We start from the raw sequence: 230,686 nt of genomic DNA on the forward strand, positions 1-230,686 counted from the left end.
TATTTTTGGCAATCGCCTGCATTTTTCATTTTTAGTGAATAATCAAAAAATCGGGTCTTTTGGCAAAAAAAATGCCGTTCGACCCGATTTTTCATATTGCTCATATCATAATAGCAAACGCCTTCTCAGGCGTGGCGAAGCTGTGCCGGGTCACCCGATGGCATGGCAATCGTGTGATCCTCGTCCCCGTGGACATGATAAAGTCGATCACAGGCAAGTGTGGTCGACGGATCGATGGTTGGACGCTGGGCGAGGCGGTCATAGATGGCCGCAAAATCGGTATCCATTGCATCGAAAAGCTGCTGATAGTCGGTCAGCACGAAATAGGTTTTCTGGAAATCGTCAATGGCATAGTCGGTTGCCATAACCCGTTCGAGGTCAAATGCCACCCGGTTGGGGGTTGGATCGGTGACGGAATAGATGGTTTCCGTTTGCGATGACAGCATGCCCGCCCCATAGGCGCGCAATCCGTGTTCGGTCATGATCAGGCCGAACTCTACCATGTACCAGTACATGCGGGCGAGTTTCTTGAGCCCGCCTTTGGCAATGGCTTCGGGGCCCTTGGCACCATAAGCCGCCAGATAATCGGCAAAGACCGGGTCATAAAGCATCGGCACATGACCAAAGAAGTCATGGAAGATGTCGGGTTCGACGAGATAGTCGATCTCCTCCGGCTTGCGCAGCCAGACGGTCACCGGGAAACGCCGGTTGGCGAGATGATCGAAAAACACATCATCGGGCACCAGCCCCGGCACCGCGACAAGGTGCCAGCCAGTGGCAGCATGGAGCTTCTCACTGACCCGACCGAAATGCGGAATGCCGTCGGCGGCATCAAGTTTTTCAAGATTGCGGATATAATCGGGGGCGGCATAGCCCGGCAGGATCGCCTTCTGACGGGCATAAAGTTTGCGCCAAAGGTCATGTTCGGCCTCAGAATAGGATGCCCAGTCCTGGGCCACGGTGTAGTCATCATTGATGTGGCTGTAATCGCCGCGCAGATTTTTGTTCTGGTCCATAGCGGTCCTCGTTTGCTCCCTGATGAGACTTTCTGCATGGACTATTTTACATCAATTCAAATGTCATTTTCGCGCGATATAGGGATCAAAATGCGTTATGGTTGATCAAATATGACCGTATAAACCATTTTGAGGGCGAAAAATGACCGATGTGCTGTTAAGCCCGACCGACATCAAAATCCTGCAAATCCTTCAGCGCGACGCATCGATCAGCAATGTGCAGCTGGCCGAAAAGGTCGGTATGTCGCCTTCGCCGTGCCTGCGCCGGGTCAAGCAGCTTGAGGCATCGGGCATCATTCGCCAGACGGTGGCGTTGCTGGACCGCAGGAAGGCCGGGCTTGGCGTGCTGGCAACCATTCAGGTCCGCCTGCAACGCCACACCGAAGAAGGGGCGGAGGATTTTGCCAAGGCGATGAACGACCTGCCGCAGATCATGTCCTGTTGGGCGATGACCGGGCGGCAGGATTTCCTTCTGGTGGCGCTGGCGCGCGATATTGAAAGCTTTGGGGATTTCGTGACGCACAAGCTGCTCTCGATGCCCAATGTGCGTGATGTGCAGTCAAGCCTTGTGCTTAAGGAATACAAGAACCAGACGGCGATTCCGATATTGGCGACGGTTTGAGGGTTGCAGGCACGATATGGCTGCCAACTTCGCCCGCACCAATGATGCCGATGATCGTCACGGGAGATTTAACTTTGGATTTGTCATGGAAAGCGATGCGGGCAGGCAAAGGGGGAATTTTCCCGCCCGCATCAGGGCGATCATCAGGTGCCGATGCCACCCGCGACATTGACGGTTTCACCAGTGATGTAACCGGCATGCGGTCCGGCAAAGAAGGCGATGGTTTCGGCGACTTCGTCAAGCGTCGCGATCCGGCGGATCGGGTGCATGTCAAGAAGCGCATCGGGCACGCTGTCGCCAAGAACTTCGGTGGCCATGTCGGTTGGCATCACGCCGGGCTGAATGACATTGACCGTGATGTTGCGACCGCCGAGATCACGGGCAACGCCCTTGGCATAGCCGACAAGGGCGGCTTTGGTCCCGGCATAGTCGGCCGCACCGGCGAAGGGAACGTGGCTGCCAAGGAGTGAGCCGATAAAGATGATCCGGCCCCCGTCAGAAAGTTTGGGGGCGGCCGCACGGGTATTGGCGATTGTCCCCATGACATTGACCTGCCATTGGCGATTGTATTTTTCGCCATCAAGTTCGGGATCATCCACCAACTGCCCCTGAATGGCGATGCCGGCATTATTCACAAGGATGTCGAGCCTGCCGAATTCGGCAATCACCGCATCGATCAATGGTTTGGCAGAAGCCAGATCCGACTGATCGCTTTTGATTGCAATCGCACGAACACCTTTGGATTTGAGTTTTTCGATGACGGCATGGGCCTTGTCGGCGGAAGACGCGTAGCTGATGGCGACGTTTGCGCCAAGATCGGCAAGCTTTTCGGCCGTGACAGCCCCAAGGCCACGCGACCCGCCCGTGATGAGGGCGACTTTGCCGCCAAGAGTTTCGGTCATGATTAATCCTTCCTGTGTGTGATCCTGTGCGGGCTGGCCAGAACGGCAGCGGCACTTTTCATAACGTTCATTACTGTAATGATCATTATGAAAACTGGACATGTGCTGTCAAGTGGTTTAATAACGATCATTACGAAAAACAGGATTGGACTGATGGGACGTCATCGCGAATTTGATGTGGAAAAGGCACTCGACGCGGCACTTTGTGTTTTCTGGCGCAAGGGCTACGAAGGGGCGTCCTATGCCGATCTGACAGAAGCAACCGGTGTCGAACGGCCCGCGCTTTATTCCGCGTTTGGCAACAAGGAAGCCCTGTTTCGCAAGGCGCTGGACCGTTATTACGCGCATTATCTTGATTATATTCCGGTGGCACTCGACCTGCCGACGGCCCGCGAAGTTGCAGCGCATATCCTGTATCAGGCGGCGGATCTGAACACACGTTACCCCGATCATACCGGCTGTCTTGGCATCCACGGGGTTCTTGCCGGATCGGATGATGCGGAACCGGTGCGACAGGCATTGATTGAGGCCCGTGCAGTCGGCGAAGAACAGCTTCGCCAACGGTTCGAGAGGGCAAAGGCCGAGGGTGATCTGCCTGAAACAGCCGATCCGGGCGTGCTTGCGTCGTTCGTTCTGACGATCCTGCATGGCATGGCGGTACAGGCCAAGGCAGGTTTCAGCCGTGAAAGGCTGGAACGCGTTATCGACCAGGCACTTTCGACCTGGCCGACAGCGTCTTGATGATTGGTTGTAATTACCGGGAAGTTCTTTGGGACCGGCTTTGCAAAATCACGGCACAATCTTGAAGAACGGGTCGCAGCAGGTCCCACCCGGCGTGCAGCCATAATTGCCAGTCATATCCATTGAAAAATCGGCTTTCTTCCATTGGCGATAATGGGCCGGGGTGAAATAGACGAGGTTGTTTACATAGTCGTAAACGATCCGGCCATCCGAGTTGGCATAGGCATATTGGTTATCGGCCGGATATTCCTGCTGGGTAAACTCGATATAGCCGGTCAGCGGGACTGCAACACCGCCGACAACAGAGAAACGATGCGCAACGCAATGCCAGCGTTGGCTGTTTGACATGCCCCCCAAGGCATCAAGAGCATTCATTGTTTGTTGCTGGTTTGGGTTGCCTGCGTAGTTGGGGCAAGCGGCGGTATTTAATCCGCCCAACGCGATCCGGGGCAGGTGATCAACGGCGTTGCCATGTGGTGAGCGAACCGCCCCCTGCCAATAGGCAGGCCCCATCGCGAAAGGCCCATTAACAGCAGCGGGATAGAAATTCCCGGCGGCCACCTGTGCGACATTGTAGGCGTGCAGGGATTGCGCCATCTGGCGAAGGCCGTTGGTAACAACGGCGCGCGTTGCACTGACCGAAGGCACGACCAACCCGGATAGGGTCTGGGTCGAGACGGCCTGCACGTTTTGGGGTAAAGCAGCCCAGTTATCGCACTGATTGACCGGGAAAGTATGCGAAGCCCCGTTTGGTGCGCGGCCCGACCATAATTGTCCGATGGCATCTTGCGGGTCTGCCCACTGATTCTGAGCCATAACAGGGATGGCCAAGGGAAGTGTCAGAACCAATCCGAGGAGTAGGGAATAGAGGCGTTTCATTTGTGGGTCCTTGGTTCGTTGATCATCTTCGAAAAGAAGGAAGCCCAGATTTGACGTCCCGCCGGATTGATTGTGATCGCGCTGCACTGCGTCACGGGTGATGCTTGCTTTTGGTTGGTGATTTCGGGCATAGGTTTGATCCTGTTCTGAATGCGCCCGGTCTTTGAATGTGCCCAGTCATGGAGAGCCCCAAGATGTCTGCCAATTCTGCCAACCAGATTGCTGCCAATCCGATCCTTGTCGAAGCCACGCGTGGCGGGATGGTCGAAAGTTTCCATCGCGGGCGGTATGTCGTGATGAGGGCCGATGGCACGGTGGTTGCCGAGGGCGGGGATATTGACGCGTTGATGTATCCGCGATCCGCGATCAAGCCGTTGCTGGCGATCCCGCTGGTTGAAAGCGGGGCGGCGGATGCGTTCGGGCTTGAGGACCAGCACATTGCACTGGCCTGTTCGTCGCATAATGGCGAGGAAGAACACGCCCGGACGGTGGCGGCGTGGCTTGAGAAAATCGGGTTGTCGGTCGATACGCTGGAATGTGCGCCGCATTATTCGTTAAGCCTGAATGCGGCGATCAAGCAGGCGTCCGATCATGTGAAGCTTTCAAAGGCGCATAACAATTGTTCGGGCAAGCATTCCGGGTTCCTGACGACCGCGCAGCATCTGGGCGATGATCCGCAAGGTTATATCGAGGAAGCCCACCCGGTTCAGCAGCGCCTGATCCGGGTTCTGGAAGAAATGGGCGATTGCGATCTGTCTTCCACGCCACGTGGCATTGATGGATGCGGCATTCCGGTGATCGGGATGCGGTTGCGTGACCTTGGCCTTGCCATGGCGCGGATGGCCGATCCGAGCGGATTGGCTCCGAAACGTATTGAGGCGATCAAACGTATTCGCAAGGGATGTGCGCAAGCCCCGTTCATGGTGGCGGGCACCGGGCGTTTTTGCACCGGGATCATGGAAGTCTGCGGCGAGGATGCGCTGGTCAAGGTTGGGGCGGAAGGCGTTTATTGTGCCGCATTCCCCAAACAGGGTCTTGGCGTTGCGCTTAAGATTGATGATGGCACCCAGCGCGGGGCCGAGGTTGCGATGGGGGCGATATTGCGCCAGCATGGCGTGATTGATGATGCCCGTGCCGAAACACTTAAAAATTATCTGACGCCGGTTCTGACCAACTGGGCGGGCAAATATGCCGGGGATCTGCGACCGGCATTCTGATTTGGGGGAAAGATGCACAGCATCGCGGCCTATGCCGGTGCAGCAATTGCCGAAATCGCCGGATGCTTTGCATTCTGGGCGTGGCTGCGGCTTGGCAAATCCGCATTCTGGATCGTGCCGGGCATTTTATCGCTGATTGTGTTTGCCTGGGCGTTGACCAGGGTTGAAAGCGATTTTGCCGGGCGGGCCTATGCGGCCTATGGCGGGATTTATATTGCGGCGTCGTTGGGCTGGTTATGGCTGATTGAGGGTAAAATGCCCGATAGATGGGACATGACCGGGGTTGCGGTCTGTCTGGTCGGGGCGGGGATCATTTTGTTCGCACCGCGTTAACCGGTTTTTTGACCGTATCGGCTTTGCCTGTCCGATCCTCGGCCGGGAGCAGGACATGGAAGGTTGTGCCCTTGCCCATTTCGGTTTCAAACCAGATGCGCCCGCCATGCTTGACCTGCACGATGTCGTGGGTGATGGCAAGGCCCTGACCGGTGCCCTTGCCGACTTCCTTGGTGGTGAAGAACGGGTTGAAGATTTTGGATCGGTTTTCCTTGGCGATGCCGGTGCCGTTATCGGAAATGCTGATCAGGACACTGTCATCGAGGAAGGTGGTTTTGATCCTGATCTCGCCTTCTTCGGGCGTGCGTCCGGCGGCGTCAATCGCCTGCGCGGCATTCACGAGCAGGTTGAGGAAGACCTGATTGATTTCGTTGATGTGGCACGGGATATGCGGCAGTTCCGGTTCGTAATTTTCGACGAGCTGCGCGTAATGTTTCCATTCGTTACGCGAAATCACGGTGACGTTTGACAGGACGCGATTGATATCGGTCGCGGTTTTCTCCGCCCCGCCCGGATGGGAAAATTCCTTCATCGACAGCACAATGCGGGCCACCTGATTGATGCCGTCAAGGGATTGCTGGGTGGCGTGCGGGATTTCATCAAGCAGGAATTCCAGATCGGCATCGCGCATTTTGCGGGCAAAATTATTGAAGGTGTTTTCAGGCAACCGGTCGCGATTCTGCCACAACGTTTGCAAGGCCAGCCCCAGAATGCGCGACAGCGCCCCATAGCCGTCATTGAGGAATTTCAGGTTGTCGCGGATATACTGGCTGGGCGTATTGATTTCATGGGCAATGCCCCCGGCAAGATGACCGATGGCTTCGAGTTTCAAGGCTTCGCGCAATTCACCTTCGAGCTTTTGGTGCGATTCTTCGGCCTGTTTGCGGCGCGTGATATCGCGGAAAATGTAAAGGTAGCTCATTTCGCCGGTGAAATTGGCGGGGCTTACGGTGATTTCCATCGGAAAGGTATCGCCATCAAGGCGCTGTCCCATGGTTTCGGTATAATCATAGCGTAGTGTGCCGCTGCTGATATTGATGCAACGGTTGAGCAATTTGTGACGCACGGTCGATTTTCGATCGACAAACAAGGCATCAACCGACCGGCCCAGCATATCGGACATTGTGCCCCGCATCAGATTGAGTGCGGACTCGTTGCAATCGCAAATCATCCCGGCACCATCAATGACCAGAATGCCTTCGACAACGCTGTTGAGGATGGTTTTAAGCCGCTGATTTGATTCTGTTTCGCGTTTCTTCTGTTCGTTCAGAAGAGCATGAATCTGCTTCAGGGCTTCGGGGCTGACATCAAGTTGATCAATCGCGTCGAGCAAGTCGTCGGTACCCGCCGAATCGCTGGTCGGGTGGATGACCTTGAGGTTTTCGTCATTGTGGTGTGTGTCGTTCATACCGGCTTTCCGTGTTTCAACCGTTTTGTGAAGGTTTCATGCCGCCACGACGAATGCGGATCGGTTCATGGAATTTGTGGATCTGTTGAAACACGCGCAGGCGCTGCAACTGGACCTCGGAAACGTGGTTGCCGTGGGTCAGCAGCACATGACCATCGACGGTTTCGATATCGGTCATCAGGAAGTCGTGCACACGCAGCGATTTCAGCAAGATATCCTGTTCGCGGCCCTTGGGATGGATATCGACATCGTAAGAGTCGTCAACTATTGCCAGCAGGTCGGAAATCTGACCGAAAAGTTCCGGATCGTAGCGATGCGAATGTTCTTTCAATTCATCGAAATTCTGGGCCAGTGGCATGTCGCTGGTGCTGATTTCGGCAAGGTCATTGAGGATACGCAGCACGCGCGCGCCAAGAGGAATATCCGTACCCTTCGGACTGTTGTCGGTGGGGAAGCCCGTCCCGTCGAAATTGCGGAACTGAAGATAGACGATTTCGCCGATATGGTTCAAACGCGGGATATTGGAAATCAGTCGTTTTCCCACCTCTGGCGTGCGTTTCAAAAGGTCGCGTTCAAGCGGTTGCAGAACCTTGCCCATGGCCAGACGCGCCAGCGTTTCAGGTGGTAGCGAGACCAGGCCAATCGGCGCAAGAAGGGCGGCCAGACCAAGTTCCCACGGCTGGGGATAGCCAATATCGCGCGCAATCATGTCGCACCATGATTTCACCCGCATGGACCGGCCGAATATCAGGGGATTAAGCTGGGCGAGAACATCGGTCAGAACCTTGACGCTGCCTGCCAGTGTCTGTTCCAGAAGATCGCGTTCCGCCGTGATCAGATGATATTGGCGGATGGCATCGTTGATCCCCTGTTCCAGCACCTCGTCATCGCAGGGTTTGCTGAAAAACCGGAAAATATGGCCGCGATTGATGGCCTCGACGGCGGTGTGCTGGTCGGCATTGCCGGTCAGCATCATGCGAACCGTATCGGGACTGACGCGCCCGATTTCGGTCAGAAGTTTCACACCGTCCATGCCGGGCATCCGCATATCGGCGATGCAGACGGCAAAGGGGCCGTCTTCCATCAGGATACGCAAGGCTTCCTGCCCGCCAATGGCGATTTCAAAATCGTATTTGTGGCGCATCTTGCGTTGCAGGGCATGCAGCAGGTTTTTATCGTCATCAACGAAAAGGACTTTGCTTTTTTCCATGGCCACGGATCTTTACTGGGTCAGGGTTTTGTATTTGTCGGCGACAACGCGCGCGATCATGCGCCATTCGTCAAGCTGGTCAGCTTTGCCGATGGTTTTCAGATATTCCATGTCGATATGGCTTTCGACCTGTTTGCCGGTTTCTTCGGCGGCAACCTGCCGGGTGAGGTCCTGTGCGACATAAATTGCGGTAAGGACGTTCATTTCGCGATGCGGGGTATCCATCGGGCGGTGGTGATAGGCAACCGCCTGTACCACGGGTGCCGGGAAGCCCCATAAACCCAGAAGATAGGCGCCTATTTCCGGATGACCGGCGCCGAACTGTTCGATTTCGGCCTGTTCGATGGGGATATGTTCCTGTTCGACCCGATCAATCACCTTGGCCATTTCGGCATTGCGGTTGGCATAAAGGATCAGGCTGCCGACGTGGCTGAGCATGCCGGTCGAGGGAACAGCGTGGCAGATGGCGCGCGGCAGTTTTTCATATTCGGCAATCAGGGCGGCGGTGACGCCGATCTGCTGGCTGCGATGGCAGAGGCGCAGCAATTTGTCGGCTTCGCTTTTGGGGCCATCAAATCCGCGGAAAATGCCAACAAAAAGGGCCAGTGCTTTTAGCGTCTCGGTCCCGATCATGCGTACGGCATGGGAGACGGAACTGATTTTCTGGGCAATGGCGAAATAGGCGGAGTTGGTCAGTTTCAGGACTTCGGCGGTCAGGGCGATATCGGATGAAACGATCCGGGTGATCTGATCCTGGGATATTCTCGGGTCTTCAAGTGCCTTGACCAGCCGAAGGTAAGTATCGGGTGGGGAACTGAGTGTGTCGATGCTGGCAACGAGGGACCGCAATTCCGGTCGGGTCAGCAGACTGCGCAAATCAAGCGCGTTTTCGATGGTTTCGATCAGCACCAGGTCTTCGCACGGTTTGGCAAGATATTGATGGGCTGGCCCGACGGTTCGCAGAACGGCCTCTTCCTCGGCGAAGCCCGAAAGGATGATGCGGGTGGCGTGTGGATGGGATTTTTGCAGGGTGCTCAGCAACGTTGCGCCATCCATACCGGGCATCCGCATATCCGATACGACCACATCGAATTCTTCGTGACTGGCAAGTTCAATGGCGGCAGCCGCACTGGTGGCAAAAACCATGTGCCAGTCCGGACGCATGCCGCGCAACCGCCGCCGCAGGCCGTTCAGGATGTTTTCGTCATCATCAACGAACAGGATATTATTCATAAATCGGGGTCCATAAAACGCGTGCCGCTTTTGGTGTTACCTACGTATTTGGTGATTTTACCCGTCAGATCAAAGGTATCGGTCTGCAAATAATTAAAGTTGTGATCAAAAAATTTTACACGTCATGGATAAACCGACGAATGCGCCGAGATGTTGCTGTGCCGGGTATATCGGGGCGGTCCTGACAGAACGGAAGTCCGCTCTGAGCCGGACAGCAAAAAGCCGCCTTCCGATGAAAGGCGGCTTTGATAAATGCGGGTCTAATGCCGTTAATCAGCTGCGGTAATCCGCATTGATCGAGATATAGCCATGTGTCAGATCGCAGGTCCAGACGGTGGCCGTGCCATCGCCAAAGCCAAGATCGACATCGATATCGATATACTGGCCCTTGATATGGGCTGCGACCGGGGCTTCGTCATAATCGGCGACGCGTTCGCCGTTTTTCGCCAGAACAATGCCACCGATGGAAACGGTCAGTTTGTTCGGGTCGGCCTGGACACCGCATTTGCCAACCGCCATGACGATGCGGCCCCAGTTGGCGTCTTCACCGGCAATCGCGGTTTTGACCAGCGGAGAGTTCGCAATCGCCTTGGCGGTGATTTTGGCTTCTGCTTCGCTGATGGCGCCGGTGACATTGACGGTGATGAATTTCGACGCCCCTTCGCCGTCGCGCACGACCTGATGGGCAAGATCACGCATGACGTCTCCAAGCGCGGTTTTGAAACCGGCCAGTGCCGGATCATCAATGCCGGTGACGGCGGCATTGCCCGCCTTGCCGGTTGCGGCCAGAAGGACGGTATCGGATGTCGAGGTATCGCTATCGACCGTGATCGCATTGAACGACCGGTTGGTGCAATCGGCAAGCAGGGATTGCAGCACGGCATGGGGCACGGCGGCATCGGTAAAGATGAAGCCCAGCATGGTGGCCATGTTCGGTTCGATCATGCCTGAACCCTTGGCAAAACCGGCAATGCTGACCTTGGCACCGTGGATGGTGGCGGTGGCCGATGCGCCCTTGGGGAAGGTGTCGGTGGTCATGATCGCCTTGGCGGCATCAAGCCAGCCAGCGTCATTTGCCAGAAGATCGGGCAGGGCATCGGTGATGCGGTTTGCGGTGGTTGGCTCGCCGATGACACCGGTGGAGGCGGTGAAAATCTCGGTCTTGTTGCAGCCCAGCGCCTTTGCGGCGGCTTCGACCTTGTCTGCGACGAATTTTTCGCCCGCCTTGCCGGTGAAGGCAACCGAGTTACCGGCATTGACAAAGAATGCCCGACCGGTGCCGCCTTTAAGCGCCTCGCGTCCCCAGCGAACAGCGGCCGATGCCGTGGTCGAGGTGGTGAAGACACCCGCAACCTGTGTGCCCGGTTCGAGTTCGGCCAGAAGGACATCGGGGCGGCCCTTGTAGCGGATGCCAAGGGTCACGGTATGCAGTTTGACACCGGGAATTGCCGGAAGATCGGGGAAGCCGGCCGGGGCCAGCGGAGAAAGCGACGTCGCAACCATCTGTTCAATTTCCTTCGTTGAACGTAACCCTGCCATTAATCCAAAGGTAGCGCATTTGGCACGGGTGGATGACAAAAAAACGGGGCGATGCCGGACGGCTCACCCCGTTTTGGATCTCAGCTTTGAAACCGGTTAAGCCGTGGGGCTTAGTTTTTCGGGGTTTCTGCGCTGTCGTCTGTGGCCGGGGTTTCGGTGTTGTTCACCACCTCGGCATCGGATCGAAGTTCTTCAATCAGGTCCTGAACGGCCTGCTGGGTGACTTCTGCTTCCATCTGCTGACGGATTTCTTCCAGGGTCGGCTGGATGCCGTCTTTTTTCTCTTCAACCAGGATCACGTGCCAGCCGAACTGGGTCTGAACCGGTTCTTTGCTGTATGTGCCCGGCTCCATCGCGAAGGCGGCTTCGGCGAACGGTGCGACCATGTCGCCCTTGTTGAAGAAGCCAAGGTCACCACCATTCGGACCGGACGGGCCGGTTGATTTTTCTTTGGCGAGTTCGACGAAATCGGCACCGTCGTCAAGCTCGGCAATCACGGCTTTGGCGTCGTCTTCGTTTTCCAGAAGGATGTGACGCGCGTGAACCTGCGGCTCTGGCTCGTTGGTTTTGATGAATTCGTCGTAATGGGCTTTGATCGCGTCGTCGGTGACTTTCTCGGCGATTGCGCGCTCAAGATAGGTTTCGGCAACGAGGCGGCGCTCAAGAGCGGCGAGCTGATTCTTGACCTCTTCATCGTCGGCAAGACCCGCATCCTGACCGGCAAGCATCAGCAGGCGCTGATTGATTTCGCGGTCGACAAGCATCGGCTTGAGCATTTCAAACGGGAGCTGGCGATACTGTTGGGGCAGGCCCTCTTGTGTCGCGCGCACTTCGGATTCCAGGATTTCCTCGCCATTGACGGTTGCAAGAACCTGGTCTTCGGCCGGTGCAGCGTCCTGTGCCATAACCGGGCTTGCAAACATGACGGTCGCAAGTGACGCAGCGAGTAGGGTTTTGCGCAGCATATTTTCTCCAGACTTTTCATTTAAGGGGGATTTTTCCCCATGCCTCACCCCACGGATAAATCACATCCGCTCGTGACACACAAGGGTTCCCCTCGGATGTCACGGTTTTTTCAAAGCAATCTGGCTAAAATGTGAAATGCTGATGTAGTGCGGAAAATATAATGGCGCGGGCAAGGGCGATTTCGCGCCCTTGCCCGCCGGTTTCTGCCAGAATCCAGAAATAGCCGTCAGGCGCGAACGTCAAAAAAGACTTCGCCGACGGTGCCGGTGGTGCCGTCATCGCGCTCAAATTGTGATTTAGCAACCAGATCACCACCGATCAGACGCTGATCAAGCGGGGTGATCATTGTCAGCGAAATCGATTTGATGCCTTCGCTTTCAAGCGAGCTTTGGCTGCCATCAGCACGCAGCAGGACCAAAGAGGAAAAGACCTTGTCCTTGCTGTCGATCACGCCATCATTGTTGTCGTCATATTTGGCGAGTTCGGCAAAGCCGTCCTTGGCACCGTTTTGATCGCCAAACAATTCGGTACCATCATTGATGATGCCATCATCGTTGCGATCAAGCGCCAGCAAGGCATCATTGCCGCCAACCCATGCGGTTTGATCAATAGTTCCATCGCCATCAATATCGAACTGTTTGTTATCATTGACGTGTGAGGTGGTGATGCCGTCCCCGTCAAGATCAAGGATCAGCGGGTCCACCTGGCCGAATTCGACGCGAAGTTTACTGATTTCGACATTAACCTTGGTGTAGGACCAACTGGCGTTGGTCTCGTCGCCGGAGAACGATAGATGACCTTCGATCTGTGACAGATTGATTTGCACGGTTTGCGATATAACGGCGGTGCCGCTGAAGGTTCCGATCGCGGCGAGCTGGTTTGCCGAGAACGGGACTTTTTGCCCGACGAGCGCCCGGATATAATCCTGAAAGCCGGTAAAGGTGACATCCTCGGGGGAGGTGCCTGTCAGTTCCCTTGCCATTGCGCGGGCTTTTTCAGGCGGGATTCCCAACATCGCAAACAAAATCAGCGCGTCGGTTTGGATTTTGTCCATAACCTCGTCATATGATATTTCGCTGAGGCGCAGGAAATCGGGCATTTTGCTCCAGGGTGGGGAAGTTACCTCGGTTGCCTGCTTGGTCAGTTTCTGAAGGCGTTTGGATGCTTCGAGACTGATATCGATATTATCGATAATGCGACGCAGACGGCTGATGTCTTCGTCGACATCGACCGTGGGATCATCGTTGGCGGTTTTGTTAGCCATTTTTCCCGACAGGCCAAGATCGCGATGCGCAGACCGGTCGGCGCGGGGACGTGAAAAATCGGAATGTTCAAACATTTGGTCGCCTCCTTCCTGAAGGCATTTTGACGAAATGCTGTGGGATCGGGGATTGTCCCCCGACCCAGCATTTTTCGATTAAGCCAGAACGTCCTGTTCCTGGCTGGGATCGGCCACGGCGACAGTTTCACCTTTTGGGAATTGGAAGGTTGCACCGTTTTCGTTTTGTCCGAAGATGCCCATCGGCAAGATCATATCGACAGACAGATTAAGCATCTTATTGCCCGATCCATCGGGAGCCGTGGATTGGGAAATGCCGCGGACGATGGCGCCCGCCTGTTCCATGATCTGTGCATTGAGTTTTGCCATGCGGCTTTGGATCAGTTCTGCCATCATGGCAGCGTCATCCGCACCGATTGCGGTATCGGTTTTTTCGTCTGGTGTTGCGGCCGCGGTTTGCGTGCCGGTGGTGTCGGCCATAAGCTGACGGATGAATTCGGCGACACCGCCGTCATTCATATCGAACATGAGGCCGCCTTTATCCGCACTTGTCGGATTGCCCAGCATATCCACCAGATTGTTGTTTTTAAGACCGTCCATCATGGAGTCAATCGCCCCCATGACGCCAGCGGTGCTATCACCGATGGCGACGGCTTTGGTGGTGACAACTTCGACTTTGGCGGTCTTAAAATCAAACAGGAATTCGCCCGTGGTGCTGTTGATGTTGATGTTCAGGGACTGCACCCCCATCATCGCGGATTCGGAAACCGCAGCACCGGCACCCTTGGACCCAGCATAGGCAATTTCGGTGCGCGAATATTTTGCGACGGCTTGTTGGAAGTTGAAATCAACATTGCCATCGTCAGAGAACATGCCGCGGATGCCTTCGAACAATGCATCGGTGGCGAGCATGGCTTCGCGGCCATCCATGCCACTTAGTCTGAACATTTCGATCACGTCATCCTTGATCAGTTCAAGGGCGGCATTGAGTGCGCGTTCAAACAGGTCTTTGGTTGACAGTTCTTCGGTTGCCGGTGGTTTTGCCGCTGATGTCTGCACGGCTTTGTCATCGGATGCTTTGGCCGCAACCGCGTCCGTGGACAAATCAACGGGATCGACGATCTGGCGGGAATTTTTGTCGGACTTTGCCGCATTCGGATCAGCTTGCCTGTCCGATGCGTTTACCAACTGACGCGAGTCAGTCTGGGGCGATTGCCCCCTTTGAAAGGGATTTAGCGTGGTGAGATTCACCATTTCCTCCTCCTGAGGTTTTTCCGCAAAGAAATCTGTCGTCTCTTTACGAAAGGTGAGCTACTTGCTCTCAAATTCTGGGTTGAACATGGAATATACGTGTTTTTTATGGTTTGCTCAAGCGCGAAGGACAGGGGGCGAGTGCCATTTTTGAGGGCAATGGTTTTCGCTGCTGGACGTGAACATATTAGTGATAATGGTTCGTTCCGTTGACAGATGGCAGACAGGGTTCTATCTGTGATCGGGCCTCGGTATATAGCCGTTGCCCCATAACTGTTTTTTCATTTGTTCAGGAACGTTTTAATGCTCGGCGTAATTGCCCGGAAAATTTTCGGTTCAGCTAACGATCGTGAAGTCAAAGCCCTGCGGGCCACGGTCGAGCAAGTCAATGCCCTGGAACCCGAAGTCGAGAAGCTTAGTGACGACGAACTGCGCGCCCGTACCGATTGGCTGCGCGAACGTCTGTCCAAGGGCGAGACTCTGAAGGATATTCTTCCTGACGCATTTGCCACCGTTCGCGAGGCTGCCAAGCGTGTCCGCGGCGAACGTCATTACGATGTGCAGCTGATGGGCGGCATGGTTCTGACACTTGGCAAGATTGCCGAGATGAAAACCGGTGAAGGTAAAACGCTTGTTTCGACGCTTCCGGTTTATCTGAACGCGATCGAAGGCAAGGGCGTCCATGTTGTGACGGTCAACGATTACCTTGCGCGTCGTGACGCGGAATGGATGGGGCAGGTTTACGGCTTCCTGGGGCTTTCTGTTGGCGTGATCATGCATGGCATGACCGATGACCAGCGGCGTGCGGCCTATGCATGCGATATCACCTATGCGACCAATAACGAGCTGGGCTTTGATTATCTGCGCGATAACATGAAGTTCCGCCTTGAAGACATGGTGCAGCGCCCGTTCAACTTTGCCATTGTCGATGAAGTTGACAGCATCCTGATTGACGAAGCACGGACGCCGCTGATCATTTCCGGCCCGGCCGAAGACAGTTCGGAGTTGTATCGCGCGATTGATGCGCTGATCCCGAAACTGACCGAGGATGATTACGAGAAGGATGAAAAGGCACGTGCCGTTACCCTGACCGAAGATGGCACCGAGAATGCCGAGCAGCTTTTGCAGCAGATGGGCATCCTGACCGAAGGCACGCTTTATGACGTTGCCAACGTGCATCTGGTGCATCACGTCAATCAGGCGCTTAAGGCGCACAAGCTGTTCCAGAAGGATACCGATTACATCGTCAAGGACGACAAGGTCGTGATCATTGACGAATTCACCGGCCGCATGATGGAAGGCCGCCGGTATTCGGACGGTTTGCATCAGGCGCTGGAAGCCAAGGAAAAGGTCAAGATCCAGAACGAAAACCAGACCTTGGCATCGATCACCTTCCAGAACTATTTCCGTCTTTATCCGACCCTTGCGGGCATGACCGGTACGGCAATGACCGAGGCCGAGGAATTCGAGGAAATCTACAATCTTCAGGTTGTCGAAATCCCGACCCATCGCCCGATTGCCCGTAAAGACGCCGATGATGAAATTTATCGGACGGCCAAGGAAAAATGGAACGCGATTGCCGATCTTCTGGAAGATTGCCACAAGCGCGGCCAGCCTGCCCTTGTCGGCACGGTGTCGATTGAAAAGTCGGAAATTCTTGGCGCGTTGCTGAAAGAACGAAAAGTCCCGCACGAGGTCTTGAACGCCAAGCAGCATGAGCGCGAAGCGTTCATCGTGGCACAGGCCGGTGCGCCGGGCGCGATCACGATTGCCACCAACATGGCCGGTCGTGGTACTGACATCAAGCTTGGTGGCAACGTTGAAATGCGTGCCGAGATCGAGCTTGCCAATATCGAAGACGACGCAAAGCGCGCCGAGGGGATCGAGCGGATCAAGGCCGAAGTCAAAGCCGATCAGCAGAAGGTTCTTGATGCCGGTGGCCTGTTTGTGATCGGTACCGAGCGCCATGAATCGCGCCGCGTTGATAACCAGCTTCGCGGTCGTTCTGGCCGTCAGGGTGACCCGGGGGGATCGAAATTCTTCCTGTCGCTTGAAGATGACCTGATGCGTATTTTCGGGTCCGAGCGCATGGACGGGATGCTTCAGAAGCTTGGCCTTCAGGAAGGCGAGGCGATCTATCATCCGTGGATCAACAAGGCGCTTGAAAAGGCACAGCAGAAGGTCGAGGCGCGTAACTTCGATATTCGTAAGAACGTACTGAAATTCGATGATGTGATGAATGACCAGCGCAAGGTCATTTATGAACAGCGCCGCGATCTGATGCAGGCCAAGAATGTTGCCGAAGATGTGGCGGATATGCGCAGCGAGGTTGTCGAAGACCTTGTGACCAAATACTGCCCGGAAAAGGTTTATCCGGAACAGTGGGAAGCTGCCAGCCTGCATGAAGAATGCACACGTCTGTTCGGTCTTGATCTTCCGGTGGCCGAGTGGGTCAAGGAAGAAGGTATTGATGTTGAGGTCATGCGCGAGCGGATCGAGCAGGCGGTCGAGAGCAAGATGGCGGCCAAGGTTGCCAATTATGGTGCCGATATCATGCGCCAGGTTGAAAAGAGCCTTGTGCTTCAGCTGCTTGATCAGACATGGAAAGAGCATCTTCTCGCCCTTGATCACCTGCGTCAGGGCATCGGGCTTCGTGCTTATGGCCAGCGCGATCCGTTAAACGAGTTCAAGCGCGAGGCGTTCAACCTGTTTGAAGGCATGCTGGTGACATTGCGCGAACGCGTGACCCAGATGCTGTCACATGTTGAATTGCAATCGACACCCCGCCCCGAAGACCTTGAGCCGCGCCGTGCGCCGCAGGAAATGCACGAAAATCACCCGGAACCCGAAGCCATGGCAGGTGAGGGTGGTGACAGCGCAACGGTCCATTCGCGGGCTGCATCGGGTAATGTTGATCCGAACGATCCATCGACCTGGGGCCGTGTTGCACGCAATGCCGCCTGCCCGTGTGGATCAGGCAAAAAGTACAAGCATTGCCACGGTCAGCTGGCGTAAAGCTGCCTTAATCGGAACTTGATAGACAAAACGCGCTGTTTACCATCGGCGCGTTTTGTTTTTTTGGGGGGGCAGATTACGGTTCCGATTTTGAAGGCGCTGGTTTTACGATCCGTGTGTCGAGAAATTCCCCAACAGGGTCCAGTACTGCCCGGTTTTCGGTCAGGACGCTCCCAAGAGCAATCAGAGTTCCGGCGTGGCCGGTATCCTTGATGATCACGAGTTTCGTATCCGGGGCGAGTTCGGCCAATCGGCGGGAATTTCGGGGATAGACCGTGTGATCGCGGTTGCCGGTGATCAGAAGCATCGGCGGCATGTGGGATAAATCCTGCTCGACCGGCTGGCTTTGGGCGGCGGGGGTATCGCCAAAGGCGATTTGGGTTGCCTTGACGTCGTAGGGATAGAAATCATAGGGTCCGGAAAGCCCGATGATCCCGGCAATGTCGTTGGCCGACATCCCCACGGATGCCAGATAGGATTGATCGGCCACCAGTTGAACCGCGTTATAGGCACCAGCGGAATGACCGGCCAATATCATCGGGGTTGCGGTGATGCGGTTTGGATGTTCCTGGCGGTACTGTTTCAGAAAGGCGAGGGCTTTTGCGCCGTCCTTGATGAATTCCGGGAAACGGATTTCAGGCACCAGCCGGTAATCGGGGATGGCGACGGCATAGCCCATTTCGGTAAAGCGTTTGGCGACGAAAGCGTATTTTGCCTTATCGCCCGAATCCCATGATCCGCCATAAAACCAGACGATCAACGGGGCCGGTTTTGTGCGATCAGCAGGCAGATAAAGATCAAGTTTCTGGCGATTCGCATCGCCATATCGCAGATCGGCAACGGTCGGCTGATAGTCGCCAGCCTGAAGGTGATTGAATGCGGCGAGCTTATCGCAACCGGCGAGAAACAGGGCCGCGATCAGGGCATTTGCCGTCAGTTTGAATACGCGCATTGTCACCGTAAAACAGATATTATTGATTTGATTTTGACTGTTGTACGCGATAGCCCGCTATCGGGTTCTTTTTTTATTTCAGGGAAATATGACGCAAAGGATATTGCCGTTTTAACCCGGATCGGGAAGGGGCGGGTATCCGTCAAATGCATCTCTTGGCGAAAGCCGCCATGCAGGATAAAACAATCGCATGACCATTCAAAATCCAGAAAGAGGCTGCATGTCGGTGGACTTGCGGCAGGGAAAAATCCCCGAAAAAACGGTGTTTGTCAGTGCGGTGGCGCTGGTGGATGCCGATCATCGTGTCTTGATTGCGCAACGCCCCGAAGGCAAATCCATGGCGGGGCTTTGGGAATTTCCCGGCGGCAAGGTCGAGGCCGGCGAGACGCCGGAGATGGCATTGGTGCGTGAGCTTAAGGAAGAGCTTGGCATTGATATTACTGAAAGCTGTCTGGCACCTTTTACCTTTGCGTCATTTACCTATGATGATTTCCATCTGATGATGCCGCTTTATCTGTGTCGGGTCTGGAAAGGGGAAATCACCCCGATGGAAGGCCAGCAGGTAAAATGGGTGCGCCCGATCCGGTTGGGTGATTATCCGATGCCGCCTGCCGATGTGCCGCTGGTGGCGATGTTGCGCGATTTTCTGTGACGATCCGACCCCTCTTGGCGGTCGTATTTGAATACTGAGTTCAAGTTTGCGAGGTTGTGATGTCTGAAGCGGTTCGGGCCTGTCTGATCATTATCGGCAATGAAATCCTGTCGGGACGGACCCATGACAAGAATCTGCCTTATCTGGCGGAGGAGCTGAACAAGCTTGGCATTCGCCTGGCAGAAACGCGGGTAATTCCCGATATCGAAACCACGATCATCGAGACGGTCAATGAATGCCGGGCAAAGTTCGACTATGTCTTTACCACGGGCGGCATAGGTCCGACCCATGATGATATTACATCGTCCTGTGTGGCGCGTGCGTTCGGGGTCGAGATCGAACTGAACCCGCAAGCGCATGAATTGCTGAAAAGCCATTATGAGAACCCTGCCGACCTGAACGAGGCGCGGCTGCGCATGGCGCATATTCCGGTGGGGGCGGAGCTGATTGATAACCCGGTTTCCAAGGCACCAGGGTTCCGGATGGAAAATGTCTATGTCATGGCCGGTGTGCCGATGATCATGCAGGCGATGTTCCAGGGGATCAAACATCAGCTGACCGGCGGGCGACCAATGGTATCGCGATCGGTTGGCGGTTATATCCCGGAAGGCGCGATTGCCAAGGTGCTGGGCGAGATCCAGCATGATTTCCCCGATACCGATATCGGGTCCTATCCGTTCCTGCGCGAGGGGAAGCTGGGCACGACGCTTGTGGTGCGGGGCGAAGAGGCCAAGGATGTTGACCTTGCATCAGAGCGCATTCGCGCGGTGATCATTGAGCTGGGCCGCGAGATTATCGAAGATAGTGGTGCCGTTTCGTAACGTGCGGATTGCAATTGATCATTTTGGCGGGGCTATCATTGCGGCTATGACAATCGTTTGAGGGGGCGTTGGAGGGACCGGTATGACAGGTGACCCGAAGGAAACGGATGAAATTCGCAACAGCCGGGCTGCGCGCGAAGCCCGGTCGATTGTCAAATTCATGATTGAACATACCGCCTATGGCGGGTTCGGGGCGCTGGTTTTTGGTGCCTTGGTGCTGTTTTTTGATATTGGCGGGATTTACAGCCTTGCCATGGCATCACGCGATGCGCCGATCTTTATCATGTTGCTGTTTTTCGGGTTGTTCATCACGTTTGGCGGCATCAGTCTTGGCATCGGGATCATGAATCTGGGCGGTTTTTCCGATAACGACCGTTATGAGGACGAACGCAAAAGCCACCGGAATGACCGCAATGACGGCAGGGGCGAATAAAAAGGCTCTAGGGCCGATCTGCACCACTGCGCGCGCGCAGGATTTTGCCGATGATCATGCCGCCAATCCAGAATGCCAGCGGAACGACAAAGATATAATCAAACATCGGGTGCGTGGTATCGCCCCCGGAAATCGCCAGAATGTAGCCGACCCATGCCGCAGTCAGCAGATAGCCCATGATCTTGAAATAGTGACCGTTCGGCAGGCTTTTCTTGGCGGGTTGTTCGGGATTGGTCGGTTGGCCTTTGTCGGCGGACATCGGGGTTTCCTTTGGTGATCGAATTTGGTTAGCGTTCAAGCGTCAGGGCAGCCGGATCGATGCGATCCTGCCAGCCTTCGCGGACGAGTTCGGGAACGACGTGGTCTTCTTCGGGATAGCCGATGCACAGATAGGCGATCAGACGCCAGTGCGACGGAACGTCTAGCGTTTTGAGAACGGTTTCGGGTTCAAGGATCGAAACCCAGCCGACCCCGATGCCCTTGACGCGCGCGGCCAGCCACAAAAGCTGTACGGCGGCGACGGCGGAATAATCGAGCATTTCGGGCATGGTTTTGCGGCCCAGTCCCATGCCCGCCTCGGTTTCCTCGTCGGCGAAAACGGCGAGCTGTATGGGGGCCTGATCCATGCCCTGCAATTTCAGCGACGCATAAAGTCTGGCACGTTCGCCGTGATAGTCGTTAAGCGCCTGCTGATTGGCGCGTTCGAAACTGTCGCGGATGGCTTTGCGGCGGTCGGGATCGTTGACCTTTACAAAGCGCCATGGCTGACAGTTGCCAACAGATGGTGCAAGGCAGGCTTCCTTGATCAGGTCGTCAATATCGTCCCCGGGGATCGGGTCGGTGCGAAAACGCCGCACGTCACGCCGCCATAACAACAGATCGATGAACTGTTTTTGAAAGGTGCGATCAAACACCGGCGGGGTCAGTGTATCTGTCGCGGTGGGCGCGTTGGGCGCGTCGGACGTATCGGGCGCATCGCGATCGGATCGGGTCATGGCGCGAACCTGCTGGTCTTGGCGGTTTCAATTCTTTGTGCACCCTAACCGCACAGCACTATTACGCCAAGACACAAGATGGGGGGGCGCATGGGAAAGCATCAGAAATCGAAATGGATTGTCATCAGCCCTGACAGGTTGTTGTGTTCGGTCGCAAAGGTCAGTTTGCGCTGTACTTCGAGGCTCATCTGGCCGGGAATGCCACCCCAGTCATGGGTGATGCCGCCGCCCAGCTGTGAATAGGTACTGGTATTTTCACTTGTCACATAGGGGCTTAGAATACCGTAGCCATAGGGGAGTTCGGAACTGAGGCTGAGTTCCGAGCGAACACCTTCCAAGGGATCGGTATTGGGGGCAAATTCGCGGAATCCTTCGAGTGATAAACCGAAATTCCACGGGTCATAGGCATATTCGCTCCCGGCAAAGTAGCGGCGATTGGTGGATCGACCGTATCCCTGGTTCATCAGGGTGATGGTCTGATCCTGTCCGGCGAAGGGCACAAGGCGATGATCACCCAGCACGAGGTTGTAGCGGGCCTCGGCGGTGCTGTCGAAAAGCTGGGTCAGGGCTGTTCGGGCGGGGATCAGTGACCCGTCGGCACCGCGTGCGCTTTCAAATTCTTCGCGGGCGGTGATGATGTCGCCATCAAGGCTTACGGTGACGGGCAGAAAACCAAGGTCGTATTCGGTGCCAAAACCGATCGAGCTTGATAGTGTCGAACTTTCAAGATTTTCGGCGTAACTGAGATCATCCGGGCCGCCATCAATGGCGGACTGGGTGATGGTACTTGTGCCCATCCCCACACTGCCACGAATGTTAAGCCATTCGGTCATGCGCGACACGAAATAGGGGGAAAAGGTCACGTTGTTTTCCCGATACAGTACCTGACGGGCGGCGGCCTCGCTGAGCGTGCTGCCCCAGCCAACGCCAAGCCCGATGATCAGGCTGTCATCCACCAGATAATCGACCCCGGTATCGATTGAAATGACGTCGCCGCTGAGGTTCGGGTTATAGCCGGTCTCGGTAACCCTGTTTTCGATGTCGGTCTGGCTGCCATGGACCCAAAGGCTGATCGGGGAGGCACCGCGGCGGGTCTGGTTGGGGAAGGTGCCATTTGCGGTATCGAAATCCAGTTTCTTGGCGATGGATGCCAGTGCCGAGCGCCCGCCAAAGGTTTCAATCGTGGTCGCATTCCCGGTGCCAAGCGCAAGGGCATTGGGCGGCTGTTCGGGCGCGGGAACAGAATCGTCAAGAAACAGGGGGCCGATGGTGCTGCCCAGCAGGTCATTTTCCATCTTGTCATACAGGCGGTCGATATGGCGTTGCTGGTTGGCGGCGCGGTTCAGTGTTTCGCTGCGCAAAATCGGGGCGTCGGGGCGACCGGAGCCGTCATCTTCGGCATTGGCATTCGGGACGATTTCGTGACGCAGCAAAAGGCCAAGCATGGCAAGTGCCAGACATGCTGAGATAGCCAGTGAAATGTAGCTGCGCCTCTTCACGGTCAACCGGTACGCCTGTTTGATTCCGATGGGATCCTTGCAACCGTGTCGCAGAAAAATGGGGGTAATATGGTGAAAGACAGGCAATTCTGTCGCAATGCCGCATTCGCTTTTGTGCGATGGCATCGGATTTCGGCTTTTACGGATTGATAAAATCAGGCATTCCGGTATTGCGCCGTTTTTAAAGCCGCGCTAGAACCCTGTTCTGCCGGTTGGACACCAACCTTGTAAGCGCTTTGCGGGCGTGGCGAAATTGGTATACGCAGCGGACTTAAAATCCGCCGGTCCTTAAAGACCTTGCCGGTTCAAGTCCGGCCGCCCGCACCATATCCCCAGCCACAATTGTTTGATCACCGTTTTTGGCGCGGAATTGCGCCATCAAATTACCTGTTTTGCAGATTAGGGATCAGGAACAAACGTAAGATGCATACGTTTGACCGGGACGAATGTCCCTAGCAACAGGAGAAAATGATGATCCATCTTCTTGCATTTGGCGTGATTGCAATTACCGCAATGGTTGTTGCCTGAGCCTGGACATTTCCAACCGTCTGGTTTCTGCCGTGATCTTTTTCCTGCAATCCATTGCGGGACATAAAGTGCTGTGTGATCGTCATCATGGCGTTTCTGATTTACCGGATATAAATCAGAAACGCTTATGACCGATGACATGGCCTGAAAACGGGCAGCTTTCGGAGTGGTTGGGTGAACGATATCGATAGTGAAGACGAGGGCCCGCGCAAGAAAGAGCGGTTCGGCAAATATGTCGTACCCGAGGAGCGCGCGAACAATATCGTCAAGCTGCTTGACGAGTTCCTGCGCAAAGGTCCGCGCAAGGGCCTTAAATATTCCCGCTGGCAACAGATTGCCTGGTACGAGATTGTTGACGAACTCAAACGCGCCGAAGCCGCCCAGAAAAATCAGGATAGCCTTACAAAATCGGCGTTCCTCGCACTTGCTGTCGGGTTTGGTACTATCGGGTTCTGGGGGCTTGTCGTGTTGCTTGGGCAGAATTTCGGTATGATCGGCACGGTTCTGATCGTGATTGCCGGGCTGGTTGTCTGGCGTGCGTTGGCCAAGGCCAAGTGGTTCAGCTAGTGCTTTTGGTCAATAAACAGGTCTTGCGGCAAAGGGCAGATGGACGATGAACAAGGAAGCAGCAGAAACGCTTGCCATTCGGGCAATCGCGCATATTGCAGGTGATGACGAGTTGCTGGAGGGGCTTTTTGCGCAGACCGGTATGGGGCTTGATGACCTGAAAGCCGGTATTACCAGCAATGAAGTCCAACTGGGTGCGATTGACTTTTTAATGTCGCATGAGCCGTTTTTAGTGCGTTTTGCCGAAGATAGCGGTTATGCACCGGAAGACCCGGCGCGCGCGCAAGTCATTCTTTCGGGTGGGCCGATCTGGCAGGATTGATGCCTTCCGGTCGTGTTGTCGGACCGGATTCATATCATCACGACGGGGGCCGGGCCGATATCGGGCATCGGATCTGTTTTCATCAATCCAAAGATCACCGAATCCCGAATGCCGATATGGGTGTTCCAGGTCCCGCGAAGCAGACCTTCGCGGGTAAAGCCCAGTTTTTCAAATACCCGGATTGATGCAATGTTATCCGGATCTATATCGGCAAAAACGCGACGTGCGCTTGTCGTTTCAAACAGATACCCAACTGCATGGGACAGGGCACGGGCGGCATGGTTTTGCCCGCGTGCCGCAGGGGAAATCATGCAGGCAGCTTCCCACACGTCAGGATCATCGCCGGTATTATAAAGGGCGATGCGGCCAAGGGCCGGGCCATCGGGCGACGCAGCGACCACCCATGACGTTTTTTCAAAGCCGCTGTTCCAGTCTTTGAGCTTTGCGATGGTATCCGCGACCGATGCAAAGGCCGGTTCGGGAAGCCATGTGCAGCATTCCGGATCACCAAAAATAGCGTGGAGAGCCGCACCGTCAGCAACAGGATCAAGCGGACGCAGAAACATTCGGGTTGTCATCGTCAATCACATGGTCAGTTGCGGTTTTACCCAAGGAACGGGATCGGACCGCCGCCATAGCCATAGATCCACACCAGCAAACCGCCGCCCAGAAGGATGCGATAGATTGCGAACGGCGTGAAGGTGGAGCGTTTAAGCCAGCTCATCAGCATGGCAATGGCAATCAGGGCGGTAATGAAGGACAGGCCCGCCGCGAGAAGGACATCCATGGTCAGGGCCATGTCACCGGACTGTTGCAGGTCAATCCCCGCCAGAAGACCCGCGCCCAGAATAACCGGAATCGACAGCAGCATGGAAAACTGTGCGGCATCGGCGCGTTCATAGCCCATCAGGCGTGCGGCCGTCATGGTGATGCCCGAACGGCTGGTGCCGGGAATGAGGGCAATAACCTGTGCAAGGCCGATGAACAGCGCCCCGCCCCAACGCATATGTTCAAGCCGGTTGATCGTCATGCCGATCTTGTCGGCAATCCAAAGCACGATGCCAAATACAAGTGTGGTCCATGCAATGATTTCGACCGAGCGCATCTGTTCTTCGATTCCGGAGACCTTCAGATAGAATCCGACCGCGACAACCGGGATGGTGGCAAGGATGATGTGCAGAGCGAGTCGGGCCCCGGGGTTGATCCGACCGGACAAAAGGAAGAAGAATCCGCCGATCATCGCGAAAACATCGCGCCAGAAATAGATCAGGACGGCGGCCAGTGTACCGACATGAACGGCAACATCTACCAACAAACCCTGATCTGCTGCGCCTGTCAGGGCGGGGGTCAGGATCAGGTGACCCGATGAACTGATGGGCAGGAATTCCGTGATCCCCTGGATGACCGCCAGAAGAATTATATGTTGTAACGTCACCCCGGCCTCGATCGCTGTTATCGGCAAAAACTCACCGCTTATAGCAGCTTAGCGCAAACAGACGAAATGCATTAATAGTACCATTGTGGTACTAATGAAACTTTCTTTCAGCGCTTTAAATCCCGAAATTCCCGATATCCTGATTTTATTTGGGGATATAATGGTCAGCAATGTTGACCTATCATGCATTTTGTGCTGGATTCTTGCAAAACCGGCGCGTATACAAAAGCCAACCCGCAACATAAAACCCTTTTAGAGGGCCGCTATGACAGAAAAGATGCTGAAGTTTGTTCATCTTGAACAAAAATATCCGCACAAGAGAGAAGCATCCGAGCGTCGCACGGACTTCAATGAAATTTACGAAGGTTTCGAGACAGAAGCCGCGGCGGATCAGTCTGCGCGCTGCTCGCAATGTGGCGTGCCGTTCTGTCAGGCCCATTGTCCTTTGTATAATAACATCCCGGACTGGCTGCGCCTGACGACCGAAGGTCGCATGGAAGAAGCCTATGCCATTTCGGCGGCCACCAACAACATGCCCGAAGTGACCGGCCGCATCTGCCCGCAGGATCGCCTGTGCGAAGGCAATTGCGTGATCGAACAGTCAACGCACGGTGCAGTCACGATTGGGTCGGTCGAGAAATACATTACCGATACCGCCTTTGCGAATGGCTGGGTCAAGGCACCCAAGCCGACGCAGGAAAACGGTATGTCGGTCGGGATCATCGGTGGTGGTCCGGCAGGCATGGCGGCGGCGGAACAACTGCGCCTTAAAGGATACGAAGTCCATATCTATGACCGCTATGACCGCATGGGCGGGTTGCTGGTTTACGGTATTCCGGGCTTCAAGCTTGAAAAACATATCGTTGAACGCCGGGTGAAGCTGCTTGAAGAAGGTGGTGTCGTCATGCACACCGAATTCGAGGTTGGCCGCGACGCGACGCTTGATGAACTGCGCCGCAAACATGACAGCGTTCTGATCGCCACGGGTGTTTACAAGTCCCGCGATCTGAAGCTGCCCGGTGTTGGTCTTGGCAATATCTATCCGGCGCTTGAATATCTGACGACGTCGAACCGCATCGGCCTTGGCGACACGGTTGCCGCCTATGACGATGGCACGCTGAATGCCAAAGACAAAAACGTTGTGGTTATTGGCGGTGGCGATACGGCCATGGACTGTGTCCGTACCGCGATCCGTCAAGGTGCGAAATCGGTCAAATGTCTTTATCGCCGTGACCGTGCGAATATGCCGGGGTCCCAGCGCGAAGTGGCCAATGCCGAGGAAGAAGGCGTTGAGTTTGTCTGGCTGACCAACCCGGAAGCCTTTGTTGGCGACGACAAGGTGACCGGTGTGCGTGCGGTCAAGATGCGCCTTGGTGCCCCGGATGCCGGTGGCCGCCAGAGCCCGGAACTGATCGAAGGTTCGAACTACACCATGGATGCCGACATGGTCATTCTGGCACTTGGTTTTGAGCCGGAAGACCTGCCGACCCTGTTTGATGCGCCGGAACTGGGTGTGTCGCGCTGGGGCACGGTTAAAATCGATTTCCGCTCGATGATGACCAATCTGGATGGCGTTTTTGCCGCCGGTGATATTGCGCGCGGTGCGTCTCTGGTGGTTTGGGCCATCCGTGATGGTCGCGATGCGGCTGACCGGATCGATGAATATCTGCTGGCGCGCAAAGAAGCTGCTGCTTAAGCCCGCTGCCGCATTAGGAGAGAGAGTTATGAACAAGATTATTCATGACCGTGGCGCGCAAGAGATCGCCCGTTTTGAAAAGAATGCCGAACATCTGTCGGTAAACGGTATGTATGACCCGGCCGAAGAACATGCCAACTGTGGTGTGGGTCTTGTCGGTGCGATTGATGGCAAGCCGCGTCGCGAGGTGGTTGAAGCCGGTATCGAAGCGCTTAAGGCGATCTGGCATCGTGGTGCCGTTGATGCCGACGGCAAAACCGGCGATGGCGCGGGCATTCACCTGCAAATCCCGCAGGATTTCTTTAAGGCGTATCTGAAGGTTATCAATCAGGAAGCGCCGGAAAGCCTGATTGCGGTTGGTCAGGTATTCCTGCCGCGTATCGATATGTCGGCACAGGAACGGTGCCGTGCCATCGTTGAAACCGAAATCCTGAAACAGGGTTACGGCATTCTTGGCTGGCGTCAGGTTCCGGTGGATGTTTCGGTTATCGGTGAAAAAGCCAACCAGACGCGGCCTGAAATCGAACAGGTTCTGATCGGTGCGCGGGGTGACGTTGATGAAGACCAGTTCGAGGTCGATCTCTACACCATCCGTCGTCGTGTCGAGAAAGCGGTCCTGTCCGAAGCGATCAAGGATTTCTATATCTGTTCGATGTCGTGCCGTTCGATCATCTACAAGGGCATGTTCCTTGCCGAGCAGGTAGATATTTTCTATCCGGATTTGCGTGACGAGCGGTTCGTTTCGAATTTCTGCGTCTATCATCAGCGTTATTCGACCAACACCTTCCCGAGCTGGCCGTTGGCGCAGCCGTTCCGTGTTCTGGCCCATAACGGCGAGATCAACACGCTGCGCGGTAACGTCAACTGGATGAAAAGCCACGAAGCCCGCATGGCGCACGAGGCCTTTTCCGACACCATCGAAGATCTGAAACCGGTCATTCAGCCGGGGTCGTCGGACTCGGCCGCCCTTGATGCCGTGTTCGAACTGATGGTGCGTGCCGGTCGTGACCTGCCGATGGTGAAAACCATGATGGTCCCCGAAGCCTGGTCGAAAAAGGCATCGACGCCGGACAGCTATAAAAACCTTTATGCCTATTGCAACGCGGTGATGGAACCGTGGGACGGCCCGGCGGCACTGGCAGCTTATGGCGGCAAGTGGCTGATGGGTGGTACCGACCGCAATGGTCTTCGTCCGCTGCGTTATGCCGTCACTGGCAATGGTCTTCTGATTGCCGGTTCCGAAGCAGGCATGGTGCATATCGACGAGGAAAGCTGCCTTGAAAAAGGGCGGCTTGGCCCAGGGCAGATGATTGCCATCAACCTTGAGGAAGGCAAGCTGTACCATGACAGCGAGCTTAAGGATAAGCTTGCGAACCGTCGTGACTGGTCGAAATGGGTGGGTCGCACCAAGGTGCTTGATGACCTGATTTCGCCGGAGCACACCGAACCCGCGCGCCTTGGCAAGGAAGCGCTTCTGCGCTTGCAGAAGGCAATGGGGCTTACGCACGAAGACCTTGAACTGATCCTGCATCCTATGGGGGAAGACGGCAAGGAAGCCATTGGCTCGATGGGGGATGATACCCCGCTTGCGATTCTCTCGGATCGGTATCGCGGTTTGCATCACTTCTTCCGTCAGAACTTTTCGCAGGTGACCAACCCGCCGATTGACTCTTTGCGCGAAGCCCGCGTCATGAGCCTGAAAACGCGGCTTGGCAACCTTGGCAACATCCTTGACGAGGATGAAAGCCAGTGCGACCTGCTGCAGCTTGAAAGCCCGGTTCTGACCAATGCCGAATATGACGCAATGCGCGGCTATATGGGCGATACGGCGGTCGAAATCGACACCACGTTCGATATCAATGGCGGCGCATCGGCACTGCGCGATGCGATCACCCGCATCCAGCGCGAAGCCGAAGAAGCGGTTCGTGGCGGTGCGCTTCATATCATCCTGACCGACGAGGGCATTTCGGCCGAGCGTGCCGCAATCCCGATGGTTCTGGCGACGGGCGGTGTGCACAGCTATCTCGTGAAAACGTCGCTGCGTACCTATATCTCGCTTAACGTCCGTTCGGCGGAATGCATGGATGTGCATTACTTTGCGGTTCTGATCGGTGTAGGTGCGACGACGGTGAACGCCTATCTGGCGCAGGAAGGTCTACTGGACCGTTATGCGCGCGGGCTGTTCCCCAATGTCGGCAGCACGGCCGAAGTCATGCAGCGTTTCAAGGCGGCGATTGATGCCGGACTGCTCAAGATCATGTCCAAGATGGGCATTTCGATCATCAGTTCCTATCGCGGTGGCTATAACTTTGAAAGTATTGGTCTGTCGCGGTCGTTGGTGGCGGAATTCTTCCCCGGCATGCCGTCGCGCATTTCGGGTATCGGCCTTCAGGGTATCCAGCGTCGTTGCATTGCCCAGCACAAGGAAGCGTTTAACGGCAATGTTGTGACCCTTCCGGTCGGTGGTCTTTACAAATATCGCCGTTCGGGTGAACGCCATGTCTGGACCGGTCCGCTGATCCACACGTTGCAGTCATCCGTCACCACGGGGTCGTATAATACCTTCCGCAAGTTTTCGGAGGGGCTTCGTTCGCGTGAACCGCTTCATCTTCGTGATTTGCTTGATTTCCGTTCTGACCGCAAACCGGTTCGTCAGGAACAGGTTGAAAGCATCACCGAAATCCGCAAACGGTTCGTTACCCCGGGCATGTCCCACGGTGCGCTTTCGACCGAGGCCCACGAGGCGCTTGCGATTGCGATGAACCGCATCGGTGCGAAATCGAACTCTGGCGAGGGCGGTGAATCGCGTGAACGTTTCCGGCCGCGTTCGAACGGGGATAACGCACGCTCATCGATCAAGCAGGTGGCATCGGGTCGTTTCGGTGTGACTGCCGAATATCTGAACAACTGTGAAGAAATCCAGATCAAGGTCGCCCAGGGTGCAAAACCGGGCGAAGGTGGTCAGCTTCCGGGCTTCAAGGTCACGGTTGAAATCGCACAACTGCGTCATGCGACGCCGGGTGTGACCCTGATTTCGCCGCCGCCGCACCACGATATCTATTCCATCGAAGATCTGGCGCAGCTGATCTATGACCTGAAACAGATCAACCCGCGTTGCCGCGTTTGCGTCAAGCTGGTGTCGCGTTCGGGTGTCGGTACGATTGCGGCCGGTGTGGCAAAGGCAAAGGCCGACGTCATCCTGATTTCGGGATATGATGGCGGTACCGGTGCCAGCCCGCAGACCTCGATCAAATATGCCGGTATTCCTTGGGAAATGGGCCTTTCGGAAGTCAATCAGGTTCTGACGCTGAACAACCTGCGCAGCAAGGTGAAACTGCGTGTTGATGGCGGGTTCAAAACCGGCCGTGACGTGGTGATCGGTGCGATGCTGGGCGCGGAAGAATTCGGTATCGGCACCGCATCCCTGATTGCGCTTGGCTGCATCATGGTGCGTCAGTGCCATTCGAACACCTGCCCGGTTGGCGTTTGTACCCAGGACCCGGCATTGCGTGCCAAGTTCGTCGGTACGGCGGACAAACTGGTCAACCTGTTCACCTTCATGGCCGAAGAGGTCAAGGATATCCTGGCCGAGCTTGGCTATGACAACCTGCAGGAAATCATCGGTCGTTCGGATCTGCTGCAGCAGGTTCACCGCGGTGCGAAGGACCTTGTTGACCTTGACCTGAACCCGCTGCTTGCACAGGCCGATGCCGGTGATCACAAGCGTTACTGCACGATTGAGGGGCGCAACGAAGTGCCCGATACGCTTGACGCCCAGATGATCAAGGATGCGCGTGCATTGCTTGAAGACGGCGAAAAGATGCAACTGCAATACAACATTCAGAACACGCAGCGTGCTATCGGGACGCGTATTTCGTCGCTGATCACGCAGAAATATGGCATGACCGGCCTGAAACCGGGCCATCTGCATGTGCGTTTGCGCGGTTCTGCTGGTCAGTCACTGGGCGCGTTTGCGGTTCAGGGATTGAAAATCGAAGTTCAGGGCGATGCCAACGATTATGTCGGCAAGGGTCTTTCGGGCGGTACCATCGTCTTGCGTCCGCGGCCTTCCAGCCCGCTTAAGACCAACGAAAACACGATTATCGGCAACACCATCCTTTATGGTGCAACGGCGGGCAAGCTGTTTGCTGCCGGTCAGGCCGGGGAACGTTTCTGCGTTCGTAACTCGGGCGCAACCGTGGTGGTTGAAGGATGTGGTTCGAACGGTTGTGAATACATGACCGGCGGTACCGCCGTGATCCTTGGCGCGGTTGGTGAGAACTTCGGTGCTGGCATGACCGGCGGCATGGCGTTCATCTATGACGTCGAGGGCACCTTTGGCGATGTCGTCAACGATGGCTCCATCCTGTACCAGCGTATTGAAACCCAGCATTGGGACGAAGTCTGTCGTTCGCTGATTGAAGAGCATGTTGCGGAAACCGATAGCGGTTTTGCACGCACCATCCTTGACAATTGGGATCGCGAACGCGGCAATTTCTGGCAGATCGTGCCGAAAGAAATCGTCGACAAGCTGGAAAACCCCATTCGCTCGATGAGCGAAAACCAGGCAACTGCGTGAACCCTTTTTCACGCTTTTGCGCAAGCTCCCTTGTCCATACACCCGGACAAACAAACTGGCCCCGTACTTTGTACGGGGCTTCTTTTTTTTGCCGGTCGGGATGTTTGCGGGGTGGCGCTTTCGCCGGGGGACATTGATACTTATGTCAAAGCGAACATCTTTGCCAATCTGACAGGTGGTTCATGACCGTTACCGATATTGCCACACGGACCTATAACCACAATTTCAAGCTTGATCCGATCATCCGCAGTCTTCTGGATACCGATTTTTACAAGCTTCTGATGTTGCAGGCGATCTGGCAGGAACATCCGGATGTGGAGGTTATCTTTTCGCTGATCAATCGCAGCCATCATATAAGGCTTGGCGATATCATCGATGAAGGCGAATTACGCGCGCAGCTTGACCATGCGCGCAGCCTGCGTTTTACCCGCCAGGAACTGATCTGGCTGGGGGGGGCGACATTTTACGGGCGCAGCCATATGTTCAAGCCGGAATTTATTCGCTGGCTTGGCGATTTCCAATTGCCGGAATATGAACTGCGCAAGATCGACGGGCAGTTTGAACTGCATTTTACGGGGCCATGGACGCATAGTTCTATGTGGGAAACACCGGCCCTTGCGATCATTACCGAATTGCGGTCGCGTGCTGTGTTGCGCAATCGCGGGCGGTTCGAACTTGATGTGCTGTATGCGCGTGCCAAGGCCAAGCTTTGGGAAAAGGTTGAGCGGCTTCGCGATTTGCCAGACCTTGTTCTGGCCGATTTCGGCACCCGGCGGCGGCATGGTTTTTTGTGGCAGCGCTGGTGTGTCGAGGCCCTGAAAGAAGGGATCGGCAACCGGTTCATCGGCACGTCAAATGTGTTGCTGGCAATGACCGCGGATATCGAGGCGATTGGTACCAATGCCCATGAATTGCCGATGGTCGAAGCGGCGATTTCCAAAAATGATGACGAACTTGCGGCTTCGCCTTATCGGGTGCTGGAGCAATGGCGCCAGCATTACAGCGGCAATCTTCTGATCGCGTTGCCCGATACATATGGAACGGCGGCGTTCCTAGAAGGCGCGCCCGACTGGCTGGCGGACTGGACCGGATTTCGCCCCGACAGTGCGCCACCGATTGAGGGTGGCGAACAGATCATCCGATGGTGGGAAGAACATGGCAGGGACCCGCGCGAGAAGCTTCTGGTGTTTTCTGACAATCTCGACATTGATGCGATTATCGAAACCTATCTGCATTTCCATGGCCGGGTCCGTATGAGCTTTGGCTGGGGCACGAACCTGACCAATGATTTTCGCGGTTGTGATCCGGCGGGGGAACAAGGGCTTGAGCCGATGTCACTGGTGTGCAAGGTGACAAGTGCCAATGGTCATCCGGCGGTCAAGCTTTCAGACAATCCGGAAAAGATTTCTGGCGATCCCAGGCAGGTCGAACGTTACATCCGGGTTTTTGGTCATCCCACAAGGCAAGGATAGGCCGGGATAAGGCCTGATCAAAGGACAATGTTCAGATATGTCCCGCGCCGCGCGTTGTGGTCAATCTGGTCAGCAGCGATCAGATTGCGCAGACGGGCAAGTTGGGCGGCGATGAAGCTGTCGGATGAAGGTTGATCCATGTTCGCGGCAACACGGCCGCGCGTACCCGAAGGCACGCCTTGCGGCATGGATCGGGCATCAAGAAGGCCCGTTTGTGTGGCGCTGCTGCCAATCCGGTTGGTTGCCATGAGTTTATCCGTTCTGAAACTGCAAAAACATTAGCATGATCAACGGGTTTTGTCATGACGTTGAAGCGGGTAGCGGGTGGGACCGCTGTGGACAGGGACGCACACAGAAAAAGGGGTGGTCAAAACCACCCAAGGAAGCTAACGAGAGGGAAAAATCACGCTAGAAGATTGACGCGGGTGCCACGTGGGCCGCTGGTTTCAAGTGGCTGATAGTCGGTGATAATCGACCCAATCATTTCGGTAAGGCCTTGTGCCTTCTTGGTTGCAGACATTGCCGCATCAAGCGGCGCAGATACACCAGTTCCGGGTGTGATTGCGTTACTCACGGCTTGAGCTGCTGAACTCAGTCCTGAACCTACTGAACCGACCATTGTGTCCTCGCCTCAAATTTCGTGAAGTTGAGTATCTGTAAAATCAGATATTGCTGCTTCTGACTTAGAGATTAGGTTTCAATTAACACTTTTAAAGTGACAGCTGTCACAATGTGGCATTTGAACCCGATGACATTTTTGTGAGCCTTTTTATATCAATGGGTTATCTATGGCTGGAATAATAAAATTTTTGCGTGCGGGGGGGGCTTGCCGTGCGGAAGACCAGAACATTGGATGAGCTTGAACGAATCGAACAAGGTTTCTAAAGACGCTGGCGTTCGGTTTTATGGGCCAGGGCCTCGTGAATGGCTTTTTGCAATTGGGCCGGGCGGAACGGTTTTTTGACAAAGATATAGTCGCCCAGCATCTTTTCCATTTCCTTGCGTGTGCGTGCCGGATAGCCCGACATGAAGACGACGGCCAGATCGGGATATTGACGTTGTGCTTCGATCGCAAGTTGCGGTCCGCTCAGTCCCGACATCACAACGTCGGTCAGAATGACATCAATGCGATCTGTTTTCTGGGATTCGGTAATGATTTGTAGGGCTTCTTCGGCACTGCGGGCCACAAGGGCATCAAAGCCGGCATCTTCAAGGATGATCTTGGCGGTCGTGCGCAGGGATTGCTCATCATCAACAATCAGAACCCGTTCGCCATTGCCCGGAAAATAGTCGATTTCCTGCAAGGCGGATGCCTTGACCTTTCCGGCTTCGGAGCGCGGCAGATAGATCGAGAAGGTCGTGCCTTCGCCCTCGACGCTTTCGACATCGATAAAGCCGTTCGATTCTTCGACCCAGCTATGAACAATCGACAGTCCTAGCCCGGTGCCCTTGCCGGGTTCCTTGGTCGAGAAGAAGGGTTCGAAGATGTTGCCAAGAATGTCGGCAGGGATGCCCGTGCCGGTATCCTGAACTGTTACCACGACATAGTCGCCTGCGGCGGCCTTCGGGAAGATGTCATCTTCGTCATCGGGGGAGCGTTCATCCGCAGGCGGGATTGTCGCGCCATAGCAGGAAATCTGCAATGTACCGCCATCGGGCATCGCATCACGGGCATTGATCGCAAGGTTCAGGATGCAGGCCGAAAGCTGTGTCGGATCAACGCAGGTGTAAAGCGGAGCATCATTGGCCCAGATTTGCAATTCAATACGGTGTTCCAGCAGCGTGATCAGCAGCTTTTCCATTTCGGTAATGGCTGTATCGACCTGAACGACGGTCGGCTGATCAATCCGGCGGCGCGAGAACATCAGAAGCTGATCGGCAACACTGGTGGCGCGTTCGCCAAGGGAAATCACGTGATCCAGATATTCCTTGACCCGTTCCGGATCATCAATTTTGGCGCGAGCTACTTCGGCAAAGCTTAGAATACCTGCAAGGCAATTGTTGAATTCATGCGCCACGCCGCCTGCCATCTGACCGACGGCTTCGAGTTTTTGTGACGTGGCGAGCTGACGTTGCAGGGCATGCTGTTCTTCGGTCGCGCGGTGCTGTGATGTGACGTCACTACCGGTGCCACGATACCCCTTGAACGAGCCATCAAGATCAAAAACCGGGACGCCATTGATGCGCCCGAAATGTTTTTGTCCGTCCCGCGACATCCAGGAAAATTCGAAATTCTGGAATGCAAGATGACTTTCGAGCCGTTTGATCAGACTGTTCCAGCTATGATCTGTTTCGGCTTTGAGGCCCAGTTTGTCAAAGGATTGACCCTGCGGGGAGCCGTTCAGTTCTTCGATCAACTGATAGAATTTGTAGGATGCAAACGCGATTTTAAGGTCCGGCCCCATTTCCCAGTACCAGTCGGCGGACGACAGGGTAAAGTCGCGGAAACGTTCCTCGCTATCGCGAAGGGCCTCTTGGGCGATCTGGTGCTGGTTGGTGCGCCGCTCCAGGCTTTCGGCCATGGTGTTCAGGCCACGTTCAAGCGCGCCGATTTCGTCGCGACCAGCCGGTTTCAGTCGGGCACTGAGCTTTCCAAACTGGATTTCAGAAACAAATTGCGCTGCCGTGATCAGGCGACGCAGAACGGTTTGCTGCATGAAAAGGAAAATCAGTCCCGACGTCATCAGAATGCACAGAACCGAGCCGATCAGCAGAACCGACTGCATCTGTCGCTGGCTTTGTTCCAGACCGAGGGTCGAGACCTTGAAATAAGCAAACATGAAGGGCTGGTTGGCATTCAGGCTGAACAGGGGTGTGATGCTGACCATGTTGCGGCCATCCGGGCCATCGGTGGTAAACAGCACCTGACTGCGCAAATCAGCAGAAAGCCGGTCTTTGGGGAAATCCGGGACAGAGGCAATATCGGATCCGATCAGCATCGGGTCCATAGCGTGATAGATCGTACCATCAAAGCCTATCGCCATGGCTTCGCGAAGATGCGGTCCCAACAGCAGTTCAAGCTGCTTGGGATCGCTAATGACGGAAATCTTGAGCTGTTCATCCTGAATCAGGCGACCGGGCGCACTGATCTGTTCGGCGATCCGCCGATCAATTTCTGCACCGAAATATTGAACATAGTAACCACCAAATAGGCCAAGCAGTATGGTTTCGACAATGACAATTGCGATCCCGATCTTGAAAACCAGACTGCCAAACAGGCGGTCAAAAAGCTTCTTCACGCCAACCTCTAAACCCTGGCCCAGCCTGATTGCCGGCGAATTCTGTTATTGGCTCTCAAGATAATACTGGGATGGATTGGTTGGTGCCGGTGTGGCATAGCTCCAAGCCGCCGGGATGACCTTGGGAACATTCTTGAAGTTCTTTGCCACCAGCCCTTTGCGATTGGGCGGCAAGGCAATTCCTATAACGTAAAACTGATTTGCGCTGATGTCGAGAATATCGCGCATAAGTTTATTCTGTTTTTCTGCATCTGCGGTGGCTTTCAACTGGTTATAGAGTTCCAGTTGACGGATAACCTCGGCCGGGGGCTCAACCGCGTCGGGATTTTCCGGGTCGGAATACCATTGTGCCCAACCGGTGGCGTACCAGGATGATTCACTGGATACCGGCAGGTAGTTGATCGGCAGAACCATGGCATCAAGCCCGCCATCACCGCCCCATGCGCTGGCATGGTGATTGTTTTTTTCACGCATATCGACAAATACATCACGCGATAAGTCGCGGGCCGTCACATCAAGGCCGACATCACGCCAGTAATCGATAACGGCAGAGAGCATTTCGAAGCGGGATGCGCCTTCGGTATCGATGGTAAAGGACAGCCTTTTGCCATCGGGACGCAGAAGGAAACCTTCGTCGTCTTTGCGTGTCAAACCGGCATTCGCCAGATGGCTTGCGGCAAGTACCGGATCATAGGTAATGAACTGGCGTGCGAGAACCGTGTGGTATAGCGGGCTTTCGGGACGTGGTGCTGCCTGATGGGGCAGGGCACCGGGAACGAACCGGCCAATGATGCTGTCGCGGTCGATGGCATGCGACAGGGCCACGCGGAATTCCTTGTTCTGGAATATGTCGCGAAGCACCGGGTCCCTGTCGTTCAGATTAAGCGACAGGGTCAGGATATTCATGTCGCTTTCAATCAGCGTGAAGGATTGCAGATTGTTATTGGCCGCAAGAATTTCGTCCACGCGGCGGCCAATATGGCGTTCCTGCATATTGACCCTGCCTGTGATGGCGGTGTCACCGGCTTCATCTTTGCTGCCGACCAGATCAAAGGAAACCCGATCAATATAGGGTAACTGACGTCCGCCCGGATCGATTTTCCAATAAAACGGATTGCGAACCGCAACCAGCGGATCGTCTTTGCCATATGTCCCGGTCAGACTCCAGCCGTTCAGGGTCGGAACCTGCGGGTTCATCCAGCGACTGGGATCGTCTATGGTGCCCGGCGTTCCGAACACCGAAAGGAAGCGATCTTTCCAATCCTTGAAGCCAAGCTTTTGCGCATCGGCATCTGCGTGCCTGTTATATTTCGGAAGCAGGGGCCTCAGGAAATGGGCGGGATAGCTTACCGGTTCGACACCTTCGGGCCGGGCAAGAAAGGTCGGAAACAGCCCATAGGGCGTGTCGAAGCGGAACGCGACCGTGGTTTCGTCGATTTTTTCAACATGCACCGGATTTCCGCCCGCGGTCAGCCATTCAGGCGTCGCATTGCCAAAAGCCGGATTGCGTAAAATGTCGTCGTACCAGAAGGATATATCCTCGGCGGTAAAAGGCGCACCATCTGACCAGCGCATGCCCGGACGCAACCGGAAGACAAATTCCGTGGCGTCACTGTTGGCCTGCATCGAAAGAGCAACGTTGGGAACCGTGTCTGTCCATTGCGGGGTCCAGCGCAGAAGCGGTTCATAGCCGATCGTCCTGATCAGAAGGGCGTGATCGCGTTCTGAATTTTGCGCCATCATCCAGGTGCCGCCATACTGGCCAAGCTTGTCAGTCGGGGTAACAATCATCGGGGTCTTGGGCAGGCGTTCTGCGGCCGGGGGCAATGTGCCGTTCACCACCATCTCGGCAAGCATCGGCGCTTCGCCGAATTCGGCTGCATATGCATTATTCCGGGGCGCGGTCAAAACCACGGCCAGCAATAATAGCAGCGATATAAAGCAACCCACTACCCTGTACACTTCGGGCTTCCCCTGAATTTCTTATGCTTATCGAAAGGTATCGATTATCCTACTCTTAGGTGGTGAATATCCTAAAGCCATTTCCGGGTAAAGTTCTGAAAGCGGATTTTCCCCTGATCTTTTAAAGATGCGCGAGCTGTTCGTTTTTACAACGCAAAGGCGGATAATTTTCCTATTTGCACCTTTTGGGATCGATAAACAACATATCGGTCCGCCGTGTTTTCGCTTGAACCACGTGAAATGAAGCGATTGAAGGGCCCCGGTTACGCCAAGGTCAAGAGTTTTGACCTTGATCTGTGCCGGTTTCCCGACCATTTGGACAGGAATGATCTTTTGCCCCGATCAACGGCGAATTCGACTAAAGTTTAACACAACCTAATATGGGTACTGCCATCATATAAGTTTTCGGTGATCAATTTCGTTCTGGGCCGTTTCGTGGGGCATTTGACGTCAAAGACACCAATTGTGATTCTTCTTGTCAGAACGAGCGGATCGGAGAGACAATTTCTGAATGGCAAAAAAATCTGCATCATCCGGGCAGGCTTCTTCTGATCCGGGGTATCTGCCCGGGCCAAAGCCGTCGGCACCGATCCCACGTTATCAGCCGGGATCATCACCGTGCCGTCATCGCCCGAACGATGAGGGAGATGGTATTGATGCTTACAGTTTTTCTGTGGCCGGTATCGACGGGAAAATTGATCGTCGCAAGGCCAATATTGCAAACCGGATTGTCGATACCGATCCTGGACAGGCATTGCGTGTGATCAGAAATTGGTTGGCCCAGAACTGATGGTCGTTTCTGATCTTTGTTTCTGTTTCACTTTGCATTTCGGGCGGCACCTGTTTTAAGTCGTCGAACACACCGATGACAGGGGGCCAGCGTGACAGATTTCAATTCCTTGATAGAGCAGCAGTTCAGTGCTTTTGATCCGGACTATTCCGATAGAAAAGGTGCCTATGCCGACAAGCTTGCCCCGCTGGAAGAAAAACTGATTGCGGCCCAGCAGACCGGCAACAGCATGGCCGCGTCCGATCAGTATATGATCGAGTGCAAGTGGTTGCTGCTTTATACCGCTGACTGGGATGGGCTGGAAAAGAAGATAGCCCAGTTTGAAAAATCGCTGAAAAACAAGGATCAGGACTGGGCCGAGGAACAGGTGGCAAGCGATGGTTCCTGGGGACCATGCTATGACCAGTGGTTCCTGAAGGTGGATGCGATGATCGATGCGATCAACGCGCTGGCAGACGAGGGGATTGCACCGGATTATCCGCTGACTTTTCTGTCGCCGATTGCCAAACCCGCCGATCTTGTTGCCTGGCTGGACAGTCAGAAAACATCACGGATTTTTGCCGATGGTCTGGATCGCCGCGATGCATTGGGCGCGGTCAGTGCCGCCTTGTCGGAAATGTGCTTCAAAAGCGAAATCCGCGATTATTTCCGCCAGTATGTCAAAGGTTTCGATCTTAGCGACGATTATATCGCAGTTTATAAAAGCTGGCTGGATGATTGGCAGGACGCGCAATCGGGATATTGGGGCGGCTGGTTTGAAACAGATACGGGCGATATTCTGAAAAGCCCGGACCTTAGCCTGACGTTCCACAATATTTCGTATCAGCATGGCAAGGTCGGGCTTTGGCCCGCTATTTTCAAAACGACACTGGCGATCCGTGATGATGCCTATCCGTTTGGCTGGAAGCACAATGGTGACTTCAACAATCACAACAATTATGACGTTGCCAAAATCTTTGACCTTGGCTGGGCGGAAGTCGACAGCGATAGCCAGAAATTGGCATCAGCCGATATTTCCACGATCATGGACTGGTGTCTGACCAAATCCATGACGCCGGATGGCGGATTCATCGATGACCCGACTTTTTATAATTCGGTCGGGGCGGCGTATTATTATGGTGTGTCGTTCCTTGATCAGATTGGATATTTCGGCACCGATATTCCGTTCTGGACAGACCATGCCTTTGCCGATGGTCCTGCACTGTGCTGCAAGATCCAGAAAAAGATGAAGGCCGAAAAACTCGATGATGACGAAGCGGAGGCGGCGATGGAGAAGCTGTTGGATGCCTGCGGAAACTGTGGCTAGGCAAGGCTGAATGCCGGGGTGGAACAAATTCGTATCCCCCCTTGGCGAAATGCATCGGTTGCTACCCATATATATGTTTTATGGCGGCAACAAATCGGTGAGGGACCAGAATGTCTGAGCGTAGCGATATTGACATTGCATTCTTGCGTCAGCGACTTGAAGACCGACGCGCGGATATAAATGCCCATTCAAATCATTCGGAAGATTATCGAAAGCCGGTCGAGCTTGATCAGCAGGCCGTCGGCCGCCTGTCACGGATGGATGCGCTTCAGGATCAGCAAATGCATCTGGAACAGGAGCGTCGTCGTGCTGCCGAACTTGATCGCATCGAAAAGACGCTGGCCCGGATCGAGCATGCCGATTACGGCTTCTGCCACAATTGTGGCGAAGAAATCGAGAAGAAGCGCCTGGAATTTGACCCGACCACACCGCTTTGCGTTGATTGCGCTGCCCATGTCAAACACAGTTAGGGACGGATTGATCAAACCGGTCAGACCGAATTAACGTATCGATTATATGGCAGTTCAAAGCGCGAAACGTACCGAAACGACCCTATTGAATACGTGGGGCATGGGCACATTATGCGGACTGTTCGTGTTGTTTCTGCTTTTTATGGTGAGTGGTTCTGCGCAGTCACAGCAAAACAGTTGCGCGGTCGCGCGTGCGCCTGTTGCAAGCCTGTCATTTATCAATCAGGATCCGATGCTGGATCGTCATCGGTCTGTTCGCTGGCTTAACAACCGGGCCAATCAGGGCAGTCGCTATATGGTGACCGGCCTGACCGAATATGAACTTCAGGCGCGGTTTGACATGCGCCTTGAGCCGGTCGAGGTTGGAGTTGGGGCATTCTGTCTGTATCCGATCCGGATCAGTCCAGAAGTCGAAGTGATCAAGCATCTGGTGTATGTCGCGTCCGAGCTTGAACGCGGCACATGTGAGTATGATGTGGTTTATGCCCATGAAGGGCAGCATGTGCAGATCAATCAGCATATGGAGCAGGATATCCAGCGGGAACTTGATGCCATGGTCTCCGAAATCATGGCGGACTTTGCCGCCATGCGACCGGTTGGTGCGGGCGAGGTGCAACGCCTGCAACGGCGGTTACTGAACCAGTATGGACAGGATTTCAAACGCCGTTTGCGCGCCATCGATCTTGCGCGGCGCGAAGACCATCGCGCGATAGATACCCCGGATGAATATGAACGGCTATCGAAGGCGTGCGGGCCAAATTCGGCATTCCAGACAACATTGCCCGATGCAATGCGCTGACGGATTTTGCACAATCTGATCAGGCTGCTTCGTGACCAAGTCCGGCGACGACCTGAAGTGCTTTGACATCAAGATCGAATTCCGAACGGCAGCGCGGGTTTAGATGACCGTTTCGGCGAAATTCGGCGATGATCCTGCTGGCGGTTTCGGTGGTGATACCCAACATTGCGCCAATATCTTCCCGACCGGGCAGAACGCAACTGTCATCCGCATGATCACACAGATAAAGGCACAGCCGTGCAACCCGTTCCCGGGCAGATCCGGTCGACATCTGGGTCAACCAGTTATCTGATTCCATTACCGCCTGATGCCAGCGTGTGAGCAACTGTTTGTGTAAATGGGGGCTTTCGCGATCAAGTTTTTCAACAACCGCAACCGGAATCCGGCATAACGCGCTGTCCTGAAGGGCTTCGGCGTGATGGGCAAAGCTGTCGCTGACGAGGGCTTCAAGGCCGATTGTGCCACCGGGGCGGACGAGGCGCACAACCCGTTGTGAACCATCGGCCAGATAATGCGTCAATTTGATCAGACCGCTGCGCAAGGTGAAGAGCGCGTTTGCAGTGTCCCCGGCATTGTAAAGGATCGCGCGTTTGGCAATTGCCATGTCCTCAATCGGCAGATGAACCAGTTTGAAATCGTCATCCGTCAGATCGTTGAAAAGCGCAAGTTGCCGGACGCCGCATCGGCGGCAGCGCAACATGTCTGGCATGGTTGATTGCAGCGCGGAGTAATTCACAAAACCCCCTGACGGAACGGGACAGATGCAGGATCGGTCGCCGCAGGCTGTTAAATGGAAGCACTCTAAATCTTTGAGCAATCTACCCTATTGGTTTGTAAATTCAACCTAATAGCGATCAAAAGGTGAAAAACATCACAATAGTACGACTTTTTCGGGCGTGCCGTCAGGCGGTGCTGTCCAGGGTGACAAGGCCCTTTTCTATCGCATAACGCACGAGGCCGGCGGAGCTGTCGATGTCGAGCTTACGCTTGATGTTGCGGCGATGGGTTTCCACGGTACGCACACTGATATCAAGTTCGCGGGCGACATGTTTGTTGCTGGCACCTTTGGCCAGAAGCCGCAAGACGGTGCGTTCCCGTGTGGTCAGCGGCATGCCATCGTCAGGCACGCCTTCGGTGTTGCTGATGCGATCAAATGTCGGACTGTAAGCTTCGCCGCCATTTGCAATTGCCTCGATCGCGCGCACCATGTCGTTTGACGATACATCTTTCAGTATAAAGCCGCGCGCACCTGCCAGTCGGGCGGTACGAAGATATTCCGGATTCTCATGCATGGTCAGGATGATGACCTTGATGTCGGGCATGGTTTCGCGGAATTTTTCGGCGGCTTCCAGCCCGTTCATGACCGGCATCGAGATATCCATCAGAACGATGTCGGGTTTGACATTTCCGGCCAGCGACAGGGCTTCCATGCCGTTTCCAGCCTCGCCGACGATATCGATATGGTCATAGCATTCAAGACGCGAACGAATGCCATCCATGACCAGCGCATGGTCGTCGCACAGCAAAACACGAATGGGACGGTTGGGCGAATAGGGGGTATTTGCGCTGCTCATGGTCAATTCAGTTCTCTGTCACATTGCTGAAACATCTGGGCCGAAACATCTGTTGCCACCTTAGCCGCTGATGACGGTGACGGGTAGATCATTATCACGCGAAACCGGAATATAGGCAGTTATGGTTGTTCCATCGTCCGGTTCGGATTTGACGGTCATGCCCCCACCATGGAATTCCATGCGTTCGCGCATATTGCGAAGGCCGATCCCCGCACGCGGATCACGGTTGCGAATATACCGGTTGGTTTCAAATCCGACACCGTTATCGATGATTTTCATCACGACACTTTGACCTTCGCGGCGGATCGTGACCTTGATATGCGTGGCATCGGCGTGACGTTCGATATTGGTCAGGGTTTCCTGCAAGACGCGATAGAGCGTCGTTTTCTTTGCGATATCGAGAACCACATCGATATTGTCCGATTTGACATCAATCTGCATGTCGGACCGGTCTGCCAGTTCCTTGCACATGCTTTCAATCGCCGGGCGCAGGCCAAGATCATCAAGCACGGCCGGACGCAGGTCGCGCGATATGCGACGGACTTCGTGGATGGCATCCTGCAATCGCTTGGCGGCCTTTTCCATAGGTTCGGTTGCTGCATTCTTTTCCGGTCCCAGGCGTGCGATTGCGGTTTCGACCGAATATTTGACGGAAACAAGAATCTGGCTGATGCCGTCATGCAATTCGCGCGACACCCGCAATCGCTCCTGTTCCTGAACATCAACAACCCGATGGGTCAGTTCCTTTAGCTTCGAATCAGCAAGTTTGCGTTCCGAAAGGGTGACGACGGTGCCCGAAATGCCGACCAGCAAAACCGCCAGAATGGTGATGCCGACAATCGATATTGTCGTGTCACGGATATGGGATGATACCTCGGTCTCGATTTCCTTCACCTGTTCGGAAATGTCATCGATATAAATCCCGGTACCGATCATCCAGCCCCATTTTTCAAGCATCAGGGAATAGGCGATTTTTTCGGCGGGTTCGCCGGTTGACGGTTTTTCCCAGACATGGCGCAGGAAACCACCACCTTTTTCGGCATTGAAAATCAGCGCCTGAATGACGGAATTTCCGTTCAAATCGCGCAGGTTCCAATATGTGCGCCCCAGACGCCATGGCTGTGGCGGGTCGACAAGGGCCGTACCATCGCGGTCATAGATAAAGAAATAGCCATCCTCGCCATAGGACAGGTCTTCGATGATGCTTTTGACCCGTTCCTTGGAAACGGCATCCAGCGGGCTTGCGACCGAATAAATGTGATCTATCGAAGCAAGGGCGAGTTCAAGATAGCTTTTAAGCTCTTCCTTGCGGGCTTCGAGAATGTTGCGTTCGAACGTTCTGATTTCTGCTTCGGCCAGTCGTTCGGCCTGTGCAAATACCAGATACGATATTGCCGCAGCGGCCAGAACCAGTGGCAGGATCGACAGCAGCAAAAACTTTAGTCGAAGATTGATTTTCCGCATGGGCACAACAGTCTCGGATACAGGAAGAATTTTCGGGCCGGACAATATCACAAAAGCACGAAAAGTCTGCGCCTGATCACAGGTTTCGAACCTTTGGGTTGCATTAGGCGCGGGCGCGATTTTCCACATGGTGAAAAGACACTGGCTGCGATAAAGTGAAATTGGTATTACCAATTTCGAAGATCATGCTTTGACAGAGGCAGCGCATTGCGCATATATCAGACACGTCGCCTGCCCACCGGGCGCCAGGAACCCTGGATGCGCTGCACGCGTTTTAACGTGACAGACATCCTTTATCGCCACAGATGGTATGGCGTTGCAGGCATCCCGCACCGCAACGCAATCCGGGATCATATCGTGGCGTTTCTCTTGGTTTTCGGCAGGGGCGCACAGGGACGCACCTGCCCTACAAATCTGGTAGGAGCCCGGTGTCCATGACGCGTTCTGCACCAAAGCGTATCCGTAAACTTCTGGTCGCGAACCGCGGTGAAATCGCGATTCGTGTTCTGCGTGCCGCCAACGAGCTTGGCATTCGCACAGTTGCCATCTTTTCCGACGAAGACCGTTTTGCCCTGCACAGGTTCAAGGCCGACGAAAGTTACACCGTTGGCAAGGGCAACAAACCCATTCGGGCCTATCTTGATATCGAGGATATCCTGCGTGTTGCCCGCGAAGCCGGTGTTGATGCCATTCACCCGGGCTATGGGTTTCTGTCTGAGAACCCCGATTTTGCCGACGCCTGTGCCGAGGCCGGAATAACGTTTATCGGTCCTGATTCCGAAGTCATGCGGACATTGGGCAACAAGGTTGCCGCGCGTAATCTGGCAGAAAGTGCCGGTGTGCCCGTAATGCCGGCATCGGGTGCATTGCCTGACGATATGAATGAAGTTACCCGCATCGCCGATCAGGTCGGTTATCCGATCATGCTGAAGGCCAGTTGGGGCGGTGGTGGCCGCGGGATGCGCGTCATCGAGAATTCCAAGGATCTTTCCAAGCAGGTTCTGGCCGCCAAGCGCGAAGCCGCCGCTGCATTTGGCAATGACGAGGTTTATTTTGAAAAACTGATCCGTCGCGCCCGCCATGTCGAAGTCCAGCTTCTGGGTGATACGCATGGCACTCTGGTGCATCTGTTTGAACGCGACTGTTCGGTTCAGCGCCGCAACCAGAAGGTCGTTGAACGCGCACCCGCCCCCTACCTTGACGAAGAACAACGCAAGGAACTTTGCGAAGCAGCCCTTCGTCTGGGGAAGGCCGCGAATTACGTCAATGCGGGGACCGTCGAATTCCTGATGGATGTTGATACATCCAAGTTTTACTTCATCGAGGTCAATCCCCGCATCCAGGTCGAACATACCGTGACGGAATGCGTGACCGGATTTGACCTTGTGAAGGCGCAAATCCTTGTTGCGCAGGGGGGGCGCATCGGTTTTCCGTCGGAAACCGGTATTCCGTGGCAGGACAAGATCAAGCTGCGTGATCATGCGCTTCAGTGCCGCATCACGACGGAAAACCCTGAAAACAGCTTTGTGCCCGATTACGGGATCATCAAGGTGTATCGCGGGGCCAACGGTTTTGGCATCCGTCTGGATGGTGGCACGGCCTATTCCGGGGCGGTGATCACCCCGTTTTATGACAGCATGCTGGAAAAGGTCACCGCATGGGGAAGTACCCCGCGCGAAGCGGTCGACCGTATGGACCGCGCCCTTCGCGAGTTTCGTATTCGCGGTGTTGCGACCAACCTGGCCTTCCTTGAAAACCTGATCAATCATCCGAAATTCAGGGCCGGTGAATATACCACGCGGTTTATTGATGAAACGCCCGAACTGTTCAAATTCGTGCGCCGTCGCGACCGCGCGACCCGTTTGCTGCGTTTCATTGGCGAGGTTACGGTCAACGGTAACCCGGAGGTCGAAGGCCGGGTCGTGCCGACAAACCTGCATGCGCCGGTGATGCCGAAATCGATTGATCTGGGTGAAATCCGCCCGGGCACCAAGCAGAAGCTTGACCAGTTGGGGGCCGAGGGCTTTTCACGCTGGATGAAGGATCAGAAACGCGTTCTGATCACCGACACCACGATGCGTGATGCGCATCAGTCGTTGCTGGCGACCCGGATGCGAACCTTCGATATGCTTGAAATCGCGCCTTATTATGCGCATGGGCTGCCGGAACTGTTTTCGCTGGAATGCTGGGGCGGGGCGACGTTTGACGTCGCGATGCGGTTCCTTAAGGAAGATCCGTGGGATCGTCTGGTCAAACTGCGTGAACGGGTTCCCAATATCCTGACACAGATGCTGTTGCGGGCGTCGAATGCGGTCGGTTACACCAACTATCCCGACAATGCGGTCGAATATTTCGTCAAGCAGGCGGCAGAACACGGCATGGATGTTTTCCGTGTGTTCGATTCCCTGAACTGGGTCGAAAACATGAAGGTTGCCATGGATGCGGTTCTGAAAACCGACAAGCTGTGCGAAGCAACCATTTGCTATACGGGCGATATCTTTGACGAGAAACGCCCGAAATATAACCTTGATTACTATGTCAAAATGGCCCGGGAGCTTGAGGCATCCGGTGCGCATATCCTGGGGCTTAAGGATATGGCGGGGGTTCTGCGTCCGGCGGCGGCAACGACCCTGATCAAGGCGTTGAAGGATACGGTCAATATTCCGATCCATTTCCATACCCACGATACCAGCGGCATTTCGGCGGCCACCGTGATTGCCGCGATTGATGCCGGGGTGGATGCGGTGGATGCAGCCATGGATTCGATGTCGGGCCTGACATCGCAGCCAAACCTTGGTTCGATTGCCAATAACTATATCGGGCAACCACGTGATCCGGGGCTTAATACCGAGGCGCTTAAAGAAGTTTCGACCTATTGGGAACAGGTCCGGCGGTATTATGCCGGATTTGAAAGCGATATCCGCAGCGGTACATCGGATGTTTATGTCCATGAAATGCCCGGCGGCCAATATACCAACCTGCGCCAACAGGCACGTTCCCTTGGTATCGAGGAACGCTGGCCGGAAGTGTCCAAAGCTTATGCCGCAGTCAACAGGATGTTTGGCGATGTCGTCAAGGTGACGCCAAGTTCGAAAGTTGTCGGTGACATGGCGCTGACGATGGTGACGTCGGGCATTACCGAAAAGGATGTGCTGGACCCGAAAAAGGACATCGCATTCCCCGATAGTGTCATTTCGTTCTTCCGTGGTGAAATCGGTCAACCGGTTGGTGGCTTCCCGCCAGCCCTTCAGCGCAAGGTGCTGAAGGGGGCAGAAGCCCTTTCGGATCGGCCGGGTAAATCCATGGCCCCGATTGATTTCGAAGCAACCCGCAAGGAAATCGAAAAGAAAACCCATCGCAGCATCAGTGATGCCGAGGTTGCATCCTATGTGATGTATCCCAAGGTGTTCCTTGAATATGCCGAACATCGTAGTCACAACGCCGATGTCTCGATCCTGCCGACCCCGATCTTCTTCTATGGCATGAGCCAGAATGACGAGATTTCCGTCGATCTGGAAAAGGGCAAGACGCTTGTGATCCGCTATCTCGCGACCTCCGAAGGCGGGGACGAGGAAGGTAATCGGACCGTGTTCTTTGAACTGAACGGCCAGCCCCGGACAGTCAAGGTTGCCGACAAGACATTGGCCGCCACCGGCAAGGTCAAACCAAAGGCCGAGGATGGTAACCAGCTTCATATCGCGGCCCCGATGCCGGGCCTTGTCGTCGAGGTCCATGTTGCCGAAGGCCAGAAGGTCAAGGCGGGCGATGTGATGTGTTCGCTTGAGGCGATGAAAATGGAAACCGCGGTTCATGCGGAAAGGGACGGGGTCGTGGCAACCATTCATGCCCCCGCCGGTACACAGGTCGACAGCAAGGATCTGCTGATCGAATTAAGGGAGTAAACGTCGCATGCTTAGGATGCCTGAGCCGGATCAATCGACCCTTGCACGTCGCAAGGATATCATCGCCGCCATGCGGGACATCGTTCCGAACGAAGGCGGGGTTATCGTCGATGAAGACCGGCTCAGGCCCTATGAATGCGACGGGTTGATGGCCTATCGCCAGCTTCCGATGATCGTGGTCCTGCCCGAAAATACCGGGCAGGTCGCGGCCATTCTGAAATATTGCCATACCCACAAAATTCGTGTCGTTCCACGCGGGGCGGGCACCGGCCTTTCGGGCGGGGCGTTGCCGATGGCGGATGCGATCACGATCAGCATGATGAAATTCAACCGCGTGCTGGATATCGACTGGGACAATCGGGCGGTCGTCGTGCAGCCCGGTGTGACCAATCTTGGGATCACGCGCGCGGTCGAACATAAGGGGTTTTATTACGCCCCGGACCCGTCCAGCCAGATCGCCTGTTCGATTGGCGGCAATATCGCGGAAAATTCGGGCGGTGTGCATTCCCTGAAATACGGACTAACCACCAACAATGTCCTTGGTGTTGAAATGGTCACGATCGAAGGCGAAATCCTTCGGATCGGGGGTAAGGGACTGGATCAGTCGGGCTATGACCTTTTGGGGGTGATTACCGGGTCCGAGGGGTTGCTGGGCATTGTAACCGAAGTCACGGTGCGCATTCTGCGAAAGCCTGAAACGGCGCGCGCGCTTCTGCTTGGCTTTAACAGCAGCGAAGAAGGTGGCAATTGCGTTGCCCGGATCATTGCCGACGGGATCATTCCGGGTGGTCTTGAAATGATGGACGCCCCGGCCATCAAGGCGACCGAGGATTTCGTGCATGCGGGTTATCCGCTTGATGTCGAGGCGTTGCTGCTTGTCGAGCTCGATGGGCCAAAGGTCGAGGTCGATTATCTGATCGAACGTGTCGGTGCGATTGCCGGGGAATGCGGTGCGGTTTATTCGCGTATTTCCGAAAGCGAGGATGAAAGGCTGCTGTTCTGGTCGGGGCGCAAGAATGCCTTTCCGGCGATTGGCCGTATTTCGCCCGATTATATCTGTATGGATGGCACCATCCCGCGCCGACGTCTGGCCGAAGTCCTGACCGGGATGCAGGTTTTGTCGCAACGCCACGGGTTGCGGGTTGCCAATGTTTTTCATGCAGGCGACGGCAATCTGCATCCGCTGATCATGTTTGATGCCAATCAGTCCGGCGAACTGGAACGGGCCGAAGCATTTGGTGCCGATATCCTGAAACTATGTGTCGAGGTCGGCGGGGTTTTGTCGGGCGAGCACGGGATTGGCGTCGAAAAACGCGATCTGATGCCTGAAATGTTCACCGAAGATGACATGAAACATCAGGAGCGCCTGAAGCTGGCGTTTGACGAGGATGAATTGCTTAATCCCGGCAAGGTTTTCCCGACCTTGCATGGCTGTGGCGAACTTAAAACCCTGCATGCGCGCGAAGTCGCTAACAAATTCCCGGATATCCCGCGCTTTTAGGCCGGAACGAGAGACGAGAAGAAAAATAATCCTGCCACCGGTTCCCACCAACCGGTTGGCAAGGATCAGGAGAGGAAGAGAGAAACCGCAATGACGGAAGTCATATCCCCCACCACGCCCGAACAATTGCGTGAGGCCATCAGTTGGGCGCTTGGTTCAAAAAACCCGCTTGAAATCATTGGATCGGGCAGCAAGAAAACATATGGGCATGCGGTAGCAGCCGACCATGTTCTGGACCTGTCGAAATTGACCGGGGTCATGTTTTATGAACCGGAAGAACTGGTGGTTTCTGTGCGGGCGGGCACGTCTCTTGCCGAAATTCACGCATTGCTGCGCGATAAGAACCAGCAATTCCATTTTGAACCCGGAAATTTTCCGGGGTTGCTCGCCGATGGTGTTGCGGATCATGCCGGAACGATTGGCGGACTGATTGCGTCCAATCTTTCGGGACCGCGCCGGATCAAGGTCGGTGCGGCACGCGATCATCTTTTGGGATTTGAAGCCATCAGCGGCCGGGCCGAGGATTTTAAATCCGGTGGACGGGTCATGAAGAACGTAACCGGGTTTGATCTGTCAAAGCTGATGGCGGGATCGTTTGGCACGCTTGGCGTGATGCATACCATCACCATGAAAGTCATGCCGCGCGACGAGAAAACCCGAACCGTTCTGATCGCCTGTGACGATATGCAAATTGCAGGCAGTGCCATGACGCGTGCCCTGGGCAGCGAGAACGAGGTTTCGGCCGCCGCATGGATTGCGCGGGAACAGGTTGTAAAACTTGGTCTGGACATTGTGACAGGCATCGGGGCCGGTATTGTCGCGCTGCGCGTTGAAGGTCCTGCACCCTCGGTTGCCTGGCGGTGCGAGGCATTGCGTAAGCTTCTGGCCGATATCGGTGCCAGTGAAGAACTTCATAGCGCCAACAGCAACGCGTTCTGGCAGGCGGTTGCCGATGTTGTCCCGTTTGCAGGGGGGATCGGATTGCTATGGCGTGTTTCCGGGCCACCGGCATCTGGCGGTGCGATTGCTGCGAAACTGGCCGACGAAACCGGCGGGAAGATCATGATGGATTGGGCCGGGGCGCAAATCTGGCTTCAATTGGCCGGGGGTGATGCGATGGCCGATAAAGTGCGCGACATTGCCGTGTCCTACGATGCGCGGGCAGTTCTGGTGCGCGCGCCCGAAGATATTAGAAATCAGGTGCCGGTTTTCCATGCCGAGGACGCGGCTTTGGCGCGGATCAATGCGAGAATCCGCGAGAATTTTGACCCTGAAGGTATCCTTAATCCGGGCCGGATCGGACACATGATTGCCAAGCGGGGGAACGCGTAATGCAAACGAACTTTACCGCCGCCCAGCTTGCCCACCCGGCAATTGCCGAAAGTGAACAGATCCTGCGGAAATGTGTGCATTGCGGGTTCTGTACCGCGACATGCCCGACTTTTGTGACCTTGGGGGATGAACTTGATAGTCCGCGCGGGCGGATTTACCTGATCAAGGACATGCTGGAAAACGATAAACCGGCGACGGAAAAGGTGGTCAAACATCTTGATCGGTGCCTGTCGTGCCTGTCCTGCACAACGACATGCCCGTCGGGTGTCGATTACATGCATCTGATCGACAATGCGCGCGCCCATATCGAAGAAACCTATGACCGGCCGTTTGCGGATAAATGGTTGCGCCGGATTTTATCGATTGTCGTGCCAAACCCGACGCTTTTCAGGCTTTCGCTGATCGGGGCGAAACTGGCATCGCCATTCGCACGGTTTTTGCCGGGCCGTCTGAAGGGCATGGTCAAAATGGGGGCGCGCCATATGCCGCCGCCAAGCTGGGTCGACAAGCCGCAGGTGATCCCGGCAATTGGTCAACGCAAAGGCCGGGTCGCCATCCTGACCGGCTGTGCGCAACAGGTTCTTGAGACCGAGATAAACGAGGCAACCGTTCGTTTACTGACACGCCTTGGCATCGAAATCGTTGTGGCCCAAGGGGCGGGTTGTTGCGGGTCGCTTGTCCATCATATGGGAAAGGAAGCGCAATCCCATCAACAGGCCAAAGCCAACATTGATGCCTGGAGCCGGGAACTTGCGGGCGAGGGGCTTGATGCGATTGTCATTACAGCATCGGGATGTGGCACAACGGTCAAGGATTACGGGCACATGTTGCGCCATGATCGGAATTACGCGGCGAAAGCGGCCAAAATTTCCGACCTTGCCTGTGATGTGACCGAATATCTGGCAGGGATTGATGTCCCGGCGGATCGTTTTGCCGGGGCGACTCATGGCGGGGCGCGGGTTGCCTATCATTCGGCATGTTCGATGCAGCATGGTCAGAAGATCATTCGTGAACCGCGCGACCTTCTGAAAAAGGCCGGGTACGAGGTGCTTGAAATTGCCGAAGGGCATTTATGCTGCGGGTCGGCAGGGGTTTATAACCTGTTGCAGCCTGAAATCGCGGGCAAACTGCGCGACCGCAAACTTGGCAATATCAGAAACACGGCACCGGATCTGGTTGCGACGGGCAATATCGGCTGCATGGTGCAGCTTGAAACCGATGCGTTGAAAGTTGTGCATACGGTGCAATTGCTTGACTGGGCAGCAGGGGGACCGACCCCCGAAAAGCTTTTACCGTATTATGCTGAAAAGATCGCCTAGACAACGGTTTGGACGTCTAAATACAAAAGCCCGCCGACGTTGCGTCGTGCGGGCTTTTATGCAATCTGGCAGAGACTGCTTGCGAAACCGCTTATTTCGCAAGCAGGCTGGTGGCGATACTTTCGGCGGCAGAACCTTCGCTGCTGTCTTCGGCAAAAGCAGCGGTTTTTTCGCGAATCCAGTTCTGAACTTCGGCTTCGCTGACATCGACCTTTGTTGCCATCACCGCAATGACGGCTTCCATGGCAAGGACATGAGACGCAATGTTGTTGACCGCGACATGCAGGTCATCGATGTGGCGTGATGCGGCCTCGGACATGTCGCCCAGTTCACCGGAAAGCTTCTGGATCAGTTCCTGAATCTCGTCGAGCGAAGTGCTCATGGTCGTCTCCCTTTTGCGCGGTTCTGCGCTACTTCCCCAACGGATTGATATCTTATGAACAAGCTTCGTGTTTTCGGGGGGCTTTGTAAAGGCAGGGAAACCGAAAACAGTTAACGGTCTGCTGCCGTGCGGTCGTCTATCCAGTCCGGGTGATGTTTCAGGGCAATGTTACAGTTTATGTAACGAAGGCTGTCAAACCTGCGGCTGGAAACAGGAAAAATGCCGGTTTCAGTTTTGATTCCGGCACGGATCTGTTTCAGAAAAACCTTTGATTAATAAAGGTTTTTTCGAGGTTTTTTTCATCTCCGATGCGTTGTCACATAACGTTAACAAAAGTGACGCAATACCGTAAGCACCCAGCGTTAGAGTCCGCCTCGCAGATCGTTGCACCGTTCCGGTTTGGAACAATTACTGGGGAATTTACCATGAAGAAGACTCTTGCTGTTGCGGCGCTGATGAGCGTTGCCTTTGTTGGCGCGGCCCAGGCACGCGACCAGATTCGTATCGTTGGTTCGTCCACCGTTTTCCCGTTCGCAACTGCGGTTGCTGAAGAATTCGGTAAAACCACCTCCTTCAAGACGCCGGTTATTGAATCGACCGGTTCCGGCGGTGGTCTGAAGCTGTTCTGCGCCGGTGTTGGCGAACAGCATCCGGACATTACCAATGCTTCGCGTCGCATCAAGAAGTCCGAAGTTGAAACCTGTGCCAAAAACGGCATCAGCGAAATCACCGAAGTCAAAGTCGGTTACGACGGTATCGTTCTGTCGAACTCCAAAGATGCTCCGCGTCTTGACCTGACCAAAGAACAGCTCTTCCTGGCGCTGGCCAAAACCGTTCCTTCGAAAGACGGCAAGTCGCTGATCGATAACCCGTACAGCACCTGGGCCGAAATCGACCCGAGCCTGCCGGACGTTAAAATTGAAGTTCTCGGCCCGCCCCCGACCTCCGGTACCCGTGACGCTTTCACCGAACTGGTACTTGAAGAAGCCTGTGACTCCTTCGAAGCCATCAAGGCAATCAAGGACAACAAAGATCAGCACGGTGCAGTTTGCAAAGGCGTTCGTGAAGACGGTGCCTATGTCGAAGCCGGTGAAAACGACAACCTGATCGTTCAGAAACTCGAAGCAAACCATGATGCACTTGGCATCTTCGGCTTCTCGTTCCTTGATCAGAACGGCGACAAACTTCAGGGTTCCCTGATTGCCGGTGTCGAGCCGACCTTCGAAGCCATCTCGGATGGTTCTTATCCGGTGTCGCGTTCGCTGTACTTCTATGTCAAGAACGCCCATGTTGGTACCATTCCGGGTATCAAAGAATATCTGACCGAATTCACCTCTGACAAAGCATTTGGTGGCGAAGGTTACCTTGCTGACCGTGGCCTCATCCCGATGGATGCGACCGAGCGTGAAGCAGTCCGTAATGCTGCGCTGAACCTTGCTCCGCTGAGCATGTAACGCGATCTTTCAACCGGTGGCAGCCTTTTCTGCCACCGGTTTCTTTGTTTTCAGGCTTTAATTGATTTATTCTTGGACCTGCCTTAAACGCGCACCAAGTTTTTTGGTCATTCTTTGGCAAATGGATTAATCGCAATGTCCCTGACCTATTTGCTGCTTGCTGTGGCACTCCTGTGTGCCGTGTCATTTTATTTCGGTCGACAGCGCGCGGTGGCCCTGTCGAACGGTCGATACAGCAATCTTCATTCGCTGCCTGCGCATTACGGGATGTATACGGCGTTGTGGTGCGGCCTGCCGGCTTTGGGCCTTTTGCTGGTTTGGATGATGTTTGAAGGGACGATCATTCAGACAATGATCGTTGCCGATCTTCCCGAAGAAGTGACGTCCAATTCCGGGTTGTTATCTTTGGCGCTTAACAGCATCTCGCAAATTGCTGCCGGAGGCGGGGAACATCTTACCGTTTCTCCCGAGATTGTAGAGGCCGGCCATCGGCTTGCCAATCTTAACACCATCGCAAATGCTGCTCTTATTGTTGTGATGGTGTCTGTTGCCCTGGTGGGCTTGGCTCTGTCTTACCGCCGGATTTCTTCGGAAATGCGTGCGCGAAACAATGTCGAACGGCTGTTTCGCTATATCATGATCGTGTGTTCGGCGATTGCCATCCTGTCGACGGTCGGCATTGTTTTCTCGCTTTTGTTTGAAGCGCTGCATTTCTTTGGCAAGGTCAGCCCGCTGGACTTCCTGTTCGGTCTGGAATGGAGCCCGCAGACGGCCATCCGCGCAGATCAGGTGGCTTCCGACGGTGCATTTGGCGCAATCCCGCTTTTTGTTGGAACATTGCTGATTACGCTGATTGCAATGTTTGTGGCGGTGCCGGTCGGTTTGTTCTCTGCCATCTATATGGGTGAATATGCGTCGCCGAAATTTCGGGCCGTTGCCAAACCTGCGCTTGAAATCCTGGCGGGTGTCCCGACGGTTGTTTACGGCTTCTTTGCTGCCCTGACAGTTGCTCCGTTCTTGCGCGACAATGGTGCTGTGCTTGGACTTGATGTCAGTTCCGAAAGTGCGCTGGCTGCGGGTCTGGTCATGGGGGTCATGATCATTCCGTTCGTGTCATCGCTGTCTGATGATGTCATGTCACAGGTGCCGAAGTCGTTGCGCGACGGATCATATGGCCTTGGTGCAACAAGGTCTGAAACCATTCGGCATGTTATTTTCCCCGCAGCCCTGCCCGGTATTGTTGGTGCGGTATTGCTGGCGGTGTCGCGTGCGATTGGGGAAACCATGATCGTTGTGATGGCTGCCGGACTTGCCGCCAACATGACGGTAAACCCGTTGCAGGCCGTGACCACTGTTACCGTGCAGATCGTAACACTTCTGGTCGGTGACCAGGAATTTGACAGTGCCAAAACCCTGTCGGCATTTGCACTGGGTCTGCTTCTTTTCCTTATCACCTTGGGTCTGAACGTGTTTGCCCTTAAGGTTGTTCAGAAGTATCGCGAGAAATATGACTGATATGGCATCGCTTATGGAAGACAGAGCCGCCGCAAAAGTGATCTCTGGCAATCTGCACACGCCGGTTGACTGGGACAGCCCGAAATTGGCACGTAACATTAAAAAACGTTACGCAGCGGAACGCAGGTTCAAGATTTACGGCTTAAGCGCAATTGCCATCGCCCTTATGGCGCTGGTTGTGCTTGGCTATTCGATCATTTCGAAAGGTTATAGTGCCTTTTTCCAGACCTATGTTCAGATGGAAATCTTTTTCGACCCGGCCAAGATTGATCCGGACGGAACAGGTGATCCGGCAATTATTGGCCGGGCCAATTTTGATGGTCTGATCAGGGATGCACTGAGCAAACAGTTCCCGGAAGTGAGCGGACGTAGCGAACGGCGTGATCTCTATGACATTGTTTCGGGCGGGGCATCTTATGATCTGCGCGAGAGGGTGCTTGAAAATCCGTCTCTGATCGGACAGACCCGGAAGGTCTGGCTGATTTCCGGTGACGACTTTGATATGCTCAACAAAGGTTATATCAGTGCAAACACAGACGAAGGCGACCGTCGCCTGAACGATCAGGAAATTGGTTGGTATAATACACTGGTCTCTCAAGGATCGGTCGAAAAGCAGTTCCATACGCGGTTCTTTACCAATGGTGATTCCCGCGAACCGGAATTGGCCGGGATCTGGGGCGCTGCGGTCGGGTCGTTCTATACACTGGTTGTGACATTGATACTGTCGTTTCCGATTGGTGTTCTGGCAGCGATCTATCTGGAAGAATTTGCACCGCGAAACCGGTTCACGGCGATTGTCGAAGTCAACATCAACAACCTTGCGGCTGTGCCGTCGATCGTGTTCGGTCTTCTTGGGCTTGAGGTTTACCTTAATGTCATGCATCTGCCGCGGTCGGCCCCGGTTGTTGGTGGTCTGACGTTGGCCCTCATGACATTGCCGACCATCATCATCGCATCACGTGCGGCGATCAAGGCAGTGCCGCCGTCGATCCGGCAGGCTGCCCTTGGTCTTGGGGCGTCGCCGGTTCAGACGGTGACCCATCACGTGTTGCCGCTGGCGATGCCCGGTATTCTGACCGGGACCATCATCGGCATGGCGCAGGCTCTTGGGGAAACCGCACCGCTTCTGATGATCGGTATGGTGGCGTTTATTGTTGATATCCCAGGCGGGGCACTTGATCCGGCGACAGTTCTGCCGGTGCAGATTTATCTGTGGGCGGATAGTCCGGAACGTGCCTTTGTCGAGAAGACTTCGGCGGCCATCATGGTCTTGCTGGGCTTCCTGATCCTGATGAACGGATTGGCCGTGTATCTGCGCAAGAAATTTGAACGGAAGTGGTAAAATGGCTGTTGTAACTCAAAGCGCAATGACGGCAGAGCCGTCAGTCACTAGCCCGAAAATGACGGCCCGTGACCTCAATCTTTTCTACGGCGACAACCAGGCGCTTTTTGATGTCAATCTTGACATTGTCGAACGCCAGGTCACAGCACTTATCGGCCCGTCGGGCTGCGGCAAATCAACCTTCCTGCGGTGCATGAACCGCATGAATGACACGATTGACGGTGTCACGATCAAGGGCAAGGTAACGCTTGATGACCGTGATATCTATGACAAGGCAATCGACGTTGTTCAGTTGCGCGCGCGCATTGGCATGGTGTTCCAGAAACCGAACCCGTTCCCGAAGTCGATTTATGACAACGTGGCCTATGGCCCGCGTATTCACGGTCTGGTGAATTCGCGCGACGAGCTCGATGAAATCGTCATGACCTCGCTTGAACGGGCGGGTCTACTGAAAGAAGTCAAAGACCGTCTGCCGGAACCGGCAACCGGTCTTTCTGGTGGGCAGCAGCAGCGTCTTTGCATTGCACGTGCGGTTGCCGTCAGCCCCGAAGTCATCCTGATGGATGAACCGTGTTCGGCACTTGACCCGATTGCAACCGCAAAGGTCGAGGAACTGATCGACGAGCTTCGTTCGAACTACACCATTGTGATCGTGACGCACTCCATGCAGCAGGCCGCCCGCGTGTCGCAGCGCACGGCGTTTTTCCATCTCGGCAAGCTGGTCGAAGTGGGCGAAACCGATCAGATTTTCACCAATCCCAAGGACGAGCGCACCAAGGGATACATTACGGGTCGCTTCGGTTAAGTCCGGGCAGGAGTATTTTCGATGGTCGATGAGAAACATCATATCGTCAGTTCGTTTGACGAAGAACTGACCCGTCTTAACAACATCATTTCGCAGATGGGCGGGCTTGCCGAAAGTCAGCTGATTTCCGCCATTCGTGCGATCGTTAAACGGGATTCGGAACTGGCCGAGAAGGTCATTCTTTCCGATCACCGTATCGATACGCTGGAACAGGAAGTGCAGGATTTTGCCGTACGTCTTCTGGCCCTGCGTCAGCCGATGGCAGATGACCTGCGGCAGGTGGTGACCGCGCTTAAACTGTCCAACGATCTGGAACGTATAGGTGATCTGGCGAAAAACATCGCCAAGCGTGCGCAGGTTCTTAACCAGGTGCCGCCGATCCGCCCGGTTCAGGTGATCCCGAACATGGCCAAGCTGTGCCAGGAAATCATCAAGGACGTTCTGGATGCCTATATCGAGGGTGATGCGGAAAAGGCCCAGCGTGTCTGGGCGCGCGATCAGGAAGTTGACGATATGTACAATTCCCTGTTCCGTGAACTGCTGACCTATATGATGGAAGATCCGCGTAACATCACGGCATCGACCCATCTGCTGTTTATCGCCAAGAATATCGAACGTATTGGCGATCATGCGACCAACATTGCCGAAACGATCTATTACCGGATCAAGGGCGAAGACCTGCCGATGGATACTCGGCCAAAAAATGACGCGGCGAACTTTGCCGTCGTAGAACCGAATGAGTGACACTGGAGCATAGGAAGATGGACCCAACGGTTCTTATCGTCGAGGACGAAGCTGCAATCGTAACCATGTTGCGCTACAACCTCGAACGCGAGGGGATGCAGGTTGTCGAAGCCGGGGACGGTGACGAAGCGTTGAAAATTCTGGCCGAAACCCATGTCGATCTGGTCCTTCTGGACTGGATGCTGCCGGTGATGTCAGGGATCGAGGTTTGCCGCCAGATCCGCCGGAAGCCTGAAAGCCGCGATTTGCCGGTGATCATGGTTACGGCGCGTGGCGAAGAAGGCGACCGCATCCGCGGCCTTGATACCGGGGCCGATGATTATGTGACCAAGCCGTTTGCGATTGGTGAATTGCTGGCGCGTATTCGCGCACTTCTGCGTCGATCCGGTCCGGCGCAACCACAAGGGCAGTTGATCTATTCCGATATCGAAATGGATCTGGCCGCCCATCGTGTCAGTCGTAACGGCAAGGCTATCCATCTTGGCCCGACCGAATTCCGTCTGCTGCGTTATTTCCTGGAACATCCGGGGCGGGTTTTCTCGCGCGAGCAGCTTCTGAATGCGGTTTGGGGGCCGAATATCTATGTCGAAACCCGCACGGTTGATGTTCACATTCGTCGTCTGCGCAAGGCATTGAATGACGTCAAGGGAACGCGCGATGTAATCCGCACGGTTCGTGCCGCGGGTTATGCACTGGATGTCGAAGCCGCCTGATTGCGGTTATTCCGGAAGACGAAACGAAAGACCCCCATTCTTGTGATGGGGGTCTTTGTGTTTCAGGTGCTTTTCCTGGATTTTGCCGGTTTGGCAGTTTTTTGTGCCTGGTCTTCGGTTTTTTGGCGCGCGGTGCGCGGGGCAAGTTCGTTCATCAGCAGCATATCGGCACGCCGGAACTTGGCTATTTCGAGATCGATATCTTCCTGCGGGATATCGCAGGCCGCCAGAACGTGATCGGACAGGCGTAAACCGGTTTCAAGTACCTCGGGGATGGCCGCATCGGCACCACTGCGTGACAGCGGACCGATATGGGTGATGTCCTGGGCACGGGCAAAGATTTTCAGATGTGGATAATGCTGTCGCAGCAAGGCGACGGTCTTTTCGGTTGCGTGCGGGTTGCCCATGGCAACGGCGGCAATATGGGCCTGTTCGGTATGGGCGGCACGAAATGTTTCCGGTCGGGACCCATCGGCAAAATAAACCGGCAGACCTTCGGCTCGGCCACGCGAAACCTGTTGGGCATCGGATTCCAGAACGATAAACGGGATTTCCTTGGTGCGCAGCAGACGGGCCAGAACCCGGCCGACGCGCCCGCAACCAATTACCAGAACATGTTTCTGAATGCCGTCGGTTTCATCCGAAATCTCGCTTAGCTGATCGGTTTCCTTGGGATGAAGCTTCTGTTCGATGCGATGGCCGAGCGAAATCAAAGTCGGCGTCAGACCCATCGAAATCGCAACCACCGGGATCAGCATCACGGCGATGTCAATCGGAACCGCCCCGTTCTGCGATGCCAGTGCAAGCATGACGAAGGCGAATTCACCACCGGCGGCCAGGCTCATGGCGACCCGGATTGAAGATGCACGGTTAAAGCCGATCAGCAGGGACAATCCGAAAAGAACCGCTGCCTTTATGACCAGAAGCCCGATCAGCCACAAAATGATCGTTCCGGCCTGACCGATGACCACATTGGCATTGACCGACATTCCCACAGACATGAAGAACAGCGACAGGAAAACACCGCGAAATGGCGAAATGTCGGCTTCGATCTGATGGCGGAATTCGGTCTCGGCCAACATTACCCCGGCGATAAAGGCACCAAGCGCCATTGAAAGGCCCGCGGCTTCGGTCAATGTGCTGGCAGCCAGAACGACAAACAGGGTCCCGATTGCAAAAAGTTCCGGGTTTTTAAGAGCCGCAATATACCGAAAGAGTCGCGGCAGCAGATAACGACCGGTCAGCAACAATACAGCAACCGCCCCCACACCGCTTAGTGCGCTGATCCAGGGGCTGGTTTCGCTCCCGGCATTGCCAGCGGCCTGCACCATGATCAGGAAGGGACCAACCGCAACGTCCTGCAACAGCAGGATGGCAAGGGCTGCACGCCCGAAACGTGTGTGCAACTGGCGCTCATCGGAAAGCTGTTTAAGGATAATGGCTGTTGATGACAGGGCCAGTGCCCCGGCAATTACGATAGAGGCGGGCATATCGTAATTAATCAGCAGCAATACACCGAACATCACGGCCATCGTGACGCCGATCTGCAGGAAACCAAGGGTCGCGAACCGGCCCCCAATCACGCGCAAGCGTTCGCGCGACAATTCAAGACCGATCATGAACAGCAGAAAGACAATGCCAAGCTCGGCGACGGTTGAAATGTCTTCGCGGTCACTGATCAGGCCAAAACCGAAAGGGCCGATGCAAAAGCCGCCGATCAGGAAACCGATGATCGAGTTCGCACGTAATTTCTGTGCCAGCGGGACGGCAATCACCGCGGCGGTCAGGACAAGGAACAGCTCGAAAAGAACGCTGTGTGACATGATGGATTATGCGTCCGGCGCAGATAGGCGTGTAAAGGAAGTCGTTCAAATCAGGATAGCGGAAATACCCCTATGATTTCTATGGAAATTTCGCGTATGAGAGGGCATCTGTGATGGATGACACGTCTTAAGAGCAGGCGACCGCGACGATTGCTTTCGGTATGCGTGCCAGTGTGGGAACCGCATCACACCGATGTGACGAATGGTATTACGACGGGACGACGCAGCTTGCTATTCTGCGTTCGCAATGCCATGTTCCGCTGGCCCGTAAAAGGGCATGAAACAATCAGAAATTTCCCCAAACGAGCAGGCCGGAATTGGAACAGTTCATCCCCTATTTGCAGATTATCGGTGGTCTTGTGCTTTTGACTGCCGGTGGTGAGTTCATTGTTCGCGGTGCTGTCGGTCTGGCGCTGTTGATGGGGGTTTCCAAGATCATTGTTGGTTTGACCGTGGTTGCCGCGGGGACGTCGGCCCCCGAATTTGTCGTGTCGCTGAATGCGGCGCTTGCCGGGTCGGGCGACATCGCGATGGGGAACGTGGTTGGTTCTAACATTGCCAATATTCTTTTGATCCTCGGCGCAACAGCGATTCTAAAACCGATTACGGCATCGCGGACCATGGTTGTACGCGATGGCGGCACCATGCTGCTGGGGACCGTTCTGTTCATCGGGCTTTGCATGTTTGGCGTTGTCGAACGCTGGGCTGGGGCGGTGATGCTGCTGGTTCTGGCAGCGATCTGGTACTTTACCTATCAGCATGACAAAAAAAGCCCGGGTGATGCCAGCCACCTGCATGAAGAAGAAGTCGACGAAGTCGGTGAAGTACCAAGCGGTTGGCTCAAGCCGATTGTTGCCACGGTTATCGGGATTGTCGCCTTGACCTATGGGGCGGATCTGCTGGTGGATGGTGGTGTTTCTGTCGCGCGTCAGTTCGGTGTGTCCGAAGCCGTCATTGGCTTGACCCTTGTCGCATTCGGAACATCGCTTCCTGAACTGGCGGCATCGATTGTTGCGGCGTTCCGCGGGCATTCCGACGTTGCACTTGGCAATGTTGTTGGTTCCAATCTTTTGAACCTGCTGGTGATCATCGGTGGTGTATCGCTGATTGCGCCGATTGCCGTGCCAGACCAGATTCTGCAATCCGATCTTTGGATCATGCTGGCAGTTACCATTCTTTTGCTGGTGGTCGGCTATTTCCTGCGCGGAGTGTCGCGGATCACCGGGATCGTCTTTGTTCTGGCTTATCTGGGATATGTTGCGAGTCTGGTTACGGCATGATTGATCTTCATGCCTGAAACGGTAAATGCGGTTATGGACCGGCTGGCGGGTTTGATTGTAAGTTCCGGAATGACCAAACATAAATGACGGCGGCCGATATTTAAGGGGGCTGCCTTCCCCGGGAAGGGGCGCATCTTGATGAACGGGATGGAAACCAGATGACAGGGAAAATGCCTAAAACGGCTCTTGTAACCGGGGCTGCCAAGCGTATCGGACGGGCTTTATCGCTTGATCTGGCGACACAGGGTTATGATGTTGCCCTTCATTGCCATTCCTCGCGCAGGGATGCGGAACAGCTTGCCGAGGAAATCCGGTCCCTTGGTCGTCGAGCCTGCGTTATTTCCGCTGATCTTGGCAAGGAAGAAGACACCAGCCGTGTCGTACGCGAAGCAACGGCTGCACTTGGCCCGATTGGTGTGCTGATCAATAATGCATCCACCTTTGAATATGATGATATCAGCACCGCCACGCGTGAGGGCTGGGACTATCATATGGAAGCCAATCTGCGGGCACCGTTTGTGTTGTCACAGGATTTCGCCAAACGGCTGCCCGCCGGGCAAAAGGGCGTCATCATCAACCTGATTGATCAGCGTGTCTGGAATCTGACACCGCATTTCATGACTTATACCTTGTCCAAGGCCGGCCTTTGGACGCTGACCCAGACACTGGCACTGGCATTGGCGCCGCACATCCGGGTTAATGCGATTGGTCCCGGCCCGGCACTGCCTAGTGTCCGGCAAACACAGGAAGTTTTCGATCAGCAATGCGATCAGACGCCCCTGAAAATTGGGACAAACCCGCAAGAGATTTGCGACGCGGTACGATTTTTCCTTGCCGCGCCAGCCATCACCGGGCAAATGTTAGCGCTTGACGGCGGGCAGCACCTCAATTGGGCGCCCAGTGGCGAACAGAATATGCCAGAAGAATGATGCGTCGGGCTTGGGTTCCGGACATCTGGCCGCACCAAGCGCAGCACAAGGAAGACCAGACCATGACCGCAGGCCTTAAGCAGGATGATAACATTACGACACTGCCCTATGCAGATCATGCCGGCAGTTTGCGTCGTGTCTTCGTGCGTGACATGGTCGTCGAGACATCCATTGGCGTATATGACCATGAAAAACATGCCCCGCAGCGGGTGCGGATCAATCTGGACCTTGCCGTTCTGGAAGGCGAGGGTGTCCAGAATGACGATATTGCCACTGTTTTAAGCTACGAGGATCTGGTGACCGGCACGCGGGAAATTTGCCGCGACGGTCATGTGAACCTTGTGGAAACCCTTGGGGAAAAACTGGCCGATATGTGCCTGGCGGATCGTCGGGTACGCAAGGTAAACGTCCGAGTTGAAAAGCTTGATGTCTTTGACGACGTTGCCGCGGTCGGAGTGGAAATAGAGCGCTTTAATATCGCGCGCTGATCCCATCCGTAAATCTGCTTAAAATTTACTTTTGTTAACGGTTTTGGACGGGGACTCTGTGATTCCTCTAGGCCGAATCGCTGTCTCCCTTATGCACAAGCATCTGGGGGCATGGAATCAAAGGAAAATATTCTTTTTTGACTCCTGTATTACCGAATGTTTTCAGGTTGACAGTATTTTTTTTGTTTAAAAACAATAACTTAGATTGTTTGCTCAATAAATGTGCACTTCATAGAACGTTAAGACTCTCAAGGGGTGCAGCAAAGAGCCCCCCTATTACCCACAAACTTATCCACAGCCTTGGTGGACATCTTTTTTGGGTTGCGATTCTGTGAAGTGATGTTGCGACGTTAATCTTTTTGGGTATTGTCGGAAGCCACTTTGAGAAGTGACAGCCGTCACAACTTTTGATTTTTAATAAATCTGCCGGAGACGCCTGATGAAGCCTGAAACCCCATCCGAAAACCCCGCTCGGGAAATCGGATTGTCGCTTGAAGGCGATGATTATGACGGGGGAGCTGCGCGCGGTGTCGAGGCCATCAAACATGCCCTGAAGACAATGCCGGGATCGGCCGGTGTCTATCGCATGATTGATGACAAGGACCGGGTTCTTTATGTCGGCAAGGCCAAGAACCTTAAAAAGCGGGTGGTGGCCTATACCCGTCTGATGCAGTTGCCGATACGGATTGCCCGTATGGTCGCACAGACGGTGCAGATGGAAATCATCACCACCCACACCGAAGCCGAGGCGCTTCTTCTTGAATCCAACCTGATCAAGAAGCTTAAACCGCGTTACAACATCCTTCTGCGCGATGACAAAAGTTTCCCCTATATCCTGATCACCGAGGATCATGATTATCCGCGCATCGTCAAACATCGCGGGGCACGGGCCAAGGATGGCAGTTGCTTTGGTCCGTTTGCGTCCGCCTGGGCGGTGAACAACACGATCAATCATTTGCAGCGTGCCTTTTTGCTGCGCTCCTGCACGGATGCGGTGTTTTCCAACCGGTCGCGTCCGTGTTTGCTGTATCAAATCAAACGGTGTTCCGCGCCGTGTGTGGATCGGGTTGCCAAAGCCGAATATGACGCGCTTGTCGATATCTGCCGTGACTTCCTGACCGGGCGCAGCCAGAAAATCCTCAAGCAGCTTGAAGCCGACATGCTTGCCGCGTCTGAACGGATGGATTTCGAGCAGGCCGCGATGTATCGCGATCGTATCCGTGCGTTAAGCCAGATCAGGTCGCATCAGGACATCAATCTGGAAGGCGTAGAAGAGGCCGATGTGATCGCCCTGCATCATGAAGGCGGGCAAAGCTGTGTTCAGGTCTTCTTCTTCCGCTCGGGCTCTAACTATGGCAACCGGTCCTATTTTCCGCGCCATGAACAGGGGGCGGAAATTGCCGAAATCCTGTCGGCCTTTGTCGGGCAGTTCTATGCCGATAAACCGGCCCCGAAACAGGTGCTGCTATCGCATGAGATCGAAGGTCAGGAACTGGTCGAAACCGCATTGTCGATCAACAATAACCGTAAGATCACCTTGCAGGTGCCCAAGCGTGGCGGTCGACGCAAGCTTGTTGAACATGCGTTGACCAATGCCAAGGACGCGCTTGGGCGGCGCATGGCCGAAAGTGCTTCGCAACGGAAATTGCTGGAAGATCTGGCCGATAAACTCGAACTGGACGGCACGCCAGAACGGATAGAGGTTTACGATAACAGTCATATTCAGGGCACCAACATGGTGGGCGGCATGATCGTTGCCGGACCTGAGGGGTTTATGAAAAGTGCCTATCGCAAATTCAATATCAAGGGCGATATCGCGCCGGGTGATGATTTTGCCATGATGCGCGAAGTTCTGACCAGGCGTTTTGCGCGTGCGCAAAAGGAAGACCCGGACCGGGAAAACGGCACATGGCCGGACCTTTGCCTGATCGATGGTGGCTTGGGGCAGCTTGGCGTGGCCCGCGAAGTGCTTGAAGACCTTGGGATCGAAGACGTGATGCTTGTCGGCGTTGCCAAGGGTGTTGATCGCAATGCGGGCAAGGAAGTGCTGCATATCCCCGGAAAACCGCCCGTGCGTCTTGATATGCAGGATCCGGTTTTATATTTCATCCAGCGTTTGCGCGATGAAGCGCACCGTTGGGCGATTGGCACGCATCGCGCCAAACGGTCCAAGCAGATCGGCAAAAGCGTTCTTGATAATGTGCCCGGCGTGGGTGGGGCACGCAAAAAGGCGTTGCTGCATCATTTCGGATCGGCGCGCGGCGTGGCGGATGCCGGTTTAACCGATCTTGAGGCGGTGGATGGCATCAGTGCCGCCCTTGCCCGCAAGATTTACGATCATTTTCATGACACGGAATAAAAAACCTGCGGCAGGCATCTTGCTTTTTGCCGGTCAGGGCGCGATACCCGACGCGGTTTGATAACGCGCCATGCTGATCGGGCAGAGTGCGTTACTGGGGTAACGTCTAAAAGTCAGCTTAAGGAAACCGATGCGATATTTTCCTTCCTGGTCTCTGACCCGGTCTTCTACCGTCATGCCTGACGAACGTCTGCCGTGGGGGGCAATGTTCCCGATGGGCTTGCAGCACCTTGTCGCCATGTCGGGTGCCACCATTCTTGGCCCGCTTCTGATGGGGTTTGATCCGAACCTTGCGATCCTGTTTTCGGGGATCGGCACGCTGATCTTCTTTATCTGCACGGCGGGGCGTGTGCCCAGCTATCTGGGATCTTCCTTTGCCTTTATCGCCGTTGTGATTGCCGCGACCGGCTATGCCGGATCTGGCCCCAACCCGGATATCGGTGGCGCGCTTGGCGGTATTATTGCGGCGGGTGCACTTTATGTCGTGATTGGTTTGATCGTCATGGCAACCGGGACGGGCTGGGTTGAAAAACTGATGCCGCCTGCGGTGACGGGGGCGGTGGGGGCGGCCATCGGTCTTAATCTGGCACCCGTCGGGATCAACGGTATTTCCGGCGATAACATGCATATGCTGGTGGCGCTTCTGACATTGCTGTCGGTGGCGATGGTTTCTGTCTATGCACCGGTTTCAGTGCGCCGTGTTTCGATTCTGATCGGGATTCTGGCGGGTTATGTGCTGGTTCTGGTGTTGGGGAACGGGTTTGGCCTGATGCCAGCGATTGACTTTACAGAACTCTCGCAGGCAGCGTGGTTTGGCATGCCATCCTTTGTCGCGCCGCGCTTTGAAAGTTCGGCAATGTTCATGATCGCTCCGGTGGCCTTCATTCTGGTGGCGGAAAACCTCGGTCATATCAAGGCGATTGGTGGCATGACCAAACAGAATATGGACCGTTATATCGGGCGCGGCTTTGTCGGAGATGGTCTGGCAACCATGCTGGCCGGTTCCGGTGGCGGTACGGGGGTGACCACCTATGTTGAAAACATGGGTGTCATGGCGGTAACGCGCGTGTTTTCGACCCTGATCTTTGTGATTGCGGCGGTAATTGCGATTTTACTCGGCTTTTCGCCGAAATTCGGGGCGTTGCTCCATACCATCCCGGGGCCGGTTCTGGGTGGGCTTGGTGTTGCGGTATTTGGACTTATTGCGGCGGCAATGGTGCGCCTTTGGGTGGATAACCGGGTCGATTTTTCCGATCCGCGCAATCTGTTCACCGTTGGTATTACCCTTATTTTCGGGGGCGGCGACTTCACGGTGCAATTTGGTGGTTTCGCGATTGGCGGGATCGGCACGGCGACGCTTGCGGCAATCATTCTTTACCAGTTGCTGAGCATTGGTCGCAAATCATCAGAGGCCCCCGCGGACTGAGGCGTTTGAAACGCAAGGGCGATGTTTCGATTGTTTGACATCTGAAACATCGCCCTTGTTGTCATATATTCAAGACTTTAATAATTGTGCGGTTTGGCTCATAACAGGTCATCCGAAATTTTATTACTGCCGCACATACCCGCAAACAGGCCCCTTATGAAAAACCAGATTCCCAATCTGCTGACATTGTCGCGCATCATCGTGATTCCGGCACTGGTTGCGTCCTTCTATATCAGCGGACCGGTTGGTAATTGGATCGGGTTTGCGCTGTTTGCCTTTGCCGGGGTAACGGACTTTTTTGATGGTTACCTTGCGCGCAGCATGAATGTTGTTTCGCCGCTTGGCCGGTTCCTTGATCCCATTGCGGACAAGCTTCTGGTTGCCGCCGCCCTGATGATGATGGTGGCGTTTGAACGTATTTCCGGTCTGGCTGTTTTGCCGGCTGTGATCATCATGTGCCGGGAAATCATGGTGTCGGGCCTGCGCGAACATCTGGCCGAACTGAAAGTACCGCTGCCGGTGACGGTGCTTGCGAAATGGAAAACCACGGCACAAATCCTTGCCATCGGGTTTCTTCTGGTTGGCGATGCGTCGCCGGACATGATCCCGTCGATCCTGATTGGTGATATCCTGTTATGGATTGCCGGGCTGGTGACGGTTCAGACCGGGTATATCTATCTTCGCACCGGGCTTAAGCATCTCGACTAAGGGCTGCATAGGATAAGGTTCCGCATGGCACGCGTATCCGTTCAGGAAAACGATTTTGATCCGGGCGCCGAACTGGCAGCCCTGACCGATGGCCGTACCGATATCGGGGCGGCGGTCAGTTTCGTCGGACTGGTGCGTGATATTCATGGCGGTGATCAGGTTTCGGCCCTGACCCTTGATCACTATCCGGGGATGACCGAACGCGAACTTGAAAATATCGCCGACGAGGCCGCCAGACGCTGGCCGCTTGATGATGTGCGGATTGTGCATCGGTTCGGCCGTATGTTGCCCGGTGAACGGATTGTCCTGGTGATCACGTTGTCGGCCCATCGTCGCGCAGCGTTCGAAGCCTGCGACTTCATCATGGATTTCCTTAAAACCCGTGCACCCTTCTGGAAACGCGAACAAACCCCCAAAGGCGATCACTGGGTCACAGCGAAGGCATCGGATGATGCCGATGCCGAGCGCTGGAACACGGATTAACCGACAAATTTTGCCAGCAACCCGACAAATTGCAGCAGGGCTGTCTGGATTTGGGCGGCATCGTCAATCCGGTCTTTAAGGTTCTTCATCTCGGTTATATCCGCATCGGTAATTGCCGATGCATTCCGGATCAGTCGCTTGGCCTGAAGCGCTATAAGCTGATCGGCGGCCTTGTTGCGCGTTTCGGCCATCACGAGTTTTTCGTTGATGTCGGCTGCCTGATAGGCTGCGTCAATTTCAACAAAGCTGTTTTTGGCCGCACGGATCAATTCATCAAGATTGTTCATGGGAATCTCCCTATTGTGCCGGTGTGGCTGTTGTGCTGTCGGTTGCGGTCTCAAACAGATTGCGGCCCTCGGCGACAAGTTCCGTTGGGGACAGGCTGCGCACTTTTCCGGCCAGTGTTATGCCTTGTTCGGCAGCCCCGATCAGGGCATTTACATCCAGCTTGGCGTAATTATCGATCTGCGTTTGCAAATGTCTGCCTAACGCAGATGCCGCCATGAAACTGCGCAATGTATGTGCCTGAAGCAGTTTTTCTTCGGCCATCAAAGCGTTCCAGTCCTGCCACCAGATTTGCAGACGCAGTGATTTGGCATCGTCATCATCGTTCGGTTCGGAACGGATTTTGTTCAAATCGGCAATCAGTGTGCCACGGCGCACCAGAAATTGCGGCGGGTCTTTGGCCAGATCGCTGGTGATGGCGTCAAGCTGATTGCGTAGTTTTTCAAGGATCGGACCGGAATCCGTTACCGCCGATGCCCCAAGTGCCGATCCGGCTTCGATCTGATCGAAAATCGCGACAAATTGCTGATACTGGTTTCGCAGGCTGGCCAGTGTCTTTTGCCATTGTTGCGCAACATTCGGATCGATTTTAACCGCATCCGGATCAAGCAGGGTGGGCAGATTGGATGGCGTCACCTTGCCTGTGAAGGCTTCCATATTCGCGATGAATTCCGATTGCCGGGTGTTTTGCGATTTTGGCGATGGCGCAAATTGCGCGGTCTGTGCCGTGCCATAGGCATCAAAGGCATCCTCGGTCGCGCTGCCAAACTGGGTGACCGTGATTTTCAGGGTTTCGGCCTTTTGCGAACAGGCGGCCAAGAGCCCGATGCCAATAATCAGAACTGCCTTGCGTGTGAATTGGTAGATCGATGAAACTGCCATAACGTCCCCATCACGTGATCATGCTCGTCATCTGACGTGGATGGGGGGCAATTGTGATGGCAAAAATGACAAAGGCGTTGGCAGGAACTACTTGCTCAGCATGAAAAGCGCCTGATTGCCAAAGAAATTGGCAAGCCGTGAATGGCTATCCAGACTGACTTTCGATCCGCTTTCATTCAGCACCATCGACCGTTCGATTTTAAAGCCGCATTCATCACAAAGGGCCACAAAATCCCGGACGGTACAAAAATGGATGTTCGGAGTTTCGTACCACATGATCGGCAGGTTCGGGTTTTGCGGCATGCGCCCGCGGAACATCAAATCAAACCGCGCACGCCAGTGACCGAAATTCGGGAAGGAAACGATGGCTTTCTGACCGATGCGAAGCAGTTCAGTCAGAACCTGTTTCGGGCGGTTGGTCGCCTGCAATGTCTGGCTGAGGATGGCGTAATCAAACGCCCCGTCGGGATAATCGCCAAGATCACGATCCGCATCGCCCTGCATCACCGGAAGACCCTGTGCCACGCAATTGCGCACCCCTTCGTTGGAAAGCTCAAGCCCGCGGCCATCAACATTTTTGCTGCGCGTCAGATAACCCAGCAATTCACCATCGCCGCACCCGATATCAAGCACACGGGTGCCGGGTTCGACCATATCGGCAATAACCTGCAAATCGACACGAATGCGATCATTCGGAATAACGCCGCTGCCATTGGGTAAAGAGTGATTCATAACCTATTTCAATCCCCGGATTTCAGCAGCGCCTTCGATAAAGCCGCTTAACACCATATGGAAATCCGGCTCGTCGAGCAGGAAGGCATCATGCCCCTTGTCGCTTTCGATTTCCACACAACTGACATTGCACGATGACGCATTCAATGCGTGGGCAAGCTGGCGGCTTTCGGCGGTGGTAAAGCACCAGTCGCTGGAAAACGAAATGACGCAGAAACGGGTTTTGCAGCCAACGAAGGCTTCGCCAAGGCGGCCTTCGGCATCGGCGGACAGATCGAAGTAATCCATCGCCCGCGTGATATAGAGATAGCTGTTGGCATCAAACCGGTCGACAAAGCTTTTGCCCTGATGGCGCAAATAGCTTTCGATCTGGAAATCATGATCGAAGCTATAGGTAATCGCGCCGCGGTTCTGAAGCTTGCGGCCGAATTTGCGATGCAGGGCCGGTTGCGACAGATAGGTGATGTGCGCGGTCATCCGCGCCACGGCCAGCCCGCGGGAAGGTTTTTTGCCTTCCAGCAGGTAATTGCCCCCGCACCAGTCCGGATCGGCCATGACCGCCTGACGCCCGACTTCGTGAAACGCGATGTTTTGCGCCGAATGGCGGAAGCTGGTTGCAATCGGCGCGGCGGCAAAAACGCGATGGGAATAGCTTTTGCACCATTCAAGAACCTGCATGCCGCCCATCGAGCCGCCAATAACCGCAAACAGGGTATCGATGCCCAATGCATCGATCAGCATGGTCTGCGCACGCACCATATCGGCAATCGTGATCACCGGGAAATCAAGGCCCCAGGGCTTGCCGGTAGCCGGGTTGATTTCCTTGGGCCCGGTGCTTCCCAGGCAACCGCCAATCACGTTCGAACAAATGACGAAATATTTGTTGGTATCGATGATTTTGCCCGGCCCGACGATTTCACGCCACCAGCCTTCCTTGCCCGTGATCGGGTGGACTTCATCGGCGACATACTGATCGCCGGTCAAGGCGTGGCAAACCAGAATGGCGTTGGTTTTGTCGGCGTTAAGTTCACCATATGTCTGATAGGCAATGGTGAACGGCCCGAATTCGATGCCGCTATCAAGACGCAGCTTTTCCGTTTCCCCAAGGACCATGTGATGGCCGGGAAGTTTGCTGCGCTGATTTGTGCTGGCGGCGGTCGACATGAATGTCCGTTTCCCTTGGATTAGGTTGTTTTTGTCGCAAGCAGGGCTGGCTGTTCCTTGGCATCAAAGAAAACAAGCCTGTTCTAGCTAGGAATAGACCGGGATTTAGTCAATCTTTTCTTTGCTTTTCGGGTGCCCTGTCCTAATACTGGGCCCCGTTTGACAAAAGAGCGGATCATGGCGCAAAGCGACGAAAATTTAGCAAATCTTGACCTGAACGGGCTGAGGGCGGAAATCGATGATATCGATCAGGCACTGCAATCCCTGATCATTCGGCGCACCAAGGTTGTGCAGGCAGTCGGGGCCTATAAGGACCGGGTGATTGCGGCCGGTGGCAAGGTCAAGGTGCCGTATCGTCCGGCACGTGAAGCCCGTATCATGCGTACACTGGTTGATCGTCACGATGGTGCCTTTCCGAAAACGGCCCTGATCCAGATCTGGCGCGAAATGATAGCTGCCGGAACGCGCCTTGAAGCCCCTTATACGGTCGCCCTTTGCCGCAATGCCGACGGGGTGGATTGCTGGGAACTTGCGCGCCTTAACTTTGGCTGCCTGAACGAAATCGTCGAATTCGATACACCGCGCGAAGCATTTTATGCCCTTGAAGAAGGCCGTGCGGCGGTCGGAGTGTTCCCGAAACCCGAACTTGGCGAAGCACAGCCATGGTGGACCTTGTTGTCCGATGACAGCCCGGTGCGCATTGTCTCGAAGCTGCCATTTGGCGGACGTCCGGTCGGACGGGGTGAGCAGACCGAAGGATTTGTCCTTGCGGCAATCGAGCTTGAAGAAAGCGGTGATGATCGCACGCTGTTTATCGTCAGCCTGCCAAACGAGATTTCGATGGATACGGCGCGCAAAAAAATTGCGAATGGCATCGATGGATCGGCAATCCTTGGCTTTTCTGCCGATGAAACCGGTGATCGACGTTTTGTTCTTGTTGATGTGCCGGGATTCTTTTGTAATCGCGCCGAAGCGTTTCAGCGTGCACTGACCGATCAGGGACTTGATCCCGAAGGGCTCAGTGTTGTCGGTGCCTATGGCGTGCCGATTCCTGAAGACGCGCTGAGTTGATAATACCGGTCGGTTGATTGTCACCGGCCCTGCCCACTGGGAGAAACTAGGAAATGTCTGCGCCCACCCCACGTCCCGGCATTCTTGATATTGCGCCTTATGTTGGCGGCAAGTCGCGCACCGATGGTGCAACCCGCGTGATCAAGCTTTCATCGAACGAAGGCGCGCTTGGTCCGAGCCCCAAGGCCATCGAGGCGCTCCGCAAGTCGGCTGAAAAGCTGCATCGCTATCCCGATGGCGGTTGCGAGGCGCTCCGCAACAAGCTGGCCGAGAAATACAATATTGAAGCCGATCAGATTGTCTGCGGTGCCGGCTCGGACGAGTTGATCACCCTTCTGATCCGTGCCTATGCGGGTCCGGGGGATGAAGTGCTGTATTCGCAGCATGGCTTCCTGATGTATCCGATTGCGGCCAAGGGTGTCGGTGCGGTTCCGGTGACAGCAGCCGAAACCAACATGACCACCAGCGTTGATGCGCTGCTGGCGGCAGTGACGGAAAAAACCAAAATCGTTTTTGTCGCGAACCCGAACAATCCGACGGGGACCTACATCAATGATGCGGAAATGAAACGCCTGCGTGATGGTCTGCGCGAAGATATCGTTCTGGTCGTTGACGCGGCGTACGCCGAATTCATGACCGGGCAGGAAGATTATTCCGCCGGTGAAGAACTGGTGCGTGCCGGTAAAAATACCGTCATGACCCGCACATTTTCCAAGATTTATGGTCTTGGCGGCATTCGTCTTGGCTGGTGCTATGCGCCGGTTGATATTGCCGACGTTCTGCAACGCCTGCGCAATCCGTTTAACGTTGCCCTTCCGACGCAGGAAGCCGGTCTTGCGGCACTTGATGATGATGAATTCGTCAATGCCTGCGTGCGTCACAATGCCGAAACACTGGCGTGGTTCCGCGATCAGGTGAACGCGATTGACGGGCTGATCGCCCATCCGAGCTATGGCAACTTTGTTCTGGTCGAATTCCCCAAGGCAGAAGGCAAGAACGCCGATGCTGCCAATGATTTCATGATGGCACAGGGCATTATTCCGCGCAAAATCGGTGCTTATGGCCTGCCGCAGATGTTGCGTATTTCGATTGGTACGAAGGAAGAAATGGAAATCTGCCTTCAGGCGATCAAAGACTTTGTGAACAGGTAAAATGACCAACACCGCATCCGAACCGCTTTTTGATACCGTTGCTTTTATCGGCATGGGGCTGATTGGCTCGTCACTTGCCCGTCGCATTCTGCGCGATGGTCTGGCGAAAAAGATCACCTGTGCCGTGCGTTCCGAAGCCACCCGTGACCGGGTGCTTGAACTTGGTATCGCCGATGCAGCCTATTGCGACATCAAGGAAGCGGTTAAGGATGCCGATCTGGTGATGATCTGTGCGCCGGTGGGGGCCAATGAAGCCATCGGCGCACAGCTTGCCGGAAACCTTAAAAAGGGTGCGATTGTTTCCGACGTCGGGTCGGTCAAACAGGCGGTCATTCGTGACATTGCGCCGCATCTTGACGAAGGCGTCTCGTTCGTGCCGGGCCATCCTTTGGCCGGGACCGAACATTCCGGACCGGATTCCGGTTTTCCCGAACTGTTCGAAGGCCGGTGGTGCATCCTGACCCCGATTCCGGGTGAAAAGGAAAGTGCGACGGCACGCGTGCAGGCTCTTTGGGAAGCATGTGGCATGAAGGTTGAGTGCATGGATGCCGATCATCATGATCGCATTCTTGGCATCACATCGCATCTGCCGCATCTGATCGCCTATACCATCGTCGGGACGGCAACCGATCTTGAAGATGCACTGCGTCAGGAAGTCATCAAGTTTTCCGCATCGGGTTTCCGTGATTTCACCCGTATTGCCGCATCCGACCCGACGATGTGGCGCGACGTGTTTTTGAACAACCGCGAAGCGGTCCTTGAGGTTCTTGGCCGTTTTCAGGAAGATTTGATGGCGTTGCAACGCGCGATCCGCTGGGGCGAGGGTGAAAAACTGTTCGACCTGTTCAGCCGTACGCGTGAAATCCGCCGTGGTATTGTCGATGCCGGGCAGTATTTCACCAATTTCTCGGCCGAAGGTGAAGACCGCCAAAGCGACGCCAAGGGCAAAAACAAGACCGATAAATAATCAATTTTCACGGTTTGCAAATGGCAGGCCGTCGTCGGGCGGAAAGATGCGCCCCAAACAGCATCTTTCGCCGGAAAAAGGGGAACGTCATGCCTGCCACCGATCATCCGGCTTTTGCACGGATTATGCCGTTCGTGTTTGTGTTCCTCTGGAGCACGGGCTTTGTTGGCGCAAAGTTCGGACTTCCCTATGCCGACCCGTTTACCTTTCTGTTTGCCCGTTTCGCCATTGTGATTGTTCTGATGGTGCCGGTGATTTCGTTGCTAGGTGCCAAATGGCCTAAAAGCTGGCGGCAGGTTGCCCATATCAGCACGACCGGTGTTCTTGTCCACGGGATTTATCTGGGCGGTGTTTTCTGGGCAATTGATACGGGGCTTCCGTCGGGTTTGGCGGCCTTGATCGTCGGATTGCAGCCGGTCGTGACCGCATCGGTCGTCGGTGCCCTTCTTGGGGAACGTGTCAGTGGACGCCAGTGGGCGGGGCTTGTTCTTGGCCTGATCGGTGTGGCGTTGGTGCTGGTGCCCAAAATCGGTGATGGGATCGGTATTACGGCCTTTGGCATCGGGCTTGCCATCATGGCACTGTTTGGCATGACGGCCGGGACGCTTTATCAGAAGAGGTTCTGCACGGGCATGGACCTGATGAGCGGTACGGTTATCCAGTATGTTGCCGCCGCGGCTTTTGTCGGGGTGGTTGCCCTGATCAAGGAACCCTTGGTGATCGAATGGAGCATGAACTTCATTCTTGCGATGGCGTGGCTGGTTCTGGTGTTGTCAATCGGCGCGATCATGCTTCTGATGGTTTTGATCAAGCAGGGCGAGGCAACCCGGGTTGCAAGCATGTTCTACCTTGTCCCGCCCACGGCTGCCTTCTTTGCCTGGCTGCTTTTTGATGAACATCTGGGCATGCTCGGCTTTGCCGGATTTGCAATTGCCGCACTTGGGGTGGCATTGGTGATGGTGAAACGCTAGGTTCAGAACCGGACATAAAACGCCAGCATGACCGGAGGAAATTTTGACTGAGCCCCAGGAAAGATGGGTATTTGGATATGGATCGCTGCTGTGGCGTCCGGGCTTCGAATTTGAAGAACGGGCACGCGCGACGCTGCGTGGCTATCACCGGTCCTTTTGCATCTATTCCCATCATTATCGCGGCACACCGGAAAATCCGGGGCTGGTTCTGGGGCTGAATGTTGGCGGGGAATGTGTCGGGAACGCGTTTCGGATCGCGCCGGACAACTGGCCGCTGGTCAAGGCCTATCTTGATGAACGTGAACTGGTGACCAACACCTATATTCCCGCCGATGTCGAGGTCGAGCTTGCCGACGGACGCAAGGTGATCGCGCACACCTATGTCGCCGATCCAACGCATGAACAGTTTGCCGGAAACCTGCCGGTGCGAACGGCAGTTGAAATCATTGTTGCGGCACATGGCAATATTGGCCCGAACCTGGAATATCTTGAAAACACGGTCTGCCATCTTGACGAGATGGGAATTGTCGACCCGCCGTTGCACGATCTGATGGATCTGGTGCGCCGCGAATACGGTGAAATCAATATGGGAGCCGGAATCTAATGTCGGACGCCACCACAACGTCCAAAGGTGCCAATGCCCCATTGATGGCCGCCTATCTGATGCTGGTTGCCTGCGCGATGATGTGGGGGTCAAACCATGTCGTTGCACGCGGGGTGAATGCCACGGTGCCGCTTGAAGCATTGGCGTTCTGGCGTTGGGTTGTGGCCGCCGTATTATTGTTTCCGGTTTGTATTCCGCACCTTAAACGCGATCTGAGGCTGATGGCCGATCATAAAATGTCGATGTTCCTGATCGGAACAACCGGCGTTTTCATGTTTTCAATCGTCATTTATCTGGCGGCTTACAACACAACGGCGGTCAATACCGGGCTTCTCAATGCGACAACCCCGGTCTGGGTTCTGTTATTTGCAGCGGTGCTTACGGCCGATAAACCCAAGCTTGGCCAGTGGGCCGGTGTGCTGATTGCCGGTGTCGGGACGGCGGTGATCATTGCTAAAGGCGACTTTTCGGTCTTTGCCGAGATGAACTTTGTCTCGGGCGATCTGTTTGCGATGATTTCAGCCATGGTCTGGGCGGCATACTCGATGCTTTTGAAACGTGCCCCCAAAGGGGTCCATCCACTAAGCCTCGTGTTTGTTTCGGCCCTGATCGGGTTGGTGTTCCTGACTCCGCTTTATATCTGGTCGGTGACTGTTCGCAATGAGCCGTTCTTTACCCATCTTGATCCGGCATGGCCCGATATGCTCAAGATTTTCTATATCGGCGCGGGGCCCGCTTTTTTGGGCTATCTGTTCTGGAACAAGGGGGTTGCGGTTGTCGGCCCGGCAAATGCCGGTGTGTTTCTGTATCTGATGCCGGTTTTTGCCAGCATCCTTGCCATCATCTTTTTGGGCGAGGAATTGCACATTTACCATCTGGGCGGGATCACATTGATTGCCTTTGGCATCTGGCAGGCAACACGCCGGAAAGCATAAAAGCTGCCGGACGGATAGAATCGAAAAGGCCGGATCAAACTCCGGCCTTTTGGGTGTTCGAACGATCCGTATGATCAGGACGGCGTTTTTTCCTGGTCGACGGATTTCATCGGAATCGCGGTTTTGGCTTCCTGCTGTTCGGCTTCGGCTTTTTCTCGGGCTTCCTCGATCTCGACGTCACGTGATGTCAGGGTCGGCAGATTAAACTCGGCCTGTGCTTCGCGTTCAAGTTCCCGCGTGCGGTCATCAATCCTGCTTTTGATCGTTTTCATAAATGTTTTGCGATCCAGATCCGGCTCAATCGCGGGCAGGAATTCCATGGTGACCTCGCCACCGTATTTCATGAAGCTGTGACGTCCCCAGAACATGCCGGAATTGATGGCAACCGGAATGACCGGCGTATTGGGGAACGCCTTGTATAGCGCATAAATACCGGGATGATACGGCCGATCCGAACCGGGCGGTGTGCGGGTTCCTTCGGGGAAGATTACGATCTGCCTGCCGTCCTCAAGCGCACGTTCGGCACCCTTGATCATGTCTTTCAGGGCGGATGATCCAGCCGATCTGTCGACCGCAATCTGCCCGGAAAACAACAGGAACTGCCCCATCAACGGAATGCGGGTCAGTTCCTTTTTCAGGATATAGGCCGGGTCAGGCACGACCGTGTGAAAGGTCAGGGTTTCCCACGCAGACTGATGTTTGGCAACCAGAATACAGGGGCCTTTGGGCAGGTTTTCAAGGCCGCGAATACGTTTATACATGCCAACAGAGATGGCCAACGCGCCTTGCGTCAAATGACACCACATATGTCCAACAAGCTGATTGGCCTTGCGACCAAACGGCATCAGGGGAACCATACAAATGCAAAGTGCTGTTGTACCGGCGAAAAACAACACGTTAAACAAAAACGCGCGCAGGGCTCTCATGCAGACAGATCCTTCAAACACTTAGTCAAAGGGTTTGTAACAGTTATACGACACGAGTGAAACGCTGTATCTTCAACCCGATTTCTGTGCCGGGCGATTTGATGCGGAATAATCCTGTCCGGAGGGTTCTGGTGTCGGGGCGGGGCCATGCAGGTTGGCGCGATCACCGTCTGGCAGCAGCCGCAGGATATAGTTCCTGAGGCTGGCAAACAGGAATTTGTTATATTCGCTTGCGATCAGGCTGGCGCTTCCCGGCCACCGCCACCAGCTGTCGACCTTGACGTTATCGGGGAACACCGGGTGGGCGATGATTTCGACATCGGGCATCAGGCTGCGAAATTCCAGAAGCGACCTCGGCATGTGATAGTTTGCCGTGACGATGCGCAGGCTTTTATAGCCTTCCTCATACACCCAAACCGCCGTTTCCAGGGCATTGCCGCGGGTGTTTTCCGCAACATGACCCAGAACCACACAGCATGAAACCAGCCGGGGATCGGCTTTGCCTGCCGATAGAAGCTCGTCGACTTCAACCCCGCGATAGACGCCGGAAATAAACAGTTTTCTGGCAAGCTGGCGGGTCAGAAGACGGCGCCCTTCCGAAAGCCGTTCACTGCCACCGGTCAGAACAACGATGGCGTCAGTCTTGCGATCAGGTTCATCAACCGCGGTTGGAATGATGTCGACATACCAGATAAAGCCACCCGCCCAGACCAGCCCCAGCAGGATCAGGGTCGATAGCAAAAACCGGAACCGGCGAAAGCGTCGTCGGTGCTGAACGGAAAGGGGCGGCCTATTCATATGATTGGGCCTGACGGGACGCTGGCATGCGACGGGGCTCTCCTTTTGGGACAAGGTCATGATCCGAAACAGTAAATGATCACGACGCTGCAGGCCGACTATACGGAGGAGTGAGGCAGGTTACAACATTCTGCGCAAGACACGCAGCACAGTTCTTTTGGCCGTCATCTGTGCGACACCGGCGACCACGAACGGAATGGCGATGATGATGCCGATGAAAAGCGGGCTGAAAACCAGTGTCGGAATCGGCCATCCCGCCCGCATGCCAAGCCACGCGATCACACCCGAAACCGGCAGGGCGATCAGAAGGCCGATCAATGCCCCGAAAAATGCCAGCCGCAGGTTATGGCGGGCAAACTGGCCCGCGATATAGGAATCCTGTGCCCCGATCAGATGCAGCAATTCAATGATCGTCCGATGGATTGAAAGACCCGAACGTGTGGCAAAAACAACCGACAGCATCGTTGCCCCAAACAGCACGACGATTAACGCCATCAATGCCAGTTCCACCGAAAAGGCAACATCGGCAATCCGTTCTATCCAGATGCGATGATCATCCAGAACGGCTTCGGGGGCGATTTCACCCAGACGGCGTTCAAGCATATCGAAATTAAACCCGGTTTCCGGGGTGATTTCGATAATGCGCGGGATCGGTAATTCGCTGACGATTTCATCGGGGCCAAGCCACGGTTCAAGAAGGGCCGACATGGTTTCGGGGCTGAGTTCCTCGATCCGGGAGATGCCGGGCATGTCGGCGAGCTGTTCGATAATATCGTCAACGGTTGCCTGCAAAGCCTGTTCGCGTTCTTCGGGGGCGCGATCCGCCATGCCGGTCGGGGGAACCTGTATCGAAAGGCTGCCTTCGATCTGACCGGACCATTTGCCGACACTGTCATGCAGGGCCGCCAGGCCAACGATCGAAAACGTCAGCAAGGCCACCATCAATGCGACGATGCTTGGCAAAAAGCGCGTCGATGAGTCGCTATCAAGTGGCAGATGTGACGGTTGCGAACGAAAAGCCATGATCGATTTTGGGTCCTGTCTGAGCCAGTTGCCGTCGGTTTGGTCGGTTACGCGCTATGCGTGATGTCGTGCAGCGTGCCGGCCTCAAGCAGCCATTGATTATGGCCAAAACGACGCACAAGTTGCCGGTTATGGGTGGCGATCAGCACCGTGGTGCCAAGTTTGTTCAGTTCTTCAAAAAGATATAACAGCCGCATGGCGATCCGGTCATCAACGTTGCCGGTCGGCTCGTCAGCCAGAAGCAGGGCCGGGCGGCCGATAACCGCGCGCGCGATGGCAACGCGTTGCTGCTGCCCGCCGGAAAGCCGCGATGGAACCGCATTGATCTGATCACCAAGGCCGACCCATTCGAGAAGTTCGGTCACATTTTTGCGGATTTGCAGATCCTCGACCCCGGCGACGCGAAGCGGCAGGGCGACATTTTCAAAAGTCGTCAAATGATTGATCAGGCGGAAGTCCTGAAACACCACGCCGATCTTGCGGCGGATGGCGGGCAGTTCGTCGCGCGGAATGCGGATATTGTCGCGTCCGAAAATATTGATCTCGCCGCGTGTCTGGCGCAGGGCAAGATAGAGCAGGCGCATCAATGTCGATTTGCCCGCACCAGAAGCCCCGGTCAGGAAATGAAAGCTGCCACGATGCAGGGTAAAGTTCAGATCGCGCAGAATCTCCGGCCCGGATTCATAGCGGACACCCACATTCCTGAAACTTACGACTTCAGTCAAAACTTGCGCTCCATATCGCAGCACGACGTATCAGACCCGACATAACATGATAATGATGGGGCCGCTTGAACAATTGCAAAAGTCCGATTTGGCTGATCCCAAAGTGGGTATCATTATAGATTGGCCGAAAATATGACGACTTAAACAGTTCTTCGGATGTCATCTAAGCACCATATGTGCAATGCTGTGCCATCCAAATTGGGGCAGCTTCAGTTATCTGTGCTTAACAGTCTGTTAAATCGCCGCTATTTACATATAGTGTAGGTTCTGCCCTACACCGGCGAATTCGGGGGATCGTCGGAAATCACTCAGGTTATGGCCGTGCCCCGGGTTTCATGCCGCTGACATCGAGATGCCAGGTTTGCAATGATCATTACTTGCCCAGATTGTTCAAAAAAATACTCTGTGAAAACAGAGGCGATCGGCCCAAAGGGCAGAACCGTACGCTGCAAAAACTGCGGCAATAGCTGGCATCAGGACCCGCCGGGAATGAAAACCCCGTCGCCAGCGCAGGAAAACAAGCTGCCGCCGCCTTTCGATCAGGATGGCGCGCTTGGTGCCGATTTCAATGCCGATCAGATGCCAGGTCAGGTTGATCCCGGTTTCGAGGATGCGGACAAAATTCCCGATCCGCCCCCCATCCCGCAGCAGCTGATTCGCAACAATCCGAAACCGCCTGCGAAATCGAAAAAGGGTGTGATTGGCTGGATCCTGTTCTTCCTGATCCTTGGCGGGATTGGTGCAGGCGGATATTTTGCCAAAGATATCCTGATCAATCTGTGGCCGCCGATTGCCAAGGTCTATGACATGGTCGGGCTTGATGTACCCCATGTTGGCGAAGGCCTTGATATTCGGGAATTGCCGCCGACTCGCGAAGAGGAAGACGGTGTTGACGTTCTTGTCGTTCGCGCCGAGATCGTCAATATAGATGAGATCGACCGGGCGTTGCCCTATCTGCTGATCGAGCTTCTTGATCCGCTGGATCGTGTGGTTCAGCGCAAAAAAGTGCCGCTGATCTATGACGAAAGTGCGGTGCAGGGCGGCGCGGACATGCCGATGGAAGCCCAGATGCTGCCGGTTGGCGAAACCATGACGGTCGAAACCAAAATCCGTCGTCCGAACCCGACAGCAACCCGTTTGCAGGTCACATTCCTTGACCCGCGCGAGGCGGTCGAACCCTGACCGGTTTGATCTGAAAATGACAAGGGCAGCGATCCGTCGCTGCCCTTTTTTGTGGTCGTTCGCAAAGAGTCCGGTAGGACGCCCTAGAACCGTTTAAGCAGCCGGTCGATATATTCCTGTTCGATCACCGGGCGGTCCGGGTCGCCGGAACGACGGCGGAGTTCCTGCAAGATACGCCATGCCCGTTCAAGCGTGTCGACTTCGGGGATGACGGTGGTGCCATCGCCGCCCACCGGCCGACCAAGCGGATCACGATTGCCCGACCCCTGAAGTTCATCAAGCATCGGCATCATCTGGCTTAAACCTTCAAGAGCACGGCTTAGCTCGCCAATACCCTGTTGCAGCGCTTCCATGGCCTGCCCCTGTTGTTGCAGGGCTTCGTGGGCGCGATTGTGGTCAAGGGCGTCTGCGGCGCGTTGCATGGCCTCTATCGCGGTTTCTATGCCGCTGAGATTGCCAAACTGGCCAAAGCCGGAATTGTTGGTCAGGCTCTGTGCGTCCCCGGCAAGATTTTGCTGCTGCCGTGCGCGGTTGCCATTGCCGCCGGGGCTTGAGGGATTATCCCCCTGATTCATCAGGTCCTGCTGGCGGCGGGCAAGATCGCGAATGCCATCAAGCATTTCGCGCAAGGTGGATGTGATATCGGCCCCGCCGTCGCCCGATGTGACCTGCATGTTTTCGACCAGTTCGCGCAGGCGGTCGATCAGGGCGCGCGCCTGATCACGCGCACCAGCCTGCATGAGTGCTTCGATCTGATCGACGATACGTGACAGGTCCTGCTGTTCAAGGATGGCGGCGGGGCCCTGTTGCTGGTTCTGCTGACTCTGCGGTGCCTCGCGGGCGAGGGCGGCCATATATTCGTTAAGGGCGCGGCGATAGTTTTCGATCAGATCGGCGATTTCGGCTTCGGTCACGTCCGGGTTGGCAAGGGCATCCAGCAGCCGTTCCTCAGCCTCCATCAGATTGCGTTCGGCCATGCCATAGCTGCCGCGTTCGATCTCTTCGGCGATGTGCCAAAGCAAACCGGCCACGTCCTGATGGATGTCGCGATCACGCAGATGGGCCGAAAGTCGTGCCTCGGTCACGGAAAGTGCCAGGAAAATGCCGATATGGCCGTTAAATGCCTGCGGGGCATAAATGACAGGCATAAGGGCGTTGCGCATTTCAAGGGCCTTGTCGGGATAGCGCAGCAATCCGCGGCGGATCGTGATCAGTTTTTTGGCCACGGGATGGGTGAATTCACGTTCGGGCAGAATGATCGAACGTATGTCGCTTTCGCCATTTTGTCCGGCGTTGTCGAGCGAAACCAGTTGCAGATTAACCGGAAGCCCCGCCCATGGGTGGGATACCAGATCAATGAAACGGGGGCCTTCGATCCGTGTCGGCATGGCGGCCATACCACCCGGGGTGTCGCCACCAGACAGATCGATACGGATATTATCGATGGTGCCAAACTGTTCGCGACCAGTGCCGTCGGTTGCGGGCGTGATAACCAGTTCAAGGTTTTTCATGCCGTAATCATCGGTCGCAACGTAGTCCAGCCGGATATGTTCGCGCCGGGTAATCGAAGGCGGGCTTGCAAATGAAAGTGCGGGCGGTTTATCGGCAACCAGATTGACATTAAGGGTCAGCCGATCCGTGCCCCAGACCGAAATGCGCCATGGTCCGGCCTGATCAAGTGCGGTCGAGAGGACATAGCTGTTGTCGCTGCTTTCGGAAATGTCGCGTTCACCGGTCGGCGTATGCAGGGTCGGTTGCCAGACACTGCCGATGCTGCCGGCAAGTGTCGACCCGACAGGCACGTCGACATCAATGACGCGCGATGCGTCAGAGCCGCCATCATCCTGCTTTTGCTGGCCTTTAACCTGCTCGAACCGCAGGACGCGCGGGATTTGTCCGGTATAGGCCGGTGGGGTCACCCACAATGTCGTGCTGAAATCAGCAGCACCCAGCCGTTGCAGCGGGCTGAATGCCTTGTAAAACCGCTCGCTCATGCGGTCGTGACCGGCAAACAGGCCAACGCTCAGAAGCAATACGGGCAAGATGACCAACCCGTATCGATCCACCCTGGCAAGGGACGGCACCGGACGGGGCAGATGCAGATGGTTCAGCATTGCCTCGTGGCGTTGCAACTGTTTTTGCCACAGATAGCTGGTCAGTGGGTCGTCGCGATCTTCGATATGGTCTTCAAGGCTTTGCAGCGGGTTGTTTTCAAGGCCGTTTTCCTGTTCTATCCTTTGCAGGACAGCACGGCGATTGGGCCATGTGAAATGGCGCCACGGCAGGATAATGGCAGCAAGACCGGCAACCGACAGGATCGACAGCAAAATGATATGCCCGGTTGCGGGCAGTATTTCAAAGGTACTGGTCAGGGTCAGACCGGCAATCAGCATCACGATTGTCAAAGGCGGGATCAGCCGCGGCCATACCCGTTCCCACGACATGATCATCCGCGCCAGGCGCAGATGACGTTCCAGTCGGGGATTGGGTGGTATGATCGACATATCGAATTTCGGCCCCTGCAATCGCCCCGTTTTCGGGACATGTGACGCCAACTGGGTCTGACAGGACCCTCATCTAAGTTTGGGGCTTTGACGCGGCGGGTCAAGTCAGGATCGCGCGTGAGTCAAAATAAAAACCGGCCCGGATGGGGCGGCTTTTGGCGGTATATAAAGTTTTTTCAGAAAGTTCTTGATTTGTTCTTTTTATTGTGGCATAAGGATAAAGTCAACGGGAGAAATGCACCCGGACCGAAACCCGCGAGGCCTTGTGCCTTGCGGGTTTTTGCGTTTGGGGCGGGATCAAAGAGGTGATCAGGATGCAGCGGCAAGGATTGAGGCAGGGCGGCGGGGCACTCCGCAGGATGCTCATCGGCGGATGGCGGAGCCATTACGGCGGCATTTTGCGCCGGTTCTAACAGGTTTCGAACACCCTTATTTGTCATGACGGGAGAGGTGCGTCTTATCGGGGAAGGGACCCCGGATTTGCCGGAAGCGGCAGCAGTGGCGGCAGGGATCTGTGGCCCGTCGGTGGTGGACAGTTGGGGGCCGCAAGCCCGAGGACCGTCTGAGGGCGAGTCTGGCGAGGGCCCGAGGTTTGTCTGGCGTCGGTGGTTGTGGCCGTGCCGGACGGGAGTGGGGCGGCAGCGAGGCCGAGGACCGTCTGAGGGTGAGTCTGGCGAAGGCCCGGAGTTTGTCCGGCGTCGGTGGTCGTGGCATTGCCGAAAGGGACCGGAGCGGGCAGCGAGGTTTTGGGCGGTTTGTGGGTCGTCTGGTGGTTAGGCTTTCGGAGGTCCGAGGTTTGGCCGGGCTTCGTGGTCATGGCGTTGGCGGAAGGGATCGAAGCGGGCGGTAAGCCTGTGGCTGTCAGTGGGACGTCTGTTGGAAGGCCGTGTTTTGGCCGGGTGGAGCATTTCGTCTGCTTCGGGGAAAATCACCCTGTTGCCGTGCTTTCGGAGTCTGGTGTTCCTGTCCTGCCCTTGGCCCTCGGAGCCCCCCGGAACCATCCGGGAGATCGAAGGAGATGGGGGCAGGTCAGATGATCTCTGTCGGGCAGGATGCGGATATGCAGAAGGCGGCCTTTTGTGTGGAAAGACCGCCTTGCAAAGTTTTTCCGGGTTCTTCCGGTCCGGATCAGTCGAGCCAGTCGGGGATACGGTCCAGACCGATCAGGTCGTCAATCGACTGACGTGGGCGGACGATGGCGAAGTCGTCGCCCTTGACCAGGACTTCGGGCGTTAGGGCACGGGTGTTGTAGGTCGATGACATCACCGCGCCATAGGCACCTGCCGACATGACCGCGACCAGATCACCCGGTTTCAGGTCATCGGGCAGTTTGCGGTCCTTGCCGAAGGTGTCGCCGGTTTCGCAGACCGGGCCGACGATATCGACGGTTGCCTGTTTGTCGCCTTCAGTCTGTTCATCGACCGGGATGATTTCGTGATAGGCGTTGTAAAGGGTTGGACGGATCAGGTCGTTCATCGCGGCATCGAGAATGACAAAGCGTTTGGCTTCGCCGTCCTTGATATACATGACGCGCGAAATCATCACACCGGCGTTGCCCGCAATCAGGCGGCCCGGTTCGAGCGTGATGTGGCAGCCAAGGTGACCGACGGTTTCACGCACCATCTGGCCATAGGCATTGGGCAGGGGCGGTGTTTCGCCCTGATAGGCAATGCCAAGCCCGCCACCAAGATCAAGATTGCGGATATTGATGCCTTCGGCCCGAAGCTTTTCGACCAGATCGGCAAGACGGGTGAAGGCTTCGCGGAACGGTGCAAGATCGGTCAGTTGCGATCCGATATGCATGGCAATGCCGGTGACGTCGATCCCGTCCATGGCGGCGGCCATGCGATAAACTTCGATCGCGCGGGTCCAGTCGATGCCGAATTTGTTTTCGGCCTTGCCGGTGGCGATCTTTTCGTGGGTTTTGGCATCGACATGCGGGTTGATGCGGATCGCGATGCGGGCCTTTTTGCCCATGTCGAGGGCAACCCGGTTGAGTTCTTCAAGTTCCGGGATGCTTTCGACATTGATCTGGGCGATATCGGCATCAAGGGCTTCGCGCATTTCGGCATCGGCCTTGCCAACGCCGGAAAAAATGATTTTGCCCGGGGCAACACCGGCGCGCAGGGCGCGGCGCATTTCGCCAACCGAAACCACATCGGCCCCGGCCCCCAGTTTGGCCAGCGTTTTCAGCACAGCCTGATTGGAGTTCGCCTTGATGGCGTAGCAAACCGTGGCATCAAGCCCGTCAAACGCACTGGCATAAACGTGATAGTGACGTTCAAGGGTGGCGGTGGAATAGCAATAGAACGGCGTGCCGACTTTTTCGGCAAGCTCGGGGATGGAAACGCCTTCGGCGTGAAGGACGCCATCAATATATTCAAAATGGTTCATTGTGCCGGATATGTCCGTGGATAGTTGCGGCCTTCGTCGGTCGGTGGTTCAAGCGGGCCTTTTTTGCCACACGCGGCAACAGACAGGCCCAGCATCACCGCCAGTACGATCACTGTGCTGCGTTTGAAGATCGGGTTGCTCATTTCAGGAACCTTTCCTTTGCGGCTGCGACCTGTTCCTTCACCCGGACCGGGGCGGTACCGCCGAAGCTTTGACGCGCGCTGACCGATGCCTCGACAGTCAGGACATCGTAAACGGCCTTGGTGATTTTGGGTTCGATCCCCTGAAGGTCTTCGAGCGAAAGCTGATCGAGATCACACCCCTTGCCTTCGGCCAGTTTCACGGTCGCACCGACCACGTGATGGGCGTCGCGGAACGGCATGCCCAGTTCGGCCACCAGCCAGTCGGCCAGATCGGTTGCGGTGGTGTAACCGGCCCCGGCGGCAGCACGCATGTTGTCCTTATGCACCTTCATGTCGGCAATCATGCCGGTCATGGCGGCGACACAAAGACCCAGATGGTCGTGGGCTTCGAATACCGGTTCCTTGTCTTCCTGCATGTCCTTGGAATAGGCCAGCGGCAGCCCCTTCATCGACAGCATCAGCGAATTATAGCAGCCAACGATACGGCCGATCTTGGAGCGGATCAGTTCGGCAGCATCGGGGTTGCGTTTCTGCGGCATGATCGACGAGCCGGTCGAAAATTTGTCCGACATGCCGATAAATTTGAACTGTGCGGAACACCAGATCACCATTTCCTCGGCCAGGCGCGACAGATGCATGGCGGTGATTGAGGCCGCGTTCAGATATTCCAGCGCAAAGTCACGATCCGACACCGCATCGAGCGAGTTCGCGGTCGGACGATCAAAGCCAAGCGATGATGCCGTCATGTGACGGTCAATCGGATAGGGCGTTCCGGCAAGGGCCGCCGAACCCAGCGGGTTTTCATTGGCGCGTGTGCGGCAATCGGCAACGCGGCCACGATCCCGGCCAAACATTTCGACATAGGCCAGAAGATGATGGCCAAAGGTGACCGGCTGGGCGGCCTGAAGGTGGGTAAAGCCCGGCATGATGGTTTCGGCATGGGTGCCGGCCTGTTCGATCAGGGCTTCCTGAAGGCCCTTGAGCCCGGCTTCAAGATCGGCCAGTGCCACGTCGCGGACCCAGAGTTTGAAATCGGTTGCGACCTGATCATTGCGGGAGCGCGCGGTATGCAGGCGACCGGCCGCAGGCCCGATCAGATCACGCAGGCGGCTTTCGACATTCATGTGGATGTCTTCAAGGGCAGCCGAGAAGGTGAATGTGCCGTTTTCGATTTCCTGAAGGATCTGGTCTAGACCCGCGACTATTTTGTCGCCATCTTCTGCGGGGATGATCTTCTGCTTGACCAGCATGGCGCAATGGGCTTTGGAACCCTGAATGTCCTGGGCGTACAGGCGTTTGTCAAAGCCGATGGAAGCATTGATTTCTTCCATGATGGCGGACGGGCCCGCTTCAAAGCGGCCTCCCCACAGGGCGTTGGCATTTTTCTGGTCGGTGGCGTTTTGATCGGTCATTGTGATCCGCAAGCGTTGGAAAGGTGAGTATTGTGAAGGCATTGCTTCGTTACGTAAAACTGGGCGTGATTGTCGCCATATCGGCCATTTATGCAAGCCCTGCCTTTGCAGATACGCAATTGCCGCAAGAACTTTCGAAAATGGACACCGCACCTGAGGGCTCAAGCCTGCCGGAAAAGGCGGTTTTTATCGAGGCCGATGGCAGCGAAAGTGACCTTAAGAACCTGAAAGGAAAGGTTATTCTGGTCAATCTTTGGGCGACATGGTGCGCGCCCTGCATCGAGGAAATGCCCGATCTTGATCGACTGGCGGCGAAAATGGATGGCAAGCCGTTCCGTGTTCTGGCGCTTAGTCAGGATCGTGGTGGGGCGGAAATCGTGCAGGAATTCTTTGATGAAAACGGAATCGGCCATCTTGATGTCTTGCTTGATCCGCGCGGGGCAACCGCACGGGCCTTTGGCGCGCGCGGCCTTCCGACCAGTTTCGTGATTGACGCCAACGGGCAGGTTATCGGCAAACTGGAAGGCACGGCCAAATGGGATGCCGACGGGGTTATCGACTATTTCAACAATCTGATTGATGCCGCGTCCTGATTGGGATCAATCCGCACTTTCCATCAGTGATAGTACCTGATCAAGGGTCGGGGCGGCGTCGGCAGCACCATAGCGCGTGGTCGCCAATGCCCCGGTCGCACAGGCAAACCGGACGGCATCACGCAATGGTCGTCCGTCATGCAGGGCAACGGCCAGCCCGCCATTGAAACAGTCCCCCGCGGCAACCGTATCAATTGCGGCAACGTCAAAGGGTTCGACCCTGCCCGACTGGTCGCCGTCGGAATAAAATGCGCCCCTTGATCCCATTTTGATCACCACGATACGCGCGCCCATTTCGTGCAGTTTTGATGCGGCCGCGTGGGCGGTTTCATCATTGTCGGGGTGAATGCCGGTCATGGCAGAGCATTCACTGATATTCGGGGTGACAATGTCGGTCAGTTCCATCAGATCGCGCAAAACAACCCGGTCGGGCACCGGTGCCGGATCAAGGATGATGGTTGCGCCAGCTTCGCGGGCGTATTTCATTGCGCAGGCAATGGCAACAACCGGGCATTCGAGCTGCACCAGCAGATAATTGCAATGTTCCAGAAACACCTGTTTTTCGCGGATGTCGGCCCGGCTCATGGTCATGTTTGCCCCACCGGCCACCGTGATGATGTTTTCGCCAGCATCGTCGATGGATATCAGGGCGGTTCCGGTCTGGGCGTCGGCCGACTGGATCAGCTGGTTGGTGTCAAAGCCTTCGGCGTTCAGGGTATCGATCAGGCTGCGTCCCAGAACATCATTGCCGATTTTGGAAATGAAAACAGGCATTTGACCCAGTCGTGCAACGGCAATCGCCTGATTGCATCCCTTTCCGCCCGGGCCGGTCATGTAATCCTTGGCCGATACGGTTTGGCCGGGTTTGGGCAATTGGGCAACGCGGGCGGCAAAATCGATATTGGAACTTCCGACGATGGCAATGGTCATGGACTATCCGATTAGAAAATTTCTAATACCTTTTACTGATATTGGCATCTTTTCAGGTGTTTAAAGAACCCGGATGCAACATTTCAGGTGAAATGCATCACACCGCTGAAAGGCCGGTCAGGTAAGGCAATCGGTATGGTCTGATGACGTATTCAGACAGGTTGGAATTCATCGCGCAGGGCAGCATAGATTCGTCTGAATTTGGCAAATCGCGGCTGATAATCGGCATGTTTGCGCATATCGGGTTCGATCACTTCCTGTATGACCGGTTTCTGACAGACGTCTTCGACCGTTTCGTGATCAAGTGCCAGCCGCCCCAGACGGGCCGCGCCAAATGCCGGGCCCTTGGCCGCCCCTTCGTATCGGGCAAGCGGGCATCCCATGATGTCAGATATCAGTTGAATCCAGTATCGGCTGCGCGCGCCGCCGCCAATGACACCGGGCAATTCGCAATGCGTTCCGGCGGCATGCAGGCGCGATTGCCCGTCCAGAAGGGCAAAACCGACACCTTCGAGCACCGATTGCACCATTGTTTCGCGCGATGTGTCACTGCCAAGGCCAAAGAACACGCCGCGCGCATAGGGATCGTTATGCGGGGTCCGTTCGCCATTAAGGTAGGGCAGGAACACAACATCCGACGGGGCCTTATGCGCGGCTTCGGTGCGTTGCAGCAATGCGCCGATATCCTTTTCGCCCAACAGGTTTGCCGCCCACAAAAGGCAGCTTGCCCCGTTCAGCAATACCGCCATCTGGAACCAGTGCTGGGGCACGGCATGGGCGAAGCTGTGCAAAAGTTCCTGGGGTTTCGGGCGGTAACGGTCGGATGCCACGAAAATCTGTGACGAGGTGCCAAGCGAAATGAAGCCGTCGCCATGGCTGACCGCCCCGACACCGATACCACCGGTCGCGGCATCGCCGCCACCACCGGCAACAATCACGGTCGGCTTCATATCCCAGCGCGCGGCCAGTTCACCGCGCAGATGGCCGGTGGGGTCGCTTCCTTCGGCAAGGCGGGGTAGTTGGGCAATATCCATGCCGGTTGCGGCAATGGCGTCAAAATTCCAGCTGCGGCTTTCTTCATCAAGCCAAAGGGTTCCGGCGGCATCCGACATTTCGGTGACCTTTTCGCCGGTCAGGCAGAAACGGATGTAATCCTTGGGCAGCAGGACGGTTTTGATCCGGGCAAAGATTTCGGGTTCGTGTTTGCGCAGCCACATCAGTTTGGGCGCGGTCATGCCGGGCATGGCAACCACACCGGCCCGCGATGGCAGATCGGGCAGGGCGGCCTGCAATTCATCGCATTCGGCCTTGGCCCGGCCGTCATTCCACAGGATCGCCGGGCGGAGTGGCTTGTCATTCGCATCAAGGATCACCGCCCCGTGCATCTGGCCGGACAGGCCGATGGCCCGAACCGCGGCAAGGGCGGCGGGGTTGGATGATTTCAACTGATCCAGCGCCGTGCAGGTCGCAGCCCACCAGTCATCGGGGTGCTGTTCGCTCCAGAATGGTTTGGGGTTGCTCAGCGTCAGGGGCACATCGGTTTCGGCGACGGTGAGCGAATGTTCATCCATCAGAAGCGCTTTAACGGCAGATGTGCCGACATCTATTCCGAGAAACATGTGGGACGGCCTCCTGGGTCCTGACCTGGACTCTTTTTTTGGTCTTGGTTACTTGGCCGTCATCATAGCAGGGCAATTTCTGATCGAAAGATCAAAAGCTTTGCACGTTGGTTAAATCATCAATCCAATGCAAAAAGGCCACCGCAGCGATGCGATGGCCCTTGAATGCGTAACCTGGCAATGATTAGCGGGTCGGGACCGGCTCGTCACCGCTATAGTCATAGAAGCCGCGGCCGACCTTGCGGCCAAGCCAACCGGCTTCGACATATTTGACCAGAAGCGGGCAGGGACGATATTTGGTATCGGCCAGACCATCATGCAGGACATGCATGATCGACAGGCAGGTATCCAGACCAATGAAATCGGCCAGTTGCAGCGGCCCCATCGGATGGTTTGCGCCAAGGCGCATGGCATCATCGATGGACCGGACATTGCCGACACCTTCGTAAAGCGTATAGATCGCCTCGTTGATCATCGGCAGCAGGATGCGGTTGACGATGAAGGCCGGGAAATCTTCGGCACTTGCCGTATCTTTGCCCAGTTTCTTGGTCAGTTCATGAATGGTGCGATAGGTCGGCTCGTCCGTGGCAATGCCGCGGATCAGTTCGACCAGCTTCATCAGCGGCACCGGATTCATGAAGTGCATGCCCATGAATTTCGACGGGCGGTCGGTATAGGATGCCAGACGCGTCACCGAAATGGACGAGGTGTTCGTCGCAATGATGGCTTCGGGGCCCAGAACCGGACACAGAGCCTTGAAAATCTGTTTCTTGGTTTCTTCGTTTTCGGTTGCGGCCTCGATCACGAGATCGCAATCAGACAGGAAGCTGTATTCCGTACCCGTGGTAATCCGGGCGAGGGCTGCTGCTTTCTGTTGTTCGGTGATCAGGTCTTTCTTGACCTGACGATCCATGTTCTTGCCAATCAGGCCAAGCGCCTTGTCGAGCGCCTCTGCCGATACGTCAAGCAGTCGGACGTCGTAGTCGGCAAGTGCAATCACATGAGCAATGCCATTGCCCATCTGACCGGCGCCGATTACGCCAATGGTCTTGATATCTTCAAGCGAAGCCATTTGTTCCCCACTCATCCCCAAGGGTCAAAACAAGGTCAGAACAACGTTCTTTAGATTGTTCTGACCCTAGATGGGATCTGATTATTTGTCGAGTTCGCTCGCCAATGCGGGAAGGGCCTCGAACAGGTCCGCGACAAGACCGTAATCGGCAACCGAGAAGATCGGTGCTTCTTCGTCCTTGTTGATCGCAACAATGACCTTACTGTCCTTCATGCCGGCAAGGTGCTGAATCGCACCTGAAATGCCTACCGCAATGTATAGCTGCGGTGCAACAACTTTGCCGGTCTGGCCGACCTGCCAGTCGTTCGGGGCGTATCCCGCATCGACGGCGGCGCGCGAAGCACCAATGGCAGCGCCGAGTTTATCGGCAATCGGTTCGATCAGGTGGAAGTTCTCGCCCGAGCCCATACCGCGACCGCCAGAGATGATAACGCTGGCTGCGGTCAGTTCCGGACGTTCCGACTCGGTCAGTTCCTGACTGACAAAAGCGGATTTTCCGGCATCTTTCGCAGTTGCGATATCTTCGATGGTTGCGGAACCGCCTTCGGCTGCGACCGGATCAAAGCCCGTGGTACGGACCGTGATCAGTTTCAGGCTGTCGGACGACTGAACGGTTGCCATTGCGTTCCCGGCATAGATCGGACGGACGAACGTATCGGCACTTTCGACATCGGTGATGTCGGAAATCTGTGCGACGTCTTTTAGTGCTGCAACGCGGGGCATGAAGTTTTTGCCCGTGGTCGAGGCGGCGACCAGAACGTGGCTGTAATCACCGGCCAGTTCATTGACCAGACCCGCCATGTTTTCGGCCAGGAAATGGCCATAGGCCGCGTTATCGGCAACCAGAACCTTCGAGACGCCCGCAACCTTTGCGGTCGCATCTGCAACCGCACGGCAGTTTTCGCCCGCGACCAGAATGGTGATGTCGCCACCGATTTTCTGTGCGGCGGCAACGGTATTGAGCGTTGCGCCCTTCAGTTCGGTATTGTCGTGTTCGGCAATAACAAGAATGCTCATTTGATCGGCCCCCGCTTAAATCACTTTGGCTTCGTTGCGAAGCTTGTCGACAAGCTCGGCGACGCTGGCAACTTTCACACCTGCCTGACGTGCCGGTGGTTCCGTCACTTTCAGGGTTTTCAGGCGCGGCGCGGTGTCGACACCAAGATCAGCCGGGCTTAACGTATCAAGCGGCTTTTTCTTGGCCTTCATGATGTTGGGAAGCGACGCATAGCGCGGCTCGTTCAGGCGAAGGTCGGTGGTGACGATGGCCGGAAGATCGATCTTGATGGTTTCAAGGCCACCATCGACTTCGCGGGTGACGTCAAGCTTGCCATCGGCAACGGCGACCTTGGACGCGAATGTGCCCTGCGGCCAGTCCAGAAGGGCGGCCAGCATCTGACCGGTCTGGTTGGCGTCGTCATCAATGGCCTGTTTGCCGAGGATCACGAGATCCGGGCTTTCCTTGGCAACGACTTCCTTGAGAAGTTTGGCAACGGCAAGCGGTTGCAGTTCGTCGTCGGTTTCGACCAGAATGCCGCGATCGGCACCCATGGCAAGGGCGGTACGCAGTGTTTCCTGACACTGTTTCACACCCAGCGATACAGCGACCACTTCGGTCGCGGTGCCGGCTTCCTTGAGGCGGACGGCCTCTTCAACGGCGATTTCGTCAAACGGGTTCATGGACATTTTGACGTTGTTCAATTCAACGCCAGACTGGTCCTGTTTGACACGGATCTTGACGTTGTAATCCACAACGCGCTTAACGGCGACAAGAACCTTCATGACAGACCTGTTCGTTTTTGTTGTCGAAGCTATGGGCTTGCTGCGTTCTGCCGGGGCAGTCCGCAGCGGGGCCCGATGTTACTGTTTTCCCCGCGATGCACAATAGGGGGTGCTACGGGGCTTGTCAATTTACGTAAAGAGGTTAACGTTAACGATAACTTCTTTACTGAAATTCTGAAGTATCTGGCGGCATTGATAGGCAACCAGCCCCCGAAAAGACAGGGATTTATTCGAATATTTGCCTAGCGGGTCAGGCCGGGTTGCCACAGGATATCGTCCTTGCCGCCATTATTGGCATGACGGGCCAGAACGAACATATGGTCCGACAGGCGGTTGATGTAACGCACCGCTTCGGGGTTGATTGCCTCGATTCCCGCAAGTTCTACAATCAGCCGTTCGGTGCGGCGCGATACGGTGCGCGCGACATGAAGCTGGGCGGAAAGGGCGCTGCCGCCGGGCAGGACAAAGGATGTCAGCGGATCAAGACCGGCATTGATCGCATCGATTTCGGCCTCAAGCCGTTCGGTTTGCGTGGCCGTGATGCGAAGGGCGGGGCGTTCCGGGTTATCGTCGCTGCCGTCACCGGGCGTACACAGATCAGCCCCAAGATCAAAAAGATCGTTCTGGATCCGGGCCAGCATGGCATCGACATTACCCGTCGCATGCAGGCGGGCAACCCCGATCACCGCATTGGTTTCGTCCACCGTGCCATAGGCCGCAACGCGGACATCGTTTTTGGCAACGCGGGTGCCATTGCCAAGGGCGGTTTTACCCTTGTCGCCGGATTTGGTGTAGATGCGGGTCAGTTGAACCATCTTGAATTCCGTTATTCTGAGACGTGACTTTCTGAGGCTAGACCTTCGGCGGGCTTATTTGCCCAGCGCCATGAAGGACAGGATAACCAGCAGCAAAAGGGCAATCCCCTGTACCAGTACGCGGAGCTGCATCAGCTTGTTGGATTTCCTGGCATCCTTGCCGCGCGCCATGGTGACGATGCCAAGAACCAGAATAACCGCGACCGCGGCCATCGCGATCAGAACGCCAATCTGTAAAAATCCAGCCATACCGGACTACTCCTTTGTGCCGCCCTTGCGGTGGTAATGTGCCGGGCGGGGCGACATGCTGCGTCAAACTGCGGGCGGGGGCAAGGTCGCAGATCGAAAAATCTTTGCGATTTCCGATGACTGGTTCCTAGTGCTGGCCCGATGGCGTGAAATCGCGCCGGTCAATCCGAAGCTTTTTGATCCGCGATGCCAGTGTTGTTGGCTTTACATTCAAAAGGGCCGCCGCGCCATCGGGGCCAAAAATCCGGCCGCGTGTGGTTTCAAGGGCGCGGATGATATTGTCATATTCACGTTTGCGCCGGTCATCTTCGGTGAGGATTGCGGATGCGTGGTTTATCTGATCACGCGCGGGGTCGGCATTGCCGGGGTCGGTTTCGCGGCGATTGGGTTCGGGCAGGTCAAAATTCAGTTTGCCGTCGCGGGCCAGAATGGCGGCGCGTTCGATAATGTTTTCAAGTTCGCGCGCATTGCCGGGCCAGTCATATTTCATCAGGCTTCTGACCTGCCCGTTGGTCAGGGTCAGTTGCGGGATGTTCAGCCGCTGGCAGATATTGCGCAGGAAATGTGTCGCCAATGGCGGGATATCGTCGGGCCGTTCGCGCAGTGGCCGACATTCGATGGGAAATACATTGAGGCGGAAATACAGGTCTTCGCGGAAGCGGCCGAGCCGGACTTCTTCCTTGAGGTCGCGGTTGGTTGCGGCCAGCAGGCGGACATTGACCTCGCGGGTGCGTTCCTCGCCGATGCGTTCGAATTTCTGATCCTGCAGAACGCGCAAAAGCTTGCCCTGTAGCTCCAGCGGGATTTCACCGACCTCGTCCAGAAACAGTGTGCCGCCATCGGCCAGTTCGAACCGGCCGACGCGGTCGCGCACAGCGCCGGTAAAGGCACCGCGGACATGGCCGAAAAACTCGCTTTCGAACAGTTCATGGGGGATGGCGGCACAGTTCACGCGGACCAGAACACGGTCGCGCCGATGGCTGGCCTGATGGATGGCGCGCGCGATCAGTTCCTTGCCGGTCCCCGATTCCCCGGTGATCAGGACGTTGGCATCGGTCGGGGCGACCAGATCGATCTGTTTGAGCGCACTATTGATCGCCTCGGACTGGCCGATGATTTCGTGGTGGTTGTTGGTTGAGAGGATTTCTTCCTGCAGATAGGCGTTTTCAAGTTCCAGCCTTTCGCGCAGGCGGTCGACTTCGGCAAGCGCCGCATGCAGCTTTTCCTCGGCAATCTTGCGTTCGGTGATATCGCGAAACACGATCACCGCCCCGATCACCAGCCCATGATCGCGGATCGGGGTGGAGGTATATTCAACCCGGATCGGTTTGCCGTCGCTGCGCCAGAAGACTTCATCATCAACGCGCCGAACGATGCCTTCGCGAAACGCATTGTAAATCGGGCAATGTTCGGCGTGGTATGGGGCGCCATTAACATGCGAATGGTGGATGATCGAATGGATTTCCTTGCCCACCAGTTCCTCGGCCGTCCAGCCCAGCATCCGTTCGGCGGCGGGATTGACAAAGGTGGTGATGCCGTCGCTGTTGACCCCGTAAATGCCTTCGCCTGCCGCACCCAGTATCAATTGGTTTTCGCGTTCGATTTCACGGAAGAAACGTTCGGCGCGCCGCCATTCGGCAATGCCTTCGCGCAGGTAATTATCGGCCTCTGCATCAACATCGCGGCGGTGGCGGGCATCGAGATCGCACAGGATGATGATCAGATAATCCTCGCCCTCCCAATGCAGGGCGCGGGCTTCGTGTTCAAGCCGGATTTCGGTGCCATCCGCATGCATCAGGTTCAGGCCCCGTGTCCAGGCAAAACCGTGATAAAGGGCGGCCTGGCTGAACACCACAAGGCTTGGCACCTGTCCCTTGTGCAGGCTGCTCATGGCGGTGGATTTCAGATCGGAAATGCTGCGGCCCAGCAAATTCGCCGCCGCCTGATTGGCAAACATGATGCGATCACTTTGCGGATGCACCAGCAAAGTCGGATGAATATGCGATGCAAGGGCCTGTTGATACAGGGCGTCCGAAACCGTTGGGGGTGGCGGGTTTGCAATCTGATCCATCGTGGTCGGCCTACGATATTTCGTAAATATGGTTACGAAATATCGTAAATTACGAAATTTCGTATTGCCTGAGATTGCGCCTGTTTCGCGCCAAAGTCCAGTCTTTCCCTAGAGTTTGTCGCGCCGCACAAATCTGGCACGCCGGTTGCTGTTATCACCCCGAATATCGGTGTCGCCTGATGGGCGACGTAAACAAAACAGGGGGTGACCACATGTCTATCAGAAGTCTGGGCGATCCATTCAGTGGCGAAAGCGATCTGCGGCATAGCAAATCGTGCGGCTGCGAGGCTTGCGCAACCGGCAAACATCACCATGCCGGTCATGACCATCACGAAGACACATACGATCTGGCATCGATGCCTGCACATAGCGACATGGTCGCGGATGGCGCGGCATCATCGTCTGGCAAACTTGCCAGCAGCGAGGAAATGCTGGATCGCGCGATTGAAAGTGCGGTGGTCCGCTCTGTCTTCGGGCATAACGAGATTTCACGTCGTTCCTTTGCCAAAATGGTTGGCAGCGGCACGATGATGGCGGCACTGGCATCCGTCCTGCCGCTTGATAAGGTCAAGGCGGCGATCCTTGATGATCTGGGCACGCCGGAAAAGACCAAGCTTAATATCGGCTTCGTTCCGATCACCTGCGCCACACCGATCATCATGGCCCAGCCGATGGGCTTTTATGAGAAATACGGTCTTGATGTTGATGTGATCAAGACGGCGGGCTGGGCGGTCGCACGTGACAAGTCATTGAACAATGAATATGACGCGTCGCATATGCTAACCCCGATGCCGCTTGCCATCACCATGGGGGCCGGTTCGACCGCGACCCCGTTCCTGATGCCAGCAGTTGAAAACATCAACGGGCAGGCGATTGTCCTGCATAACGACCACCTTGATAAACGCGATCCGAAACAGTGGAAGGGCTTCAAGTTCGGTGTGCCGTTCGAATATTCGATGCACAACTTCCTGCTGCGTTATTACGTCGCCGAACATGGCCTTGATCCGGATAAAGACATCCAGATCCGTGTCGTTCCGCCGCCCGAAATGGTCGCGAACCTGCGTGCCGGTAATCTTGATGGTTATCTGTCGCCCGATCCGTTCAACCAGCGTGCCGTCTGGGAAAAAATCGGTTTCATCCACACCCTGACCAAGGATATCTGGGAAGGTCATCCGTGCTGTGCGTTTGCCTGTTCCAAGGCATTTGCCGATGAAATGCCCAATACCTATGGCGCGCTTCTGAAATCGATTGTCGATGCGACGCAATACGCATCCAAGCCCGAAAACCGCAAGGAAATTTCGGCCGCAATTGCACCGACCAACTATCTGAACCAACCGGTGCCGGTCATCGAGCAGGTCCTGACCGGGCGTTATGCCGATGGTCTGGGCGAGGTCAAAAACGTGCCGGATCGCATCGATTTCGATCCGTTCCCATGGCATTCGATGGGTGTATGGATTCTGACGCAGATGAAGCGCTGGGGCTATATCGACGGCGATGTCGATTACAAGAAAATCGCCGAAGAAGTCTATGTCGCGGCTGACTGTGCGAAGATCATGAAGGAGCTTGGTTACGAAGCGCCAGACAGCACCTATCAGAAATACACGATCATGGGCAAAGTGTTCGATCCTGATCAGCCCGAGGCCTATGTCAACAGCTTCCCGATTGGCAAAGGGGTAAGCTGATATGATCGCATCCCTGAATGCCAGGGCGCTGCTGTTGTCTGCTGTTTTGCTGGCGGTTCTTCTTGGAATATGGGAGGCCGCCAGCCCCCAGCAGAAACTGGGCAGTGAACTGACAGAATATGAAATCCTGATGGGCGGGGCAGAGCCAAAGGCCGCTGTGCCGCCGCCATCTGCGGTGTTCGTCAAGGCGTGGGAAGAACTTTCCAACCCTTTCTATGATGCCGGTCCCAACGACAAGGGGATTGGCATCCAGATCGGTTATTCGCTTTATCGCGTGCTGTCGGGCTATTTTCTGGCCGCCGCAATTGCCATTCCGGCCGGGTTCCTGATTGGCATGTCGCCATTGATGTATCGCGCGCTTGATCCGTTCATCCAGATCCTTCGCCCGATTTCGCCGCTGGCGTGGATGCCGCTTGCGCTGTTTGTCATTCAGGACAGTCAGGCATCGGCGATCTTTGTGATCTTTATCTGTTCGATCTGGCCGATGCTGATCAATACGGCCTTTGGCGTTGCCGGTGTGCGCAAGGATTGGGTCAATGTCGCGCGCACCCATGAACTTGGTACGCTTAAAACCGCGTGGATCGTCATCCTTCCGGCGGCGGCACCGACCATCCTGACGGGGATGCGGATTTCCATCGGGATTGCGTGGCTGGTGATTGTGGCCGCCGAGATGCTCGTGGGGGGTACCGGCATTGGCTATTACGTCTGGAACGAATGGAACAATCTGGATCTGACCAGTGTGATCTTTTCGATCCTGATGATCGGCCTTGTCGGGATGCTTCTTGATACGGCGTTCGCCTATTGCGCCCGCCTTGTGCAGTACCAGGAATAAGGAAAAGCACCATGCCAACACCCTTCCTGAGCGTACAGGGACTAAGCAAACGGTTTCCCGGCCCCAAGGGCTCCGATCCGTTAACCGTGTTTGAGAACGTCAATCTGGGGATCGAAAAGGGCGAATTTGTCTGCATCATCGGTCATTCGGGCTGCGGCAAATCGACGATCCTGAATATCCTTGCCGGGCTGGACGAGCCGACCGACGGGGCGGTGATCATGAATGGCAAGGAAGTATCGGGGCCAAGTCTTGATCGCGGTATCGTGTTTCAGAACTATTCCCTGTTGCCGTGGTTATCCGCGCTTAAAAACGTGACCTTTGCCGTGCAGGCGCGCCATCGCAACTGGACCAAAAAACAGGTCCATGATCATTCGATCAAATATCTGGAAATGGTGGGGCTGACCGGCGGGGCGGAGCTTCGCAAGCCATCGCAATTATCAGGTGGTATGCGGCAGCGCGTTTCGATTGCGCGGGCCTTTGCCATTCAGCCGGAACTTTTGTTGCTGGATGAGCCGTTTGGGGCACTGGATGCCCTGACACGTGGCAGCATTCAGGATGAATTGATCCGTATCTGGGCCGGGTCGGATCAGACCGTTTTCATGATCACCCATGATGTCGACGAGGCGATCCTTCTTGCCGACCGTATCCTTCTGATGACCAACGGCCCCTATGCCAGGGTCGCGGAATCGGTACAGGTCGATATCGAACGCCCGCGCGTTCGCGCCGATATCATCCATCATCCCGACTATTACGACATTCGCAACCATCTGGTCGAATTCCTTGCCAAACGGTCCCGCGAACTGGCCGGAAAACGCGACGAGGATGGCGTTTCCGAACCAAACGTCATCCGTTTTGGCCTGAATGGGCCGGTTGCCAATACATCCAACAAAGGTGCCGGGGAAACACCTGCGCGTGCGCGGGTGGTGAATGGTGCCGACTAATCCGTAACGACACAGACAGTGAAGTGGAGAAAAGCTGTGAAAAAAGCAGATGTGAAAGAACTGATCATTACGTCCAAAAAAGCCAAGGGCCTTGGCTGGGAAGAAATCGCCAGCAAGATCGGCATGTCCCCGGTCTGGACCACGTCGGTCTGCCTTGGCATGAATTCCGCGCCCAAGGAAAAGGCCGACATGCTGGTGGCCCTGCTTGAGCTTCCGGCGGAGGCATCCGCCGTGCTGCAGGAATGCCCGATGAAAATCTGGGAACAGGCGGTGCCGACCGATCCGGCGGTTTACCGCATTTATGAAATCATGGGCGTTTACGGCGAAACGATCAAAGAAATCATCCATGAAAAGTTCGGCGACGGCATCATGAGCGCAATCGATTACGAGATGTATATCGAACGCAAGGCCGATCCGAAGGGGGACCGTGTTGTCGTGACCCTTGATGGCAAATTCCTGCCGTATCGTGCGTGGTAATATCGGCAGCGGATGAATATTGATCCGCATGTCGCAGTCCAGTCAGGCCAATCTGCATTTGCGGGTTGGCCTGATCTGTTGTTGTCGCAGGACTGAAACAGGGCGGGAAACAGTCAATTGCCAAATTCGCGCTGGCGGGAAGGCCGTCTTATCCTGCATCTTGGGGACATCACGTTGGATAGGGGTTGATGATCTGGCGCAATGTGCGATCCCATCAACCGCCATGACCCTCATCAGGAAGGATAACAATCAGATGGCTGATCTGTCCGCATTTGACATCACCAAACGCTGGCCCGCCAAGGACCCCGATATCCTGCAGCTTTATTCCCTGCCGACGCCAAACGGGGTCAAGGTTTCGATCATGCTGGAAGAAACCGGTATCGATTACGAGCCGCATTTCATTGATATCGGCAAGGACGAAACCTGGACACCGGAATTCCTGTCGCTGAACCCGAATGGCAAAATCCCGGCCATCATTGACCCGAGCGGCCCGGATGGAAAACCGGTTGGCCTGTTTGAATCGGGCGCAATTCTTTTGTATCTGGCGGAGAAAACCGGAAAATTCCTGTCGTCTGATCCGATTGCCCGGATTGAAACCATCCAATGGGTGTTTTTCCAGATGGCGGCGATTGGCCCGATATTTGGTCAGCTTGGCTTTTTCCACAAATTTGCCGGGCGCGAGTATGAGGATAAACGCCCGCGGGATCGGTATGTTGGGGAATCCAAACGTTTGCTGGGGGTTCTGGAAACCCGTCTTGCCGGGCGTGACTGGATCATGGGTGATGAATATACCATTGCCGATATCGCGACCCTTGGCTGGGTGCGCAATCTGATCGGTTTCTATGATGCCGGGGCACTGGTGGATTATGACAGCTTGAAAAACGTCCCGGCATGGCTTGAACGCGGGCTTGCGCGACCGGCGGTAAAGCGCGGTCTGGAAATTCCGGCGCGTCCTTAGTTTGCCGGGGTTGTGCAATCAATTGGCCCGCCGGATGAAAAATCTGACCAGCCGGTCAGAAATGCTTTTCATCCGGCCGGGCTGGGATTAACACATGGGGGTAATCCAGTATTCGTCCCACGTTTCAAGCGAGCCCACCCATGACCACCGCCCAGACTACCAGCCGTATCAAGGACCCGGCACTTGCCGCCAATATCACCGATGAAACCCTTGCCTGGCGCGAGGTGATCTGCCCGGTGACCGCCAAATACGGCAATTACGTTGCCAAACGTGATCTGCGTGACAAAACCATCGTCAGTTTCCAGCACGTTCTTGAAGACACCATTCCGACCCTGTTGCCGTTTGTCAAAGCGGGTGCCAAGGTCAAGGTCGGGGCGTGCAACCCCGATAGCACCGACGATGTTGCGGCGGCCTATCTGGCGGCGAACGGGGTCGAGGTCCATGCCTTTTCCGGCATGACGCCTGATGAATATGCCAAAAGCATCGATATCCTGTCAGACAGCCCGGCCGATATCGTGGCCGATATGGGTGGGGAGCTGATCGAGGCGTTCGTGAAAAAGGGCCATAAGGTTGATGGCGCGCTTGAAGCGACCACGACCGGCGTTCACCGCGTTGAAAAGCTTGATTTCACCTTCCCGGTCTTTAACTGGAACGATATCGCGATCAAGGATCGCCTGCATAACCGCCATCACGTGGCGCAGGAAATGTGGCCGGTCTTTTCCAATGTGACCGGTCTGGCGCTTTATGGCCGTTCGGTTCTGGTGATTGGTTTTGGTCCGGTCGGGCGCGGCGTTGCGGAACGGGCGCGCAATCTGGGTGCGGTGGTATCGGTTGCCGAACGCGATCCGGTCCGGGCCCTTGAAGCCCAGCATCACGGTTGCCGGGTTGTTGGCCTTGAAGACGGCCTTCGGGAATGTGCGATTGTCGTTACCGCGACGGGTTTTTCCGGCATCCTTGGTGCGGATCAGATCAAGCTGGCGCGTCGCGGTGCCATTCTGGTCAATGTCGGCCATTCCAATACCGAAATCGATGTCACATGGCTTGATACGCAGGACCGCACCCGCATGCGCCGCTATATCGAGCGTTTCACGCTTGAGAATGGCAAGGAAGTCTACCTTCTGAACCGTGGCAGCCTTTTGAACCTCGCGCCGGGCATGGGGGGATCGGGCAAGGATCTGTTTGATCCGTTTTCCGCCATTCTGATCCGCGGGATCGACTGGCTGGCATCGGGTGGGGCAGCGTCATTCAAGCCGGGATTCTATGCCTATCCGGCGGATGTCGAACGCGAAATTGCCGAGGCGGTTTTGCATTCGCATAGCTGACGGGACGGGAAATGCAACAGGGCGGGGATATCGATTTCCCGCCTTTTGTATCAGAACCGGTATTTTGATACGGTTTGATACAAGTTAATGCCCCAGCTGGCATAATATGGTGAAGTTTTTCTGGTTAGTTCATTCCGTTGTCGGGGTGTTCCCGGCTGCGGGGTGACATTCGGGACCACGATCATGAAAAACATATCGCTGATTTATGCCGGTTTTCTTTCTGTGATTACGCTGCTTTGGCTGGCGGCCAATCCGGGCCTGTTCGAGGTTGCCGAATTCATTCAGCTTCGAAATTTCATGGTCCAGTATTTTGGCACCCTGTCGATTGCCATCATGAGCCTGATCATGATTTTGGCGACACGTCCGGTATGGCTTGAAGATTATACTGGCGGCTTGGATAAAACCTATCGGCTGCACAAATGGCTTGGCATTACGGTTCTGGTGACATCCGTGATCCACTGGCTTTGGTCGAATGGCCCGAAATGGGCATCGGCCCTTGGTCTGATTGAAGGCGGTCGGCGCAGGTCGCATGGGGATCAGACCGGATTTTCCCAGTTACAGGGCTTCTTTGCCGGTCAGCGCGGCTTTGCCGAGGGGATTGGCGAATGGGCGTTCTATGTTGCCGCGGCCCTGATGATTATTGCGCTGATCAAATGGTTTCCCTATCGCTGGTTTGCCAAAACACACACCTTTATCGCTGCGGCGTATCTGGTGCTGGTGGTGCATGCGATGTTCCTGTTTGAATTTGGCAACTGGATCAGCCCGATTGGCATTGTGACGGCTGTGCTTCTGATCGCGGGCACGATATCGGCATGTATTGTCCTTGCCGGGCGGGTCGGCCGTAACCGGCAGGTCGCCGGAAAGATCGTCAATATCGTGCGTCTGCCTGATATCGATACCGTGCAGATCACCATCATGCCCGAGGCGGGCTGGAAGGGGCACAGGGCAGGGCAGTTTGCCTGCGTTGCCTTTGGGGATGACGAACGCCCGCATCCCTTTACGATCTCCTCGCACTGGAACCCGGAATTCCCGCAGATCACCCTGCTGGTGAAGGCACTGGGCGATTATACGGAAACATTGCCGGATAATTTGCGCGTCGGGGGTGACGTCCGGCTTGAAGGGCCCTATGGCCGGTTCACCTTTGGGCAGGGCAATGATCGTCAGGTCTGGATTGCCGGTGGTATCGGTTTGACGCCGTTCCTTGCAAAACTTGAAGAACTCGCGCTGAAACCGGCTGCGGGCGAACAGAAGATCGATTTCTATCAGGTCGCCCCGAGCGAGGATGCGACCCTGATGGACCGTATCCGGCAACTGGCGCACAAGGCCGGGGTTACCCTGCATGTCTGGCGCGACGATGTGGACGGCCTTTTGAAAGCGGACCGGGTTCGAGCCGATATTCCCGACTGGCATGCCGCCAGTTTCTGGTTCTGTGGGCCACAGCCGTTTGCCGCAGCCCTGAAACGCGATCTGGTCCGCGAGGGGTTGCCTGCCAAATCATTCCATACCGAACTGTTCGAATTTCGCTAGGTCAAAATGCAAAAGGGGCAGGTCTTGTGATCTGCCCCTTTTTTCAATCTGCGATCTGGCGGGCAGCCCGATCTGATCAGGCGCGATATCCGATGCGCAGATTGCCCCATTGTTCGCCATTCACGACAATCGGGATGTCGCATTCCTTCATGAACACGACTTCCGATCCCATGTCGCGGAAATAGGTCTGCAACAGTTTGGGTTTGGTGTTGCGGGCCGCCATCAGGCCGGCCCGGTCGTCAAAGATACGGCGGTTGCGGCAATTGCCCATGTTCCATGCCGGTTCACCGGGGCGTTGTGGCTGGCTGTAAACCTTGTTATGGGTCGGCAGGAAGCCGTTGATATCCACCCCGGCGGCAAAGACGATATGTTTGTCGTTTTGCAGGATTTCTTCCTGCAAGGGGGTGAAATGCCGGTCGGTAAAGGGGATGTATGGCGTCATGAACTGTATCGGATCAGAGCCCTCAATCGGTTCGTAGCGGGGACGGAACAGATCATCTTTGCGGATCTCGCCGCTGCGGATACCGTTTTCCAGTACCTTTGCCAGTTTGGCCGCCAAGGGTGCGCCCAGTTCGGCGATCTTGTTGTCGTGATCGCGGGTTTTTTGCAAAAGCCCCATGATCGTGCGGTTGGCGTCTTCGTCCAGTTCGGTGAATTGGACATGCGATCCCAGACCTGAAACCGCCTTCAGGATGCCGTGCAAACGTGTGGTGCCATCAAGCAGGATCGAAACCGGTTTGCCATTGTCCTGATCGCTGGCCTTGATCCGCGCCAGAAGACCGGCAACCGACATATCGGCGGAAACGCCCTTGCGTTTGTCGCCATTGCCGAAATCCATTTCGATATCAACGGCAATCGGGACGCGTTCCTGATTGCGGCGGTTGCTGCTGTCACTGGTGCGCAGAACAACGCGGAACCGGTTTTCCATTTCGTTGATATCCTTGCGGATATTCGAAGAAAGAATACGCAGGTTTTCCGATGTCTTGCTGGCATTGTGCGATCTTTCGCTGGCCAGTGCGATGTCGCTGGAAATGCCCTGCATGTGGGTGGAAACTTCCTGCGCGCTGGTTGAAATCTCGCTGATGGCGGCGGTCTGTTGCTGAACCGATGATGCGATATCCGATGAAAGCTGGCTGACTTCGTCAATCGCGCCGCCGATGCCCTCAATCGCGCCAACGGCTTCGGAGGTTGCGTCCTGAATGGCGGTGATCTGGGCGTTGATGTCGGAAATGGCTTTTTCGGTTTGGGATGCGAGGTTTTTCACCTCGTTGGCAACAACCGCAAAGCCTTTGCCGGCATCGCCCGCGCGGGCGGCTTCGATGGTCGCGTTCAGCGCCAGCATCTTGGTCTGATCGGAAATGCGTTTGACGATATCGACAACCTTGCCGATCTCGCTTGCGGTGTCTGACAGGCTGTTCATCGTGACCGATGTTTCCTGCGCGCGGGTCACGGCCTGACTGGCGATGTCGTTGGTTTTGTGGATGCGGTCGGCGATTTCCTCGCTCGATGCCTGCAATTCCTCGGTCGCGGAGGCGACGGTGGAAACATTGTTGCTGGCAATGGCGGTGGTTGACGTGATCCGTTCAACCAGTTCCGACAGATCATGCGCATCGGATGCCATGGTTTGCGCGACGTCATTGGTACGTCCGGCCTGAAACCCGACTTCGGCGATGATGTTATCGGTTTCGCGTTCGATGATTTCCGACATCGACTGGATTTCCGATGCCGACCTTGCCTGTGCCGCGTGGCGTTCGGCCTTGGCCATCAGGCAGGCCATATCGCCCATCAGCATCGAACGGCAGGCATCGAGAACGCCGGGATCGCGTCGGCCGCGTCCCTCGGATGCTGCCAGTTTGGCGAAATTTTCGATTGTGTTGTGGTAGGCTTGGACGATGCGGCTGGCGGGGATGCCGGCAATGGCATCGGCAAGAATGTGATCGGCAAAGCAGGCATCGAAATCCGATCCGCTATTGGCGGCCATCAATGTGCGCAGGCGTTTGGCCAGTTCGCTGACATGGGCCTTCGGATCGTGCGGATTGCGGCTGCTTTGGCCTGTGCCAAACAGCTCGGCCAGAAGTCCCTCGGCGAGCTTGTCGGCATGTTTGTCAAAGATTTCACGCGCAGCATGTGCACGCGTGAAAATTGCATTTTCCGGTGATGCAGACGCGTGATTCATGAAACGTCTCTCCCTGTTTCCCCATCGGCACATCAGGCCGCGCAGGCTTCGATTTTTTCGATTTTTTACCTGCTGATTGGGGTGATGTTACCACCGCAAGGTAGGTATAGAGATATCATACTTTAGGTTGACACAAGAAAGAGGCCCGTCAAGGGTGACGGGCCAAGTTTACCCAGGTTTTTCACCGGGGCCACGGTTCGCTGGAGAGAGACGACATCAGGGACCAATCGTTGGCTATCGGCCCAGAAGACCGCGGGTTACCACATGCGCCTGTATTTCGGCCGCTCCTTCGAAAATGTTCAGGATGCGGGCATCGCACAGAACCCGGCTGATCTGGTATTCAAGCGCGTAGCCATTGCCGCCATGGATCTGAAGCGCGTTATCGGCGTTCGACCACGCAACGCGCGCGCCCAGAAGCTTTGCCATGCCGGCTTCGATATCGCAGCGGATATCCTGATCTTTTTCGATGGCGGAAAAATAGGTCAGTTGGCGAGCGATCATGGTTTCAACCACCATCCAGGCGATTTTGCCGTAAACCCGCGGGAAGCTGTAAAGCGGATTGGAAAACTGGATGCGGTCGTGTGCGTAGCGCATGCCGATTTCAAGCGCGTTCTGGGCGACGCCAACCGCACGCGCAGCCGTCTGGATGCGCGCCGATTCAAAGGTCGCCATCAATTGCTTGAAGCCCTGGCCCTCATCCCCGCCCAGAAGGTTTTCGGCGGGGACTTCGAAGCCGTCAAACGACAGTTCGTATTCCTTCATGCCGCGATAGCCAAGCACCTCAATCTCGCCGCCGCTCATGCCCTTGGCCGGGAACGGATCATTTTCCGTGCCACGCGGCTTTTCGGCCAGCAGCATGGATAGCCCGCGATATCCGGTTTCATCGGGGTTGGTGCGTGCCAGAAGCGTCATCAGGTCGGAACGCGCCGCGTGGGTGATCCATGTTTTGTTGCCGGTGACCTTATAGGTATCGCCATCCTTGGTCGCGCGCGTGCGCAGATGCGCCAGATCCGATCCGTTATTGGGTTCGGTGAAGACCGCGGTTGGCAGGATTTCACCCGATGCCAGTTTCGGCAGGTAATGTTCTTTCTGCGCGTCGGTGCCGCCAAGGCGGATCAGTTCGGCGGCAATTTCGGACCGGGTGCCAAGCGAGCCCACCCCGATATAGCCGCGCGAGAGTTCTTCTGTCACGACGCACATCGCGGTTTTACCCATGCCAAGCCCGCCGAATTCTTCGGGGATGGTCAGGCCGAAAACGCCCAGTTCGGACATCTCGTTGATAATTTCAATCGGGATCAGTTCGTCACGTTCGTGCCAGCCATGGGCATGCGGGCTGACTTTTTCGTCAACAAAGCGCCGGAACTGATCGCGGACCATATCAAGGGTTTCGTCTTCAAGCCCGGTTTCGCCAAAGCGGCCGGTATCGAGGCTGTCCTTGATCTGGTCGGCAATGGCGCGCCGGGTGGCGTCGCTGTTGCCCGAACCGGTCAGGGTCGCAACCGCGCGGCTGTCGCCAAAGGCGGCTATCACATCGCCGGGAACGCCAAGGGTTGAAAGGCGGATAAATTCGCCCTGCGACATTGGAATGCCGCCCTGAATTTGTGCGAGATATTCGCCAAAGGCCGCCTGAAGGATCAATTGTTCAAGCGTTCCGAATTTGCCCTGCGTTTCAAGCCGATCAGCCCATGCCTTCATCTGCTTAAGTGCTGTGACATAGGTTGAAAACCATGCAAAGCCATGGGCGGCATACTGGTTTTCATCCAGTGCGCTGGCATCGATTTTGCCATCCACCGTCACGCTTTCGCGCATGGCGGTTTCGGCGGCGTGATGCACCGGGGCAAGGGCCGCCAGCGCATCATCGCAAAGCCGGGTCAGTTCGGGCAGCAGGGCTTTATCACTCATCGGTCTGGTCCTCGGGTTCGGTCCATCTGGTGCATGAAGCAGACTATCATTGTTGTCCTGCCGGTTGGGCAAGGATTGAAAAGTGGCAGCCCCGATGCGGATCGGGCGAGAACGCATCAGGGCCGCCAACGGTCAGTCGACGCTTTATGTGGGTTAGGCGTCGACTGCTTCTTCAAGGGTGCGCATGCCCGGGCGTTTGGCCTGAACCAGAACGGCCATGTTTCCGGGCTTGTGTTCGTTGCGCATCATTTTCATATGCGCACGCGGAATATCGTCCCAGCCGAAAACTTCGGACATGCTGGGATCAATGCGGCGTTCAATCACCAGCTTGTTGGCCTGGGCGGCCTGTTTCAGGTTGGCAAAGTGGCTGCCCTGAATGCGTTTCTGGCGCATCCAGACAAAGCGCGCATCGAAGGTCAGGTTAAAGCCCGTCGTCCCGGCACAGAACACGACCATACCGCCGCGCTTGACCACATTGCACGATACGGGGAAGGTCTGTTCGCCCGGATGTTCAAAGACGATATCAACGTCATTGCCCTTGCCGGTGATGTCCCAGATCGCCTTGCCGAATTTGCGGACTTCTTTCATATAGTCGCCAAATTCCGGGCCATTCACGGTTGGCAACTGGCCCCAGCAATTGAAATCCTTGCGATTGATCACGGCCTTGGCCCCAAGGCCCAGCACGAAATCGCGTTTGCTTTCATCGGAAATCACGCCAATCGCATTGGCACCCGCCGTGGTGATCAGCTGGATCGCCATCGATCCAAGGCCACCCGACGCCCCCCAGACCAGAACATTGTGACCGGGGCGCAGGATATGCGGGCGATGGCCAAACAGCATGCGGTATGCGGTGGCAAGGGTCAGCGTGTAACACGCACTTTCTTCCCATGTCAGGTGTTTGGGACGCGGCATAAGCTGCTGGGCCTGCACACAGGTGAACTGGGCGAATGATCCGTCCGGTGTTTCATAGCCCCAGATGCGCTGGGTGGGCGAGAGCATCGGGTCACCGCCGTTGCATTCCTCGTCATCGCCGTCATCCTGATTGCAGTGAATGACGACCTCGTCACCGACTTTCCAACGCGTGACCTTTGACCCAACCGCCCAGACAATGCCCGACGCATCCGATCCCGCGATGTGATAGGGCAGGTCATGCACGTCAAAGACCGAGATCGGCTTGCCAAGCGACGCCCACACACCGTTATAGTTCACACCTGCCGCCATCACGAGGACGAGGACCTCGTGGCTGTCGGGCTGGATGACGGGCAGGACTTCGCATTGCATGGCGGTATCGGGTTCGCCATGACGTTCACGGCGAATGGCCCAGCCATACATATTTTTCGGCACATGACCCAGCGGCGGGATTTCGCCGATTTCATACAGGTCTTTTTCTTCATGACCACCACGGAACGGCAGAACTTCAGCAGTCGTATTCATGGCCTTCACTCCTTGTTCGGGGTCGATCCGGGATGCGCTGTAAATGGCTGGTAATAAAATTACCTTGTGTTGCGCTGCGGTCGACGAATCCTCCAAGCCACGGAACTTGTGATATTTTCCCTGAAATGCACCGGTTTCCCTTGGGTTGTAGCCGGGTTCCCCGAATGCTTTCTTAGTTTTTGCTTTTATCGCGTTGCACAAATTGTTATATAATTATCCAAGTGATGTCTAGTAGGTAATTTAATAACGTTTTCTTGTAATAAACATAAAGCTTTTGGGTAATAAAGATACGCGAGGTCGCCATGTCGATGGAAAATCAACGCAGTGCAGCAAAGCCGGAACGCGACCGCCCGTGGTTGATCCGTACCTATGCCGGGCACAGTTCGGCCAGCGCATCGAACGCGCTGTATCGCCAGAATCTGGCAAAGGGGCAGACGGGGCTGTCGGTCGCGTTCGATCTGCCGACCCAGACCGGTTACGATTCGGACCATGTTCTGGCGCGCGGCGAGGTCGGCAAGGTCGGCGTGCCTGTATCGCATCTGGGCGACATGATGACCCTGTTTGACAGTATTCCGCTTGATCAGATGAACACATCGATGACGATCAACGCACCGGCGGCATGGCTTTTATCGCTTTATATTGCCGTTGCCGAAAAACAGGGAACGCCGCGCGACAGCCTGCAAGGCACGACCCAGAACGACATCATCAAGGAATATCTGTCACGCGGGACCTATATCTTCCCGCCGGCACCCAGTCTGAAACTGATCACCGATGTTGCGGCCTTTACCTATCGCGAGGTTCCGAAATGGAACCCGATGAATGTGTGCTCGTACCATTTGCAGGAAGCAGGGGCGACTGCCGAGCAGGAACTGGCCTATGCGCTGGCGACTGCGATTGCCGTGCTTGATGCGGTCAAGGCATCCGGTCAGGTGCCCGAAGAAGATTTTGCCAAGGTTGTCGGGCGCATTTCATTTTTCGTGAATGCCGGTATCCGGTTTGTGACCGAGATTTGCAAGATGCGGGCATTTTGCGAATTGTGGGATGAAATCACGCGGGATCGTTATGGCATTTCCGATGAAAAATATCGCCGGTTCCGCTATGGCGTGCAGGTCAATTCGCTTGGCCTGACCGAACAGCAACCCGAAAACAATGTGTATCGCATCCTGATCGAAATGCTGTCGGTGGTGCTGTCAAAGAATGCGCGCGCGCGTGCCGTGCAGCTTCCGGCGTGGAACGAGGCCCTTGGCCTGCCGCGCCCGTGGGATCAGCAATGGTCGCTGCGCCTGCAACAGATCATGGCCTATGAAACCGACCTTCTGGAATATGACGACCTGTTTGACGGCAATCCGGCGATTGAACGCAAGGTCGGATTGCTTAAGGACGGTGCACGCGAAGAACTGGCGAAAATCGATGCCATGGGCGGGGCGATTGCCGCAGTCGATCTTGGTTACATGAAACAGGAACTGGTGCGATCCAATGCGCGCCGTCTGGCCGATATCGAAACCGGGCTGACCAAGGTGATCGGTGTGAATGCCTATACCGAAACCGAAGCATCACCCCTGACATCGGGGGAAAAATCGATCCTGACGGTCGATGACATGGCCGAACAGGAACAGATTGAAAAGCTGAAAGAATGGCGGGCCGGCCGGGATCAGGCCGCGGTTGCCAGAAGCCTTGCCGATCTTGAAGCCGCCGCCCGCGAAGATCGCAACATCATGGAAAGTTCGATTGCGTGTGCCCATGCCGGGGTCACGACCGGGGAATGGTCGGAAACGCTGCGTCAGGTGTTTGGCGAATACCGTGCGCCGACCGGCATCACATCGATGATCGTGACCGGTGACGAAGAAGACATCAAGAAACTGCGCAGTCGCGTGGACGAGGTTTCCGAAAAACTTGGCGAACGCATGAAAATGCTGGTCGGCAAGCCGGGGCTGGACGGCCATTCCAACGGGGCGGAACAGATCGCGGTCAAGGCGGGCGATGCCGGGATCGACGTGCTTTATGATGGCATTCGCTGGACACCTGATGAACTGGTGCGCAATGCTATCGACGAAGGCGCGCATGTGATCGGGCTTTCGATCCTGTCAGGGTCGCATGTGCCGCTGGTGCGCGAAGTCGTGAATGGGTTGCGTGCCCACGGGGCGGGGCATATCCCGGTCGTTGTTGGCGGCATCATCCCGGATGCGGATATGCTTGTCCTGCGCCAGATGGGGGTATCGGCGGTTTACACGCCCAAGGATTACCAACTGGTCCGGGTGATTTCCGAAATTGTCGATCTGGTGGATCGCAAATCAACCGAACATCCGGCACCGCGTAACATCGAAGGCAAGCCGGAAGGAGCCGGAACGGCGATTTATTGATTGCGGCGGTTTTGCGGATTTGCTCAGCTCTTGACGGCAACCCGTGCCTGTTCAGTGCCGTGGCGTTCAAGAACCCAGCTTTCAAAGGTTGCGGCGGGCAGAGGTTTGGCAAACAGGAAGCCCTGAATGAAGTCGCATCCCTTGTCGCGCAGATATTCGTGCTGTTCGACTTCTTCGACACCTTCGGCGACGACTTCAAGATTAAGGCTGTGGCCCAGGCCGATCACCGCATCGACAATTGCCTTGTCATCCATATCGACATGGATGTCGTTGACAAACGACCGGTCGATCTTGATCGACGAAACCGGGAAACGTTTCAGATAGTTCAGCGATGAATAACCGGTGCCAAAATCGTCAATCGCGATCCGCACGCCAAGGGCCTTAAGCTCGTTCAAGGTGGAAACGGCCTTTTCCGGGTTGTTCATCAGGATCGATTCGGTGATTTCCAGTTCCAGCGTGCCATCGGGCAGGCGGGTCTGATCCATGATTTTGGTAACAGAACGGACCAGTTCGGCATCCTGGAACTGTGCCGGTGACAGGTTCACCGCGATCCGAAGGCCCGGCAATGTGGTTTCCCGCCAGATTTGCGTCTGTTGGCAGGCCTTGTTCATAACCCATGCGCCCAGCCGGTTGATCAGGCCGCATTCCTCGGCCACCGAAATGAATTCGCCCGGCAGGATCAGACCACGATCCGGGTGGTGCCAGCGCACCAGTGCCTCCGCGCCGACAACCCGTTCGGTGCGGCAGTCGATTTTCGGCTGATAGTAAAGTTCAAGCTGATCATATTCGAGCGCGTTGCGCAGATCTTCTTCGATGGTTTTGCGTTCCTTGACCCTCTCGTGCATCGACGGCAGGAAGAACCGGTAATTGTTGCGCCCTTCGGCCTTGGCGGCATACATCGCCATATCGGCGTTTTTGACCAGCTGTTCGGGATTCTCGCCGTCTTCGGGGAACAGGGTGATGCCGACACTGGCGGTTGAATGCAGGCGGATGCCACGGCAATCGAATGGTTGGCAAAGTTCATCGATGATGCGCTGGGCAAGGGCGATGGTGTCTTCGATATTCTGCACATCGGTCTGGATGATGGCAAATTCATCGCCGCCAAGGCGGGCGGCGGTATCGGAATCACGGATGATCCGTGACAGGCGCTGCCCCATTTCCTGGATCATCAGATCGCCGACATCATGGCCAAAGTGATCGTTGATGTCCTTGAATCGGTCCAGATCGACAAACAGCACCGTGACCCCGCGCTGGAACCGGCGGGCGGATAGCAATGCCTGACGCAGACGGTCAAGGAACAGGGTGCGGTTCGGCAGGCTGGTCAGGACGTCATGCACGGCGAGATGGCGCATGCGGGCTTCGGTCTGTTTGCGTTCGGTAATGTCGGTATAGGTCGCAACGTAACCGCCGCCGGGCATCGGGTTGTGGTCCACCTGAACGACCCGGCCATTCGGGCGGGTGCGTTCCATGCGGTACGGTTCGCGACGGCGCGCAATCGCCACCCGGTCGGAAATCAGGGCCTGAATGCTGACATCGCCATATTCGCCGCGTTCGGCGTTGTAACGCAGGATATCGGAAAGCGGTGTGCCTTCCTTGACCAGATCGCGCGGCAGGTTCAGCAATTCGATATAGCGTTCGTTCCAGACCATCAGGTTCAGGTCCTGATCGAACAGGCAGATGCCTTGGCCGATATTGTGAAGGGTTGCTTCGAGAAGGGCCTGTTTGCGCTGGGCTTCTTCCTGTGCCTGCCCTTGCAGGGTCACCATTTCATTATATTCGCGAATCAGAAGACCCAGTTCATCGGAACTGTTCCATTCCACCGGACGGCGCAGGCGGCCATGCTTGGTCATGCGGATGGAATGCAAAAGCCGGTTCAGCGGTTCCTTGATCGACCGTTTGTTGGCGATCAGAAGGCTGGCGGCGACAACCGCAATCAGCAGACCGAACAGGATCATGTCGATCACCATCCGGCGGAACAGCAAATCCTGAACACGGGCTTCTGTGAAGTAAATCACAAGTTCGCCGACGTCATGACGCACATTATTGCGTTCAAAGAACACGCGCCGTGACAGACGCAGGGTGTCGTTCAGTTCGGATTGTGACACGCCGGTATGGGCAAATTCGGTGCCGTCAGCACCCAGTGCCAGCACGGCGACAATATCGCGATCCCGGCTCATGGCATTCAGGGCGGATTCGATATTGTCGACATCCAGATACCAGAACGGTGTCGCCAGAACGCGGGCATTGATGTCGGCGGTCTGTTCGATTTTTTCAGTCAGGTCGTCACGCAGAACCGTGTAACTGACGTATCCGAAGACAACGAACAGCGCGAGGGAGAACAAGGAAACCAGCGGCAGCGCGATAAAAAGCAATCGGCTGCTAAGCGACTTCCGTTGTAAAAAGCCGTACGATCCGCGCGACAAGCGTATTTCTCCTCGGCACCCACTATCGACTAGTTAATGGCAACCATACCCGACCTTAGGATGGGGTCCAACACCCCTGACACTGACGTTACTCAATCTGGAAGTCAGCCCAAAAGCAAGTTTGATTTCATTTTTTTCATATAGCGTTCACAAAAAGCAATCCGATCCATCTATTTTGGATCGAAGTGCAGCAGCTTCAAGCACTTGTATGCCAGTTTATTTCGGATTTCTTATTTAGGGCGGGTTTATTTCGGCACGGCCTGACGGGCGAGTTCGTCGCACCGTTCGTTTTCCGGGTGTCCGGCGTGTCCTTTGACCCAGTGCCATTCAACTTTATGCGTTTTAAGAGCTTCCAGAAGCCTTTGCCAAAGCTCGACATTTTTGACGGGCTTTTTATCCGCCGTTTTCCAGCCGCGTTTCTGCCAGCCGAAAATCCATTTGGTAATTCCGTCGCGGACATAGCTGCTGTCGGTGTAGATATCGACAACACAGGGACGCTTTAACGCTTCAAGCGCGCTGATGGCGGCCATCATTTCCATGCGGTTGTTGGTGGTTTCCGGATCGCCGCCCGACATTTCCTTTTCCACGCCATTAAATCGCAGGATCGCGCCCCAGCCACCGGGGCCGGGATTGCCGCTGCACGCGCCGTCGGTATAAATTTCGACGCGTTTATTGTCCGTTCCGGTCATGTAATTCTATTCCTCGCCCAGGCCATAGGCACTGGCACTGTCGATCCGTTGATGGAAACGCAGTTTATTGATGTATTCGCGCGGGTTTTTCGGCGTAACCAGCGCGTCCTTGGGCGTGTTGATCCAGTCATAAAGACGGGTCAGCAGGAACCGCAAAGACGCCCCGCGTGCAAGGATCGGAAGGGCGGCCAGTTCGTCATCTGACAATGCACGCACCTTGCCATAGCTTGACAGAAGGTTGCGGGCCTTGGTGACGTTGAAACTGTTATCAGGTTCGAAACACCAGGCATTCATGCAGATCGCAATGTCATAGGCCAGAAGGTCATTGCACGCGAAATAGAAATCGATCAGGCCCGATACGTCATCCTTGCCCGGGAAGAAAAACACGTTATCGGGGAAAAGGTCGGCATGGATCACGCCCGCAGGCAACTGATGGGGCCAGTTGGCTTCAAGAAAGGCCAGTTCATCCTCGATCAGTTTTTCAAGGCCGGGCTGAACGCCGTTGGCATCGGCACGGCAGCTTTCAAACAGCGGGCGCCAGCCCGTAACGCTTAGCGCATTGCCAAGATACATGTCGAAATCCTGACCGGCGGTGTGCAGTTGCGCCAGTGCTGCACCAAGCCCGGTGCAGTGATGGGGCATGATCCGGCGTGGCGACATGCCGTTCAGGAAGGATGTGATGGCGGCCGGACGTCCGCACAAACGGCGTAACGCAACCCCGTCCTTGCCGTGGATCGGTGTCGGGCAATTCAGCCCCTTGGCCGACAGATGATCCATCAGGCCCAGATAAAACGGCAGGTCATCCGGGTTCACACGCTTTTCATACAGGGTCAGGATGAAGGATGCCTGATCGGTCTGAAGCAGGAAGTTGGTATTTTCGACACCCTCGGCGATTCCCTTGAACGAAATCACGGTGCCGATATCGTATTCGGCAACAAAACGGGCGATATCTTCGTCAGAAACGTCGGTATAGACGGCCATGGGATATCCGGATTTCCTGCATCAGGGCGGGGTTAGCTGGCAAGCTGGCGGGGCAGCTTGAAGGTGACGTTTTCATTGGTCAAAGTCAGGGTTTCGACCGTGACGTTATAACGTTCACGGCAGGCATCGATGACTTCCTCGACCAGGATTTCCGGGGCGGATGCGCCCGCGGTAATGCCAAGCGTCGAAATACCGTCAAGCTTGGACCAGTCGATATCCTTGGCGCGTTCGACCAGAACCGAACGGTCACATCCTTCGCGTTTGGCGACTTCGACCAGACGGTTCGAGTTTGACGAGTTTGGCGCGCCCAGAACCAGAATGGCATCGGCATCGGTCGCGATCAGCTTGACCGCGTGCTGGCGGTTGGTGGTCGCATAGCAGATGTCTTCTTTTTTCGGGACCTCGATCGCCGGGAAGCGGCGTTGCAGGATCGAGATGATCTTGGCCGTATCGTCCAGCGACAGGGTGGTCTGGGTCACAAACGCAAGGTTTTCGGGGTTTTCGACCTGAAGGTTTTCGGCGTCTTCTTCGGTCTCGATCAGGGTCATGCTGCCCGGTGGCAACTGCCCCATGGTGCCGATGACTTCGGGATGACCGGCATGGCCGATCAGAAGGATATGTTTGCCATCTGCATGGTGGCGTTCAGCCCCACGATGGACCTTGGACACCAGCGGGCAGGTCGCATCAAGATATTCAAGCTGGCGGCTTTCGGCGGCTTCGGGGACCGATTTCGGCACACCGTGCGCGGAAAAGATTACTGGCACGCCATCCGGGACGCTATCGAGTTCATCGACAAAAACAGCGCCCATATCGCGCAGGCGGTCGACCACGAATTTGTTGTGGACGATTTCGTGGCGGACATAGACTGGCGCGCCATACTTTACCAGCGCCTTTTCGACGATCTCGATCGCACGATCCACCCCCGCACAGAAACCGCGCGGGTTGGCAAGGATGATCCGAAGGTCGGCTTTGTCAGACATGATACGGGTCCGAATGTTCATGATGCGCGGCATATCGCCGCGATTATTCAAATGTCTTCGTTACATAACCCGCCAGCACCGTGCACGCAATGACAGACACCGTGTAAAGATGCATGTTCAGCTATGTCCGGCCATGTATTTACGCCCCATACCGCGATTTGAAACGGAAGCGGGTTGTGTCGCCATATCGGAGCGAATAGACTGCGCGCGGTTGTGCCCATGGTGGGGGATGACCGCGAATTTGACCAGTTCTATAGAGGCTTGGATGACGATTGCGAACGGACTGCGGCGTGTTTGTGCATTGGGTTTGGTGTCGTTTGCCGGTTTTCTGGCGGCGTGCAGCAGCAACCCGTTCGAAGAGCAGCCGGTTCCGGCATGTCCGCGGGCCTTCCTGCCCAATGATACCGCCCGACTGGTGCAGTTCAGCGGTCAGGGCAAGGACCTGACCGATGTGATCCTTGAAGCCGAATTTGGCGGTTATCTGGGTGATTGCGGTTATGACCTTGATGACAAGATCCTGAACGTCGTGATCAGCCCGGTGATCAATGCCGAACTGGGCCCGGCCGCACAGGGCCGCAACGCAAAACTCCAGTATTTCGTAGCCCTTAAGGACCCGTCTGGCGAGTTTATCCAGAAGAATCTGTTTGATGTCGACATGGCGTTTCCGAGCAATTTGAACCTGGCGCGGTATCGCGACGAGCAGGTGACTTTGAACGTGCCGCTGGACGATATCTGGGCCGGTCCGGACTATGAAATTTACCTTGGTTTCCAGCTGAGTGCCGATCAGCTTGATTACAATCGACGCTTCGGAAAAAATTAATAATCCGGCCTATTATTCATTTTTAGTGAGTAATCAAATCCCGCCCGCCTCGCGTGGCGGGATTTTCGTTTCTGAACAAAAGTTCGTTTTCGGTAATCCTCATACAAAATAATGGACATTTGCCGGAGGGGCAAAAAAGGGCTTTTAATCCTCATACCAATGGATGGGGTGGAGAGGATATGATTTTTGGGGCTGGTCTGGTCGGATTCAAATCCGTATAAGGAGGCATACCCAAATGATCCCCGTGGGAGAGTGCCACGGTCTTGATTGATGTGCGTGATTACATCGATAGGGATTGCGCGGACGCCGAAGGAGCAACCACCCCGGAAACTCTCAGGCAAACGGACCGCGGGGAGATGGGACTCTGGAAAGCAGGCGGCATCGAACATGGATGTGCGCCTCGCCGAAGATGTAAGCAGACCGGTATTCAAACCGGCTGTGATTCTTTCAGGCTCCAAGACAGAGGGGGACGTGGTTGGCCACTGGTCGGCTATGTTTCGCAACGCCTGTCTGGAGACCTTGATGGCCGATCATCAAACCGAACTGCTGAAAACCGCCCTTTATGATTTGCATGTGGAACTGGGTGCCAAGATGGTGCCGTTTGCCGGTTATGACATGCCGGTGCAATATCCGCTGGGGGTGAAGGGCGAACATCTGCATACCCGTGCGAAGGCCGGTCTGTTTGATGTTTCGCATATGGGGCAGGTCCGCCTGACCGGCGAACATCGCGTCGCCGAGCTTGAAAAGCTCGTACCCGGTGACATCGCGATCCTCAAACCCGGCCGCACCCGTTATTCCGCCTTCACCAATGACGATGGCACGATTTTGGATGATCTGATGATCACCAATGCGGGCGACAGCCTGTTTCTGGTGATCAATGCCGCATGCAAGGATGATGACATTGTCCATATGCGGGCCAATCTGGATAACGGTGTGGAGCTGATCGAGATTGATGACCGCGCATTGATGGCATTGCAGGGCCCGGATGCCGCCCGCGTGCTGGCGCGGTTTGCACCCTCGGTTGCCGAGATGAAATTCATGAGCTTTGCCGAGATCGATATTGCCGGTATCGCGTGCTTTGTCACTCGGTCGGGCTATACCGGCGAAGACGGGTATGAGATTTCCGTGCCGAACGAGCGCGCCGAAGATCTGGCGCGCAAGTTGTTGGCAGAGGACGAGGTCGAGGCGATTGGCCTTGGCGCGCGCGATTCGCTGCGTCTTGAAGCCGGTCTTTGCCTGTATGGCAACGATATCGATACCACGACCACCCCGGTCGAAGGCGACCTTAACTGGATCATCAACAAGCGTCGTCGCGAAGAAGGCGGGTTCAAGGGGGCGGATGTCATCCTTGATCAGCTTGCCAATGGCGCGGATCGCAAACGTGTCGGGATCAAACCCGAAGGCAAGGCCCCGGCGCGTGAACATACGCCGGTCTTGAACAGTGACGGCGAAGAAATTGGCGAAATCACCAGCGGTGGTTTCGGCCCGACCGTGGATGGCCCGATTGCGATGGGATATGTCGCAATTGAATTTGCCGCCCCGGGTACCAAAGTCGATCTGATGGTGCGCGGCAAGGCACGCCCGGCGGAAATCGTCGAGCTGCCGTTTGCGGCACATCGTTACTATCGCGGCTGATCATCAGAAAAAAAAGAGTTCGGGCAGCGTTTGCGGCCCGCAAAAGATACCGAGATTTTAGAGACAACTGATCTTACAGGGACGAATTACCATGGCTAAAAAATTCTCGCAGGAACATGAATGGGTTGAATATGAAGACGGTGTCGCGACCGTTGGCATTACCGATTACGCCCAGCAGTCGCTTGGCGATATCGTTTATGTCGAGCTGCCGGAAGTTGGCAAAAAGCTGACCAAGGATGGCGATGCGGCGGTTGTCGAATCGGTCAAGGCCGCCAGCGACGTTTATGCGCCGCTTGATGGTGTCGTTGTCGAAGCCAACGAAGAGCTTGATGACAATCCGGCACTGGTGAACGAAGCCCCGGAAAGCGATGGCTGGTTCTTCCGCATGGAACTTTCCGATGAGTCCCAGCTTGATGAGCTGATGGACGAAGCTGCGTATAAAGACTTTGTCGAAGGCCTTTAAGATATGCGTTATCTTCCGCTAACCAGTGCGGATCGCGCCTCGATGCTTGAAACCATCGGGGCCGGGTCCGTTGACGAGTTATATAGCGACGTGCCCGACGGCGCGTTGCTGTCCGAGCCGGTCGATCTGCCATATCATCTTGGTGAATTGCAGGTCGAGCGCGACATGGCGAAACTGGCCGCCAAAAACATGGGCACGGCCAGCGTGCCAAGTTTCCTGGGGGCGGGGGCGTATCGCCACCATGTCCCGGCCACGGTCGATTACATCATCCAGCGCGGTGAGTTTCTGACGGCCTATACCCCGTATCAGCCGGAAATCGCGCAAGGGACGTTGCAGTATCTGTTCGAATTCCAGACCCAGGTGGCATCGATCACCGGCATGGATGTGGCCAACGCATCGATGTGGGACGGGGCAACGTCGTGCGCGGAGGCCGTTCTGATGGCGTGCCGGGCCACGCGCCGCAAGAAAGCGGTTCTGTCGGGTGGCTTGCATCCGCATTACCGTGAAGTCACCGAAACCTATTGCCAGTATAGCGATACCGAAGTTGCCGGTCGTGACGGGCACCCGGAAAAGCAGGCAACCGCCGACGAGCTTGACGATCTGATTGATGATCAGACGGCGTGTGTGGTGGTGCAGTACCCGGACGTTTTCGGACGCATTCAGGATCACACCAAGCTTGCGGATGCGTGCCATGCCAAGGGGGCGCTTCTGATCGTGGTCTTTACCGAGGCCATGGCATTTGGCGCGATCAAATCGCCGGGCAGCTTTGGCGCGGATATCGTTTGCGGCGAAGGCCAGTCGATTGGTAACAACCTGAACTATGGCGGGCCATATGTCGGGCTTTTTGCCACGACCAGCAAACTGGTACGCCAGATGCCGGGTCGTTTGTGTGGCGAGACGGTCGATCAGGACGGCAAACGCGGTTTTGTTCTAACACTTTCGACGCGTGAACAGCATATCCGCCGCGAAAAGGCGACATCGAACATCTGCACCAATTCCGGTCTGTGTTCGTTGGCCTTTACGGTGCATATGAGCCTTCTGGGTGAAGACGGGTATCGTGGTGTGGCAACGCTTAACCATGAAACCGCGTGCAAGACCGCCGATGCGATCAATGCGGTGCCGGGTGCGGAAGTTGTCAATGACAGCTTCTTTAACGAGTTCACCGTCAAGCTTGCCAAACCGGCAGCCGAGGTGGTCGAGGCCCTGGTTGGCAAGGGTGTCCTTGGCGGGGTTCCGTTGTCGCGCCTGTATCCGAACCGGGACGATCTGGACCATTACATGCTGGTGGCGGCGACCGAAACCAACACCGACGAAGACATCGCGGACCTTGCGTCTGCATTGAAGGAGGTGCTGGCATGAGCTTTACCACCCATACCGGTAACCGTGGCCTTGTGCTTGAGGAAAAGCTGATTTTCGAGATGGGCGAACCGGGGCGTACCGGTGTTGACCTTCCGAAGCCAGCGGGCATCAAATCACGCCTTGGCGGCCTTGATCGCGATAGCGATGTCGGTCTTCCGGGCCTGTCCGAGCCGCAGGTTGTGCGTCATTTCACGCGCCTGTCGCAGAAAAACTTTGGCATCGATTCCGGCTTCTTCCCGCTGGGTTCGTGCACGATGAAACATAACCCGCGCCTGAATGAAAAGGTTGCGCGGATGCCCGGTCTTGCCGACCTGCATCCGATGCAGCCCGAAAGCACGGTGCAGGGCGCGCTTGAACTGATTGACAGTTGCGCACACTGGTTGCTGGTTCTGACCGGTATGCCAGCGGTTGCCATGTCGCCAGCAGCGGGCGCACAGGGCGAACTTTGCGGCATGATGGCGATCCGGGCGGCCCTTGATGCGCGCGGTGAAAACCGTCGTCGTGTTCTGGTGCCGGAATCGGCCCACGGGACCAACCCGGCAACGGCCGCAGCGTGCGGTTTCACGGTTGATTCGATCCCGGCCACCGAAGATGGCCGTGTCGACCTTGCGGCGTTCGAAGCCAAGCTTGGCGACGATGTTGCGGGGATCATGCTGACCAACCCGAATACCTGTGGCCTGTTTGAACGCGACGTTCGCAAGATTGCCGATCTGGTCCATGCGGCCGGTGGGTATTTCTATTGCGACGGGGCGAACTTCAACGCGATTGTCGGACGGGTACGCCCGGCCGATCTTGGCATTGATGCGATGCATATCAACCTGCACAAGACCTTTTCGACCCCGCATGGCGGCGGTGGACCGGGTTCGGGTCCGGTTGTGTTTTCCGAGGCACTGGCCCCGTTTGCACCGATCCCCTATGTCGTGCGCAAGGGCGAGACATTCCATCTGGTGGAAACCGCAGACGAGAAGGATGGCAACAAGCCGTTCGGTCGCCTGAAAGGGTTCCACGGCCAGATGGGCATGTTCATTCGTGCGCTGGCTTATATGAAAAGCCACGGTGCGGATGGATTGCGTCAGGCATCGGGCGATGCGGTGCTGAATGCCAACTATCTGCTGGCGCGTCTGAAAGACAAGCTGAGCGTGGCATTCCCCGGCTATTGCATGCATGAAGCGCTGTTTGACGATGATTTCCTGAAAGATACCGGTGTTTCGACGCTGGATCTTGCCAAGGCGATCATTGATGAGGGCTTCCACCCGATGACCATGTATTTCCCGCTGGTGGTGCATGGTGCGCTTTTGATCGAGCCGACGGAAACCGAAACCAAGGAATCGATTGATCAGTTCTGCGATGCGGTGCTGGCATTGGTGGCCAAGGCAGAATCGGGCGATGCGGAATTCTTTAAAAATGCGCCGTATCTGACACCGCGTCGTCGTCTTGACGAAACGGCGGCGGCAAGAAAGCCGGTTTTGCGCTGGATGCCTGAAACTGCTTGATTTGCAACGCAACATAACCTTTTTGCGCACCCCGGTCATCTGGCCGGGGTGTTCTTTTTCAAAGGCTTGTTCTTGAAACCCATTGGACTTGTAGCAATCTGGACCCTTATACTCGTTTTAATGTGATCATCTGACCACGGGGGTGGGTGATCGGGGGAACAGGGATCGGGTCAAGCCCGTTGCCGGAGGATTGAAGTCAGCCATGACACGTCGCGTGCAGAAGGTTTTCACCGCAGAACGCCGTTTAAAAGAACGTTCGGGTGGTGTGGTGGAAGATTGGTCGGATTCCTTTTTCGATCCGACGCTTGAAACCGGTATGGGTGCAGGTGCGCCATTGCCAGCGCCGAAACTGGCTGCGACCGTTGAGGCATCCGGGATCAATCAGGCTGTACTTGATGAAATTCGTGCCCTGAGGTCGGAAGTCGCCCAACTGCGCGATGCGGTGCGTGCCGGGGGCAGTATTGATGCCGCCCATATCGCACCGGGATCGGATGGCGATGCGATGGATGTATTGCCCGATCCGGTCAGCAGCAATTTTACCCATAGCAATCGTCCGGGTGCGTCGGAACCGGACAAAGACGACCTTGAACTGATCCGCAAGCAGATCGAGGAAATGAACGAACATATTCACAGGGCGAAGATGCAGATCGCGTCGCTGCGTCATCCGAAGGCCGAGGATGACCGCCTTGTCAGTGCGACCACCGAACTTGATGCGATCATCAAGGATACGGAAATGGCAACGCATACGATCCTTGAATCCGCCGAACAGATCGACGATCTGGCGATGACGCTTAAAAATTCGGCACCATCCGACTTTGTGGCCGAACATGTCGAACAGATCGCGTTTCTGGTCACCAAGGTTTTCGAGTCCTGTAACTTCCAGGACATCACCGGCCAGCGCATCAACAAGGTGGTTCGGACCCTTGAATTCGTTGAAGAACGGGTTCACAACATGATCCTGATCTGGGGCGAGGATGCCTTTACCGATCTGCCGGTTCCCGAAAATGATGACGGGACGCCGAAGAACGAGGATGACGATCTTCTGAATGGTCCGCAGTTGGAAGGCGAGGGGATCAGTCAGGACGACATCGACAAATTGTTCGACTGAGTATTTCCAAATCGGGGTACGCGTCTTATATTCAGGGTTGAAACCCAGAATAAGTCTTGTTTAAGAACAGGATTTTGCGATATCGCGATTTGTAATCGGTCAACCAAAAGTTTACGGTTTTCCGATATAGTGGAATTCATAAAAACAAAAGCAGCGTTGGGATGCGTGTGACGTGCAGTTGCGCGCGTTTTGGTGCGCTTGGAGGATGAAATGGGATTCTGGTCGCTTGGCACTTTGCGCCAGCCAAAGGCACAAGATATCAAATGGCGGAAAAGCCCGCGTGGCGAGTATTATCGCCTGTTCATGATCGATGATTTCAGCGAGCTGAAACTTGACAATGTTGGCGGTGTCTATCTGCTGTGGCATGGCGGGATCAAACCGTCATGGCTGGTCGCCGGGGCCACCGAAGATCTGGGCCACAGTTTTGTTGAACTGTCCCATGACCGTGACATTCGCGAATATGACAATCGCGGCGGTGTCTTCATGAGCTGGTCGCCGATCAAGGAAGATTTCCGCGAAGGTGTGGTGCATTTCATTGCCAAACACACCGACCCGACTTTTGAATGCGATTTTGACAGCCGGTCAGAACCAATACCGGTTTTGCTGCCGCGTTAGGGGCCTGCCCCCAAGGATGCGGCATCAAAATAAAAAGCTCCGCGGATCAGGCGGAGCTTTTTGCTTTTTGCAGGTGTTTCGGGCTTAGAGTTTGCCCAGCACGGTTTCGGCACTCGACACGTCAAAGGCACCGGGTTCTTCGACCGCAAGATCAGTGACCTTGCCGTCATCGACAATCATGGCAAAGCGGTTGGCGCGTTTGCCAAGACCGCGACCGGTCAGGTCCAGTTCAAGGCCGGTCTTGCTGACAAAGGCGAGGTCGCCATCGGACAGCATGGTGATGTTTTCACCGGCATTTTCGGCCTTTGCCCAGGCGTTCAGAACAAAGGCATCGTTCGATGCCAGGCAGACGATTTCATCAACACCCTTTGCCTTGATGGCATCGGCATTGGCAACGAAGCCCGGCAGATGTTTGGCCGAGCAGGTCGGGGTGAAAGCGCCCGGCACGGCAAAGACAACGACCTTGCGACCGGCGAAAAATTCGTTGGTGTTGACGGCTTCGGGGCCGTCGGCGGTGGCGCGGAAAAGTGTGACTTCGGGAAGTTTGCTGCCGACTTCGATGGTCATGGGGTTTTCTCCGTCATGCGGGGGGCTTGATTGCCGCCCTTGTTCTGGTGATTGGGTAGAGCCTTTTCCGTTGGGATTGAAGCGATTTTGTTCGCCAAACCCAACGGAAAAGGCTCTAGGGCCATCAAACAGCAAAACGGGTTGATCTTCAATCATATCCGTTGGGGTTTCGATGGTTTCAAATCTTTGTCACGGTTTATCGTGATCCCGAAAAGATGTGCATCACATCACTTTTTCACAAGGTCGGTACCACCAGATGCGCGGGCGATGGCATCAAGGACTTCCTGTTTGCCAAGCAGTTCGGACAGCAGAACACCGTCCGGTGCCTTGGGCCCGAATACGGCATTGAACGGAATGCCATAGCGGCCATAACCCGCCAGATATTGCGAAATCACCGGATCGGGACGGGTCCAGTCGCCCTGCATCAGGATGACGTCATCGGCGGTCAGGGCAGCGGTCATATCGTCGGTTTCAAGGACCAGCTTTTTATTGACCTGACAGGTTACGCACCATTCGGCGGTAATATCGACCAGCACGGTTTTGCCATCGGCAACATGGCGGGCGATTTCATCCGGGGCGAAGGGCCGCCACGGCAGGGTTTCGGTGCTGGTGCGCGATGTGGTGTTCTTGAGCGGGGCCTTGGAAAAGCCCGGTGCGAACAGGGCGGCCAGCACGCCAAGGGTGGCGAGTGCGGTAAAGACATATTTGCGTTTCTGCACCGTCGAGCGATGGCGGGCAAACAAAAGAATACCGGCCATGACAAGGGCGATGCCAACCGCAATCGCCCCGGCCATCCCGATCTGCACGGCCAGAACCGACAGCAACCAGATGGCGGTGCCAGCAAGGGCCACGCCCAGAATGCCTTTGACAAAGCCCATCCAGCGGCCCGGTTTGGGCAGAAGGCGGGCGATTTCGGGACGGGCGGCAATCGCCAGATAGGGCACGGCCAGCCCGATGCCGAGCAGGGTGAATATCCAGAAGATGTCAAAGCTGCTTCCGGCCAGTGCGAAACCGACCGCCGTGCCAAGGAACGGGGCGGAGCACGGCGTTGCCAGCAGGGTTGCGAACATGCCGGTCAGGAAGTGACCGCCAAGATGGTGACCGGATTTTTCGCGCGCGGTGATGGTATCGTTGGCGGCATTGCCGAGTTCGGCCGGGCCATTGATTTCAAACAGGCCCCACATATTGAAGGCAAACAGGGCCACGATGATCGTCATCACGGTCAGGAACAGGGGTTGCTGGAACTGAATGCCCCAGCCAATCGTGCCACCGGCAAGCTTGATGGCGATCAGGACGGCCGCGATCAGCCAGAAGGAGGTGATGATGCCCGCCGCACTGGCAAGGAAGCCGCGGCGCGTCGCACTGCGCTCAGAACCTTGGGCCTTCATCGCCGACATCACCTTGAGCGACAGGACCGGCAGGACGCAGGGCATGAAATTAAGGATAAACCCGCCCAGAAGGGCCAGCGCGCCCAGCAACCACAGGCTGGTGGTGGCGATGCTGGGGCTGGACGTCGCGTTGCTGCTGCTGCTGCTGGTGGTGCTGCTTGTGCTGCTTGTGCCAGACGGCGCGGCGGCAATCTGACGGTCCTGTTCGATGGCAAGGGGGCCGGCGATAACGGTGACGATCACGTCATCGCCAATCGTGGTCTGATCGTCTTTCAGGCCATAGATCGGAATCCGGAACTGCTGTGTGCCGGTTGCGTCATCGGTTGCGGTCGGGACCGGCACGCCAAAGCCAAGGCGGACATTGCCTTCGATCAGGATTTCGACCGGGTCGGATGCGGTCTGATCAAGGCCGGTGATCGCGACATTCAGGACGGTCTGGTCATTTTCGCCTGATTGTGCGGTCGACTGCCAGATATCGGTGACCGACATCGGCAGATTGTCCCCGCGAAGCGGCACACGGGATGCGAATTTTTCGATATCGTGGGCAAAGCGGCTGATGCCTGCTGTATCGCCGTTTGCGCCATCCGAAAGGCTGGCGGGGATATCGAGGGTGAAGTTTGCCTGTGCCGGGATGCAGACGTCGCTACAGACCAGATAATCGACATCAAGCTCGATATGGGCGGCCTGTGCGGGATCGGTCACCGGGACATCAATCGGCAGGATGATGTGATCCTTGTAGCCGAAGGTTTCCAGCCCAAAGATCGAGAAACGATGCGGGGCGGGCCAGCGGATTTGACCGTCGCCGATATTGGTTGATCCGGTCCAGTCGAGTTGCGGCGGGAAACCGGCATCCCCGGCACTGCGCCAATAGATTTTCCAGTCGGGCTTAAGTTCGAATTCAAGACCAAGACGGATTTCATCGCGGCCATTGATGGCATCGCGTGCGCTGATCAGGCGGAGTGATGCAAAATCCTCGTCAACCCAGTTGCTGGCCGCTGTCTGCGCGCTTGCACCCGCACCAAACGGGGGGATAGTCGCAATCACAAGGCCAAGGGCTAGGAACAAAGATCGGATCACGGTGGCTTCCTTCTGGTCGTGAAGTCTTTTTACATCTTTCGGGGCGCGGCAGGAACGATGATGTTCCATTTCATGGATATGGCACAAACGGCTGCCTTGTGCCATGTGGCGATGGCTAATAGCTGTTGATGTTCATGGCAAGGCACGACTGCGTTACCGGGACGTGTGCCGGTTGGTGTGCCGGTCAGTGTGCCCATCGATGTGATCTTAAACACCATATTTTTATGCCGGTGTTGCTGTCGATTGCGTGTCAGGCTACCTACATGTAACGCAGTGGCGCGTTGCGTCTTTGATCAATGTCATTTTTACCCGTTTTGACGCCAAGGGTGGCTTTCGATGGTAATGTGTGACGGATCGCGCTAGGCTTGAGTGAACAGCACAGGAAAAGTTCGGGAATGGGAATTAGAGATCACACTGGCGAATATCTTGAAGGGAAGCTGCTTGTGGCGATGCCGGGCATGCGCGACCCGCGTTTTTCGCAAAGCGTGGTTTATATCTGTGCCCATAACGAGGATGGGGCGATGGGGCTGGTGATCAACCGGCTGATTGACAGCATCACCTTCCCGGAATTGCTTGAACAGCTTGGCATTGCGCGCCCGGCACCGACGATTGAAGATATTCAGGTGCATTTCGGCGGACCGGTCGAAAGCGGGCGGGGCTTTGTTCTGCACAGCACCGATTTTGAGAACGAGGCGACATTGCATGTCGATCCGGGTGTTTCGGTGACGGCAACGGTCGATATTCTTGAACAGATTGCGCTTGGCGAGGGTCCGAAAAGCAGTATTCTGGCCCTTGGTTATGCCGGATGGCGCAGCGGGCAGCTTGAAAACGAGATTCTTGCCAATGGCTGGCTGCATGTCGATGCCGATGCCGACCTTCTGTTTGGTGTTGATTGCGAAGACAAATGGGAACAGGCCTTTGCCAAGCTGGGCTTTGCCCCGGAACTTCTTTCGGGCGAAGCGGGCCACGCCTAAGGCCACGGGACCAAACCCTGCACGTGAAAAAGCCTGCCGTTTCCGGCAGGCTTTGGTGTTTTGGTGACGTTTCAGGCCAGTAAACGGATCAGTCAAACAGGGCGTCGATTTCTTCCTGCGAGAAGATCTGATCGATTTCGTCCTGACTGACGCGTTCGACGTTTTGCGGCGCGCGGGTGACGGTTTTATCGAGATTGTCCTGACCTTTGGGGTCGGCGGGCAGATCGAATTCGCCAAAGTCATCCTCGCCCCAGATTTCGATCACGCGGGTGACGCGTTCCTCGATATATTTCATGGTGTTGACGACTTTGGTGATGCGCTGCCCGGTCAGATCCTGGAAGTTGCAGGATTCAAACACCTTGACCACCAGATCAACGATGTCGTCGGCAAGCCCCTGGGTATAGTCATCGGGGGCGGCAGAGCGGATATTATGGGCAACCGCATCGATTTTTTCGACGGTTTCAAGGATGTTGGCGGTGGCATCCTCGGTCGCGGCGACGACGGAATCAAGCTCGCCCTTGACGATGTTGATCCGCGTGCCGCTGCTGTCGTCCGGCGCGGTATAGAGGGCGGCGATTTCGCGCTTGGTTTCCTGAATGGAATTGGCAAGGGCGCGAATTTCGGTCTTGAGCATGCGAAGCTCTTTGCGGGCGTCGTCCTGATCATCATCATCGGCGCGCGCATTCAGCTTCTTCTGTTCTTCCATCATGATGCGGATGTCGGACAGAAGTTCTGCCTTCAGATCCTCGATCGCATTATGGAGTGTCGACATATCCGTGCCACCCACTGCGCCGCCGCCATCAGGGGACGGGGCCGGTAGCGGCAGGGAGACGATATCACTCATACTTTCCAGCTTGTTGAGCAGCCGGAGCTCTGCGGTGAAAAGCTTTTTGCTTCCTTGGCGGGACATGAGCGAACCTCGATCTGAAACGTCACGGTAATCCTGTTCCGATGATAATCGACAAATCATCCCGGAACAGAAAAATATAATACTTTTGCATAGAATGGTTTCAGCCAAACGATCAGTTTGGCAAGACCATTCCCCTGATATTGGGGAAGATTCCCTCAATTAAAGGCATCTGCGCGTTTTTATGTAGGTTTCGTGTCCCGAAATACGGAAGCCGGTGCGCTTTTTTCCGGTGATTTCCTTGTGATTACAATCACAGAGATCGCGGCGTTTATCAACCTTTGTGCGGTGCATTCGAAAAACTTCATGCGTGCGGTCGGGGCATGCCGGGCCCGGTGTTGAAACGGGGAGTGATGATTTTACGACTCGGAACAGGGTAAATGATTGATTGTGATGGTTTTGCCTGTGGATAAAGTGGGCAAACGGAGGTGATTCTGGCGGTAAAACACGCGTCGTTCGGGGGATGCCGATAAATCCGTACTTAAATAAGGATTTTACCTGCGGTTTGTATCGCCTAAAGGATAATTTTGCCCTGTCTGTTGCGTGGCAGCAAAGCGGGCTATGATGGTCCGGCGCGATGAGGAATGGCACCATTTCTATCGCAAGGGTAGGCGATTGGATTTAGAAAAAAATTGAACCCATGCGCTAAATTCCTGAAAGGAAAAGTAATATTTTTGTGCAACGCAGCGAGGTTTTTTCTGGAACAGGCTGTTAAGATAGGCTATTCGCCTTCCATACCGTTGTGCCGCAGTGCATGCGGGTTTGAAAATCAGGTTTGTCTGATGTTACGTCGCGATCCTGGTGGCTATGCCGATTTATGGTTGAGTCATCACGGCATGCCTTTTCGATGAACGAACAACCCGTTATGTTCGTATATATCGAGGGTCACGATGTGGCTTTCCTTTGGACAAATTGCCTTGAGATGTAATGCGAGGGGGCAGATTCGCATGTCGATCAAGATGCTGTTTCCCATTCTTTTGCTGGGATTGGCAGTTCTGACCGGACTGGATAGTGCCGCGCTTGCCGCGGTTGGTCAGCCTGAGCCATGGCAACTGGGTCTTCAGCACCCGGTTTCGCCGGTGGCTGTACAGGGCCATGATTTCTTTATTCTTCTGACATGGCTGATGACCGCCGTTACGGTGATCGTCCTGCTGTTGTTGCTTTATGTTCTTTTCCGCTTTAGCCGGAAACGGAATCCCATCCCGTCCAAGACCACCCACCATACGCTTCTTGAAATCGTATGGACCGTGGCGCCGGTCCTGATCCTTCTGATTATTGCGATCCCGTCGTTCCGTCTGCTGTATTTCGCAGACCGCGTCGAAGACGCCGATATGACGCTGAAGATCATCGGCAAGCAGTGGTACTGGACGTATGAATATCCCGACAGCGGCAATTTCACGTTCGATTCCCTGATGATCGACGAGGAAACCGCCGTTGCAGAGGGCAAGATGCGCCTTCTGGATGTGGACAACCCCGTCGTTCTGCCGGTTGACACCAATATCCGCCTGATCATGACATCGGACGATGTGATCCATAACTGGGCCATGCCGTCGCTGTTCATCAAGCTGGATGCCGTGCCGGGCCGCCTGAACGAAACCTGGACCCGCATTCCGGGCGAATATGCAGGCACCACCTTCTATGGTCAGTGTTCGGAACTGTGTGGCGTGAACCACGCCTACATGCCGATCGCGGTGAAAGCCGTGACCATGGAAGAATACGAAGCATGGGTCGCACAGGCCCAGGAGAAATTCGCGTCGGTTGATCTGCCGTCGCCGGTTTCTGTGGCTTCGGCAGAGTGAGGGAGAGATTTATGGCTCACGCTGACACACATTCGCATGATGATCACATGCCCGGTTTCTTTACCCGTTGGTTCCTTTCGACCAACCACAAGGATATCGGCACGCTCTATCTTGCATTCTCGCTGGTTGCCGGTCTGATCGGTGGTGCGTTTTCGGTCTGGTTCCGTATGGAACTGGCCCATCCGGGCACCCAGATCATCGAAGATCACCAGTTCTTTAACGTTCTGGTCACCGCACATGGCATGATCATGGTGTTCTTTGTTGTCATGCCCGCCATGATTGGCGGTTTTGGCAACTGGTTCGTACCGATCATGATCGGTGCGCCCGACATGGCGTTCCCGCGACTGAACAATATTTCGTTCTGGCTGCTTGTGCCGGCCTTTGCGCTTTTGATGCTGTCGGCGGTGGTCGGTAGCGGTGCCGGGACCGGCTGGACGGTTTATCCGCCGCTGTCGGCCTCGCTTGGCCATCCCGATGCATCGGTTGATCTGGCGATCTTTGCCCTGCACCTTGCCGGTGCAAGCTCGATCCTGGGGGCGGTGAACTTCATCACCACCATTTTCAACATGCGTGCGCCGGGCATGACGCTTCACAAGATGCCGCTGTTTGCGTGGGCGATGCTGGTGACCGCGTTCCTGCTGCTTCTGGCGGTGCCGGTGCTGGGTGGTGCGATCACCATGCTTCTGACCGACCGCAACTTTGGCACGGATTTCTTCAATCCGGCCGGTGGCGGTGACCCGATCCTGTATCAGCACCTGTTCTGGTTCTTTGGTCATCCCGAAGTTTACATCATGATCCTGCCGGGCTTTGGCATCATCAGCCACATCATTTCGACCTTCTCGCGCAAGCCGATTTTCGGCTATCTCGGGATGGCTTATGCCATGGTCGCAATCGGTGTTGTCGGTTTCATCGTGTGGGCACACCACATGTATACCGTCGGCCTTGATGTTGATACGCGTGCCTATTTCACTGCGGCAACGATGGTGATTGCGGTGCCGACCGGGGTTAAGATCTTTTCGTGGATTGCAACGATGTGGGGCGGCTCGATCGAGCTTCGCGCACCGATGCTGTGGGCGATTGGCTTTATCTTCCTGTTCACGGTTGGTGGTGTGACGGGGGTTATCCTGGCGAACTCCGGCATGGATCTTCCGCTGCATGATACCTATTTCGTGGTGGCGCATTTCCATTATGTGCTGTCGCTGGGGGCGGTGTTCTCGATCTTTGCGGGCTTCTATTACTGGTTCAGCAAAATGTCGGGTTACGAGATTTCCGATCTGGGCGCCAAGATTCATTTCTGGCTGTTCTTTATCGGTGTCAACCTGACCTTCTTCCCGCAGCACTTCCTGGGGCTGGCAGGCATGCCGCGCCGTTATGCCGATTACCCGGATGCGTTTGCGGGCTGGAACCTTGTTTCGTCCTATGGTGCGTATCTTTCATTCGCAGCGACGATCTTCTTTGTCGGGGTGGTGGCGCATGCCTTCATCCGTGGCAAAAAGGCCGAAGCCAACCCATATGGCGAAGGTGCGGATACACTGGAATGGACCGTCAGCTCGCCGCCGCCGTTCCATACCTTTGACGAACTGCCGCGCATCAAGTAATTGATCCGATCTTGCGTTCCCCGCCGGTGACCATGGGTTCCCGGCGGGGAACATACGACCGCCCCGAGAAAAGAAGACCAGAATTACATGACCAAGCAGGCCGCCCAGCAGACCCTTGCAATCGATAACATCGCCGCATTACCGGTATCGGAAGTGCGCGACTATATTGCGTTGCTTAAACCCGGTGTGATGACCCTTGTGGTGTTTACCGGTGCCGTGGGTCTTTTGATTGCACCGGGAACAATGCATCCGTTCCTGGCACTGGTTGCGATTGCCTGCATTGCCGTTGCCAGCGGTGCGGCGGCATCGATCAACATGTGGTACGACCGCGACATTGATATCCACATGAAACGCACCCAGAACCGTCCGATCCCGGCGGGGCGTGTGCCCGCCGACGAGGCGCTTTCGCTGGGGATTGCGTTATCCATTCTTTCGGTGACCGTCATGGCGGTTGCGATCAATTTTGCCGCCGCCGCCCTTCTGGCGGTGTCGATTGCGTTTTACGTGTTCGTTTACACCATGTGGCTTAAGCGCAGCACACCGCAGAATATCGTCATTGGCGGTGCCGCCGGGGCATTCCCCCCGATGATCGGCTGGGCGTCGGTGACCGGCGGGATCGATATCAATTCGATTGCGCTGTTTCTGATTATCTTTATGTGGACGCCGCCGCATTTCTGGGCGCTGGCCCTGTTCCGGTGTGGTGATTATGCCAAGGTCGGGGTTCCGATGATGCCGGTTGTGGCCGGGGAGGCCGCAACCAAAAAACAGATGCTGATCTATACGATCCTGTTGCTGCCGATCACGTTTGTGCCGGTCGCGACCGGGTTGCTTGGCGTGTTTTACGGTGTGACGGCGGGACTGACCGGTTTGTGGTTCCTGCGTCATGCGGTTCGCGTGTTGCGCAATGCGGAAGAAAAAGCACCGCACAAGATGTTCGGATATTCGATCCTGTATCTGTTCGTTCTGTTCGGGGCGATGGTCGCCGATGTCTGGATCAAAGGATATCTGGCATGACCGAGCCCAAAATGAGCAAAGCCGAACTCGACGCGTTTTACGCCAAACGGCGCAAAAAGAACTGGGCGTTTCTTGTCATTCTTGGCGGGCTGGCGGTTCTGTTTTTCGCCATCACCATTCTTAAGATGAGCTAGGGCATATATGGCTGATCAGAAGCATGCGGACAAAACAAAGGCGCGCAACAAGCGCGTTATGCTTGGTTGTGTTGCCGTTGTTGGCGGCATGATTGGCCTGTCTTATGCTTCGGTCCCGCTTTATGCGCTGTTCTGTCAGGTGACGGGATATGGTGGCACAACACAGGTTGGCACCGATGCGCCGCGCGATGTTTCGGAACAGACCATCAAAATCCGGTTCAATGCCGATGTGAATTCCCGTCTGCCGTGGCAGTTCAAGCCCGAGCAGCGCGAAATGACCGTGAAACTGGGCGAAGATAACCTTGCCCATTACATGGCCGAAAACATGTCGGTCAAACCGGTTACCGGTCAGGCGGTTTACAATGTAACGCCGCTTAAGGCCGGACAGTATTTCAGCAAGATCGCCTGTTTCTGTTTTGACGAACAGACGCTTGAACCCGGCCAGCGCGTGGATATGCCGGTCAGTTTCTATGTCGATCCGGCGATTGCAGAAGACCCGAATACCCGAGACGTGAAGACCATTACCCTGTCCTATACCTTCTATAAGGCCGAGGCATCGGTCGAAGGGCCGGACGGGGACGAAGAAAATGGAGGCTAGGGCCTGATGATTGTGCAGGTATCCCGGTTTCCAATGAAGAGAGCTTTAAAGGTTTCATTTGTGAGGATTGAGGGGGGCGAGGAATGAGTGATCACGCTCAGAAACATCCGTTCCATCTGGTAGACCCGAGCCCGTGGCCGTTGGTGGCTGCGATGTCGGCAGGGCTGTTTACCGGTGGCATGGTCATGTTCATGCATTCGGATCGTGCGCCGACAGATTTCTGGCTGGCAGCACTTGGTTTGGCGGGCATTCTTTTTGTGATGTTCCGCTGGTGGAGCAACGTGATCAGCGAGTCCAGCATCTACCACAACAAGGTGGTGCAGATCGGCTTGCGGTATGGCATGTCGCTGTTTATCGCGTCCGAGGTGATGTTCTTTGTCGCCTTCTTCTGGGCCTTCTTCCACAACGCGTTTGTGATTTTCAGCCCCGGCGTGACCGAATGGCCGCCCGCAGGCGTTGAAGTCCTTGATCCGTGGGATTTGCCGTTCCTCAATACGCTGATCCTGCTTTTGTCGGGCTGCACGCTGACCTGGGCGCATCATGGCTGCCTTGAAGGCAAGAAAAAGGATATGGTGCAGGGGCTGGCGATTACGGTTGCCCTTGGCGTTATCTTCCTGTGTCTTCAGGCTTATGAATACAGCCATGCCGCATTCGGTTTTGCCGATGGCATTTATTCATCGACCTTCTATATGGCGACCGGTTTCCACGGTTTCCATGTGTTTGTCGGTACAGTGTTCCTGGCGGTGTGCCTTGGCCGTGCGATCAAGGACGGCTTCAAACCCGATCATCATTTCGGTCTGGAAGCCGCAGCCTGGTACTGGCATTTCGTTGACGTTGTCTGGCTGTTCCTGTTCTTTGCCGTTTACATCTGGGGCGGCGAATAAAGGATACCGGTCACCCAATGACCATGGATTATTATCCAGCACTTTCCCCCATACGCACCGGGCTGGCATGCAAATGCCCCCGCTGCGGTGGGGGAAAGCTGTTTTCGGGCTTTCTGACAGTCCGCGAAAGCTGTGATCAGTGCGGTCTTGACCTTCGTGGTCATGATGCCGGTGATGGCCCGGCGATTTTCATCATTTTCATCCTTGGTTTTGTCGTGGTGCCGCTGGCGCTTTGGGTCGAGATGACCTATATGCCGCCTTTGTGGTTGCATGCGGTGTTATGGTTTCCGACCATCATCGGGGTAACACTGGCCTTGCTGCGACCGTTAAAAGGCCTCATGGTGGCGCTGCAATATCGCCATCGGTCGACTTCCGAACAGGATTGAACCCAATAGATGCCCCTTCTGACGACACGCCCCAGCCCTGCGATCAAAATCTGTGCCGGTCTTGCCCTTGTGATCCTTCTGGGACTTGGGTCCTGGCAGGTGGATCGTCTGTTCTGGAAACAGAACCTGATCGCGGAACGTCAGGAGCATGCGTCCGAGCCGCCGATTGCCGTGCCAACCGATGTGGCACCGGACCCGGCGATGGCATTCCGGGCCGCCTATGCCGACGGCCATTTCCTGAACGATCAGGAAATGTATCTGATGGCGCGCACACGCCGGGGCAATATCGGGTTTCATCTGATCACGCCGCTGGAACAGGAAGATGGCCGGATCATTCTGGTCAATCGCGGCTGGGTGCCGCAGGATTATCGCGATCCGTCAACCCGGCCTGACAGCCTGATTGAAGGCAATGTCCGGGTGACCGGCGTGTTGCGCCTGCCGCAGACCCGACACTGGGTTCAGCCGGAAAACGAACCGCTGGAAAATCAGTGGTTCTTTGTCGATGTCGATGCGATGGCCGAGGATAGCGGGGCGGATCTTGCCAGTCGCTATTATCTTGAACTTGACGAAACGGAAATCCCCGGCGGGTTGCCGATTGGTGGTCAGGCCAAAATCGATCTTCCGAACAATCATCTTCAATATGCGATCACATGGTACAGCCTTGCGCTTTCGCTGATTGTGATCTTTATTCTGTATCACCGCCGCCCGCAGAAGGATGGCACAGACAGCTGATCTGGCTGCCTGTGGTCCAGCCCTTTGATTGCCGGATGCCGCCATTGTGCGGCATGTTGGCCGTGCTTTTTTTGCCCCGTTTTCCGGTTCCGCCGAACAGGAGTTTCCATGACTGACGCCTATAAATCGCTTGAAGCCCGTTTTCGCCGCATCAATGTTCTGTCCGATATCGGCGGCATGCTGCATTGGGATATGGCGGCAATGATGCCCAATGGCGGGGCCAATGCCCGGTCCGAGCAACTGGCGACCCTTGATGTCATGGCCAATGAACTGATCACCGCACCCGATATGGGGGATCTGATCGAAGCGGCCGGGGGTGAAAACCTTGATGCGTGGCAGAAAGCCAATCTGGCGGAAATGAAACGCAATTGGGTGCATGGCACGGCGGTGCCGTCTGATCTGGTGGAGAAAATGTCGCTGGCGGCGACCAGTTGCGAGGTCGCATGGCGCGGGGCGCGGGCCGATAATGATTTTGCCGGACTGCTGCCGAAACTTCAGACCGTTCTTGACCTGTCGATAGAGGCGGGCAAAGCCAAGGCCGAGGCGCTTGGCACGTCGGTCTATGACGCGCTTCTCGATCAGTATGACCCGATGATGCGGTCTGATCGGATCGATAGCCTGTTTGCCGAACTGGAATCGTTCCTGCCGTCTTTCACCGCCGAGGTGATTGAACGCCAGAAGTCCGAAGCGGCCCCGATCAGCCCGACCGGGCCGTTCCCGGTTTCGGTTCAGAACAAGGTCGGCCTTGATCTGATGCAGGCGGTCGGTTTTGATTTCGAGCATGGCCGTCTGGATATTTCGCATCATCCGTTCTGTGGCGGCATTCCCGATGATGTGCGCATTACGACGCGCTATGACGAGAATGATTTCACATCGGCGATCATGGGGGTTCTGCATGAAACCGGCCATGCGATGTATGAACGCGGATTGCCCGGCACGTGGCGCAATCAGCCGGTAGGCAAGGCGCGCGGCATGACCCTGCATGAAAGCCAGTCGCTTCTGGTGGAAATGCAGGCCAGCCGGTCGGAAGAATTCCTGACCTATGCCGGGCCGGTCTTCAAGGCGGCGTTTGGTGGCGATGACGCGGCATGGAATGCAGGCAACCTGCATCGGCTTTATACACGGGTCGAGCCGGGCCTGATCCGCGTTGATGCCGACGAGGTGACGTATCCGGCGCATGTGATCCTGCGCTATCGGCTGGAGCGCGCCCTGATCGAAGGCGACATGAAGCTTGCCGATCTGCCGGGGGCGTGGAACGAAATGATGGGCAAATTGCTGGGCATTACGCCGCCCGATGACAGGGATGGCTGCCTGCAGGATATTCATTGGCCGTCGGGGGCGTGGGGATATTTCCCGACCTATACGCTGGGCGCGATGGCAGCGGCCCAGATTTTTGCCGCAGCGAAAAAGGCCAAGCCGGAAATCCCCGCAGCACTGTCGCGCGGTGATTTCAGCCCGTTGATGGGGTGGCTTGGCGAAAATATCCATGGCAAGGCATCGAGCAAATCAACCGACGAGATTCTGATTGAGGCAACCGGTCAACCGCTTGGCGTTTCTGCCTTCAAGGCGCATATGGAAAACAGATATGGCGGGTGAAACTGATTGATTGGCGATGCTTATCTGATAGCATCACTCGTCCTTCCGGCACAGGTGACGGCAGGCAAATAGACCCACATCACGATATTCTGATTTAACGCCCATTTTCCCGGATGTGTCATGGGAATAACCGATGGCAACAAGAATGTGATGGATCGGCATGTTTATGCCGCCGATCAGGTGATCTTCCGGGAAGGAAAACCCGGCAGTACGGCCTTTGTCGTGCAGGAAGGCCGGGTTGAAATCTTCAAGACCATGAATGGCAACGAAGAAGTCATCCTTGGCACCATCGAAGCCGGGGGGCTTTTTGGTGAACTGGCATTGGTGGACAACCAGCCGCGGATGGCATCGGCGCGGGCGCGTGAACGCACGGTCCTGATTGCGATCAATCGCCAGACGTTTGAGCAGAAAATGGCGGCGTCGGATCGCTTCATCAAGGCGATCCTGCGGATTCTGCTGAATAACTACCGCACGGTGGTGCGCCGTGCCGCGGTGGCGGAAGCCAAGCTCAAGGAACATGGGATCGAGCTTGATAAATAGGCAGCGATCACGCGGCGTTACGCGATATTGCGCAAAGCACGCCTGATCTGCCGGATTGACCCTTGACTATGGCGGCTGTTCCCCTCACTAACTTTCGGTTTGGAGTGTCTTTGCCCGTTTGGGGCAGGGGTGCCTGAATGTTGTGAAAGCCCAGTTCAGGAGCATAGGTCGTTGCGTTATGTCAGCACGCGGGGAACCGCGCCGGTTTTGCAGTTTGATGATGTCCTTTTGGCCGGTCTGGCCCGTGATGGTGGATTGTATGTGCCGGAAACCTGGCCGACTTTTACTGCCGATGACATTCGTGCGCTGCGGACCCTGACTTATGCCGAGGTTGCCTATAAGGTGATACAGCCTTTCACGACCGGATCGGTCGATGACGCGGCGCTTAAAACCATCCTTGAAGAAACCTATGCCGGGTTTGATCACGAAGCGGTTGCACCGCTTAAACAGCTTGGTGCCAATGACTGGGTGATGGAGCTTTTCCATGGGCCGACACTGGCGTTCAAGGATTATGCGTTGCAGGTGGTCGGGCGGCTGTTTGACCATGTTCTGGCCAAGCGCGGCGAACGGATCACGATTGTCGGGGCGACGTCGGGCGATACCGGGTCAGCCGCGATTGAAGCCTGCCGGGACCGGGAAAATATCGATATTTTCATCCTGCATCCGAAGGGGCGCGTTTCCGAGGTTCAGCGTCGCCAGATGACGACGATCCTGTCGGACAATGTGCATAACATCGCGGTCGAGGGATCGTTTGATGATTGTCAGGACCTTGTGAAGGCATTGTTCAATGATCATGCTTTCCGCGACGAGGTCGGTCTTTCGGCGGTCAATTCGATCAACTGGGCGCGCATCATGTGCCAGATCGCCTATTATTTCTGGGCGGGGGTGCAGCTTGGATCGCCGGAACGCGAAATATCGTTTTCCGTGCCGTCTGGCAATTTCGGCAATGTCTATGCCGGATATGCCGCGATGCAGATGGGGCTTCCGATCAAGCAGTTTGTGGTCGGGGCCAACCGCAATGACATTCTGGCACGCTTTTTCGAAAGTGGTGTGATGAAGATGGAAGGTGTCGAGCCGTCCATCAGCCCGTCGATGGATATTCAGGTCAGTTCGAACTTTGAACGTCTGATGTTTGATCTTTATGATCGCGATGGTCTGGCGATTGCCGGGATGCTGACGAAGTTCCGTGAAACCGGGATCATGGAAATGTCGCAGGGGCAGTTTGCCCGCGCATGCGAACATTTTGACGGCTATCGGCTTAGCGATGATGAAACAAGGGCGGCGATCCGGGATGTGCTTTCGACCAGTGGCGAGCTTGTTGATCCGCATTCGGTGATCGGTATTGTCGCCGGGCGCAAATGCAATCGCGATAAATCGGTGCCGATGGTGGCGCTGGCGACAGCACACCCGGCGAAGTTCCCGGATGCGGTCAAACAGGCATCGGGGATTTATCCGGACTTGCCCGAACGGCTGTCTGACCTATATGACCGGCCTGAGAAGGTCGAGCCCATGTCCAATGATGTTGGTGCATTGATGGCGCATGTTCGCGGCAAGCGACGTGCGGCCTGAAATACAGTAATACGAGGGCATGAAATGAAACACAGGAGTAAAGCTATATGACAGTCGAGCTCACCCGGCTTGACAACGGGATGATCGTTGCGACCGACCGCCTTGAACATGTGCAATCCGTAGCGCTTGGCGCGTGGGTTGATGTGGGTGCGCGCAACGAAACGCCCGATATCAACGGCATTTCCCATATGCTTGAACATATGGCGTTCAAGGGAACGCGGCGTCGTTCCGCGCTTCAGATTTCCGAGGAAATCGAGAATGTTGGCGGGCAGATGAATGCCTATACCTCGCGCGAGAATACGGCCTATTACTGCAAGGTCCTGCATGAAGATCAGGAACTGGCGATTGATGTGATTGCCGATATTTTGCAGAACTCGACGCTGGATGCGAAGGAACTTGAACGCGAACGTCAGGTGATTTTGCAGGAAATCGGGCAGGCCAATGATACGCCCGATGACATTGTTTTCGATTATTTCCAGGAAACGGCCCTGCCGGATCAGGCGTTGGGGCGGTCGATCCTTGGCAGCCCGGAAAATGTTTCGTCGCTGACGCGTGATGATCTGTTTGATTTCATGTCACGCCGCTATAGCCCGAAACGCATGGTGTTTTCGGCATCGGGCAAGGTTGATCATCAGCAGATTGTCGATCTGGTGTCGGAAAAGTTCGATAACCTTCCGGCGCATGAAGATCATGAAATGGAAGCCCTTCGTTACGAAGGTGGCAGCCGGATCGAGCAGCGCGACCTTGAACAGGTGCATGTGATTTTCGGTCTGCCGACGGTGTCCTATACCGATGACAGTTTCTATGATTTGCAGGTGTTCAACACGCTTCTGGGTGGCGGCATGTCTTCGCGGCTGTTTCAGGAAATCCGTGAAAAGCGCGGGCTTGTCTATTCGGTCTATAGCTTCTCGTCACATTATGTCGATGGCGGGCTGTTTTCGATTTATGCCGGAACCGGGCCGAACGACATTGGCGAATTGATGCCGGTGATGTGTGACGAGCTGGTCCGCGCCACGGTCGATTTGACCGAGGAAGAAGTGAACCGGGCGCGCGCACAGCTTAAGGCATCGGTCGTGATGGGCATGGAAAGCAATTCCGGTCGTTGCGAAACGCTTGCGCGCCAGATCCAGATTTTTGGTGGTCCGCAGACCATGGAAGAAATCATTGCCAAGGTCGAGGCCGTTGACCTTGAACGGGTGCGTGCGGCGGGCAAATCGCTTCTGGGCGGGACGCCGACGGTGACGGCCCTTGGGCCGGTCAAGGGCATGCCGGGTTATGATGATCTGGCGGCACGGCTGCGCGCCTGATCAATCTGATAATCGATATGGAACGGCGTTCGCACATGTGGCGGACGCCGTTTGTTTTTGCGGGCGGCGGTCCTGTGGTATATCCGATAGGAAAGATCACGGGGTTTTGGGCAGGCTGGCATGCAGTACGCATTTGATATTGGCGGATCGAAAATCGAATTCGGGGCGTTTGACGCCAGTGGCGACATCCGGTCCCAGATCAAGGTGCCGACACCCACGCAGGATCGCGATGCCTTTGTTGCGGCGATTGCCGGGCTGATTGCCGATGCCGACCGTGAATTTGGCGAGGATGCCGATATCGGCATCAGCTTTGCCGGGGGGCTTGATCCCAAGACCGGGGCGGTGATTTCGGCCAATATTCCGGCGATCAAGGGATGGCCGTTTGGCCCGGAACTTTCCAGAATCCTTACCCGCGATGTGCGGGTTGCCAATGATGCCGATTGCTTTGCACTTGCCGAAGCACGCGGCGGGGCGGCCAAGGGCGCACGGACGGTTTTTGCCATCATCCTTGGCACCGGGGTGGGCGGCGGCATTGTGGTGGATGGGCAGTTCATTGGCGGGCGCAGCGGCATTCGCGGCGAATGGGGGCATGGCAATGATGTTTCGGGTGCGCTGATCCGTCATGGGCTTGCGCCGGTGGTGTGCGGCTGTGGCCGGACCGGGTGCCTTGATGCCTGGGGCGGGGCGCGGGGGCTTGAACGGATTTACGCGCAGATTGCCGGGCTTTCCCCCGGACAGGAACGCCCGAGTTACGAGATCACCGATGGCTGGCAGGCTGGGGATGCACTGGCGACCCGCGCGGTGGACATCTTTGTTGATCTGATCGCGGGGGAGCTTGCATTGATGGTCAATGTGCTTGACCCCGATTGCGTGCCGGTCGGCGGCGGGCTGGCATCCGAAAGCCGCCTGATTGCGATGATCGATGACGCGGTGCGGAAACGGGTTCTGGGCCGCTATGACGCGCCCCTGGTGGTGCCGGGGCAGTATAGCCGCGATGGCGGGCTTCGCGGGGCGGCGATGCTGCATCTTCTGGATGGCGGGGCGGGTGTATGACAGCCGGGATCAAACCGCTTCTGGAAATCTGTGTTGAAAGTTTTGACGATGCGATGGTGGCCGCGCGCGCCGGGGCGGACCGGATTGAATATTGCGCGGCCCTTGCCGTCGGCGGGGTGACGCCAAGTGCCGGGGCGCTGGCCCGTTTGCGCGATATTCCCGTACCCTGCCGGGTGATGATCCGGCCAAGGCCCGGTGATTTCATCTATGGCGCGTCTGACGTGGCGATCATGAAACGCGACATCGCCCTTGCCCGCGACCACGGGGCAGAGGGGATCGTGATTGGCGCGGCGACGCCAGACGGGCGGCTTGATCGCGACATGCTGGCCGATCTTCTGTCCGTGGCGGGCGGGCTTGGCGCGACATTGCATCGGGTGTTTGACGCGGTGCCCGATCCGTTTGAGGCGCTTGAAGGTGCCGTCGATCTTGGCTTTGACCGCATCCTGACATCAGGCCAGCAGCCAACCGCCGAACAGGGGGCGGACATGATTGCGCGCCTGATCACGCAGGCAGACGGATGGATCACGATCCTGCCCGGATCGGGCATCACGCCGGAAAATGCGGCAAAATTGCTGCGCACAACCGGGGCCACGGAACTGCATGCATCGTGCAAGAAAGCGAACCCGGCGGGGGGCGGTTACGCCGCCGGACGGGTGGAGACCGATGGGGAGATTGTGCGGGGGCTTAAGGTGGGGATGAGCGGATAAAAGAAAACCGCTTTGAGGAAAACCTCAAAGCGGTTTGTCTTGGCTGGGGCGGTAGGATTCGAACCTACGGTACACGATACCAAAAACCGATGCCTTACCACTTGGCCACGCCCCATCAGCGTGTGTGGCGCGGAAAATAGCGTTCCCCGCGCCGGAGTGCAACCCTCTATTTGAACCTTTTTTTGCCGGGGATTTAGGCCGGGAAGGATGCGCCGATCTGCGCGCGGGCGCGATCCTGCATTGTTTGAATTCCGGTGGCCTGTACCCACCAGTCGGGCTGGCTTTCGGCAATCGCGTTTGCGGCACGTTCCGCCTGATTTTCGGTGTCGTAAATCGCAAGGCAGGTCGCCCCGCTGCCCGACATGCGCGCAAGTAAACAGCCGTCTTCGCGGGCCAGCGCATTCAGTACGTCACAGATTTCGGGCAAAATGCCCGATGCCGGAAGGGTGAGGTCGTTGCGGCAGTCCTGAAGGGCGGCGGCAAGGGTGGCGGCACTTTGAAACCGTGCCGTGCGATCCCACAGGTTTTCATCAGTAAAACCGGCATCGCGCGCGGCAAAGATTTCGGGTGTTGAAACCGCCTTGCCCGGATTGACCAGCACCAGTGACAGGCTGGGCAATTCCGGCAGATCAATCAGTTTTTCGCCGATCCCCTGCATCAGGACGGTCTTGCCATGCAGGCACACCGGCACATCGGCCCCGAGTTTAAGGGCGAGTTTTTCAAGTTCCGGGGTCGGGATATCAAGCTGCCACACCCGGCAGAGTACCCGAAGGGTGGCGGCCGCATCGGCCGATCCGCCGCCGATGCCCGATGCGACGGGCAGGTTTTTTTCAAGCGTGAGGTCAGCGCCCTGTGTCACATTCGCCTCCGCCCGGAGCAGGCGGGCGGCACGCAGGATCAGGTTGTCTTCGATATTGCCATGGCCAAGATCACCCGCCATCGGGCCGGTGATCGCAAGGGTCAGTTCGGCATCATCGCGTGCGGTTGCGGTAATCACATCGCCGCAATCGGCAAAGCAGACGAGGCTATCAAGCAGATGATAGCCGTCATCGCGCCTGCCGGTGACATGCAGGAACAGGTTGAGCTTGGCCGGGGCCGGTTCGGTATGGGTCGAAGACATGATGCGGATGCCCTTTATCCCCGATCAATCAGTTTGCGGCAACGTCACCGGCATGGGGTGTTTTGCCGTCAAGCTTGGCCTCGACATCGGCGCGCAGTTCGTCGGTCGGGTTGAACGAGAGCGCACGGTGCCACTGGAAGCGGGCCTCGTGGAAGCGGCCGATCTGCCAGTAGGCATCGCCGAGATGATCATTGATGGTCGGATCATCGGGTTTGAGTTCAACCGCCTTTTCGAGTTGCTCGACCGCATCATCATAACGGCCGAGCTTGTAATAGACCCAGCCAAGGCTATCGATGATGTAACCGTCATCAGGTTGCAGTTCGACGGCACGTTTGAGCATGTTTTCGGCCTGATCGAAGTTTTTGCCCATATCGACCCAGCTATAGCCAAGATAGTTCATGACATAGGGCTGATCGGGTTCAAGTTCGAGCGCCTTGAGGAAGTCGGCCTCGGCCTTTGGCCAGTTTCCGGCGCGTTCATAGGCAATGCCGCGCCGATAGAGCAGACGCCAGCCGACAGCATCCGTGCCGCCCAGACGTTCAATCGCCCGGTCATAGGCATTGGCCGCCCCGGCAAAGTCCTGATCGATGCGCAGGATATCGCCAAGCTGGATCAGGGCATCGGGGCGGTCGCTGCGTTCATTGACCATGGTTTCGAGCAGGGCAATCGCATCGTCGGTCTTGCCAAGCTGTTCATAGCTTGACGCGGCGCGCAGGCGCGCGTTCCAGCTATGCGGGGAGTCTTTGGGGATAGATTCATACACAATGACGGCTGCGTCAAAGCGTTCCTGGATTTCCATGATCTCGCCGACCAGAAGGCGGGTGATGTCATCACCGGGACGCAGTGACAGCGAATAGCGCGCCATGAGCAAGGCCGGATCAACCGCGTTTTCCTGGCTAAGCAGGGTCGCGATATCAAGATAGGCCTCGGCCAGACCCGATGCCGGGGTCAGGATGACGCTGGTGGGGGGCTCCCCCTTTGCCAGACGGTCAAGGTGATAGGGCATCGCAAGGGATTGCGGGTGGCGGTCCATATAGCTTTCATACAGAAGCGAAGCCTTTTGCGTCTGGCCTTTGCGTTCATAGACCGACCCCAATGCTTCGGCCGCGCGCAGCGGCGCATCGGCCGGATCGCCATAGGCGCTGGCAAGGGCGACTTCGGCGGCGTTCAGGTCATCGAAATAGGCCAGAATCAGACCGCGATGATATTCCGACAGCGGATTGAGCGAGCCGTTGCCCTGCAATTCGTCAAGGGCGGCCATGGCGTTTTGCGGCTGATCAAGGCCGGTATAGATCCATGCCTTGGCCAGCGGCACGATCAGGGCGGTGATCCCGCGTTGCGGCAGGGTCGATACGGCATCAAGGGCGGCCTGATAATCCTGATCGCGGATTTCGGCATCCATCACCGTCATGATGGCAAACAGGTCTTCGGGATTTTCATCGACGAGCACGCGCGCAACCGGTTCGGCATCGGCAATGCGGCCTTCGGCGATCAGGGCCAGAAAGGCGCGGCGGCGCAAATCATCATTTTCCGGGTCGATTTCATGGGCGCGCAACAGATAGCGCGCGGCATAATCGGTGCGGTTTTCGATCTGGGCGGCCTTGCCGGCAAGGAAATTGCCCGAGAAGCTGTTGCTTTGCGGATATTCGAACTTGGCACGATCAGCGGACTGCGACATGGTGCCGCAGGCCGAAAGGGCAAGAGCCGTCATCGGAATGACGATGTTTAACAGATGGCGTTTCAAAAACTTGTCCTGCGTCTGCAATTCCCAACCGGCCGCATTTTCTGCGCTCAATGCGGGCCACTAACTTTTATGGAGCTAACCCTAACCAGTCGGCAAATATAAGGCAAAGCATTTGCCATTTGGCTTGGTATCTACCGGGCGCAGCATATGTGATTGTACGGCAACTTCCCACAGGTGGTTGCGCAAAGCCAAAAACGTTCCCGTGATGAGGATATCGCTAGCAGTAAAGCGGGCGTTTGGCGGGAACATCAAGCTGGGGCACGATGATGTCACGCGCCTGTTTGGCAAAATGTGATTTCTGACCGACCGGGGCGACATATTCCAGAATGGACATTGCCCTGTCGGTGCCAAGCGCACGTGCGAGAACCCACCCCGCCAGATAGTGCGATGACAGGCAGCCGCCACTGGTGACGATATTGCCCTGTGCGACCAGCGGGCGGTCTTCAAGCACGGTATCGGTGCGCACCAGAAGGGATCGGGTTTTGGTATCGGTCGTGATGGTCGCGGGCAGAAGGCCCAGTTTGTGCAGGAACAGCACACCCGAACATTGCGCGCCGATCATCTGGCGCGACGGATCAAGTTGGATTTGCGCCATCAGATCGGGATCATTGATATGATCGCGGGTGTGGATACCACTGCCAAACAGGACGACATCGGCCGTCGCGGTGAAGGATAACGGTTCCTGTATCCTGACTTCGACCCCGTTCATCGAGGTTACGGATGGGCCCGGCCCGGTAATGACGGCACGCAGGCCATTGCCCCTGGCCCGGTTCAGGATCGAGAGCGCGACAAAGCTGTCGATCTCGTTAAAACCATCAAGCGTTACAATCGCGATTTCCATCACACATCCATCGCCAGTCAAAAAAGGGCGGACATTGAACGCGCAGATTGGAGATTAGACAAGAAAAATGCGAGATTTCGGTCAGAAAATCATGCAGAAAATCATGCGGAAAGGCATTCCTCGACCAGTGATATCCAGTAACTGACACCATAGGGGATGGCAGCGTCATTGAAATCATAGGCGGCGTTATGCAAAAGGCAGTTGCCGTCGGTCGGGCCATTGCCAAGCCAGACATAGCTTCCGGGTTTGGCATTGAGCATGAAGGCGAAATCCTCGCTCGCCATCGAGGGTTCGGGGTTCTGGTCGATCTGATCGGCCCCGACGACGCGTGATGCGGCGGTAAAGGCGATGGCGGTTTCGGCTTCGCTGTTGATCGTGGCGGGGTAGCGGCGCTGATACATCACGCGTGCGGTGCAATCAAATGCGCGCGCGGTGGCATCGGCCACGGTTTTAAGGCGGTCTTCGACCAGATCCTGAATGTCGGGTGCGAAGGTGCGCACCGTGCCGCGGATGGTGGCGGTGTCGGGGATGACGTTCCATGTGTCGCCCGCAAAAATCTGGGTCGGCGAGATCACCGCACTTTGCAGCGGATTGACATTGCGCGCGGTAATGGTTTGCAGGGCCAGCAGTACCTGACCGGCAGCGGTAATCGGATCGCGGCCCAGATGGGGCATGGCGGCATGGCAGCCGCGGCCATCCACAATGATTTCAAAAATATCGTAGCTGGCCATCATCGGGCCTGGCTTCATCGCCATCGTGCCGACATCGCGGCCGGGCCAGTTATGCATGCCGTAAACCGCATCGGCCGGGTGGCTGTCAAACAGGCCTTCTTCGACCATTTCGCGCCCGCCGCCTTCGTTTTCTTCGGCAGGCTGAAAGATGAAATCGACCGTGCCGGTGAAATCGGGATTTTCGGCGAGGATTTTGGCAGCCCCCAGCAGCATCGTCATATGGCCATCATGGCCACAGGCATGCATTTTGCCCGGATGTTTCGAGGCATAGGGCAGATTGGTGGTTTCGTGGATATCAAGCGCATCCATGTCGGCGCGAAGGCCGATGCGTTTACCTGAACCCTTTTTGCCGTGAAGGGTGGCGACAACGCCGGTTCTGGCGATGCCGGTTTTGACATCGAGCCCGAAGGATTGAAGCTTTTGCGCGATAAAGGCGCTGGTCAGCTTTTCCTCGAACGCGGTTTCGGGATGGGCATGCAGATGGTGTCGCCATTGGGTGAATTCATCAACGAGTTCGGTGGCGCGAGGATGAAGGGAGGATTGGGTGACAGTCATCTGCATACTCTGTTGCGTGTCATAAAGAACGGGGGCGTGATGGCCCCCGTTTATATGGTGTTGGATCAGACGCCTTGCAGGCGGAGGATCAGTTCGGCAACCAGAACCGACCCGGCATAGGTGCCAAGGAAGACAAGGCAGGCAACCAGTGCCAGTTTCCAGCCGGAATGTTTGGCGACTTCAATTTCCTTTTTGGCAATCGCAAAACCGGCATAGGCAAGGGCCGGGGTGGCAAGGGCCAGGAAATTGACCGATTTGGCCTGTGCGACGATCCATTCCGACCCCGGGGTCCAGGGCAGGGTTGCAAGAATACCGACCAGCGAAATCCATGCGACACTTGGCAGATAGAACGGTGCAAAGCGGGTCAGAAGCAGGCCGACCATGGTGATCAGATAGATCACCACCATGCCGACAAAGCCATCGGCAAGCGGAATGGCCGGGCCGACCGTATTCATCACCAGCCCGACAAGGCAGACGATGACAAGGGTGACGGCGTGATCTGTCAGATCAATGTTCGGACGGGTACGTTCCATTGCAATTGCGTTCTCGGACATGATCAGGCCTCCTTCTTGTTTGCGGTGGCGATATCGTTTTTGCCAGCCGTCGCGTTATAGAGTTTTTCAACAATCGGAAGGGCGATGAACAGGCCGGCATAAAGCCCGGTCGCATAGGTCAGCAGGTTGCTGGCCCCGGCAAGGGCAAGGATTTCGTCCTTCATGGACGGAATGACTTCGGTCAGCGCGCCTGTGCAGGCCGCCATCATCGAGCCACTGCCGATGCCACATGCCATGGCAAGGGCGCGCGGATCAAAGATGTCCGCACTGGCGAAAAGGGACGCCAGAATGGCAAAGATGAAGGTCCCGAACAGGGTGCCGATCACGTAAACGCCCATCACACCCGTGCCCTCGGGGCTTTTGAGGGTATAGCGGTCAGCGATGATCGCAAGGTTGGGTTCACGTGCAATCGAGAAGGTCGCACCAATCGCCTCGCGGCCCATTTTCAGGCCCCAGACCGCCAGCGGGAAGGCCAGAACGATGGTGCCAAGGTTGCCCAGTTCCTGCAACAGAAGGGCCGGACCGGCATCGATGATGGTATTGATTGCCGGGCCGATGGTGGTGCCGAATTTCGCAATAAACGGCATGATCGCAATTACGATCAGCGGCGATGCGGCCTTGACTTCCTTCTGGCGGATGAATTTCCCGAATTTCGGCATGATATTGGGGTTCATCAATGCCGCCATGACGAAGGCGTAAAGCAGCGGCAGCAGCAAAATCGCGCCGATGCCAAATGGAATTTTCTGAATGCCGATCAGTTCGGCGATGGCGCCGAGTACGATAACGGCGAGGTGGAGCCGCCAGAGCTCCAATTGTCCCCGAAGCGCGTTCATTTCCCAGTCTCCTTGACGTGGCGTGTTCGACGCAACCATGGCCACGGTCAAAAAAGGCCAGAACTGTTGCATCATCCCTGCGGTATCCCGGCATTGGCAGATTTCACAATTCTGCCATTTTTGGCGCCGGGGATTTTGTCCGACAATGAAAACTCGACCGGGGTGGAGCAAGTGCCATTTTGGGATGCTTGTGTTGCCAGAACGGCAACAGGTGCCTTGATGCTATGCGTGTTCTTCGGGATACCAGGCGGAGCCGAAGGCTTCCATCCGGTCGCGGATCATGCCGGTAACCGCCCGAACAGCGGCGGTTTTCGGGCGTCCCTTGCGCACCAGAAGATGGGATGGAACACGGGCGAGAAAAGGGTCGGTCATCGGGATCGCGACCACCTCGCCCCTGCGTAATTGTCGCGATACGGCAAAGGCCGGAAGAAAGGTGATGCCGCCGCCTGACAGCACGAAATGCACCGCGACATTGATCGAATCGGCGGTCAGGAACGCATCGCGTGCCAGCCGGTTGCCGTGATCGACATTGGCCAGAAGTTTGGCAACGCCAAAATGCGGGTTAAGCAAGGCCGCCGGGTAATTCAGCGTATCGGAAAGCGTGCAGCTTTCCTTTTTCGCCAGATCAAATCCCGGCGGGACAAGGGCGCAAAGCGGTGCGTGATCCTCGGCCAGCAGTTCCAGATCGGGATTACGCGGCGGGTTGAAAACAAGCCCCATATCGTAATCATCACGCAGGATGCCGTGGGTGATTTTTTCGGTGCCCGCGACATCGATTTCAAGGCGGATATCGGGGAATTCATCGCGAAGCGGGCGGACAACGTGATTGACCAGATCGACCACAAATCCCTCGCCGGTCGCAATGCGGACGGTTCCGGCGATGGCACCGCGCGCAGCCGCCAGATCGACCGAAAAGGCTTCGTCCATTTCAAAGCGGCGTCTGGCATGGGCAGCGACCATATGGCCCGATTCCGTGAAAATGATGCCGCGTTTGGTGCGTTCCATCAGAAGCGTTTCAAGATGGGCTTCGAGGGATGCGATCTGGCGGCTGATCGCGGATGGGGCGATGCGCAGATTTTCGGCCGCGGTTCGGATGGATCCGGCCTCGAACACGGCAAGGAAATAACGCAGCGGCTTGTCGTCGATCTTCATGATGTTACTGCATGACAATGGTGGTCGATGTTTCGGGCGGTGTGCCTGATCACCTAATCAGACCACATGTGTTGCTGTTTCGGCAACAACATGTTCCGGCAATTGATCTTGAGTTCGCCGGGTATCCACCGGAAAGTTCGGGGGCAAAATCAAAAAATCACATCGGACCGCATCGGTGCCGTGACGGGAAGGCGCGTGCCTTGACCGGCTGTGCCCGGCTGTCTGAAAGCAAAGAGGCAAATATCGTGAGTAATCCAGAAACCGGCACCACTGGTGTCGTTGGTCTTGGCAATATGGGGTTGGGCATGGCGCGCACCCTGTTGCGGGATGGTTTTTCGGTCATCGGGTTTGATGTTTCGATGGAATGCCAAGCCAAGGCCGCCGCATCGGGGGTGACGATTGTCGCCGGACTGTCCGAATTGTTTGAGGCGTGCCCGACGATCATCCTGTCATTGCCGACGGCAAACCATGTGCGCAAGGTTCTTGGCGGTGATGAGGGCCTTGGCGGACGCGATATCGATCCGCGATTGGTGATTGATACCACCACGTCCGAGCCCGATGTGACCCGCGAACTTGATGCGGTGCTGCGCATGCAGGGGCATATCCTGATTGATGCGCCGGTCAGCGGCGGCCCGGCCGGTGCCAATAGCGGCAATCTGACCATGATGGTTGGCGGCGGGGATGCCGATGTGGCGCGTGCGATGCCGGTTCTGAATTCACTGGGCGGGAAGATCACCCATGTCGGGCCGGTCGGTGCGGGTCATGCTGTCAAGATCGTCAATAACATGCTGGTGGCAAGCCACCTTCTGACCATGAGCGAGGCGGTGCGGCTTGGCAATGCGGCGGGGGTAACCACCGAAAACCTGATTGCGGCGCTGAATGCCGGATCGGGGCGCAGTGCGATCAGCGAGGTCAATTATCCGAAATGGGTGATGAACGGGGCCTTTGACAGCGGCTTTACCATGGGATTGATGCGAAAGGACGTGCGTCTTGCCATGGCGTTGGCCAAGGACAAGAAGGTTGCGATGCCGGTTTCGGAACTGGCGGGGCAGATCTGGGCGGCGAGCGAGGAATTGCTGTCTGACAATGCCGATTTCAACCGTATCACCGAATGCGACCCGACCCACAAAGGAGCCAAATCATGAGCAGCGATAGCAAAATGATGGCGCGTGACTATCACAAGGCGATGGCGCCGTTTTTTGGCAGTGATGAGATCGGAAGCTGGGTCAATGGGGCGATGATGCCCGGACGCGGTGATATGTTCGACCTGATCGATCCGGCGACCGGCAAGGCGTTTTTGACGCTTAAGGATGCCGGGGCGGAGGTTGTCGATGCGGCAATGCAGGCGGCCAGTGCCGGGCAGAAAGTCTGGTGGGGTATGACGGCAGCCGAACGTGGCCGGATCATGTGGCGGATCGGGCAGCAGGTGCGTGATCACCTTGATCAGTTGGCGTTGCTGGAAACCGTGAGCGCGGGCAAGCCGATCCGCGATACAAAGGTCGAGGTGCTTAAAGTCGCCGAGATGTTTGAATATTACGCCGGTTGGGCCGACAAGCTGCATGGTGATGTCATTCCGGTGCCGACCAGCCATCTGAACTATACCCGGCCCGAGCCGTATGGCGTGGTAACACAGATTACGCCGTGGAATGCACCGATCTTTACCGCCGGATGGCAGTTGGCCCCGGCCCTTTGTACCGGCAATGCGGCGGTTCTGAAACCATCGGAAATGACGCCTTTGACCTCGCTAGCACTTGGGGTTTTATCCAAGAAGGCCGGATTGCCCGATGGGGTGATTACGGTTCTGACCGGGCTTGGCACCACGACCGGGGTGGCGGCGACCACCCATGACGTGACGCGCAAGGTTGTTTTCGTTGGATCGCCGCGCACAGGGGCGATTATTGCGTCCCAAGCCGCACAGAATATCGTGCCCTGCGTGCTGGAGCTTGGCGGGAAATCGGCCAATATCGTGTTTGGCGATGCCGATCTTAAACGGGCGGTGCTGGGCGCGCAGGCCGCAATATTCAGCGGGGCGGGGCAAAGCTGTGTCGCGGGATCGCGGTTGCTGGTGCAGCGCAATGTGGTTGACCGTTTCCTTGATATGCTGGTCGATGGGGCCAATCGCATTCCGGTCGGTGATCCGATGGATAGCGCAACCCAGATCGGCCCGATCAACAATGACGCGCAATATCAGACGGTGCGCCGGTTGGTGGCAGCAGGCCAGAAAGAAGGTGCGGAATTGCTGGCCGGGGGTATCCGCCCGGAAGGGGCCGCGTGTCAGGAGGGTTATTTCCTGCGTCCGACGGTGTTGGGCAATGTGCGCAATGAGATGGCGATTGCGCGCGAGGAAATCTTTGGCCCGGTGGTTTCCGTCATCCCGTTCGAGGATGAAGCCGAGGCGGTTGCGATTGCCAATGACAGCAAGTTTGGTCTGGCCGGGGCGGTGTGGACGCAATCGGTGGATCGGGCGCACCGGGTGGCGGCGAATGTCCGTGCCGGGACGTTCTGGATCAACAGTTACAAGACGATCAATGTCATGTCGCCGTTTGGCGGATTTGGCGCCAGTGGCTATGGAAGGTCGAGCGGCAAGGAAGGGTTGATGGAATATATGCAGCCCAAAAGTGTCTGGACCGAAACGGCGGCCAATCCGCCGGCCGCATTCGGATATGCGCCGGAATAGGCGCATATCGATCATCAGGATCACGAAAAAGGGCCGCATGACGCGGCCCTTTTTCAAGCATTACATATTGGGATAGTTCGGGCCGCCGCCCCCTTCGGGTACGACCCAGACGATGTTCTGGGTCGGGTCCTTGATGTCACACGTCTTGCAATGCACGCAGTTCTGCGCGTTGATTTGCAGACGTTTGCCGCCTTTGTCCTCGTCCGCGACAAATTCGTAAACGCCAGCCGGGCAGAAGCGGGCTTCGGGCCCGTCATAGACCGCAAGGTTGACGTTCACTGGCACGCTGGCATCCTTGAGCGTCAGGTGGATCGGCTGATCTTCTTCGTGGTTGGTGTTTGACAGGAACACCGAAGACAGTTTGTCGAAGCTGACCACGCCATCCGGTTTCGGATAGTCGATTTTCGGCATGTCGGCCGCCGGTTTCAGGCAGGCATGGTCCGCATGGTTCTTGAAGGTCCAGGGGGCCTTGCCGCCCAACAGATAGGTATCGACCGCACTATAGGCCATGCCGCCCCAGAAGCCCCATTTGGCGAAGCTTGGGCGGATGTTGCGGACCTTGTGCAGTTCGGGATAGACCCAGCTGTTTTTAAGCTTTTCCGGGTAGCTTTCCATCGAGGCGGGTGGTGTTTCGGCAGTTAGTGCCTCGAACGCGGCCTCGGCGGCGAGCATGCCGGTCTTCATCGCGGTGTGCGATCCCTTGATTTTCGGGACATTCATGAAACCGGCCGAACAGCCGATCAGACAGCCACCGGGGAAGACCAGATCGGGGATCGATTGAAAACCGCCTTCGTTCAGCGCACGTGCGCCGTAAGAAATGCGGCGGCCCTTTTCGAAAATCTTGCGGACTTTCGGATGGGTTTTGAACCGCTGGAACTCGTCAAACGGGCTGAGATGCGGGTTTTCGTAATCAAGCCCGATCACGAAGCCGACCACCACCTGATTGTTATCAAGGTGATACAGGAACGACCCGCCATAGGTGTTTTTATCAAGCGGCCAGCCGGTGGTGTGGGTGATTTTGCCTTCTTCGTGAACTTCGGGATCAACTTCCCACAGTTCCTTGATGCCGATGCCATAGGTTTGCGGATCGGAATTTTTGCGCAGATCAAACTTTTTGATCAGCTGTTCGGACAGCGATCCACGGCAACCTTCGGCAAAGAAGGTGTATTTCGCATGCAGTTCCATGCCCGGTTCGTGGTTCGGGCCGGGCGTGCCATCGCGCTGGATGCCCATATCGCCGGTCGCGATCCCCTTGACCGAACCGTCCTCGTTAAACAGGACTTCGGCGGCGGCAAAGCCGGGATAAACTTCGATCCCCATGGCTTCGGCCTGTTCGCCAAGCCAGCGACACACATTGCCGAGGCTGACGATATAGTTGCCCTTGTTATGCATCTGGGGCGGGGTGGGGAGCTTGATACCGCCGGTTTCGCTCAGCATCAGGAACTCGTCCTTGCCAGCGGGGACATTCAGCGGTGCGCCGCGTTCTTTCCAGTCGGGGAAAAGTTCGTTCATCGAACGCGGTTCCATCACCGCACCCGAAAGCGTATGCGCGCCGACCTCGGAACCTTTTTCCACCACACATACGGTGATTTCTTTTTCATGTTCCTGGGCGAGTTGCATCAGTCGAATGGCAGCCGACAGACCGGATACACCGGCACCGACGACAACCACGTCAAATTCCATGGATTCGCGTTCCATATGGCCTCTCTCCTTTGGCTGCCGACCGTTTCGGACTGTTTTCGTCCGTATGGGTCACAAGCCGGTATTCACCGATCAGAGTCTCGCCCAAGCCCTGATTTCTCACATTCATTGTTTAATCGGTATAGGTGTACCGATTTGAGTCACGTTTGTATATGGTGCAAGTGATCCAAAATCGTTAAAGTCGATTGAAATCCATGCGCCATTCCAAAGAATGCGCCGCAACATACACCGTTCCTGTGTAGATGAGCAAACCAATTACAGATTTTGATGTAAATAACCTGGACCCGCTGCAGGCATTGATCTGGCAGTTTGAAATGGGCGCGGACGAGGCGATTGCCGACGAGCCGCTGGACCGTTTCAAGGCATCCGAAAGCCTGAGCCGACAGGCAGCAGGCCAGCCCGGCCGTGCTTCATTGCCGCCCAATGGTGGCGCGGCTGCCCGCCCGGCGATGCCACGGCCCGCCGGTGGTGCAACCCCGATGACCCCACCGCCGCCCATGCCACCGGGGGCGGGGTTCCTGTTATCCGATACGCCACACGAAGCCCGGCAATCGGCCCGTGACCTTGCCGCGGCGGCAACAAATCTGGCCGATCTTAAGGAAGCGGTCGAAAAGTTCGAAGGCTGCGCACTTAAGAAATCGGCCAGCAATACCGTCTTTGGCGTGGGGAACCCCGAAGCACGTTTGGTGCTGGTCGGTGAGGCACCGGGTGCGGAAGAGGACCGGCAGGGCGAACCCTTTGTCGGACCGAGCGGCAAGTTGCTTGATGCGATGTTGCGATCCATCGGCTTTGCGCGCGAGGAAGTCTATATCACCAATATCCTGCCCTGGCGTCCGCCGGGAAACCGGCAGCCGACCACCGCCGAAATCGCGGTGTGCGAACCATTTGTCCGCCGTCATCTTGAACTGATCGGGCCAAAGGTTGTTATCTGCCTTGGCGGCAGTGCGGCCAAGACCCTGATGGAAGAAGACCGCGGCATCACCCGGTTGCGCGGTACGTGGAAAGAAATTCCGCTGGGGGCTGCCAGTGTTGCCGATGTGACGGCGATGTTCCACCCGGCCTATCTGCTTCGGACACCGGAACAGAAACGGATGGCGTGGCGCGATTTGCGGGCCGTGGCGCAGAAATTGTCGTAAATTACCTTACGAAACGCACGATGCATGGCCGATATGCAGCGGGCAGGCAATGTACGGCCACCCCCGCCAAGTGGTTGATTTCGGAGAAATCATTTCGCGGCACCGGCTTTTGCTGGTATATATCTCTGCCAAATGCGGGGGGACACCGCACTCTACAGGTTGCGACGAGAAACTGCTTCGGGATACAAACACGGCTTTGCCGGAGTCTCGTAGGGGAAAGACTGGTTTTGATCGAAGCACTACAAACAAGGCTGCCGCGTGCCATATCGGCATTTCGGCGCACCGTTTTCATTACCGCACTGGGTGCCATTGCATTGGCGCTGCCTGTAACGGACGCCCAGGCGACCAAGGAACAGGCCGCCCTTAGTGCGCCTGCGGCCAGTGATGATGCGGGCTCGGTCAAAACACCGACTGTGCTGTCCAAGCGTGATGCGGAACTTTACGAACAGATTTTTGCCGTGCAGGAGCAGGGCCGCTGGAAAGATGCGGACAACCTGATTTCGCGTCTGTCCGATGACCTGCTGATGGGGCATGTCCAAGCACAGCGCTATCTGCATCCGACGGCGTATCGGTCGCGCTACAAGGAACTCAAGGATTGGCTGGCACTTTATGCCGATCTGCCCGAAGCGCCGACCATCTACAAACTGGCGTTGCAGCGCCGTGGCAATGCCACCTATCCGAAGAAACCGGTTGGCGGGTATGTCAACGGTGCCGGATATGATTACGAAGATATCCGTCCCTATTACCACAAATCGACCAAAAGCCTTTCATCGGCACAGCGTTCGCGCGCTTCGGTTCTGAAACGCCGCATTCGCCAGCGGATCGGCGGCGGTTGGCCTACCGGCGCGCTTGAGGTGCTTGAGGCACTGGAAACCAAGCGTTTGTTTGATGCCTATGAGCAGGACGAAGCGCGGACGTCGATTGCATCGGGATATTATTATTTTGGCAAGCCCGATCTGGCTTTGCGCCATGCCGCGGAAGCCGCAAAGCGGTCGGGCAAATACCTGCCGCAGGCGCATTGGACGGCGGGCCTGACGGCGTGGCGGCTGGGCAAGATGGATCAGGCGCATGACCATTTTGTGGCCCTGACCAAGAACGACTATGCGTCAAGCTGGACGCGGTCGGCCGGGGCGTTCTGGGCCGCAAGGATTGATCTGGCGGCGGGACGTTTTGTTGAAGCCGACAAGATGTTGCAGAAGGCCGCGGAATATCCGCGGTCGTTTTATGGGCTTCTGGCGTTGCGGTCGCTTGGCCGGGATGACGTTTTTGACTGGGACAGTCTGGCGCTTGATGAAAATCGCGCCAACAAGCTGAAGCTTGATCCGCATGGCCGTCGTGCCCTTGCCCTGATCCAGATCGACAGGCGTGAAGAGGCCGAACAGGAATTGCGCAAGGCCGCAGCCAGCGACGATGCCAAGCTGCGCCGTGCGGCCCTGGCGCTTGCCGATAGTGCAAATTTTGCGTCGCTGACCATGCGGCTTGGCGGTTATATCGCGCAGAAAACCGGCGAGGTCATCGTCAATGCGCTTTATCCGGTTCCGCCATGGGCGCCGCAAGGCGGTTATGAAGTCGACCGGGCGCTGATTTATGCGTTGATGCGTCAGGAATCCGGCTTCAATGCCGAGGCGCGGAGCCACGCCGGGGCGCGTGGTTTGATGCAGCTGATGCCCGCAACCGCAAGCTATATCGGCAATACCCGTTATCGCGGTGAAAAGCGTGCAGAACTGTACGAGCCGGAAGTCAACCTGTCGCTGGGTCAGAAATATGTCGATCATCTTCTGGGGCAGAACGGGGTCGATAACGGCTTCTTGCAGTTGATGGCGGCTTATAATGGCGGGATCGGCAATCTGGGGCGCTGGCAGAAGGCGCTGAAGGATAACGAAGATCCGCTTTATTTCATCGAAAGCATTCCGTCGCGTGAAACGCGCCTGTTTATCGAGCGTGTGATGGCGAACCTTTGGATGTATCGGTCGCGTCTGGGGCAGGACAGCCCGTCGCTTGATCGTCTTGCCGCGGGGCAGTGGCCGGTTTACCAGTCGCAGGACCTTGGTGCTGGTGATGACGGCCTGACCGCCGAACGCTGATCGGGATTGATGACCGCAGACAATAATCGCAATGGTGAACCGGCATCTGATCGTCGTGATCAGGGAACGGTTCTGGACCGGATGCAGATGCCACCGATGAGTGGCGATGAGGCGCTTCGCCGGTTCCACAAAGACCGCGAAGCAGGCGGCCATAAATCACAGAGCGATGAAACCACGGAACTTGCCAAACTGCATCCGGTGATGCGATTTGCGGCGGTCGCGAGCACTTTTGTCCTGATTGTCGCGGTTTTGCTGGGTGTGCTGTATCTGATTGGTTCCTAGGGGACGGTGCAGTCTGTAGCGTGTCGTCGGACCACATAAAAAAACGGGCACAGATGACTGCGCCCGTTTTTTGTTGTCCGAAGATCAGACCGGGTTACAGCGACTGGCAGAACTTTTCGAAATCCTGCACGGTTGCATATGATTTCTGGGTACCCGGACGGGTGATGCTGTCAGCCGCATACCGCACGGCCATTTCAAGGGCGGCTTTGACGTCACGGTTTTCGGCATAGTAGCGCGCAAAGCTGCCGATAAAAGCATCGCCAGCACCGGTCGTATCAACCGGTTTGACCGATACAGGATCAATATGGACTGCCGCATCGTTCCCATTGATCAGAAGCGCGCCATCGCCGCCCAGTGTCACAATTACGGTTTTGACACCACGGGCGATCAGGCTTCTTGCGGCGGCTTCGGCATCGGCCAGTGAATTCACGGCCATACCCGAAATCGTCGCAAGTTCCGTCTGGTTCGGGACGAGGAAGGTGGCCTTTTCGATTTTGGTGCTGTCGAGGTCAGCCGGGGCCGGGGCCGGATTAACCAGCGTTTCAATGCCATGTTCGGCACCAAAGGCGACGGTGTGATACACCGTTTCCAGCGGAATTTCGAGCTGCATCAAAATCAGGTCGCATTCCTTGAGCGCATCGGCAGCACGGTCGACATCAGCCGGGGACAGCTGTGCATTGGCCCCTTTGACAATCAGGATGCAGTTTTCGCCTGACGGTTCGACAAAGATCGGGGCGACGCCGCTTGAGGTGCCCGGTACCCGTTCGACAAAGCGGGTATCAATGCCCGATGTTTCGAAATTGCGGATGGTGTTATCGGCAAAGATATCGTCGCCGACCTTGGTGACCATCATGACATCGGCGCCAAGACGTGCAGCCGCAATGGCCTGATTGGCACCCTTGCCGCCACATCCCATTTCGAAACGTGGTGCTTCGATGGTTTCGCCGGGCAACGGCATACGATCCGTATAGGTGATCAGATCGACCATGTTGCTTCCGACAATGGCAATTTTGCCTGCCATATTCATTCTCCTGATTTACAGCGAACGGATCGCCTGTTCGGCCGTGTCACTTTCGGCCTGCGTCATATAGCCCAGCCTTACCGAGAAATTCCGGCTTTCGCCAGATCGCAGGGAAATGACATGTCCCTTGGCTTTTTCGGCGTTGAAGCCTTCGGGTTCGCAGGTTGATGGCAGGGCAAAGGCCGCGACCTTCTGATCCTGATTTGCCAGTATCCAGCGGACCGTTTTGGGAAAATCATTGGTGTTATAGGCAATGTGAAACGCATCGCCTTCGACGCGGCGCATCATACAGGCGGTGTTGCCATGCGCATCGGTTTTGGCGTTGCGGATGTAAAACACCTGTTCGGGATCATAGCGATGCGGTTCGTCGAGGGTTTCCATCGCCGCCGGATTTTGCGCCAGCGTTTCAAGAAACGCATCGTAATCCGGGTTGCGCGGCACATGGGCCGGGACTTCGGTGCGAACGATGGTGTCGGTGGGAGTGAAACCGGCGGGCTGGATGATTTGTGCGCCGTCACAGAACGCGAAATTGACGTGGCACATATACATCAGGTCCATTGCTGCACCCGACAGGTTTTCGACATTCATCTGAATATCGAAAAGCGTCGCATCCGGGCGCAGAACCACACGGGGTCGCGCCATGTAATGCGCCCCGAAGCCCATGACATATTCGCGGGTGCCACTGATCGCCATAAAGGCACCGTCGTCGTCATGGCCAAATTCAATGGCGGCACTGTCCATTTCGGCACAGGGCATTTCACCATGCAGCGGATGGGTATCGGTCGGACCGGGGCAGCCATTGGTCAGCAGCCCCGAATGGAACGCAAAACAGCCATAGGTTTCGACAATGACGTTGGCCGGGCGCGGCATGCTGAACATGTTTTCCATGGTCAGATCCACGCCATCAAAAACCGCATCCCAGATCATCTGCCCCATGAAGGGCAGAATGACCAGATAGCCGCGTTCGTTTTTCAGCCGGACGGCTTCGATGCCGGTTTCATATCGAAACAGGCTGGCCGACATGCCACCGTGCGATGCGATGACATGTTCGGCGTCGCCGAAGAAGGTTTTGCGCAGGTTAACCTTGGTTGACGCAGTCATGAAGTCACCTCGTTTAACGCGAACGGTTTTTATAGGCGTTGAGCGCAATCACCAGCAGAAGGAACACGCCCCAGATAAAATCGATCAGATGGTTGGAAAACCGCAGAATCTGGAAGCCGCTTGACAGCAGCATCAGGGCCGCAACCGCGATCGACACACCGAGCACCGTGCCACGGCCACCGGCCGGGTTGGTGCCGCCCAGAACCGCAATCAGAACCGCCTGAAGCAGATAGGATGTGCCGTAATCCGACTTTGCCGCATTGGTGCGCCCCGAAAGAATGATTCCGGCGATGGACGCCATCACCCCGGTCAGCATGTAGCTGAGCAGGACCATCTTTTCGCGTTTCAGACCGGCAAACAGGGCGGCCTTCGGGTTGGTACCGATCAGCATCAGATTGATGCCAAAGGTCGTGCGGCGCAACATGAAGGCGATCAGGCAGGCCAGAACCACGAACAGGACAAACGGCGTTGCCAGACCAAAGATCTTGCCATTGCCGATAAAGGCCCAGGCTTCGGGGAAGCCGACAATTGCCGGACCGCCGGTCATGACGATGGCAAGGCCGGTAAAGACCTGTCCGGTGCCAAGGGTGGCCAGAATGGGCGTGATTTTTAACCGGGTAATCAACAGACCGTTCAAAGCCCCGGCGACAAGCCCGGTGCCAAGGGCGACAACGCCACCCAGCAGAACAATGCCAAAACCGGTATCGGCAACACCGGCGTCGGTGGCGAATTTCTTGAACATCACCCCGGCAAAGATCCCCGACAGGTTGGCAATGCCGATCACCGAAAGGTCAATGCCGCCGGTCAGCATGGCAATCATCATCGCAATCGACAGAAGGCCGAGTTCCGGGAAGGTGTAGGTGATGGATTCAAAATTGTAATAGCGCAGGAATTTATCCGGGCTAAGGGCGGTCATGACAACAAAGATCAGGATCGTCATGGCGATCAGCTGAACGATATTGTTGTCCTTGTTCAGAAGGTTGCGGAAATCGAGTTCACGTTTCATATCGGCCCCCTCACGCATTCGCACGGCGGTCACGCCATGCCGTAATGGCGGTGGCAATTACAATGATGACGCCGACAACAACGCGCTGCCACGTCGTGTCGATCTTCATGATGATCAGGCTGTTTTTCACCATCACCAGCATGAACACACCCAGCATGGTTCCCAGAACGGAACCGCGCCCCCCAAAGATGGAAGCACCGCCCAGAACCACAGCCGCGATGACGTCCAGTTCAAGACCGACGAAATCACGCGGGTTGGCAAGCCAGATCATGCCGCTGTGCAGGAGGCCGGCAAACCCGGCCAGGGCCCCGGCCACACAATAGATGAAGAAGGTGATCTTGCGGATGTTGAAGCCAACGCGGCTGGCGGCTTCGGGATCGCCGCCCATGGCATAAACCCCGCGGCCGATCATGGTATAACGCAGCACAATATGCAGGGCCACGGCCAGAACGACATAGACAGCAACCATCGCGGTCAGGCCATAGGTTGTGCCATCGGGTTTGACCATGCTGATGATATCGGACTTTCCGAAATCAATCAGGGCATCGGGCATTTTGTTGATGTTGATCATGCTGGTGCCAACAACACCCAGCAGGAACCCGCGCACCATGCTGCCCGTACCCAAGGTCACGATCAGCGGGATCATGCGGAATTTATAAACAAAGAACGCATTCAGGCAGCCAAACAGCGCCCCCATCGTCGCCGCGGCAACGAAGGGCAGGACAACACCGTCATAATTGAAATACAGCATGCCCTTGATGGTCAGATACATCGCGGCAACAGCGAATGCCGGGAACGAAACATCAATCCCGCCGGAAATCATCACCAGCAAAACGCCAAGCGCCATGATGCCGATGATCACGTTGCTACGCAGAAGACTGAACATGTTGTCCAGGCTCCAGAAGGCGGGGTTGACCAGCCCGATCAGGATCATGGCAAGCACAAGAATGCCCGCGATGACCACCTCTGATTTTTGAAACCAGGCCATCGAGTTTTTCCTTACGTTAAATTCTTGAGCTTGTCGCTGATCTGGTCTTCGGAGGTATCGGCAGATGCCATTTCCTCGACAAAGGCTCCGCGATGCATCAGGATAATACGGTTACAGTTATGGACCAGTTCCGGCACGTCGTCGGAAATCATCAGCACGGCCAGCCCTTCTTTTTGGGCCAGTTCGCGAATGATCCGGTGAATTTCCGCCTTCGATCCGACATCCACCCCGACGGTCGGGCCGTTCAGGATCAGGAATTTGGCATTGGTCAGAAGCCAGCGGGCAATCACCACACGTTGCTGGTTGCCGCCAGAGAGTTCCTTGACCAGCTTTTTGCCGGTGGGGGTTGCGATCTGCATGTCGCGGATCATGGTTTCAACCCATTGTTCGGCCTTGTTATGATCAATCAGCAGGCCGGGGGCCAGTTTTTCGTAACTGGTCGCAAGCATGTTGCGATCAATGCCCTGGGTTAGAAACAGTCCTTCGCTGAGACGGTCTTCGGGAACATAGGCAACCCCGGCCCTGATCGCCTTTTGCGGCGTATCGAGCACGGTTTGCGTGCCGTTGATCGAAATGGTGCCGCTGTAACCGGGCATCATGCCAAACAGGGACAGGGCCAGTTCGGTACGACCCGATCCAAGCAGGCCGGAAACACCGACAATCTCGCCCGGTTTGATCGCGAGGTTGATATTGTCGAGATCGTTTCCGTGGGTCAGGTTTTTGGTTTCAATGCGCGGCGGCATCGAACCATATTTCTGCTGGTCCCAGATATAGGGTTCGGAAATGATATCAGACCCGGTCATGTGACGGGTGATCAGGGCTTCGTCAAAATCACCGGTCGGGCCGTCGGCCACTTTCTGACCGTTACGGATGACGGTGATATGTTCGCTGATTTCCAGCATTTCGCGCATTTTGTGACTGACAAACAAAATGGCAATCCCGCGCGACTGGATATCCTTGACGATGCGAAAAAGCGTTTCGATTTCCTTGCCGGTCAGGGCGGTTGTCGGTTCGTCCATGATGATCAGACGGGCATCTGACATCAGCGCACGGGCAATCGCGACAAGCTGTTTGCCCGCCGTGGACAGTTTTTCGACATCGGTATCAAGGTCAAGATCAACCCCGAGACGTTTGACCGCTTCCTTGGCAATCTCGCGGACCTTGCGCCAGTTCAGAACCTGACGCTGTTCGCGAAGCTGCACATTCATGGCAAGGTTTTCGGCCACGGTCAGGTTCCCGAACAGGGAGAAGTCCTGATAGATCACCTGAACCCCATGTTCGATGGAGGCCATGGGAGACAGGCTTTCAACCTTGTTGCCATCAATGTAAATCTCGCCGGCATTTGGCTGATATACACCGGACATGATCTTGATCAGGGTCGATTTGCCCGAACCGTTTTCACCGGCAAGACAGTGGATTTCGCCTTTTCGGATCGTCAGCGAAAGATCCTTAAGCGCAACAACGCCGGCAAATTCTTTCCGGACGTTTCGCAATTCAATGAAATTTTCAGACATGACAAGCCCGTCAACGTGAAACAAAGGGCCTGATCTCATAATAAAATGAAGGCGTCCTTAATGGACGCCTTCACCAAAGGATGAAATCAGAAGTTATACTTGTCCATGTTTTCCTTGGTCACACCGACCCAGCCCTGGCCATAAACCAGGTTGGCATTGCTGCCTTCCGGGGTGCTGAGATTGGTGTAACCCGGAAGGCCAAGGTCGAGACCAGCCTTGATCTGGTCGCCTTTGCCGTCGAGCGCCATAATGGCCAGCATGTTCATGGCATAGCCCGCAACCGCCGGATCCCAGAACTGGATGTATTCGATGTCGCCATTTGCCAGATATTCACCGGCAACCGACACCAGACCGGTCCCTGCGAAGTGCAGTTTACCCTGAAGACCGCGTTCAGCGATCAGACGACCGGCACCTGCCGAGGTCGGCATCGGGCCGCCAACGATACCCTGAAGGTCCGGGTAGGTGGTCAGGGTTTCTTTGAGTTTGGTGTAGTCGGTGTTGGCGTCGTCATAGGTTTCGAGACGCTCGGTCGCCAGTTCCATGTCCGGGAAATGCTTTTTCTGGTATTCGACGGCACCGTCGATCCATTCATTCTGGGATTTGGAGGTCAGGCTGCCGACGGTGGCGGCATATTTACCTTTGCCACCCATGGAGGTCCCGAGGACTTCCATCAGCTTCGCGCCATATGCCTTGTTATCAAACGCTTCGAGGATGTAGTCGGCGTTTTTCAGGTTTGATGCTTCGTGGGCGATCACGATGATACCGCGGTCACGGGCCTTTTTCAGAACCGGTTCGACGGCTTCGACCGAGAACGGCACGATGTTGATGGCATCAACGCCCTGTGCGATCAGGTTTTCAATCAGCTGCACCTGTGCGGCGGCGTCCGCGGCACTCGGTCCGACCATCCAGGTATCGTGACCGGTGTCTGCGCCGAACTGTTCGACACCTTCGCGCATACGGTCAAACCATGCGATGCCGTCAACCTTGACCACGGTGGCGATGGAATATTCCTTGCCGGTGGTTTCGGATGTGAATTTCGAAATGATGTCCGGCGTTTTGACCGCTTCGTCTGCATGGGCCGCACCTGCAAGCAGGGAACCGGCGACGACAAGCGATGAAAGAAGCTTGTTCATTGTTACCTCCAAATTGAAATCGTTTTTATAGCTGGCAGTTTTCTGCGTCTTATTGGCATGAAAGCCAAGGCTTTTCACGCGGTTCGTTCCGAAAACAGCAATTTTCCGGTGGCCGGGATGCGGCCACCGGCACCGTTTACTGACCGATAATCTTAATGCTGGCGCTGGCACCGATGCGGGATGCCCCGGCTGCAATCATCTTGAATGCGTCTTCGGTGGTGCGAACCCCGCCCGACGCCTTGACCCCGATATCCGGGCCAACGGTTTTGCGCATCAGGGCGATGTCTTCGGCAGTGGCACCACCGCCGGCGAAACCGGTCGAGGTTTTGACGAAATCGGCACCTGCCTGTCTGGACAGTTCGCAGGCAAGGACTTTCTGTTCGTCTGTCAGCAATGCTGTTTCGATGATGACCTTGAGGGTGGCATCGCCGCAGGCTTCTTTTACCGCGGCAATATCGGCGCGAACGGCATCGGTATCACCAGCCTTGAGCAGGCCAAGTGCTATGACCATATCGACTTCGCGGGCACCCTGTTCAACCACCCAGCGGGTTTCGGAAACCTTGGCGGAAACCGGATCGGCCCCGAACGGGAAACACACCACCGAGCATGCCAGAACATTGGTATCGGCCAGTTCGCGCACGACCAGCGGGATATAGATCGGATTGACACAGACCGCCTTGAAAGCGTGTTTTCGCGCATCGGCGCACAGCGACACAATCTGATCGGGGGTGGCGTCCGCCGCCAGAAGGGTGTGATCAATATAAGCGGCAAGATCGCCTGCAACGGCGGGAAGTGGAGCATTCGACATGTAACGTTTCCCTCGACGATAACGGGTTGCTATCGCCGTTTTGTTAAATTTTTAACATTTATTGAAATGATCCTGTCATCGGGTTAACATCCGGTCAAGCCAAAAACATATCAGAACAGAACTTGATTGAGTTGCTGCCCGTCTCGCTATAATCAGGGGTTTTAGGATGAAATTTATGGTTGTGCTGAGCGGTTGCCGACATCATTTCAGGTGTGTCTGTGGCCTGTCAGCCAGTATATCGGCAGTGAACGGAGTCTGAATGTCGATCAAATCGCAGGACCGGATAGAAGCCCTGACCCGCAATCTGGAGGTCAGCAATGTCATTCGGTTGAAGGATGCCGCCGATCTGCTGGGCGTTTCGGAAATGACGGTCCGCCGTGATGTCGCCAATTGTGAAAATATTTTCACATATATGGGGGGGTACATCACGCTCAAGTCACCAGCAGCCGGTGGCCTTGGATACATCTTGGACCGTGAACGCGGTTCGCATACCGATCTCAAGCGCACAGCCTGTCAGATTGCCGCGCGTTATGTCAAACCGGGCGATACCATATTTCTTGATTGCGGGACGACCATTCCCTATCTCGCCAATGCGTTACCAGAAAATCGGGATATCACGGCGATCTGCTATTCGATCAATGTTGCCGAAATCCTGTGCAAAAAGCCGGGCCTTCGGGTCATCATGCTGGGCGGGATGTATCACGCGTCTTCGGCATCCTTTGCCGATAGCAACAGCGTGAATGCCATTCTGAACCTGAATATCAATACCGCCTTCATGTCGGCGGGCGGGGTCAATATCAGCCGGGGTGTCAGTTGTTCCAACCCCCATGAGGTTGATATCAAACAGGCGGTTCTTGAGACCGCGGCCAACAAGATCCTTGTTGTCGATTCAACAAAGTTCAATGTCATCAAGCCGATGCTTTTTGCCAAGCTGGAGCAGTTTGACATGATCTGTACCGATCCGAAATGCGATCCGGAACTGGCAACCAAAACCGGTTGTCCCCTGATTACGCAATAGCGAAGGGCATCAAGGGCTTTAGATTGGGCTAGTTCGGTTCGGCCTGTGTTGCGTCGGCGATTTCTGCGTTCAGCAATTGTATTTCCGCCTCGGTCGCACCGCTGAGCGGATCGTCCTTTGGAATGTCACGATAGAGATCGGTAAAGACATTCAGGGCCTGCTGATACTTGTCCTGCTGTTTGAGCATCATGCCATAGTAATAGCGGCTGAGCTGATGGTTTGGCATCTGGCCAAGCGCATGCAGGATCAGATCGCGTGACACCTTGTCAATCTGGCCTTGTTGGGCGGTAATGCGTGTATCGGCATATTCGATAGCGAGTAACGGATTATGACCGGAAAGCGCATAGGCACGCGCAAAGGCGGCAACCGCCCGCTCGATATCGCCCAGACGCAATGACCCACGCGCCAGAACGACCCAGCCCTGCAAATTGCGGGGATTGGCTTCAAGCGACAGGACGATCTGGCTGAGCAGACGGCGGATCTGCTGATCGGTCTGAAAGTCGGGATCAGTCACATCGTTTGCCGCGGCCGCAGCGGCGGCAAGATTGCGTTCGCCCGCCCGTTCGGAATAGGGGCGCGACGGAATTTGTGGCATGCCGATCGCGCTATACAAAATAACTGCGGCAATCACGGGCAGGGTTGAAAATCCGATCCGCGCCATCGGGCCAAAGGCGCGGCGGGCATCGGGTGTATTGTGGTTATCCCCCCCCGCAGGCCGACGCGGCAGGCTGGCATAGATTGCAAGCCCGCCAAACGCGGCAAGTATGACAAGGCCAAGCCAGATCACAGGGAACCTCGCGACGGGAGAATACTATATGCGGGGCGGCCAAACTGCATCGTTACGAGCGATCCTGTGACGTGCCAAGGATTTCATCAAGCCGCTTCTGTTCCTGATTGGAAAGCGATTTCGGTCCTGCACCGTCTTCGCGCTGTTTGCGGCGGTAAAAGGCGATCACCGCAATCAGGGCCAGAAATGCCAGAACGGCCGGGCTGATCCACAGGATGTAGGTTTCGGGTTTCAGCGGCGGGTTCAGCAGAACATAATCGCCATAGCGTTCGACGATGTAATCAACGACTTCTTCGTTGGTGTCGCCAGCAACCAGACGTTCGCGCACCAGAATGCGCAGATCACGGGCCAGATCGGCATCGGAATCGTCAATCGACTGGTTTTGACAGACCAGACAGCGCAAGCCCTGACTGATGTCGCGCGCGCGTTCTTCAAGCTTGGGATTGGTCAGCATCTCGTCGGGATTGACGGCAAAAGCCGGGGCCGTATGCAGGCCCAGCAGAATGACAAGGGCCGCGAACAGTGAACAATTTCGACGGATCATCCTTTTAACTCCGCAATCTTTGGCAGCAAGACTTCTTCAAGAACCTGATTTGAGATGGGCCCGACATGTTTGTACCGGATCTGACCGGTGCCATCGATAATAAAGGTTTCCGGCACGCCATAGACCCCGAAATCAATACCGGTCCGCCCGGATAAATCCATCCCGACCGCGGCATAGGGATCGCCAAGTTCATCCAGCCAGTTGACACCGTCCTGCGGGTCTTTTTCCTTGTAGTTCAGGCCATAAACCGGAACGTCAGCCTCACGCGCGAGGCGCTTGATGAGCGGATGTTCCGCACGACATGGAATGCACCAGCTGGCGAACACGTTCAGAACCGAAACCTCGCCCTTGGATATATCGGCGCGTGACAATCCGCGGTCACGGCCTGGCAATGGGGGCAACTGGAAATCGGGTGCCGGTTTACCCAGCAAGGCCGACGGCACAACAGATGTATCTTTACCAATATTCGTCAGAAAGACACCGGCAAGAGCAGCAAAGAGTACCAGCGGGATGACTGCGATCCAGAATCTCATGAAGCGGGAACTCCGTTTTTCTTATAGCGCAGGATAATGCGCGTACAGATACTGATAGCACCGCCGATCAGCATCAGTAGCATTCCGCCCCAAACCCAGGGCATCATTGGCAGGAACCGGACGGTTACGACACGCCCGCCATCTTCGGCCCGTTCGCCAACGGAAACATGCAAATCCCCATCGCGTCCGTGCCAGATATCGGCTTCCTTGGTTTCGATGCCGCGGATCGGATAATAGCGGACTTCGGGGAACAGTTCGGCGACCGGCTGGGCGTTGCGATAGATGATGAAGGTCGCCTTGCGGGTGGCGAAGTTTTCACCGGGCAGCAGCGCCACACCTTCGTATTGCAGGTTATAGGGGCCGATCTGAATACTTTGTCCGGTGCGCGCCGAAAGCGAGATCTGCTGTTCCCAGATGGCACTGGCTGATCCCCCGGCGATCAGGATGGCGATCCCGATATGGGCAAAGGTCATGCTGAGATAGCGGGGGCCAAGAAGCTGCAGATTGCGGTATTTGCCTTCGCCGTGGTCGGGTTGACGCCACAGGCGTTCCCAAAGATCACCAAGGGCAGCGGTAAAGACCCAGGCCGCAAGACCGATCCCCAGCAACGGCAGCGGGGAGGCATCGATAAAGCGCATCCAGACAAACAGGATCACGATCAGCGACATCATGGCGGCCAGCTTCATCCGCCGCCCGATCTGCCATGTTTCGTCCTTGCGCCAGCGCAGCGTCGGGGCAAAGCCCATCAGAAACAGAAGTGGCAAACCGATGGGGATCAGGGCCTGAACAAAGAACGGTGGGCCAACCGTGATGATATCGCCGCCCAGCCAGCGCAGGAACAGCGGATAAATGGTGCCGATCAGGACGGTGGCCGCCGCAACCGAGAGCATCACACTGTTGAGGAACATGCCGCTTTCGCGCGATACCAGCGAGAAGTCCTTGTCATCGATCATGTCGGTCGCACACCGCCAGAACATGAAATAGGCCCCGCCAAACAGAACGCAGAAGGCAACCAGAAGGGCAACAGCGTCGCCACTGCTGAGCAGGGCGGTTGGCAACGGACCCAATAGATCGGAGCGTACGAGGAATGTCCCGAACCAGCCAGCAGCAAAGGCCGACAGCGCCAAAAGAGCCGTCCAGGGTTTCAGGGTTTCGGTTTTTTCAAGAACGGCCCGACAATGCAGGAATGCCGTGGTCAACAGCCACGGTAGCAATAATGCATTTTCGGATGTATCCCAGTACCACCAGTTGCCCCAAGCCTGTTCGGTATAAGCACGGTAGGCGTTGATGGCGATGGCACCGCCCAGCAATGTCCAGGAAACCATCGTCCACGGGCGCAGTTGTTCCGACCATGCACGGTCAAGCTTCGCACCCGGCAGTGCGGCAAAGGTCACCGCGAAAATCACCGATAATCCGGCAAGACCGGCATACAGGATCGGCCCGCGTGCCATACCGGCAAGGTCCTGCAATTCCGGATCAAGACCGTTGCCGTCAAGCGGTGCGATGCCCGACCGGATAAACGGATCGGCGTCAATGATTGTTACCGCCGCCAGAAGGGCGACAATGATGCCAAGGATACCAAGGGCGACACGATCCTGTTCGGTAACGCCGCGCGCAATGCTTTGCAGGGCGTATATCAGTGTCGCCAGTGTGCTGGTCGCAACCCAGAACAGCATGGCGCCGCTATCGGAGATGACGGAGGCACCGATACGGTAAATCATCGGGGTAGATGAATGACTGTAATCGGCGACCACGGGCAGGGTAAAATCACTGACAATAAAGGAATGGATCAGGGCAGCTTCGGCAATGATTGCCAGAACGCACATGGCAAAGGGCAGGGGCCAGACACCGAAACCGACATTTTCGGAAGTCCTGGTATTGCCGGTCAGTCCATCTGGCAAGGTTCCGCCAGCAATTGCCGGTGTCATTGTCGGTGTCATTGTCGTTGTCGGGCCGAGCGCGCGATAGCTTGCGCGAAACAGGGCCGGACAGAACAGGACGGCCTGACAGGTTCCCAATGCAAGAATCAGGATAAGGGCAAAATGTCCAAACTCTGCGATCATGCGTTCTTCAGATTTCCCCGATATGTGGTGTTCACCAAACGAACACCACTCAGCCCCTGCTGTCAAACAGCAAGGCATCCACCCAGTTTAATGCCGCTTTGATGGCTTCAATATGAGGTTTTTATGATGGCAGAATGTGGCTTAATTACGCATCTGTTCGGCGTTGCGGGCTTCGATTTCTTCCCAATAACCGCTTTTTTTCAATGAGTCAGCGACCTCGGGCGGCATGTAGTTTTCATCATGCTTGGCCAGAACTTCGGATGCGATGAACTGGCCCTCGGAACCCATATGGCCCTCGGCGACGACGCCCTGACCTTCGCGGAACAGGTCGGGAAGGATGCCGGTATAGGAAATGGTGACCGCATTTGCCATGTCGGTGACGATAAAGGTGACGGTTTCACCGCCGCCGAGTTTTTTAAGCGATCCTTCTTCGACGAGGCCGCCGACGCGCAGGCGCTGATCGGGATCAATCGGCGATTTTTCGGCGATTTCGGTCGGGCTGAAGAAGAACACAACCGAATCTTCAAATGCCGTAAGGGCCAAGGCAGCCGCCGCCCCGACCGCCAGAAGGGCAGCCATGACGATATACATGCGTTGACGTTTGCGGGATTTGGCACGCGAAAGAGACACTTTGATATTCTCCGCTCAGGAAGGCTTGGGCTCAGGAAGTCGGGGACTGGTCTGTTGTGCGGGCACGTCTGGGACGTCGGGCTTTCAGAACAGTTTCAAGCTGATCAAGTTCGGTCTGGCTCTGACGAAGGCCACGCAGGGTCATGATCAGAAGAATGATCATCGCAAGGGCTGCGATACCGTAACTGGCCCAGATATAGCTGCCATAGCCGCCCATTGAGAAGAACTCGTTCATTTGCTGGCTCCGGCGTTGTGACCCTGATCATAGGCGAGTTCGTCATGATCGCCGCTGGCAACGGGGCGTTCGTCAAACAGGCCGCTGAGTTGAAGCGCACGGATGCGCCGCTGGTTGAGTTCAAGGCGAACGCGCAGCACCAGAACGATGAAATAATAACCGGTGAAGGCAAAGGCCATGATCAGAAGCGGGGCGAGCATGCTGGGATCGATGCTGGGCCCGCCCATGCGGGCAACCGATGCCGGTTGATGCAGGGTATTCCACCAGTCGACGGAAAATTTGACGATCGGCACATTGATCGCGCCGACCAGTGCCAGGGCCGATCCGGCCTTTGATCCGCGTTCGGGATCGTCAAAGGCATTCACAAGTGCGATATAGCCAAGATAGAGGAACAGCAGGATCAGCATTGATGTCAGACGCGCATCCCACACCCACCATGTTCCCCACATCGGTTCGCCCCAAAGCGACCCGGTAACAAGCGTAAGGGCGGTGAATGTTGCGCCAACCGGTGCGGTGGCGCGCGCGCAGATATCGGCAAGCGGATGTTTCCAGATCAGGCTCATGGCCCCGCAAAGAGCCATGCCGACATAACAGAACAGTCCCATCCATGCCGCGGGCACGTGGATATACATGATGCGGACGGTGTTGCCCTGCTGATAGTCAACCGGCGATCCGATCAGGGCCAGATAAAGCCCGGCGGCGGTCAGAATGACGGTCAGCGCGACCACCCAGGGCATCATGGCCCCGGTCAGTTTCAGAAACACGCTTGGTTTGGCGAAACGATGCATTTTCTCTCGTCCGTTTGCGGCGATGCCGCCGAAGGTCGTCTGTTTTAAGTTATTCCACGGCCTGCCGGATGGCGTGGGCCGTGGCAAACGGGGCGGCAGCCAAAGACAGTAACAGGATCGCCCCCATGATCTGTAACTGTGCCTGGGCGGAAATGCCAAGCAATGCGGCCTCGACCGCACCGGCACCGAAAATCAGTACCGGTATATATAGTGGCAGGACCAGCAATGACACCAGCACACCGCCGCGTCGTGCCCCCAAAATCAGTGCCGCACCAATCGCCCCGATCAGGCTGAGTGCCGGTGTGCCGATCAGCATGGCGATCATCAGGGTGCCAAAGCCATCCTGATCCATATTGAGCATCACGGCCATCACGGGTGCCGCAATAATCAGCGGCAGGCCGGTCGTCAGCCAATGGGCGCACACCTTGCCCAGAACCAGCAATTCCAGCGGTGCAGGCGACAGGGTCAGCAATTCCAGCGTGCCATCCTCGTAATCGGTCTGAAAGACACGTTCGAGTGACAGCATGGCCGCCAGCAGGGCCGAGACCCAGATCACACCCGATGCAATGCGCGCCAGAATATTGGCTTCGGGGCCGACACCGAACGGAAACAGGGTGGTGGTTACGATAAAGAAGGCAACCACCATCACGGAATCCGCACCCTGACGCAGGGCCAATCGCAAATCACGACGCAGGATGGCGACAAAGGCATTCATATCGCGGCCTCCGTCGTTCTGCCTTGATCCATGTCGAGTGAGAGATGCTGGTTGGCATCTTCATCATCATGTTCGATCAGCCATTCCATCATCGGGATGGCAAACGGATCAAGATCAAGGATGATCGGTGCCGCGATATCCAGATCGACATGGGTGGAATAAATCACGATGCCGCCTTTGGCCCGGAATTCGGCGATCAGACGCGCCAGTTCGGCACAGCTTTCGCGATCAAGGCCAACGGTCGGCTCGTCGAGCAGCCAAAGGTCGCTTTGACCCAGCAGGATACGGGCAAGGGCGGTGCGGCGTTTTTGACCACTTGAAAGATATCGCCCGGCGGTTTTGCCAAGGTGATGAATATCAAGGGCGCGAAGCGCCTGATCGATTTCGGCATCAATATCGGAAATACCGCGCAGTTCGGCCCACAGGCGCAGATTATCGCGAACGGTCAGGACCGGTTTGATCGCGTCCTGATGACCAAGGTAATGCAGGCGCGCGCGATGGCCGATTTTATCATCGTCGATATCATCCCCCTGCCAGCGGATGGTGCCGCGGCGCGGGGCCATGAGGCCCGCCATCAGGCGCAAAAGGCTTGATTTTCCTGCACCATTGCGACCGCGCAGCATCACGGCATCGCCGGTATTGGCGCTAAAGGAAAGATCGCCAAAGACCAGACGTTCGCCACGCAGACAGGTCAGATCAGAACCGGTAAAAACTGTCATCTAACTCGTTTGACTGTCGGAATTCATGCCGGATGCGCTTTTTCTATACCGCGCCCGACGTTATTAATCATGCTTTATCCGACATTGGATGTGATGACATTGTTTCAAATCAATCCAAAAAGACGTGAAACGCCGCAGCGATCAAAAATCGGCTGCGGCGCGGGCAAAGCGATAGCAGATCAGAAACGGATGACCGAGGCACTTCGAACCGGCCCGCCGCGGCCTTCCTGAACAAGGACCGCGACACCGCCGTCGCAAGGCTGGTTCAGGGCGAAATCAAGTTCGCGCTGCATGCCGTCCCACTGCCCAAGATCGATCATTTCGCGCACGACATTGGCATGAACCAGACGCCGCCCGGCATTTTCGCCAGACCGGACATCGCGTGCCTGTTCGCGATCAAACCCGATCAGCCAAAGCTGATAGGACTGCCCGGCAGGCGGGGTATTGAGCATGCCGAGCTTTAATTTGCCACTGGCGGGGCTGGTTCGATTATCTGATAGCAGGGCCAGTTCCGCCCATTCCCGAAGCGGGGTCGTTTCATTGCTGGTGGTGACGATTCGGCCTTTGTCGGTGGCGCGAACGACCTGATCGCCGTTGATCACGACCTGCGGGGTGTAGACATAGCGTTCACGCATGCGACCAGCATAGTCGCGTTGCCGTTCGGTATTGGCCGCACTGGAAAACGGATCTTCCCAGCCCAGATAGTTCCAGTAATCGACATGAAACGACAGGGCAAGAAGGTCACCATGTTCCTGATTTAATTCGTAAAGAACACGATCCGCCGGAGGGCAGGAATTGCATCCTTCGGATGTGTAAAGCTCGATCACGGCGCGGGGTGACGTGGACTCGCCAGCATGTGCCAGCGATAAACCACCCATGAACGCGGTTCCAAGCATGAAGATAATGGGGCGAAGCTGTTTCATGGATGGATGATGCCCCAAAATGCCTATCAACCACCAATCACAAGGCGTTGAAAGGTCCGTTTGCGCCAAAACGACCGATTTTTGCGCAAAACACGGCAATTTAGACAGGAGATTTCGGGAGATCGGTGTTATTAGCTCCGGTCAATTCCGAAAGGAGGCAAAAGGTCTTCACGGAATGCGTGAGGTGAAATCACCTTTGCGTTTATAGAGAAAAATGAGGAACCGGCACTGCGGCGGGAGCGACTTACCGCGGATGCCAGTCCAAGAAAGGTTTGCAGGCAATGATTAAACGAGAGCATTGGGGGTCACGCCTCGGCTTTATCCTGGCGGCTGCCGGGTCGGCGGTGGGGCTGGGCAACATCTGGAAGTTTCCCTATATGGCGGGCGAGAATGGCGGTGGTGCCTTCTTGCTGATTTATCTGGCGCTGGTTTTCACCATTGGCCTGTCGGTCATGCTGGCTGAAATGGTCATTGGCCGGATGACGGCAAAGAACGCCATTGGCGCGTTTGCAAAGCTCAAGGGCGGTGCATGGCCGCTGGTGGGGCTTTGTGGTGTTGCGGCTGCCTTTATCATCCTGTCATTTTACAGTGTCGTCGCCGGCTGGACGATTTCCTATATGGTCAAATCGATCACCGGGGCGCTGGCGATTGAAGACCCGGCCGCATTGGGCAGCATCTTTGGCGGGTTCATTGCCGATCCGGTTTCGCCGCTGATCTATCATGCGATCTTCATGGCGTTGACGGTTTTTGTCGTCCTGGCGGGTGTTGGTTCGGGTATTGAACGTGCGTCAAAGATTTTGATGCCGGCCCTGTTTGCGTTGTTGCTGGTGCTTATCGTGCGTTCCGTGACCCTGCCGGGTGCAGGTGAAGGCATTGCCTTCCTGCTGTCGCCGGACTTTTCCAAAGTGACATGGGCAACGGTATCGGAAGCGCTTTCGCAGGCGTTCTTCTCGCTTTCGCTTGGGATGGGGGCGATGATTACCTATGGCTCGTATCTGAGCAAAAAGGAAAATATCGCCAGTTCGGCCGGTTGGGTGACGCTGCTTGATACGTCGGTTGCGGTCATGGCCGGTCTTCTGATCCTGCCAGCCGTGTTTGCATTCGGCTTTGATCCAAGTGCCGGTCCGGGCCTGACCTTTATTACGTTGCCAGCGGTGTTTGCGCATATGCCGATGGGGTCGATCTTTGCGTTCATGTTCTTCCTGTTGCTGGGGATTGCGGCATTGACGTCGGCGGTTTCGATCCTTGAGGTGGTTGTTGCCTATTTCGTTGATGACCGTGGCATCAGCCGCAAATGGGCATCGATCACGGTGGGGGTGATCATCTTCCTGCTGGGGATTCCGTCCTCGCTGTCGATGGGGCTTATGGGCGAGTTCAAGATCTTTGGCCTCGGCTTCTTTGATCTGATGGATTATGTCAGCTCGAAATTGCTGCTGCCGATTGGTGGCCTGTTCATCTCGCTGTTTGTTGGCTGGGTTGTCTGGGGCAAGGCCAAGGAAGATATTGCCGCCCATAATGGCGTGGTGCCGTTCTGGATCAATGGCTGGGGCATTATCGTGAAGTTCATCGCACCGCTTGCGATTGCCTTCATTCTGCTCAAGGGACTTGGCGTGCTTTAGGCCGCTTTTTTCACAGCAGACGACATGCGAAGGGCGGGGAATTTCCCCGCCCTTTTTGCTGGGGATCAAACCGGATCAGGAGGCTTCGGCCGGTCTTTGCTGAGACAGGGTGAGGATTTCATCAGCGCACATCGGTTTGCCCAGAAGGTATCCCTGTATGTAATCGCATCCGGCATCGCGCAGCAGTTTGAGCTGCGCGTTGGTTTCGACACCTTCGGCGACGCATTTTTTGTGCAGGTTCTGCGCCATATTCAGGATGGTGATCGCAAGCGCACTGCCTTCGCGTCCCTGATTGATGTCGTCGACAAAACTGCGATCCATCTTGATCGTGTCAAACGGCAGTTTGCGCAGGTAGCTGAGACTGGAAAAACCGGTACCAAAATCATCAAGTGCGATTTTGACGCCCAGATCGCGAATGCGCTGCATGTTGGCGCGCATTTCTTCGATATTCTGCATGAACAGGCTTTCGGTGATTTCGATTTCCAGCCGGTCTGCCGCCATGCCCTTTTCGACCAGAATGGTTCTGATCTGTTCGGCAAGATCGACGGTGCCATAGAATTGCTGGACCGAGACATTCACCGCCATCGTGACGTTGTGCAGGCCCTTTTCACGCCATGCGACCGCCTGACGGCAGGCGTGGCGCAATACCCAGCGCCCCAGTTCGCCGATCACGCCCATTTCCTCGGCTACCGGAACAAAGACCGAGGGGGGGATCGCCCCCCGTTGCGGATGGTTCCAGCGCAACAGGGCTTCGACGCCGTGCAGGTTGCCGGTGCGGGCTTCGAATTGCGGTTGATAGACCAGATGAAATTCATCGCGATCCAGCGCCTGACGCAGGGCACTTTCAAGGGCAAGGTCGGCATCGCTGCGTGAATGACTGGCGCGGTTATAGCGGCTGAACCGGTTTCGGCCCTGTTCCTTGGAATGCATCATCGCAATTTCGGCATTGCGCAAAAGATTGGCGGTATCGTTGGCGTCGTGCGGGAAGGATGCGATGCCGATGCTGGCCGAAATATAGATTTCCTGTCCCTTGCTGGTCAGGTGCGGTTGGTTTAACGCTTTTAAAAGATCATCGGCCAGTGCGGCATCATCATCGGCGGAAGTCCCCCCCGAAAGCAGAATGGCATATTCATCCGCACCAACACGCGCCAGAACACCCCCCTGATCCAGACGGCGATGCAGCCGACGGGCAACTTCGACCAGAACGTCGTCACCGTCACTGTGTCCCAGTGTGTTGTTCACCCGCTGGAAATTATCGATATCGAGCAGCAGGATCGTCAGGCGGGTTCCCTTGCGGCGGGACTCGCCGATGCCGTGGGCCAGCAGTTCAAGGAACCGGCGGCGATTGGGATAGCCGGTCAGTTCGTCAATATGGGCAAGCCGCAGAATGTCTTCGCGGTTTTTCTTGCGTTCGCTGATGTCGGTAAAGATCGAGGCATACTGGCTGATCTGGCCATCGGCATCACGGATCGCGATGATCGACAGCCATTCGGGATAAATTTCGCCGGATTTGCGGCGGTTCCAGATTTCGCCTTCCCATTTGCCGTGCTGTTGAATATCGCGCCACATCGAGGTGTAAAATTCGCGAGACTGACGACCCGATTGCAGGATATTGGGGTTTTTGCCGATCACGTCCGATGCGTTGTAACCCGTGACCCGGGTGAAGGCCGGATTGACCAGTTCGATCGTGCCATCGGCGGCACAGACCATGATCCCGTCCGGCGATGTTTCAATGATCTTGTCTGCCAGAAACAGCGACCGGCGGGCCTTGGTCAGTTCGACATCGCGGCCCTCCATCACGGACCTGAGATGGGCGAAGTAATCCTGTTCGATGAATTCCAGCAGATCGGCGAATGACAGAACACCGATGACATTGCCGGTTTCATCAATGACCGCAAGATGGCGGATATGTTGGGCCAGCATCGTGTCGCGGGCGTTGTTCAGGCTGGACTTGGCGGAAATGACACGCAGCGGACGGCTGGCAATTTCGATGGCCGGTGTTGCGTGATCGCCATTGGCAAGATTGCGCAGGATATCGCGTTCGGTAATGATCCCGGTGTGATCAAGCATCGAAACCGGGTCGGTCGCGACCGACGGATCATAGACAATCGCACAATCGCATTTGGCATCATGCATGCGCGCGCGCAGTTCCGACATCGGGATATCGCCATCGACAAAGATTGTCGTGCGGCGGATGGCGGCCCCGACATCCCCATCGCCCAGTTTGCGCCAACTGCCCTGTTGGCGGATCAGGTCAGACTGGCTGATGATTCCGGCAAGGCGGTTTTCCGCATCCACGCTGACCAGATGACGGACATGGCGTTCGCGCATACGGATGATGGCGGCCTCGGGCGTGGCATGGACCGATATGCTGTGAACCGGGGCCGACATCCATTTCGATATCGGCTCGTTCAGGGTGGCTTCGCAGTCGGCGGGCAGGGACAGGCAATCCTTTTCCGTCCAGATTCCGATCGGCAGGTGATCCTGTGTCACGATGATGGAGCTGCAATTGGCTTCGCGCATCATGTCGATGGCCTGACCAATCGCGGTTTCCGGCCCGCAACGCAACACGATGCCGGGGGAAATCGTACCTACAGTCAGGTGGGTGGTATTGCCATCGGCAAAACTGGGGCGCGTCATGATAACCTGTTGCTGTCCAAATCCTGTCAGGTGCCCGGTTTGCGGGCATTATTGGTTAGAGTCAGGACCCATCCCTATCAAATCGTCGGGACGGCTGACTTGTTATAAATCAATGGATATATGTGGTTTGGGTTTGTCGCAATTTAAAGATGCGTTCCACGCAAAAACACCCCCGTCCTTGACAGACGGGGGTGTTTCGCATTCAGCAGGCTTCTGATTTCAGGCGAAATCAGGCAGCTTTCATCATGTTACGCAGAACGAACTGCAGAATGCCGCCGTTCTGGTAGTAAAGGACTTCGTTTTCGGTATCGATACGGCAGGTGGCAATGACCTCTTCGGTGGAGCCATCCTTGCGCGTGATACGAACCGTAACGTCCTGCATCGGGTTGATACCGTTGCCGATACCCAGAACGTCGAAGACTTCGGTGCCGTCGAGCTTGTAAGTCGCACGACCTTCACCATTCTTGAACTGCAACGGCAGGACGCCCATGCAGACCAGGTTGGTGCGGTGGATACGTTCGAAGCTTTCGGCCAGAACAGCTTTGACGCCAAGCAGGTTGGTGCCTTTGGCTGCCCAGTCACGGGACGAACCGGTGCCGTATTCCTTACCGGCGATGACAACCAGCGGGGTGCCCTCGGCCTGGTAACGCATGGCAACATCATAGACCCAGCCCTGTTCGCCGGACGGGTAATGAACCGAAACACCGCCTTCGGTGCCCGGTGCCATTTCGTTGCGGATACGGATGTTGGCAAAGGTGCCGCGCATCATGACTTCGTGGTTCCCGCGGCGTGCGCCATAGGAGTTGAAGTCACGAACCGCAACGCCGTGCGCCTTGAGGTATTCACCTGCCGGGCTTTCTTCCTTGATCGAACCGGCCGGAGAAATGTGGTCGGTGGTCACGGAGTCAGCAAGGATCAGGAGCGGACGTGCACCATGAACTTCCGAGAACGCACCCGGTTCTTTCGCCATATTGACGAAGTAGGGCGGGTTCTGGACGTAGGTCGATTTGCCATCCCATTCGAAGGTTTCGCCTTCGGTGACTTCGATTTCCTGCCACGGTTTCGGGCCGGCAAAGATGTTGTCATAACGATCTTTGTACATCGAAGCAGAGATCGAGGATGCGATGGTGTCCGCGATTTCCTTGTTGGTCGGCCAGATGTCTTTCATGAAGACGTCTTTGCCATCTTTGTCGGTGCCGATCGGGTCTTTGTTCAGATCGACCTTCAGGTTACCGGCAAGGGCATAGGCAACAACCAGCGGCGGGGAGGCAAGATAGTTTGCCTTGACCTGCGGGCTGATACGACCTTCGAAGTTACGGTTGCCCGACAGAACGGCGGTCACGAGCATGTCGTTGCCGTCAATTGCCTCGATGATCGGGTCGGCCAGCGGACCGGAGTTCCCGATACAGGTGGTGCAACCGAAACCGGCAACGTTAAAGCCGAGCTTGTCGAGATAGGTCTGAAGACCGGCTTTTTCGAGATAGTCGGCAACAACCAGCGAGCCCGGTGCAAGCGAGGTTTTCACCCACGGTTTGCTTTTAAGGCCGAGTTCAACCGCTTTTTTCGCCAGCAGGCCGGCTGCGATCAGCACGCTCGGGTTCGAGGTGTTGGTGCAGGACGTGATGGCGGCAATAACGACGTTACCGTCTTTCATTGCGAAGTTTTCGTTCGAAACCGGAACAGAACGATCCGCATCAACACCCGGTGCCATGTCGGCAAAGGTCTTGGTGAAGCTTGAAACGGCATCTTTGAGCAGAACGCGGTCCTGCGGACGTTTCGGACCGGACAGAGCCGGTTCAACGGTCGAGATGTCGAGTTCAAGGGTCGAGGTATATTCGGCTTCGAAGCTCGGGTCGCGCCACATGCCCTGTTCTTTGGCATATGCTTCGACCAGTGCGATCTGTTCTTCGGAACGACCGGTGTTACGCATATAGTTCAGCGTTTCATCGTCAATCGGGAAGAAGCCACAGGTCGCACCGTATTCCGGTGCCATGTTACCGATGGTCGCACGATCCGGCAGGCTCATATGATCCAGCGCGTCGCCATAGAATTCGACGAACTTGCCAACAACGCCCTTCTCGCGGAGCATCTGAACGACGCGCAGCACGAGGTCGGTTGCGGTGATGCCTTCTTTCATCGAGCCGGTCAGTTTGAAACCGACGACTTCGGGGATCAGCATCGAGATCGGCTGGCCGAGCATTGCGGCTTCGGCTTCGAGACCGCCAACACCCCAGCCCAGAACGGCAAGGCCGTTGACCATGGTGGTGTGGGAATCGGTACCAACCAGCGTATCGGGGTAGGCAACGGTTTTGCCGTTATCATCCTGGCCGGTCCAGACGACCTTGGCGAGATGTTCGACGTTCACCTGGTGGCAGATGCCAGCCCCCGGCGGAACGATGCGGAAATTGTTGAACGCATTCTGGCCCCAGCGCAGGAACTCGTAGCGTTCGCCGTTACGTTCGAACTCGACTTCCATGTTTTTGTCGAGTGCGTCGTCGGTGCCAAAGAAGTCGATCATGACCGAGTGGTCAATGACGAGGTCAACAGGTGAAAGCGGGTTCACCTTCTGGGCGTCGCCGCCCATCTTGACGACGGCATCGCGCATCGCGGCAAGGTCAACAACGGCAGGAACGCCGGTGAAGTCCTGCATCAGGACGCGGGCCGGACGATAGTTGATCTCGTGCGAGCTCGAACGGGATTTGAGCCACTCGACAACAGCTTTGACATCGTCGGTTTTGACAGTGAAATCGTCTTCGTAGCGCAGAAGGTTTTCCAGAACGACCTTCAGCGTAAACGGAAGCTTGGAAACGTCGCCGATTTTTTCGGAAGCAACTTTAAGGCTGTAATAGTCGTAGGACTTGTCCCCGACATTCAGCGTGCGGCGCGTTTGCAGGTTGTCTTTGCCACAAATGGACATCAGACCCTCCTCAAGGTGGTTAAAGGGCTTGTCGTGACAAGACACCCCGACCGTCGGAGCGCCGAGCGGTGGGCTATCTGTATCTCGTGACGCGGGTCACGGCTACATATGTATGTGCCACGGGGTTACACCACAATTCCCCCTGAAAGTCCAGACCCGCAAAAGGGTCATTCTTGAAATCCCTGCGATAACAACGAATTGGTGAATGGTTGGCGTGTAATGGCAATCAGAAGGTATCTGATTCGGGTGAAAAACACCGTGAATCCGCCCGAAGATCATTCGCGAGTCCACAGGATCACCGCCATATCTGGAAAGACTCGAATGTAGAGGATGGCCTGTACTATCGGGGGAAATCCTGTCCGAAGGGGAACGAATCGGGTGATCGCCTGAATGCAACAGGGGACAATTTCGGCATTTGTCAGAGCACAGTTGGTGCAGCGCGAACAGGAACCTGAATGTTGCGATGCAATAATTTTCAGCCTTTCAGTATGCGGGTTGTGTCGTGATGACCTTACGGAATTATAGGTAGAAGTACATTCATCAGACCAGAACGCAAAAATTGTGCGATGCGAATTTGTGAAAAGTCTCAATGCGTTGCTGTGCAACACGTTGACGGCATTTGCTGAAATTGGTACTTAAATACGTATTAAATGTGCCAAGCCCGGTTTCCGTAAGGTCCGGGTCAGATAAAAACCGGCACATCATCAGGGAAACTGAACAAGAGGCACGGGGTATCCACCTTGAAATCCGGTCAACCGGAAGAAGGGGTGCCTGCGGCCCAAGTCAGGGAGGATAAGCGACGTTATGACGTCACAGGGTCCCATTTTGCAGATCAGCGACGTATCGCTTGTGTTTGGCGGCGTGCGCGCGCTAAGCGACGTCAGCTTTTCCGTCCAGCCCGGCGAGCTGTTTTCAATCATTGGTCCGAACGGGGCCGGCAAGACATCGATGCTGAACTGCATTTCGGGTCGGTATCAGCCAACCACCGGGTCAGTGTCCTTCAAGGGGCAGGATGTCACGGGGCTCAAGCCCAATGACCGGGCCGAGCTTGGCATCGGGCGTACCTTCCAGAACCTGGCCCTTTTTGGTCATATGAGTGTCCTTGACAACATCATGGTCGGGCGGCACCACCTGCTTAAAAACAATTGCTTTACCGGACCGCTTTACTGGTTTTCCGGCGCGCAGAAGGAAGAGCTTGAACATCGGCGCTTCTGCGAGGACGTGATCGACTTCCTTGAAATTTCCCACATCCGCAAGGCAACCGCCGGGACGCTGTCCTATGGATTGCGCAAGCGTGTCGAACTGGCGCGTGCGGTGGCGTTGCGCCCCGATCTGATCCTGCTTGATGAGCCGATGGCGGGCATGAACCTCGAAGAAAAAGAGGACATGGCGCGCTTTATCATCGATCTGAACGAAGAATGGGGCATGACGGTTGTCATGATCGAACATGACATGGGGGTGGTGATGGATATCTCCAACCGGGTCATGGTTCTTGATTTCGGTCGCAAGATTGCCGCTGGCCTGCCCGAAGAAGTCATGGCCAACAAGCATGTCAAAAAGGCCTATCTCGGCGAAGACGATGACGCAACCGACGAAGACGAGCAGGTGGCCTGAACATGAGCAGCAATACCCCCGATTACGCAAATGTGCAGGCACTTGATACCTTCCCGAAGGTGCTGGCGTATAATGCGCGCCACTGGGGCGACGAAATTGCCATGCGCGAAAAGGAATTCGGCATCTGGCAGGAATTCACGTGGAAAGATTACAACGACCGCGTCAAATGGATGGCGCTTGGTCTGCGCGATATGGGCATCACGCCCGGCGATGTGATCGGTATTATTGGCGAAAACCGGCCGGAATGGGTTTGGGGTGAAATCGCCGCCCATGCGCTGCGTGCGATGTCGGTCGGCCTGTATCAGGACAGTCTTCATGAAGAAGTCGCTTATCTGATCACCTATTCCGGTGCGCGGGTTCTGATCGCCGAGGACGAGGAACAGTGTGACAAGCTTCTGGAACTGGCCGATCAGATTCCGACGGTTGAGCACATTGTTTATTGCGATCCGCGCGGAATGCGGAAATACGAAGATCCGCGCCTGATGGATATCGAAAAGCTTTATGAACTTGGTCGCGAGATCGAGGCAAAAGACCCCGGTGCCTATGATGTGATGGTCGCCGATACGCGTGGTGATGAATGCGCGATCCTGTGCACCACGTCGGGTACGACGTCCAAGCCGAAAATGGCGATGCTCAATGCCGGGGATTTCCTTGATCATTGTGCCGCCTATCTGCGGGCCGACCCGAAATATCCGGGGGATAATTATGTTTCGGTTCTGCCGCTGCCATGGATCATGGAACAGGTTTATGTCGTTGGTCAGTCGCTGATCAGCCGCCAGATCGTCAATTTCGTCGAAGAACAGGAAACGATGATGGCCGATCTTCGCGAGATCGGACCGAACTTCGTTCTGCTGGCACCGCGCGTCTGGGAGGCGATTGCCGCCGATGTCCGCGCCCGCATGATGGATGCCACCCTGTTCAAACAGAAAATGTATGATTTCGGCATGGCTTTGGCCCGTACCGCCCTTGATGGTGGCGGGCATTCCAAGATTGCCGATATCCTGCTGATGAATGCGTTAAAGGATCGGTTGGGCTTTTCCAATTTGCGGTCTGCTGCGACCGGCGGGGCGGCGATGGGGCCGGAAACCTTCAAGTTCTTCCATGCCATGGGGGTGCCGCTGCGTCAGCTTTATGGCCAGACCGAACTTTGCGGAGCCTATACGATCCATCAGCCCGATGACATTGATTTCGACACGGTCGGGCGCGCGTTCGACAATTCGGAAATCAAAATCATCAATACCGATGAAAACGGTGTTGGCGAAATTGTCGCGCGCACATCGGGGATGTTTACCAGTTACTATAAAAATCAGGCCGCCTATGACGAGGATGTCCGGGATGGCTGGATGCATACGGGCGATGCCGGTTACTTCAAGGAAGACAACAAGCATCTTGTGGTGATCGACCGTCTGAAGGATCTGGCGGAAACATCAAAAGGCGTGCGGTATTCGCCGCAGTTTATTGAAAACAAACTGAAATTCTCGCCCTTCATCGCCGAGGCCGTGATCCTTGGCAAGGGATTGCCGTTCCTGTCGACCATGATCTGCATCCGGTATTCGATCATGGCCAAATGGGCCGAGCAGCGCGGGATTGCCTTTACCAACTATACCAACCTGTCGGCCCAGCCGCAGGTCTATGACATGATCGTTGATGAAATCCGTCAGGTGAATGAAACCCTGCCGGAAGCCCAGCGCATCAAGCGGTTCCTGCTGCTTTACAAGGAACTGGATGCCGATGACGGCGAACTGACGCGCACGCGCAAGGTCCGCCGCAGTGTGGTCGCCGAAAAATACGCCGACATCATCGATGCGGTTTATGCCGGTAATGACAAGGTTGATATCGACACCATGATCACCTTCCAGGACGGGTCGAAAACCCGCATCCAGACAAGTGTGAAGGTGGTCGATCTGGACGGGGACAAGGCCGCACAGACGGCCCCCAAAGCCGCCGAATAAGGCTGCGATAAAACAGTGCGCCCCAAACGCCATCAAGGTTGCGGGGCCGCCATTACAGGGATGGCAACATGAATTTCGAACTTCTGTTCCAGCTTCTGCTTAACGGGCTGATTGTCGGAACATTGTATGGCGTCGTCGCCATGTGTTTCGTGCTGATCTACAAATCGACCCAGATCGTGAACTTCGCACAGGGCGAGTTCCTGTTGATCGGGGCGTGGGTCTGTTACGCATTCCTTGTCGAAATGCATATGCCGTTCTGGCTGGGCTTTATCTTTACATTACTGTTCATGATGGCGTTTGGCATCATTTTGCAAATGGTGGTTCTGCGCCCGATGATCGGCGAGCCGATCATTTCGGTGATCATGGTGACGATCGGGCTTTCGATTTTCTTCCAGGCGGCGACCAAATGGATATTCGGTGCGACCACGGCGACCTATCCGCAGGTGTTTGAAACACGGTCGGTCAACCTGATGGGGATGCAGATCGAAACCGCCTATATCATGAGTTTCGTGATCTCGCTGGTGATCATGGCGGCGTTCTACTGGTTCTTCAAATATTCCAAGCTGGGCCTTGCGATGCGGGCCACGGCCTTTGACCAGCAGGTCGCGCAAAGCCTTGGTATTTCGGTGAAAACCGTGTTTGCGATGTCCTGGGCGATTTCGGCCCTGGTATCGGGGGTTGCCGGTATCGTGATCGGGATGGTCAACGGGGTTTCATCCGCGCTTTCGGTCATCGGGATCAAGGTGTTCCCGGCGGTTATTCTGGGCGGGCTTGATTCAATCATCGGCGCGATTGTCGGGGGTGTGATCATCGGACTGCTGGAAAACACCGCCGAGTTTGTCGATGGTCAGTATCTGCACTGGGGCAACCTGTTTTCGATCGCACCGTTCTATGTGCTGATCATCATTCTTTGCATCAAGCCATACGGTCTGTTTGGCACCAAAGACATCGAACGCATCTAAGGGGCGGAGTAATAGGTTATGGCTGGATTTTCGATGCGTCCCTGCGGTGATTTTCGCACCACCTACCGACAGGATACGCGGATTTTTGATACCACCTTTGTCCGCAATGCCGCGATTTTGGGTGTGATCGCAACCGCGCTGATCCCGTTTGTTCTGGATGGTTATTACGTCAACCTGTTCATTCAGATTTCGTACTTTGCCATTGCTGCCCTTGGTCTGAATATTCTGGTCGGCTTCACCGGGCAGATTTCATTGGGTCATGCGGCATTCTTTGGGTTTGGTGCCTTTGCATCGGCCTGGATCAACAACACGACCGGCATTCCGGTTTTGCTGTCGATCCCGCTGGCTGGTCTGATGACGGCGGCTGTCGGGCTTTTGTTCGGTCTGCCTGCGGCCCGGATCAAGGGCCTTTATCTGGCGATTGCGACATTGGCAGCCCAGTTCATTCTGGAAGATTTCTTTGCCCGGGCTGACTGGTTTACCGGCGGCTCATACGGGGCGGCGGCAAATCCGGTCAATGTGTTTGGCTATGAAGTGCTCGACGATTTCAGCTTCTTCTATGTCTGCCTGTTCTTCCTGGTGATCATGTATCTGCTGGGCACCAACCTGATGCGGACCCGTGACGGGCGCGCCTTTGTTGCGGTACGGGATCATTATCTGTCGGCGGAAATCATGGGCATCAATCTGACGAAATACCGTCTGATGAGCTTTGCGATTTCATCCTTCTATGCCGGGATCGGTGGGGCGATGTATGGCCATTACCTTGGCTTCGTCTCCGCCGAGGGCTTTACTATCCTGCTGTCGATCCAGTTTCTGGGCATGATCATCATTGGCGGCCTTGGCTCGGTCAAGGGCACGCTGATGGGGACCATCTTTATGGTTCTGCTGCCCGAAGTCATGGAAAACGGTGTCGGGCTTTTAAGTGTTTTCGACTGGGCCAATTCGACGGCTGTGACCGACGGGCTGGCCTATATCAAGGAGATGGCGATCGGTCTGGCCATCATCCTTTTCCTGATCTTCGAACCGGATGGGCTCGCGCACCGCTGGCAGCAGATCAGGGCGTACTGGAAGCTTTATCCCTTCTCGTACTGATCAATATCGCCGAAACCCGGTCGCTTAAAAAACAAAGATCGGGACGAAAATCGGCGAAGGCCGGGAGGCTACTTTGTTTAGAAAAACGTCCAAGGGAGACGTCGTGATGAAAAGACTGATTGCTGCGACAGCGATTGTTGCAACCGGCCTGTCGGTTTCGGCAGCCAAAGCAGATGACGACATGGTTTTTGTCGGCCATCTGATGGACATCACCGGGGCGACCGGGTTCATTGGCAAATTCTATGCCGATGGTGTCCGTGACGCGCTTATGTATATCAATACCCACGGTGGCATTGACGGGACGGTTCTGGATTCAGAATCGGTCGATTACGCCTATAAGGTTCCGCAGGCGATTGCGAACTACAAAAAATGGCGTTCGCGCAACAACATGGTCGCCATGCAGGGCTGGGGCACGGGCGACACCGAAGCCCTGATCAGCTTTGTGGCCCAGGACAAGGTCCCGGTTTATTCCGCGTCCTATTCCGGCCATCTGACCGATCCGACCGGCAAAAACCCGAAAACCGCGAAACCGGCACCTTATAACTTCTTCTATGGCGCATCCTATTCCGACGCCTGCCGTGCACTGGTTCAGTGGGCTGCCGAGGATTGGAAAGCATCGGGTGGTTCGGGCAAACCGGTCTTCTCGCATATCGGGGATAACCATCCCTATCCGAATGCACCGAAAGAAGCCTGTGCGGAATACGCAACCGAACTTGGCTTTGACGTGACCGAGCCGGTCGTCGTTTCGATGAAGCCGGGCGATTTCAAGGCGCAGTGCCTGACGATCAAGGAAGCCGGAACCAATTATGGTTACCTTGGCAACCTCGGCCCGTCGGTCGTTTCGCTGGTCAAATCCTGCGATACGGTTGGTGCAAGTCCGAAATGGCTGGCCAATATCTGGGCGGGTGACTACGAAACGCTGAAAACCATCGGTGATGTTGAAAACTATGTCTTCCCGGCGATGACCAGCTTCTGGAGCGACGAGGGCGTACCGGGCATGGATCTTGTGCGCGAAATTTCGAAAATGTCCGATAGTTCGGGCGAACAGTTCCGCACCCATCACTATATCCGCGGCATTTGCTCGGCCTATTACATGAAAGAAGCCATGGAATGGGCCAAGGCCAATGGCGGCATCACCGGCGAAAACATCAAGGCCGGCATGTATGCCCGCACGGATTGGGTGCCTGCCGGTCTTGAAGGCGTTTGCATGCCTGCAACCTGGACTGCCGAAGACCATCGCGGCATCAACACCGTTAATATCTATAACGGCAGTGCCAAAGGCGGTGAGCCGACCGTAACCAAGGCGGCAACCGTGACCCTGCCGCGCCGTGACGACTGGCTTGGCTATTAAGTCGTAGTCAGAAGACGGATGTCTCCCGATGGTGTTCGGGGCGGGGTGGCGAAAAGCGCGCCCGCCCCGGCACCGGGGGATGTAATCAGAACGTGATCGAAGGGGACACCATGGCAGAGCCGGCCCGCAAAACCGAAACCGCAGAATCGTTGCTGTCGGTCAATAATATCGAAGTCGTGTATGACGAGGTGATCCTTGTCCTGCGCGGGGTGTCGCTTGAAGTCCCGCAAGGCAAGATCGTGACCCTTCTGGGCCCGAACGGTGCGGGGAAATCGACCACGCTCAAGGCTATTTCCGGTTTGCTCAAGACCGAGGATGGCAAGGTGACCCGCGGCGATATCAATTTCATGGGGCAGCAGATTGCCAACGGCAATCCCGAGGATATCGTGCGTTCCGGCCTGTTTCAGGTCATGGAGGGCCGCCGCATCATCGAAGACATGACCTGTGTCGAAAACCTTCGGCTTGGCGCCTATACCCGCAAGGACAAGGGCGTTAAGGACGATATCGACATGGTGTTTGAATATTTCCCGCGCCTGCGCGAACGTACCGGGCTTGCAGGTTACCTGTCGGGCGGGGAGCAGCAGATGCTGGCGATTGGCCGGGCCTTGATGGCACGCCCGAAAATGATTTTGCTTGATGAACCGTCGATGGGTCTGTCACCCTTGCTGGTGAAGGAAGTGTTCGGGATCATCGAAAAGATCAACCGCGAACAGGGCATTACCATGCTGATCGTGGAACAGAATGCCAATTTTGCGCTGAAGGTTGCCGATTACGGTTACATCATGGAAAGCGGCAAGGTCGTTCTGGATGGTACCCGTGACGAGCTTCTGAACAACGAAGACGTCAAGGAATTCTATCTTGGCGGTGGTTCGGAAGAACGCAAAAGCTTTAAGAACATCAAATCATACAAGCGCCGCAAACGCTGGCTTTAACACGTGTTTGCCGCCTTTCAATGACCAGAAAACGGACCCGGCCATCATGCTCAATACCTTCTTCGATGCCAGTGAAACCCGCAGCCCCAAAGACCGTGAAACCGGTTTGATGGCGGCATTGCCGCGGGTTGTTCATCACGCAAAAAGCAAGGCAGCGGGCTTTGGCCGTATCCTTGATGGCGTTGATCCGCAAACGGTCAACAGTCGCGAGGCACTGGCAAAACTTCCGGTGACGCGCAAATCCGATCTGATCACCATGCAGGCGAAAAATCCGCCCTTTGCCGGGTTGAATGCAACACCGGTGCCGGCCCTTGGCCGTATTTTCCAAAGTCCGGGCCCGATATACGATCCTGAAGGCAAGGGGGATGACTGGTGGCGGATGGGGCGCGCGTTCTTTGCCGCCGGGTTCCGGCCGGGCGATATCATCCATAACTGCCTGTCCTATCATCTGACGCCGGGGGGCTTCATTTTTGACAGCGGCGCACGTGCGTGTGGCTGTGCGGTGATCCCGGCCGGTGTTGGCCAGACCGAAGCCCAGATCAAGGCGATCAGCGACCTGAAACCGACCGGTTATTCCGGGACGCCGTCGTTCCTGAAAATCCTGATGGAAAAGGCCGATGAACTGGGCGGGGATGTATCATCGATCACCCGTGCGCTTGTTTCGGGCGAAGCATTGCCACCGTCATTGCGCGACTGGTTTTCAGAACGCGGTGTTGCCATGCTGCAATGTTACGCCAGTGCCGATCTGGGGCTGATTGCCTATGAAAGCGATGCCAAAAGCGGCATGATCGTTGCCGAGGACATCATCCTTGAAATCGTGCGTCCCGGCACCGGTGATCCGGTGGCCGAGGGCGAGGTGGGCGAGGTTGTCGTCACCACCCTTAATATGGATTATCCGCTGATCCGGTTTGCCACCGGCGATCTTTCGGCGATTGCACGCGGACCAAGCCCGTGCGGGCGGACCAATATGCGTATCAAAGGCTGGATGGGGCGTGCCGATCAGACGACCAAGGTCAAAGGCATGTTTGTTCATCCCCATCAGATTGCGGAGGTCGTCAAACGACATGCTGATATCGGCAAGGCGCGCCTGATCGTGACCCGTGAAAATGATGTCGATGTCATGACGCTGGCCTGTGAAACCGATGCCGCCGGGTTCAGTGCCGATGCGGTGATGGATAGCCTGCATTCGATCTGCAAGCTGCGCGGCAAGGTCGAAATTGCAACACCGGGCAGCCTGCCCAATGATGGCAAGGTGATCGACGACCAGCGCGACTATTCCTGAGCAGCCGCCAGAACCCTTTTTGACGCTGTCCCGTCACGGGACCGGGCCCGTCAAGAGGGTATCGATATTTTTCATTCCCGCTCGGGAAACTTGATGCCGTCCGGCTTGGTTCGGGCGGCATTTTTTTGTTTTGTGCATGGGGCCACTGTTCATCGCCCTTCGGGAATGTATGATGGCGCATAAATTTGAATGATTACAGGGGAAAGCATGGCGCAGGCAGGCAAACCATTTGCCGTTGGCATGATTACGATTTGCCAGTTGATGGCGCTTTCGCTGTGGTTTTCGGCAACGGCGGTATTGCCGCAATTGCGCGCCGAGTTTGACCTTGGTGCCATTCAATCATCCCTGTTTACCAGTTCGGTCTTGCTGGGCTTTGTTCTGGGGACTTTGATCAGCGCCTTTTTCGGTCTGGCCGACCGGGTCGAGGCACGGCATTTCTGGGCGGCATCGGCATTCATTGCCGCGACGGCCAATATCCTGATCCTTGCCGTGCCCGTCGACGGGGGTGTTGTGATCGGGCTTCGCCTGATTACCGGTATCTGCATGGCAGGGATTTACCCCATTGGCATGAAAATGGTCGCGACCTGGTCTCGCGGTGATACCGGGTTTCTGGTCGGCTTGCTGGTTGGTGCATTGACCATGGGGTCGGCCCTGCCGCATCTGTTTGCGGTGGCGGTGCCGCTCGATTGGCGCATGGTGATCGTGGCGGCAAGTATTTCGGCCTATATCGCGGGTGTGGCGATCCTGTTTGTCAAACTGGGCGGGACACCGGGAAAATCCCCGCGCTTTGATCCGCGTATGGTCGGGCACATCTGGGCGAACAAACCATTGCGTCATGCGTGCTATGGCTATTTCGGGCATATGTGGGAACTTTATGCCATGTGGGGCTGGATCGGGTTGTTCCTGTATGGGGCCCTTTCCGGGCGTGAATTTGATAATCCGGGTATCTGGGCAGCACTTTTGACCTTTGCCATTGTGGGGATCGGCGCGTTCGGAAGCCTTGCGGGCGGGTTGCTGGCCGACCGGATCGGCCGGACGACGGTGACCATGGCGGCGATGGCCATCAGTGGCATCTGCGCACTTGTTGCCGGTGCGCTTGGCGATGCGTCGATCCCGATCCTGATTGTTGTCTGTATTGTCTGGGGCATTTCGGTGATTGCCGATTCTGCGCAATTTTCATCCTGCGTGATCGAGCTGGCCGATCCCCATCAGGTCGGAACAGCGTTGACCCTGCAAAATGCCATTGGCTTTATCATTGCACTGGGATCAATCCATCTGGTGCCGGTGATTGCCGACGCGTCTGGCTGGTGGGGGGCGTTTGCCATGCTGGCGGTGGGGCCGTTACTGGGTTTTATTGCCATGGGCCGGTTGCGCAACATGCCCGAAGCGATCCGTCTGGCAGGGGGGCGGCGATAATTTTGAACTGAAACAATGAAAATGGGCGGTGATCCGCTTCACTTGACAACCGGAAGGTAAAAAACTGCGCCGGTTGGGTTTTCTTGACCATTTTCAGTACAAATATTACTTTCTGCCAGAATTTTCTTGCTGTTGCGCAAATTGGGGGCGCTGCGGCGTTTTCCAAAAATAAGGGTCTTTCATGAGTCTCACCCTCATTGTTTTGCTTCCCTTCCTTGGGGCGGTGTTACCCGCCGTCATGATCAGGGCCGGGCGCAATGCGTGCGCCACAGCTACCGGCTCGGTCACGCTGCTTGCCTTGATCCTGCTTATCGCCAAGGCACCCGCCGTCATTGGCGGCGAAGTGTTTCAGGTCCGCTATGACTGGCTGACCGATCTTGGATTGAACGTGACCTTCTTTCTTGATGGTCTGGGTTTGCTGTTTGCGACCCTGATCCTCGGGATTGGTTTGCTGATCATCATTTACGCCCGGTTCTATCTGTCGAAAGACGATCCGATGGGGCGGTTTTATGTGTTCCTGCTGCTGTTCCAGGGCGCGATGGTCGGTATTGTTCTGTCCGACAACATCCTGCTTCTGCTGATTTTCTGGGAGCTGACGTCGCTGTCATCCTTCCTTCTGATCGGTTACTGGAAGCATCTGCCCGAAGGTCGTCAGGGCGCGCGTATGGCGCTGACCGTGACCGGGGCAGGCGGACTTGCGATGATTGCCGGGATGCTGATCCTTGGAAATATCGTCGGGTCCTATGATCTGACGGTGATCCTGCAAAATGCCGACCTGATCCAGGCGTCCCCGCTTTATGTGCCAGCCCTTGTTCTGATCCTGCTGGGCTGCTTTACCAAATCGGCACAGTTCCCGTTCCATTTCTGGCTGCCGCATGCCATGGCCGCACCGACCCCGGTTTCGGCCTATCTGCATTCGGCGACCATGGTCAAGGCGGGTATCTTCCTGATGGCGCGCATGTGGCCGGTTCTTTCGGGAACGGAGGAATGGTTCTATATCGTGGCGAGTGCGGGCCTCGTGACCATGGTGCTGGGCGCATGGATTGCGATCTTCAAACATGACCTTAAGGGGCTTCTGGCGTACTCCACCGTCAGCCATCTTGGTCTTGTGACCATGCTGTTTGGTTTCGGAACGCCGATGGCCGCCGTTGCGGGCGTGTTTCATATCATCAACCATGCAACCTTCAAGGCGGCCCTGTTCATGACCGCCGGGATCATTGACCATGAGACCGGAACGCGCGATATCCGCCGTCTGGGCGGGTTGCTGAACCTGATGCCGATTGCCGGAACCATCGGGATCATTTCGGCGGCATCGATGGCCGGGATCATCCCGTTGAACGGGTTCCTGTCCAAGGAAATGATGCTGGAAGAAGCATGGCACACCGTCTGGTTCGATCAGAACTGGCTTGTGCCGTTGCTGGCAACGATTGGTGCGGTGTTCTCGGTCGCCTATTCGTTGCGCTTTATCTTCCATGTCTGGTTTGGCAAAACCCGTGACGAACTGCCCCATCATCCCCATGACCCGCCGTTTGGCATGTGGGCACCGCCCGCATTTCTGACGATTCTGGTGGTTCTGATCGGTCTGTTCCCGGCGGCCATTGCCGGACCGCTGGTTGCGGCCACGGCCAATGCGGTCACGGGGGGGAACCTTCCGGAATATTATCTGGCACTTTGGCACGGCCTGACCTCGGCACTTGGCATGAGCGTGATTGCCCTGATTGCCGGTGCGCTTATTCTTCTGCGTCATGGCGGCCTGATGTCGGTAACCTCCAACCTGTCGCGGCCGGATGCAAAGGCAATGTTTGATTGTCTGATCGTCAAGGTCGTGGCGCTTAGTCGCGTGATTTCCGACAATCTTCAGAACGGATCGCTGCAACGTTATCTGGCGATCATGATCTTTGCCGCCATTGCCATCGGCCTTTCGGGTTTCTATGCCGAACCCGATCACACCGCAGGTACGCGCGAACTTCTAGCCGTTTCGCCGCCTGCCGCCATTGGCTGGGTGCTTCTGGTCGGGACCTGTATCGCGGCGGTCGCGATGCATCATAACCGGCTTCTGACCCTTCTTCTGGTGGGGGTCATCGGTTTGATTGTCTCGCTTGGCTTCATCTATCTGTCGGCACCTGACCTTGCCCTGACCCAAATCTCGGTCGAGGTGGTAACGGTCATCCTGATGTTGCTGGCGTTGAACATCCTGCCAAAGGAAACCCCGAAAGAAAGCCAGCCGGGGCGCAAATTCCGCGACTGGGTGATTTCAATCGCGGCCGGTCTTGGCATGGGTGGGGCTGTCTGGGCGATCATGACCCGTGAACTGCCCAATTCGATTTCGGCGTTTCATCTGGCCAATTCGAAAACCGAAGGTGGCGGCACCAACGTGGTCAACGTGATCCTCGTTGACTTCCGTGGTTTTGATACCTTTGGCGAGATCATTGTTCTTGGCATTGCCGCATTGTCGATCTTTGCCCTGATTGAAACCGTCACCCAGGGCGAGGCCGCCAAACGCCTTGCAAGCTGGGTGGTCGATAATCGCCGGTCGGCAGACCGTCATCCGATGATGATGGTCATTGCAACGCGCGTGATGCTGCCGCTGTCGCTTCTGGTGGGGGTTTACATCTTCCTGCGCGGTCATAACGAGCCAGGTGGTGGCTTTATTGCCGGTCTGGTCGTTTCGGTTGCCTTGGTCATGCAATATATGGCGTCGGGCTTTGGCTGGACCCAGAACCGCATGAAGGCCAATTACCACGGCATGATTGGGCTTGGCGTGATTGCCGCGGCCATTACGGGGCTTTCGGCCTGGGTGGCGGGGCTGCCGTTCCTGACCAGTGGTTTTGTCCATGTTCATCTGCCGATTGTCGGCGAATTTGAGCTGGCATCTGCCATGGGCTTTGATCTTGGCGTGTTCCTGACGGTTGTCGGGGCGGTGACCCTTGCACTTGCCAAACTGTCGCAGGTGGAACGTATGGCCGAACATGTCGACATCAATCCGGAACCGATGGACCATGATCCGTCCGCCGCGACCGCGAAGGTCGCGACAGCTGAGAAAGAGGCCTGATATCATGGAGTTTCTTGTAGCAAGCAGTATCGGGCTTCTGACCATGTGCGGCACATATATGTTGCTGCGCGGTCGTACTTTCCCGGTGGTGATCGGTTTGGCGATGTTGTCCTATGCGGTGAACGTGTTCCTGTTCGCCATGGGACGCCTGACCATCGATATGCCGCCCATCCTGCGTGATGGTGTTACCGAATATACCGATCCGCTGCCCCAGGCGCTTGTCCTGACAGCGATCGTGATTTCGTTCGGGATGACCGCACTGATCGTTGTGCTGTCAATCCGGGCCTATCTTGAAATCGGTAATGACCATGTTGACGGTCGCCCGGAAGGCGCACCATCCGAAGCAGGAGATAAAAACTGATGGGTCACTGGATTGTCGTCCCCATTTTGCTGCCTGCCGTGATGGCCGCCCTGATTGTTCTGGCGGTGCGTCACGACATTGTCTTGCAGCGCATATTCTCGATCACCGCGACCGTTGCCCTTGTGGCGGTCACCCTGTCGCTGGTGATTTTTGCCAATAACAACAACCCGGAAATGTACGCGCTTGGCGATTGGCCGGCACCGTTCGGGATCGTGATCGTATTGGATCGTCTGTCGGCGATGATGATCTTTCTGACATCGATCCTTGGTCTTGGCGTCATCCTGTTTGCATCCAGCGAATGGGACAAGCGCGGCCAGCATTTCCATGCCCTGTTCCAGTTCCAGCTGATGGGGGTCAATGGTGCCTTCCTGACGGGGGATGTGTTCAACCTGTTTGTCTTCTTCGAAGTCCTGTTGATCGCATCCTATGGTCTGATGCTGCATGGGGCCGGAGCGGAACGCCTTAAGGCGGGCATGCAATATATCGTCATCAACCTGACGGGGTCGTCGCTGTTCTTGGTCGGGGTCGGCATGATCTATGCGGTTACCGGTACGCTGAACATGGCTGATCTTGCCGTTCAGGTGCCGCTGGTGGCGGCTGGTGATGCCGCGCTGCTGCGTGCCGGGGCGTTGATCCTGCTTTTGGTGTTCTGTGTGAAGGCGGCCCTTGTGCCGGTTCATTTCTGGCTGCCGGGCACCTATGCAAACGCACCGGCCCCGGTGGCGGCGCTGTTTGCCATCATGACGAAGGTCGGGGCTTATTCGATCCTGCGCGTCTATTCGCTGGGCTTTGGTGAAAATGCCGGTGATATGGCGTGGCTCGCACAGCCCTATATCCTGCCAGCCGCGATTGTCACACTGGCGATTGGCATGATCGGGGTTCTGGCGGCCAAGCGTCTTAATGGCCTGATCGCGTTTTCCGTGATCGGATCGATGGGAACGCTTTTGATTTCCATCGCGCTGTTTACGCCCGAAAGCATTTCGGCAGGTCTTTATTACCTGCTGCACTCGACCTTTGCCGGTGCGGCTCTGTTCCTGATCGGTGATCTTGTGGCATCGCGCCGTGGCCAGTATGGCGATCACCTGAACACTGCGCCAGTTTTCCATCAGTCCGGATTGCTGGCGGTTCTGTTCTTTATTGCCGCCATCGCCATGGCGGGGATGCCGCCGCTTAGTGGCTTTATCGGCAAGCTTCTTATCCTTGATGCCGCCCGCGATAGCGCGTTCGGCGTCTGGATCTGGGCGGTGATCCTTGTGACGTCGTTGATGGGGATTGTCGGTTTCGGTCGGGCTGGCAGTGTGCTGTTCTGGAAAAGCGCGTCTGCCGAAGGCGTGATTGAGGTCGAAGGTGCCAATTGGCCGGTTCTTCCGATCATTGCCGCCTGCGGCATGCTTGGTGCGCTGGTTGTGCTGACGGTCTTTGCCGCCCCGATCACGGATTACCTGCAGGGAACGGCGGCGCAATTGTTTGACACCACGGATTACATCCGGGCTGTGCTGGGTGAAATACCCGCCACACAGCCTGGCCAGTAAGCGGTGATGAAAGGATAGTGATGATGTTGAAACGTTGTCTTCCCCACCCGCTGCTCTCGCTGGCCCTGCTGGTTGTCTGGGTGTTGCTGGTCAATGAAATATCGGCTGGTGCCGTGGTCTTTGGTGCGATCCTGGCGATTGCCATCCCGCTGATCTCGTCAAACTTCTGGCCCGCGCGCCCAAAGGTCGGCAATGCCTATGCCATCTGCGAATACGGGTTGATCGTGTTGTGGGACATTCTGGTCGCCAATGTTGTGGTTGCCGGACTGATCCTGTTTCGCAAGACCGAAAGCCTTGAATCCAAAAGCGTGGTTGTGCCGCTTGATCTGACCTCGCCCGAGGCGATCACGACCCTTGCCGGGACGATCACCATGACGCCGGGCACGGTGACCATCGACCTGAGTGCGGATGCCAAAAGCCTTCTGGTGCATTGCCTGCATGCGCCGGACCCGCAGGGCGTGGTTGATGATATCAAGACCCGCTACGAAGGCCGTCTGAAGGAGATTTTCGAATGATCGAATATGCACTGAATTTCGGCTTTATCTGTGTGGCGGTGGCCCTGTTGATGAATCTGTGGCGTTTGGCCAAGGGGCCGACCATTGCTGATCGTGTTCTGGCGGTTGATACCATGGCGATCAACGCCATTGCCCTTCTGGTGCTGTACGGAATCAGCCGCGCGACCTCGATGTATTTCGAAGGCGCGCTTCTGTTTGCCATGTTCGGCTTTGTCTCCACCGTTGCCTATTGCAAGTTCGTCTTGCGTGGCGACATCATCGAATAGGGAGAGACAGGATGCCGTTTATTGCTGAAATCGTCATTTCTGTTCTGATCGTGATTGGCGGGATTTTCCTGCTGGTCGGGTCGTTCGGGATGATCAAGCTGCGCGAATTGCTGCCGCGGCTCCATGCGCCGACCAAGGCAACCACCGTGGGTGTTGGCGCCATTCTGATTGCTTCGATGCTGTTCTTCTGGATCGAACGCGGGCATTTCACCATTCATGAATTGCTGATCACGCTGTTCCTGTTCCTTACGGCACCGATCACCGCAAACCTGATCGCCAAGGCCTATTTGCTGCGTCATGTTGACCCGCATAAGGACCTTCCGGAAAGTGGTCGGGACGAAGGTTGGGCGACCTTTGATCCGGTTGGCCCGGATGGCTATGACCCCAGCGAAGAATATAAACCCGACGAAAAATAGCCGGGTTTGCAAACCTTAAAACGGCACCGTTCAAGCGGTGCCGTTTTATTATGCTGTTGCGGTGCTCGAATGGCAGGAAAACCGAATGATTCTTGAAACCGAACGTCTGTGGCTGCGCCCGGGGACATTGGATGATCTTGACGATTGTTTTGCGATGGATCGTGAACCCGGCGTAACCGATTTCGTTCAGGGACCTTGGGCCGATGAAACCGAACATCGCGCCTTTATCCATGATCGCATCACCATGGATTACGGGCCGGGGCTGGGATATTGGTCGCTGTTTCGAAAAACGGAACCGGACAGTTTCATTGGCTGGGTTTTGCTGATCCCCGAGGACGCCGTTGGACCCGAAATCGAAATCGGCTGGCGTCTGAAACCGGCTTTCTGGGGGCGGGGATATGCATCCGAGGCCGCCAACGCCGTGTTATCGCACGGGTTTGAAAAAATGAAACTGGACAGTTTCATTGCCTGTATCGATGCACGCAATATCGGGTCGCTTGCGGTCGCACGAAAGATCGGCATGCGCCATCACAAGACCGATAGTGATGGCGTGCGATATGCCATCACGGCGGATGATTTTGCCAGACGTCATCACAGATGACATTGTCGACCGCCCCACATCCTTGCTATGAGGACAAGGCAGGAGGGACAGGTTTTACATGCCGGATTTCAGCATCGAGGATCAATATCGCGGACGCATCGCCGGGATCGACGAGGTCGGCCGCGGGCCGCTTGCCGGGCCGGTGGTTGCCGCGGCAGTGATCCTGCCGCGTGATGAACGGCTGCCTGACATCCTTCTGGGGGAACTCAACGATTCCAAAAAGCTGTCGGTCAAGAAACGCGATCTGTTGTTTGACCTGATCATGGGATGCGCCGAGGTTGGTATTGGCGCGGCATCGGTCCGTGAAATCGACCGGATCAATATCCTTCAGGCGACCTATGTTGCCATGCGCCGTGCGGTAGCCCGCCTGCCGCAATGCCCCGATCAGGCGCTGGTGGATGGCAATCGTGATCCGGGGCTGCCGTGCGCGGTGGAAACGGTCATCAAGGGCGATGGCAGATCATTATCCATCGCGGCGGCATCCATCGTTGCCAAGGTCGTACGCGACCGCGCCATGACCCGCCTTGCCGCGCGCTATCCGCATTTCGGATGGGATGGCAATGCCGGATATGGCGTAAAAAAGCATATGGAGGGGCTTGGCATTGTCGGGCCGACCCTGCATCACCGCCGTAGTTTCAGACCGATTGCCGAACTGCTCGGAATTCTGTCCTGATCCTAGGCTAATGCGGTACGGTTTTTGGGCACGACCTGCGCACGGACCAGATCAACCCCGTCGCCATCACGTGTAATCGCGGCAAATCCGTCCTTCTGGCGCACCGTGACCCGTTCCTGAACCCGGCATTCGGTGCGGAACTGGATATCGATGCTTTCGGGATGGAAGTCCGGTTTTGCATCCGCACCGGTTGCTCCAAGCACCCACTGCATCAGGCGCACATTATTGACATGCCCATACAGGTCAAGATCGGATGGGCGGGCCTTTATGCTGTCGATTTCGGGTAACGGGTCGGTGGTGAAGGGCGGCCGGAATGGTGGTTCGATCAGTTTCGGGCCGGGCGGTTTCGGCAGCCGTTCTTCGATCCAGTCGGGCCAGCTTGCCGCGCGCCGTTCCAGCAGGTCAAACATCACCCAGAAACTTTGCGCGACTGCAATCACATCACCCTTGCCGTCGATCAGACGGAAATCGCGGGTGGCCACACGCCTTGCAACGCCCGATGGCCATGTTTCGACAATGATTTCCTCGCCATTGCCGGGATAGCGTCGGACATGAATGACCATCCGCGCCAGCACCCATGCCATGCCTTTATCAACCGTGTCGTCATAGGCGAGTTTCAGGATGCGTGCGCCCCAACCAGCGGCGTCTTGCATGTAATCGGCGAGGGCCGGCAACATCGCAAGGCCGTTATCGCCAATTTCCGAATACCTCACGCGATAGTTCCCGCGCCATCCGCAATTGGCGGGCAGGGCGGGCTTGGCAATTTCGTCCCATTGGATTGTCATGTTGGCAAATCCTGTGTCATTCCATGACTGTTATAGAAACCCGGTTGGCTGCGTGCAAATCCGGATTGGAAATCCGCAATACGAACCGGGATGTCCCGAAGGTTCATCTTGCTCATTTCGGCAAAGCTGGTGATGATGGTTAAATTCAGGGTTGGGCTGCATCATTTGTATTTTGTGGCTCTTTGGGGAACTGCCAAAAAGTGAATGATCATATGTGTTCATTTAAAATGAAGAACGCAGTTCCTTTGGTTTAAATTTAAAAGAACAGTGATGTTTTATTAAATGGAAAAACGAAAATACAACAAGACATTACGCGCAGAAAAAGAAGACGAAACGCGCCTCAAGATTCTCGAAGCTGCGATGAAATTGCATGGCGAAGTCGGCCCGGCACGCACAACCATCAGCGCGATTGCAGACCGCGCCGGGGTGCAGCGTTTGACGGTCTATCGGCATTTTCCCGAAGAAAATGAACTGCTTGATGCGTGCTCGTCACATTGGCGGAGCCTTAACCCGCCACCCGATCCCGCATCATGGCGCGAGTCGGTGGCACCAGTTGACTGGGGCCTCGCGATACTGAGCATGCTTTATCACTATTATGGTGAAACGGCTTATATGTGGGATCATTGCTATCGTGATCGGGAAAATGTCGCCGCCCTTCGTGAACAGATGAAGGGCTTTGATGGCTATCTCGACATGTTGTCTGCCGATGCACTGGCAAGCCTGCCTGCCGAACGGCGCAAGGGCAAGATGTGCCAAGCGGTTGCGCGACATGCGGTGCAATTTTCGACCTGGCAATCGCTGTCACAGGCGGGGGTGGAAAATTCGGAAATGGCCGCCTTGATGGACGACTGGCTGCATAAATGCCCGTTGTCCTGACCGGTATCTGCGGCCTAATCCATCGGTCGCTGGCGCATTTTCTTTACGTCGCCGCGTTTCTTTTTCGTGTCGACCCGTTTGCGTTTGGCCGATAGAGACGGGCGGGTTTTGACGCGGAATTTCTTGCGTTCGGCGGCCTTGCGCAACAGGGCCAGAAGCCGTTCGATGGCATCCTGCTTGTTCCGTTCCTGGGTGCGATAACGCTGCGCGTCAAAGATGATTTCTCCGTCATTGGTCAGCCTGCTGCCAGCCAGTTCACGCAGGCGATCACGCACGCGTTGCGGCAATTCCGTCAGGTCATCAATACGCACGCGCATCTGTACCGCGGTCGATACTTTGTTGACGTTCTGGCCGCCCGGTCCGGATGCGCGCACGAACTGGAATTGCAGATGGCGTTCATCAAGATAAAGATCATTTGAGATTTCGAGCATGGCGGATCGTCTAAGTAATAGGGGCGGCAAGTTGTGCGGCGAACCCGCACGGCAGAAGCCCGAAAACCGGTGGGTGCTGTTGATTGAAAAACAATGGCATTCCACCTACATTGAAGGCACTTACCCTGTCAGGGGCGGGCAGGGCTGTAAACAGGAAATAAGACGTGCAGGTATCGTATCTTTATCTGGCCTTGGGCTGGCTTTCGGTAGGGCTTGGAATTGTTGGCGCATTTCTGCCAATTCTGCCGACCACCCCCTTCATGCTGCTGGCCGCCTGGCTGTTTAGCAAAGGGTCACCGCGCCTGCATGCGTGGATTTACAATCATCCGCATTTTGGTCCGTCGATCCGGCACTGGAACGAACATGGCGTGATCCATCGCCGGGCCAAGATCATGGCGATGTCGGCCTTTGTCGTGGTGATTGCCGCATCCCTGATCTTTGTCGAAAACCGCTGGGTGGTGATGATCCAGTTGCTTGTCGCGATCCCGGTCAGCTGTTTTATCCTGTCGCGCCCGTCGCGTCTGCCCGCATCGATGCCGATGGCACAGGTACAGACGCAGGGCGGGGAGCCGGGTGCAGGCTCCTGATTCCTGACCCCTGACCACGTCAAGGCACACAACAGTGCAGATCAGTTCCCCGATTTGCGGGTCAATTCTTCCTGACAGGTTTCTTCAAGCTTATCGAGCTCATCAAGTGTCGCATCGATATCCTGACGCTGTTTGCGCAGCGTGTCGCGGCGTTCATTGATCTTGTCGACAAGGATGGTCAACTGCATGATTTCGCTGCGGTCGGTGTCATAAAGATCAAGCAGATCGCGGATTTCCTTAAGCGAAAAGCCAAGCCGCTTGCCCCGCATGATCAGGCGCAGGCGCACCCGGTCGCGATGGCTGTAAATGCGGGTCTGCCCCTGACGGGCCGGGGCGATCAGTTCCTGATCCTCGTAAAAACGGATGGTACGGGTCGTGACGTCGAACTCGCGGGCAAGGTCGGTGATGGAATAATTGTCGCTCATGACATCCCGTTCAGGTTTACGCTTACGTAAACGAAAGCTACATGCTTTCTGGCGGGATCACAATCGGCAATTCTTTCGGCAATTCAACGCAGAACGTGCTGCCTTTGCCCGGTTCACTTTCTACCGAAATCGTTCCGCCATGCCGGTCGACGATCTTTTTGCAGATCGCAAGACCGATCCCTGTCCCGGCATATTCACCATAACCGTGCAGGCGTTTGAAGATTTCAAAGATTGTCGCGTGATATTGCGGTTCGATCCCGATGCCGTTATCGGCAACGAAAACCTTCCAGCTTTCATCGGTTTCGGTGGCATAAATCCGGACTTCACCCTTGTCAGGGTCGCTGTATTTAAGGCCATTCGAAACAAGATTCTGAAACAGCAGCAAAAGCTGGCTGGCATCCCCGGTTACGGTTGGCAGGAAGCCGTCACGCACGATATTGCCCGCCGGGCCAAGGCCTGCGCGCCGGAAATTGGCGGCAATCGCATCAAACAGACTATCAAGGGGGACCGCATTGAACGGTTTGCCATGCCGTCCGACCCGCGACAGGGTCAAAAGGTCGTCGATCATGCGCTGCATGCGCTGGGTGCCATCAACCGCATAATGGATGAATTCATCTGCGGTTTCGTCAAGCTGATCCTTGTATCGCCGCGCAATCAGCTGTGTATAGCTTGACACCATGCGAAGCGGTTCCTGCAAATCGTGGGACGCCGCATAGGCGAATTGTTCAAGTTCGCTGTTGGAACGTTCCAGTTCCGCCATGGTGCGCTGGATTTCCATTTCATGGCGTTTGCGCTGGGAAATATCGCGAAGCGTGATGATGTAATGATATCGCCCGTCTGCCGAAAAATGACTGATCGCAACTTCAAGCGGCACGTTGCGGCCATTTGGGGTGCATGCCAGAACCTCGATCACGCCGGTCCCCAGATCGGTCAGCAACCGATCAGCTGTCGGGCGTTGTGGCGGGGTATGTTCGCTATCAGGCAGCAGAAACCGGATAATGTTGCTGAGTTCCGGGTCGCCTTCCGGGCCGCAAAGTTCCTGCGCGCGGGCATTCAGCGGTTCTATGTTGCCGTCATCAGATGCGACCAGAATGGCATCAATGGTGTTTTGCAAAATCGCGCGCGTGCGGTCTTCGCTGCGTCGGGTCTGGGTGACCAGTTCGGCCAGTTCGGCGGCCTGTTGGCGCAAAAGCCGGTCACGCTGCACGGCAAGGGTCACATCACGCACGGTCAGTGAACACAGCTTTTCGCCGCGCGATGTCGTAATCGGATGAACGCGAATGGATTGTTCCATGCGGTCAAATGTCGCGGCAAATTGCGGCAATGGGCGAAGCGGCAGCGCACCTTGATTAAGCGACGGCGAAATCACCGCAGGCATGCCGAATTCCAGGCAATCCTTGATTGCTTGGCAGAGCCGCCCCAAACGTGTTTCGGTGAAAACCGCACTCAGCCGGTTGCCAATGGCCTGATCGGCGGGAATACCCGACCGGCTTTGCATCCACTGGTTCCAGTGACAGATGGCATGATCCGACCCGATCACCACCAATCCGACATCGGCAGTATCAAGCAGATTGCTGTATAGGTCGGCGGCCTCGGCGGCATCCTTGATATCGACAATCGGGGGGGTAGGATTTGTCATCGTGGCGCTGCCCGTCAACCAAGTGCGTTTTCAAGGAAGCGTCGTACCAGTTCCTTCAGGGTTTGGATGGAGTCAAGATCCATGACAAACAGCACATAGCCATCAATATCGTTCTGGCGCAGCATGAATTGCACATGCAGGATCATCAGAACCGGCATCTTGCCAGACGCGGCATCAAATGCGGTGTCTTCATTTAACAATGCACGGGTTTCGCGTTTGCGAAATGTCGGCATCGAACAATTGATCGGCTCGCCCAGCACGTTGGCAATGCTGCCAAGGCAGGCATTGAGGATGATGTTGCCGACCTCCATCAGGGCTTCCTGTTCAAGATCGGTCAGGGTATCGAGCGGCACATCGACCTTAAGCAACCGCCGCACCAGTTCGAGGCTGCGCTTTTCCGGGAAAACCAGCATCGCCTCGCCCTTGAACGGGCCATCGAATGACTGGCTGACGGCGGAAACCACTTCTTCGGGCGAAGATGTCAGGTTTGAATCGGAAAACCTTTCGACAAAGGTGATCGTCGGAACTGTCAGTTCCACCGGCTGATCAACCATTTCCGACAGGGACGCGGCAGCACGGCCGACCCCGATATTGATCAATTCGCTTATTGTGTCGTGTTCAAGCTCGCTAAGGTCGATCATCGCCCGGCTTCCTTGCCCTTCAGATAATCGCAAATCTTTTCTTCGGTTGGCGGTTTTGCCAGAAAGTCCATGCCAAGCCCGTGGGCCTTGTTCTGGATTTCCTTCTGTATATTGGCCGTCAGAAGCGCAATTGCAGCATCGGGATAAGCCGCGCGCAGCTTTTCCCCCAATTCGAGCCCGTTCATGCCCGGCATGTTGAAATCGATCAAAAGGTAATCATAGGCATGCTCTGCGGCCATTGCCTGGGCTTTTTCGGCTTCTTCGGCCTCGTCCACCCGCCAGTCGGCATAGTTGCTGGTGATAAATGCCTTTACCAGCAGTCTGGCAAATTTGCTGTCATCGACAAGCAGGACGGATCGATTCTGGGACATGTTTTTCTCTGATTTTCGGTTTGTGTTCTTGTTGTATCAGGCATCATCCGCAAGGATAGGGCCGATTATAGAATAGACGCAACCGTGCGCGAAAGCTGTTCGATCTGTCTGGCTGTGATATTGGCCGGGCGTGGTTCGGAAATCAGGAAGCCCTGGATTTCGTCGCAGCCATGTTCGCGAAGGAATTCAAGCTGTTCCTGTGTTTCAACCCCTTCTGCAACCACCTTCAGGCCAAGATTGTGCCCCATGATGATAATCGTGTTGGTGATCGCCGCATCGTCGGGATCGGTCGTCACATCGCGGACAAACGACCGGTCGATCTTGATCGAATTGATCGGCAATCGTTTCAGATAGGCCAGCGACGAATAACCCGTCCCGAAATCGTCAATTGCGATCTGCAGGCCAAGCTTGCGCAATTCATCCAGGATTGATGCCGATCGTTTGATTTCATGCATCATCACGGTTTCAGTGATTTCAAGAACGATGCGTGATGCCGGTGTTGCCGTTTCATCAAGGATGCGCGAAATCGTTTCTGTGATCCGGCCTTCGATCAATTGTCTGGGGGACAGATTGACCGCAATGCTGACCGGCGGCAGACCCAGCAGATCCCATTCGCGGATCTGATCACAGACCCGGCGCAATACCCATTCGCCGATCTTGCCAATCAGTCCGGTTTCCTCGGCCACCGGGATGAACTGCATTGGTGATATAAAGCCACGCCCCGGCTGGTTCCAGCGGATCAAGGCCTCAAGCCCGGCAAGCTTGCCTGATAGCAGTTCGATCTTTGGCTGGTAATAAAGTTCGAACTGTCCCTCTTTCAGGGCTTCGCGCAGGTCATTTTCAATGGCAAGCCGCGCAACCGCACTTTCATTCATCGTCTTGGTAAAGAAGTGATAGGTCCCGCCGCCACGGGCCTTTGCACTATACATCGCCGTATCGGCATTGCGCATCAGGGTCGGGAAATCATCGCCATCCGCCGGGCAAAGGGCGATGCCGATTGACGGTGTGATGAACAAGTGACGCCCCTGAATGTCAAAGGCCGGGGCCAGCGCATCCAGAACCGCCTGCGAAAGTGTGGCGGCATCCTGCGTTTCGCGCAGGCGCGGGATGATAATCAGGAACTCGTCCCCGCCCAGTCGGCCGATGATTTCCTGTCGGCTGATCACCCGGCGCAAACGGTCCGCCACGGCCTTAAGCAGCAAATCACCGACATTGTGACCAAGGCTGTCATTGATCAGCTTGAACCGGTCCAGATCGATAAACAGGATCGCGGTTGCCCGGTCATGCGGGCTCGCGGCATCACGTTTGTGATTCTCAAGTGCTGATTTAAGGCTGTATTCCAGCATGCTGCGATTGGGCAGGTTGGTCAGCGCATCGTGATTGGCCATATAGACCAGTTGTTCCTCATAGCGTTTGCGCGCGGTGATATCGTGAAGAACAACCGTAATCAGCGGTGTTTGCGCATCGGGGATCGGGCGAAATGCGGCGCTTACCTCGATCTCGGTCTTGTCCATCCGTACCAGCGGCAGCGTCAGGCGCTGCTCTGCGATATGATGACGCAGGTCCAGACCCGAAAGCTCGGCAAGGCTTTCCTCGAAATTCGGAATGGCGCGCGGGGCGATAAATTCCAGAAGCGACCGTCCCTTTGGCGTTTCACCTTCTTTCAGGCCCAGCAGGGGATAGGATGCATTGTTAAACTCAACAATGGTGCCGTTCGGAGTGATGGTCAGAATGCCATCGGCCACGTTCTGAACAATCGCGCGCAGGCGGGACTCGTTATCACGCATCTGCTGTTCGGCCTGGCGCAATTTGCCAAGTGTTGATGCAATCCCTTCGACCAGTGTGGCAACGGACCGTGACAAAAGGCCCAGTTCATCGCGTTGATGATGACGGGGAACGGTCAGCCCGGTTGCATCGGGACTGTCTGGATCAATGCCGGTGACGGCCTGTGAAATGCGCAAAAGCGGTTTGGTGAGTGTCAGGTAAAAGAATGCCACCAGCGCAAGCCCCAGCAGGAAGTTGCGCAAAATGCCCGACGTCAGGATGCGGGTGGCGCGATTGATGAAACCATCGGCAATCAGGTCGGTATCGATCCGAACGACCAGATGGCCGACAAGATCACGGCTTTCACCGGTCAGCAACGGCACGTTATATTGCTGGTTGTTGCCAAACATCACTTCGCTAAATGCTGACCGCCCCGATGATGAGGGGGCACGCGATTTTTGCGCCAGAACATTTCCGAAATTGTCGCGCAGCGTCGCGCTGTAAACCGGTTCATATTCAAACAGGCCCGACACCACGCGTGCGGCAAGCGTTTCGTCAAGGCCATAGGCCGCCTGTGTTGCGGATTCGCGCAACGTCGACAAAACCTGATTAACGGTTCGGTCAATCAGGCTGCGTTCTTCATAAAGATCCCAGACAATCTGTACGACGCTGAAAAACAGGCCAATCAGAAGGGTGATAACGACAGCGGCACGTGCCTGTTTGACAGACAAGCGGTCACGCCATCTGAGCCGTTGTGTTTTCAGGCTACCCTCCGCCAATCCACACCCCTGCATGGCTCTATGACCATGTTTCACAGTCCAGACTATGTGCTTGGCACCGCAAAAGCAATTGTTGCGCGGGTTCTAATACTGGAAAATTGCCGGGATTTATGTATTTTCCCGCCAAAGCCGGTTTGAACGTCCGATGCGGTCTGTTTAACTGCGATATCGCAATGCACCGAAACGGCAATACTACTAAAAAAAATGGGATTTTATTGGAGTTGCACACAACCGCACTGCGTGATAACCCAATGCCCCGAGAGAGAACAAGGCCGAGCGCGGGCGCAGCCGCATCACGGCCTCGCAACCTGAACGGAGTTACACCATGACCTATGTGGTGACAGAAAACTGCATCAAGTGTAAGTATCAGGACTGCGTCGAGGTTTGCCCCGTCGATTGCTTCTATGAAGGTGAAAACTTCCTGGTTATTCACCCGGACGAATGCATTGATTGCGGTGTCTGCGAACCTGAATGTCCGGCCGAGGCCATTATTCCCGATACGGAACCGAATCTGGATAACTGGCTTGAGATCAACCGCAAATTCGCGGAAGTCTGGCCGAATATTACGCGCAAGGGTGATGCACCGGCCGATGCCGACGAATGGAATGGCAAGTCGGGCAAGACTGAATTGCTCAGCGAAGCACCGGGAACCGGTGATTGATAAAACGCGTTAAGCGCCTGTAAAACCACTGTTTTTGCGCCCTGATTTTATTGGCGCATGGCTGCATTGAGCCGGTCGCACGGAAAAAATCTGTGATAGGCCGGCTCTTTGTGTTATTGTGGGCAACTCGCGTTCAAGGGCTCGGCAGGCTCGCTCCGCGCAGTCGGATCTCCGCTATTATATCCTGTCAAAAACCGCGACTTCGCCAAAAGCATCGTCGTGTGCAGCTCTTCGTGTCGCTGGGTCTATAGTGTTACAGTTGAATGACCAGGCCTGTTTGGGCCGGAAGGAAGCTTGATGTCGGATAAGTTGCCCTTTGCTGTTGGCGATTACGTTGTTTACCCCGCACACGGTGTTGGCCGTGTTGATGGCCTGGAGACCCAGGAAATCGCGGGTCAGGAATTACGCCTTTACATCATCACTTTTGATTCGAGCCGCATGACCTTGCGCGTGCCGGTCAACAAGGTGGGTAACTCCGGGCTGCGCAAGCTGTCCTCTAAAAAACAGATGGACTCGGCGCTTATCACCCTTAAAGGCCGTGCGCGCGTCAAACGCACCATGTGGTCGCGCCGTGCGCAGGAATATGAGGCAAAGATCAATTCCGGTGACCCGGTTTCGATCGCCGAAGTGGTTCGTGACCTGCACCGCACCGCCACCCAGCCTGAACAGTCGTTCTCCGAACGCCAGATTTACGAAGCAGCGTTTGAACGCCTTGTTGATGAACTGGCCGCGATCGAAAAGATCGACAAGGACAAGGCTTCGGGCAAGCTTGAAAAACTGTTGCAGAAAGCTGCCTGATACGCCTGTACAGCTTTGTTATACAGAGACCTCTTTTTAAAAACCGGCCTACAAGGTAATCTTGGGCCGGTTTTGTTTATTTTGGGCACGTTATGGCGATGAGCGCAGTTCTGGCACCGATAAAACCGGCGGATAAAATATGGACCGTCGGGGCGATCAATGGCGATCTTGCCGCGCTGCAAGCCGTTCATGGCAAGCTTCGGGGCAAAATCACAGCCGGTGATCGCCTGATCTATCTTGGCAATTACTGGGGCGATGGCACGGCCGAGGCCGTATCGGGTGCTATCAATGAATTACTGCTGTTCCGGCGTTACTTCCTGGCGAAAGAAGGCGTTGATATTGCCGATATCGCCTTTTTGCGCGGTTCCACCGAAGAAATGCTGAGCAAACTGCAACAGATTCACTTTGCCCCGAACCCGGGCGAGGTATTCGACTGGATGCTGTCGCGCGGTATTGCCGGGACGCTGCGCGCCTATGGCTTTGATCCGTCGCATACCCAATCGCTGATGCGGCAGGGGGCGCATGCGATTTCGCAATGGACCGGCCAGTTTGGCGAAGCATTTCGTCGCAGGCCTGGTCACAGTTCGCTTTTGTCGGACCTGAAGCACGCGGCCTATGCCACGGATGGCTCGTTGATCTTTGTGCATGCCGGGCTTGATGCGTCGCGTCCGCTGACCGGACAGACCGATACCTTCTGGTGGGGTGGGTCGATGTTTGAAAGCATCACGGATCGTTATTACGATTGCCGCCGGATCGTGCGCGGATCTGCCTTGGCCAATCTTGGCCTTCAGGAACGCGAATTTACCCTGTCGATTGACGGCGGGGCAGGGCGCGGTGGCCCATTGATCGCGGTTGCCATCGGGCGCGACGGCAGGATTGTCGATCACATCGAAAGCTGATTTTTCAGGGTATTGAACACAAAACGCTTTAGATACCAAAAGGGGCAGCAAACCGGATTTGCTGCCCCTTTGTTCTGGTTAGTCGATGACAACCTTGACCATCGAATTGGTTGCCGGTGGCTGCCCGGGTTCAAGCCCGTTCAGTACGGCAAAGGTTTCGGCCGGTTCACGTGATACCGCCATCTGGCCGACAAAGGTCGAAAGATCATATTCCGGGTTCACGGCGCGCACCTTGATGCGCAGCGGATGGTATTTCTGCTGCTCTTCGCGGGTCAGTGGGCGGAAACTGTATGTCGTGCGGCGAAGTGCAACGTTATAGGCATCAACCTGATCAAGCGGCATGATGAACAGGAACTGATAGGCGTTATCGCCGTGCCGGATGACAACCACCCGAAGGCGCGCCTTGCCACCGGAATTCAGGTTGACATCGGCATATCCGGTGGCGGCTTCCTGACCGTTGATATCGATCTTTTCGATATTGGTGATGGCGATCTTGCTGGAAAAACCGCGCGCCAGATATTGATCAAGCGCGACACCCTTGGCCTTTGGTGCGCCTTCAAACACGATCTGTGCGCCGCCCTCATCCTGTGCAATCACCGCATCGGGCTGGTTGATCATCGAAAATCCGTCGGGCACCTCGAACCGGAAATCAAGCGGCACATGGATAAACGACGTTCCACGGACATAACCGTTATCCGGGCCGTCACCGTAAATAATCCCGTCAATGGCGCGCATATAGCGGACACTGCCGACTTCGGGATTTGCGACCGGTGTAACATTGGCGGCCTTGTGGGCCTGTTCGATGCGGTCAACGGTGCGCGGGTGGGTGGCCATGAAATCAAACTGATCGATTTCATCGGGCGACCGGCCTGCCAGTTTTGCCTGAAGGCGCGAATGGGCGCGCAGTTTTTTCAGGAATGACGCCATGCCTTCGGGGTCGTATCCGGCGCGCGTGATGTAACGCACGCCCAGCATGTCGGCTTCGAATTCATGTTCGCGCGAAAACGACTTCAGATAGGCATTCGCGCCGACACCGACGATATCGCCAGCCCCATTGCCAAGGGCCGCCGAAAGGCCACCGGCCAGAATCTGGGTCAGGACACCACGGCTGTAACGCTGGGCGGAATGGCGTGCAACGACATGGCCGATTTCATGGGCGAGAACCCCGGCAAGCTCCGCCTCGTTCGAGGCAAGCGAAGCCAGTCCGCGCGTGATGTAAACATAGCCGCCCGGTAAGGCAAAGGCGTTGATCACGGGTGAATCAAGGACGGTGAAGGTAAATTTCTCGTCGGGGGCTTCGGAAACCGCCACCAGCTTGTTGCCGATTTCGGTCACATAGGCCTCGATATTCTTCTCGTCATAATCGCCGCCAAATTCGCGCACGATTTTCGGATGTTCTTCCGCGCCGACCTGTTTTTCCTGATCGGGGGACATAAAGGCGGTAAAGCTGTCCTCGCCGGTCGCGCGGTTGGTCGAACAGCCCGCAAGGGTTGCCACCAGACCCAGCGCGCCAAGGGCGGTTGCCAATCGTCTTGTCTTGCGATGAAAAAGCCAGCTCATTGAAGTCTTTCCTCTTGTGCCCGCGATGCGTATCCTTTGCCGGAACCGCAATTTTATCCCTTACGATGTGGTAGCGCGTGTTGGCTTGCCAATCAATATCTCGCAACAATCAAACCTATTCGCAAAAATCGGGAAATTTTGCGGCGATCTGCCGCATGTCGCTGTTTTTGTGTCTGATTGCCGGAATTCTGGCCTTTGGCATCCCGGCAAAGGCGGATCAATGGCTGTGCGGGCCGTCCTTTGGTTCCGTCAATGCTCGTGGAAGTGATGTCAGGTCGATACCGATCCGGTTGGCAAAGCCCGAAACCGTCGATGCGCTGATTGCGACCTCCCGGCCAGATATACTTTGGCGGCTGGCCGATATCGCCTTTGTTCCGGAATTCGAGGATGCGGCTTTAAGTACCATGCAAAACGGGTCTTCTGCCATCACCGACCTTGTTGCCTATGATCAAACGCCCGATTTCGCCGGGCGGCATCTGGCCGATATGCGGGATGGTTTTGGTCAGCTTTGGCAGGAAAAGCTGCTTGAAGCAGGGCTTGTGATGCTTTTGCCCGAAACAGGCCGCCCGATTGATGCTTTGCTTGCGGCCGAGCAATCGGCCATGTCGCAGCAAATCGGGCTTTGGGCACCGGGCCAGAGCCCGGCTTATCATTATGCCGGGTCGTCGGAAATTGATGGTGATCTTCCCGATGCGGCGCGGGCTGTTGGAAGATTTGCCGTAATTGATGGCATCCTTCAACGCATCGAAGACCGCGAATGGCGCAGCTACCTTAATTTTGGTTCCGACTCGCGCAACGATTTCACCGTGATGGTCGATCGCGATCTGCGCGATGCGATCAAAACGGCCGGACAGCATATGGAAGACTGGATTGGCCATAAAATCCGTGTGCGCGGCATGATCGAAGATCGCGGCGGGCCGTATCTGGAACTGACCAATCCGGCGTCCCTATGTGTGGAACAGTCTGTCGGTCAACCGTAAACGGCTTTGGACTTGTCCAATTACACTCTGAACGTGTAGAAGAATGAAACGCTGGATTCCAAGAGGCTCCCCAATGCTTTATCCCGAGATCGAACCCGCTTATTCCGGCTGGCTGGAACGGCCCGACGGGCATGCGATCTATTGGGAGGAAGTCGGCAATCCCGACGGCATTCCGGTGATTTTCCTGCATGGCGGGCCCGGCGGTGGGATATCGCCCAAGTCGCGCCGCTTCTTTGATCCCGAAAAATACCGGGTGATCCTGCATGACCAGCGCGGTGCCGGTAAATCCCGCCCGTTCGGCAGCCTTGAAAACAATACCACCGACCATCTGATTGGCGATATCGAAGCGCTCCGTCAGGATCGCGGCATTGATAAATGGCTGGTGTTTGGCGGTTCGTGGGGGTCAACGCTGGCGCTTGCCTATGGGCAGGCCCACCCGGAACAGGTGCTTGGTTTTGTTCTGCGCGGGATATTCCTGTGCCGGGATCAGGAAATCGACTGGTTCATGGATGGCATGGGCAAATTCTTTGCCGAGGCCGAGAAAAAATTCCTCGCCGCTGTCGGGTTTGATCGCAACCCCGGAAGTGCTGCCCTGCTGGATCGCTATGGCGATGTCTTTGCTGGCAGGGACGGCGAAGCTGCTGCGGTTGCAGCGGCGCGCGCATGGTCCGGGTTCGAGGCGACCTGCTGCACGTTGCTGCCCGATGATGGCTTGGTCGCGGATTTCGAAGGTGACGGGATCGCGTTGGCGCTGGCGCGGCTTGAACATCATTATTTCGTCAATAAGGGGTTCTTTGCCCCGGACCAGCTTCTTCGGAATATGGATCGAATCCGTCATCTGCCGGCCCGCATTGTTCAGGGCCGCTATGACGTTGTCTGTCCGCCGGTTTCGGCGTTTGAGCTGCACGCGCAATGGCCGGGTGCTGAAATGAATATCGTTGAGGATGCCGGTCACGCGGCAAGTGAACCGGGGATCGTGCGCGAACTTGTGCGTGCCACGAATTCCTTTAATGGCATCGGCTTTGATAAAAATTAAAACAGTCGTGTCATTGTTTTGTTGTTTATATCATACGGTTGGGTAGTATATGCCCAAATTTATCCTAGAGGGGACTTAGGTTAATGCGGTTGGTTTTGGGGAAAATCCTGGCCCTGCTTTTGGTCGCAGGATTTGCAGGTGCGGCAAACGCACAGCAGTTTCTTGGCAATAACAATGACAGCGGCCTGCTGGAATTCTCGACCGGTATGGTCGATATCACGCAGGATGAAGAAGCCGCTGAATTCCGTCTTGATTACCGTTTCCAGCACGCGATGTTTGGCGTTCTGCGCCCGATCACCGGCGTGATGGTCACCAGCGACAAGGCAGCACACGGTTATGGCGGTCTGGCGATGGATGTGCTGTGGGGCGATCACTTCGTTTCCAGCATCTATACCTCGGTTGGTGCCTACCATCAGGGTGACGGCGAAGACCTCGGTCACTGGATCGAATTCCGTTCCGGTCTTGAGCTCGGCTTCCGCTTTGACAGCCGCGAACGTCTGAGCCTCGGTATCGCCCACATTTCGAACGCCAGCATCGGCGACGAAAACCCGGGCACGGAAATCCTGTCTCTGACCTATGCCATTCCGATCGACGCGATCTTTGAGTGATCCCACGTTCCGGAACGCCGCTTCAAGCCCTGCATTTTGCGGGGCTTTTTGCTTTTCTGGCCATGGTACGACATATTTGCGGCGCTGGCGGATTGATCGCAGCTATCGAAGCTGCTAATTGAATGCCTCTTGCCGATAAAGTGCGCCCGTAGCTCAGCAGGATAGAGCACCAGATTCCTAATCTGGGGGCCACAGGTTCGAATCCTGTCGGGCGCACCATTTCTGTTCCCCTATTCCTCCGAACGATCCGTGCCTTCCCGGTCCCGCTCATAGTGTTTCGCAAGCGGAAATTCCGGCAGCCACCCCTCGCGGCGGATGGTCCAAAGCTCGTAGGTGGGCTTTAACTGATCGTGCGCGTCGAGCGACCCGATATTCACCTCGATCTCGTCCCCGCTATGGCCGAAAACCGATGATCCGCAGGTCGGGCAGAAATAGCGCCCCTGATAATCACGCACGTCGCCTTCGACCGTTACCGCGTTCTTTGGATAAACCGCCGACGCGTGAAAAAGCGTGCCATGGTGTTTCCGGCAATCAAGGCAATGACACAGGCCAACCCGGTACGGCTTTCCCGTTGCCACAAGCCGGACTTTGCCGCATAGGCAGCCACCGGTGATTTTATCCATAGGTTTCTCCAGTCAATCAGGGAGCGGGAAGTTTAGTGCCTTGGTCATGCGGGCGTCCATTGCCGATTTCGGCCGATTTCCGTCCTGACGGCTTCCTTGTTGCGGGTGCAGCGAAAAGTTGTATTTTTGCAATTTCCTGCACGCCTTGAAATGACCTCCGGGTCTGCACATATCCTTATATAACGGGCAAATCCGACAAGCCCTTTTATATGGCCGATCCGGCCGGGAGGTGTCAGGTGAAGAACTGGATTCGTCTTCCGAACAGCGAAGGCAATTGCGTTGCAGCGTCCAAGAATGCCGCAGGTTCAACAAATTCCCCATCCGTTACCGTTCATGAACGCGAAATAGGGCGTAACGGGTTCCTTGGGCCATCAGCCCACATTTATCATAAACACCCACCGGCAGGCTGGGCCTCTTTCGAAGGGCCGCTTCGACCGCGGGCGTTCGATCTGAACAAGTTGGCCGCCGGGCCGGATTGCCCGTTGCAGGCGCGCCGTATTGTACATAATGCCGTGATGGAAGTCCGCTATTGGCGGCTGGATGGCAAAATGCATGCGCTGGCGCGCAATGCCGATGGTGATACGCTGGCTTTTGTTCACAATGGCAGCGGCGCGCTTTATTGCGATTACGGCCACATGCCGTATCGTGATGGGGATTACATCCTGCTGCCGCGCGGCACGGCCTGGCGGTTCGAGGCAACCGATCCGTCCGAATTCCTGTTTATCGAGGCCACCAACGATGCCTTTGGCCTGCCAAACGACACCCAGTCGGCAGGTCATCCGTCGATCAACCCGACCAGTTTCGAAGTGCCGCGACTTGATGACAAATTCCGTGCCCAGCAGGACGAAGCCTATTGGGAAATTCACATCAAGCGTCGCAATGCAATTTCGACCCTGACCTATCCCTATAACCCGCTGGATGCGGTGGGCTGGCAGGGCGACCTGAGTGTCGTAAGGTTGAACTGGCGCGACTTGCGACAGGACCGCCAACCGGGCCAACCGGTGCCGCCCGCGGCACACAGCACCTTTGTCGCCAACCGGTTTGCCATCAGTACCTTTGTGCCGAAAATTGGCGAAGGTGAATCAGGGACGCTTCGCGTGCCGTTTTATCATTCGAACGAGGATTACGACGAATTCATCTTCTATCACCGGGGCGAGTTTTACAGCCGGGGCAATATCAAGCCCGGTATGGCAACCTTCCACCCCAGCGGTTTCCCGCATGGGCCGCATCCGTGCTCCTATCAGAAAACCATGATCAAGGTGCCGGTTGAAACCGACGAGGTGGCGGTGATGATCGACTGTGCCGACATGGTCAATATCGATGAAAGCATCCCCGATGGCGCGGAATGGAAGGCTTATGTCAATACCTGGGAAAAGGCGAAGGAAACACTTTGATGTTCGATCTGACCCCGGGCGCAGGGGGCAAAAGTTGTTTTGGGGCGGATTTCTGCACTTTTGCGGTTATTGAGCATTGATCTTCCGGCCTGTTTGACCTATCCGAAGCGTTAAGGGTTTCATCAGCTTGTCCCGGTAACCTGCAAGTTCGCAAAACCGGTTCCTTTGTCGTGGACTGGCCTGCGCGTTAGTATAAGCTTGGCAGCGGTACTGATGGCGTGAGCTGAGAGCGCGAAAGGCCAAAAGCAGATGGACCGAAGAACAGATTAGTCGGGATGGGTTGATCAAAGCCGAGAATGACCAGACAGCAGCTTGCAAATAAAGGGGCAGGTAGTTCCCCCAAAATCGGTGCAGGGCAGCCCGATGCCTTGTCCTGTTTGCCCGCATCTTTTGCGTCGCGCGGCGTGCGGACACCATTCACGACCAAAAGCTTGCGCTATTCGCGCGTATTGATCGGCCAAAGCGGTCGCACGCTTGTCAGTCTTCCGGGGCTTTCAGGCGGGCTTGGCACCTATGAAATGCCGCTTGAAACCCTGCGCGAGGTTTTTGATCTGTCGGTTCATGACCGGATGCTGTTTGACCGGTTGATCACACTTGAAAAATTCACCCCGGAAATGGTGCGCGAGCATGCGCGCGCGGTGGCGGTCACCGGTGTTGGCGGTGTTGCGCTGGCTCGTGCCGGGATTACCGGCAACAAGGACGAAAAGGCCGCACGTGAACTGGGCCAACTGACGCTGCTTTATCAGGCGCTGCGCCAGCTTGGCGGTAATGACGTTCAGGACATGAAGCGCGAAGACCTGCTGACCATGGATGGTCAGATCAGGGCGCGCAAGGCGCTGAACCGTTTTGCGACATCGACCGGTCTGGAAAATGATTCGATCATCGATACCCTGGGTGACTGGAGCATCCTGAGCGCGCCGGTAGGCCTTGCGATAGAGGGCTGCGAAGGGCCGCTGCGTCATTTGACATTCGGTTTGCAGAAACTTGCCGGCGAGGTCGAGGAATGGTCGATTTCCGAACAATCCGATTTCCGCTTTATGGCGACCCGCGTGATCAATGCCGCCAGCGCCACCAAGGACCATGCCTTGCGGTTGCTGCGCAAGATTGATTTGTGGAACAATGAACTGGGCAAGGTCCTGCAAGACTGGGCCAAGGCCAAGGAAGATATGCAAAAGCATATTGACCGCTTGTGGTGGGTGCTTGACGGGTGGCAGGAGCTGATTGATCTGTGGCGGTCGCGTCCGCAACATGATCGGGTACGCCAGCGCGAGATTGTCGAGGAAATCGCAAGTTTTGCGCCGGTCCTGCCGATCGAGGCACTAGAGAAAATTGAATATGAATTCTGGGTCGATGTCCGTGTTAACCAGATGTTGTGGGCGTCCGAGTTGCGCAAACTGGGCAGTGGTGAAATTGACGCCGACATGGTCGACCGGCTGGAGCGGTTCCGGAGGCAGTCGGCGTGAAGGTTGAAAATGCCGCAAATATGGGTGTTTCCCAGCTTGGTGATCTGTTTGAATCGCTGAGCAGTTCGGAAATTGCCCGCTTTACCCGCGCAATCGAAAGTGACCGCGCCGATCCCAAGCTGCCGCTGCCGCATGAACAGATTTTGCAAATCCTGCGCCCGCGTCTTGCGTCGCTGAAGCCTGAACGCTATCCGACGCCGATGCGCCAGTTCTGCGATCCTTTCGAAGATCTGCTGACTTCGGCACCACCGGTCGAGAAAAGTATCCGTATCAGCCGTTCGTCCCTGATGCCGATCTGGAAGGTGGTCGAGGCCACGGGCGGCCCTGACATGACCAAGGCGATTGCCGATATCGAAAAGGCGGCGGCCAAGCGTGATCAGGATATGCTTGAACAGGCAGAACGCCGGATGTGGAAGCTGGCGTCGGTGTGCATTGCGCAGGAGATTGAAAATTCGCTGAACGGGGTCAAGACGGAACGCGCCTTGGCAACGCGGCTTGGTTCGCGCAGCCATCTTCCCGCATTCGAGCAGATCGGCAAAATCCTGAATGTTGGCGAAGAAATCACTGCGATGCGCAAACGGTTCCCATCGGCTCCGATCAGAAGTCTGGGCACGGCCGATATCAGTTGGCTGCGCGACCGGTTTGTTGAGATTTCCGAAGAAAAACCGGGATACGAGCCGGTTTACCTTTTGGCTGTTCTGGCCCGGCTGCTTCGGCCAAGCGAACTTTTCAAACTGATCCGCGTGCTATCAAGCAAGGCTGATGACCGAACGATTTCCAGCACCAATCTTGCGACCACCGGTGATCTGATCATTGATCTTCTGGCGGAAACCGTGATCGAGATCGAACAGGGGGTCGGTGCGGGCAAGGGCGAACATCACATCCTGTCGCTTGCGCGCTGGTATGCGTCAGAATTTACCCGCATCACGCGTGAATTTAACATCCGCAAGGATGGCCGCTGGGGCGAGAAGCTTCTGGAAACGCGTCGTCGGGTGTCCAAGGCGATGGCCAATACCATGTTTGGCGCCAGCCCTGATCGCATCATCGATGCCCTGCCACAGATCGAAACCAAGCAGGGCCCGGGGTCCGGCCGGCAGGGTGTGCGCCCGATTTTTGCCCAGCCCTTTGACGAGGAAAAGGTTCTGGCCGCCGAACAATCAGCCGAGGCGATTGCCGAAACCGCGCGCATTTCGCATGTTCTGGCCGCGCAAAGTTCGGCGACAAAGGCGGTGGTAGAACTCAAGAAAAAGCTCAACCAGATCGGGCGTGCCGGGGTGGATGGCATGGGGCGGCTTGATGCCGACGAACTGGATAATGCCCAGCGCAACATGATGGCGATTGTCCGGCTGCTTGAAATCATCGATGGCCCCGAAGAAGCCGATCTTCTGCGCCGTCGTGGCATGAATGCACTGCGCGCGCTTGAGGGCAAAAAGGCAAGTTGAGCCCGCCTTTTATGCCGTCAGTTCTTCCTGTTTTTTGCGCTGATCAAGCCAGGTCATGAAAGCCCGGATTTTCGGATTGCGTGACCGGCCGACCGGACTTGTCGCGTAATAATGAAACGGGCTTGCGCGTGGCGGGCCAAAGGGTGCAACGATCCGGCCATTGGCCAACTCATCCTCGATCGCGAATGTCGGCAGCAACGCCACCCCAAGGCCTGCAATGGCGGCTTGCATCGCCATGGTGAAATGTTCGAACTTCGGACCGTTTTCCCCATCAATATCGGTAAGGTCACTCGCGGCCAGCCAGTCGCTCCATCCGCGGGGGCGGGTTGCTATGTGTAAAAGTGAATAATCACGAAGATTATTTGGTTTTGGTGAGTAATCGAGATTCTCGATCAGCTTCGGGCTGCAGATCGGGACCATTTCCTCGCCATGCAGCAAATGCGCATCCAGCCCCGGCCAGTTTCCATCGCCAAACAGCACCGCAATGTCGATCTGTTCACGGTCAAAATCGGGGATGCCGATGCGTGAAATGAAATTGATGACGATATCGGGATGGCGGCCGCGAAAGTCGGGCAGCAACGGGATCAGGCAGCGTGACCCGAAAGTCGGCGGGGCGGCAATGGTCAGAACCCCGCCCTCGGCTCCGCCAGACAGGAAGGTCAGGGTCGCGGTTTCAAGCTGATCCAGCGCCGGGCGGATCGCCTGCAAATAGCTTTCGCCTTCGGGCGTCAGGACGAGGCGCTGCTTCTGGCGGGCAAACAGTTTGCAGCCCAGCCAGTCTTCAAGCCCCTGTATCTGGCGGCTGACGGCACTTTGCGTCAGGTAAAGCTCCTCGGCGGCGCGTGATGCGCTGCCAAAGCGGGCGGTCTGTTCAAAGCAACTGAGTGCTTTCAGGCTCGGAATGCGGCGGCTCATGATCTGATTGCTCGAAATATGGCGATATTTGCGTTTTATCTGGGCTTGTTGTCGCTAGTTTATGAGTTTTACGCATAAACTATATCCGATTTATCATTTGCAAGCTTGCCTGCCAATCCCTAGCTTCAGCCCAGAAGCGATAAGCTTTCAGGGATGATGCCGTCTCGCCCTTCTATGGCGTCATCCCTGCTTTGGTTTCAAAAATTTCATAAGGGATCAGGACAATGGCAGGCCGCGCACCTTTTCACTGGGAAGACCCGCTGCTGATTGAAGATCAGCTGAGCGAAGAAGAACGCATGATCCGTGACGCGGCGCGCGCCTATTGTCAGGAAAACCTTCAGACCCGTGTTCTCGAAGCCAACCGGCACGAGATTTTCCATCGCGAGATCATGACCGAGATGGGCGAACTTGGCCTGCTTGGCCCGACCATCCCCGAAGAATACGGCGGACCGGGTGTCAACCATGTCGCCTATGGTCTTGTCGCGCGCGAAGTTGAACGTGTTGATAGCGGTTATCGTTCGGCAATGTCGGTGCAAAGCTCGCTTGTGATGCATCCGATCTATGCCTATGGCAGCGAGGAACAGCGCAAGAAGTACCTTCCGAAACTGGCAACCGGTGAATGGGTTGGCTGTTTTGGTCTGACCGAGCCGGATCACGGATCCGATCCGGGCGGCATGAAAACGCGTGCCCGCAAGGCCGATGGCGGTTTCACCCTGTCGGGATCGAAAATGTGGATCACCAACAGCCCGATCGCCGATGTGTTTGTCGTCTGGGGCAAGGATGACGAAGGTGTCATTCGTGGCTTCATCCTTGAAAAAGGCATGAAGGGCCTGAGCGCGCCAAAGATCGAAGGCAAGTTTTCGCTGCGTGCGTCGATCACCGGTGAAATCGTGATGGATAACGTCTTTGTCCCGGCGGAAAACATGCTGCCCAATGCCAAGGGCCTTGGCGGGCCGTTCGGTTGCCTGAACAAGGCACGTTACGGCATTGCATGGGGGGCGATGGGGGCTGCTGAATTCTGCTGGCATGCGGCACGTCAATATACCCTTGATCGCAAACAGTTCGGTCGTCCGCTGGCCGCCAATCAGCTGATCCAGCTGAAACTGGCAAACATGCAGACCGAAATCACCCTTGGTCTTCAGGGCGCGCTTCAGCTGGGCCGTTTGCTGGATGCAGAAAAAGCCGCACCGGAAGCCATTTCCCTGATGAAGCGTAATAACTGCGGCAAGGCGCTTGATATCGCGCGTGTTGCCCGTGACATGCATGGCGGCAACGGCATTGCCGATGAATTCCATGTCATCCGCCATGTGATGAACCTTGAAGCGGTCAATACCTATGAAGGTACGCATGATGTGCATGCCCTGATCCTTGGACGTGCCCAGACCGGCATTCAGGCGTTCAGCGCCGAGGGCTGAGGACTTCGATTACGGGCGGCACCGATCTTTGGTGTCGCCCTTTTTCCTTTTTGACGACGATCCCGGGATGGAATGATGACCAGCGCGCTTTCTGGACTTCGTGTGCTTGATCTTTCGCGTGTCTTGGCGGGGCCTTGGGCCAGTCAGACATTGGCCGATATGGGTGCCGAGGTGATCAAGATCGAACGTCCGGGTGCGGGCGACGACACGCGTGGCTGGGGCCCGCCCTATGCCAAGGACGTTAAAGGTAACGATACCAGCGAGGCGGCCTATTACCTGTCGGCCAATCGCGGCAAAAAGTCGCTGACGATTGATATGACCAAGCCCGAGGGGCAGGAAATCCTGCATAAACTTGCCGCTGAATGCGACGTGGTGATCGAGAATTTCAAGGTCGGCGGGCTTGCCAAATATCGGCTGGATTACGCATCACTGTCGGAAATCAATCCAAAGATCGTCTATTGTTCGATCACCGGTTTTGGGCAGGATGGCCCCTATAAGGACCGGCCGGGTTATGATTTCATGATCCAGGCCATGGGCGGGCTTATGAGCATCACCGGCGCACCCGATCAGGAACCGGGCGGCCAGCCGATGAAGGTTGGTGTGGCGGTTGCCGATATCTTTACCGGGCTTTATGCGACGATTGGCATCCTTGCCGCCCTTCGCCACCGTGATGCGACGGGCGAGGGACAGCATGTCGATCTGGCACTGCTGGATGTTCAGACCGCGATCCTTGCCAATCAGGCGATGAATTACCTGACGACGGGCAAGGCGCCTGGGCGACTTGGCAATGCGCATCCCAATATCGTGCCCTACGAAGCGTTCCCGACGGCGGATGGTTACATCATCCTTGCGGTCGGCAATGACAGCCAGTTCAGAAGCTTTTGCCACGTTGCCGGGATCGGGCATTTGCCCGATGACGCACGATATGCCTCCAACCGGTCCCGGGTCGCCAACCGCGAAACGTTGGTGCCGCAAATCCGTCAGGCGATGGTGATGAAAACCACCGATGACTGGATCGCCATTCTGGAAACCGCCAATGTGCCATGCGGCCCGATCAATACGCTGGATCGGGTGTTTGATAACCCGCAGGTCAAACATCGCGATACGGTGCGATATCTTGATCATCCAACCGCGGGCAAGGTGCCCACAGTTGCCAATCCGATCAAATTTTCCAAAACGCCAATTGCCGGTGAAACTGCCCCGCCGATGCTGGGCCAGCATAGCGATGACATCCTGCGTCAGGTGGCTGATCTGAGCGACGCGCAGATTGCCAGATTGCGCGAAGCCGGAATTATCTGACGCCGTCTTCCTGCTTGGCAGAATGCCCGCCGGTATGAAAAGGTAACGGCAGGAACATTCATTCAGGACAGGATACCGGACATGAAAATCGCGGTGATGGGGGCAGGGGCTGTTGGCTGTTATTACGGGGCGATGCTGGCGCGGGCCGGGCATGATGTGACCCTGATCGGACGGCCAGCCCATGTCGATGCTGTCAATCGAGATGGACTGCTTCTGGAATTTGGTGGAACGCAGCAGTATATTGAAATGAATGCCTGCGCCGACGCGGCAGCAATTTCTGGTGCCGGTCTGGTTCTGTTTTGTGTCAAATCCACCGATACCAATGATGCCGGGGCGCAGATCAAGCCGTTTCTGGCCCCTGATACCATTGTCATGAGTCTTCAGAACGGGGTTGATAACGCCGAACGTTTATCGGCCGTCATTGGATTGCCGGTGATCCCGACAGTGGTGTATGTCGCGACCAGCATGGAAGGGCCGGGGCATGTCAAACATCATGGGCGCGGCGAACTGGTAATCGGGCAGTCTGCGCAAAGTGCAACCGTTGCCGAAACGCTGCGCCCGGCGCATATCCCGGTCGAGATTTCGGATAATGCCCAAGGTGCGCTTTGGGCCAAGATGATTTTGAACTGTGCCTATAACGCGTTATCGGCAATATCGCAGATGCCCTATGGCCGTCTGGTTCAGGGCGAAGGCATTTGGGATGTCATGCGCAATGCGGTTGATGAATGCCTTGCGGTCGCCAAGGGATGCGGGGTGACCGTACCCGGCGATGTCTGGGGGGCGATTGAAAAGATCGCCGAAACCATGCCGGGGCAATATTCATCCACCGCACAGGATCTGGCGCGGGGCAAAACCAGCGAGATCGATTTCCTGAACGGCTATATCGTGCGCAAGGGGGCGGAACTTGGCATTCCAACCCCCATCAATCTTGCCCTGTATGCGATGACCAAATTGCGCGAAAGCCGGGATTGATCCGGGCTTTGTAATGGACCGGGGGGCTATTTCGGGGGCTATTCCCCCGGCTTTCCCTGTGCCTGGGCGGCAGTGATATCGGGTTTGGGGACGGGCACACCGAGCTTGTCCCCAAACATCACGATGGCGGCGGCCAGCACGATCAGGAAGGCACCAAACAGGGAAACCGGTTCGGGCAGCAGACCAAACACCGTGACATCCAGCAACAACGCCCAGATCATTGCGGTATATTCGAATGCCGCCAATGTGGATGCGGGCGCACGTGCCAGTGCCTCGGTCATGAAGATATGGGCAAGACCGCCGGTAAGACCCGCCCCGATCAGCCACATCAGGATTTCAGGCGACGGATCGGCCCAGCCGAACGGCAGGGTCAGCAAACCGCCAAGCGAGCAGATCACAGCAAAATAAAATGCGATGGTGCCCGATGATTCCGTGCTGGTCAGGGCCTTGATCTGCACCTTGGCAAAGGCGGTGGTGACCGCCATGGCAAGACCCGCCCCGATGCCGATCAGAACGCCGGTATCGATCCCCGGTGTCGAGAATGTTGGCCACAGCATCAGGAACACCCCGCCAAAACCGGCAAAGGTCGCGGTAAAGACCGCCATGCCCGGCTTTTCGCGCAGCAGGATCATCGCAACCGGCAGGACGAGAAGTGGTGCCAGGAAGCCAAGAGCCGTCGCAAGGGCAAGCGGCAGATAGGCGAGCGACAGAAACGAAAAGAACATCGACACAAGGCCGAAGGTACTGCGTTTCAGGTGCCCGAACGGCCGGGCGGTGCGAAGGCCGCGCGGAAACTGGCGTCGCCAGATCAGATACAGGACGATAGGGATCAGGGCGACAGAGCTTCGCCAGAACATGATTTGGCCGACCGGTGCCTCGAACGAGGCCAGACGGACAAACAAACTCATCACTGCAAACAGACCGGTGGCGGCAAGCCGCAAGCCGATCCCGGACCATACACTGCCCATTTCGGGATTACCCTGCATTTGGCGGGAAGGATGTCCCGCTTATCAAGCAGTACCCTGAATAAGTCGTATGAAATACTGAGATTTTTTCATATCAGGGTCGAGCGAAACTCAGTGGTCGGTTTTGGGGATCGCGCGCCGTCGATACACCAATTTGCCAGCTGTTCCTGCGGACGCGTCTGGATTCATGCCTTCGCAGGAATGATGATTGTGAGGGGATAATTAGTGACTTTTGCCATCGACATGATGCGGGGTCAGGCTGCGCGGATCGACATCGTCAAGGCAGTTGACGTTGATGGCGGCCATTTTGCCGCCGTCGGGCAGTTGGCCATAGGCAAAGCTTTGGATGCCGCAGGTTTTGCAGAACTGGTGACTGATCTTTTTATCGTTGAAAAGATATTCGGTCAGGTTCTGCCCGCCGGATTTCAGCACGAAATTATCGCGCGGGGTAAATGCCAGAACCGATCCGAGTTTCTGGCAGCGTGAACAATTGCAGGTGATCGATTTATCCAGATCAAGCTTGTCGACACGATAACGCACCGCACCGCACTGGCAGCCGCCATTGTATGATTTCTCGCTCATTTCATCCTCCTGCGTTACCGGAAATACCCACCCGGCGTTTTGCCGGTGGCCTTGCGAAACATCGCGATAAAGGCCGAGGTGTTTTCATAACCGAGATCAAGGGCAACCTCGGTGACCGGTCGATGATGGGCCAGTTTTTCAAGCGCGTAAAGCAGGCGCAGCTTTTGCCGCCAGTCGCGAAACGGCATGCCGGTTTCGCGTTGAAACAGGCGGGCCAGCGTGCGTGACGATGCACCGCAATCGCGCGACCAGTTATCAAGGGTTCGGTTATCAGACGGATTGGCCTGCAACTGTTCGCAGATGCGCGCCAGGCGCGGGTCCTTGGGGGCGGGCAGATGCAGGTTATCGTCTCTGGGCGGTTTAAGCTGATCAAGCAGCACGCGGATCAGCCGTCCCTCGGCCCCGGCTTCGTCATATTCAATCGGGATTTCGGTTGCGGCCCGGATCAGTTCACGCAGAAGCGGGCTTACATCCAGCACCGTGCAGCGATCCGGCAAATCGACCGGGGCATTTTTATCGATATAGATATGGCGCGCACGGGTGAAGGTGGCGTGACTGACGGCATGTTCAACGCCCGGCGGCACCCAGACCGCGCGCTGGGGCGGGACGACCCAGATACCAGCTTTGGTGGTGACGGTCATGGTGCCTTCGATGGCGAAAATCAGTTGATGCCAGTCGTGACTGTGCGCGCCGATGCTGTAACCGGCGGGAAGGTCGCTCATGCGGACATAAACCGGACGCGGCAGGCGGTCTGGCCGGGGACGGGAATGTTGCGGATATTTCGAGATATCCCGTGATCCATCCATAAGAATGTCCTGTTTGCGCTATATGATGGCAGATTATCGCAAGACAGACGTGTGCCGCAACGCTAGTTTGAAATCCTTCCAACCAAACAGATAAATGCACGTGCCCCGATTGCCACCGGTTCCGTGCGGGGAAACATCATGTCCAAGGATTTACCACCGGAAACAAGCACCCATGCCGCCCCCATCGAGGTGCCGGGCAATCCCGATCTGTCGGGTGGGGCGGTTGCGCATAAGGGATGGCGCAACCCGGAAGTGCTGCTGATTTTCATGGCGGCTGCGATGCCGTTGTCGTTTTCGACCTGGATGGCGTTGTTAAACAACTTTTCGGTCGAGATGGCCGATTTTACCGGTCGCGAGATCGGGATTTTGCAGTCGTTGCGCGAAATTCCGGGCTTTATGGCCTTCACCGCGATTTTCGTCCTCATCATCCTGCGCGAACAGACCTTTGCCCTGATTTCGCTGCTGGTGTTGGGGATTGGGGTGGCGATTTCGGGCTATTTCCCCACCGTTGTCGGGCTTTATTGCACCACGGTCCTGATGTCGATCGGGTTCCATTATTTTGAAACCATGCAGCAGGCATTGTCGTTGCAATGGGTGAAAAAGGACCGCACCGCGATGGTGATGGGCCGGCAGCTTTCGGCGAAGTCGTTATCGTCGCTGGTGATGTTTGGCATTGTCTGGGCGATGTTGGAACTTCTCGATGTCGAATATCGCTATGTCTATCTGTTTGGCGGGGCCTTGACGATTATTGCCGCGCTGTTTGCCTGGATGGCGTTCCCGAAATTTGCCGATGCCCACCCGCAGACCAAGAAACTGATCCTGCGTAAACGGTACTGGCTTTATTACGCCCTGACCTTCATGAGCGGGGCACGCCGCCAGATTTTCACCGTGTTTGCCGGGTTCCTGATGGTCGAGAAGTTTGGTTATGACGCCGCCACCATTACGCTTCTGTTCCTTCTGAACCATGCGATCAATATGGTGATGGCCCCCAAAATCGGGAAGCTGATCGGCAAGTGGGGCGAACGGAAGGCTCTGACATTTGAATATATAGGGTTGTTCATTGTATTTGTGTCTTATGCCTTTGTCGAAAGCGACAAGCTGGCCGGGGCGCTTTATGTCATCGATCATCTGTTCTTTGCGATGGCGATTGCGATCAAAACCTA

General features: G+C 56.0%; 205 protein-coding genes, 3 tRNA genes and 2 riboswitches (1 of these 210 running past the window's edge). Of the genes, 112 read left to right on the forward strand and 96 right to left on the reverse strand.

The features are described 5' to 3' along the window. Window positions 1–125 precede the first annotated feature (125 nt). Complete coding sequence (gene phhA, locus SMB34_RS00170; protein ID WP_037986994.1) at window positions 126–1,016, reverse strand: phenylalanine 4-monooxygenase; 891 nt, start codon at window positions 1,014–1,016, stop codon at window positions 126–128. A gap of 142 nt (window positions 1,017–1,158) precedes the next feature. Here phhA and SMB34_RS00175 point away from each other — a divergent pair, with 142 nt between their 5' ends. Continuing rightward, entirely contained in the window at window positions 1,159–1,638 is a 480-nt protein-coding gene (locus SMB34_RS00175; RefSeq protein WP_037986997.1) for an Lrp/AsnC family transcriptional regulator, read from the forward strand. 143 nt (window positions 1,639–1,781) lie between these two features. Here the strand turns inward: SMB34_RS00175 and SMB34_RS00180 are convergent, their stop codons facing one another. After that, window positions 1,782–2,540 carry an SDR family NAD(P)-dependent oxidoreductase gene (locus SMB34_RS00180; protein ID WP_037987444.1) on the reverse strand — a complete coding sequence of 253 codons (759 nt, stop codon included), beginning with the start codon at window positions 2,538–2,540 and terminating at the stop codon, window positions 1,782–1,784. A 153-nt stretch (window positions 2,541–2,693) separates the two neighbouring features. On the opposite strand from SMB34_RS00180, the gene SMB34_RS00185 reads away from it, so the two are divergent. Further along, entirely contained in the window at window positions 2,694–3,281 is a 588-nt protein-coding gene (locus SMB34_RS00185; RefSeq protein WP_037986999.1) for a TetR/AcrR family transcriptional regulator, read from the forward strand. 48 nt (window positions 3,282–3,329) lie between these two features. Here SMB34_RS00185 and SMB34_RS00190 read toward each other — a convergent pair whose 3' ends face one another. Next, window positions 3,330–4,160, reverse strand: coding sequence for a hypothetical protein (locus SMB34_RS00190; protein WP_146216701.1), 831 nt, complete (start codon window positions 4,158–4,160; stop codon window positions 3,330–3,332). Between the two features lie 194 nt (window positions 4,161–4,354). On the opposite strand from SMB34_RS00190, the gene SMB34_RS00195 reads away from it, so the two are divergent. Beyond that, on the forward strand, window positions 4,355–5,377 hold the full coding sequence (locus tag SMB34_RS00195) for an asparaginase (protein WP_037987008.1): 1,023 nt from the start codon (window positions 4,355–4,357) through the stop codon (window positions 5,375–5,377). A gap of 12 nt (window positions 5,378–5,389) precedes the next feature. Continuing rightward, window positions 5,390–5,710 (forward strand): YnfA family protein, encoded by a 321-nt coding sequence (locus SMB34_RS00200; protein ID WP_037987009.1) that lies wholly within the window; start codon window positions 5,390–5,392, stop codon window positions 5,708–5,710. On the opposite strand, the gene SMB34_RS00205 is transcribed toward SMB34_RS00200, so the two are convergent. The 7 genes from SMB34_RS00205 to SMB34_RS00235 form a co-directional block, all read right to left on the reverse strand. Further along, window positions 5,688–7,118, reverse strand: a complete 1,431-nt coding sequence (locus SMB34_RS00205; RefSeq protein ID WP_007091693.1) for a two-component system sensor histidine kinase NtrB — start codon at window positions 7,116–7,118, stop codon at window positions 5,688–5,690. The genes SMB34_RS00200 and SMB34_RS00205 overlap by 23 nt on opposite strands. A 16-nt stretch (window positions 7,119–7,134) precedes the next feature. Next, entirely contained in the window at window positions 7,135–8,328 is a 1,194-nt protein-coding gene (locus tag SMB34_RS00210; protein WP_037987017.1) for an HD domain-containing phosphohydrolase, read from the reverse strand. A gap of 12 nt (window positions 8,329–8,340) precedes the next feature. Continuing rightward, complete coding sequence (locus tag SMB34_RS00215; protein WP_037987020.1) at window positions 8,341–9,561, reverse strand: response regulator; 1,221 nt, start codon at window positions 9,559–9,561, stop codon at window positions 8,341–8,343. Between the two features lie 273 nt (window positions 9,562–9,834). Next, window positions 9,835–11,064, reverse strand: coding sequence for a bifunctional glutamate N-acetyltransferase/amino-acid acetyltransferase ArgJ (argJ, locus tag SMB34_RS00220; protein WP_037987445.1), 1,230 nt, complete (start codon window positions 11,062–11,064; stop codon window positions 9,835–9,837). A gap of 146 nt (window positions 11,065–11,210) precedes the next feature. Continuing rightward, entirely contained in the window at window positions 11,211–12,065 is an 855-nt protein-coding gene (locus SMB34_RS00225; protein ID WP_037987021.1) for a peptidylprolyl isomerase, read from the reverse strand. 227 nt (window positions 12,066–12,292) lie between these two features. After that, window positions 12,293–13,405, reverse strand: a complete 1,113-nt coding sequence (locus SMB34_RS20545) for a hypothetical protein (protein WP_051682051.1) — start codon at window positions 13,403–13,405, stop codon at window positions 12,293–12,295. Between the two features lie 78 nt (window positions 13,406–13,483). Next, window positions 13,484–14,599: a hypothetical protein gene (locus tag SMB34_RS00235; RefSeq protein WP_156962613.1), complete on the reverse strand. Its 1,116-nt coding sequence runs from the start codon at window positions 14,597–14,599 to the stop codon at window positions 13,484–13,486. A gap of 300 nt (window positions 14,600–14,899) precedes the next feature. Here SMB34_RS00235 and secA point away from each other — a divergent pair, with 300 nt between their 5' ends. Next, a complete protein-coding gene (gene secA / locus SMB34_RS00240; protein WP_037987025.1) occupies window positions 14,900–17,611 on the forward strand; it encodes a preprotein translocase subunit SecA in 2,712 nt (903 codons plus the stop codon). Window positions 17,612–17,687: 76 nt separating this feature from the next. Here secA and SMB34_RS00245 read toward each other — a convergent pair whose 3' ends face one another. Continuing rightward, window positions 17,688–18,563: an alpha/beta hydrolase gene (locus SMB34_RS00245; protein WP_037987027.1), complete on the reverse strand. Its 876-nt coding sequence runs from the start codon at window positions 18,561–18,563 to the stop codon at window positions 17,688–17,690. A gap of 220 nt (window positions 18,564–18,783) precedes the next feature. Between SMB34_RS00245 and mutT the strand changes: the two genes are divergently transcribed. From mutT to SMB34_RS00260, 3 genes are all read left to right on the forward strand, one after another. Next, the gene (gene mutT, locus SMB34_RS00250) at window positions 18,784–19,215 is read left to right on the forward strand and encodes an 8-oxo-dGTP diphosphatase MutT (RefSeq protein ID WP_007091683.1); all 432 of its coding nucleotides are present in this window, start codon (window positions 18,784–18,786) and stop codon (window positions 19,213–19,215) included. Window positions 19,216–19,274: 59 nt separating this feature from the next. Then, entirely contained in the window at window positions 19,275–20,036 is a 762-nt protein-coding gene (locus tag SMB34_RS00255; protein WP_037987030.1) for a competence/damage-inducible protein A, read from the forward strand. Between the two features lie 82 nt (window positions 20,037–20,118). Then, a complete protein-coding gene (locus SMB34_RS00260; RefSeq protein WP_007091681.1) occupies window positions 20,119–20,469 on the forward strand; it encodes a hypothetical protein in 351 nt (116 codons plus the stop codon). Window positions 20,470–20,476: 7 nt separating this feature from the next. On the opposite strand, the gene SMB34_RS00265 is transcribed toward SMB34_RS00260, so the two are convergent. The 3 genes from SMB34_RS00265 to SMB34_RS00275 all read right to left on the reverse strand — a co-directional run bounded on the left by SMB34_RS00265 (window position 20,477) and on the right by SMB34_RS00275 (window position 22,963). Continuing rightward, window positions 20,477–20,728: a hypothetical protein gene (locus SMB34_RS00265; RefSeq protein WP_007091680.1), complete on the reverse strand. Its 252-nt coding sequence runs from the start codon at window positions 20,726–20,728 to the stop codon at window positions 20,477–20,479. 28 nt (window positions 20,729–20,756) lie between these two features. Continuing rightward, on the reverse strand, window positions 20,757–21,464 hold the full coding sequence (gene bluB, locus SMB34_RS00270; RefSeq protein ID WP_084716426.1) for a 5,6-dimethylbenzimidazole synthase: 708 nt from the start codon (window positions 21,462–21,464) through the stop codon (window positions 20,757–20,759). A 101-nt stretch (window positions 21,465–21,565) separates the two neighbouring features. Beyond that, window positions 21,566–22,963, reverse strand: coding sequence for a hypothetical protein (locus SMB34_RS00275; RefSeq protein WP_240478708.1), 1,398 nt, complete (start codon window positions 22,961–22,963; stop codon window positions 21,566–21,568). A gap of 238 nt (window positions 22,964–23,201) precedes the next feature. Here SMB34_RS00275 and SMB34_RS00280 point away from each other — a divergent pair. The 3 genes from SMB34_RS00280 (at window position 23,202) to SMB34_RS00290 (ending at window position 24,380) form a co-directional block, all read left to right on the forward strand. Further along, window positions 23,202–23,290: transfer RNA gene (locus tag SMB34_RS00280), tRNA-Leu, on the forward strand. Window positions 23,291–23,665: 375 nt separating this feature from the next. Beyond that, window positions 23,666–24,058 (forward strand): hypothetical protein, encoded by a 393-nt coding sequence (locus SMB34_RS00285; RefSeq protein ID WP_007091677.1) that lies wholly within the window; start codon window positions 23,666–23,668, stop codon window positions 24,056–24,058. A gap of 46 nt (window positions 24,059–24,104) precedes the next feature. Further along, window positions 24,105–24,380: a DUF3572 domain-containing protein gene (locus SMB34_RS00290; RefSeq protein WP_037987034.1), complete on the forward strand. Its 276-nt coding sequence runs from the start codon at window positions 24,105–24,107 to the stop codon at window positions 24,378–24,380. Window positions 24,381–24,409: 29 nt separating this feature from the next. Here SMB34_RS00290 and SMB34_RS00295 read toward each other — a convergent pair whose 3' ends face one another. After that, on the reverse strand, window positions 24,410–24,946 hold the full coding sequence (locus tag SMB34_RS00295; RefSeq protein ID WP_037987036.1) for a GNAT family N-acetyltransferase: 537 nt from the start codon (window positions 24,944–24,946) through the stop codon (window positions 24,410–24,412). A 38-nt stretch (window positions 24,947–24,984) separates the two neighbouring features. Beyond that, on the reverse strand, window positions 24,985–25,815 hold the full coding sequence (locus SMB34_RS00300) for an undecaprenyl-diphosphate phosphatase (RefSeq protein ID WP_037987449.1): 831 nt from the start codon (window positions 25,813–25,815) through the stop codon (window positions 24,985–24,987). 265 nt (window positions 25,816–26,080) lie between these two features. Here SMB34_RS00300 and SMB34_RS00305 point away from each other — a divergent pair, with 265 nt between their 5' ends. The 3 genes from SMB34_RS00305 (at window position 26,081) to pncB (ending at window position 33,562) form a co-directional block, all read left to right on the forward strand. Beyond that, window positions 26,081–27,511, forward strand: a complete 1,431-nt coding sequence (locus SMB34_RS00305) for an NAD(P)-dependent oxidoreductase (RefSeq protein WP_007091673.1) — start codon at window positions 26,081–26,083, stop codon at window positions 27,509–27,511. Between the two features lie 28 nt (window positions 27,512–27,539). Further along, the gene (gene gltB / locus SMB34_RS00310; protein ID WP_037987038.1) at window positions 27,540–32,090 is read left to right on the forward strand and encodes a glutamate synthase large subunit; all 4,551 of its coding nucleotides are present in this window, start codon (window positions 27,540–27,542) and stop codon (window positions 32,088–32,090) included. 182 nt (window positions 32,091–32,272) lie between these two features. Beyond that, window positions 32,273–33,562 carry a nicotinate phosphoribosyltransferase gene (gene pncB, locus SMB34_RS00315; protein ID WP_037987042.1) on the forward strand — a complete coding sequence of 430 codons (1,290 nt, stop codon included), beginning with the start codon at window positions 32,273–32,275 and terminating at the stop codon, window positions 33,560–33,562. Between the two features lie 17 nt (window positions 33,563–33,579). Here the strand turns inward: pncB and SMB34_RS00320 are convergent, their stop codons facing one another. From SMB34_RS00320 to SMB34_RS00330, 4 genes are all read right to left on the reverse strand, one after another. Then, window positions 33,580–33,810 carry a hypothetical protein gene (locus tag SMB34_RS00320; RefSeq protein WP_007091670.1) on the reverse strand — a complete coding sequence of 77 codons (231 nt, stop codon included), beginning with the start codon at window positions 33,808–33,810 and terminating at the stop codon, window positions 33,580–33,582. A gap of 155 nt (window positions 33,811–33,965) precedes the next feature. After that, entirely contained in the window at window positions 33,966–34,136 is a 171-nt protein-coding gene (locus SMB34_RS20985; RefSeq protein WP_156962614.1) for a hypothetical protein, read from the reverse strand. A 307-nt stretch (window positions 34,137–34,443) separates the two neighbouring features. Beyond that, window positions 34,444–36,801: an ATP-binding protein gene (locus SMB34_RS00325; protein WP_007091669.1), complete on the reverse strand. Its 2,358-nt coding sequence runs from the start codon at window positions 36,799–36,801 to the stop codon at window positions 34,444–34,446. Between the two features lie 45 nt (window positions 36,802–36,846). After that, window positions 36,847–38,658 carry an ABC transporter substrate-binding protein gene (locus SMB34_RS00330; RefSeq protein ID WP_240478709.1) on the reverse strand — a complete coding sequence of 604 codons (1,812 nt, stop codon included), beginning with the start codon at window positions 38,656–38,658 and terminating at the stop codon, window positions 36,847–36,849. 616 nt (window positions 38,659–39,274) lie between these two features. On the opposite strand from SMB34_RS00330, the gene SMB34_RS00335 reads away from it, so the two are divergent. From SMB34_RS00335 to SMB34_RS00350, 4 genes are all read left to right on the forward strand, one after another. Beyond that, complete coding sequence (locus SMB34_RS00335) at window positions 39,275–39,553, forward strand: hypothetical protein (protein WP_037987045.1); 279 nt, start codon at window positions 39,275–39,277, stop codon at window positions 39,551–39,553. A gap of 91 nt (window positions 39,554–39,644) precedes the next feature. Further along, a complete protein-coding gene (locus SMB34_RS00340) occupies window positions 39,645–40,859 on the forward strand; it encodes a hypothetical protein (protein ID WP_037987047.1) in 1,215 nt (404 codons plus the stop codon). Window positions 40,860–40,969: 110 nt separating this feature from the next. Further along, a complete protein-coding gene (locus SMB34_RS00345; protein ID WP_037987050.1) occupies window positions 40,970–41,329 on the forward strand; it encodes a TraR/DksA family transcriptional regulator in 360 nt (119 codons plus the stop codon). 124 nt (window positions 41,330–41,453) lie between these two features. Then, a complete protein-coding gene (locus tag SMB34_RS00350) occupies window positions 41,454–42,128 on the forward strand; it encodes a hypothetical protein (RefSeq protein WP_240478710.1) in 675 nt (224 codons plus the stop codon). A 19-nt stretch (window positions 42,129–42,147) separates the two neighbouring features. Here the strand turns inward: SMB34_RS00350 and SMB34_RS00355 are convergent, their stop codons facing one another. The 3 genes from SMB34_RS00355 to SMB34_RS00365 form a co-directional block, all read right to left on the reverse strand. Continuing rightward, the gene (locus SMB34_RS00355; protein WP_240478711.1) at window positions 42,148–42,864 is read right to left on the reverse strand and encodes a Crp/Fnr family transcriptional regulator; all 717 of its coding nucleotides are present in this window, start codon (window positions 42,862–42,864) and stop codon (window positions 42,148–42,150) included. A 166-nt stretch (window positions 42,865–43,030) separates the two neighbouring features. After that, complete coding sequence (locus SMB34_RS00360) at window positions 43,031–43,702, reverse strand: response regulator (protein ID WP_007091662.1); 672 nt, start codon at window positions 43,700–43,702, stop codon at window positions 43,031–43,033. A 60-nt stretch (window positions 43,703–43,762) separates the two neighbouring features. Next, window positions 43,763–45,166, reverse strand: a complete 1,404-nt coding sequence (locus tag SMB34_RS00365; RefSeq protein WP_037987450.1) for a cache domain-containing protein — start codon at window positions 45,164–45,166, stop codon at window positions 43,763–43,765. A gap of 434 nt (window positions 45,167–45,600) precedes the next feature. Between SMB34_RS00365 and SMB34_RS00370 the strand changes: the two genes are divergently transcribed. The 4 genes from SMB34_RS00370 (at window position 45,601) to glcF (ending at window position 53,220) form a co-directional block, all read left to right on the forward strand. Then, a complete protein-coding gene (locus SMB34_RS00370; RefSeq protein WP_037987058.1) occupies window positions 45,601–49,068 on the forward strand; it encodes a pyruvate carboxylase in 3,468 nt (1,155 codons plus the stop codon). Between the two features lie 16 nt (window positions 49,069–49,084). After that, window positions 49,085–50,569 (forward strand): FAD-linked oxidase C-terminal domain-containing protein, encoded by a 1,485-nt coding sequence (locus tag SMB34_RS00375; RefSeq protein ID WP_037987060.1) that lies wholly within the window; start codon window positions 49,085–49,087, stop codon window positions 50,567–50,569. Between the two features lie 90 nt (window positions 50,570–50,659). Beyond that, window positions 50,660–51,901, forward strand: a complete 1,242-nt coding sequence (glcE, locus tag SMB34_RS00380) for a glycolate oxidase subunit GlcE (protein ID WP_037987061.1) — start codon at window positions 50,660–50,662, stop codon at window positions 51,899–51,901. Beyond that, window positions 51,901–53,220 carry a glycolate oxidase subunit GlcF gene (gene glcF / locus SMB34_RS00385; protein WP_007091657.1) on the forward strand — a complete coding sequence of 440 codons (1,320 nt, stop codon included), beginning with the start codon at window positions 51,901–51,903 and terminating at the stop codon, window positions 53,218–53,220. The genes glcE and glcF overlap by 1 nt, the downstream gene beginning before the upstream one ends. 91 nt (window positions 53,221–53,311) lie before the next feature. Here the strand turns inward: glcF and SMB34_RS00390 are convergent, their stop codons facing one another. Continuing rightward, window positions 53,312–53,602, reverse strand: a complete 291-nt coding sequence (locus SMB34_RS00390) for a hypothetical protein (protein ID WP_007091980.1) — start codon at window positions 53,600–53,602, stop codon at window positions 53,312–53,314. 425 nt (window positions 53,603–54,027) lie between these two features. On the opposite strand from SMB34_RS00390, the gene SMB34_RS00395 reads away from it, so the two are divergent. The 6 genes from SMB34_RS00395 to phoB all read left to right on the forward strand — a co-directional run bounded on the left by SMB34_RS00395 (window position 54,028) and on the right by phoB (window position 60,175). After that, window positions 54,028–55,056: a PstS family phosphate ABC transporter substrate-binding protein gene (locus tag SMB34_RS00395; RefSeq protein WP_007091981.1), complete on the forward strand. Its 1,029-nt coding sequence runs from the start codon at window positions 54,028–54,030 to the stop codon at window positions 55,054–55,056. A 135-nt stretch (window positions 55,057–55,191) separates the two neighbouring features. After that, window positions 55,192–56,571 carry a phosphate ABC transporter permease subunit PstC gene (pstC, locus tag SMB34_RS00400; RefSeq protein WP_007091982.1) on the forward strand — a complete coding sequence of 460 codons (1,380 nt, stop codon included), beginning with the start codon at window positions 55,192–55,194 and terminating at the stop codon, window positions 56,569–56,571. Then, window positions 56,564–57,913, forward strand: coding sequence for a phosphate ABC transporter permease PstA (gene pstA / locus SMB34_RS00405; RefSeq protein WP_007091983.1), 1,350 nt, complete (start codon window positions 56,564–56,566; stop codon window positions 57,911–57,913). Before pstC ends, pstA begins: the two co-directional genes overlap by 8 nt. A gap of 1 nt (window position 57,914) precedes the next feature. Continuing rightward, window positions 57,915–58,718, forward strand: a complete 804-nt coding sequence (gene pstB, locus SMB34_RS00410; protein WP_037987065.1) for a phosphate ABC transporter ATP-binding protein PstB — start codon at window positions 57,915–57,917, stop codon at window positions 58,716–58,718. 21 nt (window positions 58,719–58,739) lie between these two features. Then, window positions 58,740–59,462 carry a phosphate signaling complex protein PhoU gene (gene phoU / locus SMB34_RS00415; protein WP_007091985.1) on the forward strand — a complete coding sequence of 241 codons (723 nt, stop codon included), beginning with the start codon at window positions 58,740–58,742 and terminating at the stop codon, window positions 59,460–59,462. Between the two features lie 17 nt (window positions 59,463–59,479). Next, the gene (gene phoB / locus SMB34_RS00420; RefSeq protein WP_007091986.1) at window positions 59,480–60,175 is read left to right on the forward strand and encodes a phosphate regulon transcriptional regulator PhoB; all 696 of its coding nucleotides are present in this window, start codon (window positions 59,480–59,482) and stop codon (window positions 60,173–60,175) included. 62 nt (window positions 60,176–60,237) lie between these two features. On the opposite strand, the gene SMB34_RS00425 is transcribed toward phoB, so the two are convergent. Further along, window positions 60,238–61,998, reverse strand: coding sequence for a cation:proton antiporter domain-containing protein (locus SMB34_RS00425; RefSeq protein WP_037987077.1), 1,761 nt, complete (start codon window positions 61,996–61,998; stop codon window positions 60,238–60,240). Window positions 61,999–62,315: 317 nt separating this feature from the next. On the opposite strand from SMB34_RS00425, the gene SMB34_RS00430 reads away from it, so the two are divergent. The 7 genes from SMB34_RS00430 to moaE all read left to right on the forward strand — a co-directional run bounded on the left by SMB34_RS00430 (window position 62,316) and on the right by moaE (window position 69,671). Further along, complete coding sequence (locus SMB34_RS00430) at window positions 62,316–63,278, forward strand: calcium/sodium antiporter (protein WP_007091988.1); 963 nt, start codon at window positions 62,316–62,318, stop codon at window positions 63,276–63,278. A gap of 158 nt (window positions 63,279–63,436) precedes the next feature. Beyond that, window positions 63,437–64,207, forward strand: coding sequence for an SDR family oxidoreductase (locus SMB34_RS00435; protein WP_037987078.1), 771 nt, complete (start codon window positions 63,437–63,439; stop codon window positions 64,205–64,207). A 62-nt stretch (window positions 64,208–64,269) separates the two neighbouring features. Continuing rightward, on the forward strand, window positions 64,270–64,695 hold the full coding sequence (gene folB, locus SMB34_RS00440; RefSeq protein ID WP_051682075.1) for a dihydroneopterin aldolase: 426 nt from the start codon (window positions 64,270–64,272) through the stop codon (window positions 64,693–64,695). A 439-nt stretch (window positions 64,696–65,134) separates the two neighbouring features. Beyond that, a complete protein-coding gene (gene uvrC / locus SMB34_RS00445; RefSeq protein WP_156962615.1) occupies window positions 65,135–67,054 on the forward strand; it encodes an excinuclease ABC subunit UvrC in 1,920 nt (639 codons plus the stop codon). A 175-nt stretch (window positions 67,055–67,229) separates the two neighbouring features. Further along, a complete protein-coding gene (locus tag SMB34_RS00450; RefSeq protein ID WP_223304878.1) occupies window positions 67,230–68,480 on the forward strand; it encodes a uracil-xanthine permease family protein in 1,251 nt (416 codons plus the stop codon). 156 nt (window positions 68,481–68,636) lie between these two features. Further along, window positions 68,637–69,188: a CDP-diacylglycerol--glycerol-3-phosphate 3-phosphatidyltransferase gene (gene pgsA, locus SMB34_RS00455; RefSeq protein ID WP_037987084.1), complete on the forward strand. Its 552-nt coding sequence runs from the start codon at window positions 68,637–68,639 to the stop codon at window positions 69,186–69,188. 24 nt (window positions 69,189–69,212) lie between these two features. Then, on the forward strand, window positions 69,213–69,671 hold the full coding sequence (moaE, locus tag SMB34_RS00460) for a molybdopterin synthase catalytic subunit MoaE (RefSeq protein WP_037987086.1): 459 nt from the start codon (window positions 69,213–69,215) through the stop codon (window positions 69,669–69,671). Here the strand turns inward: moaE and SMB34_RS00465 are convergent. The 4 genes from SMB34_RS00465 to metX all read right to left on the reverse strand — a co-directional run bounded on the left by SMB34_RS00465 (window position 69,668) and on the right by metX (window position 72,734). Next, window positions 69,668–69,958, reverse strand: a complete 291-nt coding sequence (locus tag SMB34_RS00465; protein ID WP_037987088.1) for a hypothetical protein — start codon at window positions 69,956–69,958, stop codon at window positions 69,668–69,670. The two genes, moaE and SMB34_RS00465, sit on opposite strands and share 4 nt — an antisense overlap. A gap of 10 nt (window positions 69,959–69,968) precedes the next feature. Next, a complete protein-coding gene (locus SMB34_RS00470) occupies window positions 69,969–70,838 on the reverse strand; it encodes a hypothetical protein (RefSeq protein ID WP_037987090.1) in 870 nt (289 codons plus the stop codon). An 87-nt stretch (window positions 70,839–70,925) separates the two neighbouring features. Beyond that, a complete protein-coding gene (gene metW / locus SMB34_RS00475) occupies window positions 70,926–71,570 on the reverse strand; it encodes a methionine biosynthesis protein MetW (protein ID WP_051682054.1) in 645 nt (214 codons plus the stop codon). 3 nt (window positions 71,571–71,573) lie between these two features. Beyond that, window positions 71,574–72,734 (reverse strand): homoserine O-acetyltransferase MetX, encoded by a 1,161-nt coding sequence (metX, locus tag SMB34_RS00480; protein WP_007091998.1) that lies wholly within the window; start codon window positions 72,732–72,734, stop codon window positions 71,574–71,576. A 177-nt stretch (window positions 72,735–72,911) separates the two neighbouring features. Between metX and SMB34_RS00485 the strand changes: the two genes are divergently transcribed. The 6 genes from SMB34_RS00485 (at window position 72,912) to SMB34_RS00510 (ending at window position 78,433) form a co-directional block, all read left to right on the forward strand. Continuing rightward, on the forward strand, window positions 72,912–73,805 hold the full coding sequence (locus SMB34_RS00485) for a chorismate mutase (protein WP_007091999.1): 894 nt from the start codon (window positions 72,912–72,914) through the stop codon (window positions 73,803–73,805). A 53-nt stretch (window positions 73,806–73,858) separates the two neighbouring features. Next, window positions 73,859–74,956: a histidinol-phosphate transaminase gene (gene hisC, locus SMB34_RS00490; RefSeq protein ID WP_037987092.1), complete on the forward strand. Its 1,098-nt coding sequence runs from the start codon at window positions 73,859–73,861 to the stop codon at window positions 74,954–74,956. Window position 74,957: 1 nt separating this feature from the next. Next, window positions 74,958–75,923 (forward strand): prephenate/arogenate dehydrogenase family protein, encoded by a 966-nt coding sequence (locus SMB34_RS00495; protein WP_037987094.1) that lies wholly within the window; start codon window positions 74,958–74,960, stop codon window positions 75,921–75,923. Window positions 75,924–76,012: 89 nt separating this feature from the next. Next, window positions 76,013–76,894 (forward strand): DMT family transporter, encoded by an 882-nt coding sequence (locus SMB34_RS00500; protein ID WP_037987454.1) that lies wholly within the window; start codon window positions 76,013–76,015, stop codon window positions 76,892–76,894. 43 nt (window positions 76,895–76,937) lie between these two features. Then, window positions 76,938–77,498 carry a gamma-glutamylcyclotransferase gene (locus tag SMB34_RS00505; RefSeq protein WP_007092003.1) on the forward strand — a complete coding sequence of 187 codons (561 nt, stop codon included), beginning with the start codon at window positions 76,938–76,940 and terminating at the stop codon, window positions 77,496–77,498. Continuing rightward, entirely contained in the window at window positions 77,498–78,433 is a 936-nt protein-coding gene (locus SMB34_RS00510; protein WP_037987096.1) for a DMT family transporter, read from the forward strand. The genes SMB34_RS00505 and SMB34_RS00510 overlap by 1 nt, the downstream gene beginning before the upstream one ends. Before the next feature lie 74 nt (window positions 78,434–78,507). On the opposite strand, the gene SMB34_RS00515 is transcribed toward SMB34_RS00510, so the two are convergent. The 4 genes from SMB34_RS00515 to ftsE form a co-directional block, all read right to left on the reverse strand. Next, on the reverse strand, window positions 78,508–79,359 hold the full coding sequence (locus SMB34_RS00515) for a lysophospholipid acyltransferase family protein (protein WP_037987098.1): 852 nt from the start codon (window positions 79,357–79,359) through the stop codon (window positions 78,508–78,510). Between the two features lie 72 nt (window positions 79,360–79,431). Further along, window positions 79,432–80,157 (reverse strand): YdcF family protein, encoded by a 726-nt coding sequence (locus tag SMB34_RS00520; protein WP_051682055.1) that lies wholly within the window; start codon window positions 80,155–80,157, stop codon window positions 79,432–79,434. Between the two features lie 120 nt (window positions 80,158–80,277). Next, on the reverse strand, window positions 80,278–81,180 hold the full coding sequence (locus SMB34_RS00525; RefSeq protein WP_037987101.1) for a cell division protein FtsX: 903 nt from the start codon (window positions 81,178–81,180) through the stop codon (window positions 80,278–80,280). Window positions 81,181–81,227: 47 nt separating this feature from the next. Then, complete coding sequence (gene ftsE, locus SMB34_RS00530; protein ID WP_037987102.1) at window positions 81,228–81,905, reverse strand: cell division ATP-binding protein FtsE; 678 nt, start codon at window positions 81,903–81,905, stop codon at window positions 81,228–81,230. Window positions 81,906–82,271: 366 nt separating this feature from the next. On the opposite strand from ftsE, the gene SMB34_RS00535 reads away from it, so the two are divergent. After that, entirely contained in the window at window positions 82,272–83,087 is an 816-nt protein-coding gene (locus tag SMB34_RS00535) for a DUF3426 domain-containing protein (RefSeq protein WP_074624793.1), read from the forward strand. Between the two features lie 83 nt (window positions 83,088–83,170). Here SMB34_RS00535 and SMB34_RS00540 read toward each other — a convergent pair whose 3' ends face one another. The 4 genes from SMB34_RS00540 to argH form a co-directional block, all read right to left on the reverse strand. Next, the gene (locus SMB34_RS00540) at window positions 83,171–85,591 is read right to left on the reverse strand and encodes a DUF4175 domain-containing protein (protein ID WP_037987103.1); all 2,421 of its coding nucleotides are present in this window, start codon (window positions 85,589–85,591) and stop codon (window positions 83,171–83,173) included. A gap of 1,128 nt (window positions 85,592–86,719) precedes the next feature. Then, the gene (gene lysA / locus SMB34_RS00545; protein WP_037987104.1) at window positions 86,720–87,985 is read right to left on the reverse strand and encodes a diaminopimelate decarboxylase; all 1,266 of its coding nucleotides are present in this window, start codon (window positions 87,983–87,985) and stop codon (window positions 86,720–86,722) included. Beyond that, complete coding sequence (gene lptM, locus SMB34_RS21115) at window positions 87,982–88,128, reverse strand: LPS translocon maturation chaperone LptM (RefSeq protein ID WP_007092015.1); 147 nt, start codon at window positions 88,126–88,128, stop codon at window positions 87,982–87,984. The genes lysA and lptM overlap by 4 nt, the downstream gene beginning before the upstream one ends. Continuing rightward, a complete protein-coding gene (gene argH, locus SMB34_RS00550) occupies window positions 88,125–89,540 on the reverse strand; it encodes an argininosuccinate lyase (RefSeq protein ID WP_037987105.1) in 1,416 nt (471 codons plus the stop codon). The genes lptM and argH overlap by 4 nt, the downstream gene beginning before the upstream one ends. Window positions 89,541–89,572: 32 nt before the next feature. Between argH and SMB34_RS00555 the strand changes: the two genes are divergently transcribed. Further along, window positions 89,573–90,133 (forward strand): TlpA disulfide reductase family protein, encoded by a 561-nt coding sequence (locus tag SMB34_RS00555; RefSeq protein ID WP_037987106.1) that lies wholly within the window; start codon window positions 89,573–89,575, stop codon window positions 90,131–90,133. 6 nt (window positions 90,134–90,139) lie between these two features. Here SMB34_RS00555 and rbsK (SMB34_RS00560) read toward each other — a convergent pair whose 3' ends face one another. The 8 genes from rbsK (SMB34_RS00560) to SMB34_RS00595 all read right to left on the reverse strand — a co-directional run bounded on the left by rbsK (SMB34_RS00560) (window position 90,140) and on the right by SMB34_RS00595 (window position 98,671). Beyond that, complete coding sequence (rbsK, locus tag SMB34_RS00560) at window positions 90,140–91,063, reverse strand: ribokinase (protein ID WP_037987108.1); 924 nt, start codon at window positions 91,061–91,063, stop codon at window positions 90,140–90,142. 152 nt (window positions 91,064–91,215) lie between these two features. Beyond that, window positions 91,216–92,682: a xylulokinase gene (gene xylB, locus SMB34_RS00565; RefSeq protein ID WP_037987110.1), complete on the reverse strand. Its 1,467-nt coding sequence runs from the start codon at window positions 92,680–92,682 to the stop codon at window positions 91,216–91,218. Window positions 92,683–92,866: 184 nt separating this feature from the next. Next, on the reverse strand, window positions 92,867–93,754 hold the full coding sequence (locus SMB34_RS00570) for a 3-hydroxybutyryl-CoA dehydrogenase (protein WP_037987116.1): 888 nt from the start codon (window positions 93,752–93,754) through the stop codon (window positions 92,867–92,869). An 81-nt stretch (window positions 93,755–93,835) separates the two neighbouring features. Further along, window positions 93,836–94,771: an electron transfer flavoprotein subunit alpha/FixB family protein gene (locus tag SMB34_RS00575; RefSeq protein WP_037987117.1), complete on the reverse strand. Its 936-nt coding sequence runs from the start codon at window positions 94,769–94,771 to the stop codon at window positions 93,836–93,838. Between the two features lie 15 nt (window positions 94,772–94,786). Continuing rightward, window positions 94,787–95,536 (reverse strand): electron transfer flavoprotein subunit beta/FixA family protein, encoded by a 750-nt coding sequence (locus tag SMB34_RS00580; RefSeq protein ID WP_037987118.1) that lies wholly within the window; start codon window positions 95,534–95,536, stop codon window positions 94,787–94,789. A 242-nt stretch (window positions 95,537–95,778) separates the two neighbouring features. Next, a complete protein-coding gene (locus tag SMB34_RS00585) occupies window positions 95,779–96,351 on the reverse strand; it encodes a cob(I)yrinic acid a,c-diamide adenosyltransferase (protein ID WP_037987120.1) in 573 nt (190 codons plus the stop codon). Window positions 96,352–96,405: 54 nt separating this feature from the next. Continuing rightward, window positions 96,406–96,600 (reverse strand): twin transmembrane helix small protein, encoded by a 195-nt coding sequence (locus SMB34_RS00590; protein ID WP_007092349.1) that lies wholly within the window; start codon window positions 96,598–96,600, stop codon window positions 96,406–96,408. A gap of 127 nt (window positions 96,601–96,727) precedes the next feature. Next, window positions 96,728–98,671 carry a sigma 54-interacting transcriptional regulator gene (locus SMB34_RS00595; RefSeq protein WP_051682056.1) on the reverse strand — a complete coding sequence of 648 codons (1,944 nt, stop codon included), beginning with the start codon at window positions 98,669–98,671 and terminating at the stop codon, window positions 96,728–96,730. A gap of 212 nt (window positions 98,672–98,883) precedes the next feature. Here SMB34_RS00595 and SMB34_RS00600 point away from each other — a divergent pair, with 212 nt between their 5' ends. The 7 genes from SMB34_RS00600 to SMB34_RS00630 all read left to right on the forward strand — a co-directional run bounded on the left by SMB34_RS00600 (window position 98,884) and on the right by SMB34_RS00630 (window position 106,410). Continuing rightward, entirely contained in the window at window positions 98,884–100,353 is a 1,470-nt protein-coding gene (locus SMB34_RS00600) for a CmpA/NrtA family ABC transporter substrate-binding protein (protein ID WP_037987457.1), read from the forward strand. 1 nt (window position 100,354) lies between these two features. Continuing rightward, entirely contained in the window at window positions 100,355–101,185 is an 831-nt protein-coding gene (ntrB, locus tag SMB34_RS00605) for a nitrate ABC transporter permease (protein ID WP_007092352.1), read from the forward strand. A gap of 11 nt (window positions 101,186–101,196) precedes the next feature. Further along, the gene (locus tag SMB34_RS00610; protein WP_037987124.1) at window positions 101,197–102,126 is read left to right on the forward strand and encodes an ABC transporter ATP-binding protein; all 930 of its coding nucleotides are present in this window, start codon (window positions 101,197–101,199) and stop codon (window positions 102,124–102,126) included. 36 nt (window positions 102,127–102,162) lie between these two features. Further along, window positions 102,163–102,603 (forward strand): cyanase, encoded by a 441-nt coding sequence (gene cynS, locus SMB34_RS00615; protein ID WP_007092354.1) that lies wholly within the window; start codon window positions 102,163–102,165, stop codon window positions 102,601–102,603. A gap of 253 nt (window positions 102,604–102,856) precedes the next feature. Further along, complete coding sequence (locus SMB34_RS00620) at window positions 102,857–103,561, forward strand: glutathione S-transferase N-terminal domain-containing protein (RefSeq protein WP_037987458.1); 705 nt, start codon at window positions 102,857–102,859, stop codon at window positions 103,559–103,561. A gap of 140 nt (window positions 103,562–103,701) precedes the next feature. Next, entirely contained in the window at window positions 103,702–104,883 is a 1,182-nt protein-coding gene (locus SMB34_RS00625; RefSeq protein ID WP_037987126.1) for an adenosylhomocysteinase, read from the forward strand. Window positions 104,884–105,066: 183 nt separating this feature from the next. After that, the gene (locus SMB34_RS00630; protein WP_037987459.1) at window positions 105,067–106,410 is read left to right on the forward strand and encodes a ferredoxin reductase family protein; all 1,344 of its coding nucleotides are present in this window, start codon (window positions 105,067–105,069) and stop codon (window positions 106,408–106,410) included. Window positions 106,411–106,486: 76 nt separating this feature from the next. Here SMB34_RS00630 and SMB34_RS00635 read toward each other — a convergent pair whose 3' ends face one another. The 3 genes from SMB34_RS00635 to ccrA form a co-directional block, all read right to left on the reverse strand. Next, window positions 106,487–108,586, reverse strand: a complete 2,100-nt coding sequence (locus SMB34_RS00635; RefSeq protein ID WP_037987127.1) for a methyl-accepting chemotaxis protein — start codon at window positions 108,584–108,586, stop codon at window positions 106,487–106,489. Window positions 108,587–108,820: 234 nt separating this feature from the next. Next, window positions 108,821–110,488, reverse strand: a complete 1,668-nt coding sequence (locus SMB34_RS00640; protein WP_037987128.1) for an acyl-CoA dehydrogenase family protein — start codon at window positions 110,486–110,488, stop codon at window positions 108,821–108,823. Window positions 110,489–110,641: 153 nt separating this feature from the next. Beyond that, entirely contained in the window at window positions 110,642–111,922 is a 1,281-nt protein-coding gene (gene ccrA, locus SMB34_RS00645) for a crotonyl-CoA carboxylase/reductase (RefSeq protein ID WP_007092360.1), read from the reverse strand. 302 nt (window positions 111,923–112,224) lie between these two features. On the opposite strand from ccrA, the gene SMB34_RS00650 reads away from it, so the two are divergent. Next, window positions 112,225–114,282: a protein meaA gene (locus SMB34_RS00650; RefSeq protein ID WP_037987131.1), complete on the forward strand. Its 2,058-nt coding sequence runs from the start codon at window positions 112,225–112,227 to the stop codon at window positions 114,280–114,282. 23 nt (window positions 114,283–114,305) lie between these two features. Here the strand turns inward: SMB34_RS00650 and SMB34_RS00655 are convergent, their stop codons facing one another. From SMB34_RS00655 to ispH, 4 genes are all read right to left on the reverse strand, one after another. Then, the gene (locus SMB34_RS00655; RefSeq protein ID WP_231858548.1) at window positions 114,306–116,705 is read right to left on the reverse strand and encodes a putative bifunctional diguanylate cyclase/phosphodiesterase; all 2,400 of its coding nucleotides are present in this window, start codon (window positions 116,703–116,705) and stop codon (window positions 114,306–114,308) included. A 245-nt stretch (window positions 116,706–116,950) separates the two neighbouring features. Then, window positions 116,951–117,394, reverse strand: a complete 444-nt coding sequence (rnhA, locus tag SMB34_RS00660) for a ribonuclease HI (RefSeq protein ID WP_007092363.1) — start codon at window positions 117,392–117,394, stop codon at window positions 116,951–116,953. Between the two features lie 6 nt (window positions 117,395–117,400). Further along, on the reverse strand, window positions 117,401–118,375 hold the full coding sequence (locus tag SMB34_RS00665) for a homoserine kinase (protein WP_037987135.1): 975 nt from the start codon (window positions 118,373–118,375) through the stop codon (window positions 117,401–117,403). A 32-nt stretch (window positions 118,376–118,407) separates the two neighbouring features. Beyond that, the gene (ispH, locus tag SMB34_RS00670; protein WP_007092365.1) at window positions 118,408–119,355 is read right to left on the reverse strand and encodes a 4-hydroxy-3-methylbut-2-enyl diphosphate reductase; all 948 of its coding nucleotides are present in this window, start codon (window positions 119,353–119,355) and stop codon (window positions 118,408–118,410) included. 265 nt (window positions 119,356–119,620) lie between these two features. Between ispH and SMB34_RS00675 the strand changes: the two genes are divergently transcribed. The 7 genes from SMB34_RS00675 (at window position 119,621) to SMB34_RS00710 (ending at window position 126,848) form a co-directional block, all read left to right on the forward strand. Next, window positions 119,621–120,175: a hypothetical protein gene (locus tag SMB34_RS00675; protein WP_007092287.1), complete on the forward strand. Its 555-nt coding sequence runs from the start codon at window positions 119,621–119,623 to the stop codon at window positions 120,173–120,175. Window positions 120,176–120,410: 235 nt separating this feature from the next. Beyond that, window positions 120,411–120,534: riboswitch (glycine riboswitch) on the forward strand. A 3-nt stretch (window positions 120,535–120,537) separates the two neighbouring features. After that, a riboswitch (glycine riboswitch) is annotated at window positions 120,538–120,640 on the forward strand. 57 nt (window positions 120,641–120,697) lie between these two features. After that, window positions 120,698–121,810, forward strand: a complete 1,113-nt coding sequence (gcvT, locus tag SMB34_RS00685) for a glycine cleavage system aminomethyltransferase GcvT (protein WP_037987460.1) — start codon at window positions 120,698–120,700, stop codon at window positions 121,808–121,810. Between the two features lie 91 nt (window positions 121,811–121,901). Continuing rightward, the gene (gcvH, locus tag SMB34_RS00690) at window positions 121,902–122,273 is read left to right on the forward strand and encodes a glycine cleavage system protein GcvH (RefSeq protein ID WP_007092285.1); all 372 of its coding nucleotides are present in this window, start codon (window positions 121,902–121,904) and stop codon (window positions 122,271–122,273) included. Between the two features lie 3 nt (window positions 122,274–122,276). Next, window positions 122,277–123,632 carry an aminomethyl-transferring glycine dehydrogenase subunit GcvPA gene (gcvPA, locus tag SMB34_RS00695; RefSeq protein WP_037987140.1) on the forward strand — a complete coding sequence of 452 codons (1,356 nt, stop codon included), beginning with the start codon at window positions 122,277–122,279 and terminating at the stop codon, window positions 123,630–123,632. Further along, window positions 123,629–125,125 (forward strand): aminomethyl-transferring glycine dehydrogenase subunit GcvPB, encoded by a 1,497-nt coding sequence (gene gcvPB / locus SMB34_RS00700; RefSeq protein ID WP_037987143.1) that lies wholly within the window; start codon window positions 123,629–123,631, stop codon window positions 125,123–125,125. Before gcvPA ends, gcvPB begins: the two co-directional genes overlap by 4 nt. A gap of 202 nt (window positions 125,126–125,327) precedes the next feature. Further along, entirely contained in the window at window positions 125,328–126,233 is a 906-nt protein-coding gene (locus SMB34_RS00705; protein ID WP_037987146.1) for a protein phosphatase CheZ, read from the forward strand. A gap of 210 nt (window positions 126,234–126,443) precedes the next feature. Then, window positions 126,444–126,848: a hypothetical protein gene (locus SMB34_RS00710; RefSeq protein ID WP_007092281.1), complete on the forward strand. Its 405-nt coding sequence runs from the start codon at window positions 126,444–126,446 to the stop codon at window positions 126,846–126,848. A gap of 84 nt (window positions 126,849–126,932) precedes the next feature. On the opposite strand, the gene SMB34_RS00715 is transcribed toward SMB34_RS00710, so the two are convergent. Both SMB34_RS00715 and SMB34_RS00720 read right to left on the reverse strand, forming a co-directional pair. After that, window positions 126,933–127,415: a peroxiredoxin gene (locus SMB34_RS00715; protein WP_007092280.1), complete on the reverse strand. Its 483-nt coding sequence runs from the start codon at window positions 127,413–127,415 to the stop codon at window positions 126,933–126,935. 227 nt (window positions 127,416–127,642) lie between these two features. Then, entirely contained in the window at window positions 127,643–129,880 is a 2,238-nt protein-coding gene (locus tag SMB34_RS00720) for a protein-disulfide reductase DsbD family protein (protein WP_240478712.1), read from the reverse strand. Window positions 129,881–130,275: 395 nt separating this feature from the next. On the opposite strand from SMB34_RS00720, the gene SMB34_RS00725 reads away from it, so the two are divergent. Then, window positions 130,276–130,854: a YqgE/AlgH family protein gene (locus tag SMB34_RS00725; protein WP_007092278.1), complete on the forward strand. Its 579-nt coding sequence runs from the start codon at window positions 130,276–130,278 to the stop codon at window positions 130,852–130,854. Window positions 130,855–130,942: 88 nt separating this feature from the next. Here SMB34_RS00725 and SMB34_RS00730 read toward each other — a convergent pair whose 3' ends face one another. After that, window positions 130,943–131,764 (reverse strand): hypothetical protein, encoded by an 822-nt coding sequence (locus SMB34_RS00730; RefSeq protein WP_007092277.1) that lies wholly within the window; start codon window positions 131,762–131,764, stop codon window positions 130,943–130,945. Between the two features lie 944 nt (window positions 131,765–132,708). Here SMB34_RS00730 and coxB point away from each other — a divergent pair. The 14 genes from coxB to SMB34_RS00795 all read left to right on the forward strand — a co-directional run bounded on the left by coxB (window position 132,709) and on the right by SMB34_RS00795 (window position 145,678). Continuing rightward, window positions 132,709–133,560 (forward strand): cytochrome c oxidase subunit II, encoded by an 852-nt coding sequence (coxB, locus tag SMB34_RS00735; RefSeq protein ID WP_007092276.1) that lies wholly within the window; start codon window positions 132,709–132,711, stop codon window positions 133,558–133,560. A gap of 11 nt (window positions 133,561–133,571) precedes the next feature. After that, window positions 133,572–135,158 (forward strand): cytochrome c oxidase subunit I, encoded by a 1,587-nt coding sequence (gene ctaD, locus SMB34_RS00740; protein ID WP_007092275.1) that lies wholly within the window; start codon window positions 133,572–133,574, stop codon window positions 135,156–135,158. An 87-nt stretch (window positions 135,159–135,245) separates the two neighbouring features. After that, window positions 135,246–136,172, forward strand: coding sequence for a heme o synthase (gene cyoE / locus SMB34_RS00745; RefSeq protein ID WP_175484468.1), 927 nt, complete (start codon window positions 135,246–135,248; stop codon window positions 136,170–136,172). Then, window positions 136,169–136,306 (forward strand): hypothetical protein, encoded by a 138-nt coding sequence (locus SMB34_RS20990; protein WP_156962616.1) that lies wholly within the window; start codon window positions 136,169–136,171, stop codon window positions 136,304–136,306. Before cyoE ends, SMB34_RS20990 begins: the two co-directional genes overlap by 4 nt. A gap of 7 nt (window positions 136,307–136,313) precedes the next feature. Then, the gene (locus tag SMB34_RS00750; protein WP_037987151.1) at window positions 136,314–136,904 is read left to right on the forward strand and encodes a cytochrome c oxidase assembly protein; all 591 of its coding nucleotides are present in this window, start codon (window positions 136,314–136,316) and stop codon (window positions 136,902–136,904) included. Between the two features lie 83 nt (window positions 136,905–136,987). Beyond that, window positions 136,988–137,788, forward strand: a complete 801-nt coding sequence (locus SMB34_RS00755; RefSeq protein WP_007092272.1) for a cytochrome c oxidase subunit 3 — start codon at window positions 136,988–136,990, stop codon at window positions 137,786–137,788. A 17-nt stretch (window positions 137,789–137,805) separates the two neighbouring features. After that, on the forward strand, window positions 137,806–138,174 hold the full coding sequence (locus tag SMB34_RS00760) for a DUF983 domain-containing protein (protein WP_037987152.1): 369 nt from the start codon (window positions 137,806–137,808) through the stop codon (window positions 138,172–138,174). 9 nt (window positions 138,175–138,183) lie between these two features. Continuing rightward, the gene (locus SMB34_RS00765; RefSeq protein ID WP_037987154.1) at window positions 138,184–138,906 is read left to right on the forward strand and encodes an SURF1 family protein; all 723 of its coding nucleotides are present in this window, start codon (window positions 138,184–138,186) and stop codon (window positions 138,904–138,906) included. A 108-nt stretch (window positions 138,907–139,014) separates the two neighbouring features. After that, window positions 139,015–140,502, forward strand: coding sequence for a carboxypeptidase M32 (locus SMB34_RS00770; RefSeq protein WP_037987156.1), 1,488 nt, complete (start codon window positions 139,015–139,017; stop codon window positions 140,500–140,502). A 120-nt stretch (window positions 140,503–140,622) separates the two neighbouring features. Further along, a complete protein-coding gene (locus tag SMB34_RS00775; RefSeq protein ID WP_007092268.1) occupies window positions 140,623–141,042 on the forward strand; it encodes a cyclic nucleotide-binding domain-containing protein in 420 nt (139 codons plus the stop codon). 171 nt (window positions 141,043–141,213) lie between these two features. Further along, window positions 141,214–142,611 carry a threonine synthase gene (gene thrC, locus SMB34_RS00780; RefSeq protein ID WP_037987159.1) on the forward strand — a complete coding sequence of 466 codons (1,398 nt, stop codon included), beginning with the start codon at window positions 141,214–141,216 and terminating at the stop codon, window positions 142,609–142,611. A 47-nt stretch (window positions 142,612–142,658) separates the two neighbouring features. Further along, window positions 142,659–143,918, forward strand: a complete 1,260-nt coding sequence (locus SMB34_RS00785; protein WP_037987161.1) for a M16 family metallopeptidase — start codon at window positions 142,659–142,661, stop codon at window positions 143,916–143,918. Window positions 143,919–144,038: 120 nt separating this feature from the next. After that, entirely contained in the window at window positions 144,039–144,971 is a 933-nt protein-coding gene (locus tag SMB34_RS00790; RefSeq protein ID WP_037987165.1) for an ROK family protein, read from the forward strand. Beyond that, on the forward strand, window positions 144,968–145,678 hold the full coding sequence (locus tag SMB34_RS00795; protein ID WP_037987167.1) for a copper homeostasis protein CutC: 711 nt from the start codon (window positions 144,968–144,970) through the stop codon (window positions 145,676–145,678). Before SMB34_RS00790 ends, SMB34_RS00795 begins: the two co-directional genes overlap by 4 nt. 40 nt (window positions 145,679–145,718) lie before the next feature. On the opposite strand, the gene SMB34_RS00800 is transcribed toward SMB34_RS00795, so the two are convergent. From SMB34_RS00800 to SMB34_RS00835, 8 genes are all read right to left on the reverse strand, one after another. Beyond that, window positions 145,719–145,793, reverse strand: a tRNA-Gln gene (locus SMB34_RS00800). A 78-nt stretch (window positions 145,794–145,871) separates the two neighbouring features. Beyond that, window positions 145,872–146,798: a 4-(cytidine 5'-diphospho)-2-C-methyl-D-erythritol kinase gene (locus tag SMB34_RS00805; protein WP_037987169.1), complete on the reverse strand. Its 927-nt coding sequence runs from the start codon at window positions 146,796–146,798 to the stop codon at window positions 145,872–145,874. A gap of 28 nt (window positions 146,799–146,826) precedes the next feature. Further along, window positions 146,827–148,593, reverse strand: a complete 1,767-nt coding sequence (locus SMB34_RS00810; protein WP_084716430.1) for a tetratricopeptide repeat protein — start codon at window positions 148,591–148,593, stop codon at window positions 146,827–146,829. A 166-nt stretch (window positions 148,594–148,759) separates the two neighbouring features. Next, window positions 148,760–149,383, reverse strand: coding sequence for a DJ-1/PfpI family protein (locus SMB34_RS00815; protein ID WP_037987172.1), 624 nt, complete (start codon window positions 149,381–149,383; stop codon window positions 148,760–148,762). Between the two features lie 101 nt (window positions 149,384–149,484). Then, window positions 149,485–150,669, reverse strand: coding sequence for a M20 aminoacylase family protein (locus SMB34_RS00820; protein ID WP_037987465.1), 1,185 nt, complete (start codon window positions 150,667–150,669; stop codon window positions 149,485–149,487). Between the two features lie 65 nt (window positions 150,670–150,734). Next, window positions 150,735–151,223, reverse strand: coding sequence for a hypothetical protein (locus tag SMB34_RS00825; RefSeq protein ID WP_007090247.1), 489 nt, complete (start codon window positions 151,221–151,223; stop codon window positions 150,735–150,737). Between the two features lie 2 nt (window positions 151,224–151,225). After that, the gene (locus SMB34_RS00830) at window positions 151,226–152,056 is read right to left on the reverse strand and encodes a DUF3100 domain-containing protein (RefSeq protein ID WP_037987466.1); all 831 of its coding nucleotides are present in this window, start codon (window positions 152,054–152,056) and stop codon (window positions 151,226–151,228) included. A gap of 222 nt (window positions 152,057–152,278) precedes the next feature. Then, window positions 152,279–153,208: a LysR family transcriptional regulator gene (locus SMB34_RS00835; RefSeq protein ID WP_037987175.1), complete on the reverse strand. Its 930-nt coding sequence runs from the start codon at window positions 153,206–153,208 to the stop codon at window positions 152,279–152,281. 245 nt (window positions 153,209–153,453) lie between these two features. On the opposite strand from SMB34_RS00835, the gene SMB34_RS00840 reads away from it, so the two are divergent. Together SMB34_RS00840 and SMB34_RS00845 are read left to right on the forward strand one after the other, a co-directional pair. Continuing rightward, complete coding sequence (locus tag SMB34_RS00840) at window positions 153,454–154,353, forward strand: NAD(P)-dependent oxidoreductase (RefSeq protein ID WP_037987467.1); 900 nt, start codon at window positions 153,454–153,456, stop codon at window positions 154,351–154,353. Next, window positions 154,350–155,885: an aldehyde dehydrogenase family protein gene (locus tag SMB34_RS00845; RefSeq protein ID WP_084716434.1), complete on the forward strand. Its 1,536-nt coding sequence runs from the start codon at window positions 154,350–154,352 to the stop codon at window positions 155,883–155,885. The genes SMB34_RS00840 and SMB34_RS00845 overlap by 4 nt, the downstream gene beginning before the upstream one ends. A 60-nt stretch (window positions 155,886–155,945) precedes the next feature. Here the strand turns inward: SMB34_RS00845 and SMB34_RS00850 are convergent, their stop codons facing one another. After that, window positions 155,946–157,583, reverse strand: a complete 1,638-nt coding sequence (locus SMB34_RS00850) for an electron transfer flavoprotein-ubiquinone oxidoreductase (RefSeq protein WP_037987179.1) — start codon at window positions 157,581–157,583, stop codon at window positions 155,946–155,948. 245 nt (window positions 157,584–157,828) lie between these two features. Between SMB34_RS00850 and SMB34_RS00855 the strand changes: the two genes are divergently transcribed. The 3 genes from SMB34_RS00855 (at window position 157,829) to SMB34_RS00865 (ending at window position 161,088) form a co-directional block, all read left to right on the forward strand. Then, the gene (locus SMB34_RS00855; RefSeq protein WP_037987181.1) at window positions 157,829–158,722 is read left to right on the forward strand and encodes a uracil-DNA glycosylase; all 894 of its coding nucleotides are present in this window, start codon (window positions 157,829–157,831) and stop codon (window positions 158,720–158,722) included. A 227-nt stretch (window positions 158,723–158,949) separates the two neighbouring features. Beyond that, on the forward strand, window positions 158,950–160,806 hold the full coding sequence (locus SMB34_RS00860) for a lytic transglycosylase domain-containing protein (RefSeq protein ID WP_037987183.1): 1,857 nt from the start codon (window positions 158,950–158,952) through the stop codon (window positions 160,804–160,806). Window positions 160,807–160,815: 9 nt separating this feature from the next. Next, the gene (locus SMB34_RS00865; protein ID WP_037987186.1) at window positions 160,816–161,088 is read left to right on the forward strand and encodes a hypothetical protein; all 273 of its coding nucleotides are present in this window, start codon (window positions 160,816–160,818) and stop codon (window positions 161,086–161,088) included. Between the two features lie 94 nt (window positions 161,089–161,182). Here the strand turns inward: SMB34_RS00865 and rbsK (SMB34_RS00870) are convergent, their stop codons facing one another. The 7 genes from rbsK (SMB34_RS00870) to deoC all read right to left on the reverse strand — a co-directional run bounded on the left by rbsK (SMB34_RS00870) (window position 161,183) and on the right by deoC (window position 168,659). Continuing rightward, a complete protein-coding gene (rbsK, locus tag SMB34_RS00870; protein WP_007090238.1) occupies window positions 161,183–162,109 on the reverse strand; it encodes a ribokinase in 927 nt (308 codons plus the stop codon). A gap of 15 nt (window positions 162,110–162,124) precedes the next feature. After that, a complete protein-coding gene (locus tag SMB34_RS00875) occupies window positions 162,125–163,210 on the reverse strand; it encodes an aldose 1-epimerase family protein (RefSeq protein ID WP_037987189.1) in 1,086 nt (361 codons plus the stop codon). A 13-nt stretch (window positions 163,211–163,223) separates the two neighbouring features. Then, complete coding sequence (locus SMB34_RS00880) at window positions 163,224–164,216, reverse strand: ABC transporter permease (RefSeq protein ID WP_037987469.1); 993 nt, start codon at window positions 164,214–164,216, stop codon at window positions 163,224–163,226. Window positions 164,217–164,226: 10 nt separating this feature from the next. After that, a complete protein-coding gene (locus tag SMB34_RS00885) occupies window positions 164,227–165,204 on the reverse strand; it encodes an ABC transporter permease (RefSeq protein WP_007090235.1) in 978 nt (325 codons plus the stop codon). Window positions 165,205–165,215: 11 nt separating this feature from the next. After that, window positions 165,216–166,718 (reverse strand): sugar ABC transporter ATP-binding protein, encoded by a 1,503-nt coding sequence (locus tag SMB34_RS00890; RefSeq protein ID WP_037987470.1) that lies wholly within the window; start codon window positions 166,716–166,718, stop codon window positions 165,216–165,218. Window positions 166,719–166,804: 86 nt separating this feature from the next. Beyond that, complete coding sequence (locus SMB34_RS00895; protein ID WP_037987471.1) at window positions 166,805–167,851, reverse strand: autoinducer 2 ABC transporter substrate-binding protein; 1,047 nt, start codon at window positions 167,849–167,851, stop codon at window positions 166,805–166,807. Window positions 167,852–167,987: 136 nt separating this feature from the next. Next, the gene (gene deoC, locus SMB34_RS00900) at window positions 167,988–168,659 is read right to left on the reverse strand and encodes a deoxyribose-phosphate aldolase (RefSeq protein WP_037987192.1); all 672 of its coding nucleotides are present in this window, start codon (window positions 168,657–168,659) and stop codon (window positions 167,988–167,990) included. Between the two features lie 259 nt (window positions 168,660–168,918). On the opposite strand from deoC, the gene SMB34_RS00905 reads away from it, so the two are divergent. Then, a complete protein-coding gene (locus SMB34_RS00905) occupies window positions 168,919–169,677 on the forward strand; it encodes a DeoR/GlpR family DNA-binding transcription regulator (protein WP_007090231.1) in 759 nt (252 codons plus the stop codon). Between the two features lie 28 nt (window positions 169,678–169,705). Here the strand turns inward: SMB34_RS00905 and SMB34_RS00910 are convergent, their stop codons facing one another. From SMB34_RS00910 to SMB34_RS00955, 10 genes are all read right to left on the reverse strand, one after another. Next, the gene (locus SMB34_RS00910; protein ID WP_037987194.1) at window positions 169,706–170,464 is read right to left on the reverse strand and encodes a tetratricopeptide repeat protein; all 759 of its coding nucleotides are present in this window, start codon (window positions 170,462–170,464) and stop codon (window positions 169,706–169,708) included. Window positions 170,465–170,516: 52 nt separating this feature from the next. Continuing rightward, entirely contained in the window at window positions 170,517–171,008 is a 492-nt protein-coding gene (locus tag SMB34_RS00915; RefSeq protein WP_037987197.1) for a cytochrome c-type biogenesis protein, read from the reverse strand. Continuing rightward, entirely contained in the window at window positions 171,005–171,541 is a 537-nt protein-coding gene (locus SMB34_RS00920; RefSeq protein WP_007090228.1) for a DsbE family thiol:disulfide interchange protein, read from the reverse strand. Before SMB34_RS00920 ends, SMB34_RS00915 begins: the two co-directional genes overlap by 4 nt. Continuing rightward, window positions 171,538–173,604 carry a heme lyase CcmF/NrfE family subunit gene (locus SMB34_RS00925; protein ID WP_037987201.1) on the reverse strand — a complete coding sequence of 689 codons (2,067 nt, stop codon included), beginning with the start codon at window positions 173,602–173,604 and terminating at the stop codon, window positions 171,538–171,540. Before SMB34_RS00925 ends, SMB34_RS00920 begins: the two co-directional genes overlap by 4 nt. A 141-nt stretch (window positions 173,605–173,745) precedes the next feature. Beyond that, window positions 173,746–174,234 carry a cytochrome c maturation protein CcmE gene (ccmE, locus tag SMB34_RS00930; protein WP_082822581.1) on the reverse strand — a complete coding sequence of 163 codons (489 nt, stop codon included), beginning with the start codon at window positions 174,232–174,234 and terminating at the stop codon, window positions 173,746–173,748. 31 nt (window positions 174,235–174,265) lie between these two features. Then, window positions 174,266–174,469 (reverse strand): heme exporter protein CcmD, encoded by a 204-nt coding sequence (gene ccmD / locus SMB34_RS00935; protein ID WP_007090225.1) that lies wholly within the window; start codon window positions 174,467–174,469, stop codon window positions 174,266–174,268. Continuing rightward, window positions 174,466–175,257, reverse strand: coding sequence for a heme ABC transporter permease (locus SMB34_RS00940; RefSeq protein WP_037987206.1), 792 nt, complete (start codon window positions 175,255–175,257; stop codon window positions 174,466–174,468). The genes ccmD and SMB34_RS00940 overlap by 4 nt, the downstream gene beginning before the upstream one ends. A gap of 49 nt (window positions 175,258–175,306) precedes the next feature. Next, window positions 175,307–175,972: a heme exporter protein CcmB gene (gene ccmB / locus SMB34_RS00945; protein ID WP_007090223.1), complete on the reverse strand. Its 666-nt coding sequence runs from the start codon at window positions 175,970–175,972 to the stop codon at window positions 175,307–175,309. Then, complete coding sequence (gene ccmA, locus SMB34_RS00950; RefSeq protein ID WP_037987208.1) at window positions 175,969–176,691, reverse strand: heme ABC exporter ATP-binding protein CcmA; 723 nt, start codon at window positions 176,689–176,691, stop codon at window positions 175,969–175,971. Before ccmA ends, ccmB begins: the two co-directional genes overlap by 4 nt. Before the next feature lie 179 nt (window positions 176,692–176,870). Then, window positions 176,871–177,614, reverse strand: a complete 744-nt coding sequence (locus SMB34_RS00955; RefSeq protein WP_037987210.1) for a DUF1223 domain-containing protein — start codon at window positions 177,612–177,614, stop codon at window positions 176,871–176,873. Between the two features lie 281 nt (window positions 177,615–177,895). Here SMB34_RS00955 and SMB34_RS00960 point away from each other — a divergent pair, with 281 nt between their 5' ends. Continuing rightward, window positions 177,896–179,233 (forward strand): sodium-dependent transporter, encoded by a 1,338-nt coding sequence (locus SMB34_RS00960; RefSeq protein ID WP_007090220.1) that lies wholly within the window; start codon window positions 177,896–177,898, stop codon window positions 179,231–179,233. A gap of 75 nt (window positions 179,234–179,308) precedes the next feature. Here SMB34_RS00960 and SMB34_RS00965 read toward each other — a convergent pair whose 3' ends face one another. Next, window positions 179,309–181,873 carry an EAL domain-containing protein gene (locus SMB34_RS00965; protein WP_037987213.1) on the reverse strand — a complete coding sequence of 855 codons (2,565 nt, stop codon included), beginning with the start codon at window positions 181,871–181,873 and terminating at the stop codon, window positions 179,309–179,311. Window positions 181,874–182,102: 229 nt separating this feature from the next. Beyond that, window positions 182,103–184,790, reverse strand: a complete 2,688-nt coding sequence (gene acnA, locus SMB34_RS00970; RefSeq protein ID WP_037987214.1) for an aconitate hydratase AcnA — start codon at window positions 184,788–184,790, stop codon at window positions 182,103–182,105. A gap of 804 nt (window positions 184,791–185,594) precedes the next feature. Here acnA and SMB34_RS00975 point away from each other — a divergent pair. From SMB34_RS00975 to SMB34_RS01050, 16 genes are all read left to right on the forward strand, one after another. After that, window positions 185,595–186,404, forward strand: a complete 810-nt coding sequence (locus tag SMB34_RS00975) for an ABC transporter ATP-binding protein (protein WP_007090217.1) — start codon at window positions 185,595–185,597, stop codon at window positions 186,402–186,404. Window positions 186,405–186,406: 2 nt separating this feature from the next. Then, window positions 186,407–188,356: a long-chain fatty acid--CoA ligase gene (locus SMB34_RS00980; RefSeq protein ID WP_037987216.1), complete on the forward strand. Its 1,950-nt coding sequence runs from the start codon at window positions 186,407–186,409 to the stop codon at window positions 188,354–188,356. Window positions 188,357–188,424: 68 nt separating this feature from the next. Further along, the gene (locus tag SMB34_RS00985) at window positions 188,425–189,318 is read left to right on the forward strand and encodes a branched-chain amino acid ABC transporter permease (protein WP_037987219.1); all 894 of its coding nucleotides are present in this window, start codon (window positions 188,425–188,427) and stop codon (window positions 189,316–189,318) included. An 18-nt stretch (window positions 189,319–189,336) separates the two neighbouring features. Beyond that, on the forward strand, window positions 189,337–190,410 hold the full coding sequence (locus tag SMB34_RS00990) for a branched-chain amino acid ABC transporter permease (protein WP_037987222.1): 1,074 nt from the start codon (window positions 189,337–189,339) through the stop codon (window positions 190,408–190,410). Window positions 190,411–190,516: 106 nt separating this feature from the next. After that, entirely contained in the window at window positions 190,517–191,761 is a 1,245-nt protein-coding gene (locus SMB34_RS00995; protein WP_037987224.1) for an ABC transporter substrate-binding protein, read from the forward strand. 110 nt (window positions 191,762–191,871) lie between these two features. Further along, window positions 191,872–192,693: an ABC transporter ATP-binding protein gene (locus SMB34_RS01000; RefSeq protein ID WP_110252530.1), complete on the forward strand. Its 822-nt coding sequence runs from the start codon at window positions 191,872–191,874 to the stop codon at window positions 192,691–192,693. A gap of 46 nt (window positions 192,694–192,739) precedes the next feature. Continuing rightward, entirely contained in the window at window positions 192,740–193,975 is a 1,236-nt protein-coding gene (locus SMB34_RS01005) for a phenylacetate--CoA ligase family protein (RefSeq protein WP_037987473.1), read from the forward strand. A 207-nt stretch (window positions 193,976–194,182) separates the two neighbouring features. Beyond that, window positions 194,183–195,391 (forward strand): MFS transporter, encoded by a 1,209-nt coding sequence (locus tag SMB34_RS01010; RefSeq protein WP_037987474.1) that lies wholly within the window; start codon window positions 194,183–194,185, stop codon window positions 195,389–195,391. A gap of 181 nt (window positions 195,392–195,572) precedes the next feature. Next, entirely contained in the window at window positions 195,573–198,443 is a 2,871-nt protein-coding gene (locus tag SMB34_RS01015) for a monovalent cation/H+ antiporter subunit A (RefSeq protein WP_037987227.1), read from the forward strand. Window positions 198,444–198,447: 4 nt separating this feature from the next. Beyond that, a complete protein-coding gene (locus SMB34_RS01020) occupies window positions 198,448–198,804 on the forward strand; it encodes a Na+/H+ antiporter subunit C (RefSeq protein ID WP_007090207.1) in 357 nt (118 codons plus the stop codon). Further along, a complete protein-coding gene (locus tag SMB34_RS01025) occupies window positions 198,804–200,336 on the forward strand; it encodes a monovalent cation/H+ antiporter subunit D (RefSeq protein ID WP_037987230.1) in 1,533 nt (510 codons plus the stop codon). The genes SMB34_RS01020 and SMB34_RS01025 overlap by 1 nt, the downstream gene beginning before the upstream one ends. Window positions 200,337–200,356: 20 nt before the next feature. After that, a complete protein-coding gene (locus SMB34_RS01030) occupies window positions 200,357–200,851 on the forward strand; it encodes a Na+/H+ antiporter subunit E (RefSeq protein ID WP_240478713.1) in 495 nt (164 codons plus the stop codon). Continuing rightward, a complete protein-coding gene (locus SMB34_RS01035) occupies window positions 200,848–201,117 on the forward strand; it encodes a K+/H+ antiporter subunit F (protein ID WP_007090204.1) in 270 nt (89 codons plus the stop codon). The genes SMB34_RS01030 and SMB34_RS01035 overlap by 4 nt, the downstream gene beginning before the upstream one ends. A gap of 11 nt (window positions 201,118–201,128) precedes the next feature. Then, on the forward strand, window positions 201,129–201,533 hold the full coding sequence (locus SMB34_RS01040; RefSeq protein ID WP_007090203.1) for a Na+/H+ antiporter subunit G: 405 nt from the start codon (window positions 201,129–201,131) through the stop codon (window positions 201,531–201,533). 85 nt (window positions 201,534–201,618) lie between these two features. Then, window positions 201,619–202,134 carry a GNAT family N-acetyltransferase gene (locus tag SMB34_RS01045; protein ID WP_037987476.1) on the forward strand — a complete coding sequence of 172 codons (516 nt, stop codon included), beginning with the start codon at window positions 201,619–201,621 and terminating at the stop codon, window positions 202,132–202,134. A 58-nt stretch (window positions 202,135–202,192) separates the two neighbouring features. Then, complete coding sequence (locus tag SMB34_RS01050; RefSeq protein WP_037987234.1) at window positions 202,193–202,807, forward strand: ribonuclease HII; 615 nt, start codon at window positions 202,193–202,195, stop codon at window positions 202,805–202,807. 2 nt (window positions 202,808–202,809) lie between these two features. On the opposite strand, the gene SMB34_RS01055 is transcribed toward SMB34_RS01050, so the two are convergent. Next, complete coding sequence (locus SMB34_RS01055) at window positions 202,810–203,592, reverse strand: acyl-[acyl-carrier-protein] thioesterase (protein ID WP_037987236.1); 783 nt, start codon at window positions 203,590–203,592, stop codon at window positions 202,810–202,812. A 282-nt stretch (window positions 203,593–203,874) separates the two neighbouring features. On the opposite strand from SMB34_RS01055, the gene SMB34_RS01060 reads away from it, so the two are divergent. Further along, window positions 203,875–204,468: a TetR/AcrR family transcriptional regulator gene (locus SMB34_RS01060; protein WP_051682057.1), complete on the forward strand. Its 594-nt coding sequence runs from the start codon at window positions 203,875–203,877 to the stop codon at window positions 204,466–204,468. A gap of 14 nt (window positions 204,469–204,482) precedes the next feature. On the opposite strand, the gene arfB is transcribed toward SMB34_RS01060, so the two are convergent. Next, complete coding sequence (arfB, locus tag SMB34_RS01065; RefSeq protein ID WP_007090198.1) at window positions 204,483–204,899, reverse strand: alternative ribosome rescue aminoacyl-tRNA hydrolase ArfB; 417 nt, start codon at window positions 204,897–204,899, stop codon at window positions 204,483–204,485. A 164-nt stretch (window positions 204,900–205,063) separates the two neighbouring features. On the opposite strand from arfB, the gene SMB34_RS01070 reads away from it, so the two are divergent. After that, the gene (locus SMB34_RS01070; RefSeq protein WP_037987237.1) at window positions 205,064–205,486 is read left to right on the forward strand and encodes a YbaN family protein; all 423 of its coding nucleotides are present in this window, start codon (window positions 205,064–205,066) and stop codon (window positions 205,484–205,486) included. A 41-nt stretch (window positions 205,487–205,527) separates the two neighbouring features. On the opposite strand, the gene SMB34_RS01075 is transcribed toward SMB34_RS01070, so the two are convergent. The 5 genes from SMB34_RS01075 to SMB34_RS01095 form a co-directional block, all read right to left on the reverse strand. Then, window positions 205,528–205,911 (reverse strand): MerR family transcriptional regulator, encoded by a 384-nt coding sequence (locus tag SMB34_RS01075; RefSeq protein WP_007090196.1) that lies wholly within the window; start codon window positions 205,909–205,911, stop codon window positions 205,528–205,530. Window positions 205,912–205,948: 37 nt separating this feature from the next. Then, the gene (locus SMB34_RS01080) at window positions 205,949–207,550 is read right to left on the reverse strand and encodes a sensor histidine kinase (RefSeq protein WP_051682058.1); all 1,602 of its coding nucleotides are present in this window, start codon (window positions 207,548–207,550) and stop codon (window positions 205,949–205,951) included. 14 nt (window positions 207,551–207,564) lie between these two features. Then, window positions 207,565–208,191, reverse strand: coding sequence for a hypothetical protein (locus SMB34_RS01085; protein ID WP_007090194.1), 627 nt, complete (start codon window positions 208,189–208,191; stop codon window positions 207,565–207,567). Beyond that, window positions 208,188–208,562, reverse strand: a complete 375-nt coding sequence (locus SMB34_RS01090) for a response regulator transcription factor (RefSeq protein WP_007090193.1) — start codon at window positions 208,560–208,562, stop codon at window positions 208,188–208,190. The genes SMB34_RS01085 and SMB34_RS01090 overlap by 4 nt, the downstream gene beginning before the upstream one ends. A gap of 65 nt (window positions 208,563–208,627) precedes the next feature. Next, entirely contained in the window at window positions 208,628–211,057 is a 2,430-nt protein-coding gene (locus SMB34_RS01095) for a putative bifunctional diguanylate cyclase/phosphodiesterase (protein WP_007090192.1), read from the reverse strand. A 373-nt stretch (window positions 211,058–211,430) separates the two neighbouring features. Between SMB34_RS01095 and fdxA the strand changes: the two genes are divergently transcribed. The 3 genes from fdxA to SMB34_RS01110 all read left to right on the forward strand — a co-directional run bounded on the left by fdxA (window position 211,431) and on the right by SMB34_RS01110 (window position 213,463). Continuing rightward, complete coding sequence (gene fdxA, locus SMB34_RS01100; protein ID WP_007090191.1) at window positions 211,431–211,766, forward strand: ferredoxin FdxA; 336 nt, start codon at window positions 211,431–211,433, stop codon at window positions 211,764–211,766. Window positions 211,767–212,063: 297 nt separating this feature from the next. Further along, window positions 212,064–212,564, forward strand: a complete 501-nt coding sequence (locus SMB34_RS01105; RefSeq protein ID WP_007090190.1) for a CarD family transcriptional regulator — start codon at window positions 212,064–212,066, stop codon at window positions 212,562–212,564. 92 nt (window positions 212,565–212,656) lie between these two features. Next, complete coding sequence (locus tag SMB34_RS01110; RefSeq protein WP_007090189.1) at window positions 212,657–213,463, forward strand: hypothetical protein; 807 nt, start codon at window positions 212,657–212,659, stop codon at window positions 213,461–213,463. A 78-nt stretch (window positions 213,464–213,541) separates the two neighbouring features. Here SMB34_RS01110 and SMB34_RS01115 read toward each other — a convergent pair whose 3' ends face one another. Then, entirely contained in the window at window positions 213,542–215,023 is a 1,482-nt protein-coding gene (locus tag SMB34_RS01115) for a M48 family metalloprotease (RefSeq protein ID WP_037987239.1), read from the reverse strand. A gap of 155 nt (window positions 215,024–215,178) precedes the next feature. Between SMB34_RS01115 and SMB34_RS01120 the strand changes: the two genes are divergently transcribed. The 4 genes from SMB34_RS01120 (at window position 215,179) to SMB34_RS01135 (ending at window position 217,866) form a co-directional block, all read left to right on the forward strand. After that, a complete protein-coding gene (locus SMB34_RS01120) occupies window positions 215,179–216,003 on the forward strand; it encodes a hypothetical protein (protein WP_037987242.1) in 825 nt (274 codons plus the stop codon). 73 nt (window positions 216,004–216,076) lie between these two features. After that, the gene (gene pip / locus SMB34_RS01125) at window positions 216,077–217,039 is read left to right on the forward strand and encodes a prolyl aminopeptidase (RefSeq protein WP_037987244.1); all 963 of its coding nucleotides are present in this window, start codon (window positions 216,077–216,079) and stop codon (window positions 217,037–217,039) included. Window positions 217,040–217,122: 83 nt separating this feature from the next. Beyond that, on the forward strand, window positions 217,123–217,647 hold the full coding sequence (locus SMB34_RS01130; RefSeq protein ID WP_007090185.1) for an acyloxyacyl hydrolase: 525 nt from the start codon (window positions 217,123–217,125) through the stop codon (window positions 217,645–217,647). Window positions 217,648–217,789: 142 nt separating this feature from the next. Then, a tRNA-Arg gene (locus tag SMB34_RS01135) sits at window positions 217,790–217,866 on the forward strand. A gap of 11 nt (window positions 217,867–217,877) precedes the next feature. Here the strand turns inward: SMB34_RS01135 and SMB34_RS01140 are convergent. Then, window positions 217,878–218,270, reverse strand: coding sequence for a GFA family protein (locus tag SMB34_RS01140; protein WP_037987246.1), 393 nt, complete (start codon window positions 218,268–218,270; stop codon window positions 217,878–217,880). A gap of 236 nt (window positions 218,271–218,506) precedes the next feature. Between SMB34_RS01140 and SMB34_RS01145 the strand changes: the two genes are divergently transcribed. The 3 genes from SMB34_RS01145 to SMB34_RS01155 all read left to right on the forward strand — a co-directional run bounded on the left by SMB34_RS01145 (window position 218,507) and on the right by SMB34_RS01155 (window position 222,569). Next, on the forward strand, window positions 218,507–219,664 hold the full coding sequence (locus SMB34_RS01145; RefSeq protein ID WP_007090183.1) for a homogentisate 1,2-dioxygenase: 1,158 nt from the start codon (window positions 218,507–218,509) through the stop codon (window positions 219,662–219,664). A gap of 296 nt (window positions 219,665–219,960) precedes the next feature. Further along, a complete protein-coding gene (locus tag SMB34_RS01150) occupies window positions 219,961–221,127 on the forward strand; it encodes a hypothetical protein (protein WP_007090182.1) in 1,167 nt (388 codons plus the stop codon). Further along, window positions 221,124–222,569, forward strand: coding sequence for a hypothetical protein (locus tag SMB34_RS01155; protein WP_037987250.1), 1,446 nt, complete (start codon window positions 221,124–221,126; stop codon window positions 222,567–222,569). The genes SMB34_RS01150 and SMB34_RS01155 overlap by 4 nt, the downstream gene beginning before the upstream one ends. A gap of 9 nt (window positions 222,570–222,578) precedes the next feature. On the opposite strand, the gene gcvA is transcribed toward SMB34_RS01155, so the two are convergent. Then, the gene (gcvA, locus tag SMB34_RS01160; RefSeq protein ID WP_037987252.1) at window positions 222,579–223,484 is read right to left on the reverse strand and encodes a transcriptional regulator GcvA; all 906 of its coding nucleotides are present in this window, start codon (window positions 223,482–223,484) and stop codon (window positions 222,579–222,581) included. Window positions 223,485–223,708: 224 nt separating this feature from the next. On the opposite strand from gcvA, the gene SMB34_RS01165 reads away from it, so the two are divergent. From SMB34_RS01165 to SMB34_RS01175, 3 genes are all read left to right on the forward strand, one after another. Next, complete coding sequence (locus SMB34_RS01165) at window positions 223,709–224,899, forward strand: acyl-CoA dehydrogenase (protein ID WP_037987260.1); 1,191 nt, start codon at window positions 223,709–223,711, stop codon at window positions 224,897–224,899. Between the two features lie 75 nt (window positions 224,900–224,974). Next, window positions 224,975–226,198: a CaiB/BaiF CoA transferase family protein gene (locus tag SMB34_RS01170; RefSeq protein ID WP_037987479.1), complete on the forward strand. Its 1,224-nt coding sequence runs from the start codon at window positions 224,975–224,977 to the stop codon at window positions 226,196–226,198. Window positions 226,199–226,279: 81 nt separating this feature from the next. Beyond that, the gene (locus SMB34_RS01175) at window positions 226,280–227,170 is read left to right on the forward strand and encodes a ketopantoate reductase family protein (protein WP_037987263.1); all 891 of its coding nucleotides are present in this window, start codon (window positions 226,280–226,282) and stop codon (window positions 227,168–227,170) included. A 38-nt stretch (window positions 227,171–227,208) separates the two neighbouring features. On the opposite strand, the gene SMB34_RS01180 is transcribed toward SMB34_RS01175, so the two are convergent. The 3 genes from SMB34_RS01180 to SMB34_RS01190 all read right to left on the reverse strand — a co-directional run bounded on the left by SMB34_RS01180 (window position 227,209) and on the right by SMB34_RS01190 (window position 229,523). Then, window positions 227,209–228,138 carry a DMT family transporter gene (locus SMB34_RS01180; RefSeq protein WP_240478714.1) on the reverse strand — a complete coding sequence of 310 codons (930 nt, stop codon included), beginning with the start codon at window positions 228,136–228,138 and terminating at the stop codon, window positions 227,209–227,211. A gap of 219 nt (window positions 228,139–228,357) precedes the next feature. Further along, entirely contained in the window at window positions 228,358–228,717 is a 360-nt protein-coding gene (locus SMB34_RS01185) for a GFA family protein (protein WP_037987268.1), read from the reverse strand. Window positions 228,718–228,731: 14 nt separating this feature from the next. Continuing rightward, on the reverse strand, window positions 228,732–229,523 hold the full coding sequence (locus SMB34_RS01190; RefSeq protein WP_037987270.1) for an AraC family transcriptional regulator: 792 nt from the start codon (window positions 229,521–229,523) through the stop codon (window positions 228,732–228,734). 138 nt (window positions 229,524–229,661) lie between these two features. Here SMB34_RS01190 and SMB34_RS01195 point away from each other — a divergent pair, with 138 nt between their 5' ends. Continuing rightward, window positions 229,662–230,686, forward strand: partial view of an MFS transporter gene (locus tag SMB34_RS01195; RefSeq protein ID WP_156962617.1) — the 5' portion only. Its footprint extends 262 nt past the window's final position; the window shows 1,025 of its 1,287 coding nt (coding positions 1–1,025); its start codon is at window positions 229,662–229,664; its stop codon lies beyond the right edge, outside the window.

It is taken from the genome of Thalassospira permensis NBRC 106175 (assembly GCF_000714555.1).
Classification (GTDB): domain Bacteria; phylum Pseudomonadota; class Alphaproteobacteria; order Rhodospirillales; family Thalassospiraceae; genus Thalassospira; species Thalassospira xiamenensis.

Bases quoted from the DNA above. Each gene is read 5' to 3' on its own strand.
- phhA (WP_037986994.1), bottom strand. From the start codon at position 1,016: ATGGACCAGAACAAAAATCTGCGCGGCGATTACAGCCACATCAATGAT.
- SMB34_RS00175 (WP_037986997.1), top strand. From the start codon at position 1,159: ATGACCGATGTGCTGTTAAGCCCGACCGACATCAAAATCCTGCAAATC.
- SMB34_RS00180 (WP_037987444.1), bottom strand. From the start codon at position 2,540: ATGACCGAAACTCTTGGCGGCAAAGTCGCCCTCATCACGGGCGGGTCG.
- SMB34_RS00185 (WP_037986999.1), top strand. From the start codon at position 2,694: ATGGGACGTCATCGCGAATTTGATGTGGAAAAGGCACTCGACGCGGCA.
- SMB34_RS00190 (WP_146216701.1), bottom strand. From the start codon at position 4,160: ATGAAACGCCTCTATTCCCTACTCCTCGGATTGGTTCTGACACTTCCC.
- SMB34_RS00195 (WP_037987008.1), top strand. From the start codon at position 4,355: ATGTCTGCCAATTCTGCCAACCAGATTGCTGCCAATCCGATCCTTGTC.
- SMB34_RS00200 (WP_037987009.1), top strand. From the start codon at position 5,390: ATGCACAGCATCGCGGCCTATGCCGGTGCAGCAATTGCCGAAATCGCC.
- SMB34_RS00205 (WP_007091693.1), bottom strand. From the start codon at position 7,118: ATGAACGACACACACCACAATGACGAAAACCTCAAGGTCATCCACCCG.
- SMB34_RS00210 (WP_037987017.1), bottom strand. From the start codon at position 8,328: ATGGAAAAAAGCAAAGTCCTTTTCGTTGATGACGATAAAAACCTGCTG.
- SMB34_RS00215 (WP_037987020.1), bottom strand. From the start codon at position 9,561: ATGAATAATATCCTGTTCGTTGATGATGACGAAAACATCCTGAACGGC.
- argJ (WP_037987445.1), bottom strand. From the start codon at position 11,064: ATGGTTGCGACGTCGCTTTCTCCGCTGGCCCCGGCCGGCTTCCCCGAT.
- SMB34_RS00225 (WP_037987021.1), bottom strand. From the start codon at position 12,065: ATGCTGCGCAAAACCCTACTCGCTGCGTCACTTGCGACCGTCATGTTT.
- SMB34_RS20545 (WP_051682051.1), bottom strand. From the start codon at position 13,405: ATGTTTGAACATTCCGATTTTTCACGTCCCCGCGCCGACCGGTCTGCG.
- SMB34_RS00235 (WP_156962613.1), bottom strand. From the start codon at position 14,599: ATGGTGAATCTCACCACGCTAAATCCCTTTCAAAGGGGGCAATCGCCC.
- secA (WP_037987025.1), top strand. From the start codon at position 14,900: ATGCTCGGCGTAATTGCCCGGAAAATTTTCGGTTCAGCTAACGATCGT.
- SMB34_RS00245 (WP_037987027.1), bottom strand. From the start codon at position 18,563: ATGCGCGTATTCAAACTGACGGCAAATGCCCTGATCGCGGCCCTGTTT.
- mutT (WP_007091683.1), top strand. From the start codon at position 18,784: ATGTCGGTGGACTTGCGGCAGGGAAAAATCCCCGAAAAAACGGTGTTT.
- SMB34_RS00255 (WP_037987030.1), top strand. From the start codon at position 19,275: ATGTCTGAAGCGGTTCGGGCCTGTCTGATCATTATCGGCAATGAAATC.
- SMB34_RS00260 (WP_007091681.1), top strand. From the start codon at position 20,119: ATGACAGGTGACCCGAAGGAAACGGATGAAATTCGCAACAGCCGGGCT.
- SMB34_RS00265 (WP_007091680.1), bottom strand. From the start codon at position 20,728: ATGTCCGCCGACAAAGGCCAACCGACCAATCCCGAACAACCCGCCAAG.
- bluB (WP_084716426.1), bottom strand. From the start codon at position 21,464: ATGACCCGATCCGATCGCGATGCGCCCGATACGTCCGACGCGCCCAAC.
- SMB34_RS00290 (WP_037987034.1), top strand. From the start codon at position 24,105: ATGAACAAGGAAGCAGCAGAAACGCTTGCCATTCGGGCAATCGCGCAT.
- SMB34_RS00295 (WP_037987036.1), bottom strand. From the start codon at position 24,946: ATGTTTCTGCGTCCGCTTGATCCTGTTGCTGACGGTGCGGCTCTCCAC.
- SMB34_RS00305 (WP_007091673.1), top strand. From the start codon at position 26,081: ATGACAGAAAAGATGCTGAAGTTTGTTCATCTTGAACAAAAATATCCG.
- gltB (WP_037987038.1), top strand. From the start codon at position 27,540: ATGAACAAGATTATTCATGACCGTGGCGCGCAAGAGATCGCCCGTTTT.
- pncB (WP_037987042.1), top strand. From the start codon at position 32,273: ATGACCGTTACCGATATTGCCACACGGACCTATAACCACAATTTCAAG.
- SMB34_RS00320 (WP_007091670.1), bottom strand. From the start codon at position 33,810: ATGGCAACCAACCGGATTGGCAGCAGCGCCACACAAACGGGCCTTCTT.
- SMB34_RS00330 (WP_240478709.1), bottom strand. From the start codon at position 38,658: ATGCTTGCCGAGATGGTGGTGAACGGCACATTGCCCCCGGCCGCAGAA.
- SMB34_RS00335 (WP_037987045.1), top strand. From the start codon at position 39,275: ATGGCAAAAAAATCTGCATCATCCGGGCAGGCTTCTTCTGATCCGGGG.
- SMB34_RS00345 (WP_037987050.1), top strand. From the start codon at position 40,970: ATGTCTGAGCGTAGCGATATTGACATTGCATTCTTGCGTCAGCGACTT.
- SMB34_RS00360 (WP_007091662.1), bottom strand. From the start codon at position 43,702: ATGAGCAGCGCAAATACCCCCTATTCGCCCAACCGTCCCATTCGTGTT.
- SMB34_RS00365 (WP_037987450.1), bottom strand. From the start codon at position 45,166: ATGCGGAAAATCAATCTTCGACTAAAGTTTTTGCTGCTGTCGATCCTG.
- SMB34_RS00370 (WP_037987058.1), top strand. From the start codon at position 45,601: ATGACGCGTTCTGCACCAAAGCGTATCCGTAAACTTCTGGTCGCGAAC.
- SMB34_RS00375 (WP_037987060.1), top strand. From the start codon at position 49,085: ATGCCTGAGCCGGATCAATCGACCCTTGCACGTCGCAAGGATATCATC.
- glcE (WP_037987061.1), top strand. From the start codon at position 50,660: ATGACGGAAGTCATATCCCCCACCACGCCCGAACAATTGCGTGAGGCC.
- glcF (WP_007091657.1), top strand. From the start codon at position 51,901: ATGCAAACGAACTTTACCGCCGCCCAGCTTGCCCACCCGGCAATTGCC.
- SMB34_RS00390 (WP_007091980.1), bottom strand. From the start codon at position 53,602: ATGAGCACTTCGCTCGACGAGATTCAGGAACTGATCCAGAAGCTTTCC.
- SMB34_RS00395 (WP_007091981.1), top strand. From the start codon at position 54,028: ATGAAGAAGACTCTTGCTGTTGCGGCGCTGATGAGCGTTGCCTTTGTT.
- pstC (WP_007091982.1), top strand. From the start codon at position 55,192: ATGTCCCTGACCTATTTGCTGCTTGCTGTGGCACTCCTGTGTGCCGTG.
- pstA (WP_007091983.1), top strand. From the start codon at position 56,564: ATGACTGATATGGCATCGCTTATGGAAGACAGAGCCGCCGCAAAAGTG.
- pstB (WP_037987065.1), top strand. From the start codon at position 57,915: ATGGCTGTTGTAACTCAAAGCGCAATGACGGCAGAGCCGTCAGTCACT.
- phoU (WP_007091985.1), top strand. From the start codon at position 58,740: ATGGTCGATGAGAAACATCATATCGTCAGTTCGTTTGACGAAGAACTG.
- phoB (WP_007091986.1), top strand. From the start codon at position 59,480: ATGGACCCAACGGTTCTTATCGTCGAGGACGAAGCTGCAATCGTAACC.
- SMB34_RS00425 (WP_037987077.1), bottom strand. From the start codon at position 61,998: ATGTCACACAGCGTTCTTTTCGAGCTGTTCCTTGTCCTGACCGCCGCG.
- SMB34_RS00435 (WP_037987078.1), top strand. From the start codon at position 63,437: ATGACAGGGAAAATGCCTAAAACGGCTCTTGTAACCGGGGCTGCCAAG.
- folB (WP_051682075.1), top strand. From the start codon at position 64,270: ATGACCGCAGGCCTTAAGCAGGATGATAACATTACGACACTGCCCTAT.
- uvrC (WP_156962615.1), top strand. From the start codon at position 65,135: ATGAAGCCTGAAACCCCATCCGAAAACCCCGCTCGGGAAATCGGATTG.
- SMB34_RS00450 (WP_223304878.1), top strand. From the start codon at position 67,230: ATGCCTGACGAACGTCTGCCGTGGGGGGCAATGTTCCCGATGGGCTTG.
- pgsA (WP_037987084.1), top strand. From the start codon at position 68,637: ATGAAAAACCAGATTCCCAATCTGCTGACATTGTCGCGCATCATCGTG.
- moaE (WP_037987086.1), top strand. From the start codon at position 69,213: ATGGCACGCGTATCCGTTCAGGAAAACGATTTTGATCCGGGCGCCGAA.
- SMB34_RS00465 (WP_037987088.1), bottom strand. From the start codon at position 69,958: ATGAACAATCTTGATGAATTGATCCGTGCGGCCAAAAACAGCTTTGTT.
- SMB34_RS00470 (WP_037987090.1), bottom strand. From the start codon at position 70,838: ATGGCAGTTTCATCGATCTACCAATTCACACGCAAGGCAGTTCTGATT.
- metW (WP_051682054.1), bottom strand. From the start codon at position 71,570: ATGAATCACTCTTTACCCAATGGCAGCGGCGTTATTCCGAATGATCGC.
- metX (WP_007091998.1), bottom strand. From the start codon at position 72,734: ATGTCGACCGCCGCCAGCACAAATCAGCGCAGCAAACTTCCCGGCCAT.
- SMB34_RS00485 (WP_007091999.1), top strand. From the start codon at position 72,912: ATGGCGCAAAGCGACGAAAATTTAGCAAATCTTGACCTGAACGGGCTG.
- hisC (WP_037987092.1), top strand. From the start codon at position 73,859: ATGTCTGCGCCCACCCCACGTCCCGGCATTCTTGATATTGCGCCTTAT.
- SMB34_RS00495 (WP_037987094.1), top strand. From the start codon at position 74,958: ATGACCAACACCGCATCCGAACCGCTTTTTGATACCGTTGCTTTTATC.
- SMB34_RS00500 (WP_037987454.1), top strand. From the start codon at position 76,013: ATGCCTGCCACCGATCATCCGGCTTTTGCACGGATTATGCCGTTCGTG.
- SMB34_RS00510 (WP_037987096.1), top strand. From the start codon at position 77,498: ATGTCGGACGCCACCACAACGTCCAAAGGTGCCAATGCCCCATTGATG.
- SMB34_RS00515 (WP_037987098.1), bottom strand. From the start codon at position 79,359: ATGAGAGCCCTGCGCGCGTTTTTGTTTAACGTGTTGTTTTTCGCCGGT.
- SMB34_RS00520 (WP_051682055.1), bottom strand. From the start codon at position 80,157: ATGAATAGGCCGCCCCTTTCCGTTCAGCACCGACGACGCTTTCGCCGG.
- SMB34_RS00525 (WP_037987101.1), bottom strand. From the start codon at position 81,180: ATGGCTTTTCGTTCGCAACCGTCACATCTGCCACTTGATAGCGACTCA.
- SMB34_RS00535 (WP_074624793.1), top strand. From the start codon at position 82,272: ATGATCATTACTTGCCCAGATTGTTCAAAAAAATACTCTGTGAAAACA.
- SMB34_RS00540 (WP_037987103.1), bottom strand. From the start codon at position 85,591: ATGTCGATCATACCACCCAATCCCCGACTGGAACGTCATCTGCGCCTG.
- lysA (WP_037987104.1), bottom strand. From the start codon at position 87,985: ATGAACCATTTTGAATATATTGATGGCGTCCTTCACGCCGAAGGCGTT.
- lptM (WP_007092015.1), bottom strand. From the start codon at position 88,128: ATGAGCAACCCGATCTTCAAACGCAGCACAGTGATCGTACTGGCGGTG.
- argH (WP_037987105.1), bottom strand. From the start codon at position 89,540: ATGACCGATCAAAACGCCACCGACCAGAAAAATGCCAACGCCCTGTGG.
- rbsK (WP_037987108.1), bottom strand. From the start codon at position 91,063: ATGACCATTGCCATCGTCGGAAGTTCCAATATCGATTTTGCCGCCCGC.
- xylB (WP_037987110.1), bottom strand. From the start codon at position 92,682: ATGTTTCTCGGAATAGATGTCGGCACATCTGCCGTTAAAGCGCTTCTG.
- SMB34_RS00570 (WP_037987116.1), bottom strand. From the start codon at position 93,754: ATGGCTTCGCTTGAAGATATCAAGACCATTGGCGTAATCGGCGCCGGT.
- SMB34_RS00575 (WP_037987117.1), bottom strand. From the start codon at position 94,771: ATGAGCATTCTTGTTATTGCCGAACACGACAATACCGAACTGAAGGGC.
- SMB34_RS00580 (WP_037987118.1), bottom strand. From the start codon at position 95,536: ATGAAGGTTCTTGTCGCCGTTAAGCGCGTTGTGGATTACAACGTCAAG.
- SMB34_RS00585 (WP_037987120.1), bottom strand. From the start codon at position 96,351: ATGGTTCAACTGACCCGCATCTACACCAAATCCGGCGACAAGGGTAAA.
- SMB34_RS00590 (WP_007092349.1), bottom strand. From the start codon at position 96,600: ATGGCTGGATTTTTACAGATTGGCGTTCTGATCGCGATGGCCGCGGTC.
- SMB34_RS00595 (WP_051682056.1), bottom strand. From the start codon at position 98,671: ATGGATCAGATTGCAAACCCGCCACCCCCAACGGTTTCGGACGCCCTG.
- SMB34_RS00600 (WP_037987457.1), top strand. From the start codon at position 98,884: ATGTCTATCAGAAGTCTGGGCGATCCATTCAGTGGCGAAAGCGATCTG.
- ntrB (WP_007092352.1), top strand. From the start codon at position 100,355: ATGATCGCATCCCTGAATGCCAGGGCGCTGCTGTTGTCTGCTGTTTTG.
- SMB34_RS00610 (WP_037987124.1), top strand. From the start codon at position 101,197: ATGCCAACACCCTTCCTGAGCGTACAGGGACTAAGCAAACGGTTTCCC.
- SMB34_RS00620 (WP_037987458.1), top strand. From the start codon at position 102,857: ATGGCTGATCTGTCCGCATTTGACATCACCAAACGCTGGCCCGCCAAG.
- SMB34_RS00625 (WP_037987126.1), top strand. From the start codon at position 103,702: ATGACCACCGCCCAGACTACCAGCCGTATCAAGGACCCGGCACTTGCC.
- SMB34_RS00630 (WP_037987459.1), top strand. From the start codon at position 105,067: ATGAAAAACATATCGCTGATTTATGCCGGTTTTCTTTCTGTGATTACG.
- SMB34_RS00635 (WP_037987127.1), bottom strand. From the start codon at position 108,586: ATGAATCACGCGTCTGCATCACCGGAAAATGCAATTTTCACGCGTGCA.
- SMB34_RS00640 (WP_037987128.1), bottom strand. From the start codon at position 110,488: ATGAGTGATAAAGCCCTGCTGCCCGAACTGACCCGGCTTTGCGATGAT.
- ccrA (WP_007092360.1), bottom strand. From the start codon at position 111,922: ATGAATACGACTGCTGAAGTTCTGCCGTTCCGTGGTGGTCATGAAGAA.
- SMB34_RS00650 (WP_037987131.1), top strand. From the start codon at position 112,225: ATGTCGATGGAAAATCAACGCAGTGCAGCAAAGCCGGAACGCGACCGC.
- rnhA (WP_007092363.1), bottom strand. From the start codon at position 117,394: ATGACCGGAACGGACAATAAACGCGTCGAAATTTATACCGACGGCGCG.
- SMB34_RS00665 (WP_037987135.1), bottom strand. From the start codon at position 118,375: ATGGCCGTCTATACCGACGTTTCTGACGAAGATATCGCCCGTTTTGTT.
- ispH (WP_007092365.1), bottom strand. From the start codon at position 119,355: ATGTCTGACAAAGCCGACCTTCGGATCATCCTTGCCAACCCGCGCGGT.
- SMB34_RS00675 (WP_007092287.1), top strand. From the start codon at position 119,621: ATGACGATTGCGAACGGACTGCGGCGTGTTTGTGCATTGGGTTTGGTG.
- gcvT (WP_037987460.1), top strand. From the start codon at position 120,698: ATGGCCGATCATCAAACCGAACTGCTGAAAACCGCCCTTTATGATTTG.
- gcvH (WP_007092285.1), top strand. From the start codon at position 121,902: ATGGCTAAAAAATTCTCGCAGGAACATGAATGGGTTGAATATGAAGAC.
- gcvPA (WP_037987140.1), top strand. From the start codon at position 122,277: ATGCGTTATCTTCCGCTAACCAGTGCGGATCGCGCCTCGATGCTTGAA.
- gcvPB (WP_037987143.1), top strand. From the start codon at position 123,629: ATGAGCTTTACCACCCATACCGGTAACCGTGGCCTTGTGCTTGAGGAA.
- SMB34_RS00705 (WP_037987146.1), top strand. From the start codon at position 125,328: ATGACACGTCGCGTGCAGAAGGTTTTCACCGCAGAACGCCGTTTAAAA.
- SMB34_RS00710 (WP_007092281.1), top strand. From the start codon at position 126,444: ATGGGATTCTGGTCGCTTGGCACTTTGCGCCAGCCAAAGGCACAAGAT.
- SMB34_RS00715 (WP_007092280.1), bottom strand. From the start codon at position 127,415: ATGACCATCGAAGTCGGCAGCAAACTTCCCGAAGTCACACTTTTCCGC.
- SMB34_RS00725 (WP_007092278.1), top strand. From the start codon at position 130,276: ATGGGAATTAGAGATCACACTGGCGAATATCTTGAAGGGAAGCTGCTT.
- SMB34_RS00730 (WP_007092277.1), bottom strand. From the start codon at position 131,764: ATGTCCCGCCAAGGAAGCAAAAAGCTTTTCACCGCAGAGCTCCGGCTG.
- coxB (WP_007092276.1), top strand. From the start codon at position 132,709: ATGTCGATCAAGATGCTGTTTCCCATTCTTTTGCTGGGATTGGCAGTT.
- ctaD (WP_007092275.1), top strand. From the start codon at position 133,572: ATGGCTCACGCTGACACACATTCGCATGATGATCACATGCCCGGTTTC.
- cyoE (WP_175484468.1), top strand. From the start codon at position 135,246: ATGACCAAGCAGGCCGCCCAGCAGACCCTTGCAATCGATAACATCGCC.
- SMB34_RS20990 (WP_156962616.1), top strand. From the start codon at position 136,169: ATGACCGAGCCCAAAATGAGCAAAGCCGAACTCGACGCGTTTTACGCC.
- SMB34_RS00750 (WP_037987151.1), top strand. From the start codon at position 136,314: ATGGCTGATCAGAAGCATGCGGACAAAACAAAGGCGCGCAACAAGCGC.
- SMB34_RS00755 (WP_007092272.1), top strand. From the start codon at position 136,988: ATGAGTGATCACGCTCAGAAACATCCGTTCCATCTGGTAGACCCGAGC.
- SMB34_RS00760 (WP_037987152.1), top strand. From the start codon at position 137,806: ATGACCATGGATTATTATCCAGCACTTTCCCCCATACGCACCGGGCTG.
- SMB34_RS00765 (WP_037987154.1), top strand. From the start codon at position 138,184: ATGCCCCTTCTGACGACACGCCCCAGCCCTGCGATCAAAATCTGTGCC.
- SMB34_RS00770 (WP_037987156.1), top strand. From the start codon at position 139,015: ATGACTGACGCCTATAAATCGCTTGAAGCCCGTTTTCGCCGCATCAAT.
- SMB34_RS00775 (WP_007092268.1), top strand. From the start codon at position 140,623: ATGGGAATAACCGATGGCAACAAGAATGTGATGGATCGGCATGTTTAT.
- SMB34_RS00785 (WP_037987161.1), top strand. From the start codon at position 142,659: ATGACAGTCGAGCTCACCCGGCTTGACAACGGGATGATCGTTGCGACC.
- SMB34_RS00790 (WP_037987165.1), top strand. From the start codon at position 144,039: ATGCAGTACGCATTTGATATTGGCGGATCGAAAATCGAATTCGGGGCG.
- SMB34_RS00795 (WP_037987167.1), top strand. From the start codon at position 144,968: ATGACAGCCGGGATCAAACCGCTTCTGGAAATCTGTGTTGAAAGTTTT.
- SMB34_RS00805 (WP_037987169.1), bottom strand. From the start codon at position 146,798: ATGTCTTCGACCCATACCGAACCGGCCCCGGCCAAGCTCAACCTGTTC.
- SMB34_RS00815 (WP_037987172.1), bottom strand. From the start codon at position 149,383: ATGGAAATCGCGATTGTAACGCTTGATGGTTTTAACGAGATCGACAGC.
- SMB34_RS00820 (WP_037987465.1), bottom strand. From the start codon at position 150,669: ATGACTGTCACCCAATCCTCCCTTCATCCTCGCGCCACCGAACTCGTT.
- SMB34_RS00825 (WP_007090247.1), bottom strand. From the start codon at position 151,223: ATGTCCGAGAACGCAATTGCAATGGAACGTACCCGTCCGAACATTGAT.
- SMB34_RS00830 (WP_037987466.1), bottom strand. From the start codon at position 152,056: ATGAACGCGCTTCGGGGACAATTGGAGCTCTGGCGGCTCCACCTCGCC.
- SMB34_RS00835 (WP_037987175.1), bottom strand. From the start codon at position 153,208: ATGAAGATCGACGACAAGCCGCTGCGTTATTTCCTTGCCGTGTTCGAG.
- SMB34_RS00845 (WP_084716434.1), top strand. From the start codon at position 154,350: ATGAGCAGCGATAGCAAAATGATGGCGCGTGACTATCACAAGGCGATG.
- SMB34_RS00850 (WP_037987179.1), bottom strand. From the start codon at position 157,583: ATGGAACGCGAATCCATGGAATTTGACGTGGTTGTCGTCGGTGCCGGT.
- SMB34_RS00855 (WP_037987181.1), top strand. From the start codon at position 157,829: ATGAGCAAACCAATTACAGATTTTGATGTAAATAACCTGGACCCGCTG.
- SMB34_RS00865 (WP_037987186.1), top strand. From the start codon at position 160,816: ATGACCGCAGACAATAATCGCAATGGTGAACCGGCATCTGATCGTCGT.
- rbsK (WP_007090238.1), bottom strand. From the start codon at position 162,109: ATGGCAGGCAAAATTGCCATTGTCGGAAGCAACATGGTCGATCTGATC.
- SMB34_RS00875 (WP_037987189.1), bottom strand. From the start codon at position 163,210: ATGACTGCGTCAACCAAGGTTAACCTGCGCAAAACCTTCTTCGGCGAC.
- SMB34_RS00880 (WP_037987469.1), bottom strand. From the start codon at position 164,216: ATGAAACGTGAACTCGATTTCCGCAACCTTCTGAACAAGGACAACAAT.
- SMB34_RS00885 (WP_007090235.1), bottom strand. From the start codon at position 165,204: ATGGCCTGGTTTCAAAAATCAGAGGTGGTCATCGCGGGCATTCTTGTG.
- SMB34_RS00890 (WP_037987470.1), bottom strand. From the start codon at position 166,718: ATGTCTGAAAATTTCATTGAATTGCGAAACGTCCGGAAAGAATTTGCC.
- SMB34_RS00895 (WP_037987471.1), bottom strand. From the start codon at position 167,851: ATGAACAAGCTTCTTTCATCGCTTGTCGTCGCCGGTTCCCTGCTTGCA.
- deoC (WP_037987192.1), bottom strand. From the start codon at position 168,659: ATGTCGAATGCTCCACTTCCCGCCGTTGCAGGCGATCTTGCCGCTTAT.
- SMB34_RS00905 (WP_007090231.1), top strand. From the start codon at position 168,919: ATGTCGATCAAATCGCAGGACCGGATAGAAGCCCTGACCCGCAATCTG.
- SMB34_RS00915 (WP_037987197.1), bottom strand. From the start codon at position 171,008: ATGATCCGTCGAAATTGTTCACTGTTCGCGGCCCTTGTCATTCTGCTG.
- SMB34_RS00920 (WP_007090228.1), bottom strand. From the start codon at position 171,541: ATGAGATTCTGGATCGCAGTCATCCCGCTGGTACTCTTTGCTGCTCTT.
- SMB34_RS00925 (WP_037987201.1), bottom strand. From the start codon at position 173,604: ATGATCGCAGAGTTTGGACATTTTGCCCTTATCCTGATTCTTGCATTG.
- ccmD (WP_007090225.1), bottom strand. From the start codon at position 174,469: ATGAACGAGTTCTTCTCAATGGGCGGCTATGGCAGCTATATCTGGGCC.
- SMB34_RS00940 (WP_037987206.1), bottom strand. From the start codon at position 175,257: ATGCATCGTTTCGCCAAACCAAGCGTGTTTCTGAAACTGACCGGGGCC.
- ccmB (WP_007090223.1), bottom strand. From the start codon at position 175,972: ATGAATGCCTTTGTCGCCATCCTGCGTCGTGATTTGCGATTGGCCCTG.
- ccmA (WP_037987208.1), bottom strand. From the start codon at position 176,691: ATGACAGTTTTTACCGGTTCTGATCTGACCTGTCTGCGTGGCGAACGT.
- SMB34_RS00955 (WP_037987210.1), bottom strand. From the start codon at position 177,614: ATGAAACAGCTTCGCCCCATTATCTTCATGCTTGGAACCGCGTTCATG.
- SMB34_RS00960 (WP_007090220.1), top strand. From the start codon at position 177,896: ATGATTAAACGAGAGCATTGGGGGTCACGCCTCGGCTTTATCCTGGCG.
- SMB34_RS00965 (WP_037987213.1), bottom strand. From the start codon at position 181,873: ATGACGCGCCCCAGTTTTGCCGATGGCAATACCACCCACCTGACTGTA.
- acnA (WP_037987214.1), bottom strand. From the start codon at position 184,790: ATGTCCATTTGTGGCAAAGACAACCTGCAAACGCGCCGCACGCTGAAT.
- SMB34_RS00975 (WP_007090217.1), top strand. From the start codon at position 185,595: ATGACGTCACAGGGTCCCATTTTGCAGATCAGCGACGTATCGCTTGTG.
- SMB34_RS00980 (WP_037987216.1), top strand. From the start codon at position 186,407: ATGAGCAGCAATACCCCCGATTACGCAAATGTGCAGGCACTTGATACC.
- SMB34_RS00985 (WP_037987219.1), top strand. From the start codon at position 188,425: ATGAATTTCGAACTTCTGTTCCAGCTTCTGCTTAACGGGCTGATTGTC.
- SMB34_RS00990 (WP_037987222.1), top strand. From the start codon at position 189,337: ATGGCTGGATTTTCGATGCGTCCCTGCGGTGATTTTCGCACCACCTAC.
- SMB34_RS00995 (WP_037987224.1), top strand. From the start codon at position 190,517: ATGAAAAGACTGATTGCTGCGACAGCGATTGTTGCAACCGGCCTGTCG.
- SMB34_RS01000 (WP_110252530.1), top strand. From the start codon at position 191,872: ATGGCAGAGCCGGCCCGCAAAACCGAAACCGCAGAATCGTTGCTGTCG.
- SMB34_RS01005 (WP_037987473.1), top strand. From the start codon at position 192,740: ATGCTCAATACCTTCTTCGATGCCAGTGAAACCCGCAGCCCCAAAGAC.
- SMB34_RS01010 (WP_037987474.1), top strand. From the start codon at position 194,183: ATGGCGCAGGCAGGCAAACCATTTGCCGTTGGCATGATTACGATTTGC.
- SMB34_RS01015 (WP_037987227.1), top strand. From the start codon at position 195,573: ATGAGTCTCACCCTCATTGTTTTGCTTCCCTTCCTTGGGGCGGTGTTA.
- SMB34_RS01020 (WP_007090207.1), top strand. From the start codon at position 198,448: ATGGAGTTTCTTGTAGCAAGCAGTATCGGGCTTCTGACCATGTGCGGC.
- SMB34_RS01025 (WP_037987230.1), top strand. From the start codon at position 198,804: ATGGGTCACTGGATTGTCGTCCCCATTTTGCTGCCTGCCGTGATGGCC.
- SMB34_RS01030 (WP_240478713.1), top strand. From the start codon at position 200,357: ATGATGTTGAAACGTTGTCTTCCCCACCCGCTGCTCTCGCTGGCCCTG.
- SMB34_RS01035 (WP_007090204.1), top strand. From the start codon at position 200,848: ATGATCGAATATGCACTGAATTTCGGCTTTATCTGTGTGGCGGTGGCC.
- SMB34_RS01040 (WP_007090203.1), top strand. From the start codon at position 201,129: ATGCCGTTTATTGCTGAAATCGTCATTTCTGTTCTGATCGTGATTGGC.
- SMB34_RS01045 (WP_037987476.1), top strand. From the start codon at position 201,619: ATGATTCTTGAAACCGAACGTCTGTGGCTGCGCCCGGGGACATTGGAT.
- SMB34_RS01050 (WP_037987234.1), top strand. From the start codon at position 202,193: ATGCCGGATTTCAGCATCGAGGATCAATATCGCGGACGCATCGCCGGG.
- SMB34_RS01055 (WP_037987236.1), bottom strand. From the start codon at position 203,592: ATGACAATCCAATGGGACGAAATTGCCAAGCCCGCCCTGCCCGCCAAT.
- SMB34_RS01060 (WP_051682057.1), top strand. From the start codon at position 203,875: ATGGAAAAACGAAAATACAACAAGACATTACGCGCAGAAAAAGAAGAC.
- arfB (WP_007090198.1), bottom strand. From the start codon at position 204,899: ATGCTCGAAATCTCAAATGATCTTTATCTTGATGAACGCCATCTGCAA.
- SMB34_RS01075 (WP_007090196.1), bottom strand. From the start codon at position 205,911: ATGAGCGACAATTATTCCATCACCGACCTTGCCCGCGAGTTCGACGTC.
- SMB34_RS01080 (WP_051682058.1), bottom strand. From the start codon at position 207,550: ATGACAAATCCTACCCCCCCGATTGTCGATATCAAGGATGCCGCCGAG.
- SMB34_RS01085 (WP_007090194.1), bottom strand. From the start codon at position 208,191: ATGATCGACCTTAGCGAGCTTGAACACGACACAATAAGCGAATTGATC.
- SMB34_RS01090 (WP_007090193.1), bottom strand. From the start codon at position 208,562: ATGTCCCAGAATCGATCCGTCCTGCTTGTCGATGACAGCAAATTTGCC.
- fdxA (WP_007090191.1), top strand. From the start codon at position 211,431: ATGACCTATGTGGTGACAGAAAACTGCATCAAGTGTAAGTATCAGGAC.
- SMB34_RS01105 (WP_007090190.1), top strand. From the start codon at position 212,064: ATGTCGGATAAGTTGCCCTTTGCTGTTGGCGATTACGTTGTTTACCCC.
- SMB34_RS01110 (WP_007090189.1), top strand. From the start codon at position 212,657: ATGGCGATGAGCGCAGTTCTGGCACCGATAAAACCGGCGGATAAAATA.
- SMB34_RS01115 (WP_037987239.1), bottom strand. From the start codon at position 215,023: ATGAGCTGGCTTTTTCATCGCAAGACAAGACGATTGGCAACCGCCCTT.
- SMB34_RS01120 (WP_037987242.1), top strand. From the start codon at position 215,179: ATGTCGCTGTTTTTGTGTCTGATTGCCGGAATTCTGGCCTTTGGCATC.
- pip (WP_037987244.1), top strand. From the start codon at position 216,077: ATGCTTTATCCCGAGATCGAACCCGCTTATTCCGGCTGGCTGGAACGG.
- SMB34_RS01130 (WP_007090185.1), top strand. From the start codon at position 217,123: ATGCGGTTGGTTTTGGGGAAAATCCTGGCCCTGCTTTTGGTCGCAGGA.
- SMB34_RS01140 (WP_037987246.1), bottom strand. From the start codon at position 218,270: ATGGATAAAATCACCGGTGGCTGCCTATGCGGCAAAGTCCGGCTTGTG.
- SMB34_RS01150 (WP_007090182.1), top strand. From the start codon at position 219,961: ATGACCAGACAGCAGCTTGCAAATAAAGGGGCAGGTAGTTCCCCCAAA.
- gcvA (WP_037987252.1), bottom strand. From the start codon at position 223,484: ATGAGCCGCCGCATTCCGAGCCTGAAAGCACTCAGTTGCTTTGAACAG.
- SMB34_RS01165 (WP_037987260.1), top strand. From the start codon at position 223,709: ATGGCAGGCCGCGCACCTTTTCACTGGGAAGACCCGCTGCTGATTGAA.
- SMB34_RS01170 (WP_037987479.1), top strand. From the start codon at position 224,975: ATGACCAGCGCGCTTTCTGGACTTCGTGTGCTTGATCTTTCGCGTGTC.
- SMB34_RS01175 (WP_037987263.1), top strand. From the start codon at position 226,280: ATGAAAATCGCGGTGATGGGGGCAGGGGCTGTTGGCTGTTATTACGGG.
- SMB34_RS01180 (WP_240478714.1), bottom strand. From the start codon at position 228,138: ATGGGCAGTGTATGGTCCGGGATCGGCTTGCGGCTTGCCGCCACCGGT.
- SMB34_RS01185 (WP_037987268.1), bottom strand. From the start codon at position 228,717: ATGAGCGAGAAATCATACAATGGCGGCTGCCAGTGCGGTGCGGTGCGT.
- SMB34_RS01190 (WP_037987270.1), bottom strand. From the start codon at position 229,523: ATGGATGGATCACGGGATATCTCGAAATATCCGCAACATTCCCGTCCC.